The organism is Niastella yeongjuensis (assembly GCF_900110245.1).
GTDB classification, from domain to species: Bacteria; Bacteroidota; Bacteroidia; order Chitinophagales; family Chitinophagaceae; genus Niastella; species Niastella yeongjuensis.
Window position 1 is genome coordinate 115,343 of record NZ_FOCZ01000003.1, and the last position, 230,686, is coordinate 346,028.

Genomic DNA, 230,686 nt, shown 5'->3' on the forward strand with positions numbered 1-230,686 from the left:
CCTTTACCAACATTCTTGTGTTTATGTTTGGGATTCTGCGTTCTAATTCACCAAAACGTTTTTTGTTATCACACAAATTATAGATAATCGGAATAGCCCATTTCCCGCCCAAAATTTCCATGATATTATGAATTGTGCATTTATCGTCAATTTTTTCAGATTTCTTTTTGCCCATAAACCGTTGATTTTATTCAATCCTTTACTCCGTGTCAATACTGTACATTGGTGTAACTACTTTCAAAAGTAAAGTATGGATTCTACATTTGCCCGAAAATTCTTAAGGCAGAAAGCACGAATCAAAGAACTTACGCATCAACATAAAAAATAACAAAATGGAAAGAACAAATCAACCGACAGTTGTCATTGACTTCTATGCTGATTATATGTGTCCGCTCTGTTATATAGGAAAAGTAAATTTAGAAAAGGCTATTTCAGAACTTCCATATAGAGAAAATGTTAAAGTGGTTTATCACCCGTTTCAACTCTATCCCAATGCGCCCTTGAACAAGGATAGAATCTATTACGAATACACTTCAAAAACGCATAATAACATTTCAGTTGATTATGTAAAGGAAGCGAACAAGAATGTTATTGCTCTGGCAAAATCAGTCGGTTTAAATTATGATCTGGACAAGCTAATTCCAACGAATACAACCGATGCACTACGCCTAACGCTCTATGCACAGGAAAAAGGAAAGCACAAAGAATTATCGCAGAAATTGTACAACGCTTATTTCGTGGAAGGACTTGATATAGCCGATGCAGAAACACTTATACAATTGAGTTCTGAGATTGGTTTAGACAAAACTGAAATTCGTGATATTCTACCCACCGACAGGTACAAAAACGATTTGAAAAGTAGTAGGATGTCAGGGGAACGTATAGGAATAAGTGGTACACCTTTTTTCATTATCAATAACAAATATGCTATTTCAGGGGTTAAGCCAAAGGAAGTCTTTATTGATGTGCTGAATAAAACCTGGGCAGAAACAGATAAAGATTAACTCCAGATCATTTAAGATAAAACTATACCCAATGATACTGTTATACAATCATATTAGCTAAAAGTTTCAAGTCAGATAGGTACACCTGAAAAGACATCGTCGAAATATTGCACGATGTTTTTTTTATATTCGCTGAAACCCGCGACAAGGCTGCATGTCAGGCGAATTACCTCATTAATAATCAGTTTTAGACGAACAAAATGATTCTTTCCGTGTTAATTAGCCGGAACGGCTAAATGGCAATTACAGATATTAATTTTAATGGCATTTAAGATGAAGAAAGAAGATATTGCTTATTCTTTTTTGGACCTGGCAATTGTTTCGCAAGGAAGCGAAATAAAAAAGACACTGAATGATTCACTTATCCTGGCACAGAACGCAGAAACCTACGGTTACAAACGGTATTGGTTTGCTGAGCATCACAATTCACCATATATAGGTAGTAATGCACCTTCATTGCTTATCGGCTACGTGGCAGAGAACACCCATACAATAAGGGTGGGTTCTGGTGGTGTGATGCTTCCCAATCACTCTCCCCTGATTGTTGCAGAACAGTTCGGCACCCTGGCCCACCTGTATCCCGGCCGCATAGATCTTGGTTTGGGCAGGGCGCCGGGCACAGATAGGGATACAGCTCAGGCTATCAGCTCCAACTTTATGCAAGCCGCGCAATCTTTTCCGCAGGAAATCAATAAAATTCAAAACTACTTTTCTGTATCCAATAAAAACTCAAAAGTAAGAGCTGCTATCGCGGAAGGTACGGAAGTGCCTATTTACATATTAGGTTCGAGCACAGATAGTGCGCATTTAGCGGCCCGAAAAGGATTGCCCTATGCATTTGCAAGTCACTTTGCGGCTACCCATTTATTGAGTGCATTACAGATTTACCGCAAAGAATTTCAGCCATCCGGATTTTTAGATCAGCCTTACACAATGGCCGGTGTAAATGTTTTTGTAGCTGACACCGATGAAGAAGCAGAAAGATTATTCACCACATTGATCAGAATGTTTGTAGGAGTCATAACCGGTCAACCAGAAGCCTTACAACCGCCAACCGACATGACCGACCAATTAAGAGATATCGCAAGTCATCCATCGGTACATCAGATGCTTAAATATTCTTTTGTGGGAAGCAAACAAACTGTAAAAAAGAAGATACTGTTTTTTCTAAAAGAGACAGGAGTAAACGAGCTTATCATAACATCACCTGCCTATAATATGGATGACCGGTTGAAATCTATTCGACTGTTTGCAGAAGTGATGAAGGAGATTAATGAAGAACAATAAATGCTTCTAATATATTTAGGTACATGAGTATTTTAATCGACTGACTATCAATACAAGATTTAAATCCGGTAGAAAAAAGTTCGAAATCTGTATCATTAGATACACAAACCAGAAGCATCCGTCAGTTGGCGGATGCTTTTTTAATTGGTAAAAAACGTGAAAAACACCTGTTTTTTGTAAAAGAATAATTCGTAATCTGCATTCAGATTTGCCCTCTCTTTTTTTACCGGATCCAACCCCCATCTAACTTCTAGTCTTCATTTAAGGCCTACATAACTCATTTACTTAAAATAGTCAATAAATGAAATCTTTTCATTCATCCACTCTATTCACAGGGACGGTCAGTTCCGTGTCTCTCTCCAATTGTACATTCTGGATCGAATTATTAACAAAAGAGAAAATAGAGATCAAAACATCGGCCACCACGTATTATGAGGTTTTAAGAAATATTGGCGACATAAACAGGGACCGTGTAAATGAACCTGACCCAAATGACGTTGAACAAAAAATAGGAAAGGAAAGCGCCGCACCCGACAAGGATATCTGGGCGCAACAAAAAAACCTGATAAAGTACATCCTGGATAAACAAGGACTGCTTGTATGCATATATGGTATATACAGCGAAAACGATAATATTAAATCATATTCTGCCCGAAAAATTGTTTTGATGGACAGCGCACCAAACGAATTTGGCTGGGAACAAACTCACTGGTGGGTTCAACAGATCAATACACTTTTTGAAAACTGGCTCGACGTACTATTTCAAACAAGACGGGAATTTACAGAAAGTGACTTTGCAGAATTTTATCGCACCAATTTAGACCTGCTCGGGGGATTTACACTCAACAGTGTTCAGGAATGTGCAACGTTATCGAGATTCTTATATGGGTTATCATCTTCTTATCTATTAACCGGAAATGAAAGATCACTGTCAGCCGCGAGGGCATGCGCGCAATATATTATCAACGCATATGCTAATCCAACCCATGATGGCAAATATGTGTTTTGGAAATTTGGCAGGGTTAAAGATGCCAAAACTACCAAAGAGATCATACCCTCTCAAAACCCGGATGATTTTGGCACTTATGCCTTGTATGAACAGATTTATGCGCTATCAGGTTTGGCACAATTCTACCGGATTACCCAGGACACATGGGTGCTTAGTTATATTACAAGGTCCATTGCAGCTTTCAACCGCTTTTTTAAGGATGACAAGTCTAATGGTGTAGGTTATGATGAAAAGACGCAAACAAATCAGGATGCCTGTTACGCAGGATACGGGGGGTATTTTTCTCATTTAGACCCCGTCACCATGCGACCTGATTCGGATTTTCTGGGTCCAAACAAAAAAAAGAAAAACTGGAATTCGAATGGCGATCACATTCCAGCCTACCTGGTCAACCTGATCATTTCATTAGATCCATTACCGGCCAGTGTTGATAGTGCCCCCTGGCAGGATCTGTTGGACCTTTGTCAATCGATGCTTAAAGATTGTGTCAAAAATATCCTTGACCATTTCCCATCAACTGATGATTCACTATTTGTAAATGAGCGATTTGGTAACGATTGGGTGCCCGAACATGATTGGGGTTGGCAAAAAGACAGAGGCATTGTTGGCCATAATCTTAAAATATCCTGGAATTTAACCAGGAGCGCTCACTATTTTATGCGTCTCGCAAATGAATTAAAAGATGATGAGAACCGACTGGAGGAAAAAAATGAATACGAAAAGCTGGCCAGTGATTGTTATCAGGTATCGAAAAGGATTGGTCAGAATATGAAAAAATGCGGCGTTGATCTGATCCGCGGCGGCATTTTTGATGCCCTCGAAAGACATCCTAAAAACGGCCTGGATACCGAATTTGCCTGGGACCCCACTAAAGACTTTTGGCAACAAGAACAGTCCATACTGGCATATTATATCATGCAGGATGTGGAAGAAATTGATAGCAAGGATGAATTCCTGGAACTGGCCAGGTATTGCAGTGCATTTTGGTCGTTATTTTTTGTAGACCAGGATTATAGGAAAATATATTTCCGTACCAACGAAATCGGTTCAAAAGTTATAGAAGGACAGTTTGGAATTCAGGCTGGTCATGCCATTGCCGGTTACCATGCATTTGAATTGTGCTATCTCGCCCATATTTATATTAAATCGTATGTAGATCGAGGTGACGATCACCAGGAGAACTTTGTGCTCTACTTCCAACCCAATTCTGACAATGGAATTACGAGCCTGAATGTATTGCCCGACTTTTTCCGGCCGGAGGACCTAAGGCTTGTTGGTTACAAGATCAACGGTCATGAGACAAAACTAAAAGATGCAGACCGCTATAAGTTCCAGATCCCAATCGCCAATATCAGCGAAAAATCAATAATAATTGTAGAATACGAATGTCTAAAGAAAAGAGGCCCTCACAAGAATTCGCCAAAGAATGGTCAGTATTCAATTCAGATCCCTTTTAAACGATAATAAAATTTGTGTAGAGAAAAGATTCTTTTAAAATAAAACTGTAACAGGTTTACTATTGTAATCAATCATTTTTGTTACACCAGGGATCAATTCTATTTTAAACTTTCGCTTCGAGGGAACATTATTCGATATTTTAGAAGCACGCCCCGGTTGAATGATCAGTTTTTTTTCTTTATCATTCCATGTAATGGTTGTCCATATTCCCTTACCTTTTAAATATTCCTGGCTAATGCCGTCATCTTCATATAAGGTATACTGACCATTGGCACCCGGGTAAATTTTCAGCGTCGTTGGTTCGCTTACCATCTCGCTTGTGTATTGTCGTACCGGGTCAGTTGGAATGATGGCGCCTGCGCGAACATAAATGGGCATAACGAAAAGGTCAACGTCTCGTGTAATGACTTGTTCACCGGTCACTTTTTTATCCGTCCACCAGTCGTACCATGCTCCCTTTGGCAAATAAACCTCCCGGGTGGTTGCTCCTTTTTGAAATACCGGAGCTATCAATAGGTCTCGCCCCCACAGATACTGCGTTCCCATGCCTTTTACTTTTTCATCATCAGGATAGTGTAACCACATTGCGCGCATGAGGGGCATGCCGGTGTTGCGCGCTTCCCAGGCAAGTGTGTAAGTATAGGGTAACAGCTGATAACGTAACTCGTCGTATTTTTTTATGATTGGTTCGATAGCAGGATTGTTTAGCTCGGTTTTTAAAGGATACCGGTTGCCTTCGAGCGGGCCAAGGTCATTCCCTCCCCAACCCCAGGGTAATCGGGTCCACCAGGTTCTTCCATGCGAACGGAATGATCCGCAGAAGGCGCCAAACTGGAACCAGCGTGCGTACAGTTCCCCCGTTAATTCCTCGTTAGGATAAAAACCACCGATATCAGAGCCCCAGTAAGGCCCAATGCTCAATGAGTAGTTAATGCCAACGGCCACCTGTCCTTCCAGTGTTTTCCACGACGACTCGATATCACCCGACCATACCCAGCCGCCCCATTGCGCTATACCCGGATACCCGTTGCGCTGCAAACTCCAGGGACGAATATTAGGATTGATTGAAAGATGCCCCTGGTAATACAACTGGTGCCGTTTGATCCTTTCAAACAGATCAAACCAATCTCCTTCATCGGGCCAGAAAGCATCTACGCCTGTTTTGATCAATTCGACATGAGGTAGCCAGTAATTCTGAATATGGCCGGCATCCAAAACCTCTCCGTTTTTTGCCGGAATAGTTCCATGCAGCGTAGGTAATTTATCCCTGTCAAACGGAACCATGTGCACCACCACTTTTACGTTTTTTGCGTGCATATCAGCAAGCACATCCTTTGCGCTGCGTTTAAAGACTTCCGGGTTGAATTCAAACGAAGGCTGCTGTTTGTTCCATCCACGCGGCGTAAATCCCGTTCCTAAATAGATCACCGCATCAAGGGGAATTTTTTTTATGCGGAAACTATCAATGATACTGAGCATTTGCGCATCACTTTCCAAAGTGCGGTGCGATTGCATATAACCTAATGCCCATTTAGGCGGCATAGCGGCAGGGCCGGTGATGGCAGCATAATCTTTCATCAGATCGGCAGGGTTGTGCGCATCAAAAACAAAAACGTCATAAAGTCCGGGAACAATTTTATTGACAGGGTGAATGCCTTTACCTGAATTCAATTGCTGGTTGCTTTCGTTTTGCTGAATAACTGTTCCTGGAGATTTCCATGGAATAAAAATACCTTTCTCTTTTTCTTTCAGATCTACATATACCCATGGCGTAGCAACAAACAATCCCCATCCCGCTGTACCAATCAATAGGGCAACAGGATTGCGGGAGCCATAGGCATCGCCTTGCCAGCGTGGCTGCATGCTATCCATTCTACCCCGACGATCAAATTGTATTAGCTGATCATGCCAGTCTGTTCCTCGCTCCGGTTTTGGACCACCTTCGCCCATACCCAGTACCGGATGATCGCTTAATTGAAAAGAGAGATCTCCATTTTCGCTGAAAACTAATTTCTGCACGGCCTCCCCTTTAGCGTTGGTTACGATTATCGTTAACGGCGCCGGCAATACTTCCACATTCAGATTGCCCACCTTCCTCTTTACCGGTTTTGAAAGGTTTCGTAAACTGATTACCGGGGCCGCATATTTTCTTTCAGTAACTGCTGGTGTGTAGGGGAAATTTCCCGGAAAGCTTACTGGTTTTAAGGTAATACGAATGCTATGCGTTCCTGATGCTCTTATATCCAGCTGAGCCGGTTGTCCTGCCGCCGTTATTTTTTGGGCGCATACAGGACAATTAATGACAAGGAACAGGAGAATGGTTAAAATGAAGAAGCGCATGTTTATGCCTGTTTGAAGTAGAAGATACGACAAGTTTGTGTAGGATGATGAATTGATCTAGATCAATCACTTTTCTTGATCCATCTTATTGGTACATGGTATCGGTCCATCTCACCTTTGTAGGGGGAAATAAACTCACCGGATAATAGGATTTAAACATGTACCATAACACAATTAATCGAATCTATAACACTGACAGCCAGACACATTTAAATAGTCCGAAAATAATTGTATTCAAGCCCCTTCTTATTTTGATAGGTATTTTTATTTGGACAATGGACTCCGCCACAGCCCAGGACCCTGTTTTGCCGCCAACTAACCTGGGAATGGCAAACGTATATGACGGCATGGCTGGAAAGCCAGGGTTTATTTATCAAAGTTATGTGCAGGTATTTCGTGCGCAGAATTATTATGATCAATTTGGAACGAAGAAGCAAACGGATTTCAAACTTCATTCACTAAGTAATGTACAGCAACTGATTTATCTTTCCCCTGTTAAGCTATTGGGTGGTACGCTTGCATTTACGGCAATTGTACCAATCGTTCAGTTAAGTGCGACAAGAACAGGGGGAGATCGGCCTTTAATAAATAGTTCAGTACTGGGGGACATTATAGAGGGGACGGCCATTCAATGGTCGGACAAAAAGCTTTTTGGAAAGCCCTTTTCCCATCGAGCCGAATTCGACATTTCATTTCCATTAGGTAATTTCGATCACCAATACGATATTAATCCTTCCTTCCATGCGTGGACCTTCAGCGCTTACCATGCTTTCACCATGATACTCAATTCACGAATGAGTATCAGTTCGAGGAACCAGATCAACTACAATGGAACTTACATCGATACAAAAGATAAAGCCGGCAGCTTTTACAACGGCAATTATTCGATTGATTTTTCGATTGTACCTGCGATGAAAGTGGAACTCGTTGCGTATTATTTGAAACAAATAACGCCGGATAAACACGATGGCAGCAGTCACTATTACCAGGACGCTTTTGGTATCGATAATACAAAGGAGACCGCGTTGGGATTTGGGCCATGTATCGCTTACTTTTCACCAGGAAGGACACTCATTGAGGCGAAGGTATTTTTCGAAACGGCGGAGAATAACAGGTTTTCCGGATATCGACCAACGATCCGTGTCGCCGTTCCATTGATGAAACAGTAGGAAGTCATTGTCATATTAGCGGTAGTGCATCCGTAATTCTATAAAACAACTGTTTTTTATTTCAATCCACGGGTTATTAATGATGCTTTTTCGTTTACTTCATAGTCTGCTGAGGATACGTTTTTTACAAATGGTCTGCTCACTACTGCCTTTACAAGATCAGAGTGCATAAACTCATCCATAGCTGTTTTGCTTTCCCATAAATAAAACCCTCCATAAGCGTTTTTTTCTTTGTCTGCTAACCACACCTTTGAAATAAGACCCTTTACATTCGCTAAAATGGGAGCATCTGGCTCAACCATTTGCTTGAGATATTCCGCTTGCGAAATATCGTTTAGTTGATAGGTAATAATTTGTGCGTGCATTGTTTTAATTTTTTTATTACAATAGGTTATAACGATTTCCCAATAATTTCCTCGCGGTGCCGAAATCCCCAGTCTGTCAGATCCTTAATTATTGTTTGTAACGTTAGACCGTGTTTCGTTAATTCATACAGAACCGTCACGGGCTGTGTGTTTAATACTGTCCGTTCGATCAGTTTATTTGTTTCTAACTCTTTTAGCTCTTTGCTCAGCATTTTGTTCGAGATCCCAACTACGTCATTCAATATATCAGAAAACCTTCTTTGATTGTACAGGCATATTGATTTAATGATGGCTATTTTCCATTTGCCATTCAGCACATCCATTGAATCCTGAATGGCCTTCATTTCTTTTTTATATTCTTCTGTTTCAATTTGATTACACGCCATGTTGTTACTTGTTTGTTACCAGGTTACCGTTGAGTTACTGTTACTTTTCGTTACAAAGTTACCAAAATAGACCAATGCAGTCTAGCTTTGTGTTCAGAAATTAAATAATAAAAAAAATGAGCAAACTAAAGAACAAAGTAGCAATAGTAACAGGTGCATCAAAAGGAATAGGAGCAGCTATCGCTAAGTATTTTGCAGCAGAGGGTGCAAAGGTTGTCGTGAATTACGCATCAAGCAAAAGGGATGCAGAGCAAGTGGTTAAATCCATTGCTGATAATGGCGGTACAGCCATTTTGGTACAGGCCGATGTGTCTAAAGAAGCGGATGTAACCAGGTTGTTTGATGAAACAAACAAGGCTTTTGGCGTGTTGGATATTTTGGTAAACAATGCAGGTATTTATCAATATTTACCAATTGAGCTGGTGTCACAGGAGTCATTTCATCAGCAATTCAACATCAACGTGTTGGGATCATTACTCACCATTCAGGCAGCGTTAAAACAGTTTGACGGTAAGGGTGGCAACATTATCAATATCAGCTCTGGGGCAAGTAATATGCCTATGGCAACAGGATCCGTGTATTCTGCAACAAAAGCAGCTTTAGATGCCATTACCATTTCTTTGTCGAAAGAGCTGGGCGCGAAAAACGTTCGCATCAACTCCATTTTACCCGGAGCAACAGAAACTGAAGGCACGCATACTACCGGAATTATGGGCAGCGATTTTGAAAAGAAACTGGTGGAGAATACGCCGCTTGGCCGTATGGGACAGCCGGAAGATATTGCCAAAATGGCCGTGTTTCTTGCGTCTGATGATGCCGCGTGGATCACAGGAGAAAAGATCTCCGTTTCAGGTGGCATTTACGGTTTTTAAAACTTGAATGTAAGATACACCTGATGTAAAAGGGTTTCAAGCGATTGAAACCCTCTTTTTAATGTTTAGAACTCATCTATATCATAATACTTCACCCTTCCATCTTCCTCTGGATGATCAATTAGTAATTTCAACCAGTCGGGTAATACATACTTTCCAAAGTAATACTTATGGAAACCAAACCCTTCATGGGTTATCCAGGCATACATTTTACCTTCATTCCCGATAGCAATGATCTCTGTAACATTGCCGTAAAAATCCATGCTTAGGCTATAGGTATCCGCAGCGGTCTTTTCAATGATCAGTATGTTGTTAAACCAGTTACATTCTTCCAGCAGGTGTTTGAATTCATTGTCCAGCTTTTACACTCGCATTTGGGATATCAATTATATGTTCTGGTATAAATCCTCCTCTAAAAAGTTAGAGTTTTCGTATATATGTGATAGATTTGCTTCCGCCTGTGATTTAAACCTCTTTTTTGAAACCCTGACTTACACCTGTAAGTTACTTACGCATAGGATCAACGCCTTTGCCACTACAATTACCTAAAATGAATAGGACATTTACGTTAGCAAGGAAAAATAAGGTTTTCAACCTGTTGCTTTTGTTATTTCTCGTCTGTGTGCTGCAGGCCGGGAAGGTAATGGCGCAGTCGCCTTCTATTACAGCCGTGATCAAGCCGCTTACAGGGTGGTATAAAGCGGGCGATGTGCTTTCCTTTACCGTACGTTTCAGCGAGCCTGTAATAGTGAATACCGTCTTTGGTGTCCCTTACATAGACCTGTTGATAGGCACCCAAATGCGACGGGTATCTTATGCCGGCGGTAGCAGTACTACAGATCTCACCTTCACCTATGCAATAGCGCCTGGTGACCAGGATGAGGACGGTGTTACGCTGGGCGCCCAGTTAGAATTGAATGGCGGCGCTATTTGGGATGTTGACGGCAACAATGCAGCCGTGGCGCTGGTGAACCAGAATTCGAGCGTTGTATTAGTGGATGCAGCGCCACCATCAGTAGCGACGGTAACCGTGCCTGCTCCTGGTTATTATAAAACAGGCGACAATCTCGATTTCAAAGTACAGTTTGACGAAAATATCGTCAGCAATATTGTTACCGGCCAGGAGGCTTATATAGAGGTTATCATTGGTGCCGCCGTGGTACGTGCCGTGGTTGCCTTTCACACAATCAACACGCTCATATTCAGGTATACAGTGGTCGCTAGCGACAAAGACGAGGATGGCATTATGGTTGGTAGTACCATCGTATTAAATGGGGCCACTATTACAGATGCAGCTGGCAATGCCGCGCAACTTTCATTGAAGAATGTAGGAAGTACCAGCGGAGTGTTCATCTCGGAACCGCCCACTGTAAGCATTGGCGGTGCGGTAAAATTAAACATACCCTGGACGGCAGCGATCACATTCAGCCAAACTGTAACGGGTTTTGATATTTCAGATTTAAATGGTAACAATGCTACCTTCAGTAATTTCCAAACCAGCGATAATATCACCTTTACTGTATTGGTGACGCCGGTTGCCGATGGGAATGTAAGTATTGAAGTCCCAGCCCGGGTGGCATTTAATGCTGCGGGTCTTGGTAATACACAGATCATGCTCAGTTATTACTATGATGCTACACCTCCAGTCATTACATCAGTAAATGTGCCGCCAGATGGTACTTATAAAGCAGGTGATGTACTGAGCTTTACCGTACATTTCAGCGAGCCGGTAAGTTTGTTCCGTACTCCCAGCAGGATCACCCTGCCCGTGATCATTGGAACTACACAGGTAGACGCGCACTATGTTAGCGGTGCCAACACAAATGCAGTTACTTTCAGTTACACGGTGCAAAATGGGCAAAGGGACCTGAATGGCATTGCTTTGGGAACGGACCTTTTGTTGAATGGCGATGCTTTCACCGATGCTACCGGTAATACTGTACTAACTGCACTAAATAATGTGGCCAGCACTACCCGCGTATTAGTTAATACCGCTACGCCCGGTATTAACATTACTACCGGCGCTCCGGCATTGGTAAATGCACCATTTACCGTACTGCTAACTTTCACAGAAGCGGTGACAGGTCTGGATGTTACCGAACTTAGCGTATCCAATGGAGTTGCCAGTAATCTGCAGACTACCGATAATATCAGTTATACAGCCCTGATCACGCCTGCAAGAGACGGCGCAGTAGCTATTTCATTGCCAGCAGGTGTAGTTGTAAACTCCGCCGGCATCAGCAATACAACATCCAATACGCTTACACTTACTTACGACGGAACACCGCCGGTAATCACCACCCCAGGGCAACATTTGATAACAGCCAACAACGTTCTAACCCCTAATGGCGATGGCAAAAATGACAAATGGGTTGTCAAAAACATAGAGCAATATCCCGACAACGAAGTGAAGATCTTCGATCGTGCCGGTCGACTGGTATACAGTCACAGAAATTACAACAATGATTGGGATGGGAAAGTGAATGGTAATCCGCTTGCAGAAGGTACCTACTATTATATTATCATCTTTAATAAAGGAGAAAATAAAGCGAGCGGCTACATAGCTATTATACTTAAAGCCAATTGATCTTAACGTCTGCATAAGCAGGAATTAATATAACGTAAGAGGACGCTTCACAAGGAGCGTCCTTTTTTTTTGTCTCATCATCAATCGTTCCAGATTTTGTTAACCGTTAGTTATTGACGGTGTATTAAACCATTGTTATTTAAGTTTAAACATTATACTTCCGCGCATTGAGGTGATTGAATCATGTCTTTTGATGAATACGTTTTCAGGAAAAAGGTGGTTTGCACACTTATCAGTTAAATCAACACGTCTATTGTCAAAAAGTACACGGAGAAAAACTTTTTTGGGCGTTAACAAAATTCCTCCTTAGTTTTAGAATGAAATTTGTTTGTCATTAATCATAGCAGGTATTTCTGGGATATTGATTCCTGTAATGCCTGTATCCAAACCTTAACTAATGCCAAAACGATTGTTTATCCTATTTGTCACATTGTGCCTGTGTGAATTTCTACAAGCGCAAGACAACCCTGCTACGATAGACAAGATCGTCAACTTCCCTTCTTCATTTTTTACTAAGGTCAATAAGAAAACTTCCGATTTAGAAGACGGGCTTACCCGTCAAACAGAAAAGTACCTGCAAAAACAGGCGCGCCGCGAAGAAAAGCTAAAACAAAAATTGGCTAAGGTAGATTCGGCAGCTGCTAAAAATTGTTTTGCAGAAGATCCCACACAACGATACAATGAGTTGATCCAAAAGCTGAAATCAGATTCAGTACGTGTAACCAAAGCGCTTAACGGATCGTATCTTCCTTACTTAGATTCCTTAAAAGGCAGTTTATCGTTTTTAAATAATAATCCTGAGCTGTTGTCTTCTTCGAAAATATTACCGGCCGATGTGCAAAAGTCGTTAAGCAATCTGCAGCAACTGCAGGGGAAAATGCAACAGGCAGAAGATATTAAACAGTTCCTGCAACAAAGAAAACAACAGATCAGTAATTACCTGTCCCATAGCACACATTTGCCAGCGGGCATACAAGGGCTCTGTAAGAACTATTCTAAAGATTGTTATTATTATAGTGAGCAGCTAAAAGAATACAGGAACATTTTGAATGACCCTGATAAGATGGTAAAAACGGCGCTCACCCTGTTGAACAAGGTGCCCGCCTTCACCGGTTTTATGCAAAAGAATTCCATGCTGGCTTCTTTATTTAATCTTCCCACTACACCCGGTAATAGCAATCCTACCTTACAGGCGGTAACCGGTTTGCAATCACGAAACCAGGTGGTATCTGTGCTTCAAAACCAGCTTGGCAGCACGGGGCCAAATGTGAATGGCATGGTTCAACAGAATGTACAATCGGCACAGGGGCAGATAAACACACTGCGTGACAAACTTCAGCACCTGGGTGGCGGCGGCGGTGATTTAGATATGCCGGATTTTAAACCCAATAATCAAAAGACAAAAAGTTTTTTAAAGCGGTTGGAATATGGCACGAATATACAGTCTGCCCAATCCAGTTACTTTTTTCCAACTACAACCGATCTGGGACTATCAATAGGGTATAAGCTGAACGATAAAAGTACTATTGGGGTAGGCGCCAGTTATAAAATAGGCTGGGGTAAAGATATACGTCATATAACACTAACGCAACAAGGCGTAGGCCTGCGTTCGTTTTTAGATATAAAAATTAAAGGAAGTTTTTATGCCAGTGGCGGTTGGGAATACAATTATCAGCCGTTATCAATTGCTGATTCGGCTTCTACGGCCACCCACAATCTGTTGGGCACTAATTGGACCCAAAGCGGTTTAATTGGTTTGACCAAGATCGTTTCGCTGAAATCAAAAACATTTAAGAAAACAAAGTTGCAGCTGCTGTGGGATTTTATGAGTTACAGGCAACGCCCGCAAACTCCGGCATTTAAATTCCGGGTGGGTTATTCATTTTAACAAGTCGATTTTCCAGCGCACAAGCAAAAACAGTTGGCATCAATTGAGCCCCAAAATGGTTCAATTGACGCTGAACAGGATTGTATTGTTTCTAATCGACAAATAGCCAAAAAAACAGGTGCCATACACTGTTAGCATCAGTTAACCACAAGTGGTTGAATGAGGCTAAACAAGAGTGTATTGCCCGAAAGAAAAAAAATAGTCACAAGAAATATCACTTAAGGTCCTGGAAAAATAAAAACAGTCTTATGCTACAAAGAAGGATAATTAGCGTTTGCACGGGTTTATTGATCTTTATTACAAGTCATGCACAGGTAAGCCCACAAACGGGGAGTGCCACTTTCTCCCTACCCATATTTAACTGGAAGGATAATAAAAGCAGGTTAAATACGCAGGTGGCATTAAGTTACACCTCAGGCAATGGTCTTAAAGTAAATGACGTGGCCTCCAATGTGGGGCAGGGTTGGAGCCTGGTGTCAGGTGGAGCAATCACCCGCATGCAGGTAGGTGAGCCGGATGATCAGAAAGGTTATGATGGTAATGGCAAAGAATCGGATATAACAAAATATCCGAATGGTTTTTTGTATGCCTATAATTCCGCGCAGGATTCAAGGAATGGCTGCCCCTTGTCATTGACCCGGTATCCGATTTATGGATCGATGAACCAGTTGTATAAACAGCACAACCCGGTGGCATCGGATAAACAGTTAGACTATTTCTCCTTTCAGTTCAATGGTAAAGCAGGCATGTTTGTACTGGACCCTGTAAATGGAGATGTAGGGGCAATTTTGGGTGATTCAAAAATGAAAATCAGCTTTCAGCGGGATGAGAATATGGCCGACACCCGAACTACCATTACGTCATTTACCATACAGGATGTAGATGGATTGATCTACCGGTTTAAAGATCATGGGAAGATGAAGGTGCTGGAAGAGAGTTATTGCGATCCAGATATTAAAGGCAAGCTTACCCAGCCAAAATTTGAAGGCAATAACGTGTACCACCAGGCTGGATTCGAAAATGCTAAGTTTGTGAAGCCCTGGGTGATCAATAGCTGGTACCTATCGGAAATTGAAGATCCTTTTACCCTGGCAAGCGATGGAGTTCATCATGTAAAAATCACATTCACTTACGATGGCAGGGATGTAAGAAATGTGGCAGGGATTGATATTTCTTATGATTCCTGGCATGACTATTCCACCGTAACGCATAAGACCTCTATTACCCAAACACTCGAGATAAAAAATATCGTTATGCCTGATGGCCATAACGTGACCTTTAATTATGGGGCTGACAGGGCCGATCTGTACGGGGAAAGAGCGCTCGCCTCTGTTGATATCACTTATCAGGGCCGCTATCTGTCCAGGCACCAACTCACCACCAGTTATTTTATTTTGAACCGGTATGGGTCTCCTGTTACGGACTATCAGAAAAAGGTAGCCCGGCTTTGCCTGTTATCAGTAAAGAAATTGGGGGTTGATCTGAAAGATGATTCACCACCTTATAAATTTGATTATTACACAGGTTCCAATAACCCTGATGATGTAGTGCCTCCGGCCTTTTCATGGGCGCATGATATCTGGGGCTTTTATAACGGCACTAACAGTAAAGATTTTTCATCCAATGCCATGTCGCCCCTGGATGCGCAGTTCCACCCTAATAACAGCCAGTGCAGAGGATTGTGCTTTATGCGGAATAATGCTGCAACCCCTTATCTGAATACAAAGGACGGGTATGCAAAAAACGGCTTGTTGCGTCAGATCATTTACCCTACCGGTGGTACGCTTACTTACGAGTACCAGCAAAATTCGGGCGTGCTTCTGCATACCAGCACAAGCATAGTATTGGGGGGCGTGCACGTATCACAAACAAGCTCAACCGATGGCGGTTATTCAAATGGCTGCGCCAGTCCGCTGGTGACCCATTATAACTATGTGCTGGAGAATTCGAGTCAATCATCGTTGTGGGGTGTTGAGATGCCAGTTAACCAGGATGCCAATACGATGCACTATGAACCGGAAGAAAGAAAATATAAATGGACCTGGCGTACGGCGCCGGCAGGCAGTTGCGTATGGACCTATCAATACCCTGGTATTCTATCGCAAAACCAGGCGGTAGACCTTACCAGTTTTCAAAAAACGATGGACGCCATTGCTCCAGTTTTAGGGGTGATCTCAACTATCACCACTATTGTAGATATAGTATCACTGGCTTGTGGCGCCACGGGCTTTTTATCGTGGGTGAGTGTGATTGTGGATGTAATTGGTGGATTGGTAACGCTGATTTTAAGTTGCACCGGTAATAATTCTAAAGATGGTACCTCTATCAATTATCATAATCTCGATTTAAATGCTACCAGTCCGTTGCCCACACAATTCAAGCGGGTGGAGGTCGTCGAAGGGTCGGGGGCCAATGGGCGAACGGTACAGCAGTTTACCGACGACTCCGATTATCCTATCTGGGTGGAAAGTAACCCGCATTTTGTAGCGCGGCAGCGGTTTGCTCCCTGGGCTTATGGGTTGCCTAAGTTAACAACCGTCTACGACGCATTGAACAACAAAGTAAAAGAAACGGAATATCAATATGATACCACCTACGCCCAGGAGATGCTCGACGATATTTTCAAAGGTCCGCCGCCTGCCAATGGAGTTTGGAGCTACCTGGTGTCATGTAAATGCCTGGTAGAAAGAACGGCTTCCCAACGTAATACCGACTGGGTAAAACCGCAGGAATATAATGCCAACTATCAGGTGCATACGGTTCCAGGTACGCTTGATGTAGATTTTTATCCGATGTATTCGGGTAGAATACAACTGCAAAAGAATATTGAGCGGGTATACAAAAAAGGCGACGCTTCCCAATATGTTTCAACCGAAACTGAATATGTATATAATCTCACCAACTATGAAGTGAGCCAGATCACCACCCAAAAAAGCAATGGAGATCATAGTTCCAAAACAATAGGTTACAGCGCCGATTATTACGGGGGCATCTTCGATGTGATGAATGCGAATAACCTGTTAAACGTACAAATAGAAAGTGCAGATGCGGTAATGAATCCGGTGTACAAGGTTATCAATGAAAGCGTAACCGAGTATACACAAACTGGTAATGGTGATATTAAGCCTTTGCGCACGCTTGAAAGCAGAGTAGACCGCCCTGCCCAAAGCTGGACCTATTACCAGGGGCCCCTCAGTACCGATTATAACAGGTATAAAATAACTTCTCAATTTACTTATGATATGAACGGCAATATGATCGGGGCCAAAGACGAAGGCAACCGGTTGGTAGCAAATATTTATGATTACCAGGACAAATACACCGTAGCCTCCGTGATCAATGCCGATGCGGTTGCCGATAAACCAGCTTATACCAGCTTTGAAACAAATGTATTGGGCGGCTGGCAATTATCTGGTGCTGCCAATTATGTAAACAACAATGGAATTACTGGTGCGGGGGTGTTTAACCTGTCGGGCGCCACCCTTTCTGCACCATTAAATACGGCAAAACCCTATTTACTTTCTTTCTGGGCTAATAATAGCGGCGTATCGGTAACAGGTGGTGCCACGCTTACCAAATCGGCTCCTGTTATAAATGGCTTTACCTATTATGAGTATGAGATTGTGGCAGGCACAGGAACAGTATCGGTTACTGGCAATGCATACATCGATGAATTACGGGTATATCCAAAGAATGCCCGTATGCGTACAGTTACGTATGAGCCATTGATTGGTAAAACAGCTGAGTGTGACGAGAACAACAGGACTACTTATTATGAATATGACGACCTGGCCAGGTTACGCTTTATAAAAGATGAGAACAGGAATATTGTGAAGATGTATGAATATAATAACGTATCCATACAAAACGGTTGTCCTGGTACCTATTGGAATCACCAGATAACAGAAATATTTACCAAGTCGAACTGCGGGGTAGACTTTTTAGGTGCTGATGTACCCTACACGGTACCGGCCAATAAGTATACATCCACCATAAGCCAGGCCGATGCGGATGCCCAGGCTGAACAGGAGATCCTGACACAGGGGCAACAACAAGCCGATAACAGTGGGTCTCAAAACTGTCAACAGATCTTTTATAATGACGCGATGTCCCAATCGTTTACCTCACAATCTTGTGGCGATGGTTTTGAAGGAGGTCAGGTTCCTTACTCAGTGCCTGCCAGAAAATATGGTTCAATTATTCCTGGTGAAGCCAACCAACGGGCATTGGAAGAGATTGCAGCCAACGGACAGGCGAATGCTAATGACCCGGCGAATGCCATATGTATAGCAGATTCAAGACCTGTTTGGGTATGGATGGATGGCGGAGATTCCTATTGCGCCAATATAAACGGACAAACACCTGCGCATTTAATGATGCTGGCAACGGATGTAAATCCAAACAGCAGCACATATGGGCAAACCAGTTACCAGGATGGTGGAGTCAGCGACGCATGTCCGTTGCCCTGGTATAGTACCGATCAAAGCGGCGACTATTATTCACAGAACTGTCCCGGGAAAATTGCTGACCCGTATCCTGTATATGAGGGGCCGGGCTGGTATGGTTCCACAGTGTCGATAGAAGATGCGAATAACCAGGCAAAACAGGATGCACAAGGCCAGGCGAATTATTGGGGTACCTGCCATTCTGAACAGCTTTCTGTTGAATATTCCAATATCGGATATGATGATGTAGGAGTGGAGTTTGTTGATCCCGTAAATACATGGGAGACCTATTATTGGGATGCGACTCATTACACGTCAGGCTACTTCAGATATCTGCCCTCAGGCACTTACAACATTAACTTCTATCCCTGGGACGACTACCTGCGGCATGATTACCAGGCGGGGTGTGACGGATGGGCGGATGGCCCTTATACGAGGACCATTAGTAATTGTGTAATGAGCAAAGATTGTATTGGCGTGTGGATCAATTCCCATTTTGATTAAATAAAGTATAAAGAACTATTTATGAATAAGAGTAACCGGATAGTGAAATTATTATCAGCATCATTCACCATATTGTTGTTCTCGTTCTTCTTACCACCTAAGAGTATTTATACCGTTCCGTTCAACGATATAAATAACCAAAAAGTGAATTTGTTTCCGTACATGGGTAAAAAAATTGTATTTATCACTTTATCGGGAAAGGAGGCAGATTCTACCCTGGAGCAGCTGTCGGCTTTTTGCAGGCGATATAAAGACAGTACGGTCATTATTGGTGTATTGTCGATAGAGGATGGCTATAATGAAGCGGAGAAGAAGGCGATCAAAGCCTCTTACAATAGCAAAATGCCGGGGTTGATGCTTACTGAGGGTATGTATACAAGGAATGCTTCAAAAGACCAATCAGGGCTTATGCAATGGCTTACGCATAAAGAACAGAACCTGCGGGTTGACAAAGAGGTAACAGAAGCAGGGTGTAAGTTCTTTATAGATGAAGGCGGGGTGCTTTATAGTGCACTGGGGGCGCATTTTCCCCTGAGCTCTCTATTCGTTCAGCGTATTATGAGTAAGCCAAAAAGGCCCAGGCCTTCTGCAGCCGACCTCGAGAAAAGACGAAATGAAATGAAACTCAGGAAGCAGGGCAATTAAGATAATTCTTAAAAAGAAAAAAGTTTTCCGATGAAATGTAGAAAACCTTTCCGGCAGGTATGTTTCATAAGCCTCATTTTATTGAGTTTTGCCAATAGTGCATTTTCTCAATTTCTGCTATGGAACCCCAGCCATGCCGTAGGCCCGGTTAGCGGTAATACCCATTACGCCTATAATCAAACGCCAGATCAATTGGTTGAGATCTATATTGCAGGCTTTCCATCGGTGGGACAAACTTACCAGTGGTGGAGTAACACTACACCCAATGATGCGGGGTTTACTGCGATCCCGGGAGCAACGCAAAGCAGTTACACACCGGGACCGCTTACACAAAATATGTGGTTCAAAAGGCAAACGACCAATATATTGGGCGCTTACATTTTCTCCAATGTGGTAAAGCTAACCGTAGTCTCCAACAATTGGGAAGATCGCAATTATATCCGGGAACATGATGTACAGGTAACAGGTGTTACTACCTGGCAGGCCGTAGATCAGTTACCTATTGGCCAGAAAATACAAACCACCAGTTATGTAGATGGTATAGGACGCTCGGTTGAAAAGATAAGCCGTGAAACCGCTACGCCGGCAACACCGGGTGGTCTATGGGGTGATGTGGTGTTATTTTCTCAATACGATCAGTTTGGCCGGGAGTCTCAAAAATACCTTCCTTATACTACAACCACCGAAGCTGGAAAGTATAAAACAGCGCCGCTTACCGAGCAGCCCCAGTATTATACAAACACTTATAACGAAACGGCTGCATATTCCACTGTTACGTTCGATAATAGCCCCCTGAACAGAATTACTAATATAAAGCAGCCGGGAACAGCCTGGGCCGCAGCTGCTGGTAATGGTGCCGTATATGACATGAACACTGCTGCCGACAATGTGCAGAAGTTTTCGGTCGACTATGTACAGGGAAACCCGCCAGTGAATGGTGGTCCTTACGATGCCAATACTTTATATAAGCAATCCTTTCTGGATGAAAAAGGCAAACAGGTGATTGTTTATACCGATAATTTGGGGCAACAAGTATGTAAAAAGATGCAATTAGAAGATGTGCCTTCTGATGCTCATGCCGGTTGGATGTGTGTTTATTTCGTTTATGACGACAAGGGATTGTTGCGTTACCAATTACAACCGGAAGCCGTAAAATACCTTGATGCCAATGGATGGTCTTTTGCTGGTGCGAACGGACAACAGGTATTAAATGAACTTTGCTTTCAATACAATTATGACGATAAGGCAAGGATGACCTGGAAAAAGTTTCCGGGCGTAGCGCCGATAACTTTTGTGTATGATAACCGCGATCGGGTAGTGTTTACACAAGACGGTAATCAGGCTGCCATGTCAACCCCTCAATGGACAGCTAATTTGTATGACGATTTAGATCGGTCTGTTATCACTACTTTATATAATACTACAAAAACAGCTGCTGATTTACAGGTGGATATCAATAATTCAGTAAATAATTCAACAACTGTTACCACCACAGCACTGGGTGCCTCGATAAATACTTCCACACAAAATAATCCCATTACAAACAGCGATCTTAATAATAGTGCTGTTTGTACAATTGTAAAATACCAGTTTTACGATAACTATTCGTTTGCAGGTGCGCAATCATTCAGTACTGCGTTTACCAATTTGTCTGCTTACAGCAGTTCCGACCAAAATGTGCTGCCAATTCTTTCGTCTAATCGCATTATAGGTAAGTCTACCGGTAGCATGACAAGAGTACTGGGTTCCAATAATTTTTTAACAAGCACCCATTATTATGACGAGAAGGGAGCGCCTATACAGACGTTAAAGGACAACATAAAGTCTGGAACGGATATCACTACCCTGCAATATCATTTTGACGGTCACGTAATGAGTGTTTGTTCCGATCACACAACGACCGGTACAGGCTTTAGCCATTACATTACACTTACCAAAAATAATGTCGATAAGCTTGGCCGAATAACTTCTGTGCAAAAACAATATGGCAGCAATGCGTTCAAAACAGTTGCGTCATATGATTATGATGATGTGGGCAGGGTAAAAACAAACCACCTCGATCCGGACTACGTTCCAGTAAATGGGCGAACCGGGGGAGGGCTTGAATCGCTGGAGTTTAATTATAATATCCATAACCAGTTAACAGGCATAAACAAAGATTTTGCGCTTAAAAACCCCGCAAACTATAATAAATGGGAGCATTTCTTTGGAATGTACCTTGGTTTTGATAACCGGGACAACGTATTTGCAGGCTCACAACTCGATGGAAAAGTTTCCGGCGTATTATGGAATACCCAGGGTGATGATGCACAGCGCAAATACGACTTTACTTATGACAATGCCGACAGGCTTGTAAATGCTGCTTTTACAGAACAAAAATACCCGGGTGATGGATGGAGCAATGCCAAAATGGATTTTACAGTTACGGGTACCAGCGGTAAAATAACCTATGACCTCAATGGTAATTTGTTGAACATGCTGCAAAAGGGAGTGATGCCCGGTACAGCAGCACCTATAACTATAGATGAATTAAATTATAGTTATGCTTCTTACAGTAACAAATTACAAAGTGTAACCGACCAAATGACGGCCACGAATGTGAATGGCTTGTCGGGCGACTTTAAAGATGGCAGCAATGGCGCCGCTCCTGATTATGTATATGATAACAATGGCAATGTAGTGGTGGATCTGAACAAAAATGCGAAGGACCTTGAAAATGTAGTGGGAGCCAATGGCGTAAGTTATAATTATCTGGATAAACCAGAAAAAATACGGATCGCAGGAAAAGGCACCATCAAACTAGTATACAATGCTGATGGTGAAAAACTCCAGCGGATTTTTACACCTGAAAGCGGAACCGCTATTACGACCACCTATATCGGCCAGTTCCAATATCAGGCGACTGGCAGCGGTGCTGATGTGTTGCAGTATATCAACTTTGAAGAAGGCCGCATTCGGGCAATGCAACCAACGAACACTTCCCAGGATGGTGGTTTGGATGCGATGGAAGTTAATGGGAATATCGGATTACCTGATGGACGGATGGGCGTGTACGATTATTTTGTAAAAGATTATCAGCAAAACGTGCGGATGGTATTGACTGAAGAAACGCACAATGCTTATAATACTTGTACCATGGAATCGAACAGGTACCTGGCGGAGGATCCTGTATTTGGTCAAACCGGCGGAGCTAATGAAGTAGAGACAACACGCTATCCCAAACCATCCGGCTGGCAAAACGCCAACCTGGGCAGTTCGGTTAGCCGGTTGGGTAATAATGCTGGTCACAATGTTGGCCCCAATACTTTGCAAAAGGTAATGGCCGGTGACCAGGTGAGCGCTTCTGCTCAATATTATTATGAAGTTGCAGCCAGCGGCGTTAATACCAATATGGTTAGTACGGTTTTAACCAGTCTGGCGCAGGCCATTACAGGTGGCGGTGCTGCTACCAGCATGGTAAAAGCAAATGCTACCGGTATTACAAACCAGTTAAATGGTACATCCGGATTTATAAATGCTGTACAGCCTTCGGGTGGTGGTGGCACAAACCCACAAGCCTACCTGACCATCTTGTTTTTCGACGAACGGTTTAATTTTATAGAAGCGGCCGATGGGGGTGTAGTACAACAACAGGTGGGCGCTTCAGGAAGTGACCCGGCGCCAATTGGTTTGGGTGCTGTTAAAGCGCCAAAGAATGGATATGCGTTTGTTTATGTAAGCAATCAAAACGATCAGGACGTATACTTCGATAACCTGAAAGTGGGTATCACCAGGGGGAATATAATTGAAGAGAGCCATTATTATGCCTATGGATTGAAAATTGCAGCCATCAGCAGCCGTAAAGCAGGCGATGTAAATGAAGGAAAATTAAAGAATAACTATCTTTATAACGAAAAGGAGTTCTTTGATGATGGTGACCTGAACTGGTATGACTATGGATTCAGGAATTATGATCCTCAGATCGGCAGATTTATGGCAGTGGATCCCCTGGCCGACGACTATACGGTATTTTCACCCTATCATTATGCAGGTGATGATCCCATAACCAATATTGATGTTAACGGCCTTAGTGTAGGTGGCCTTGTGGCTGAAGCAGCTGGCGATGTTTTTGTAGGCAGCAAAACAATAGATCAGGCTGCCGTATTTGTAACTGCTGTTAGAGCGGTAAAGACTGTAGATGCAGGGTTAAATTTAACCGGCCTGGCTTTGACTGTAACCAGTGTAGTTGTGCAAACGTCCGTTAACGTGTGCAATATAGTTACCGGAAAAATAGGAACAATTCAGGTTGGACAAGGGCCACAAGGAACTGAAAATCCAGCACTTTTATTGGGCTCTCCTGCTTCGGGACCGTTGCCGCCTATATTCTGGTCAGAGTTTTGGTATCCGGCCATCGAGGAAATAGATATTGAATATTCCCAAACTGCAGCGGGTAAAACGCAATTGTTACAATTACCCGAGTTTCCTGGTATTGATTTTTTAATGTTTCACTATGAAAAGAATCAGGCTCAGCAGGATAAAAATGGAAGAGCTGCCAGGGATGCTAACAGTGATGTCTCAAATCCGAATTCAAAGATATTCGATTTACATGAAGTGGCTTACAAGTCAACAAAGGAAGGGGGGCAATTTGCGATAATGCGACCAGCTCCCAGAAGTCAAAATACAGGTCATGGCGCCAGTTTGAGGTGGTTTTATGCTGACAATAATATGCAGGATGGAGACTTGTTTTTGGTACCGCTATTTAAACCCGATGCGCTTCAGCGTGTTCCGATTTTGATGCCAGAATCAAAAAACCAACCTAAATTAACACCTATTCCGGTTCCTGTCATCCGTAATGAGCCGATAAGAGAAGTGGGTAAGCGTGTGGGACAGGGGGTAACCGCAGGTGTAGTTATCTATGGAATTTACAGAGTTGTAAAATGGGGAACCGTATTTTTTACAGAAGGGGCTACTTTGCCATGGGCTTTATCCCCACTTTAGTATTTTTAATTAATTTATTATGGCCACATTTAATGCTTTGCTGGAATCGTTTGATACATCTCTTCGGAAATTTAATTTAACCAATTATGAGCGGCTTTATGCGCCCTTGTCCGATGGGGAAATAAATGATTATCTGGAACAACTGAACATCAATGATGAGGATTTTAAATTGTTATATAAATGGAAAAATGGATATGACCCTGATCAAAATCCACAGGTTCTTTGTCAGTTATTTGATTTTGGAACATTGGTTTCATTAAATTATATAGTCGAAGCATTGGAGGCTAATGAAACTATCGGCAGTTGGGAAGATAATTTTATTCCGCTGATAACCGATTCTACAGGGCAATATCTTTTATTCAACAACGACAGGAACAGCAAAGACTACGGAAAGCTGCATTTGTATTCGGCATCCTTGTTGTTTGTTGAAGAGCCGGTTAGTTATCATGATTCGATTGCATCTTTCATTGATACAACAATTGAAGCATATGAAACCGGTGCATTAAGATATGATGCACACGAAGATTGGTTAAATAAGGATGTAGACGAGTTTAGAAGGATAGGGAAACGCATTAATGTGAATTCGGAATACTGGTCTCTTTAAGTAATAAGGAAAATACCACAACTCTTAAACCATGTTATTTAAAAGCATATTCGTACCCAAAACCTCATACCTCCTTGGCATTTTAGTCCTGGGCCTTGCCTGCAATACCCCATCGGGGCATGGTAAAGTACGTAAGGATAAAGGCCAGGGAATGATAGGAGGAGCAACCGGATCTGATAATAATGACGATGCACTGAGTTTGCAATTGAATTTACAACCCGGTTCCAAGTATTATTATACCATCAATAATGAATATGATATAGCCCTGGAGGCAGGAGGCAAAAGCATCAATAATAAGAACAAATCGGATGTGAGCCTCACGTATGATATTCAAAAAGACAGTGCAGGTAATTATCTATTACAAATGCACTACGATAAAATACACCTGTATACCAAAGCGGGTGACAAAGAGTCGGAAATGGATGCGGACAATGCAAATGCTACATTCGATCCGGTAGAGAAGATGTTGGGTGTTTTAAAATCTACGAATATCACCGCTGTTATTAGTTCCGCAGGAAAAATAAAGGATATCACCGGATATAAAGAATTGGGGGATAAAATTATAGCAGGCCTGAATATTACAGATCTACAGGCAAGAAATATGGCCCTGGAAAAATGGGATAAAGTAATTGGTGAAGGCCTGATAAAAAAGAATATCGATCAGGCCTTCCATCTTTTTCCCGATTCAGCCATAGAGGTAGGAGATACGTGGAAATTGCAATCTCAACAAAAAGGAGAAGTGCCATTGAACGAAACATCCAAGTATAAACTAAAGGATGTAGATGATGGGATCGCATATATTAGTTCAGAAGGTCAGATCGAGAGTGATAAAACGGAAGCCAAAGTGATGGGATACCCGGTAACTGGAAATCTGCAAGGCAGTCAATCAGGCGAATATGAAGTAGATGCGAAAACCGGCATGTTGTTGAAGAATAAAGTGACCGCTAAAGTAGAAGGATCGTTTCTAATGATGGGCCGTGAAATTCCGGTTACCATAAAAACGGAAGTTAAAATGGCTGGGAAAAAGATTATCTAAAATAAAGGAGTTTATTTTCTAATTATTTATTTCTGCATCCGGCAAAAAACAGTCGGCATCAATTGAGCCCAAAAGGCTTCAATTGACGCTGATCAGGATTGTATTGCTTTAAATCTATAAACAGGCAGAAACAGGCATTATACATTGTTTGCATTATTTAATATGAAATCTTTCCTGATGATACATCGAAAACCTTTCCGGCTGCTATGTTTCATAAGCCTCACTTTATTGAGCATTGCCAATAGTGCATTTTCTCAATTTCAATTTTGGAACCCCAGCCATGCCATAGGCCCGGTTAGCGGTAATACCCATTACACGTATAATCAAACACCTGATCAATTGGTTGAGATCTATATTGCAGGCTTTCCATCGGTGGGGCAAACTTACCAGTGGTGGAGCAACACTACACCCAATGATGCGGGTTTTTCTATGATCGCGGGAGCAACGCAAAGCAGTTACACGCCGGGACCACTTACACAAAATATGTGGTTCAAAAGACAAACGACCAATATAAATGGGGCATCTATTTTTTCCAATGTGGTAAAGCTAACCGTCGTTTCAGCTAATTGGGAAGACCGGAATTATGTCCGGGAACATGATGTACAGGTAACGGGTGTTACTACCTGGCAGACGGTAGATCAGTTACCTATTGGCCAGAAAATACAAACCACCAGTTATGTAGATGGTTTAGGGCGTTCTGTTGAAAAGATAAGCCGTGAAACCGCTACACCAGCTACGCCGGGTGGGCTTTGGGGAGATGTGGTGCAATTTTCTCAATACGATCAGTTTGGCCGGGAATCTCAAAAATACCTTCCTTATACTACATCAACTGAAATTGGGAAATATAAATCAGCGCCGCTTACGGAACAACCGCAATATTATACGAACGTATATAACGAAACGGCTGCGTATGCTTCCATTCAATTTGATAAAAGCCCGCTAAACAGGATAGAAACAATGAATGGATCGGGTGCTGCCTGGTCCAATGCTACGGGAAGAACGGCTGTCTATGATATGAACAGTGCAGCCGATAATGTTCAGATCTTTACCGTAGACTATATTCAGGGTAATCCGCCTGTTAACAGGGGCGCCTATGCTGCCAATGCCTTATATAAAGCAATAGGTACTGATGAAAATGGTAAATCGATTATTACTTATACAGATATGTCAGGATACCTGATCCTAAAGAAAACGCAGAGCGATGATGCGCCATCTGCTGCACATACCGGTTGGATCTGCACGTATAGTATTTACGATGACAAAGGTTTGTTACGTTATGAGTTGCAACCCGAAGCAGTCAAATACCTGGATAGTCACGGCTGGTCTTTTGCTGGTACTGACGGAGCGCAGGTGCTGAAAGAATTATGTTTTCAATATAATTATGATGACAAAGGAAGAATGATCTGGAAAAAAGTTCCCGGAGCCGATCCGTTAAACTTGTTGTACGATGTTCGTGACCGGCTTGTTTTTACCCAGGATGGGAACCAGGCTGCCTTATCAACTCCACAGTGGACTGCCAATTTATACGATGAATTGGACCGGCCTGTTGCAACTGTATTATATAATACTACCAAAACAGTTACTCAATTACAGGCAGATATCAATAACTCAGTAAATACTTCATTAGCTGTTACTACCAACGCACAGGGGTATTCAATAAATACTTCAACTTTTAATAATCCTGTTTCGAACAGTGATCTTAATAACACTGCTGTTACGGCTATAGTAAAATACCAGTTTTACGATGATTATTCCTTTGCTACGGCCACGCAATTCAACACTGGGTTCACGAACCTATCGGCTTACAATACCTCCGATCCCAATGTATTGCCTATTGTTACTTCTAAACGTACGCTCAGCCTGCCAACCGGTAGCATGGCGCGGGTGTTAGGGTCTGGTACCTTTTTGTCGACTACTAATTACTTTGATGAAGATGGCCTGCTGATACAAACATTAAATGATAATATTAAAACAGGCACAGACATCACTACCCGGCAATATAATTTTGATGGACGTATAATGAGCATCTGTTCCGATCACACAACAACCGGTACGGGCTTTAGTCATTTTATTACGCTTACCAAAAATAATTTTGACAAACTGGGCCGGGTTACTTCCATTCAAAAGCAATTTGGCAGCAACACTTTTAAAACAGTTGCCGCATATGAATATGATGACGTTGGCCGGATAAAAACTACCAACTTTGATCCCGACTACGTTCCGGTAAACGGGCGCACAGGTAATGGCCTCGAATCGTTAGCATATAGTTTTAATATTCATAATGAGATAACAGGCATCAATAAAGATTTTGCGCTTAAGGATCCTGCAAATTATAATAAATGGGAGCATTTCTTTGGTATGTACCTGGGCTATGATAATAGAGATAATGTTTTCACTAAATCGCAATTAAACGGCCAGGTTACCGGTGTATTATGGAACACACAGGGTGATGATGCTCAGCGTAAATATGATTATTCCTATGATAATGCGAGACGCTTGATAAATGCAGCGTTTACAGAACAAAAGCACCCTGGTGATGGCTGGGGCAATGCTAAAATGGATTTTTCCGTTACGGGTACAAACGGAAAAATAACTTACGACCTGAATGGGAATTTGTTGAATATGCTGCAGAAGGGAGTAATGCCCGGTACAGCAACGCCTATAACAATTGATGAATTGAGTTATACCTACGCATCTTATAGTAACAAGTTACAAAGTGTAACCGACCAGATGCTAACAACAAATGTAAATGGCTTGTCAGGCGACTTTAAAGATGGTAGTAACGGAACTGGTGCTGACTATGTATACGATAATAACGGCAACGTGGTGATTGATCTGAATAAAAATGCAAAGGAACTGGAAAATGTAGCTAATGCCAATGGTATAAGTTATAATTTTCTGGATAAGCCGGAAAAAATACGAATAGCCGGCAAAGGAACCATCAGGATCGTATACAGTGCTGATGGCCAAAAGCTGCAACGGGTGTATATACCCGAATCGGGAGACCCTGCCACTATTACGACCTATATCAATCAGTTTGTATACCAGGAAACCGGATCTGTTACAACAACGGCCGCACCGCCTTTTGCCACCAGTGGCGGAACGCTTTCCTATATTAACTTTGAAGAAGGCCGCATCCGGGCAATAACACCGACTGCCAGTAGTACGGATGGTGGTTTGGATGCAATGGCTGTCAGCGGCAATATCACCTTGCCCGATGGAAGAATGGGTGCGTATGATTATTTTGTAAAAGATTATCAGCAGAGTGTGCGGATGATATTAACCGAAGAAACGCACAGCGCTTATAACACGTGTACCATGGAAACCAGCCGCAGTATGGCTGAGGATCCTGTGTTTGGTCAAACTGGTGGAGCTAATGAAGTAGAGTCAACGCGCTGTCCGAAACCAGCCGCCTGGCAAAATGCCAACCTCGGTAATTCAGTTAGCCGGTTGGGTAATAATGCCGGTCATAATATCGGCCCTAATACCTTACAAAAGGTAATGGCTGGTGACAAGGTAAATGCTTCCGTTTACTATTATTATGAAGCTTCAACGGGTGGTACCAGTCCTAATATGGTAAGTACAGTGTTAACCAGTTTGGCACAAGCCATTACAGGAGGCGGCGTGGCATCCAGCATAGTAAAAGCAAATGCTACCGGTATAACAAATCAATTAAATGGTACTTCCGGATTTATAAATGCTGTACAGCCTGCGGGTGGTGTCGGCACAGCGCCTCAGGCCTACTTAACCGTCTTGTTTTTCGATGAGCGTTTTAATTTTATAGAAGCGGCCGATGGAGGTGTGGTGCACCAACAAGTAGGCGCTTCAGGAAGTGACCCGGCCCCAATTGGTTTAGGAACCGTTAAGGCGCCGAAGAATGGATATGCGTTCGTTTACGTAAGCAATCAAAACGATCAGGATGTATTCTTCGATAACCTGAAAGTGGGCATTACAAGGGGAAATATTATAGAAGAAAATCATTATTATGCTTACGGATTGAGAATTGCCGCCATCAGTAGCCGTAAGGCGGGGGATGTGAATGAAGGGAAGTTAAAGAATGACTATCTTTATAATGACAAAGAGCTCTTTGATGACGCTGATCTGGGTTGGTATGACTATGGTTTCAGAAATTATGATGCACAAGTAGGCCGGTTTACCCAGCTTGATCCCCTTGCTTACAATTACCCTTATTTAACTCCTTTTCAATATGCCAGTTGCGATCCTGTTACGAATATTGATATAGACGGCTTAGAGGGCGGAAGTGCAGTAGTTGGACTTGCAGGTGATTTTTTAGAAAGTACCAAAGGAATCAATCAGGCAGCTGTATTTGTAACAGCGGTAAGGGCAGTTAAAACTGTAGAAACAGCAACTTCTCTAGGCAGTTTGGCACTAAATGTTACCAGTATAGCAATACAAACTGCCATAACTACTGTTAGACTTATAGATGGAGATAATGCTACTATGCCGGTGGGGTCTTCAGAAAGTAGTAATACTCGAATGGGTTCAGGTCCCAGTCTATCGAATAGTGGAGGAAATGATGCACATGAAGGACCAGGTGATGAACTAAATGATAATAATTTATTTGATCCTAAACCTAAATTTCCATCATTTCAAACATTACTATCAAATTATCCGCTACCTTATGATATTCGTCCGGATCGAACTCCCATAGATCCCAAAAAACCGGTAAATGATGTAACCGGAGAAAACTTTTTATATTTTAACCAGTGTGCAATAAGAGTTAGTATAGCCTTAAGAAAGTCTGGGGTAAGTTTAAAAGGGGCAAAAAATTATACAAATCCAGGCTCCAGTCCATTGGGAAATGGTAACATTATTGGAGCAAAAAATTTAACCCGCTTCCTCTTGAAATTTGGCAAACCAGAAGAGTATAATGGTATGACTACCAATGTTGTTTCAAAAATAACAGGCAGAACGGGTATAATTTATTTTGAGAATATTTATGAGGGCGGAGTAAGATCACCAGACCATGTTCATATAGAATTGTGGGATAATGATCACTACCAGAGTAACTTTGATCCAATGCAAATGTTTAGTGGAACAAAAATTCTTTTTTGGGAAATAAAATAAATTGAGATGAATAAAGTAATGATATTGGCACTTGTACCTTTATTGCTATCTGTGAAATATACTACTGCTCAAAGTTCTTTCCCAAAGTGGCTTGTTGGCAGTTGGATAAGTGCAGAATATAAAGAAGCATTAGCTTCTGATCAAGGTGCAAAACGTGGTGCTTTGGTATCGCCGCAGTTCCTGTATTTTGATTCTTTGGGAACATGTTCCATTCAAACCAGAATGGAACATAAAATGAGTGCGGGCAAGCCTGTTAGTCAAAGGAAGTTTGGAAATTCTTTTCAATTCTCATACACGGTAAATAAAAGTATACTTAATGTTAATCAGGTAGAATTTGACAACGACCTGCTGTATATCACATTCAGTGGAGTACCTGTAAGCACTTTATTTAAAAGATATAAACCAAATTAACGATAGAATGAAAGAAGTGTCTGGATACAAAGTTATGAGTACAGCCGCTTTAAATGAATTGGAAGAAAAGAACCAGTCTCTAATTGACTCAACCTATCAACTTGAAAGTAATCTTGCTTTTGTAACTGTTTTCAAAGATAAAACTGCCATAATACTTCCGGGAAAAGGTGACAAAGAGGGACTGTTTTTCGAAAACACCGAAGCGTTAAATAAAATGGTTGAGAGTGGTGTATATCCTGTTAAGGGAGATGGGTCTTTTTGGGAGAGGCAAAAATCCAGAGTTTTAAATTTTGCCAATGAAATGGATTATTATTGTTCAAGGCTTTCTGAAATGTTGAACTTTAAAGTAGAGCTTCGAAATGATCCTCAATATTTGAAAGAATTGTCCCAAATAATTACTTTAAAATTTAGCACCAAACCGAAGCGTATTGACAAAAACCTGTATTGTTACCTCGCAATTTATGTCGGTGAGTTGTTACGGAGGAAGGTAGACGGAGCCTGGAAATTTCTACCAATCTATTCCTTGAACGTGTATTATCAACCGGAAATTGTAAGCAATGGTAAGTTCTGCGATCATTGGGGATTTATAATAGGTCAATTGGAAATGGCATCGTTTCTTCCAGTTGATATTGAAGGTTTGATTGAAAGACTGGAAGGTGATTTTTTTCCTGTGGATAGTAGACGGTATGCACAAATATAATTAGGGAACAACGAAAATGGCCCTCTCCCGGCTCAGCCGGGAGAGGGCCATTTTCGTTAAAGAAGTGCTTATTTTTTTACAAAACGGGTAATAGCGGAAGTTTTGCCATCGGTGGCCTTCAATGTATACACACCAGCAGGCAATCTGGTTATATCTATGGTGGTATTCAGGGCTATGCCATTCGATGTAAGTTTATTCACCTTTACCAAATGACCGCTTAAATCATAAACCTGCAGGCTGGTATTGCCAGTAAACCCACCGGGAATTTGAACCTGTAATACGCTCGTAACCGGGTTGGGGAACACCTGCAAATTGGTAGATATAGCGGTAGAGAACTTAATGATAAGAATTTTACTGTAGGTAAAGCTGCCATTAAGGTCACGCACCTGTAAACGATAATAGTTGTCGCTGGTGGTAAGCGGACTTTGATCGGTAAAAGAATAACTTTTTGAAATAGTGCTGTTTCCGGTAGCCGCTACAGTACCAATGGTTTTAAAGGTTTTGCCATCGCTGCTGCGTTCAACCACAAACTGTGCTACATTTTCTTCGCTGCTGGTTGTCCATTGTAGTACCACGTTGCTGGTTTGTTGTTGAGCATAGAACTGGGTAAGTACAATCGGCAGGGCAACATTATCATTCTTGAAAGCGGCAACAAGAAGATCGGGAGGTCCGCCGCTGGTACCAGCCAGGTAAATACGGTCGCTTTTCACTGCAACCACCAGGCCTTTATCATCATCAGTCAAAGCTAAATTAGCGGCTGCCTTTCCATCTCCATCAAAGTTAACATCGAGTACACCGGCAGGGGTAAAACGCATCAGCATTGTACCTAGTTTTTTATCAAGGTTTGAAGTAGGGAAAATGTCAACACAGCCTGCGATTACAATTTTGCCATCGTTTTGCAGGGCTACGCTGTTACAATCATCATCCGAGTTCAGGCCCGTATAATTGGCAATTGCCTTACCACCTGTACCAAAGTTGCCATCCAATGAACCATCAGTAGTTACCCGTAAAACAACCACGTCACTATTGTTTCCACGTGCTCCACCCGGTTTGGTGATGCCGCCCACTATCAATTGACCATCGGGTTGAACGGCCATGCTACGCGCCTCATCAAACGTACCGGTACCAATATCGAAAGTGGCAATGCCACCCGTACCAAAATTTCCATCGAGTGCACCACCGGATGTATAACGTACCAATGTGAAATCTCCATTGCCGGTATGGGTGTTTTCGAAACTTGAGTTGCTGGTTCCGGCTATGGTGATGGTGCCGGTGGTTTTATCGATCGCAATACCTTGCGCAATATCGTAACTATTGATGTTTGTTTTTACAATACCGCCGCTGCCAAACGAACCATCCAGGTCACCATCAGGGGTGTAACGTACTACTGCAAAATCTGTATTGCCGGCAGCGTTGAAGCTGAATCCTGTCACTACTATTTTGCCATCATTTTGGATGGCCACATTGCGGGCTTCATCATTACCGGGCCCCAGGTTGGTAGTAACTTTTCCTCCTGTACCGAAATCGGTATCAAAACTGCCATCTTCATTGAAACGCATTACACAAAAATCTTTATCGCCAGGCCAGTTCCAGCCGGCTATTACTATTTTGCCATCAGGTTGCAGGACCATTCCATACCCCCGTGCGGAGTTACCACGCGGCCCATCCTCTGAACGTGCCCTTACTATACCGCCGGTGCCAAAGGAATTATCGAGTGTGCCGGCAGTAGTATACCGGACCAGGAGAAAATAATCGTCGTTTGCAGTATAACCGCCCACTAATATTTTGCCACCTGATGTAAAGGCCATAGCCGTTCCAAAATCATATACATCGGGTAAACCGCTGGGATTATCGATCCTGAATCCGGGACCGTTGTCGTTTGTGCCTAATGCATTGAAGGATGGGTCCAGGCTGCCAACCTGGGCACTACCATACAGGCATAGCAAGGCCATTGCGAGCGTAGAAGTAAGCTTCTTCATAAATGTTTATTGTGTGTCTTAGAATAAGCAAAGGCACATAGAAATTGGAAGATGCTGTTTCAAAGGAATATGGGGCAGGCAAACAATTAAATGAAATTGTAATATAACTATAGGTTGTTTCGGGGAAGACTGGAGCTTATACTGACGGGAAATTCACAGGGGGATCTTTTCAGGGCGCTATATTAGAAAGAAAAATCCATATTTAAAAACATTATGGGTTTTTAATCGTCAAAATACCCAATAACAAAGCCCCGACCTTAGCGTCAGGGCTTTATTATTAAGTTTTATCAGTATCTCTTTTATGGTGTCACTATAACAGTTCCTTTAAAGGTTTGTACCGTACCATCGAGGTATTCCACTGCTGCGAAGTAAACATACGTGCCAAAATCAACTTTTTTCCCGTTCTGTCTGCCATCCCAACCAAACTTCCGGTCATTAGCTGGTGAGTTGAGCACCTCGAAGATCCTTTGGCCATACCGGTTAAATACCGACAGGTTCTTTACCTTCTTAATATCCAGTCCGCCCATTACATAGAAATAATCATTTCGTCCGTCGCCATTAGGTGAAAATGCATTGGGCATGGCAACACCTGTTTTAACATATGTCTGAATGTATATAGTGCCTGTATCCTTACAAAAATGGTTGTTGGTCACTGTTACCAGGTATTTTATGGAGGAAGAAGCCGTGGCCACCGGCTCGGCGCACGTATCGCAGGAGAGCCCGGAGGCTGGAGTCCATACATATGAAGCAGCTTTGCCTCCCTTTACTGTTGTGCGCAATGGTACACTGCCTGGCCGTGCCAGGGTAATTATTTCCGGTGTGGGATCAATGGTAAAGGCATCGTATTTCAAACTGCTTTGGTTATTGGTATAATTGGTTTCCTGAAACGGCTGGGTTGTTGGATCATTCACCATGGCAACCACCTGGCTGCTTCCTGGCGTGGTTATGATGTGCGTAAATTCGCGGCATTCACCAAACACCGGGGCGGGAGTAGCATAAGCGGGCGACAATACTTTGGTGGCTGCATCGGCTGGTGATCCATTGTAAAACGATACGGGTATTTGTTTGTAAACAGTATCGTAACCATTCCCCATACAAACTTTAAAGGTAACCTGGATGTGTGAATCATCGTAACATTCTGCCGACAACAGTTCTACGGTCATATCGGGCGGAAAGATGTGCACATAAGTTTGTCCGTTTAAAACGCAGCCATATTCATTGGTCACCTGCAGGTTCACCATGCTGCTGTCGAGCATAGCTGCCACCGGAGTAGGACAGGTGGTACAACTGAGCGTATAGCTGGGACTGTTATCCCAAAGCATAGAGACAGGCGTATAACCGGGTACCGTGTAATAGAGATTGAACGGGGCCTTACGATATATGGTGGTGTCTTTGGGTAGTACTGTCAATACCGGTGGTGTATAATCCATGCTGTTGGTATTGTTGTTATAATCAGATTCGTTCAATCCGCTTGCCGGGGGATAAGCCTGTTGATTGTTGTTCACCACTACAAAAACCTTCCCTGTTTTGGTGCCCGGGATGAATTGCTCATAATCACTGCAGGTGCCTGTAGTAGTTGATGGGGTAAGAAAACTATTACCCAGTTTCACCGCGGTGGGGTCTGTTGGTAAACGGTCATAAAAATCCACTTGCAGGGAACCTGGAATATTTCCCGGTGCATACGTATTACACAAAGAGAAGTCCACGTGCAGGCTGTCGGTTCCTGCACAGGCCAGCGTGTTCAGTGTTGGTGTGTAATCGTCCACTACCGGAATGTGAAAGGTAACCTTTGCATCGCTATAACAACCGTTATCGGTGAAAATTCGTGTGTTTGCAATAGCAAGTGTGTCCTGGCGGTACGGGGCGGTGAAGATATTGTCGATACAATTGGTACAGTTGAGATAAGGAGATGTTGCCCAGGTGGCACTGGTAATATCACCGCCTTTGATAACAGCAGGTTGCAGTGACTGCTGTTGTTGTGGCTGCAACGTATATTCATCCGGGGTAATGCCTGCGCGGAAGCTAATGTCCTTTTTGATATTGATGTTATTATTGAAAGTCACTTCCGGTAACCCGGTATTGGGCAATGCCAGCGGTATGGTAGTGCCGTTATCATTAAACACCGATACCAGCGTATCCAAATACTCCCGGCCAACTAATACAGTAGCTGTGTATTCATAGGAGGCACATTTACCAGACAGGTCGGTTGGCAGCGGCCAGGTGCCCAACAGGCTCCCTCTGCCTGTACGCGGATCGTCATCATAAAAAGCAACCGGCGTGTTCTTCGGTATGGTCATATAGCCCCTGTTTTCAAACCAAAGCTTTACCTGTACTTTATCCTGGTTATAACAGACTACACTCTCGATGTGTATCACCCCATCGGCGGTGGGGTCATCCACCACAATGGTAACGGGGTTGGTGGTGTCTTCACAGCTTCCATTGGTAGCATACAGTCGCACTTTGTAAGTGCCGGGGATTTTAAACAGGTAATCAAGTTGTTCATCGGTGCTCACCACTTGTTCAGCCATGCCCTTGTCGTTACTCATCAGCCATTTCCAGGCTGTGGCATTGCGGGAACGGTTGGTGAAAACAACGTGGTCGGTTTGTATGCCGTCTTTCGATGCGATCTTCCGTTTGTCGGGGGAGAACCTGGCTACCACACCGCAGCTCACCTGGAATGCATCTGTAGTAGAAGCGCGGCAGCCGCTGGCATCTGTTATACGTAATTCTAATTTATAGGTCTTCTTTTGGGTCACAGGTAACACAAGCGTTTGGCCTGTACCGGCAGCTATACCATCAACCAGCCATTGCAGGGTTTGGCCTGCGCTTATATTGGCGGTAAAGGTAACTACGTCGCCTATTACCGGATAGTCGATATCCCGGGTGAAGGAGGCAGTAAGGGCGGCGCCACAGGGATCAGTACAAACGGTACTGTTCACCATGCCCGTTAAGGAGGTGGCAATAAAGTTTTGCATTCGTTCTGCCTGTCCCGGTGTAAAGCCCATGATACAGCCTGCGCCGGAACCATAATCCATAAAATTATCCGGCAGGTCATCTACATCTGTGGTAAAGCCCGACAACGTATCGGTGCTGCAGGAGTTTTGTGGAGCGGTGCAGCCGCCACCGGCGATGGTTCGCTCGGGCGGCGTGTCACACACCATATCACCGTCTGTAAGACAATCATTGTTTCTGCAATCCCTTTCGGCAAAGGTGTGCGCGAGACTAAGGAAGTGACCCATCTCATGCGCTACCAGGTCAACACCCAAACCGGAAACCACCACATCGCCGCCGGCGCTGGCATAACCACCCATGGTTAGGCGGGTCCAGGTACCACAGCTAAAATCCTGCATATACTCTGATCTGATCTTTGATACCAGCCAGATATTGATGTAACGGGTCCGGTCCCACGCATTCAGTGCAATGAGCTCATCGGCCTCCATGTCGTAGTCAAAGTCAGAAAGGTAGGAGTGGGTGCGCACGATACCTGTGGTACGGCCGCCATCGGGAGCAGTTTTGGCCAAACAAAATTGGATCCGCGTATCAGTGCGTCCGCCGGTAAAACTACCTGTAGCACTGTACGCTTCATTCAGTGCCTGTATAGCCTGTACAACGGCTGCATCCGTATAGGCATTGGGGTCTTCGTTGATAATATGCACTACTACCGGCAGGGTAACCACTGCAGGCGGAGCCGCAGACACATGTAAATAGTGCTTTTGTAAAAGGGCTTGATTAATAGCCTTCTCCCTCGCCACAAAGGCAGGGTCTTTTCTTAATTGTGCCAATAGTCTGTCGGTACCGCAAGGGCGAACAGCTACCGGCATGCCTTCCTGGGCGTAGGTAATAAATGGAAATATGAAAAAAAGTAATAACAGGAACAGCAGGCCTTTCCGGGTAGAATTAGTCATATCAATGGGTATGATTAGATGCGTGTACTCTTCAGCTAATTCCATTCCAATTTTACCCCTGTGAATTACGCATACAGAAAAAATCTTTATCAATGGTGATGGTATTGAGAATTATAACCATCTGTTGTCTGACGTATTGTTTTTATACTTCATGTTCGATGTTACCTGGCCGTTACTGGCATATTCCGACGTATGGTAGAAAATTAGATTTAACATACTATCTTTGTCATAATACCAGAGAAAAGGCGTTAAGTTGAAAAACTTACCGCTTTTTTTATGTGGGAAGGCTAAATTGGTTTTACAATGACCCTAAATAAAATATTGAACTACATTATTGCCGCAGTTTGGCTGGTCAATGGCCTGTTTTGTAAGGTATTGAACGAGGTACCCCGCCATCAGGAGATTGTGGCCCGCATCCTGGGAAGTGACCATGCCGCAATATTCACAGAGGGGATAGGCGTTGCAGAGATCGTTATGGCTGTCTGGATTGTAAGTGGCTATTGGTCAAGATTAAATGCGATCATGCAGATATTGGTAATTGGTACCATGAACATTCTGGAGTTTTTTCTGGTGCCCGACTTGCTTTTATGGGGCAGATTTAATTTATTGTTTGCGGTAATGTTCATCAGCGTAATTGCATACAACGAATATTATTTAAAATCCAAACCGGTTCAACCTGTTTAATATGCTTTCATTCCTTAAAGATCATCCCTTTGCCGTGGAGGCCTTTTTTGACAGCTCCAGCGTTTTCACCTTTGCGGTTCCCAAAGAGCAGGTTAAACAATTGATTCCTGAGTGTTTGGAGTTGGATACCCATCAGGATAAGTGGGCGTTCATTGCAGTGGCTATGGTGCAAACAAAAGCATTGCGGCCAAAGGGTTTTCCAAAGGTACTGGGTAATGATTTCTTTCTGACCGGGTTTAGGGTATTTGTACGGTTCACCAACCAGGCGGGTAAAAATTTAAGAGGATTATACATTCTTAAGTCGGAAACTGATAAAAAGAAGATGGAGTTCTTTGGGAACATTTTCACCCATTACAATTATACTACTATCGATATCACTCAAAGCCGCAATAACGATGTGCTGACGATCTCCTCTAAAAAGTCAGGATTCAGTGTAAGCATAGATGAAAGAAGGGATGAATCCATTGCGTTGCCTGCGGGTTCTCCATTTACCGACTGGAAAGAAGCCCGGCGATTTGCAGGCCCTCTGCCATTTACATTTACTTATAACAAAACAAAAAAAGAAGTATTGATCATTGAAGGCGTAAGAGAAAACTGGAAACCTGAACCTCTGAATGTGCTTGAATGCCATTTCTCATTTATCGACAATTTGAAATTACAGGGAGCTGTACTGGCAAATGCTTTTGTGATCCGGAACATTCCCTATTACTGGAAAAAAGGAAAAATTGAACCATGGAAATAAAGCGTAGAAACTTTCAGGGGGTGTTGAATATTCTTAGTTTCAACCGTCATTTTTATGTGATCGGCCTGGGTGCTTTATTGTTATTATTTTTAAGCCGGTTACTATTTACCTGGCCATCTATAACCTTTATCATTATTGTCATTGCATTTGCCTATGGTTTAATAATGCCATTGATCGTATCGGCATGGGTATATGATTTTTCGCGTTTTTATGAATTTCAATGGTTGAAGCAACAAATAAGCGGCAATGAAAAAATAAGTCAGATCGTTAATATCAATGCCGGGTTTGATGAAACCAGTTTTATTATAAAACACCTGTTACCTGAAGCTGATTTAAAGGTGTTCGATTTTTACAACGCACAGCAACATACCGAGCCTGCAATAGTACGGGCGCGTAAAGTGAGTATGGTTTATCCCAATACGCAAACCATAGCGTCCAACGTTATACCGGTAAGTGACGGATCAGTAGATCTTGTTTTCCTGTTATCAGCCGTGCATGAAATACGTTCGCATGAAGAAAAGATCGGGTTCCTGAAAGAATGCCGTAGAATTTGTAAACCCCAGGGAAAAGTGATCATGGTGGAACATCTGCGTGACTTTCCGAATTTCCTGGCTTTTTCGGTAGGCTTTACTCATTTCTTTTCCCGGTCTGTATGGAAAGATGCATTTAAACAGGCAGGCTTCGCTACCTTCCGGGAAACAAAGTTTACGCTGTTTATGTCTGTTTTTAATTGTAACCCCTAACCAGTATGGAAATTCACTTTTGGATCATTGGCTGTTTATTTATCGCATTAGCCCTGAGTCATATCATTTTTCCCAGGTATTTTAACTGGAAGCAGGAACTAAGCAAACTGAGTTTGGTGAACCGGCAAATTATGCTGGTGCACTCTTTCTTTATTGCTTTAATGGTATTGTTGATTGGCCTGCTTTGTCTTACATCTGCCCATGAATTGATAACCACAACTTTGGGAAAACGAATATCCCTGGGATTGGGGGTCTTCTGGGGCGCCCGCTTACTGATACAGCTGGTTGGTTATTCACCAAAGCTGTGGAAAGGCAGGTTGTTTGAGACGGGTGTGCACATTGTATTCACTGTCTTCTGGACGTATATCAGTGTGGTTTTTATTAAAACGTATTTGGCATAATATAGGCTTTCAATGATTTTTCAATTGTAAAGAAAATAGTACCAATGAAAATTAGGAGTATTTTTTACCCCTTGCTGACAGGCATATTAATAGTAGCTTGTAAAGATCAGCCAACAGAGAAACCTGTTTTAAATGCAGCTGCCAGCAATATCCAAAAAGACAGTTCAACAAAAGATTCCATCACAGGCCAGGAGGAGAAAAACTACCTGAGCTTTGCAACCTTGCCTTATGAAGGGTATGCCATTAAATACAGATACCTGAAACATGAAACAGGAGAGGAAGGAAGCGGAGAAAATCCCGCATTGCGCCGATAAGCGCCACCGGTTTTTTACAGATCCGGCACCCATAAGGTCGCTGGTGGTTGAAACCCTTTGTAACCCCGTTAAAGACTTGGATAACATCTTTGAAGATACCCTAAGTAATTATGAAAAGGTGGACAACGAACTACCCGGCCTGTTTAAGAATCAGTATTTGGTAACATTGGAATTGCTCAGGGATTTTAGGGAGCAGAAAAAACTATAATCCTTTCGATAATTATGCAATAGTGAAGTACCAGATCGCATTTTGAATACAACTACCCTCAAATCGGACATAACGAAAGTGTCGCCATTAGAGTACCGGCGATCGTTTAACTCAATGAAAAAAGGTCGCGCAAGTTATTGCCCGACCTTTTTGCTGTAATGCTAATATCTACAACTAAATGCTGAAAAGCTTTATTGCTCCAGTTTAATTTCTCCGATATCAGTTGCCTGACCATCTGCTACCGTAACACCATCTTTAGCGGCATTCTTATAAGGCGGCTTGGCCTCAATAATAATCCGGTAAGTGCCTGGCTTAGCGTCTGTGATCTCAAATGTGCCCTTATTGATCTCCGCTTTTAAAGTGTCAGTACTCGACAGCGCCCATGCTCTAACAGCAGCATCTGCCGGATTCACTGTTCCTTTTACAGAACCCACTCTAACAGCATTGAAAGCAAATAATCCGGCGGCAGCGAAAGCTAATGCTGCCATACTCATCTTGGCATTTTTCATAATCAACATATTATAGGTTTAAACAAAATGGTTACAAATTCTTCAGCTACAAGACCTATAATCCAAGGGAGAAAACTAATTTGATCATCGTTGATGCACTAGGCATGACAAGTACTATGCCAGAACAACGGAACAGGTATAAGAAATTAATTTAACATTTTTTACCCGGCAGTGGCATAATTATTTTTTCACAGCCTGTAGAATAATGTCAACACTTGGTATCTTCGTTTGCATACACCAGTTAGTGAATGTTGTGCGTATTTGCCCAAAAGCACAAGATTGTAAATTGTCCTGCACTGTTTTATGTCCCGCCAACCCGGTTAGGGTTAAATATTTATTATTTCACCCCCACACCGGGATGAATAATAGGTTGGTTAAACCCGCGTTTATGTTCCATGCCGGATATTGGGCTGGTTTACCGATAAAAGCCGGTCCTGTGTCTATTTTTAAAACAGAAAACCAACATTTTTTAAGGATATTACGTAAGTAATAGGAATAACCAATATGATGAGAAAAAATTTACCTGGTTTGTTAGCCTGTTTTGTATGTATGTTGGGATGTATGGCGGTGGTAGGGCAGGAGCGATGTGGTTCGATGCAGCTGATGGAAAAAACCTTTAAACGCAATCCTACCCTTAAATCAAAATTTCAGTTACAAACCCAGCAGGTACAGGAAGCCATTCAGCGAAGAAATGCCGGGGCCCATGTACTGCGGGTGGAAGGCTCCACTATTTATATTCCTGTTGTATTTCATATTGTTTTAAAGAACCCTAACCTGGTTACCGATGCCCAGATCCAGGCCCAGATAGACCGGCTGAATATAGATTATGCAGGTCTGAACCCCGATTCAACGCTTATTCCGGCCCGGTTCAAACCCTACTTTGCCAAACCCAATATCCAGTTCAAACTGGCCCAGCGAAATGCCAATGATGAACCTTCAGATGGTATTGATCGGGTTACTACAGCCATAGATAATTTTACTATAGACGATATCCGGGTTAAATATGCAGCGCTCGGCGGTGCCGATGCCTGGGACCATAACCGGTTTTTTAACGTCTGGATCGCCGATCTGGGACAACAATACCTGGGTTATTCCACTTTTCCTAATAGCAGTCCGGCTGCAGAAGATGGCGTGGTTATCAAATACACCACCCTGCCGGGTAATCCGGGGGTGTATGGTAAAGGCCGCACCCTCACCCATGAAACAGGCCATTTTTTTTACCTGTATCACATCTGGGGTGATGAACCTGATTGCGCGGCAGATGACTTTATCGACGATACCCCCTTACAGGGAAACTATACTTCCGGCTGTTCGCACCCCAATGATCCCTGCACTCCGGACTCGAAGGGCGGCGTGATGTACCAGAATTTTATGGATTATACGGATGATGCCTGCATGGTGATGTTTACCCTTGAGCAAAAAAACCGCATGGAAACATCGGCAAACCTGTACCGGCCTTCCCTGGTTGCCTCCAATGGTGCCGACCCCGTAATAGTTTATAACCTCGATGCGGCCGCTAAAAGTATTAATGTACCGTTACAACGAATTTGCAGCCCCACCTTTTCACCGGTTATTACGGTGCGGAACCCGGGTGCGCAAACCATAACCGCCCTCACTATTAAAGCAACCCTTGAGAACGGCACCAGTTCTGTTACCAGCTGGACGGGCTCACTGGCTTCCCTGAAAGAAACCAGTGTAACGTTGAAGGCCGTAACTGTTCCGGCAGAGGGCGTACATACCCTGAACGTAGAGATCTCAAATCCCAATGGCAGCACCGATGAAAATACAGGGAATGACGTGCTTACTTTAGCCTTCCAGTATTACGCGGCGCTCACCCCGCCCTATAAAGAAGATTTCGAGAACACGACATTCCCGCCGGCACGCTGGGACATAGTAAATCCCGATAAAGACATCACCTGGGAAAGGACCACACTGGCGGCCAAAACCGGTAACGGGGCTGCAATAATGCGCAATTTTGATTACAGGGCCAATGGCACAAAGGACTATCTCCGCCTGCCGTTGATGAACCTGGCTACCGGTGATTCGGCCTTCATGACCTTCCAGCTGGCGGCGGCCGCAGTAACCGATACCGGCACGGCGGATAACCCGTTCGATACATTGGAAGTACTGATCAGTAAAGATTGTGGCGCAACGTTTACGAGTTTATACAAGAAGGGCGGGAAAGACCTGCTAACCAAATTAAAACCTGATTCGAATTCTTATAAACCGACGGCAACCGAATGGCGGAAGGATTCGGTGAACCTGACCCCCTACCTCAACGCCGGACAAATATTACTGGCTTTCGCCAATACCAATGAACATGAGAATAACATCTATCTCGACGATGTGAACGTGTATACCTACTCGGCAAGTGAGGTATTGAAAACAAAAGGGTTTATGATCACCCCGAATCCTACCAGTAACCGGATCACCATACAGTTCTATCCTTACCCCGCTTATGTAAAGGGAATAAATATATTTAACAGCCAGGGACAGCAGGTGGCTTCGCAAAAACTGAATGCCGCCGGCAGCAGTGGCTATACTTTCGATTTATCCGGCATGGCCAGTGGCGTATATATGGTGCAGATAGTACTGGGCGATGGGGTAATAACAAGGAAAGTGATCAAGAGGTAATTCCCGGTTACGAATTTCAAGTTTTAAGTTCAAAGTTGAAAGTTCCATAGCACGGGTCTTTCAACTTTAAACTTTGAACTTTCAACTCTTCTACTTAATAATCATTTTCCCACTTTCCAAATAAGCAGCCTTCTTAACACACGCCGGCAGGTCCTTACTATAATGCGTCACATACAGCAGCGTAGTATTGAACGTTTCACACAACTGGTTCACCAGGGTTTTAAAATAACTGATCTGCTCCTCATCCAACCCCTGGGTGGGTTCATCCAGAATTAAAAGCGGGGGATTTTTTACCAGCGCCCTGGCCAGCAGTACCATGCGCTGTTGGCCCAGCGACAGTTGAAAAAGCGGGCGGCGTTGCAGGTTTTGTAACTGCAGTAACTGGATCCAGTTTTGCACCTGCGCTTGTTGCGCGGTAGAAATTTGCCGGAACAACCCGATGGTATCAAACAAACCCGAGGCAATTACATCAAAACAGGAGGTCCCCCTGTCAAAGTACACATGCAATTCGGGTGAAACAAAACCTATGCGGCGTTTAATATCCCAAATGCTTTCTCCGCTGCCCCGCCGCTGATCGAACAGGTACAGTTCGTTGGCATAAGCCTGCGGATTATCCGCCGTTACCAGGCTCAGCAGCGTGCTTTTACCGGCGCCGTTGGGGCCGGAGATACTCCAGCATTCTCCCTTTTTTACTTCCCAGTTTATGTTTTGCAGAATGGTCTTCTCGCCATATTTAATGGTCACATTCACCATTTTCACTGCCGTGGTAAAATGGTTGCTCTCGCCGCCTGCCTTTAGTTGCTGAATAATGTCGGCAGGCAGGGCGGGGGCCACCGCTGTTGCTGGCAACTGGGCAGCAGCTTTTTTACCAGCCGAAATCAGTTGGCCATTTTCCAGCACGGCCACATGCGTAATGCAATCGGGCAGCTCCTGCGGCGGGGTGATCAGGATGATGGAAATGCCATTGGCTACAATGGTATCCAGGATGCGGTGCAATCGCTGGCGCCCTTCCACATCCAACCCAATAAACGGGTTATCCATGATCAGCAGGGCCGGGTCAAGAAACAGGGCTTTGGCCAGCTGCAGGCGTTTGTTCTCTCCGTTCGACAGCTGGATCAGCGGTTCGGGCAATACATGTGTAAGGTGTAGTTGTTCTATCCAGTCGGTGGCTGGTTGGCTGTTTATAAATGGTTGCAGCACCTCCTGCACGGTGATGGTATTTTCAGAATCGGAGGCATTATAGCGTTGCTGGTAATAAAAATCGCTGGTATTGGAGCGGTTCTTAAAGTGGTGTTGCTGCTCGATAAGCAAAATGCGGTTGGCGTGGCTGTGATTGGGCAGGTGGAACGAAATGTCGCCGCTGTGATACGTTTGGCCGGTAAGCGCCTGAGCCAGGGTGGTTTTCCCGCTGCCCGATTTGCCCACAATGGCCCATTGCTCGCCCGGCTGAATGGTCAGATTGATGTTTTTTAGGATCTCAATGTTATTAAAGGTCACCGAAACATCGGTTAGTTGGGCCAGTGCTGTACTCATATGAGCTGCAACTTAATGGGTAAATTCCAAAAAGCACCTTAATAACCTATTAAATAGTTTCAGATGGATATATTTAAAATTCATTATGTGTTCATTGAAATACCATAATTTCTCCATTCAACTTCCATTAAAATAATGGAGGATGAATGGAAGATGAATGGAGGATGAATGGAGAAACAATGTAGAAAGAAAGATTGCATACAGGTTGAAGTTTAACCGTTAATGCCTGTTTAAAAGGTGGGTTTGCCCGCCGCAGAAGGGTGCCCTGTGACTTTCTTTTTAAATTTTCCACAATAGTTAATAACTCAATAAAAAAACGGTTGCCCTCATTTGGCTATATTTGCCCGTTCAGGCGTTTTTGGTGTACGATTTGTAGATTGTGGCCGGTTTTGCTGAAAAGAAGTGGTGATTACTGCAATTGAACATCTTTATACCATTTATTTCCAATGTTTTATGTATTTTCCGCCGGCGTATCCGGGAAGATAAGATATCACGGAATTTTACTATTTGTGAGGAATTGCGCCGAACCCGGAACGCAGAACTTAGAACTCAAAACTCAGAACACAGAAAAGACATATCCGTATAAACATGGCAAAGACAGAAAAAAACGACTTGTTTGATTATACCGAAGACTCGATTAAATCGCTTGACTGGCGCGAACACATCCGCCTGCGTCCGGGTATGTATATCGGTAAACTGGGCGATGGTTCCAGTCCCGATGACGGTATCTACGTGTTGATCAAAGAGGTGATCGATAACTGTATCGATGAGTATACCATGGGTTATGGTAAACAGGTTGATATTACCATCAACGAAAAATCGGTTACCATTCGCGACTTCGGCCGCGGTATTCCGTTGGGTAAAGTGGTGGAAGTAGTGAGTAAGATCAATACCGGCGCTAAATACGACAGTAAAGTGTTCCAGAAAAGTGTGGGTTTGAACGGGGTGGGTACCAAAGCGGTGAATGCCCTGAGCACCTACTTTAAAGTAACCGCCTACCGCGAAGGCAAGGAAAAAACGGCCGAGTTTGAACGCGGTGTGCTTACCAAAGAACACAAAGAGAATAAAACAACGGAAGGTAACGGTACCATGGTTACTTTCATTCCCGATGATACGGTATTCAAGAACTTTCATTACATCCATGAATACCTCGATAGCCAGCTGTGGAACTATTGTTACCTGAATGCCGGTTTGGTGATGAACTTCAACGGCAAAAAATACGTTAGTAAGAACGGTTTGCTCGATCTGTTACAGCGTAAAACGAACGAAGACGAGCTGCGCTATCCCATCATTCACCTCAAAGGAGAAGATATCGAGGTTGCTCTCACCCACGAGAACCAATATGGGGAAGAGTACTATTCTTTCGTAAACGGACAGTATACAACACAGGGCGGAACCCACCTGGCGGCTTTCCGCGAGGCCGTGGTGAAAACCCTGCGTGACTTCTATAAAAAAGATTATGATGCGGCCGACATCCGGGCCAGTATATGCGCCGCCGTTTCCGTGCGGGTGCAGGAACCGGTGTTTGAATCGCAAACAAAAACCAAGCTGGGTTCACAGGTAGTGTATGAAGGTGGTCCTTCCATGAAGAACTTTGTGGGTGAGTTTATGTCGAAAGAGCTGGACAACTACCTGCACCGCAACCCCACCGTCGCTGATTCCTTAAAGAAACGTATTGAGCAAAGCGAACGCGAACGCAAGGAACTGGCCGGTATTAAAAAGCTGGCGAACGAACGTGCGAAAAAAGCCAATCTGCACAACCGCAAATTGCGCGATTGCCGTTATCACCATAACGATGAGCCATCAGGCCGCGACAAAGATGCAATAATGGAGAAGGCAAAAGAAAGCACCATCTTTATTACAGAGGGTGATTCTGCGAGCGGATCCATAACCAAATCGCGCAATGTGGAAACCCAGGCGGTCTTCAGCCTGCGCGGTAAACCGTTGAACTGTTTTTCACTGACCAAAAAGGTAGTGTATGAAAACGAAGAGTTCAACCTGTTACAACACGCCCTGAATATTGAAGAAGGGTATGAAGGCCTGCGTTATAACAACATCGTTATCGCTACCGATGCCGATGTGGATGGCATGCACATCCGCCTGTTGATGATGACCTTCTTCCTCCAGTTCTTCCCCGACCTGGTAAAGAATGGTCACGTATACATTCTGGAAACGCCTTTGTTCCGCGTACGTGATAAAAAACAAACTTTCTATTGCTACGATGAAGTGGAAAAACAGAAAGCCATTAAGAAGCTGGGCGGCAAACCGGAGATCACCCGTTTTAAAGGATTGGGTGAGATCTCCCCGGAAGAATTTGCCCGCTTTATTGGACCTGAAATGCGCAAACAGCCGGTGATTGTTGAACAAGGCGACCACGTGCAGCAATTACTGGAATACTATATGGGCAAGAACACCCAGGAGCGGCAGGAGTTTATTATCGACAACCTGCGTGTAGAACTGGATCTGGCAGAAGAAACTGCCGCTGCAGCAACCGAGGAAAAATAAGTTACCGGCAACAATAAATAACTTAAGAATGATTCATATAGTTTTTAACGAGCCAGATGTGGACGTGCTGAAGAAAGCCATCGAGCTCGATGAAACATTACAAGGCGAGGTACTCCTGATAAGAGACGATTATGCGGTAGGGCCCATCAAGTATATTTATGAAGAAGAAGGCATCGAGGCCCGCAAGGCATGGTGGCGCCAGGTGCTGGCCGGCGGCGATTACGACGGAAAAGTAGATCTGTTCGAGGTAGATGATATGCAGGTGGTGGTTGACCTGATCGTAAAACTGGCACTGGCTGCCGATGAAAAAGTATACATCTGGGCGGCACAAAATAAACACGATGTAAGCGGTTATTACTGGCTCATGAGCCAGTTAAAAGATTTTCAGGGACGATTATTTATCCTGTACCTGAACAACCTGCCCTTCATCAATGAAAAAGGTTTGATCTTCTATCCCGAATGGCTGAGCCAGATTCCACCCAAAGAATTTTTGAAAGCTAAGAAGCTGGCGCGCCCCATCACCCTGAGTGAATTTGAAGTAGACCCCGATGAATGGACGCGTTTACAAAATGAAGAGAAAGGCGTTCGCTTACTGGAAGGTGGTAAAAAACTGGGGCAGAAAGAGTATGACTTTTATGATGAAGAACTGAAAAAGTACATCACCAACGACTGGCAGAAAGCCAGCAAGATCATCAATAACATGCTGAATAAGAGTAAGCAAACTACCGGCGACGCGTATCTTTTGTGGCGCCTGAAACAGATGATCGCCGCAGGTAATTACGATGTACAGGGAGAATTGAAGGGCATGAAAGAATTTGAGGTAAAGGGTAAGTCGGCCCAGGCCGCGGCTGTAACGGAAGCTTAGAACTAAAAACACAGAACCCAGAACTAAGAATTAAGAACTATAAAATGGCAAAAAGTAAAGACAATAGTTTTTTACAACAGCAAGGTGATTCAGGAGTAAGTGGTCAGTATAAAACCTGGTTCCTGGATTATGCCTCGTATGTGATCCTTGAAAGAGCTGTGCCGGCGGTGGAAGACGGGTTAAAGCCCGTACAACGCCGTATCCTGTACGCTATGAAAGAGATGGATGATGGCCGTTTTAATAAAGTGGCCAACATCATCGGGCAAAGTATGCAATACCATCCCCATGGCGACGCCAGTATTGGCGATGCACTGGTGAACATGGGTCAAAAAGACCTGCTGATAGAAACCCAGGGTAACTGGGGTGATGTGCGTACGGGTGATGATGCTGCCGCTGCCCGGTATATTGAAGCAAGGCTGAGCCGCTTTGCACTGGAAGTTGCCTTTAACGCCAAAACCACTGAGTGGGCCGTAAGTTATGATGGTCGTAAAAACGAACCGGTAACGCTGCCCATGAAATTCCCTTTGCTGCTGGCACACGGCGCAGAAGGTATTGCGGTAGGTTTGGCCACCAAAATATTACCACACAACTTTTGTGAGATCATAGAAGCCGCCATCAAATACCTGCGTGGCAAGAAATTCGAGCTGGTACCCGATTTTCAAACCGCCGGTATGATAGACGTTACCAACTACAACGAAGGTAAACGTGGCGGTAAGGTACGGGTACGCGCACACATTGAAGAGGTGGATAAGAAAACACTGGCTATTCGCGACGTACCGTATGGGGTTACTACCACCCAGTTGATGGATTCTATTGTGAAAGCCAATGACCAGGGTAAGATCAAGATCAAAAAAGTAACGGATAACACCGCTGCCGAAGTAGAAGTATTGATCGACCTGGCACCGGGTATTTCTCCCGATATTACCATCGATGCACTGTATGCCTTCACCGATTGTGAAGTAAGCATTTCACCCAACGCCTGTGTGATCGTTGATAAAAAACCAACCTTCATCAGCGTTCATGAACTGCTGCGCATTTCAGCCGAGAATACCAAAGAACTGCTGAAACGGGAGCTGGAGATCAAACTGGCCGAGCTGCAGGAAAAATGGCACTATACCTCACTTGAAAAGATCTTCTTTGAAGAAAAGATCTACAAGGAGCTGGAGAAACGTTATGCCACCTGGGAAAAAGTACTGGATGGTATTACCGAAGCGTTCAAACCGTTCCGCAAACAGCTTCGCCGTGATATTACCCGCGAAGATATTGTAAGATTGACCGAGAAACCGGTTCGCCGTATCTACAAACTGGATATTGAGGAACTGGACGCACAGATAAAAGGACTGGATAAAGAGATCAAACAGGTTAAACACGATCTGAATAACCTGGTTGACTTTGCCGTTGCTTATTACGAAAACCTGTTGCAGAAATACGGCAAGGGCCGTGAGCGTAAAACCGAGATCAAACTGTTTGAAGCCATTCAGGCCAAACAGGTGGCCATTGCCAACACCAAACTGTATGTAAACCGCGCCGATGGTTTCATTGGCAGCGGCCTGAAGAAAGATGAATTTGTGGTGGATTGTTCTTCGCTCGATGATGTGATTGCGTTTACCCGTTCAGGTAAAATGAAAATAGTGAAGGTGTCGGAAAAAGCCTTTATCGGCAAAGACATTATACACGTAGCTGTTTTCCAGAAGAACGATGAGCGTACCACTTACAACATGATCTATGTAGATGGTAAAACGGGCATTACCTACGCCAAACGCTTTAATGTAGTAGGCATTACCCGCGATAAAGAATACGACCTCACTAACAAAGGTGCAGAGAAAGCTAAAGTACATTACTTCAGCGCCAACCCGAATGGGGAGGCAGAAGTAGTAAAAGTTGCCCTGGACCCCAACAGTACGGCCCGTAAAAAGGAGTTTGATTTCTATTTTGAAGAACTGGAGATCAAGGCCCGCCAAAGTTTGGGTAACCAGGTAACCAAGTTCAGGGTTAAATCGGTGAAGTTCAAAGAAGCTGGTAAATCAACCCTCGGTGGTAAAAAGCTGTGGTTCGATGATCAGTTTGGCCGGTTGAGTACGGAAGCAAAAGGACAATACCTGGGCAGCTTCCAACCCGACGACAAGATCTTCGTGGTATACAAAGATGGTAACTACGAGATCACCGACCAGGAATTGACGCAGAAGTTCGATATCGAAAAAGTGCTCCAGATAGAAAAGTTCAATCCGGAGAAAACCGTTACCGCCATCTACCTCGATAACGATAAACAGCAGTTCAACGTAAAACGATTCAACATCGAGACCACCACTTTACGTAACAAGTTCATGCTGATAAAAGAAGGGGAGGGCAATTACCTGGAAGCGGTGACCACACATCCCGAACCAATTGTGCAAATAAAAACGGGCCGTGGCGCTCAGGTGCGCACCCAGAAGATCAAAATTGCCGATATGGTAGAGGTAATGGGCTGGAAAGCGGTTGGTACCAAACTGGCCGACTTTAGCAAGAGCACGGAATTTGAATGGACGATGAAAGAACAAAAAGAAGATCCGGAACAACCGGAGCTGTTCTGATAGGGCAGAAGGCAGAGGGCAGAAGGCAGAAAAAAATACATTGGATACCCGAAAGCAAATAGTAAAAAGCAAAACGCTGAACGTATAACCAACGTTCAGCGTTTTGCTTTTTATGTCTTTTACCTATTGTCTTCTTCTCTCTGCCCTCTGCCTTCTGCCCTCTGCCCGCTTTCGCTAATGTCTCGAGATTCGCTTTTTGATCCGTACAGTGGCATTTTGAGTATACGAGCTGGAAAGAAATACCTCATACCGGGATATGCCATCAGTAACCACCATTAAGGCGGTATTCGGTGGAATACGGCCCAGGTTCTCCGCAAACAGACTCACCTCATTTACATCCTTGCTATTGTCGAGTGTAAGATAAATATTCACAGCGCGGGCGGTCAGTTCCTGGTGCGACATTACCGGTTGGCCATTCAGGAATACGGTAACGGTATCGCCGTCAATTTCGCCATTATCGTACAAACTGATACGTATGGAGTCGCTGGTTATTTCCAGCTCTTTGGTATAAATGATCTTTCTACGGCTGAACTGGGCTACCAGGTTGCGTTCGCTGTTTGCATCAATGGCGCTGTCGGTGATCTTTATTGGGGCAATGCTGCTGGTGCCAATGACGGTTGCACTGTTGGGGGCGCCGTTTACAACAGGCATGCTGGTTTTCACCACCACATCTTCCCGTTGCGGCAGCCAGAAACGTTTGCCTACGACGCTGCTGCTAAGCATGCTATCGAGGTTTTTAGAGGCCACATCAAGGGTAAAACTGACCCGCATCTGGGGACAGGTATATTTGTATCTGTCAATGGTAACAAATGAACCGCTCATAGAGCTTTTTACCTGGCTTACCCGCAGGGTGCCTTCAAAATCCATCATGCATTCGGCCCCGGTTTGGGTGTTCGTGGACCGATAGAACAGCATGGGCAGGTTTTTAATGCGTACCTGCCTGGTATTTTGGTCATAGGTGCCACGAACAAAAAAGCTTTGGTAAGAATCTTTGAAATAATAGGCAAAAACACCTTCTACCGAGTTGCCTTTTTGTTTTAACACCAGTTCAGTAAGATAGTTATTGTAAACGCCTTGCGCCATAACATCAGCCTTACCATACCAGGACCCCGATATCGATTGGGAAAAAGCAACCCTTCCGGTTACCAGTAATAAGAGTACCAAAATAATGCGTACCATATGTTAATTTAAGTAGAAAAATCAAGCCATGCAATTAATTGCAAATTCCTTAATACGAAATACGCCCGTTAAGTGTATGCCAGTGTTGGGTACTTAACGTTTTCTAAGCGGCCTATGGCTTGTTCCTGGGTGGGTGTTTTTCAATTGGATATTGTTCGGAAGGATACAGATTAAAGGTGTGCTATAACAAGCATGTTATGCCTTGGTACAAAAATATATCGCCGTTTTCAATTAACAGAGTGATGGTGGAAAATAAATTATGGACCGGGTTTTATTCAGTGGTGATGTCGTAGTTATACCATGGGTTGTTTGTGGATAATGCGAGAAAGGGCAGAAGGCAGAAAACCTCAACGCGGCCCTTCTAAGCCATGGCTTGCACCTCAATTAAGAACTTACAAACTAAAGAACTTATTCCTCCATCAACCCTATCAACCATCCACTTTTAACCCAAATGTCTTTCCCTACACGATTAACTTGTTAACGCTATCAACCCTGCCTCGCCCGCCGAAGCCTTGGCGTAGGCGGGTCAACTGATCAACTCACTTCAAATACCGCTTCAACTCCCTATCCGTATCCCGTGCTTTGATCGTTTCCCGTTTATCGTAATTCTTCTTTCCTTTTGCCAGGCCGATCTCCATTTTTACAAAGCCGCGCTCATTAAAGAAAACGCGCAATGGAATGATGGAGTAGCCCCTTTCTTTCATTTTGGCTTCCAGTTTCCGCAACTCTTTTTTGGTTAACAGCAATTTGCGTTCCCGAACTGCATCATGAATGTACAGGGAGCTGTGAGAGTACTGCGCAATGTGAAAGCTTTTGATCCACAGTTCGCCCCTGTGAAAAAAACAATAGCTGTCGTTGAAGCTGGCGCGACCGTCGCGTAATGATTTTACTTCCGAACCCACCAATACCATACCCGCATCGTATTTGTCTTCGATGAAATAATCGTGGTAAGCCGAGCGGTTCCTGAGATCTGCCATATTCGAAGCAGGATGTAGGAAGTAAGAAGTATGAAGTAGGAGTTTGTCATTCGCGAACTCCGACATTTGTCGGGCCGCCTGCAATGAGTACTTTTCTTACTTCTTACCTCTTACTTTGGTTTCCTAATATTACGTTTTACTAATTCTTAAACAAAGACAACACCGTAGCCAGTTTCTCCTTCATTTCCTTACGCGGAACTATGAAGTCCAGGAACCCATGTTCCAGTAAGAACTCGCTGCGTTGAAACCCTTCGGGTAAATCTTTTTTGATTGTTTCCTTAATTACGCGCGGACCGGCAAAACCGATCAGGGCGCCAGGTTCGGCAATATTCAAATCACCGAGCATCCCAAACGAAGCCGAAATACCACCAAAGGAGGGGTCGGTTTGCAGGGAGATATAAGGAATTTTTGCATCTGTTAACTGCGATAATTTGCCCGACACTTTTGCCAGCTGCATCAGCGAATAGGCGCTTTCCATCATCCGGGCGCCACCTGATTTACAAATGATCATCAGGGGAATTCTTTCTTTTATGCAAACGTCGATAGCACGGGCTATACGTTCACCCATTACACTGCCCAGGGAGCCGCCGATGAATTCAAAATCCATACAACCTACCATAAAAGGTATGCCTTTCAGGTTCCCTTTCCCTATGCGAATGGAGTCGGTAATATCTGTCTTAGCCCAGATCTCTTCCAACCGTTTTCCATAATTCTTTAAATCGGTAAAATGGAGTTGGTCTTTGGAACGGATGTTCTCAAACAGCACCTCGTATTTATTATCGTCGAACAGAATTTCAAAATATTCGGCGCTGCCGATGCGATGATGGTGGTTGCATTTAGGGCAAACGAATAGATTTTCCCGAAGTTCGGTCATGGTGCAGATATAGCCGCATTCGGGGCATTTGCTCCATAAACCTTCGGGTGTTTCTTTCTTTTCAGCGGTACTGGTTGTGATACCTTTCTTAATGCGTTTGAACCAGCTTCTCTTGGTTTCTTCACCGGTACCATCTTCGCCTGCTAAGTTGGCTTCAAAATCCTCTTCCTGTTTCATTAAGTAGATTTAAAAGGGGCTAAAGATAGGGAATTTAACAAAATGAGTCCGAAACTCAATCTTTTATACCACCGTAACGTTAAAACCGCCTAAGTATTTTACTGTATGAAAATCATTCTTTCGGCTGGTCAAACAGGGTAAGGCAGGATGGTTTTTACAGGAAAATTTTAACAGGGTGTTGATTTTTAAGCTTGCTGCGTTAAATTTGCGGCAAATTTAATAGCTGCCTTCAGCGATGGATTTTAAAAGCTCTTTGTTCTTTAACCTATCTCAATCTAATGCAGGTGTGCTTTATACCCCTTTAAAAAAAGTATAATTAATACCTGCGCCCTTAACCTTTTTTCAGATGAAACGTCCTTGGCAAATTTCATTATAGATAGAGGGCAATGATAATTTTGTCGGGCGCGATCACTGTTTGCTGGCAGGCTTACAGTGTGGATTATCGTATCAATTAATTCATTTTCGCATGAAATGGTCTGCGTTCTTCACGTCTTCGGTAGGTAAAAAGTTAGTAATGGCATTTACCGGGTTGTTCCTGATCTCGTTTCTAATCGTTCACGCCGGGATCAATGCCTGTATCTGGGCAGATCTGGTGGATGACAGCGACAACGGTGAAATGTTCAACAAAGCGGCTCACTTTATGGGCTCTTCTTATGTGATCCGTATTATGGAAATTGGCCTCTTCATTGGCATCCTCGCTCACATTGTACAAGGGTACATGCTTGAATTACAAAACCGCGCCCGCCGCAAACAAGGTTATCAGGTGGCTATGGGCAGCAAAGGAAGCGCCTGGTACAGAAAGTCAATGGGCTTACTCGGTACGCTCATTCTGCTCTTCCTCATTATCCACATCAATAACTTCTGGGTTCCTTCCCGTATTACTTACGCCTCTACGCTGGGCGAGGTAACTTACAATAACGGAGCACCCATTCACGATTTATACACCCGCATGCTGGTTGTCTTCTCAGAACCCTGGGAAGTGATCTTATACATTGCCGCATGTTTTTCACTGGCCTGGCACCTGTTGCATGGTTTCCAGAGTTCTTTCAGAACCATTGGCGTGTACAACAAAAAATATGTTGCCATGGCAAAAGGGGCCGGCGTTGCTTTCTCAATCATCATTTCAGTAGTGTTTGCATTGATGCCCATCAGTATCTATTTTGGTTGGGTGAACAATAATTAAGAATAATAGTTAAGAAGTTCGTCAATTCAACCAATCATTCTGAACCGTCACGAAATTTAAAAACAAGAAATTCTAGATATGCTTAATTCAAAAATTCCCGCCGGGCAGTTAGATCTGAAGTGGACTGATTATAAGGGACATTGCAAACTCGTAAACCCCGCTAATAAACGCAAGCTGGAAGTGATCATCGTGGGAACCGGACTGGCCGGTGCTTCGGCTGCTGCCTCCTTAGGTGAACTGGGATATAAAGTAAAAGCATTTTGTTTTCAGGATTCCCCCCGCCGTGCGCACTCTATTGCCGCCCAGGGTGGTATCAATGCCGCAAAAAACTATCAAAACGACGGTGACTCCGTTTTCCGTTTGTTCTACGATACTATTAAAGGAGGTGACTACCGTGCCCGTGAAGCCAACGTTCACCGCCTGGCTGAAGTGAGCGCAAACATCATTGACCAGTGTGTGGCACAGGGTGTTCCCCTGGCCCGTGAATATGGCGGCTTGCTCAGTAACCGTTCATTCGGTGGTACACAGGTACAACGTACGTTCTATGCCGCAGGTCAAACCGGTCAGCAGCTGCTGATTGGCGCTTACCAGGCCCTTGAACGTCAGGTAGCCCTGGGTAATGTAACCATGTATACCCGCCACGAAATGCTGGATGTGGTATTGATAAAAGACAAAGACAAAGCTGGTAATGAAGTAGGTGAGGCCAAAGCCCGCGGTATTGTGGTGCGTAACCTGATCACCGGTGAACTCGAACGCCACTTCGGACATGCCGTGTTGTTATGTTCCGGTGGTTATGGCAACGTATTTTACTTAAGTACGAATGCCATGGGCAGCAACGTAACCGCTGCCTGGAAAGCACACCGCAAAGGCGCTTATTTTGGCAACCCCTGTTATACCCAAATTCACCCCACCTGTATTCCGGTGAGTGGCGACCACCAGTCGAAGCTGACGCTGATGTCAGAATCGCTGCGTAACGACGGCCGCATTTGGGTTCCTAAAAAACAGAACGACAACCGCAAACCAAGCGAGATCCCTGAAGAAGAAAGAGATTATTACCTCGAAAGAAGATATCCCGCCTTCGGTAACCTGGTACCACGCGACGTGGCCAGCCGTGCTGCCAAAGAGCGTTGTGATGCCGGTTATGGCGTAGGTTCAAGCAAACAGGCCGTTTACCTCGATTACGCCAATGCCATCGAGCGCTATGGTAAGATCGAGTGCGGTAAACTGGGTATTGACCATCCTTCTGCAGAAGTGATCCGCAAACACGGTCTGGATGTAGTAAAAGAGAAATACGGTAACCTGTTCGATATGTATGAAAAGATTACCGGTGAAAACCCATACGAAGTGCCCATGCGTATTTACCCTGCAGTGCACTACACCATGGGTGGTTTGTGGGTTGATTACGAACTGATGACCACCGTGCCTGGTTTATATGCACTGGGTGAAGCCAACTTCAGCGACCACGGCGCCAACCGCCTGGGAGCCTCTGCCCTGATGCAGGGATTGGCCGATGGGTACTTTGTAATTCCTTATACCATTGGTAACTACCTGGCCGATGAAATTTCTACCAAAGCCATTTCATTGGATCATCCTGAATTCGTAAAATCAGAAAAAGAAGTACGCGACCGCATAGAAAAACTGATGGGTATCAAAGGATCGCAATCAGTTGAAAGTTTCCATAAACGCCTTGGAAAGATCATGTGGGATAAATGCGGTATGGCCCGGAACGCGCAAGGGTTGCAGGAAGCCATCACCGAAATTCAACAACTGAAAAAAGAATTCTGGAGCGATGTGCGCATCCCCGGTGGTGTTGGTGAAATGAACCCCGAACTGGATAAAGCGAACCGTGTAGCCGACTTTATTGAGCTGGGTGAGTTGATGTGTAAAGACGCGCTCAACCGCAGGGAAAGCTGTGGCGGCCACTTCCGCGAAGAGTCACAGACCGAAGAAGGCGAAGCAAAACGCGATGATTCCCAATTCCAGTATGCATCTGCCTGGGAATTCAAAGGCGAAAGCGACTGGCAGTTGCACAAAGAAGAGTTGATCTTTGAACTGGCAAAACCAACTCAGCGCAATTATAAATAAATTCTAAATTCCCTAATTAACACGTTTATATAATGGAGCACTATAATATGAATCTTACCCTGAAAGTCTGGAGACAAAAGAGTAGCAAGGAGCAGGGCAGATTTGAGACATACCAGGTAAGCGATATTTCCTCAGAAATGTCTTTTTTGGAAATGATTGATGTGCTGAATGAGCGACTGATAAAAGAAGGAAAAGACCCTATTGCATTCGACCACGATTGCCGCGAAGGCATTTGCGGTGCCTGCTCAATGTATATTAATGGCCGCCCACATGGCCCCTGGCATGCCAATACCACCTGTCAGCTGCACATGCGTGCCTACAAAGATGGCGACACCATCGTGGTAGAGCCCTGGCGTGCCAACAGCTTCCCGGTTATCAAAGACCTGGTAGTTGACCGCACTGCATTCGATCGCATTGTACAGGCTGGTGGATATATCTCCGTAAATACCGGTAATGCCGTTGATGCCAACGCCATGCTCATCGAGAAAGATAAGGCGGATGCGGCTTTCGCTGCTGCTGCCTGTATCGGATGCGGCGCCTGCGTAGCGGCTTGTAAAAACAGCTCAGCCATGCTGTTCCTGTCGGCCAAGGTATCGCACCTGGCACTGTTGCCACAGGGCGAACCCGAGCGCAAATCACGCGTGTTGAACATGGTTCAGCAAATGGATAAGGAAGGATTCGGTTCCTGCACCTTTACCGAGGCTTGTGAAGCCGTTTGTCCCAAAGAGATCTCTGTGACAAATATCTCCCGCCTCAATAAAGAATACATAATCGCCGGTTTAACCGAGGATAAATAGTTCTGAATTAAAAGGATCTACAGGGTTGACAAAGTGGAAGTGGTAATACCGCTTCACCCTGTCAACCCTCTTTTTTTGTACCATAGAAAGCTCCTGTTAGAATCAGATTAGGATTACCACCAGTGGTGCAAAAACTTTATTACATGTGTAGGGGTTACAGAAGTTTTCAGGTTATATAGAAGCAACCAATTTATAAAACCAAAAAGGCCCGGTTAAATTGTACCATTTAGCCTTGCTTGTCGTGTATGCAACGTAAAGATTTGTACCTAGTAGGGATTCTTGTGCTTATTTTACTCTTCATTTTCCTGCCTCTTTTTTACAGCAACTACATCTTCATGGACGAGATCTTTCAGCTTTGGGGTTACAAGGCTGTCCCCGGTTTTTATATGTTCGTGGATGAAGGACGCTACCTGACCGAAGAATTGATAGGCTGGCTAACGAAAAAGATTGATACCATCCACGATATGATGTACTTACGGTGGTTCTCCCTGTTTGGCTGGATGTTGTGTTTGCCCGTTTGGTATGCCATCATTAAAAAGGAGACAGACAACGTTCCCCAATATAAATACCTGCCGTTTTTTACCTGTTTATACCTGATCACCAACCCTTCTTTTTTGGTGGCTGTTCAATGGTCTTCCTGTTTACAGTTTTTTATCTCAGATACGGCCTGCGTACTGGCAGGTGCCCTGGTCATAAACAGCCTTCGTTCCAAAGACAAAGTAGACAACTTCTTGTGGGCCAGCTTTTTTTCGTTATTGTTAGGTGTTCCAGCTATGTTTTTATACCAGGGATCATGGGCCTGTTTTCTGATCCCCTTTCTCCTGTATTTCGTTAACCCGTTGAACAGCAATAAAGACAAGGTGCTGATAAGAGGGGCAATCGTTCATTTTGCCGTATACGCGGCCTATTTTGTCGTTTATAAGGCCAGCTTCCTTTATTTTTTTAACGGCATTCCGGAAGACCCGCGAAACAAGGTGTATATAGACCCATTTGGAAAAATGGCTTTCTTTTTGGCCCGTCCGTTGGAACGAAGTTTCCGTTTTACCCTGCTCACCGAAGAAACAAGTCCTTTTTCGAAGGTCTGGTATGCATTGTCGGTGTTAAGCATGGGGCTGTTGACGTTGAAACGGTTTGGTAAAGAAAAAAGAGTGCAGGCTGTCAAACACCTGGCGATCCTATTTTTCGGTTTTGGGATAGTATCCTATTTACCTGGTTTGCTGATCAAAGAAAACTTTAACTCCAACAGGACCATGTTTGCATTGAACCTGGTGGTGTTCATCTATTGTCTTGAAATGGCATTGTTCTACATAAAGAACAAACTGTTCTTACAAATAGGAGGCGCAGCCGTTATGGTGTTTTTCATATTCTGTGGCCGTTTTAACTTTTATCAGGGTTTTGCACGGCCGTTAACGGAGGAAACGACAGCGCTTAAAGATTACTTCAAAGAACACTATAACAGCAACATTAAAACCGTTCATTGGATCCGTCCGGACGGGGACGCGTTCGTCAAAAAATTCCATATAAACCGGTCCATGGACGAATACGGGATGCCAAGCAGTTTATTTGTTTGGGTGCCTGATCCTATGAGTAAACAGCTGGTTTACGAAATAACTGGCAACAGACAGCTGGCTTCCAGTCTCCAGATAAAGCAATGGCCCAATGAAAATGAATACAAAAAATCGGGCGAAAAAGCCGACAGTAGCGTATTAGTGGTTGATACAAAGGAAATTATAGCGAATTTAAAGCCCTGATGGCCGGAAAGCGGTATAAAAATTCATAATTCCATATTCCCCATTGTTTGTCGTACCTTTGCGGCTTCAAAATTTTTGCGCACGTATGATTACAGTGAATAACGTGACCCTATCGTTCGGAAAGCGGGTATTATTCGATGAGGTAAATCTTTCCTTTAGTAAAGGCAATTGCTACGGTGTAATTGGCGCCAATGGTGCCGGGAAATCTACTTTCCTGAAAATTCTATCGGGTGAAATAGAGCCTAATAAAGGAACTGTTGATATAACGCCCGGCGAACGCATGGCAGTGTTGAAGCAGAACCATTTTGAATTCGACGAAATTACTGTGTTGAACACGGTTATGATGGGGCACAAGAAATTGTGGGATGTAATGCATGAACGGGATGCCATTTATGCAAAAGCCGATTTTAGCGAAGAAGACGGTATGCGCGCGGCTGATCTGGAAAGTGAGTTTGGCGAAATGGGTGGCTATACTGCCGAAAGCGATGCCGCCAGCATGCTCAGCGAACTGGGGGTGAAAGATGAAATGCACCAGTTGCTGATGAAAGACATCAGCGGCGCCATGAAAGTACGCGTTCTGCTGGTACAGGCACTGTTCGGTAACCCCGACATCCTGATCCTCGATGAGCCTACCAACAACCTTGACCTGGTTACCATCTCCTGGCTGGAGAACTTCCTGGCCGAATATGAGAACATCGTAATTGTTGTATCGCACGACCGTCACTTTCTTGATGCCGTATGTACGCATGTGGCCGATGTGGACCGTCAGAAGATCAAAATATACACCGGTAACTATACCTTCTGGTACGAAAGTAGCCAGCTGGCTGCCCGTCAGTTAGGCGATAAGAATAAGAAGATGGAAGAAAAGCGGAAAGACCTGATGGAGTTCATCGCCCGCTTTAGCGCCAACGCTTCCAAATCGAAACAGGCTACCTCCCGTAAAAAGGCCCTGGAGAAACTGGTTATCGAAGACATCACGCCTTCCAACAGAAAGTATCCTGGTATTATCTTCAAACAACAACGTGAAGTAGGTAACCAGATCCTGAACGTTGAAAAGCTGTCAAAATCAGTAGAAGGCAAAGTGCTCTTCAAAGACATCAGCTTTACCGTTAACAAGAATGATAAGATAGCCATTGTTGCCGATGACCATATGGCCATCACTGCCTTCTTTGAGATCATCAATGGCGAAGTAGCTGCCGATGGTGGTGGTAAAATAGAGTGGGGTGGTACCGTAACAAAAGCCTATTTGCCCAATGATAACTCAAAGTATTTTGCCGAACAGGGCAGCCTGAACCTGATGGACTGGCTGCGTCAGTATGTGCCATCGCATGTTACTGATGTGGATGAACCGTTCCTGCGTGGTTTCCTGGGTAAAATGCTGTTCACCGGCGATGAGATCCTGAAGAAAACAGGGGTACTGAGTGGAGGGGAAAAAGTACGTTGTATGGTTAGCCGTATGATGTTGCAGGACCCCAACGTGGTTATCCTCGATGAGCCTACCAACCACCTCGACCTGGAATCGATACAGTCGTTCAACGAAAGCATGACCAACTTTACCGGTATCGTAATGCTGTCATCGCATGACCATACCTTTATGCAAACCGTTGCCAACCGTGTTATTGAGCTTACGCCCAATGGAGCCATCGATAAACTGATGAGCTTCGATGAATACCTCGAAAGAAAGCAGGCCAATAAATTACAATTGGCTTAAATAAATAATATAGTGGAAGCCCTTCCGATGCATCGGAAGGGCTTTTGTTTTTTATATCCCGGTCCCATCCCTTATCTTTAGAGCACCCGATAATAAGAAATCAGACACCTCTCTAACGAATACATATGGGCACAACTGGCTGGGGAAATTTCTGGCAAGATCAGCGGAAATCGTTTTATGCAGTCATGAAAATGGCTACCGGTTACTTTGTATCGAAGTTTGCGAAACAGTATCCGCTACAACCAGCCGATGAAATTTTCGATTATGGATGCGGACCCGGTTTTGTGGCCGACTCCCTTTCTGGCAAATTGCAGGTTACCGGAGCAGATATCAATGATTTCTTTATAGAAGAATGTCGCAAAAACCATCCAGCCTCCCGCTTCTTTCTTATCTCAACAGACACTGCCGCCAATAAAAAAATACTGGAAGAAACGCTGAACGGAAAGCAATTCGATTACATCCTGCTTTTAAGCATCATACAATACTTTAAAAGTACCGATGACCTCAACGAGGTGATCGGCCTGCTGCGTACTTATTTAAAACCACAGGGCAAACTCATCATTGCCGATGTGCTGGATGAAAACACTTCCTCCAAAAAAGATGCGGTTTCGCTCTTTGTTCATTGTATAAAAAAGGGAAGGATAGGAGCCTTTGTGGGTTTTATCTCCTACCTGTTGTCTTCAGATTACCGTAAAATTTCAAGACAGAATAAACTGCTGCTTGTCTCCGAACAAACCATTCGCAGCATTGCCAGCCGGTATGGGTTCTATTGTGAAAAGGTGAATGGACTTACCCTTCAAAAATCCCGCTCCAATTATATCCTGGGTCACGCTTCGGTAAAATGATCGGTGCAAACCAGTAACAGATCGATAAAATATCATTTCATGCAATAAATGCTAACTTTAAGCGCTATGGTTACCAAACCACCGGCTTTTCAATTGAAACCGTATACCCCTCTTTTGAAAGGGCGGCCATAAAAAATCAAACTAGGTTGTTGATCGGGAAGAACCTGATACTGTGCATTTGTTTTTCCGTTGGCTGGCTGTTGGCTGTTGCCCAGAATCCGCGACCGGTTGCGCCTGCGTCAAACCTGCGTAAAAAGGTGGTTTCCGTAAAGCAGTCCACTATACAGCTCGATAGCATGAGCCTGGTGCCCGGTACCGTTTCCATAGCCGGCATCCCCGACAGCCTGTACAATATTGATTTTGTAAATGCCCGCCTTACCTGGAAGCAGTTACCCCCGCTGGATAGTGTCATTATACATTACCGCGTTTTCAGGACCCGACTGAACGCAGCAGTGAGCCGCATGCAGTACGACAGCATCATGAATAATTTTGCGGGACAGCCATTTACACCCGAATATATGGGAGTAGGCGGCATCGGCGATAACTTTTTCAACTTCGGAAACATAAATTACAATGGTAGCTTTGGCCGGGGCATCTCTTTTGGCAACAGCCAGGACGCCGTTTTTACCAGTAACCTGAACCTGCAGTTGAGCGGTTACCTGGCCGACAGCATCGAGATTGTAGCCGCCATTACTGATAACAACATTCCCATTCAACCCGACGGTACCACCCAGCAGCTGAATGAATTTGACCGCATCTTTCTACAGTTCAAAAAGAAGAACTGGCAGCTAAGCCTGGGCGATATCGATATCAGACAGCAGCAAAGTTATTTCCTGAGTTTTTATAAACGCCTGCAGGGGGTGGCTTTTGAAACCACCACCGCCATTACCGATAGCATTACCAATAATACCATGCTCAGCGGGTCTATTGCCAAGGGTAAGTTCACCCGCAATACCATCACAGGGCAGGAAGGTAACCAGGGCCCTTACCGGTTACAGGGCGCCAATAACGAGTTTTATTTTGTGGTGCTGGCCAATACCGAACGGGTGTACATCGATGGCGTTTTAATGCAGCGCGGGGAAGACAGGGACTATGTGATCAATTACAATACGGCGGAAATTTCATTCACCCCCAAACAAATGGTCACAAAAGACAAACGGATAGTGGTGGAGTTTGAATATGCCGACCGCAATTACCTGAACTCGAATATTTACATTACCAACGAAACCGATTTTACCAATAAGGTAAAAGTAAAGCTGGGGTATTTTAGTAATGCCGATGCCAAAAGCTCGCCCATAAATCAAACCCTGGATGCCGATCAAAAAGCATTCTTAAGGAACCTGGGCGACAGCGTTAACCAGGCTTACTACCCCTATGCACCCAAAGATACCTTTTCAACCGGCGCTATCCTGTATCAAAGAATAGATACCGTTTATAATGGAGCCCATGATTCCATTTACCTGTATTCAACCAACCCCGACAACGCCCAATACTCCCTGTCGTTTATTGAAGTAGGACCTAATAATGGTAACTACATTCCCGACCTTAATGGAGCTAATGGAAAGGTATACCGCTGGGTACAACCGCAAAACGGCATAAAGCAGGGGAACTTTGAACCGGCCGTGTTCCTGGTAGCGCCCAAAAAGCAAATGGTGGCCAACCTGGGGGTTGAATATAACATTACAAAGAATATGTCGCTGAATACCGAAGTGGCTACCAGTAATTATGATGTGAACACATTTTCAAACATCGATAAAAGCAATGACCGGGGGTATGCAGCCAAAGTAGATTTCAAAAACGCCATTCCGTTTAAAGCGTCAATGAAAGGAATCAGATTGACCACCAATCTGGGTTATGAGTATGTAGACTCCCGTTTTAAACCATTGGAACGGTTAAGGAATGTGGAGTTTACCCGCGACTGGGGCCTGCCGTTGTTATTGACCGACCCGGTAAATGAAAACATAGTAACCGCTGCTGTGGGTGTATCGGATAAAAAAAACAATGCCCTGCAATACCAGTTAACCGAATACAACCGCGGTACTTCCTTTACGGGGTTACGTCATAACATTACGCAGGTGCTGGATATAAAAGGCTGGAAGTTCAACAACCAGTTCTCCCTTTCCAATATAGACGCTACCGATAGCAAAGGCTATTTCTGGCGGCCCACCATAAATGTTTCGCGGCAGTTCGCTAAACTTAAAAACTATGTTATAGGCGGTGCGTATGGAGTAGAGCATAATAAAATTCGCGATAAGCTTACTGATACCATGGCCCCGCAAAGCTTTTCGTTTACCAATGCATCGGCCTACTTGAAATCCGACCCTGCCAAACCCAATCACTGGGGCGTGAACTGGTTTACCCGTATCAACTCATACCCACAGGCGTACAGCCTGGTAAAAACCGACCGCAGTCAGAACGTAACTCTCAATGCCGACTTAACAAAAGATCCCCGGCACCTGTTCCGGTTCACCAGTACCTACCGCAAACTGCAGATCCTCGACAGCACATTGAACGGCCAGAAACCGGAAGAAAGCCTGTTAGGCCGGGCCGAATACCAGGTGAATGTAATGAAGGGCTTATTGACCGGTAACCTGTTGTACGAGGTAGGGGCAGGACAGGAACAAAAAAGGGACTATTCTTATCTGGAAGTGCCAGCCGGCCAGGGCCAGTATACCTGGATAGATTATAACAACGATGGCATACAGCAGCTGAATGAGTTTGAAGCGGCCCTGTTCCAGGACCAGGCCAAGTTCATTCGCATTTTTACCCCCACCAATGTCTATGTAAAAGCCAGTTACAATACGTTTAACTACAGCGTTAACCTGAACCCACGCGCTGCTATAAATTTAAATACGGCCAATAAGCTGCGGAAGTTTATTTCAAAAATAAACCTGCAATCCGCATTACAGATCAATAAAAAGGAAGTGGCCGACCAACTGGTGCAGTTTAATCCATTTAAGGCGCCATTAAACGATACTTCCCTGATCACACTTAATAAAAGTTTTGTAAACACGTTCTCGTTTAACCGCTTTAGTCCGAAATGGGGATTTGATGTAACCAATTCCCGTACGGAATCCAAATCGTTGCTTACTTATGGTTATGAAAGCCATAAGCTGGATGAATGGTCAACGCGTACCCGCTGGAATATCTCAAGATTATTTGCATTGGAGTTAACCGGGCGTTCAGGCATCAATCAGCTGATCACCAGCAGTGCCAAGTTTGATAACCGCAATTACCTGGTCAAACAATATTCGGCTGAACCGAGGCTGACCTTCACCAAGGGCGGTAACTTCAGAATGGGAGTAGGGTATAAGTACAGCGATAAGAACAATGAGCAGGCCAGCCAGGAAAAATCGAAAGCCAACTCACTTAATACCGATGTGAAGTATAATATTTTACAGAGCACTTCTATAAATGCAAAATTCACGTATTCAGATATCTCCTTTAAATCGATCGATCCGGTGCCAAATCCCAATTCATCATCAGGGTATATTATACTGGAAGGCTTACAGCCGGGTAAGAACTATTTATGGACGCTTGATCTTACCAAACGACTGATGAACAACCTGGAGTTCAGTATGCAGTATGAAGGGCGTAAACCCGGCACATCGCGCATAGTGCATATAGGGAGAGCATCGATCAGGGCATTGTTATAATAACAATGTTAGTTGCCTGTTGAAGCGTTTCAGTAGTAAATAAAATATTAACCAACGGACGTTTTTGCAAAATGAAAAAGGATAAAACTTTAATTGCTTTGCTGGATAAATTAAAATCGAAGGCAGATTTTAATAAAGTAGAATTTGTTGATTATTGGGATGGCGATCTTTGCGCCATTGGCTTTAAACGAGGGATTCGGCTGGTTTATTTATCCTCATGGAATTTTTCTGATGGTAGAAGTAAAGGCTAAGATTATGATTTTGAATTGCTCAATGAGAATGCGCCCGACAAGCTGAATGTTCTAAAAGAAGCCAGAAATGTTAGTGAAGAAGAGCTTATTGCTGATATAAGAGAGTTTCTGGAGATATAAAAAAAGCCCCGATGGTTACCATCGGGGCTTTTTTCAAATATATAGTGAAAGATTATCCGAAGATGCCACCTTTCTTCAGTGAACGGGTAGCTTCGCCGATCTTGAAACCATTGTGGTATACTTCGATCTTGTAGTTACCTTGTTTGAAAGGGCTGTTTTGTTTCCACGCAAATTCTACGTGTTTAGCTTTACCTGCTTCGAAATCAACAGGAACTTTGGCAGTGAACAGTTTTTCACCTTCTTCACGAGTAGTGAATTTGCCAGAACCTAAAGCTTCAACAGCTACTGGTTGGCCATCAGGACCAGTGATGCAAACATAAACATCAGTAGAACCTGATTGAGCGATGCGGTTAGCAACGTCCATAGCAATTACCAGTTTGTCAACTTTCTTTGCTGAGGTTGTTTCTGATTCTTTACCACCTTTTTTCTCGTTTACAGGAGTAACAGAGATGTTAGAAGCATTCAGGGTAGAAGCGATGTCTACTTTGTTTGCTAACTCATCTTTCTGTTGAGTGGTAGTTTGCAGATCGGTAGTCAGTTTTTCTTTATCAGCAGTCAACTGTGTTTTTTCAGTTGTCAGCGTTTGATTTTCCTGAGTTAAACGAGCTACTTCTGCTTCCAGGTTAGCGATCTTGTCATTCAGTTCGCCAATCAAAGACTGAGCTTTCTTCTTCTCAGCTTCAGACAGACGTTGTTTTTTCAGGATGCTTCCGATCTGACCTTTCAGCTTGGTGATTTCGCTGGTTTTGTCATTTACTTTTCCTTCCAGTTCGTTGTTATAACCGGTTAAGGAATCCAAACGAGTTAAAGCAGCATCGAAACTTTTTTGCAATTCATTCTTTGATGAATCTACTGCAACGTATTGTGTTTGCAGTTGGGTGATCTTTTGATCAGACTTGTTTTTGTCCCATAAGAAGTATCCCCATGTACCGAGAATACCAACGGCCAGTAAGCCGATGATCAGGTTCTTTGAATCACGTTTTGGGGGAGCACCCTGTGGGCTTGCTGATGGATAATTGGTTGTACTCATAATAAGTGTATGTTTATTTTGAAAGGTTATAAAATCGGGTTCAGTATTCGTTTTTATTATGGGTTAGTTCGTCGTTATTGGGTTTCGCATATGGGTTTGACCAAAACCATGCCAGAATTTGGCATTTAACCTTTCCACGAGTCGGCAAAGAACGCAGAAGGGTAGTATTGTATTGTGTTACAGTTGTGTACAATTCGCTATATGTCACGGCTTTTTTTGTGGTAATATTGCAAAGTTTAAACCACGATTTATTAAAACATGTCTGCTGAAAAAATTATATCTGACTGGAAGAAAAAGCTTTTTAAACCCGTTTACTGGCTTGAAGGGGAAGAGGATTATTTTATCGATAAAATAGTGCAATATGCCGAGCATAACATTTTAACGGAGGCTGAGGCTGGTTTTAATTTGACGGTGTTTTATGGAAGGGATGCAGACTGGACACAAGTGATCAATGCCTGTAAAAGATATCCCATGTTTGCAGAACGTCAGGTAGTGCTTTTAAAGGAAGCACAGCATATGCGTGAAATCGACAAATTAGAGTCATACATCGAGCAACCGCTTACATCCACCGTGTTTATTGTAGCATACAAAGAAAAAAAGGTCGATGGCCGTACACAGCTTGCCAAATTGCTGAAAACAAAAGCAGAATTATTCACTACCAAAAAAATGTACGATAACCAGTTGCCCGACTGGACCAATGAGCTGGTTAAAAGTAAAGGCTACACTATTTCACAAAAAGGGTTATTGTTACTGGTTGATCATATCGGAAATGACCTCAGCCGCATAGATAATGAGATCGAAAAAATGCTGGTGAACCTCGGCAGCAGAACCAGCATTACCGAAGATGATATCGAAAAGTATGTGGGGGTAAGCAAAGAGTACAATCCTTTTGAATTGCAATCGGCCATGGCAGCAAAAGACCTGTCGAAAGCCATGCGTATCATCCAGTACTTTGAAGCCAATCCCAAAGCAGCGCCAATACAACTTGTATTGCCTACGCTTTATAACCTGTTTAGTAAAACGTACATGATCTTTGGCCAGGCCAGCAAGGACGAAAAAACAATTGCCGCCAATATTGGCGTGAATGCCTGGTTTGTGAAAGACTATTTACTGGTAGCCCGTAATTACGGCTATAACGGCGTAGAAAAAGCGCTGTTGCTGCTGCATCATTATAACCTCAAAAGCGTAGGTATAAATGATACCGGTACATCCGATGCGTCGTTGTTAAAAGAGATGGTGGTGAAGATGGTTAATTAGGAAAGGCAATGGGCAATTGAAAAAGGCAGTAGGCAGTGGTGAAAGGCAGAGGGCAGAAGGCAGAGGGCAGAAAGAAATACACTGCTTCCCGGCCTACGAGCCCACTCACTACTCACTACTCACTTTTCACTACTCACTACTCACTTTTCAACTCGTCAACCCTAACACTTTTAAAGTATCTTCTTTATCCTTCGCCAATTGTTCAACTAATGCCTCGAGGCCGTTGAACTTTACTTCGCTGCGCAAATATTTTTTGATGTATACGCGCAAGGTTTTGCCGTATATATCCTGGTTAAAATCAAATAGATTTACTTCAATCACCCGGTCAGTACCGCCAATGGTAGGCCGTACACCAATACTCATCATCCCATTCAAGATTGTCTGGCTTTTGCCTACTGCCCACTGCCTGCTGCCTTCTGCCTTTTCGCCATTGCCCATTGCCCATTCCCTATTGCCCTCTTCTCTCTGCCCGCTGCCCGCTGCCTTCTGCCCTTCCATGATCTCCGCCTGCACTGCATAGATCCCATTGCCCGGAATGATCTTTTCTTCATTTTCTATCCGCAGGTTAGCGGTAGGGTAACCCAGTGTGCGGCCCAGCTTATTGCCATCGACAACGGTGCCTTCAAAAAAGAAATCGTAACCCAGCAGGGTATTGGCCACATCGGTATTGCCCTGTAGCAGGGCTTCGCGAATGCGGGTGGAGCTTACCGTGTTGTCATTGATCAGATGGGCCGGTATTTCCAGGAGGTTAAAACCGAGGCGTTGGCTGTAGGTTTCCAGCAATTTGTAATCGCCTTTGCGGTCTTTGCCAAACCGGTGGTCGTACCCGATGATAACAGTATGGGGATGAAATTTCTCAACCAGAAACTGTTGAATGTACTCTTCAGGGGTTTGTTTGGCAAAAGCATCGGTAAAGGGCACTACAACCAGGTGGTCGATGCCATTTTTATCGAGCAGTTCAATTTTTTCATCGATGGTATTGATCAGCTGAATACCGGGCTGCCCGCTCACGATCACTTTACGGGGGTGGGGGTGAAAGGTAATGATCACCGTTTCCCCGCCAATACGGGCGGCTTCCCGCTTCAACTGCTCCAAAATGGTTTTGTGGCCGGTATGCACCCCATCGAACGTGCCTATCGTAACAACAGCCTTCGTAAAGGCCGGAATGGTATCTATGGAAAAATAAACTTTCATAAACGAGGTGCGAATGTACGCCAAGGAAGCCGAAGTAAGAAGTAGGAGATAGGAAGTAGGAGGTAGGAAGTAGGAGGTAGGAAGTAGGAAGTAGGAAGTAGGAAGTAGGAAGTAGGAGGTAGGAAGTAGGAGATAGGAAGTAGGAGGTAAGAATTCGGAGGCAGGAGTTCCGGCGGGCGGATTGTCGCCATTTCTCAGATTGCCCGTAATTCGGGCTTTTCTTACCTCTTACTTCTTACTTCCTGCATCATTTCTTAACTTCGCCCATTCAAATTGCAATTAAGAATAATGAGTTTATATTCACAACGGGGTGTTTCTGCCCAGAAAGAAGAAGTTCACAAGGCTACAGAAAAGTTAGATAAAGGTTTGTATCCCCATGCCTTCTGCAAAATATACCCCGATTACCTTACCGGCCAGCAAGACTGGGTGAATGTAATGCATGCCGATGGCGCCGGTACCAAAAGCATTCTGGCTTATTTATACTGGAAAGAAACCGGCGACCTGTCGGTTTGGAAAGGCATAGCACAGGATGCCGTGGTCATGAACCTCGACGACCTGCTGTGTGTGGGTATCACCGATAACCTGTTATTTTCTTCCACCATCGATAGAAATAAAACGCTGGTATCGGGCGATGTACTGGAAACCGTGATCAACGGCACCCAGGAATTGTTCGACTCCCTGAAACAGTTTGGGGTAAACATCCATTACCTGGGTGGGGAAACCGCCGATGTAGGCGATGTGGTACGTACCATTGCCGTAAACGGTACCATGACCGCCCGCTGGCCCAAGAACCGGCTGGTGACCAACGATAAAATTCAGGCCGGTGACGTAATAGTAGGTTTCAGCAGCTTTGGACAAGCCGTTTACGAAACCGAATACAACAGCGGTATTGGCAGCAATGGATTAACCAGCGCCCGCCACGACGTATTAAGCAAGTTTTACGCAGAAAAATTCAAAGAATCATACGAGAACAGCCTCGCCAGTGAAGTGGTGTACATCGGGCCCTACCTGCTCACCGATACTGTTGGCCGCGAACAATACCAGGTAGGTAAACTGCTGTTATCACCTACCCGTACTTATGCGCCTTTGTTGCAGGCACTGTTTGCCAATCATTTCGACGCCATCCACGGCCTTATACATTGTAGTGGGGGCGGACAAACAAAATGTATGAAATACCTGCCCGGCAACTTCCGGGTTATCAAAGATAATTTATTCGAACCACCCATCATCTTCCAGTTGATTCAGGAAGCCTCCGGTTCAGACAACCGCGAAATGTACCAGGTCTTCAACATGGGCCATCGCCTCGAAGTATTTACCGATGCCGCATCTGCTCCCCAATTCATTGAGGAAGCAAAAAAACTGGGCATCGAAGCACAGATCGTTGGCCGCGTAGAAGCCAGTGATAAAAAAGAACTAATACTGAAAGTAGGCGACGAGCAGATTGTTTATTAGGGAAGGGCAGAAGGCAGAGGGCAGAGGGCAGAAATAGAAAGGCAGTAGGCAGTAGGCAGTAGGAGAAAAGGCAGAGTCAAAGACTGAAAGGCAATGGGCAATGGTGAAAAAGCTGTAAACAGTAAGCAATAGACCACAACACGGCAACGCCTCCGAAAAATTAGAATAAAGATTTTAGTCGCGAGGCCGCGAACCTGGAACAATGAATTAAGAACATAGAACTAAAACCTAATAACCCAAAACCTAATAACTTACAAACCTAATAACCTACAAACCCAATAACTTTAAACTTTCAACTTTCAACTTTAAACTTTCAGCTAAATAACTTCTATCCCCGCATCCCGGTATGGTTTCAGGATCGGATCATCAGGAGATAATTCAGTGATCAGCATATGTATTTTACTGATCTCACAAATGTGGATCGGTTGAATGCTGTTGATCTTTTCGGCAATGCTGAGGCATACCACTTTTTGCGATGATTCCACCATCGCTTTTTTCAATTGCACCACATCCCAGTCGCTGTCGGTAATGCCATCTTTCAGACTAATGGCGTTAACCCCTAAAAAACACAGATCGGCGCGAATGCGTTTGATTTGCGTGATGGCCTCGCCGCCGGTTGTGATCTTACTGTTTTTGGAAACTTTATCGCCGATGGCAATCACATCCACCGATGGATGTTGCATGTATTCCAGTATGGCGGGTATGCTGCCCGAAACAAAGGTGGCTTTTAACCGCGGTGGTAGGGCCCTGGCCATTTCAATGATGGTGGTGCCGCCCGTTGTTAGCACAAACATGCCATCATGTATAAGCGATGCGGCCTTGCGGGCAATGGTTTTTTTATGATCGTGTGAATATACCTGGGAGGAGGTATAATGTACCTGACTGAAAGAGTGCGACAAGGCCCCGCCATGCACTTTTATGATCTTACCTTCATCGGCCAGCTCCTGCAAGTCGCGGCGGATGGTATCTTCCGATACGTTCATGTCCCTGCTGAGGTTACTTGACATCACCTTATTGTGAAGGTTCACCTGGTGTAAAATATAAGCTTGTCGTTCTTTCTTTAACATGTTAATGAGGGCCTTAACCCAATTTTAATTCCGGGCGAAAGCTATAGAAAATACTGTATAATTAATGTAAAATTTTGGTTGAACCGGGGGTTAAAAGCTACACAAAGCTGGTATTAAAATAAAGAGTCATTTACCCCCTGGCAAATGACTCTTCTTATATGCTAAATTTCTTATTTAAGTAATGGGCGCCTGTTTTTTATCAAGTCGGAAAGCGACTTTGAAAAAGTATTGGGCAGGTGGCAAATGATCCCCTTTCGTTAATTGGGGTTTCTTTTCATACACGCTTTTTACCACATCCCGGAATAGCGTTTGTGTTGCTGATTGGCTAAGTGGTCCGGCACCGGCAGGTGATTTATTATCAATATAGCTTACAATTACCAGGTTGTTTAGAGTTTTGGCTTCAACAGGAGCCTCGTCATAGATATTTAAATTACCGATCTCTCCTTTGTTATCAACAGCTATCGAAAAGTATACCACCCCTTCCGCCTGACTGGCCAACGCCTGTTTGGGATAACTGGCAGTGCGGTTAAAATGTTTGCTGATCTTGTACAGAATAGAATCCCGTAGCGGACTGTTCATGGAGGTGTAGTCAGTCGCCGGTTTGGTTTGGGCCATGCTTACCGGTTTGTTGTGATAGTTCACAGCGCCTTCCAGGATCTTTTTGGCAACAGCTTCCTGGTTGGCAGGGTCGCTGAAATAAGCCATGTCTTTTTCATTATTGATGAAACCGCATTCAATCAGCAGGGCAGGACAGGGGGTGCGCTGCAACACCCAGATGTTTTGATTGGTGCGCGTTTTCAAGGTCTGATTGGTTGCATATACCTTACTTAATTCCTGGGCTATAACAGAACCTAATTGTTTCGACTGATTAACGCGTTGCGTGGTATCATTGGGAATATAAATCTCAAAACCGGTTCGGGTAGTGACAGGCTCATCACTATAGGAAGCGTGTATGGAGATATACATATCAGGTTGGATCTTCTCCGCCATGGCGGTACGGGCCCTTAATCCATCATGAATAGTGGTACTGCCGCCCGGTAAATTCTCATCGGTACGTGTCATAACCACGTTCACATTATAAGCCGGTGCCAGGCGCTGTATTGTCTGGCTTATTTGAAGCACCAGGTGACTCTCTTTCACTTTGCCATCCGTGGTTTGGGCGCCCGGATCTATGCCGCCATGGCCGGCATCGACCATGATCGTCAATGGCTTTTTAGCAATTTCAATGGCAGACCGTTGCGCACGAAAGGCGATCGTGCAGAAAACAAGGGCCAGTACAGGCAGCACCATTAACCGGCTGCGATAGCTGTACCGGGTACTTTGATTGTTAGTGATCATGGCAATACGTCTTTTGATATGGTTTTGGAAAAAATGGTTGGTAACGGACGGGTAGTTGGCCTTCATGGTTTGCAGTACCAGTAATTCTGCATAATCGTAGCGGTCGTTGCCCGATATGGCGTATTGATCGGCCAGGAACTCATGAATGGCTTTCAGTTCCTTTTTCAGCAGATGGAAAAATGGGTTCACCCAAAAAAGGGCTGTGATCAGTTCGGTGAATATAATATCGGTGGAATGTTTTTGCTGCACATGAAACAGTTCATGGCGAAAGATCTGCTGGCCGTCGCGACTGTTAAATGTCAGTTCATTGTTCCAGAAAATTGACCGGAAAAAAGAAAATGGTGTACCCGGTTCTCCCGTATTAAAGAACTTCAACCCGCTGATGCGTTCAAACGGATAATGCTTTGATATACGCCTGATGTACAACAGCGATTTGACCAGCATAAAAAGCAGCACCAGCATACCTGCTGCATACAACAGGTAGATCACATTGTCCAGGGTGAACAGCCGGGCTATCAATCCGGGGCCGGCATCCATTGCTTCTTCCTCGCCACGATCAACGGTGAGCACCTGCAGGGTTTGGTATACGGCCTGGTTTACCGGGCTCTGGGGTTGGTACAACACCGGTATCCTGATCAGGGGGAGCAAAACCGATAACAGCAGGGTGGCTTGCAGGTAGAACCGGTTATAGTGGTGAAACCGCTTATTGCGTAAAAAAAGCCAGTAATAGCCCAGCAGAATGCCGGAGCACAGCATAACTTTTTCCAGGTACAGTAAGAAGGTCATTGATTATCGTTTTTGGCATTTTTGATTTGTTCCAGCAACGCTTCCAGGTCTTCCTGGCTCAGCTTGTTATCGTTCACGAAATGCGAGAGCAATTTGGCCGCCGAGCCTTCAAAATATCCTTTTACCAGTTGGTTGATGCTTTTTTTGCCATACTCGGCTTTACTTACTGCCGGTTTGTACAGGTTATTGCGCCCCTGTACTTCATAATTTACAAACCCCTTCTCAATCAATATCTTAAGTATGGTGGCAACGGTATTGGAATGCGGTTTGGGTTCGGGCATCGCATCCATCAGGTCTTTTAAAAAACCCTGATTTAACTGCCACAGGATCTGCATTACCTGTTCTTCGGCTTTTGTAAGAGACTTCATTATAACTAACCTTTTAGTTAATCAAATGTATAACTAATTTGTTAGTTGCTGGGTGTTTTCTTTTATTTTGTTTGAATTATTTTATTAACAGGTTACGTAGGGACTGAAATTTGCTACCAGTTATTAGGAAAAATGAGATATGACAGGCGTTTGGGGGATTGGCATAAGAATAAATATGTATTCGTGACTAATTATTAGTAAAATATTGTTTATGTTATTGCTATTTTATCCACAAAAGCTATGAGGTTTGAAGATTGAATGTTACTTTTGCAGACAGTACCGGATGGATTAACACGTTATTAGCACCTGACTTGCAACCTCCCCGAACATAGTCAGTCTTGCAAATGTTAGTATAGTACCCTTAAACAAAACAAAAAAAGAAAGGCGATTTAATATCGACGATAAAAGTCATTTATATTAAAGTAGATAAGTAGATATGAGACAGCTCAAAATTGCAACCCAGATTACGAATCGTGATTCGCAGGCAGTAGAAAAGTATCTTCAGGAAATATCTAAAATTCCGATGATCACTCCCGAAGAGGAGACCGTACTGGCCCAGCGTATCAAGATGGGTGATCAGAAGGCATTGGATAAATTAGTGCAGGCCAACTTGCGTTTTGTGGTATCTGTTGCTAAGCAGTATCAGCACCAGGGTCTTTCTCTTAGCGATCTGATCAACGAGGGCAACCTCGGTTTGATAAAAGCAGCCCAGCGTTTCGATGAAACCAAGGGTTTTAAATTCATCTCATACGCCGTATGGTGGATTCGCCAGTCCATTTTACAAGCGTTGGCAGAGCAGGGCAGATTAGTCCGCCTGCCTCAAAACAAAATTGGCACCTATAACAAAGCTAACAAAGCGTACATGGCTTTTGAACAGGAACATGAGCGGGAGCCAAGTACCGAAGAATTAGCCGAGTTGCTCGAAATGAGCGAAACCGAGATCAACAACATTTTCCAAAGCAATACCCGTCACACCTCGCTCGATGCTCCGGTTCACGAAGCTGAAGACGTAGCCATGGGTGATTTGCTGGAAGGTGGTGATGATACAGACGACGATGTAATGAAAGATTCATTACGTAACGAAATTCGCCGCGTGTTGAAATCCCTCAGCCCCCGCGAAGCAGAGATCGTAAATGCTTACTTTGGCCTCGACGGTGAGAATGGAGTAACTATTGAGCAGATCGGACAAAAGTACGACCTCACTAAAGAGCGTATTCGTCAAATCAAAGAAAGAGCGATCAAGCGTTTACAGAAAGCTCGTTACAGCAACGCACTGAAAGCATATTTAGGTTAGTATAAGTACTATTAAAGAAACGAACCCCGGTTGGCGTACTGCCTTCCGGGGTTTTTTAATGTCTTAAAAGAGACTTATATTTATTTGAACTTTCATATATCTGGTTCGTTATTTGAATGCTAATGAGGATACCATGAAAAGGCACACCGGGTTAGTAGCTATAATATGGGGGATCATCATTTCTTCCTGCGAAAAAACAATCAACTTCAAGCCCAACGATACGGAGCCGGAACTGGTTGTGGAAGCCTCTATTGAAAATGACCAGCCGCCGGTTGTTATCCTATCTCAAAGTCTAAATTATTTCAATCAGATCAGTACCGAATTACTGGCCAGTTCCTTTGTACACAACGCCGAGATCACTATCTCAAATGGCACAAAAACACACCGCTTAAAAGAACTCCAGGTACCGGTAGCCGGAGGGTATACGCTCTATTATTACACAACAGATTCTTCCAGTTTAAATACGGCTATTACCGGTGAAATGGGTAAAGAATACTCACTCAGCGTGAAAACCGACGACCGGGAATATACAGCTACCACTACCATCCCATTCCTCAAAAAAAAGATCGATTCCCTGTGGTGGACAGACGCCCCCAACAACCCCAATCCCGAAAGAGTGATTGTAATGGGCCGGTTCATTGATCCGCCGGGCCTCGGCAATTATACCCGCTATTACACTTCGGTGGATGGCTGGCCGTTTATGCCCGGCTTAAATTCGGTGTATGACGATCAGCTGACCGATGGAACAACCTACAATATGCAGGTTGAGCAGGGGGTAGACCGGAACAAACAATATAACCTGGAGAACTATGCCTTTTTCGAGCACGGTGATTCTGTGGTAGTAAAATATTGCAATATAGACAAAGCCACCTTCGACTTCTGGCGAACCATGGAGTACAGCTACACCAATATCGGCAACCCCTTCGCCTCACCCAGTAAAGTGATCAGCAACATCCACGGCGGCGGACTGGGCTACTTTGGCGGCTACGCCGTTCAATATAAAACCATTGAAATTCCGTAACCAGGCTTCCCCCAGGCCCCTTTCTACGCAATCAACCTCTCATTTTTACCTCAATCTCCTTACTTTAAACCCTTGTCAACTTGTTAACCTGTCAACTTGTTAACCTGTCAACGTGTTAACCTGTCAACGTGTTAACTGATCAACCCCGTCAACTTATCAACTGATCCACGCTTATCAACCTGTTATCCAGACCGGTGCCCCTTTATATTTTTCGTAACTCATTTTCAGGTAATTTTGTCAAATTTCTCTCAGAATACAGCAAAGAATTATGGAAAGTGAAAAAATACATTGCCTGATAATAGGTAGCGGACCGGCAGGATATACCGCAGCAATTTATGCAGCAAGAGCAAACATGAAACCGGTATTATACCAGGGTATTCAGCCTGGCGGTCAGTTAACGATAACAACAGAAGTAGAAAACTACCCCGGCTACGCCAATGGGGTACAGGGGCCTGAAATGATGGTCGATTTTGAAAAACAGGCTGCCCGCATGGGGGCCGACATTCGATTTGGCCTGGCTACAAAAGTTGATTTTTCAGCTCCTCCTTTTAAAGTTTGGATCGACGAAGATAAACTGGTGGAAGCAGATGCAGTGATCATTGCTACCGGCGCATCGGCCAAATGGCTGGGCCTGGAAAGCGAGGAACGCCTGAATGGCTTTGGCGTTAGCGCCTGTGCCGTATGCGATGGTTTCTTTTTCCGTGGTAAAGAAGTAGCTATAGTAGGTGCCGGCGATACAGCAGCAGAAGAAGCCTTGTATTTGTCGAAATTATGCTCTACCGTACACATGTTCATTCGCCGCGAAGAAATGCGCGCTTCCAAAGTAATGCAGGAAAGGGTACAACGTACCCCAAATATCAAGGTTTACTGGAATACCAACACCGATGAGATCCTGGGTGAAAACAAGGTAGAATCGGTTCGGGTAAAGAATGTAAAAACCGGTGACCTGCAAACCATTCCCATCAGCGGCTTTTTTGTGGCCATTGGTCACCAGCCCAATTCAGACATCTTTAAAGGATGGCTCGATATGGATGAGGCCGGTTATCTGAAAACTATTCCCGGTACATCAAAAACAAATATCGAAGGCGTATTCGCCGCCGGTGATGTACAGGATAAAATATACCGCCAGGCAGTTACCGCCGCAGGAAGTGGCTGTATGGCCGCGCTGGATGCAGAACGCTATTTATCAGCTAAAGGGCTGGTATAGAATTCCAGGCTAAAGGTGAAAGGCTAGAGGTCAAAGGTGAAAGGCTAAAGCCCAATAGCTTAAAGCTTTAAGAGCATGCAAACGCTGAATGTCGAAACCGGATGCACCATCTGCATTAGGTTTAGACTTTCAGCGTTTGGTATTTTATATTTGGCGCAGAGGTGTATTGGCTTTCGCCTTACAGCTTTCACCTTTCACCTGTTTTTATGGCATTGTTTTAGCAAAACAAAATAAGTTTATGGTTGTTATCGAATTAAATCAGGTCCGGCTCCATGCATTTCATGGTATTTATGAAGGGGAGAAACTAACCGGCAGTGAATATGAAATAAATGTCCGGGTAGTATATGAAGAAGGCGACAGCACATTTGATGATTTAAAAAATACGATCAATTACGTTGAAATACTTGATATTGTAAAGCAACGTATGCGAATACCGACAGGTCTTTTGGAAAAGGTGGCAGACAGCATTATTCGCAAGATCAAACATCGATATCCATTTAGTTCAGAGATCAGTATTTCAATCTATAAATTGGATGCCCCTGTAGAAAATTTCCAGGGGAAACTGGGCGTTACATTACTTAAGAAATTTGATGGGTAAACTGGGACGTACAATAGGGCTGTTGCTTTTGTTAATCCTGCCATTCGAAAACGATGCACAGGATATCAACGGGCTGTTGAAAGATGCACAACAGCTCGAAAGCGCATTTAAAGAACCGGAAGCCCTGCAAAAGTACCTGGATATAATTCGGGTACAACCCAACAATTTAACCGCCCTCATTAAAATAAGCGAGCTCTACAGTATTCTAGGAAAACACCAGGGAACAAAAGACAAACAAAAAGAATATTACGGAAACGCCCGCGTGTATGCGCAAAAGGCCTTAAGTGTGAATGCCAATAGCTCCGATGCCAATGTGGTTATGGCCCTCGCCATGGGACGCATGGCCCTTATATCTTCCGGCGATGAAAAGATAAAAGCGGTAAAGGATGTAAAATCCTATTCTGAAAAAGGCGTTCAGCTCGATCCCAATAATTACAAAGCCTATCACGTGCTGGCCAAATGGCACTATGAAGTAAGCGACCTGAATTCGGTAGAAAAATGGCTGGTGAAAGTGGCTTATGAAGCATTGCCCAAAGCCAGTTTGGACGAAGCCATTAAATTTTACGAAAAAAGCCGCCAGCTCAATCCCTCCTTTTTATTGAACTACCTCGAACTGGCCAAATCATACCATCGTAAAGACAACGATAAAAAGGCCGTAGAGCTACTGGAAACCATGCTCAAAATGCCCGTTAAAATGAGCGAAGACAACAACATAAAAGCCAAAGGCAGGAAGTTGTTGGAAGAATACCGGTAACTAGATCACTTTATCCTTCCATTTGCCGCTGCGCATATAAAAGAAAGAAGGTAAGAACAAACAGGTCCAGTACAGCCACTCACTCATCCAGCCAAAAGTGATCGATAAAAAGAATTTATCTAAGGTGAGGTAAATGTATATGCAGTACAACACAATGGCGAAGATCTCAGCCAGCATGGAAATACGGGTATTGCCCGTACCGATAACGGCATTCAGGAATACCACCGCCAGCGACATCATCAAAATGGCTGCCGACATTACCCGCACCACCGGAATGGCCTGAGCAACAAACCCGCCCGACTGACCATAAACCGAAAACAGCAATCCCGGAAACAAATTGAGGAAGATGGCTATAACGATGGCCGAACCCAGGCTTAACCGGATCATTTTTCTGATCAGTGGCCAGATCAGTTCCTGTTTACCCTGGCCAATGATATTGCTTACCATGGCATTGGTAGTGGAACCAAAAGCCCAGATCACAATACCGGCCAGCCCAAGGATGTTGCGCATGGTATTGGAAACGGCCAGGGCAACTTCTCCATGGGCATCTATAAGCAGGAAAAAATACTCCCAGCTCAGCAAACTGATGCCGTGCTGAAAAATAAGCGGGAGCGACATGGAAAGAATAAGCCGCGTTTGATACCCGTCCCACCCAAAATTTTTGAATAAATGCAATTGCTGACTGATGCCTTTTTTCCAGATCACCAGGTAAACCACCAGCAGGCCGGTTATTTCGGCAATGATGGAAGACACAGCAGCCCCGTTCAGGCCCATTTCGGAAAACCCGCCCCGACCAAAGATCAGCAGGTAATCGAGCAGAATATTGGTGCCTGCCTCGGCCAAAGCGCCCCCCACCAGGTATTTACTCTGGTTGGTGCCTACCAGCAGGGCATTGCGCATTTGATAAATGTATAAAAAGGGGAGGCCCCAGATGCGAATCTTACAAAAAGAAACAGCCTGTTGCAGCCGCTCGGGCTCCCTGATAAAGGAACCGAACAGATACGGAGTAACCGTATAGGTAAGCAGAATGCCCAGCAATGAGGCGGTAAGCCCTATAAATACAGCCTGACTGAACAGTTTACCAATTTCTTCCGGTCTGTTTTCCCCGGCCCGGCGGGCAATCAGTGCCTGCAGGCCATTGTTCAGCCCATACCCAATGGCTGAAAATATAAGGTAATACACGCCCGTAAGACCGGCGATGGCCAGTGCTTCTTTACTATAATGCCCTAAAAAAATATTATTGGTAACAAAATTGATTTGTGGTATTAAAATGGAGAAGCTGATCGGTGCAGCCATTTTAATGATCTGCCGGGTAGTGAGTTGTACCTGGAATGCTGTATTTTTAGATAAGGTGCTCATATCTTTAAGGGGCTGCAAAGATACGGGTGAATCGTGAGCGGTCAATAATGAATAGGATACCGGTATTTTCTGGTAACTAGGATATTTTTAGTATCATTGCAACTTTTGATAATTATGCTAAAGGCTAATTTTGATATTGTTCCTGAAATGCGGGACTCCGAAGAGCTTCGAAACAGTCAGCTGTTGATAGAAGTAGGGGAGAAAATGTTCAGCTTTGTTATCTACAACAAAGAGCAAAAGCGTTTTGTGGGGCTTCGGCAATACAACCTCGATTATACACCAGGCAAAACCATGCTGGAAAACCTGCTGGAAATTGTAACCAACGACGAGTGGCTGCAATCGCAGTTTAAAGAAGCCTTTATCATTTACAATTATACCGACAGTAACTTTTTACCGGAAAAGGTTTTTCATATTGAATTGAACCAGCCGGTAACAGAGATCTTATACGGAAATGCCAAAAAGGGATTGTTGTTGAGTGAAAAAGTGATTGGCTATAAAATGTACAATATTTACCGGGTTCCCCGCGAAATACATGCCCTGTTGCAGCGGAAATTCTCCAGCGGCAACTACTGGCATTACTATACGCTGCTATTGTACGATCAACAGGTACAACCATCGGCCGGCGAACAGGTAATAAAAATGGTAATGCGGGCCGATCAGTTTTTAGTAGCCGTTTTCAATGGCGAAAAAATTCAGCTGATCCAGTCATACACTTACCAAACACCAGACGACGTATCGTACTACCTGCTGGGTATCTGTAACAAGTTTAACATCAGCCAGGATAAAGTAACGCTGATCGTTTCCGGTTTGCTCGATGAACAATCACGCCTGTACCAGGAGTTGTTAAAATATTTCTTACAGGTTCAGTGGGACCGCATGCCCGAAAGCATTAAGCTGGATAAGGCATTTTCAGCATTTCCCACCCATTACTTTTCACCGCTTTTGAAAATGGCATTATGCGTATAATAGGAGGGGATTTAGGAGGAAGAAAGATCAATCCGCCAGGTAAAATGCCGCATACCCGGCCTACCACGGATATTGCCAAGGAAGGACTTTTCAATATCATCGAGAACAATCTTGATATAACAGCCTTACATACACTCGATTTGTTTGGCGGAACCGGCAGCATCAGCTACGAGCTTAAATCGCGCGGCGCAGCAGCCTGTACCATTGTAGAGAAGGATACTGCGATGTACGAGTTTATTAAAAAAACATCAGCCACCCTGCAATTGGAGAACTTTAACGTGGTAAAGATGGATGTGTTCAAATTCATTGGCCAGTGCACCAGCAAATTCAATTTTATTTTTGCCGGTCCGCCATACGCATTGGGCACCATCGATGATTTACCAAAGCTGATTGTAGAAAAACAACTGCTGCAACCCGGCGGCTGGTTTGTACTGGAACATACTCCGCGTAATAATTACGAAAGCTATCCCCTGTTTGTTACTGCCCGCAATTATGGAACTACCATCTTCAGCATCTTTGTAAATAAAGAAGGCGTTTAGGTTTCATTAACAAAGGTTGGCAGGAGGTAAGAAGTAGGAAGTAAGAAAAACTCCGAACTTCGTACCCCGCAATTACTTTGTGTTGCGGAATCTAAAAACATGGAAAAAATCTTCGTTACCGGTATAGGTACCGGAATAGGCAAAACCTTCGTGTCAGCCATCGTAGCTAAATCATTGAACGCCGATTACTGGAAACCGGTACAGGCCGGTTTTGAAGACGGCACCGACAGTGAATGGGTGTCGCGCTGGCTAAAGGAAAACGGTTCAATTGTTCACCCGGAAGTATACCGGCTGTCGAAACCGGCATCGCCACATATCGCTGCCCGGGAGGAAGGGATTACCATTGATATTCAACATATTTGTGATAGAATGCCCAATGTCAACCGCACTTTGGTCATCGAAGGGGCAGGGGGATTACTGGTTCCGTTAAATAATACTACCTTTGTAGCCGATTTGATCAAAGCGCTCGGCGCAAAAGTAATCCTGGTCAGTCGAAATTACCTCGGGAGCATCAACCACTCCCTTTTAACAGCACGGGTGTGCCGCGAGCTACAAATACCGGTAATCGGCTGGGTCTTTAACGACCAATACCTTGATTATGAAGAGGAAATAGTACAATGGAGCAACTTTCCCAGGATAGCATCAATTCCCTATTCTGATAACGTAAACGGGACATTTATCAACTCTCAGGCAGCTGCGATACAAAAGCAACTGGAAGAACTATTATGATAAAAAATACCGTTAGAAAAGAATTTTTACAGCGCAGGATGAACTTGCCGGAAGATGAACTGCAAAAACAAACCGCATTAATAGCTTCCAACTTCAAAAAACTGGTCCTTCCACCGGTTAATTATTTGTTATCGTATCATCCACTGGTCAACCGCCGCGAATTCGACGTGTCGGTTTGTGAAGAAATTCTTAAAGAACAGAACCTGATCATGCGGGTAGGCTGGCCTAAAATTCATGTAGACCTGCTTGATATGGAGGCCGTACTGGTTGAAAAAGATGGACTTTTTATAAAGAACAAGTTCAACATCCTGGAGCCCATTGGCGGCATTGTAATTCCGCCCCTGCAGCTTGATCTCATCTTTGTTCCCCTGCTGGGATTTGACACCCGCGGGTACCGGGTTGGGTACGGAAAAGGCTATTACGACCGGTACCTGGCACAATGCCGGCCTGAAGCAATCAAGATCGGTTTCTCATTTTTCGACGCGGTAGAATACATTGAGGACATCGACGAATTTGATGTACCTTTAAATTTTTGCATTACACCGCATCGTATATATGAATTTTAACGCTCCGTTGCTGCGCCCGTTCCGCATATTGTTGTTTCCTTTTTCCCTGGTATATGGCGCAGCGATTTGGTTACGTAACCGACTGTATGACAAAAAGATACTACGGTCAACCGGTTTTAATCTGCCACTCATCTGCATCGGAAACCTGTCAGTAGGCGGCACTGGTAAAAGTCCCATGGTAGAATGGATCGTAAAATACCTGCACACCAATATGGAGGTGGCCATTTTAAGCCGCGGGTATAAACGCCGCACCAAGGGATACGCACTGGCAGGTGAAAATTCTACGGCCCTCGATATTGGCGATGAACCCATGCAGTTTCATCAAAAATTTCCCGATGTGACCGTTGCCGTGGGGGAAGAACGCATTGTGGCCATACCGCAACTACTGCACGACAGGCCCAATACAAAGGTGGTGATCCTCGACGATGCTTTTCAACACCGCGCCATTAAAGCGGGCTTGAATATTGTATTGACTAATTACGATAACCTGTTTACCCGCGACTGGATGCTGCCTACCGGCGACCTGCGCGACGAAAGGCGGTCGTACAAACGGGCCGATGTAATTGTGGTCACCAAATGCCCGGCGGTATTGTCGGTGGAAGAAAAAGAACGGATCAAACAGGAAATAAAATTACTGCCACACCAACAATTGTTCTTTACCACCATCCGGTATGGATCGCCTTACCACATTATCAGCAAAAAAAGAGTATCACTGGATACAGCTACCGAAGTATTGCTGGTAAGCGGCATTGCCAATCCAATGCCATTGAAAAAATATTTGCAGGATGCTACAAAAACCTACTACGAAATATTATACGGCGACCACCACATATTTCGCATCGACGACTGGAAGGAGATCGTAAAGCGGTTTAATAACATCCCCACAGAAAATAAAATTATACTTACTACTGAAAAAGATGCCGTTCGCCTCATAAAATTTGGACAAACCTTACAGGATTACCCCATTTATGTAATACCCATTGAAATCCAATTCCTTTTTAATGAGGGGCATCAGTTTACTGATATTATCAGTAAATTCATTACTGATTTCAGTATCACGAATTAAAATGATTGAATGAGCAGGAAACCAGCTAAGAAGAAAAAGAAGAAAGAAGCTTCCTCGCAACACACCCTGAAAGGTGTTTTAGATATTACCCGGTCAGGCATCGGGTATGTAATTGTCGATAATCTTCCTAATGATATACTCGTGCGCCCGGCAGATTTTAATACTGCCCTGCACGGCGATACCGTACGCGTACGCGTATTAGGCGGCTCCGCTAAAAAAAGCGGTCGTCAGCAGGGAGCGGTCGTTGACGTTTTGCAGCGCAAACAAATGGAGTTCCTCGGTAAAATAGAAATAGGCAAAAACGCCGCTTTCTTTACCGCAGATACCGAAAAGCCCATGCCGGACTTTTTCATTCCCGAAACGGCATTGAACGGCGCTAAAGACGGCGATCGGGTGATCGTTCGCATTACCGAATGGGAAAAACAGAAGAAGCCTGTAGGTGCTGTTATCCAGATCATGGAAGCCGGTAACGAAGGCGATATGGCCATGAAGGAGATCCTGATGGAAAACGGGTTCCCCTTATTTTTCCCGGAGGAAGTAATTGAAGAAACAGAAAGGATCCCGGATACCATCTCGCAGGATGAGATCAATAAAAGAAAAGACGTACGCGATGTTCTCACCTTCACCATCGACCCGGTAGACGCCCGGGACTTTGATGACGCCCTGAGTATTCGCCTGCTCAAGAACGGTATGTACGAAATAGGCGTACACATTGCCGATGTAAGCCATTTTGTAGAACCCGATACGGCGCTCGACAAAGAAGCCTACGATCGCGCTACCTCCGTGTATTTGCCCGATCGCGTAGCTCCCATGCTGCCCGAACGCATCTCGAATGAATTGTGTTCCTTACGTCCGCATGAAGATAAACTGACCTTTTCCGCTATTTTTCAAATAACCGAAGCCGGTGAGGTGAACCAATACTGGTTGGGTAAAACGGTGATCCATAGTAATCACCGCTTCACCTATGAAGAAGTACAGGAGATCATTGAAAAAGGCGAAGGTCTGTACCAGGGTGAGATCATGCTATTGAACAAACTCGCGCAGCAGTTCCGCGCCAAACGCTTCAGGAAAGGTGCTATTAACTTCTCTTCGCAGGAAGTACGCTTCAAGCTCGATGAAACCGGTAAGCCCATCGGTATCATGGTAAAAGAAAGCAAGGAAGCGCACCAGCTGATTGAAGAGTTCATGCTGCTGGCCAACCGCATAGTAGCGGAAAATGTAAGCAAGGTAAAGGTGAATAAAAAAGACCTGCCCTTCCCTTACCGTGTACACGATACACCCGATGAACAGAAACTGGCGCCATTTGTGGAGTTTGCCAAAAAGTATGGCCATACCTTCGACACCAGTACACCCGAAGGCATAGCCGCCTCTTTTAACCAGATGTTGCAGGATGTTCAGGGTAAACCCGAACAGCACGTGCTGGAACAGCTGGGCATACGTACCATGGCCAAAGCTATATATACCACCGAAAATATCGGTCACTATGGTTTAGGGTTTAAACACTACTGTCACTTTACCTCACCCATACGCCGTTACCCCGACGTACTGGTACACCGCATTTTGCAGGAGGTATTGACCGGAGATGTGGAACCTGAGAAAAAGCTGGAACAGAAGTGTAAACACTGCAGTGAAAAAGAACGTTCGGCTATGGAAGCTGAACGCGCAGCCAATAAATACAAGCAGGTAGAATACATGAAAGAGTTCCTCGGCGAGGAATTTGAAGGCGTGATCAGTGGCGTAGCCTCCTTTGGTTTTTGGGTAGAGACCATCGAGCACAAGTGTGAAGGCCTGGTAAGCATGAACAGCCTGCTGGAGTACGATGATTTCCGCCATGTGGAAAGCGATTACAGCCTGGTAGGTTTACGCAGCGGCCGCAAGTTTGGAATGGGCGATAAAGTGCGCATAAGAGTAGTGGCAGCCAATTTAACCAAACGCCAGCTCGACTACGAATGGGTAATTACCAAAAGCCTGAAGGAAGAAGGGGAGACGAAGAAACCGGCTGGTGGTAAGAGCAAATATATTCCGGCTAAGAAGGGGAAGAGGAAGTAGTTGATCAGTTAACAGGCTAATGGCGTTGACAGGGTTGACGAGTTGAAAAGAGTGGTGAGTAGTGAGTAGTGAGTAGTGAGTAGTGAATGTGCTCGCTAGCTTTTATGAATCCGGCAAATCGGAAACTCACTCACAACTTACAGCTGCCGCGTCGCGGCTCTCTGCCTTCTGCCCTTTGTATTTTTCAAAAAACCGTATTCTACTATTTAAAAGCATATGCATAGTTTCGAAGCCCTTTCTAAACAATTCGCCCAATATTTTAACGTACGCCACTTCCCAAAGGAACCATCCAGCCTATACGATGCTGATGAATATTTTTTAAGCCTGGGTGGCAAACGGGTGCGCCCGGTAATGTGTTTAATGGGCAATGAATTGTTCGATGAGATCAGTAAAGATGCCTGGCCGGTAGCTGCAGCCATAGAACTGTTTCACAACTTCACCCTCATTCACGACGATATAATGGACAAGGCGCCTTTGCGCCGGAACCAGCCTACCGTGCATGCAAAGTATGGCGAGTCTACCGCTTTGCTTTCCGGTGATGTGATGCTGATTGTGGCCTACGATTACCTGAACCAGGTAAGCAACGATTACCTGCACAAGGTGATCCGCCTGTTTAATCAAACCGCCAAAGAAGTGTGCGAAGGACAGCAGATGGATATGGATTTTGAAAAACAGGAAGTAGTGAAAATGGATGAATACATCCGGATGATTGAATTAAAAACGTCCGTATTACTGGCTGCCAGCCTGAGCCTGGGCGCTATTTTAGGCGGGGCCGGACAAGCCAACCAGGAACACATCTACGCTTTTGGCCGCAACCTGGGTATAGCGTTTCAGATCCAGGATGATTACCTGGATGCCTATGGCGATCCTGCAAAATTTGGAAAGCAACCCGGCGGCGATATCATGTCCAATAAAAAAACCTTCTTAATGATCAAGGCGCTGGAATCGGCCAATGCCGCCCAGTTAAAAGAATTAAAACGCCTTATGCAGGAGAATCCGGAAGATAAAGTGGCCCGCGTATTATCGGTTTTCGATGATTGTGGGGTTAACAAATGGGCTGCCGGTCTCAAAGAAAAATACATCAACGAAGCCTTTGAACATCTGGAGGAAATGGCAGTGGTTACCAGTAGAAAAGAACCTTTGCGTGAATTAGCACATTTTCTGGTACAGAGGGAGCATTAGAATATTGAAGATTAACATACTAACAATCATTCGCTTTTTTTAGTAATTTTCCCGCTCAAACCCCACATCATGTCAAACTCATTGTTTCGCACAAAAAAAATTGAATCGATCTTAAAGGAAGGAAGCGATGAGGGGCATGGGGCTTCAGGGTTAAAGCGGGTATTAACAGTACGTGATCTTACCTTTTTTGGTATTGCCGCTATCATAGGAGCGGGCAGCTTCAGCAGTTTGGGCGATGCCTGTTTTAAAGGCGGTCCCGGGGTGGTGGTGTTGTTTATCATATGCGGAATTGCCTGCGCATTCACCGCTTTTTGTTATTCAGAATTTGCCAGCCGTATTCCGGTTGCCGGAAGCGCTTATACCTACGCATATGCCTCCTTTGGTGAATTATTTGCCTGGATCATTGGCTGGGCACTCATCATGGAGTATTCCATCGGGAATATTTATGTGGCATTTTCGTGGAGCGATTACTTCACCTCCTTTCTGCACAAGGTAAATGTGCATATGCCCGATTACCTCACCTGCAGTTACCTGGAAGCGAAAAAAACATTTCTTAATTATGCTTCTCAAACATCAGCCGAACAGATAGCCTTTGTTAAGAACCAGGCCAATGCCGAATTACTAAATGCCTGGAACAATCCCCCCATGCTCGGTTCCCTGAAAGTTATATTTGATTTGCCGGCGCTGATCATCAATGTGCTGATCACATCGCTGGTGTATGTAGGGATCAAAGAATCAAGGAATTTCAGCAACGCCATGGTGATCCTGAAGCTGGCCGTAGTGGCCTTGGTGATCATTGTGGGTGCCTATTATATCGATCCGGCCAATTGGTTACCGGTAAATGATGCAGGTACAAAAGCGTTTATGCCGAATGGTTTTGGGGGAGTGATGGCAGCTGTTTCGGGTGTGTTCTTTGCCTATATTGGTTTTGATGCGGTAAGTGTACTGGCCGAAGAAAGTAAAAATCCCCAGCGCGACCTGCCCCGGGGAATGACCTATTCGCTGGTGATCTGTACGGTGGTGTACATCTTACTGGCGTTAGTACTCACTGGCGTAGTAAACTACAAACAGTTTGAAAACGTGGGCGACCCGCTGGCCAAGATCTTTGAAGTAAAGAACGTAGGCTGGATGCAATTACTGGTTTCTGTGTGTGCCGTTATTGCCATGACCAGCGTATTACTGGTGTTCCAAATGGGACAGCCACGTATCTGGATGAGCATGAGCCGTGATGGATTATTACCACCCGTGTTTCAAACCATTCACAAAAAATACAAAACGCCTTCTTTTGCTACTATTCTAACCGGCCTGGTAGTGGGCGTTCCAATCTTATTTACCGATAAAACCTTTGTACTGGATTTTACCAGTATAGCTACGCTGTTTGCCTTTGTGCTGGTGTGTGGTGGTGTGTTGTTGATACCCCGTAAAGAAAAGGTGGCCGGCCGGTTTAATATGCCGCATATCAATGCCCGGTTTATTTTTCCGCTGCTCATCCTGGCTGCGCTGATCATTCTGGGAGTATGGGCACCCGGTTATTTTTCAGACATGTTCAATTTTGATTTTTCCGGCGATGCGGATTACGCAGCTAATAAAGTAAGTTTTATGGACCTGGCCGTACCCAAGATCTCCCTGATCGTTTTCTGGTTGAGTGCCATTGTATTGGGTATAGTTACCGTGGTTAAAAAATATTCCTTAATTCCACTGATGGGCGTAACCACCTGTTTGTACCTGCTTACGGGTATGACAAAAAGTAACTGGGCCTGGTTTTTGGGCTGGTTGTTGCTGGGCCTGATCATTTATATTTTTTATGGCTACAGAAAAAGCAGACTCGCAAAAGCAGCATAATCTCCGCGCCATATGGGAACAACTGGCTGGTAAGTATTGTAGTGACCCTGCATTGAGTGACCGGCTTTTTAACGAGCTGGAAAAAAAATATACTACCACCCGCAGGCATTATCACAACCTGGCACACATACAGGCGTTACTGGCTTTTTGCGAAAGTTACGAGCACGAATTGAGAGACGCAGATGTAGTGGCCTTTTCGGTTTTTTACCATGATATCATTTACAATGTGCTTCGAAAAGACAACGAACCCCGCAGTGCCCAACTGGCGGTAAAGCGGTTACAGGCATTATCGGTTCCACCCGAAAAAACGGAACAGGTTAAATTGTACATCGAGGCTACGCAAACGCATGCTATTACCACCGCAGTGACCCATACCGGCGATCTGCAATTATTCCTTGATTTTGATATGTCAATTTTAGGCGCCGATTGGGCGGCCTATGAAGCCTATACCCGGCAGGTTCGACGGGAATACCGCATTTATCCCGACAAAGTTTATTATCCGGGCCGGAAGCAGTTTTTGCAGCACTGTCTGCAAACCGGGCACGTTTTTCAAACCCCCGTTTTCTGCGAACAATACGAGGCCCGGGCCCGGGAAAATATGGCGCGGGAGCTTACCACTCTCTACTGACACTCACATCTTCCCCACTACCGATCCCCACCGGGGCTATTCCAGCATTATATCAGATTTAGTAGTCTCTCCCACTTGATACCCAGGTATTTCCTGGTTATTCCGTACATGTCTCGTATCTATATAGATACGAGACATGTACGAGACATGTACGAAACATGTACGGCACATATACGAGAAACCAATAAAGCTGGCATGAGGTTGAACAGACTCTACAGTATGTTTTGTGCCTTGAAAACAAGAATCTAAGCTGGGTGGAAATAGAATGAAAAAGGGCAAAAGTGGAAAGCGGGAGCCTAAAAATGCTCTTTAGTGAGGTTGGCTGGTTAAAAAGGGGCAAAAAGGATACCTGTTTTCGTACCTTTGCCTACTTATATATATAAAAGCACCAATTAAATTATTACCCATGAAATTTGAGGTTGGCGATAAAGTTGTGGTGAATCAAACGAATGAAGAAGGAGAAGTGATAGACATCATTAACGACAAAATGGTGATGGTAGAGGTACGTGGGGTTAAATTTCCCGCTTATGTTGATCAGCTGGATTTTCCTTATTTCAAGCGTTTTTCCGAGAAGAAATTAATTCCCCCGAAAAAGGAAAAGAAATTCATCGATGATTTACCGCGCGAAAAGAAAAAGATCACCGAGCGGGTGGTTGATGGGGTATGGCTCACCTTTATTCCCATAACCGTGAACGATGAATTTGGCGATGATATTGTTACCGAATTAAAAGTTCACCTGGTAAACAGAACCGAACTGGATTATAAATTTACTTATAAACTGACTTATTTAGGCAACGAAGATTTTGAGTTGATCAATTCAATTCGGGCGTTTGAGGATTTTTACCTGCACGATGTGCCGTTCGAAAACCTGAATGATAATCCGGTCTTTAGTTTTGAGTTTTCATTGGTGACACCGCTTAAACTTAAGGCCGATTATTTCGAGTCTAATCTGAAGCTGAAACCCAAACAGGTATTCACGCGTATTGAAGAAGTGCGCAGGAAAGGGGAGGCTACGTTCTCGTATAAATTGTTCGAGGAGTATCCGCCGCGTCCGTACGAAGATGATAAACCAGCCGGGCTCGATCTGGCCAGCCTGGCAAAGGCGGGTTTTAAGATCTATGATGCCAGCAAAGCTCGTCAGAACCTGGAGGCGGCAAAGTCTGAGCTCGATCTGCATATAGAAGCGCTTACCCCTGCATGGGAATCGATGAGCAACCTGGAGATCCTGGGGCTGCAGTTAAAGACTTTCGAAAAATATTTCGATCTGGCAGTATTACACCACCTGCCCTGGATGATCGTTATACACGGCGTGGGCAGCGGCAAGTTGCGCGATGAAATTCATGACATGCTGAAACTGCGTAAAGAAGTGAAAAGCTTTGCAAACCGTTACCATCCGGCTTACGGCTATGGTGCTACGGAAATATATTTTGGATATTAATTACTTTCGCATTTAACTACAAACCGGGCTATCGCGCCCCGGCTTAGCCGGGGTGAGGAAAGTCTGGACAGCATAGGGCAATGTACCGGTGAACAGCCGGGTCTTTCTCTAACTTGTTAGAGGAGGAACAGACAGTGCCACAGAAAATTACAGCCTTCGACCGCCGAATCCGCCAGCTGGCGGAAAAGGCGGTTTTCATCCTGAGCAATCGGGAGGGTGATGGTGAAAACGTGGGGTAAGAGCCCACGGCCTGGGCAGGTGACTGCCGGGGCGGGTAAACCTTGCATGCTGAAATGCCATGTATACCAGCGTTGAAGAGCGGCTCGTTCGAACTCCCGGTAAAACGGGATACGTTGGGTGGGTAGGCAGAACGATCCAGTCAGTAATGGCTGGGCAAGATAAATGATAGCCTCCCGATCTCGATCGGGATACAAAATCCGGCTTACAGGTTTGTAGTTACTTTTTTTGTTGATGACAGTTATGAAGTAAGATTCCGACTTTTCCCCATTCGTAATGTTTTACTTATTGATAGTTAAACCTATATAATCAGGTAAGCTCCAATCACATTAAAACAGGCACCATTTTTGAAATTTTCTACCCGCTTCCATTTATAACCAAACGCATGCGCTGCGTTTATTGGCCAGCGGCTTTTACCGGCCATAGTTAAACGCTTTTTCATTTCCAAACCTTTGTAATTCCCCCCTTTACTGTGATCGTAGGGCCTGATTGGTAATCATAAATTCGCCTTATGAGGAACATCGTTTTTACCCTTGGATGCGGTTTTGTAGCCTTTCTTGCGGGTGTATTGGTATATCTGTACAATCAACCACCACGCAATCTCACCACTGAAACCGGCATTCCTGTTACTGCTACTGAATTATATACCCGGTTCACTACAGACCATTTGCATGCCAATGAGGTTTATTTAAATAAAGTACTGCAGGTAAGCGGACAAGTGCTTACCATAAAAAGCATGCCTTATGCAGAAAGGATCGTGGTGTTAAACACGGGTGATCCCCTAAATGGGATAGTGTGTACATTGAATAAACTGCAATCTGCGGGCCGGTTGGTACATCCCGGCGAAAAAATAATCATTAAAGGTGTTTGCAGCGGTTATGTAAGTCATGTAATGCTTACAAACAGCAGCCTTATCCAGTGATCTATATTCTTGTTGTCCGTACCCAACTAAAAAGCCAGAGCAAAAGGCGGGCGTCACATGAGAGGAGGCGACCCGCCTTTGCCTGGCAACTAATTTATAATACGGATGAGTAAGTATTACATAATGCGTACGGCTACACCTACCTGTACGTGGCTCGATTTCCATTCGTAGCGGTCATCCACTGCATTGATATCGGTAAGGCCTTTGTTGTAGCGGGCATAAAAACCAACTTTATCAAGGTTTACCTGCACACCCGCGTTCGCGCTTACTTCGGTTTTCTCAAATGCCTTGCGGCCTTCTTTTAACAAGTCTTCATCTTCATACACCAGGTAACCGAATTGCGGTCCGGCCATTACGCTTAAGTACTTATTAAAATTGTAACGCGCCAGTACAGGCACACTTATATAGGCCAGGTTGATATCGGCACCGGCGGCGCTTCTGCCCGAATTGTTATAATACGTCATGAAATCATCAGCCTTTTTATAAGGGTTCCAGGTGTACAGCAACTCTGGTTGAATGGACCAATGTTTATTAAAACCCAGTTCAGCAAAAGCCCCGGCCTGAAAACCGGCTGAGTACTTATTCTTCACCCCATCACCTTTAAGGGCGGAATAATTCAGATCGAGTTTGGGGCCAAAGTGAAAGCTTTGTGCGTTGGATACAAACGTCAACAACAAAGCTGCGCATACCAATGTATATTTCATCTTAATACGGAGTTTGATTAAAGGGCTTCAAATTTATTTATCGCTCAGTTTTTTAAAAGTTATAATCTATCAGTAGTAGAAAATAATAGACAAAAAACCCAATTGTTACGATAGTAACCATAACAAAGCGGCCGGTTAACGAGCGATTAACGGTTGTAGATGGGCATAAAAAAACACCTCCCGGTGTATTGGGAGGTGTCTGTTAATCAGTTGTTATTGGAGTTGAAGTTATGCCGGCGTTGCTGCGGTCTTTCGTAATAATCCTTTTGCGCCTGTATAATGGCTTTATCCCTTTCGTGTTCCAGCTCATGAACGCGTTTTTTGCGTTCTTTTCTCTTTATACTCTTATCATGTTTAGCCAGGGAGATCCGTTCGTTGTAATCGGACCTGATGTCCTGGATCTGCAGGTCGAGCTTGGTGGGCCGGCTATACCGGTAGCCATAGCTGTAACCCATAGGGTAGCCATACCCAAAGGGCGGATACCCAAAATAAGGGGAATAGCCAAAACCATAGTAAGGATACGCAGGAAAATAAGGACCAATACCTACACCTACCGAAACCCGCGGACGGGCATAATAGCGGCCGCCGCCGTGGTAATATCCCTGTGCCGAAACACCGGCTGCCAGTAACAGCGATAAACCGAATACCAGAAGTAGCTTTTTCATATATGTACCGTTTAAGAAATACGTCTAAATAAGTTACGACGAAATAACAACGTCAGTTGGGTAAAGTTTTATTTTACCATCCGGTTGTATAACGTTGGCCAGAAGACGAAGAAAAGGTACTCAAATTTTGGGGGCAGTTTAAGCATACCGGTGCGCCGGGACGCTATTTTATGAAAAAAAACTGTTAAATGGCATCATGTTGTCTTTTTAACACTTATTTTTTCTTTCTTATTGGTTCCTGCCGAATTATTTATACATTTACTTTAAGGGTTATTGCTTGTAATATGAATCATTTACCAACGGTCGATTTAACTATAATAGTCATATACTTCGCCGCCATGATAGCGGTGGGTATATTGCTGAGCAGAAAGAATAAGGGGTCTGAACAGTATACCGTTGCCTCCGGTGCTATACCGGGCTGGGCGTTGGGCATGTCGTTTTACGCCACCTTTTTAAGCGCCATTACTTTTTTGGGCGATCCGGGTAAGTCCTTTGGTGCCAACTGGAATTCATTTGTATTCAGTTTGTCGATGCCTTTTGCCGCATTTATCGCTTCGCGGTTCTTTGTTCCCTTTTATCGTAACAGTGAGGCAATCAGTGCCTATACACATCTGGAGGAGCGGTTCGGGGCCTGGGCGCGTACCTATGCCATGATCTGTTTTGTGCTGATACAGCTGGCGCGCATGGGCACTATTTTTTATTCCATTGCATTAACACTGAAAGCGCTCACCGGGTATTCCATGCCGGCCATTATGATCACCACCGGCATTTGTATCATTGTTTATACCATGATGGGCGGCATGAAAGCCGTTATCTGGACCGAAGTGGTACAGGCAGTTATTAAAACACTGGGCGCCTTATTGATCCTGTACCTGATCGTCTCCAACCTGAAAGGCGGCTTCCATTACATTATTGAAACCGGAAAGGCCAATGATAAATTCAGCCTCGGCAGCTTCCGGGTGTCAGGGTTTTCGATGTCTACCTTTTGGGTGATCTTCCTGTACGGCTTCTTTATCAATCTCAATAATTTCGGCATCGATCAGAATTATATTCAGCGTTACCATACCGCCCGAAACAGCCGCGATGCCAGCCGCAGCATCTGGATGTGTGTGGTGTTTTATTTGCCGGTGAGTATGCTGTTCTTTTTTATCGGCACCTCGTTGTTTGCCTATTATCATCAGCATCCGGAACTGGTACTGCCCCTGCAGCAACAGGTGGCAGCGGAAAAGGGGATTGCCTTAAGCAACCTTACTCCTGCCGATTATGGCGACCGGGTATTGCCCTATTTCATGCGCAATGAAGTGCCCCGCGGTTTGCTGGGTCTGATCATTGCCGCCATTTTATCCGCCGCCATGAGCACCATGAGCAGTGGCATGAACAGTTCGGCCACCGTTTTTCTGAAAGATATTTACCTGCGGTACTTTAACAAAGAGGCTTCGCCCAAAGCACAAATGCGGGTGCTGTATGCGGCCACCTGTGTAATGGGCGTGCTGGCCATTAGTTTTGGCATTGGCATGATAGGCGTTAAAAGCCTGCTGGATGCCTGGTGGAAACTGGCGGGTATTTTCTCGGGTGGCATTTTAGGGCTGTTTTTACTGGGGCTGCTGGCCCGTAAAGCGAAGAATATCGAAGCGGTGATTGCCGTCGTTATCGGGGTGCTGGTGATCCTCTGGATCACGTTTTCGCGCCAGCTGCCTGATAATTATGCGTGGCTGCGCACCAACCTGCATGCCAACATGACCATTGTGATAGGCACCCTGACCATTTTTTTAACGGGCAAGTTGCTGGCCGGTCTGCGAAAAAACGCCTGACACCTTCATTTTCAATAGCCTGGCTGCGCGATATTAAATAATGATAATTGTCCGTAATACAATATTTAATTTTTTAATTTTAAAGGGGCGGAAGCCTTCATTTTTAATAACAACAATCAAAAATAAACGGGATGGAAAAAAGATTTGTTCCGGTAATGATAACGCCGTTCAACCTGAAGGCAAAGATCGATTTCGATATGGTGGAGCGGTTGATAGATTTTTACCTGACAGCCGGAGTGAGTGGTTTTTTTGCCAACTGCCTCAGCAGCGAAATGTACAGCATCAGTGAAGACGAGCGGCTTGAGCTGACCAATCACATTGTTCGCTATGTGAATGGCCGGGTACCCGTGGTAGCTACCGGTTCATTCGGGCTTACCATTGAAGACAAGGCCGAGTTCAGCAAAAAGATCTACGACACCGGTATCGATGCCGTGGTGCTGATCACCGGGCATTTCGCCAATGTAGACGACAATGACGACGTGCTGTTGAAGCGGTTCGATAAAATGTTCTCGTTAACGCCCAACATTCCCATGGGTACTTATGAGTGCCCGGCGCCTTATAAACGTATTTTATCTGCCAATGTGTTTAAGGCCCTGTTGGATACAGGCCGGTTGAAATACCATAAAGACACCAGCATCGATCTGGAAAAAGTTAAAGAAAAACTGCAGTTGGCCAATGTGCCGGGTTTCGACTTTTTTGATGCCCACACCCCCAATGCCATGTACAGTTTGCAAATGGGCGCGCGTGGCATGTCGTCTATCAGTGGTAATTTTTATCCGGAGGCATTGGTATGGATGTGTAATAACGCCAATGACCCGGCTAAGCAGGCAGATGTTCAATGGCTGCAGTCTGAACTAACGCGTGTTGACCCGCTTATACATCAGGCGTATCCCATGAGTGCAAAGTATTTCCTGCAGCTGCGTGGTTTACCGGTACGTACCATTAGCCGGGCTTATGTGCAGGAACTTACACCCGATCAGAAAAATGTGTTGAAAGGCATTTATGAAAGTTTTACGCAGTGGTGCAGCCGATTGAATATAACGCCGGTAGATATCCGTTCTATTATGGAACCGAAGATTTTACCAGATCCGGCGATTTAATACGGAGGTAAGAAGTAAGAAGTAGGAGGTATGAAGATCTTGTATCTCCTACCTCTTACTTCGTATTTCTTACTTCTTCATTTTCCTGCCTCAAAGACTCTTTCTAACGTAATTAATCATAGCAATAAAAAGCCCCACCTCCAGCGGTGGGGCTTTTGTCCACATAACCTAAACAACCAATACTTGCTGCCGGAACTTAAAGAAGTAGGAAGTAAGAAGTTCGCGAGTATCATACATCCTATCTCTTACTTCATTTACCTACGACTCAGAAGGATCTTGCAAAACGATCGTCATCTTTACAAACACTAGCCTTTCTTGTAATAATCCTTCTTGGCCTGCAGAATATCATTATCCCTTTCATGCTTCAGATCGTGTACGGCCTGCCGTCTTTGTTTACCGCTGAGGGTTTCGTCATGACGTGCTGACCAGATCTTATCCTTGTAGTCGTTATTGATATCCTGTATCTCCAGGTCGAGTTTTGTTGGCCTTGAAGAACGATAATATCCAGGTCCCGGAGGATAAGCATACCATGGGTTATACCAATAAGGTGCATAAGGGTAATATCCATAGCCACCGCCAAATCCAACACCTACTGAAACATGAGTTCTAGGGTGCGGCGCAACTCGCACCACTTTTTGGGCCGACGCACTCAGTGTTAAGCCCAGCGCACAGATTGCTATTAATACCGTTTTCATCTTTCTCAATTTTAATTACATCTGTAAGACTTCAAAAAGTACGCTAGGTATAAAGCAGGAAAAAAACGATAACTTTTCAATAACAAAATGGGCTTTAATAAATTATATCACTAACAGGAAACCCCGGGACAGATAATACCGTATAATCCTTTTCTTTAAGAACCTTTGGGCTAATTTTAGTCTACCAGATTAACATAATTTGTTTTTGTTTATGAATGATCAGCAGTTATGTGGTACATGGACTGGCGCCTATACCTATGGAAATGAATACGATGTGCCGTTGAAGGGTAAAATGGTCACCTTTGAAATGAAATTAACAATTGTTAATGGTGTCATAACGGGGGAATGTATCGATGCCGAATCAACGAAGCATTTTAAAGCGCCTGCAATCATTGAAGGATCGATGGGAGATGACCATTCGATTAAATTTGTAAAACGGTATCCGCATTACTGGCAGCACGAAAAGTCAGGCCAGCGATTTCTGCCAAAATTACCTTCACAGGAAATCTATTATTCAGGAGCCTTCGTTAACAACGAGTTTGAAGGGGAATGGGAGATTGTTACGGTACTTGTTGATGCACAGGGGGAAATGGTTACTTATCGGGGTTATGGGAGTTGGGGTATGAAGAGGTTAGTTGATAAGGTTGACAAGGCAATGGGAAAAGGCAGTGGGCAGTAGGCAGTAGGCAAAGGGCAGAAGGCAGAGGGCAGAGGGCAGAAAGAAATACACTGCTTCGCGGCCTACGCGGCCCCGAAAGCTTGAACCTTTGTCAACTACCTCAACCTCATCAACGCTATCAACTGTATTTTCTTGTTAACTCGTCAACTTGTTAACTCGTCAACTTGTTAACTCGTCAACTTACTCACTTCTTCTTCGCCACTGCCGCATTGATAACGGAGCGATCAACGTATTGAATGAACTCGTCAATTAATCCTTCACTATTATAATGCATATCCAGATGCACCCAGAAGGTGAGTGACTGTTTGTTTTTATAAGTAGCATGTACCTGGTGCCAGTTCAATACCCAGATGCCTTTGCTTTCTACACTTTGTGGCTGATGTACGTTTAACGGCAGCCAGATCTCTTTACTGGTTTCGATAGAATCGACCATGTTCATGCGGCGGTCTTTCCAGTATTTGGCAATGGCTTCTTTGCCCTTGATACTATCGCCCGATGACCAACGCAATACTACATCATTGGCCATTCCACTGACCCAGCCGTCTATATCGCCACTGGCAAACTTAGCCAGGCTGGCCTTACCCATGTCTATATACTTCTGATCGGCAAACTCTACGGGGCCAGGGGCTTTTGTTGATTCACCGGCAACCACTGCCTGTGTTGATTTTTCGGGTTCATTTTTACACGCTGCCATTGCCATCAGGCAAATCGTTCCCAAAAGGATCTTTTTCATAAATGAATGTTTATGGGTTAAAAAAAGCGGGCGGGACCTGTTTTTAGAGCGGGATTGGCGGGATTACCAGGATGCAGGTGAAGCTAATGTAGGTATATTATTAAAGTTGATCAAATAAATGATATTATAACCTGCTTTAAAAGAACGATTTATGATTTGCGTCATAAAAACGCGGGGTGAAATATACTAAAATAAACGATCAGACACTTGCAACTGCCTCTTTTAATTATTAAATTCACCTAAACCTATTCTGAACCCTTTTAAATCACCCTACCATATGAAACTCCAAACAAACCTCGCGATTTGTACCTGGGTTTTATTATCTGCCTGCGCTTCGGCTGATAAACCCAACCTGCCGGCTATCGGCAACAATGTTGCACTGAACGCTGCACCACCTGCTGATGAAGCATTTAAAAAACAACCTGCAGGTACCATCCTTAACTTTTTACAATGGTATCGTTCAAATGTAACCGAACTGAAAAAGATCGAACTGGTAAAACATTCCTCCAATCCTGATTCTGCTAAGTATTATGTTGTAGATGCGGATGGCACAGAAAAGTTCCTGGGCGCCCTGCAACAAAGCGGATTTGTTAGTGACGGTTACCTTAACAAATGGCGCGCCTATTTCAGGAAATGTAACGACAACCTGCGGAAAACGCCCACTACAGAAGCGCCTGTACAGGGGCTCGACTTTGACCTGGTGATGATGGCGAAAGATTATGAAGAAGATTTGAAAGGCATTGAAAAGTCGACCGTAGAAAATGTAAAAGTGGCAAATGATGAGGGAAGCATTACCCTGGGCTTACCCACCGTTGGACGATTGAAGTACTGGATCTCTAAACAGGATGGCAAATGGCTGATAGAAGATATAAAAGATATGCGCAGTGCGCTTGACCAGGCGCAAAATGACTGATCCTTCAAGGATTATCAGTAACAGTCGGTATACAACAAAAGCCGTCCGCCAATTGGTGGACGGCTTTATTATTAATTCTGCTAAACAAAAAGGGTCCCCCTTATTCAGGAGAACCTTTTTATATTCTATAAAACTAAAATTATGCTTCTGCTTCTACATATGAACTAACCGGTTCGCAGGTACAGATCAGGTTTCTGTCGCCATAGGTGTTGTTCACTCTTGCCACGCTTGGCCAGAATTTATTCTCACGAATGTATGACAGCGGGAACGCAGCCTGTTCGCGGGTATACCCGTGTTTCCAGTCAGCGCTGATCACTACGTGTTGCGTATGCGGTGCGTTTTTCAATGCATTGTCTTTTTTATCGGCTTTGCCTTCTTCAATAGCGCGGATCTCATCGCGGATGCTCAACATGGCATCGCAGAAACGGTCCAGCTCGGCTTTGTCCTCGCTTTCGGTAGGCTCGATCATGATGGTGCCTGGTACGGGGAAGCTGAGGGTTGGCGCGTGGAAGCCATAGTCCATTAAACGTTTGGCTACGTCTTCTGCTTCAATCTCTGCGCTCTTTTTGAACGGACGCAGGTCAACGATAAATTCGTGGGCGCATTCGCCATTGTGGTTGGTGTACAGGATGTCGTATTGTCCTTCCAGGCGGGCGCGCATATAATTTGCGTTCAGGATGGCATATTCAGTGGCTTTACGAACGCCTACAGCGCCCAGCATTCTGATATAAGCATAACTGATAAGCAAGATAGATGCGCTGCCATAAGGCGCTGCACTTACTGCATGCTGCAGGCTGAATGGTGTATGGTCTAATTTACCGGCTGCTGCTTTATAATTATTCAATGTTACGTGGCCTGGTAAGAACTGAGCCAGGTGCGCTTTTACGCAAATGGGGCCCATGCCAGGACCGCCACCACCGTGTGGGATGGCAAATGTTTTATGCAGGTTCAGGTGACATACGTCGGCTCCAATTAAACCAGGCGCAGTTAAACCTACCTGGGCGTTCATGTTGGCGCCATCCATGTAAACCTGTCCACCATGCTGGTGAATGATCTGCGTGATCTCGTTTACGGTTTCTTCATATACCCCATAAGTACTGGGGTAAGTGATCATGATACCGGCCAGGTTCTGGCTATGTTGTTCAGCTTTTGCTTTCAGGTCGTCTACATCGATATAACCATTTTCCAGGGCTTTTACCACCACCACTTTCATGCCTACCATTACTGCGCTGGCGGGGTTGGTTCCGTGGGCAGAAATAGGGATAAGCATTACATTACGATGTGACTCGTTACGGCTGGCGTGGTAAGCGCGGATCACTAATAATCCTGCATATTCACCCTGGGCACCGCTGTTGGGCTGCAGGCTGCAGGCGTCAAAGGCGGTAATGTCGCACAGGTAGCTGCTCAGTTCATCGGTGATCTGTTTGTAGCCTTCTGTTTGGTCAACCGGTGCAAAAGGATGCATTTTGCTCCAGTGCTGCCAGCTTAAAGGGATCATTTCACTGGCGGCGTTCAACTTCATGGTACAGCTGCCCAGTGAGATCATAGAAGTGTTCAGTGACAGGTCTTTGTTCTCCAAACGTTTGATGTACCGCATCATTTGTGTTTCACTGTGGTGTGTATTGAACACCGGGTGAGTGAGGAAATGAGTGGTACGGGTTAACGTGTTGGGAATATTATACAAAACGGCATCTTCGCTTACGCTGAAGCTGGCTACGTTGTGGCCGTTCGGTTGATCGAGGAGTAACAATACATCCAGTACTTCGCTGAGGGTAGTGGTTTCATCGAGTGAAATACCTACCAGGTTATTGCCATAGTAGCGGAAGTTGATCTGTGCAGCTTCTGCTTTTTGACGGATGGTATCTGCGTTTGGTGCTTTAAATACAATGGTATCGAAGAAGTTCTTGTGCAACAGTTCATATCCTTCTGCTTCCAGTTCTTCGGCCAGTGCATTGGCCAGTACGGTTACCCGTTTAGCGATCTTGATCAAACCATCGGGTCCATGGAACACGGCATACATCGCAGCCATATTGGCCAGCAGGGCCTGGGCTGTACAAATGTTGCTGGTGGCCTTTTCGCGTTTGATGTGCTGTTCACGGGTTTGCAGTGCCATGCGCAGGGCGCGGTTGTTCTGGGCATCGATGCTTACGCCAATGATACGGCCGGGGATGCTGCGTTTAAAATCGTCTTTAGCGGAAAAGAAGGCAGCGTGCGGGCCACCAAAACCTAAAGGAACACCAAAACGTTGGGCTGAACCAAATGCTACGTCGGCACCCAGTTCACCGGGAGGGGTTAACAGGGTTAACGCCAGCAGATCGGTAGCCATGGCTACATAAGCGCCTGCCTGGTGTACTTTATAGATAAAGTCGCGATAGTCTTCTATGGCGCCTTTGTCGTTTGGATATTGTACCAGCGCGCCGAAATACGATTCGTCGATGCTGGCAGTGCGATAATCGCCAAACACTACTTCGATGCCTACAGGTACCCCGCGGGTAACCACTACATCTTTTGTTTGGGGGAATGTATCGTTGTCGACAAAGAATTTAGGCCGTACAATGTGGTCATGGTCCTTGTTCAGTGAGTTGAAGAACATGGTCATGGCTTCAGCAGCGGCGGTAGCTTCATCGAGCAGGGAAGCGTTGGTGAGTGGTAAAGCGGTAAGATCGCTTACCATGGTTTGAAAGTTCAGCAGGCTTTCCAGGCGGCCTTGTGAGATCTCAGCCTGGTAAGGTGTGTATTGGGTATACCAACCCGGGTTTTCGAAAATATTACGCAAAATAACGCTGGGCGTAATGGTGTCGTAATACCCCTGGCCGATATAGTTTTTGTATACTTTATTTTTTAACGAGATGTCTTTGATCAGTTGCAGGTATTCGTACTCACTGATGGAAGGCGGAATGCTCAGTGATTGGTTCATTCTAATACCGGCCGGTACGGTTTTATCGATCAGTGCATCGAGGCTGGGTTCTCCAATGACCTGCAGCATTTGGCGGGTTTCAGATTCAGTGGGTCCAATGTGTCGACGGATGAATTCAGTATTCTGTTGTTCAAAAAGATTCATAATCCCGTTTATGTTTGTAGTTTGTTTCTTAACTGAGCGTTGCTTGATTTCCTATAAGGCCGCAAAGGTAACATTTAACGGCGGAACTAACACCTGTTTGCGATGGAGGGTGGGGAAAATGTGCAAATGTGTCCCGGCCCGATTCGCAATAAAAAAACGTAACAGCGGGCAAATGGTTCAATGGGGGACGTATTCAGCCGGGTTGGCTGGCAGGTAGATTTCAATAATGTGTTGGAAGTCAATGTATTTTCGGGATCATCGCTTTACGACGATCACTGCTTCTTCGGGTAAAGAAGTGGTGGGTTGTCCGTTTTCTTCTGCCCGCATTTCTTCGCTGGTCTGGCGGCTGCCATCATGGCTCCAGCCGGGCGGACCAAACAGGTAGTTCCATTTTTCTTTAAACCCAATATCCCTGCGGGCCACATCCTTCCACATGGCTGTCCACTCATGAAAGATGATGGTTAACGGAGTTTCCTTTTCAATGGGTTTGGTTAAGCCGTATTTGATGGGTTGGTATTCGTTGTTGGTCAATTCGGGTTGAAATGTACCGAACATTTTATCCCAGATGATCAGGAACATGCCCATGTTCTTATCCAAATACTTAGCATTGGATGCATGGTGAACCCGGTGATGGGAGGGCGTTACCAGGAAGTACTCCAGAAAGCCCATTTTGTTGATCAGTTTGGTATGTACAAAAATACCCCAGATCTGTGTGGCTGAATAAATGAAAATGATATCAATTGGCTTAAAGCCCATCAATGCCAGGGGTATAAAATACAGGAACCTGTACAGGGGTTGAAATACCGAAGACCGGAAACCTACGGTGAAATTAAAATGTTCCGAGGAGTGGTGCGTAACATGGACTGCCCAGAAAAAACGGATCTCATGATCGAACCGGTGCAGCCAGTAATACATGAAGTCTTCCAGCAACAGCAACATCACCCAATACACCACTACGTGGCTAAAGGAGAACATATGATGCCGGTAAAAATAATCGAGGATCACTACATAAATGCCGCGGAATAACAGGTCAAGCGCACCATTCATCAGCATCAGGTAAACATTGGCTGCGGTATCGCGCCAGGTATAGAGCTTGCGGTGCGCGTAATTACTTAACAGCAGTTCTAACCCGATGATGATCGCGTAAATAGGCGTACTGGTAAGAATCAATATTTGTTCACGAAGGGAATTCATGTAAAGCGGGGCAAAAGTAAACTTTGTCCCTGAAATATCATAATATGATAGTCAGATTAGTAATTCATTATCATATTAGAATGTTTGTTGTTTTGTTACTGCGTTTTCGTGCTTCCTCATCTCTTCGCTTGTCATGCTATGTCCGTCGTGGCTCCAGCCCGGGGGGCCAAAAAGATACATGAACCGTTGTTTTATACTGAGGTCCTTCCGGCGCATGTCGCGCATAATGGCTGCCCATTCGTGAAAAATGAGTGTGGGTATGGAATCATTTTCCAGTTCATGGGTAATGCCATAACGGATAGGTTCATATTGCTGCGGCGGTAACTCCCGTTGAAAAGTGCCGAATAGTTTATCCCAGAAAATGAACACGGTGCCCATGTTTTTATCGAGGTATCTGGGGTTGGATGCATGGTGTACCCGATGGTGGCTGGGCGTAACGAAAATATATTCGAGCCAACCCAGTTTTTTTACCTTCTCTGTATGGGTAAGTATGGCCCAGACCTGGCCTACCGAATAAATAAAGAAGATATCTATGGGCGGAAACCCGGCCAGTGCTATGGGAATAAAGAATAGAAAGCTATAAAATGGTTCCAGTACACCGGTACGAAAGCCGGTGGTGAAATTATAATGAACACTGCTGTGGTGGTTCACATGCACTGCCCAGAAAAAACGACTTTGATGTCCCAGCCGGTGCAGCCAGTAATGCATCATATCAACAAGCAATAAAAGAATGATCCAATAGGCAATGGAATGCGGCCATTTGAAATAACTAAGGCTGAAAAAGAAAGTAAGTACAAGCAGACTTACACCACGCATGACGAGGTCGGTTAAACCGGTCAGGATACTCAGCAGGAAGTTATGAAAGGTATCTTTCCAGGTATATGATCTTACGCCTTCCAAATGACTGATCAATAATTCTGCACCAATGATCAGTACATACAGGGGCGTTGTCAAAAGCAATATGATCTGGTCGTACAATGCGTGCATAGGAATAAAAAGACAAAAACCAAACCATTACGGCGTGGATGGTTTAACTTGCAGATGAATACGTTGTATACCGAAAGGTAGGTTGGCTGAACGTTAAAAAAAAGCCATTTTAACCGTGAAAAAGTAAGGAGCAGGAAATTTTTAATTATAGAATCGTATAATACAGCAATGGCAGCACATCGTGACAATAATGAACCCGTAGGCGGACTGGGAGATGGCAGTTGGAAAAAGAAAAGTGGGGAACACCAGAAGCAATACGGCAATCTGTTGAAGCGGGCAGACAAGACCAAAGTGTTGAAAAAATTGCCCGATCTGCACGAGGAAGCTTTTTCAAAAGTTGACTGCCTGCAATGTGCCGCCTGTTGTAAAAATTATTCTCCGCGTTTTAAGACGCCTGATATCAAACGGATCAGCAAGCACCTTAAAATGAAGGAGAGCGTGTTTATAGAAACTTATTTGCGTTTGGATGAAGAAGGCGATTATGTGGTGAAGCAAACACCATGTGCGTTTTTGGGTGCAGATAATTATTGCAGTATTTATGATGTGCGTCCGTCTGACTGCGAACGGTTCCCCTATACCGATGAAGATGTGATCTTGAAACGGGTGCCGCTTACGTTGAAGAACTCGACTTTTTGTCCGGCGGTGTATTATGTGTTGGAGAGATTGTTGAAGGAGGAGAAATGAGTTGATCAGTTGACGAGTTGATCAGTTGACACGTTGACAGGTTAACATGTTAACAGGTTGACAAGGGGTAATAGGTAAGAAGTAGGAGGAAAAATAGTTACCGGTTGCCAGTTACCAGTCGGCCCGGAAACCGGTGACCGGTAACGGAACCATTGAAATTCAAGTGCCGATAGCTATAGGAAGGCAATTCCCTAAAGACAATATAAGTTAACCAACCGACCAATGTCCCATTTACCAACGCTTATACAAGATCTTGCGCTGATACTGGCTATTGCCGGTGTAACCACCCTGTTATTTAAAAAATTAAAACAACCCGTTGTACTGGGGTATATTCTGGCCGGTATACTGGTTGGGCCCAATTTCTCCTTACTGCCTTCCATCAGTGACCTGGAAGGGGTGAAGGTATGGGCAGATATCGGCGTTATATTCCTGCTGTTCAGTCTGGGGCTTGAATTCAGTTTTAAAAAACTGGTGAATATCGGTGGTACTGCCGGTGTTACCGGTATTTTCGAGATCGTGTGTATGGTGGGGTTAGGCTATGTTACCGGCAGGATGATGGGCTGGCCATCGATGGATTGTATTTTCCTGGGAGGCATCATTGCCATTTCCTCTACAACGATCATCATCCGGTCATTTGATGAACTGGGCGTAAAAACAAGAAAATTCGCCAGTGTAGTATTGGGCGTGCTGGTGGTGGAAGACCTGATGGCGGTATTGCTGATGGTTTTGTTATCAACACTGGCCGTAAGCCGCGAATCGGCGGGTATGGAAATGTTGTATTCCGTATTGAAGCTGGCTTTCTTTTTATTCCTCTGGTTTCTCTCCGGGATCTTTCTGATCCCCGGCTTTTTGAAATGGGGCCGTAAAATAATGAATGATGAAACCATGCTCGTTATTTCATTAGGCCTGTGTTTGCTGATGGTAGTGGCTGCTACCTACGCCGGTTTTTCAGCACCTTTAGGCGCCTTTATCATGGGGTCTATTCTGGCAGAAACACCGCAGGCCGAAAAGATAGAACACCTGGTTCAACCCGTAAAGAATTTATTCGGCGCGGTATTCTTTGTATCCGTAGGCTTGTTAATAGAACCGGATATGCTGATGAAATACATTGGGCCGGTGTTTGTATTGTCATTTGTGGTGATATTGGGTAAAACGCTCCATGTTACCATAGGTGCCCTGATCTCGGGCCAGCCGTTAAAGCAATCATTGCAGGCAGGTATGAGCATGGCGCAAATAGGGGAGTTCTCTTTTATCATTGCCACGCTGGGATTATCGTTACAGGTAACCAGCGATTATTTATACCCGATAGCAGTGGGGGTGTCGGTGATCACCACCTTTACCACACCGTATATGATCAGGCTGGCCGATCCGTTCTTTAGCTGGCTATCGCCCAGGTTGCCTATAAAATGGCGAATCGCCATTAACCAATACAGTACGGGCGCACAAACCATACAGGCCGAAAGCGAATGGCGCATTGTATTGCGATCTTATCTGATGCTGATGGCCACCAACTCGGTGATCGTTATTGCCATTGTGTTTTTGTCGGGCACCTATTTGTTACCCCTCCTAAAAGAAAGTGTGAAGGGCGAGGTATTGGCCGGCATTATAACCTGTGTGATCACCCTGGTGGCTACCGCGCCTTTCTTATGGGCATTGGCCATACGTAAAATGCATTCCCTCTCGTACCGAAATTTGTGGCTCGATAAAAAATATAACCATGGTCCGCTGGTAATGCTGGAAGTAGTGCGGAACGTACTGTTGGTGGTGCTGGTAGGTTTTATGGTAGACCAGCTGTTCAGTACCATGATCGCTTTTGTGGCTATACTGCCCGTGATTATAGTGGTATTGCTGGTGTTCTCCCGAAGATTGAACTCGTTCTATGCGCGGATTGAAAAACGCTTTTTAACGAATTTGAATCAGCGGGAACAGATCCGAAGCTCTGCTTCCGGTGATCTTACCCCCTGGGACGCGCACATGGCTTATTTTACCATGCCGCCTGAATCGACCGTAATAGGTAAAACCCTGCTGGACCTGGCCTGGCGCGAGCAATACGGCATCAACATCGCTTATATTGAACGCGGCACCATTACCATCACGGCTCCTGAACGTACCGATGTGTTGTATCCGTTCGACAAGATCGCGGTGATCGGTACCGATGTGCAGCTGGAACAATTCCGCGCCATTTTAGAATCTGCGATCCTGCCGGCGAAAGACGGAGATGAAGAAATTACCCTGACCAAGATCATAGTTGATGAACACATCGGCGTGCGGGGCAAAACCCTGCGCAATTCCGGCATCCGCGAAGCCACCAATGGATTGGTAGTAGGCATTGAACGGGATGGACAACGGATCCTGAACCCTGACTCCACCACCATTTTTGAATGGGACGATATTGTGTGGATCGTAGGCGACCGGAAAAAGATTGAAGAATTGAAAGAGTCAGGGATCAAATAGCCGGTACCAGTGAGTTTTACTGTTTTCGATCAGTTTTTTGCGTGGTTATAAAGCGGTAACTTAATAAGAAATTACCAGCTATGCCAAAGTTTGTTATTGAAAGGGAAATGCCCGGGGTTGGAAATCTTTCACCCGAACAATTACGCGCTGCTTCCCAAACCTCCTGCGGTGTTTTGCTCGATATGGGGCCACAGATACAATGGGTGCATAGTTATGTAACCGGCGATAAGATCTACTGCATATATAACGCACCGGATGAAGCTGCAATTAAAAAACATGCGCAACTGGCGGGATTTCCGGCTGATAGAATAAGCAGGGTGATGACGATCATTGATCCTACTACGGCGGAAGCTTGAGGGAAAAGGCAGAGGGCAGAAGGCAGAGATGAAAACCTCGTGAGGTTAACCAACTCCCCCTCCTCCGGAGGCTGCGAACCTGGAACCAAGAACTTAATAACCTACGAACCCAATAACTTCAACTTAGGACCCGGATGCGGAAGCTTTAAACTTAAAACTTTGAACTTAAAACCTTGAACTTAAAACTCATTTACTTATACAAACAAGTCGCTGCTAAGATATCTGTCTCCGCGGTCGCATACAATAAATACAATTACTCCTTCTTTGAGTTCCTTTGCTAATCGGAATGCTGCTGAGGCGGCACCGCCACTGCTCATACCGGCAAAAACGCCTTCTACCTTGGCCAGTTGGCGCGAGGTAATGGTTGCATCCTGTTGCGATACATCGATGATGCGATCGACCCTGCTGGGATCAAAGATCTTGGGCAGGTATTCCCTGGGCCAGCGACGAATACCGGGAATGGAGGATTCTTCTGTTGGCTGGCAGCCTACTATCTGAATGTTGGGATTTTTTTCCTTAAAGAACATGGAACAACCCATGATGGTGCCGGTAGTGCCCATGGAGCTTACAAAATGGGTAATACCCTGGTTGGTATCGCGCCAGATCTCCGGACCAGTGGTTTTATAATGGGCTTTATAATTATCAGGATTAGAGAACTGGTTCAGGATCACGTATTCACCGGTGGCAGCTTTTTCTTCGGCATAATCGCGGCATTTTTCAATGCTGTCCAGGAGAGTTACCCTGGCGCCATAAGCTTCCATGGTAAGCGTTCTTTCGCGGGTTGAAGTGGATGGCATTACCAGTTCTATATCAAGGTTGAACAACCGGGCTACCATGGCCAGTGCAATGCCGGTGTTACCGCTTGTTGCCTCAATCAGTTTTGAGCCTGGTTGTATGTCGCCCCGTTCCAGCGCCGATCTGATCATATTCAATGCCGGCCGGTCTTTTACACTACCCCCCGGATTATTCCCTTCCAGCTTTGCATAAATAGTCACATTCGGATTGGGATTCAATTGTTTGATCTCCACCATTGGGGTATTGCCTACCAGGTCTATAATGCTTGCCATTGTATTAATTTAAACAGGAGTTGAAATTACCACTTTTATAATTTATTCTACCGTTGTGATAGAATATAATGTTTTTCTAATGTGCTTATCGGTGCAAAACGATATATGTGGAATACTGGCTATACAACTACCTTAACGAATTGGTTCATTAAAACAGGTTTAATTTTTCATTTCCCGGCCGGCTATTACATATAAGCAATAACAGTTACTTTTGCCCTCGATTTACGTGTTTGTTGAACATCAAATTGTTATAGCATGTCAGCCGATCCGGTAGCCAATGATCCCACAAGTCCCTTTGTATCAGTTCGCATAAAAGAGTTTCGCCTGTTTATTATTCAGCGGTTCTTTTTCATAATGGGTATGCGTATGATTGCTACCGTAATAGGCTGGAAGATGTACCAGCTCACAAAAAATCCACTGGCCCTTGCGTTTGTAGGATTATCGGAAGCGGTACCTGCTATTTCGCTGGCATTGTATGCGGGGCATGTGGTTGACAAAAGCGACAAACGTACACTGCTTTTCAAAATGATCCTCCTGTATTTCCTCTGCACGGTTGCCTTTCTGTTTATAACGTGGCAACATACAGAGTTGAGCCTGGGTAAAAAATTTGTTCAGTTAGCTATTTACGGCGTTATGTTTTGTACCGGGGTGCTGCGTTCGTTTACCGGTCCTGCCACCAGTTCTATTTTAGCCCAACTGGTGCCGAAAACTATTTTGCCCAATGCCGTTACCTGGAGTTCCACTACCTGGTTAACTGCTTCTGTGCTTGGCCATGCTTCTGCCGGTTTCCTGGTTGCCTATACCGGCTATGGCGGTACCTTTTTGCTGATTATGATATACGTAGCCATTGCCGCTACGGCGTTGTTTCAGATAGAACGCAAACCCATTGTGCATTCCAACAAAGGACAGGCTACCTGGGAAAGTGTTAAGGAAGGGGTGCGATATGTTTTCAAAACAAAAGAACTGCTGGGCGCTTTATCGCTCGATATGCTGGCCGTATTGTTTGGCGGCACTACCGCTATGATCCCGTTTTTTGCAGGTGATATTCTGCACGTAGGCGCTATTGGTTTTGGCTGGTTGAATGCCGCGGCAGACATCGGTTCCATGTTCATTATAATAACGCTTACCTTTTTTCCGCTTCGTAAAAAGCAGGGGATGCTGTTGTTGTTTGTGGTAGCCGGTTTCGGGATAAGCATTATTTCTTTCGGCATCTCTACCATCTACTGGCTTTCCTTTTTCGCCTTACTGGTGAGTGGCGCCCTCGATGGCATCAGTGTGGTAATACGGGGAACCATTCTGCAGTTAAAAACACCCGATGAAATGCGCGGTCGGGTTTCTGCCGTAAACTCCATGTTCATTAACTCATCGAACGAGATCGGCGCTTTTGAAAGCGGTGCAGCAGCCAAATTATTAGGCATCGTTCCGTCTGTTATATTTGGCGGCACCATGACCTTACTGGTGGTAACCACTATGTGGTTTAAGGCGCCTACGCTGCGCAAGTTTGAATATTAGGTGAATGCCTTTTTATGGTAACGTAAAATAATGTTGTCCGGGTTCATAATCCTTTTCCAGCGCATCGATGATCACCTGCAGGTGTTTGGGATTGCCCAGAAAATCGGCATTGCTGGCATCGACGATCAGCGTTTTCATGTTGTGCTGCTTTATATAATTCGTATAGGTTTGCTGAATGTTCAGCAGGTATTCATCAGGAATGTGTTGTTCGTAAGAACGATTCCGCTTTTTAATGTTCTGTTGTAAACGTTCTACCGGTGCATGCAGGTAAATCAGCAATTCGGGCTGCACCAGTTGCTGGTGAATGATCTCAAACAGCTTTTGATACAACCGGTATTCTTCTTCAGGCAAATTTACCTTGGCAAATAACAGGCATTTGGTGAACAGGTAATCGGTGATGGTTGTCCGTTGGAACAGATCATTGGTATGGATCAGTTCCTTCAGCTGTTTATAACGTTCAGCCATAAAGAACAGCTCCAACGGGAACGCATATTGCTGTGGGTTCTCATAGAATTTGGGCAGGAAGGGATTATCGGCAAACTCTTCCAGTATCAACCGCGCATTGTAATGCCTGCTCAGCAAATGTGCCAGCGTTGTTTTTCCCGCGCCAATATTTCCTTCTATAGTAATGAAGTGGTATTTCATGTGTGCGTAGTGATCAATTTAACTTCTAAATCATCCTTACATTCTTCCAGCAATGCAGTTACCGTTTTATTAAATATTGGATGAACATAAGCCGGCGCAATCTCTACCAGCGGTATTAGTACAAAACGGCGATTTTGCAATTGCGGGTGGGGGATGGTAAGGTGTGGTTCATGTATCACCAGGTCATTGTAAAAAATGATATCGATATCGATCACCCGTGGCCCGTTCTTTTCCATGCGTAACCGGCCCATTTTTTCTTCCACCGATAATATGGTGGTTATAAGTTCCTGCGGCGTTAAGGCAGTAGTTAACAACAACGCCTGGTTTAAAAAAGCGGCCTGATCGGTTTTGCCCCAGGCTGCCGTTTCGTACACGGCCGATTGTTGTATTACCGGTCCACAGGTAGCCGATAAAAGGGCAATGGCCTGGTGCAGATTTTGCAACCGGTCGCCCATATTGCCGCCTATCAGTAAAAAGACTTTATTCATATATTGCATTCCCTCGAAGGGTCAAATATCTTTGAATTTCGTTTAAAATAAATTTGTTAATGAAGAGCTTTTTTAAAATATTCCTGGCATCGCTACTGGCATTCCTCGTGTTATGTGTCATTTTGTTCTTCGTTTTTGTGGGTTTGATCACGGGCTTGACCTCCTCGGAAAAGGTAAGTACAGGGGCTAAAGCCGTTTTGGTGGTTGACCTGGGCCGTAGTTATCCGGAAATTGGTGTGGAAAATCCGTTGTCCCGTTTTTCCGATAAGGAAGATGGGGATGTACCCTCGCTGTACGATGTGTTGCGCATGATCAGTTATGCAAAAACCGATACCGCTGTAAAAGGTATTTACCTCAAATGTGGCAGCAATGCCAACGGTATGGGCGCCAGCCAGGAAATACGCAATGCCCTCCTTGACTTTAAAGGTTCCGGCAAATTTATTTACGCCTATGGCGATGTAATTACCCAGGGTGGTTACTCGGTGGGTAATATGGCCGACAAAATATATTGTAACCCCAAAGGCGGGGTAGACTGGCGGGGATATGCAGTTCAACTGGCCTTTTTAAAAGGACTGTTGCAAAAACTGGAAGTAGAACCCCAGATCTTTTATGCCGGTAAATTCAAAAGCGCCACCGAACCCTTCCGCGAAACACAAATGACCGATGCCAACCGGCTGCAGTTATCGGTTATGCTGGGTGATTTTTATAACCGCCTGTTGCTGCAAACCGCTGAAGCGCGTAAGCTGGATACTGCATCCCTGCATCAATATGCCAATGAATACAAGATCCAGTTTGCGTCTGATGCAGTAACGTATAAACTGATCGACGGACTGAAATACGACGATGAAGTAAAGAATGAGATCGCCACCAAACTGGGCGGTGTAAAGCTCGACAAGATCAATTTTATTACCGTACAGAAATATGCCAAAGCGGTGGACTTTAAACGTGATGGCAAAGACAAGATCGCTGTTATTTTTGCGCAAGGGGATATCATCGATGGCAAAGGGGACCGCGATATGATCGGCAGTGTTACCTATCGTGAGCTTTTCCGCAAGGCCCGCCTCGATAACAATATAAAAGCAATTGTGGTACGCATCAACTCAGGTGGCGGCAGTGCCCTGGCCAGTGAAAACATGTGGCGCGAACTTACCCTGGCCCGTAAAGGCGGCAAACCCGTAGTGGTTAGCTTTGGTGATGTAGCTGCTTCCGGCGCTTACTATTTATCGTGCAATGCCGACAGTATTTTTGCACAAACCAATACCATTACCGGTTCTATTGGGGTTTTTACGATGTTGCCAAACCTGGAGAAATTCTTTAATAACAAACTGGGTGTAACCTTCGACGGCGTAAAAACAGCGCCCCAGGCAGATATGCTGGTAGCTACCAAACCATTAACGCCTGCTCAACGCACCTGGCTGCAAAACAGCGTCGATTCCACTTATTTAACATTCAAACAAAGAGTGGCCGAAGGCCGCCGAAAAGAAGTAAGCTATATCGACAGTATAGGGCAGGGCCGCGTATGGAGCGGTTCCCGGGCACTGGAACTGGGGCTGGTTGACCGCCTTGGCGGGCTCGACGACGCCATTGCCTGCGCCGCCCGGATGGCCAAAACAAGCGATTACCGGTTACGGGAATATCCCGAAGCACACAACGTGCTGGATGTGCTTTTCGGCAGATACGAAAAAGACAATACCCAAACGGCCATACAGAAAGAATTAGGAGAGGAAGGCATGAAAACCTACCAAACCATGAAAAGGGTAAAGGGAATGATGGGCGTAACGCAGGCCAGGATACCTTTTGAGATGACGATTCAATAATCCTGAAGGGCAGAAGGCAGAGGGCAGAGGGCAGAGGGCAAAGAAGATACCTAAGGTGGTAAGGGGAACGGCAGACAGGGAAAGCAAAAGGCATAGGTCCTCCTTCGTCAAGGCTATGGCGAGGCAGGCGAGGTCGTTTATTAATTTTAAAGGACGCGAACTTGTTTGCCATCTCCGTTTGCCGTCTGCCGATTGCCGATTACCTTTGCCCCTAATTTTTGAGTTAAACTATGTCGGGTCAATACAACCAATGGACGGCCATGTGGGCTATTTGCAGGGCCACCCTGCGGGCCATCTTTAAAAGTCCCCAGGCTATTTTCTTTAGCCTTTTCTTTCCCATTGTACTCATTATGGTATTTGGGGCCTTAACAGGCGGTGGCGGAAAGGCCTATGATGTGGCCTTCGATGCCAAAAGCGATACCACCAACCAGGTTTATTTTGCCATCAGGTCTATTTCGGCTTTCGATATCCACAGCGGCAGTGAGGCAGAACTGTTAGACCAGTTGAAGAAAGGACGCATTACCGCCCTGATAGAAGTAAGAGAACTGCCAGCCAATGCAACCGGCGTTCAATACGATATTCATTTAAAAACCACGTCGGCCAGTCAGAAAGACCTGCCGGCTGTGCAGGCCCTGCTGAAAAGCTTCGTTGATGAAATAACTGCCAAAACCGTCTCCAATAAAGTCGCTACCGTTTCTGTAGAAGAGATCAAGGGGCGACCTTATCACATGATCGATTTTTATTTACCCGGTATGCTGGGTTTCTCCCTGATCGGTTCTGCCGTTTTTGGCGTGGCATTCGTTTTCTTTACCCTGCGGGAAACCCTGGTGTTGAAACGGATGTTTGCTACCCCGGTTCGCAAAACATTTATTGTACTGGGCGAAAGTCTGGCGCGGGTGGCATTCCAGCTCACTACCTCCATTATTCTGATCCTGTTCGGCACCTTCTTTTATCATTTTACCCTGGCGCATGGATTTGTTACGTTCCTGGAATTGCTGGTGTTAAGTTTTCTGGGGGTAACGGTGTTCATGGGTTTTGGTTTTATCATCAGCAGTGTGGCCAAGAACCAGAATGTGATCCCTATTTATGCCAACCTGTTTATGTTCCCGCAATATTTTTTATCGGGCACCTTTTTCCCAAAAGGCTTATTGCCCGAAAGTATGCAGGCTATTATCAATTACCTGCCCCTGACGGCGCTGAATGATGCCATGCGTAAAGTTTCGTTCGAAGGCATGCATTTGCTGGGCGTGGGCAAGGAGATCACTATTTTGATCGTGTGGTGTTTGTTGGCCTATAGCATTCTGATAAGAATATTCCGTTGGGAATAGGATTTAAGGGCAGAGGGCAGAAGGCAGAAGGCAGAGGGCAGAGGGCAGAGGGCAGAGATTCTCATCGCGGTTACCGCGTCGCAGAACTTAGAACCTACGAACCCAATAACTAAGAACTTAAACCCCAAGAACTATAAAATGCGAATAGTGAAACTGGCCATCATCAGTGCGGTGGTGTTATTTTTGGTCACGTACCTTTTTTCTTTAATTATTCCTTCCCAGATCCGGATCTCGAGGGCAATGAATATTGCCGTGCCGGGTGATAGTTTGCGGGCCTGGGTAACTGACCTGCGTCAGTGGAAAGAATGGAATGAGCTGACTAACAATCCCGACCTTACCAATCAGCAATACACTGAAAAAGCTTTTTCGAGCGATCAGTTACATGTTACAAGTCTGCCTTCAAACGGTGATACTCTGTACACGGCCTGGAAACAACAGAAAAATGCGCAGGTACTTGCCAGTGGGTTTACCTGGCAGGGAACAGCCGATCAGTTGGTTATACAATGGTATTTTGATGTGAAATTACGCTGGTACCCCTGGGAAAAATTTGGTAGCATAGTTTTTGATAAGCAATTGGGGCCGCCTATGGAGAAATCGCTGGGCAATTTGAAAAAGTTGCTCGAAAAAAATCCATAAAGGCTTACATTTCATCTTAAAACAGAATAGTATGAAAAAATTGTTGCTTTTGTCTGCCATAGCATTGGTAGCAATAGGCGTACAGGCACAACAGGGTGATAAATCACAAAGACCCAGTCCGCCTGCTAAAGTATCGGAAACTATCAGTAGCGGTGCGGTTGTCTCTATCGATTATAGCCAGCCAGCTGTAAAGGGCCGCGAAATTGGAAAGGAAATTGCGCCTTATGGTCAGGTATGGAGAACCGGCGCCAACGAAGCTACCGTGTTTGAAGTAAGCAAAGATGTAAAAGTAGAAGGCAAAAGCCTGCCCGCAGGAAAATATGGTTTGTACAGCATTCCCGGTAAAGATGAGTGGGTGATCATCTTTAATAAAACCTGGAAGCAATGGGGAACCAATTACAAAGAAGGTGATGACGCTTTGCGCGTAAATGTAAAACCCGGTAAAGCCCCCGGTTTCACCGAACGCATGACCTTCACTGTTAATAAAAGCGGTAAAGTGTCATTATTGTGGGGTAATGATGAAGTAGATTTCAAAGTTCAATAAGGTTACACGTAAATAAGAGTAAAGTAAGCAAGGAGCTGTCCTGAGCGTAAGCAAGGGATGGCTTTTTTTTTTGTTGCCGGTTGCCGGTTCCCGGGCCCCGGGCCCCGGGCCCTTAATGCGGGCATAATTACTAATAGTCAGCCTGCAATTAATTTGAGTCCGGTACCTGGTACCTATTCTTTACAAGTTCTGCATGGTTTAGCGGGAAAAGGAAGTATTACTAATTCCTTTAATTTTAAACCTGCACAAACATGCAATAACGTGCTATTTGTTTTGGTAATCTGCGTTTTAATGCTGAATTTGGTGTTAGCTAACTGTTGCGCCATGCTTTATACCTATAGAAAGGCAACTCAATTGCAAGGAATTGATCGCTGGAATGGTATCTATAGCCATCCCAATATTTCTACCGGGAATACACACATCATCCCAGTTAATCCAACACATCTTTTTTTATCGTCACTACCACCAGGTTGTTGAATCATTGACAACTTCCGGCCCTACCACATCTACTACCCGAAATTTTTGAAACAGCATAAACCTGTCCTTCAAACGATTCATGGTACTTAATTATTAATTCGAAAAAAAGGATTATGACCCAATTTTTATCATTGCGTAGTCGATCAGTAAAAGCAGTTGGCTTATTACTGTTCTGCCAGCTGATGGTGAGCCTGACGTTTGCCCAGGTTCGTATTAGTGGAAAGGTAACCGGAACGGGCAATCAGGCGCTGGCCGGTATTTCTGTGACGGTTAAAAATACCAATTTTGGAACTGCTACTGATCCATCGGGTAATTACTCTATCAATGCGGCACTGAAACCGGGCAATTATTCGGTGGAATTTTCTGGTGTTGGTTTTAAAAAGGCATCCCAGAACCTGACCGTTAGCAGTGCCGACAAATATACGGTAAACATTACGCTGGCCGAAGATGCGCTGGGCCTGGAAGAAGTAGTGGTTACCGGTACATCGGAAGGAACCACCCGTAAACAGGTGGGTAGTTATATAAGCACCGTAAAAGCCGATCAACTCAATAAAGGCGCTACCGGTAACGTACTGGCGGCCCTGCAGGGAAAAACGGCCGGTGCACAGATCATTCAAAACTCGGGCGACCCGGCCGGCGGTATTTCTGTACGCCTGCGTGGGGTTGGTTCGGTAAACAGCTCTTCAGACCCCTTGTATATTGTTGATGGGGTAATCATAAACAACGCCACTAACCGGGTAACCAATACGCAGAACAGTTATGACGGTACCAACTTTATTGGCACCGTTGGCCAAAGCCGGATGGTGGATATCAACCCGGCCGATATAGATCATATTGAAGTACTAAACGGCGCTGCGGCATCGGCTATATACGGGTCAAGGGCCAATAACGGGGTTATTCAAATATTTACCAAACGAGGCAGCACCGGTGCGCCTGTGGTAAGTTTTGCCACCAGCATCATGACAAGCCACCTGCGCAAAAAGCTGGATGTGAACGAAGCACCGGTAAAATTTGGCGGTCCTACCGATGGACCGGGCGCCTTAACGCAGGACCTCATCTCTACGGTTGGTACGCCCCCTGCATTGCCTACCAATACCACCCCGGTAACCCGCTACGATTACCAGGATTACATTTTTCAAACCGGGTTGGGAACCGATAACAACGTATCGGTAAGCGGCGGAAAAGATAAAACCAAATACTTTACCTCAGCTTCCTATTTCTATAACGAGGGTATTATCAAGAATACCGATTTCAAACGTTTCAGTTTCAGGGCTAACCTCGATCAGGAACTGAACAGTTGGGCCAATATGAGCATTGGAATGAACTATGTGAACAGCACCTCCGATGAAAAGCCCGATGGCAATTCGTTCTTCTCACCCATGAACTCCGTTACCATCATTGGTAATTTTCACAACATCTGGCAACGGGATGTATTCGGGAATTTATTGGCAGTGGGAGAACGTGGCCGCGTGAACCCGGTTTCAGTAATTGAAGATTTCAAACAAAAGCAGGAAACCAACCGGCTTATTGCCAATGCCAAACTGAAAATAAGACCAGCCAAAGGATTAAGTTTCGATTATACCATGGGTATAGATAATTACAGCCAGCGTGGTACCACCTTTATGCCGCCTTATACCTATAATGTGAACACGGCATTCTGGGGCGGTGGTGATCCGATTAACCCCACTTTGAACGGGTATGCCAGTACGGGGGCCAATACTTTCTTCCAGATAAACCATGAAGTGAACGGTACCTATCAAACCAACATCAACGATAACCTGGCTTCAACCACTCAGGTTGGTTATTCGGTACAATACGAAAAAAACAACCTGAGTATTTTACAGGGCCGGGGTATGACGCCTTTCATTCAAACCGTGAATAGTGCCAGTACCGTATTACCAGGAACCGATAACCGGACGGAATTCTCCGTTTCAGGTGCCTATTTACAACAGAATTTTAAATTCAAGGACCAGCTCTTTGTCACCGGTGCCGTACGGGTTGATGGCGCTTCTGCTTTTGATAAAGACGAGCGCAACCAGGTGTATGTAAAAGCCAGTGGCAGTTACCTGTTATCGGAAACCGATTTCTGGAGCAAGCTGAACGTTTCAAAATGGTGGAATGTAGCCAAGGTGCGGGTAGCTTATGGTGAATCGGGTAACCTGACGGGTATAGGTCCCTACGACCGGTTCAATTCCTATATCACCTTTCCGTATGTAGGAAGAACTTCTTTTTCTTCCCAATCACAATTGAGCAATGAGAAAATGCGGCCTGAAAAGCAACGTGAACTGGAATTAGGTACCGACCTTTCGTTCTTTACCAACCGGCTGAACCTGCAGTTCAACTATTATATCAAAAAAGTGGATCACCTGCTTATAGCCCGCAACATAGCGCCTACCAATGGTTACTCGAGCCTGCTGGATAACTATGGCGCCCTGGAGAACAAAGGGTTTGAAGTGATGCTGACCGGTACGCCATACAAAGACAAAGACTGGAACCTGGATGTAACGGTAATCTACAATCACAACCGCAATAAAGCCAAAGACATCGGCAAGGCGGCCGCCTTCAGCACCAATGCCGGCGCCCCTGTTTATTTAATACAGGACCAACCGGTAGGTGTTTTTTACGGGACCTTCTTTGCTGTGGATGCCAGTGGCAACCAGGTTAAAAACTCAGCCGGGTTCCCTCAAACTGAAAAAGGCATACAAAATGATTTTACTTCGTATACACCGCAACGCGATGCCAACGGATTGCCTACAGGCACTACTTTGCGTAAAATAATCGGCGATCCCAATCCTGACTGGACAGGTTCTGCAGTAGCTGAATTAAGCTATAAGAAATTGGGTTTACGGGTTCAGTTCGATGCGGTACAGGGCCTGAACGTATGGAATGCCGATTTCAGAACAAGACAGGGAGTGGGTAATGGTAAAGTAGCCGAACAGGAAGACCTGGGGCTATTACCCCGTGGATACATCAACAGCGTATACCAGATAGAAGAATGGCGCGTGGATGATGGCTCGTTTGTAAAACTGCGTGAGATAAACCTGCGCTACAATTTTGGCAAAGTAAAAGTGTTTAGTGACCTCACTTTAAGTGTAAGCGGCCGTAACCTGGTTTCCTGGGATGACTATAAAGGCTATGATCCTGAAGTTAACTCGGGTGGACAAAGCACCCTGCTGCGGGCTATTGACTTCGGTACAGTACCCATTCCCCGCACCTTCAGTTTTAATATTGCTGCTAAATTCTAACACGCAAATTTGATTTTATGAAGCTATTTAATATAAAATATACTATCTGTGTTGCCATGGCCGCGGCAATGTTATTTTCCGTTGGCTGTAAAAAAGATTATGCTGATCCTAACAAGGCCAGCGCCAATAATGTAGAAAAAACTGCTGCGGGGTTAACGGGGCTGGTTACGGGCGTGCATAGAACGTATGCGGCCACCCGTGCCGGTTCTATCTACAACCAGATCACCACAGACGGATTTCTGAGCAACCAGCTAAGTATCCTGAACCAGGGTAATACTGCAGAATACCAGTTTTTCCAGGGGGGCGACAAGGTGGATGCTACCAATACCATTGTATTGTCGTTCTGGATCAACAGTAATAAAGTGATCTTCGATGCCAATACCGTGCTTAAAAACGCCCCATCGTTGACCGATAAAAACTATGCCAGCGGGCTGATCGCCTATGCCAGTATTTTCAAAGCGCTGGCCCTTACCAATCTGGCTATGTTCTGGGAAAGACTTCCCGATACAACCGGAGTGGGCGTACCCGTTAATTTTACGCCCAATACAGAAGGGTATACCAGAGCCCTGGACGTGATCAGCCATGCCATTGCGACCGTTACAGCGGACACCATCAGTCCCGCATTCCGGGGAGGCATTCCGGCCGGGATAGACATTGTGAACACACTGCATGCGTTGAAGGCGCGCCTGTCAATGTATACCGGCAATTATGCCCAGGCGTTAGCGGAAGCCAACCTGGTAAACCTTTCCGCGAGATCTACCTTTAATTTCGACCTGGTTACATTGAACCCGATCTTTGAAACGGCCACTTCTACCAACAACGTGTACCAGCCCATTGATTCTACCATGGGCCTGCCGCCGGCCCTGGCGCCAGACCTGGCTGATAAACGGGAACCTTTCTATATCGCACTTTCGGCAACAAATCCGCGTTACCGGCTCAGCGGTTTTTTTGCAGGCGCAGCTGGTCCCATACCCGTTTATTTACCCGGTGAAATGACCCTGATAAAAGCAGAGGCTTATGCCCGGCAGGCGTCTCCCGACCTGGTAAATGCAAAGGCAGAATTAAACAAGATCATCACTAAACAACCAGCCAGCGATCCATTTGGGGTGGGAGCGGGTTTACCTGCTGATAATACGACGTATACCCAGGCGCAGCTGCTCGATCAGATCTACCGGCAACGGGCTATAGAATTATATTTATCGGGTTTGCGGTTGGCCGACAGCCGCCGGTTTAACCGCCCGGTAAGCGAACGTAAACGCAACTTTTTACCGTATCCGTTCCAGGAACACGACAATAACGGTAGCACCCCGGCAGATCCCGCTTTTTAATATTTTTTAATACAACGGATCAATTTTAATAAAACCCTGCTGTTTTACGGCAGGGTTTTATTTTTCATTAATATTTGATTGAATACTTTTGCCCCTATGACAATGTCGACCATCGGATTAACAGCGGCGCTGCTCACCACAGCAGCTTATGTTCCACAGGCATATAAAACGATCAAAACCAGGTCTACACGAGACCTGTCAATTGTTACTTTTTCAATGCTTTTTTTAGGAACTATCCTTTGGTTCGTATATGGGTTGTATATTCACGATACGCCCATAATTTTGGCCAATGGTGTAACGGCCACCTTATCGGGCATAATTTTTTTTCTAAAAATCGGGTCTTTCAAAAAAAGAAGACGCAGATAAAAAACATTACATGAATTTCAGAGAAGCCTCTTTATCCGATATACCCCAAATGTCGAAGTTACGATTGGCGGTAAAGGAAAACGCCCTGAGCAACCCTGCACTGGTTACCGAGCAGGACTATATCGATTATTTGTCAAAACGTGGCAAAGGCTGGGTGTGTGAAACAGACAATCACATTGTGGGTTTTGCTATTGGTGACCTGGAGAAGCATAACGTATGGGCCTTGTTTGTGCAACCTGATTTTGAAGGCCAGGGAATTGGCCGCGAACTGTTGATTATGTTGCTCGATTGGTACTATACACAAACCACCGACACGATATGGTTAAGCACAGCTCCCAACACGCGTGCGGCCGACTTTTATAAAAGTTTTGGCTGGAAGGAAGCCGGTAAACTGCCCAATGGCGAGTTGAAATTTGAATTGTCTGCCGATGATTGGGGCGTATAAGTCATTAGGTAAAAGCAGGGGCGAACAACCCCTGCTTTTTACGCTTTACTCTATTGTTTCCAAAATATTGATAATCGCGGTATGCACTTTACCTAACTCTTCCCTGGTAATGCAATACGGCGGCATAATGTAAACGGTATTACCCAACGTACGCAGATAAATACCCTGCTCCAATGCTTTTCGGGTAACATCCATTCCTATTGTATTCAAATATCCATCGCGGCCCGATTCAATTTCAAATGCCATGATGGTTCCAATAGCCCTCACATTCTTTACGCGCGTTTCAAAACGCTTATCTGTAGTTAACTGCTGAACAAATTGCTGTTGCTGTTGGCTGATGTGTTCTATTTGCGACAGACAGTCGGGGTGCAATAACAGATCCATACTGGCCAGGGCTGCGGAGCAGGCAAGTGGATTGGCAGTAAAGGAGTGCCCGTGGAAAAATGTTTTTTTCCGGTCGTCGTCTACATAGGCGCTGTGGATCCTGTCTGTACAGGCGGTTACACCCAGCGCCATGGTGCCGCCGGTTAACCCCTTCGACAAACAGATAATATCCGGTTTTTCCTCTACATACAGGCTGGAAAACAATTTTCCGGTTCTGCCAAAACCCGTCATAACCTCATCGGCAATACAGATCACGTCATGGGCATGGCATTGCTGCAATAATTTATTCAGGGCGGTGGCGTCATAAATATTCATGCTGCCAACACCCTGTAACATGGGTTCATAAATAAAACAGGCAATTTCATCCCAGGGGCCATCGTACAAAGGAGCGTCTTTGGTGGGAGCATCGGTAAAAATAACATCGAACAGTTTGTCCTGGAAGGCGAGGGTGAACACACTGCGATTGCTCAGGCTCATGGTGCCAAAGGTATCGCCATGGTACGAGTGGTTCAGCGCCAGGATCTTATTGCGTTTGGTATTGCCTGTGTTCCACCAGTATTGCAGGGCCATTTTAACACCTACTTCCACGGCGGTAGAACCATTATCGGAATAGAAGATCTTTGAAAAATCACCCGGCAGGATCTCCAGCAGGCGTTCGGCCAGCCGTACAGCCGGTTCATGGGTGAACCCGGCAAAAATTACCTGTTCCAGGGTTTTGGCCTGTTCGTATATTTTTTCGGCAATATAAGGGTGTGCGTGTCCATGAATGGTGACCCACCAGCTGCTGATGGCGTCTATATAGGCTTTTCCGTTCTCGTCAATTATGTAGGTCCCGTCTCCCTTTACTACCGGAATGGGCTCCGGCATGGACTTTTGGGGGGTATAGGGGTGCCAGACTGCTTTTTTATCTCTTTCAATTAGTGTTGCCATAGGACCGCAAAGGTCTCAGTTTTTAGTTTAAAGTTCAAAGTTTAAAGTTTAAAGTCGGGGCAGCTTCTTATGTTCTTAGGTTATTAAGTGGTCTTTGTTTTCGGCTGGCTCGCGGCACCGTCGCGGTCTTTCTGCCCGCTGCCTTTTGCCCACTGCCCTTCTGCTACTTAAATATTCTAAATAAATACTATTTCAGAATAGTGGAATAAATAATAAAATTGCATTTTCTACAACCGGTGCAACGGTATGACATCGATCATTGTCACCACATAGCTATAAATGGATTATAACAGGCTGGTTAAAGATTGTTTGAAGGGGCTGCCGGAGGCCCAACGACAGCTCTACGAGCATTTTGCTGAGAGTATGTTGGGGGTGTGCTATCGCTATACCAAGTCTGTGGCCGATGCAGAAGATGTGCTGCAGGAAGGGTTTATAAAAATATTCCGTAACCTGCACCAGTTTAAGTTTGAAGGGGAATTAGGCGGCTGGATCCGCCGGATCATGGTGAATACAGCGTTAAACTATCTCAAAAAGAACAGCCGTTACCAAACCGATCTATCCTTTCCTGAAACAAGCCTGCACCCGGTGTCAGACGATAACCCCGAGGTGACACTGCAGGCAAAAGACCTGGCTGAGTTGATCCGCCAGTTGCCGGCAGGCTACCAAACGGTTTTCAACCTGCATGCTGTTGAAGGATTTTCACATGTAGAAATTGGAAAAATGCTAGGTATTAATGAAGGTACTTCCCGGTCACAATATGCCCGTGCACGTGCATTATTGATAACGTGGTTAAAAAAAACGAGCGTAGAAACAAAAAAGGAAACGTATGTCCGACCATGAATTTGAGAAACAGGTACACCAGAAGTTGCAGGAGCTAAAGCTGCGTCCTTCTGATGGGGTATGGATGGAGGTGCAAAGAAACATCCACCAGGGTAAAAGCCGTCGCCGCATCATGTGGTGGTGGATGGCCGCAGTTTTTGTTGGCATAACCGCCGGAGGCTTTATTCTGTATACTTACACTGCTCAAACGCATACTCATACGACTGACGTTGCAAAGACGGCAGTCACTTCCTTATCAACTACAAAACCCACTGAAACATCGACCAATTCTACTTCTGATAAACACACCACTACTTTACAACCGGTAACGGAGAAAAACACAACTGGCGAAGAAAATGCCAGCCCTAACGCATCATCACAATCCAGTGCACAGCAACCGACCAATGTATCAAATGAATCCTCTGCTGAGGCAACTGGTACCAAACAACCGGTTATTGCGGCCACAACCATTATTAATAAGAGTAAGAAACAGGTTCAACAACCGAATACTTATAATCCCGGAAATAAAAACCGGGGTGAACAGACCTTTACCAATAAGCTAACCTATGAAAAGCAGCGCCATCGTACCAACAAGAATAAGAATGGCGTGCTGGGAACAATTGTTATAATGGAAGCGCCCGAACAGGCGGTAAGCAGTACAATTGGTGATATTGAGGTACCCAAACCTGAGAACCTAAACAGCACCATGCCGGCCCGGGTAAATGACCGGGATAATACTATTGCCACCAACAAAGCAACAGCAACGCCATTTAGTAACAAGCTGCTGCTTTTGCCCGATTCATTGGGTAATACCACTGCGGTTGCCCAGCCTATTCAACATAGAAAACCTTCTTTGTGGCATTGGGGTGCCATGGCTGACGCCGGTTATTCGCGCATTGCTGAAAGCAGACTGTTCCAGTTAAAGGGTTTGTTAGGAACCGAAAAATACTATGCTGAAGACCTGGCGGCCCGCAGCAATGCCAGCCCAAGTGGCAACAACAGTACAAATAACTTCAGCGGTACTGCCAATAACCAAATGGTAAACTGGTCGGCCTATACCGCGCCGCCAAAGAAAGCTTCACCTATTCAGGCTGATTTCTCTTTTTCTGTAGGCCTGTTTGTTCAACGTACTATTTCCCCCCGGTTGAAAATATCATTGGGGCTTGAATACAATTATATAAGTGTACATACCGAGGTAGGGCAGAAGGTGAATTCTGCCGCTAATCCAATTGTAGTGAATGTGGGTCCTTCGCAGGCCACGGTGGTAAAAACCTATTACAAATCTGCAGGTACCGATACGGCACAAACGATTAGCGGGAATGCTTCCTATGCTAATGCAACATACAGCCAGCGTTATACCTATCGTTTTCATTACCTGGAAATGCCATTGACGGTAAGCTGGCAGATCAACAAAGGAAGAAGATTGCCGCCGTTCCAGTTAGAAGGTGGTTTTTCCATAGCCAGGCTGATCTCGGAGGATGCATTGCATTACGAAGGCATAAAAGGCGTATACTATAAAGACAATGATCTGTTCAATAAAACCCAGATCAACTTTGTGGCCGGGTTAAGCGTTGGGTTATTGCAACGCAGCAAACATCCAATATGGATTGGTCCTAACCTTCGCTATGCGCTCAATGGACTGGTTAACAAAGACGTGTCAACCGGGCAGTATGCCTGGTCAACCGGCATCAGTATAAAAGTGCTACTAGGTAAGTTGTAGCAAAATAGTTCTGCGAAAATAACAGGGAGAGGCAACGCTTATTTTCTGACGTTTGTCAGTTGTGAAAAGCTAAACTTATGAAACGGCATCTTATGTCGGGCCTACAGTTAACCATAACTGTAATGTTATCCCTGTTCTTAACCAACTGCGATAAAGAAAAATGCACCCGATCATACACGTTGTATGATCCTGTTTATACTTCGCTTAGCCAGGTGCGGGCCAATATGAAAAGCAATCCTGCACAGGCGTTAAAAAATCCGGGAAAGATCTATATATACGGAAATTATATTTTCCTGAACGAATCGAATGAAGGTATCCATATTATAGATAACAGCAACCCTTCAGCGCCGAAGAACCTTGCGTTTGTTACTATTCCCGGTAATATCGATATGGCAGTAAAAGGCAATACACTTTTTGCTGATTCTTATAGCGACCTGGTGGCTTTTGACATCAGTAACCCGCTGAGTGTAACAGCGAAAAAGTTTGTAAACAATGCATTTCCTTACCGCAATGCCTATTATAGATATGGCAATAATACTACCGACCCTGATTCTATCAAAGTGATCACTGGCTGGAACACACATGATACCGTTATGGCCTGTCCGGGCGGTCCTGTAGCTTATGATTATTCTTTCCTGGCTTCTTCCAGCGCCGGTGGATTCTCCTCGCAAAGACCCGCTGGTAACGGACAGGGTGGCTCTATGGCCCGTTTTACCCTGATGAGCGATTATTTGTACACCGTATCGGACCGCGAATTGTATTCATTTGATGTATCTACCCCGCAGGATCCTAAATACAACAATAAGCTGGTAATCGATAACCAGACGATAGAAACCATCTATCCGTTCAAAAACAAATTGTTCATTGGTTCAACTACCGGTATGTACATTTATGATGTATCGACGCCTGGTACTCCGGTCAGACAAGGAACGTTTTCACATGCACGTAGCTGTGACCCCGTGATCGCCGATGACAATAAGGCCTGGGTTACCTTACGCAGTGGCACCACCTGTGGCAGCACTACCAATTCCCTGGAAGTATTGGATATTACCGATCTTAACCAACCGGCATTATTAAAATCTTACACCCTTACCAGTCCTTTTGGATTATCGAAAGAAGGGAATACGCTGTTTGTTTGCGATGGCAAAGACGGCATTAAAGTATACAATGCAAGCGATGCCAAAGACCTGAAACTGATAAAGCAAATAAGCGGTATGGAAACCTATGATGTTATTGCCTGGAACAACCGCGCGTTGGTGGTAGCCAAAGACGGGTTGTATCAGTTCGATTATGCTGATATGGCTAATATCCGTTTATTGAGTAAAATAGGTTTGACGCAATAATTACATTCCCTGATTATGCCAATAAAGTATTTTTTGTTTTTTGCTCTGCTGACATTGGGATGTGTTTTTATAACCAGTGCACAGGAGATAAAACAGGAACAGCCAGCCAAAAAAGGCTGTTCCTGTTCCTTTAGTTCTATTAATCAGTTGGGCACAGTAGGCGGACGGTGGGGAATAGGGCCGCTGGTGCAAAGTGTTAATGGGGTTCGTTATAAAACCTGGTTTGCCGGGATAGGTGTGGGAATAGATGGTTACAAAAGGGGATCTTTCCCGGTATTTTTAGATGTGCGGAAAGATCTTTTTAGCAAATCTCTTACACCTTTTATTTATGCCGATGCAGGTCTGCATTTTCCCGGTAAGAAAATAGTATCGGATAATCAATGGTTTGAAAGCGAATATTCAACCGGGTTTTACTCCGATGCGGGGATAGGGTACAAGCTGGGCGGCAGCAGGCCGGGCAGGGGAGCTATTGTCAGTGCCGGTTATAGTTACAAATACATTGAACGGGAGTACCGGTATAAACAGAGCGCCTGTGTCAATTGTACTACCAGCTATACTACTTATAACTCTTATTTACACCGCATTTCCATAAAGATAGGCTGGCAGTTGTAAGATCACCCTTTAAGGAATTTTACATTTCGTTGTATGCCCTGAAACTTAGCCCGTTTTAAAGGCGAATGGCGGAAGATCTGTTTAAAGGCTTCTTCGGTCAGTGATTCCCATTCTTTGGTAGTGAAGTTCAGAATTTCGGGAATGGGCGTAAAACCGGCTTCGCTGGTTGGTTTGGCAAACCGGTTCCAGGGACAAACATCCTGGCAAACATCGCAGCCAAACATCCAGTCGGCAAACTGCCCTTTCTTATCATCGGGCAGTAATAAATCCTTTAGTTCAATGGTATAGTAGGAGATGCACTGACTGCCATTGATCACTTTGCCTTCGGTGATAGCCCCGGTAGGACAAGCATCGATACAACGGCGACAGCTGCCGCAATAATCTTTGGCAATGGGATCATCATATTCCAGCTCTAAGTCAACAATGAGTGTAGCTATGAAAAAGAATGACCCCTGTTGTTTGTTGATGAGGTTGCCATTTTTCCCGATCCAGCCCAGGCCACTCCGGTGGGCCCAGCTGCGTTCCAATACCGGCGCCGAATCAACGAAACCCCTTCCCTGAACTTCCCCAATGTGCTCATTGATGAGTACCAGTAGCGCATGCAGCTTCTTTTTGATCACTTCGTGGTAATCGTTCCCGAATGCATATTTTGAAATATGGGGGGTATTGGTTTGCTGGGTTTGTTGCGGGAAGTAATTCAGTAATACGGTTATTACCGATCTGGCACCGGGCACCAGTTTGGTGGGATCGATACGCAGGTCGAAATAGTTTTCCATATACTGCATGTTGCCATGCAGGCCCTTGCTGAGCCACTGCTCCAGCCGCCGGGCATCATCGCCCAATTGCTGCGCCCTGGCAATGCCGCAGAAGTCGAAACCTAATTCGCGTACGAATGATTTTATTTGTTGGGTATGGTATGCTTTATTCGCCATTCAAGATCCTGAATTCATCCGGTAAATATTCCTCCTGTTCCTGTATGCGGAACTGCTTCCGGAAACCCGATGGGGTGAGTTTTTTTAGTTTTAAGAACTGTTTATTGAAATTGGCAAGGGTGTTGAACCCGCTTTCTATGCTGATCTCCAGCACGGTTTTCTGGGTATCTACCAACAGCTTGCAGGCATGGCCTATACGCACTTCGTTTAAAAAATCGATATAGGTCTTCTTCGTACATTTTTTAAAATAGCTGCAGAAAGCCGGGATGCTCATGCCTGCAGTGGCAGCCACATCGCAAAGCGCAATGGATTCCTGAAAATTATCGATGGTGAACTGGAAGATGCGGTCGATGCGGTCTTTGTTTTTTGCCTGGAAGGTTTTTACTTCCTGCGTACTCACTGTTTCGTAATCATGCGCACCGGTTATAATCTGTAAACATTCGCACAGCCTGATGATGCGGGCAAAACCCTGTAAATGTTCCAACCCGGTCAATAACGGTTTTAACTGCTGCCGGGTAGCTCCCTGGATCTTCAACCCCTGCATGGCTACGGAAAACAGTTTTAGAATGCTTTTGCTTTCGGGCAATTGCATAAAACCAGGTCCCCAGAAATCATCGGTAAACTGCACCACCACGGCTGCGGTGGTGAGGTCTTTATGGGCCTTTTGAAAAGTATGCGGCAGGTTGCTGCCCAGGAAAAAAACATCGTCGGTTTTAAACTCACCAATATAGTTACCAATAAAGGCAGTGCCTTCACCTTCCAGGAACAGGATGAGCTCGTATTCAATATGCTGGTGCCAGGGCACTTCAAAATGCGGCGTACGGTAGGTGCGCGCCACAAAAGAGGTGTTTTGAGAAAGCGGTAATTTTTCAACTAAAGGTTTCATAACCTGGCTACTTAACCACTATTTTAAGCAAAAATAAACATATATCTTATCGATTATATTAAAATAGTTTAGGTTTTTGTAAATAAAGTGGTAGGCTATCTGGTTAATATCCAATAATTTCGATTCTTCGATAAAGGTTTTTGGTTAACAGGCAGCAGGTGTAGGGCCAGGAATCAGATCTCAGTCTAAAGCTTGCTGCCTTTTCAGGTCTTCAACCCATTTTCTCATTCTTAGAAATTAGTTAGCTGCCATATGTTATTGCTTGGAATTGATGTAGGCACGTCCTCAATAAAAGTTTCTGTCGTAGACGCCCAAACACAGCAGTGTAAAGCATCTGCCCAATACCCCGAAACAGAATCCCCTATCATCTCTCCCCAGCCTGGCTGGGCCGAACAAAGTCCCGAAATGTGGTGGGAACATGTGCAACAGGCTATTAAAAAAGCGCATGCTACCAATAACTATAATCCCGCTGATATTGGCGCCATTGGTATTTCGTACCAGATGCATGGACTGGTGATGGTTGATGAAAATCAGCAGGCATTGCGCAACTCAATTATCTGGTGCGACAGCCGGGCAGTTGAAATTGGTGAAAAAGCATTCAAGGCTATTGGCAAAAAACAAAGTCTTTCCCATCTGTTGAATTCCCCCGGAAACTTTACTGCCTCCAAACTGGCCTGGGTAAAAGAAGAAGAGCCGGATACCTATAAAAAAGCGATGCGCATTATGCTGCCCGGCGATTTCATTGCCATGAAATTGACGGGTGAGATCACTACCAGCATCTCCGCTTTATCGGAAGGTATTTTCTGGGATTTCAAAAAAAACAGGATCAGCAAGGATGTAATGGAGCATTATGGTTTTGACGATGAACTGATCCCCCCTGTACAGGATGTATTTTCAGACCATGGCCGGCTGAAAGAAAGCATAGCTGCTTCCTTATCGTTACAAGCCGGTATACCGGTTACTTATAAAGCGGGCGACCAGCCCAATAATGCCCTGTCGTTAAATGTGCTGGAACCCGGTGAGGTGGCTGCTACGGCCGGTACTTCAGGTGTTATTTATGGCGTTAGCGACGAACTTACTTATGATCCCGAATCGCGTGTAAACACTTTTGCACACGTTAATTATACCAATGATGAAAAGCGGTTGGGTGTGCTGTTGTGTATCAATGGCACCGGTATTTTGAACCGCTGGGTTAAAAACATTTTCACACCGGCTATCAGCTACAGCCAAATGAACAGCGAAGCGGCAAAAGTACCAATAGGTGCCGATGGTTTACGCGTGCTGCCTTTTGGTAATGGTGCCGAGCGTATGTTGAACAACCAGATCATTGGCGTGCATTTTCATCATATCGATTTAAACCTGCATTCCCAGGCGCATTTGTTCCGCGCCGCGCAGGAAGGCATTGCCTGCGCATTCCGGTATGGACTGGACATCATGCGCGAAAATGGCATGAACCCACAGGTGATCAGGGCTGGTAAAGCCAACCTGTTCCTGAGCGAGCTGTTTGTGGAAGCCTTTGTAAATACCACCCATGTACCGGTTGAATTGTATAACTGCGATGGCAGTATAGGCGCTGCAATAGGCGCAGGAATTGGCGCCGGCGTATATAAAACTCCGAAAGAAGCATTCACCCAGGTTAAACCTTTGACAGTAATTGAGCCAACGAAGAAGAAGGAGTACAAGCATGTATATGAGGAGTGGAAAGTGCTGCTGGATAATATTTTGAAATAAGTTGCAGGTGAGTGGTGAATGGTGAGTAAGGCTCGCGAAAATCGGAGGCATCTGAAAATTGGCGAACCCTTTGACCACTGAAAATTGCTGCGATGGCTACAGGTTACAGCTTGAGGCTTGCAGCTGCATATCTATACACGAAACATCTTACAAGTAAATAATAAACTCAAGAATATGAACATCATTACAGGTGACAAAGAATTCTTTAAAGGCATTGGCCAAATCAGGTATGAAGGCGTGGAGAGCGATAACCCACTGGCCTTTAAATGGTATGATGAGAACAGGATAGTAGCTGGCAAAACCATGAAAGAGCATTTGCGGTTTGCCGTATGTTACTGGCATACGTTCTGTAACACCGGCGCTGATCCGTTTGGCCCCGGTACAAAACATTTTGCCTGGGATGCAGCCGGCGATGCCGTAGCACGTGCTAAAGACAAAATGGATGCGGCTTTTGAATTCATTACCAAGCTGGGTGTTCCTTACTATTGTTTTCACGATATAGACCTGGTTGATGAAGGCGCTAACATAAAAGAATATGAAAGCCGTTTGCAAACCATTGTTGACTATGCCAAACAAAAACAGGCAGCCAGCGGGGTGAAATTATTATGGGGCACTGCCAACGTGTTCAGCAACCCCCGTTACATGAACGGCGCTTCTACCAATCCTGATTTTGCTGCGGTGGCCTATGCCGGTACACAGGTGAAAAATGCGCTTGATGCTACTATTGCCCTGGGTGGTGAGAACTATGTGTTCTGGGGTGGCCGCGAAGGTTATATGAGCCTGCTGAATACCAACATGAAGCGTGAGCTCGATCACCTGGCGCAATTCCTCACCATGGCGCGTGACTACGCCCGCAAACAAGGTTTCAAAGGAGTGTTCTTTATTGAACCCAAACCCTGCGAACCTACCAAACACCAATACGATTATGACAGCGCCACCGTGATCGGTTTCCTGCGTCATTACGGACTGGATAAAGACTTTAAACTGAATATTGAAGTAAACCATGCTACGCTGGCCGGCCATACCTTCCAGCACGAATTACAGGTTGCTGCCGATGCGGGTATGCTGGGCAGCATCGATGCCAACCGCGGTGATGACCAGAATGGCTGGGATACCGATCAGTTCCCGGTTGATTTGAATGAGCTGGTAGAAAGCATGCTCATTATTCTGGAAGCCAAAGGTTTTGCCGGTGGTGGTATAAACTTCGATGCCAAGACCCGTCGTAACTCAACCGACCTCGAAGATATCTTTATGGCGCACATCGGTGGTATGGACACCTTTGCCCGCGCACTGGTGATCGCTGATAAGGTAATGCAGAAATCGCCTTACCTGAAATTCCGCAAAGACCGCTATGCTTCCTTTGACAGTGGTAAAGGAAAAGAGTTTGAGACCGGTGCTTTAAAACTGGAAGACCTGCGGGAGTTTGCCCTGACGAATGGCGAACCAAAACAGACCAGTGGTAAGCAGGAGTGGCTGGAGAATATCATCAACCAGTATATTTAGTAAAGTGTGGGTTTTGTGCATGTAGGCAGGTGATGTAAGCGGTAAGATATAGGAAGTAAGAAGTAAGAGGTAGGATTCAGGTTTTTCATACTTCTTACCTCATGCTTCCTATTTCATTTTGTTGCCACCACAAAGGCCCAACTTTTAACTACCAGTAACGTAACAACAACATAAGTAACCAAACAAAAGCTTGCCATATGCATTTTCTTGGTCCAATCGATTGGTTATTCGTAGGCCTGTACCTTGCCGTAATAGCTGCGATCTCCATCTGGTCGATTAAAAAAGCAAAGGATTCACCGTCAGATTACTTTCTGGCCAACCGTAACCTGGGCTGGTTTGTGATCGGTGCATCTATTCTCGCTTCTAACGTAGGTTCTGAACATATTGTAGGATTAGCCGGAACTGCCGCCAGCAGTGGGGTGGTGATGGGGCATTATGAACTGCACTCCTGGATCATCCTTACGCTGGGTTGGGTATTTGTGCCCTTCTACATGCGCAGCATGGTGTATACCATGCCCGAGTTCCTGGAAAAACGCTTCAATGCAAAAGCAAGATGGCTGTTGTCGATCATACAGCTCATCAGCTATGTAATTGCAAAAGCAGCCGTAACCATTTATGCCGGCGCACTGGTGTTTAACTCCCTGCTGGGGGTTGACTTCTGGACCGGCGCCATCATACTTGTAGTGGTTACGGGGGTGTATACCATCTTCGGCGGGTTGCATGCGGTAATGTATACCGAAGCCATCCAGGCCATTGTATTGTTGCTGGGTTCTGCCGTGCTGCTGTTTATTGGTTTGGATAAAGTAGGCGGCTGGGGAACCCTGATGCATTCGTTGCCCAAGGAGAAACTGAATATGTTCCAGCCATTATCAAATCCCGATTTCCCGTGGGCCGGTATTTTGTTCGCCTCGCCGATAGTGGGGCTATGGTACTGGTGTACCGATCAGCACATCGTACAGCGTTGTCTGGCTGCCCGTAATGAAAAGGAAGCAAGAAGAGGGACCATCTTTGCAGCGTATTTAAAACTGATGCCATTCTTCATCTTTATGATCCCCGGGTTGATCGCCTATACACTGCATCAACAGGGTAAAATAAATATGACCGATACCGATGTGGCCTTCCCTACACTGGTAAAAGAGATCATGCCGGTGGGATTGCGTGGTTTACTGGCCGGTGGTTTGCTGGCCGCGTTGATGAGCTCGCTGGCTTCTGTGTACAATGCGTGTTCAACCCTGTTCACCATGGATATTTATAAGAAAATAAAACCCGAAGCTTCCAACCATGAACTGGTGCGCGTAGGGCGTATTGCAACGGGGATTGTGGTACTGCTGGGCATGATCTGGATCCCGTTGATGAAAAACATTTCAAAAGGATTATATGGCTATTTGCAAAGCGTACAATCGTACCTCGCACCGCCCATTGCCGCAGCCTTTTTGCTGGGTGTTTTCTCCAAACGCATCAACGCAAAAGGCGCCTATACCGCTATGGTGGCAGGGTTTATAATTGGGATCCTGAAGCTGGTGTTTGAATTGATGAAAGCTCAGTTAGGACCTGGCCTGTTGTATGATTTTGCTACCATGAACTTCTTATACTTCTGTATCGCATTGTTCGTGTTCTCCGTTGTGCTGATGGTTGCGATAAGCCTGGCTTCTCCGGCCCCGGATGAAGCGCACATAAAAGGATTGACGTTTGCTACTACTGTTGCTGAAGATAAAAAAGCTTCGCGTGCAAGCTGGAATCAAAAAGATGTGTTGTTAACGGTAGTGGTATTAGTGTTTATTATTGCCATATTTATGTATTTCTCGCCACTGGGAATAGCGAAATAAGCAACAGACTTATATTATTATAGATGCCATCCTGATAGGGGTGGCATTTATATTTTAAACAGTTACCAGTTGTGTTTGGCTATAATGATACAGATGTAAGACTGGTATTTACCACCGTCGCATTTTACAAACCCGATGCCTGCATCGTGCAGTGATGCGTCCCATTCGCCAATGCCCAGCAAATGATTGCGATGGCCTTTTTGGGCATCCTCTTCGTCGATGATCAATGATTTAATGGCGGCTTCGCCGGATTCGTGGCCGGAACCGATGGATTCAAAGAAGTTTTCCTTTTTATCTTTCAGCCAGTCGGCATTCAGGGTATAACCACTTTGATTAATGAAAAAGTTAATGCCATAACCTTCGGGGTTCACATGATCGAAGTAATTGCGTTTGGCCATATCAAGCGCTTTGGCTTCGGCCACCCTTGCCAGGGTATCGTTCCAGCGCAGAGGCGCTTTGGTGATTGGTAATTTTGATTGGAGGTGTAATTCCCTGTAATATTTTTCCGGATTGCTTCGAATAGTATTCAGTAATTGAAACGCCTGTTGGGCTTCTTCTTTTACCACAAAGGGGTTGTTATTATACAGGAACGACAATAACAACATGACTACTGGCACCATGTAGGAAACTGCTTTCATAACGAGTACGGTATGGTTCTGAAATGAAATATCGCTCTTATAATAAATCTAAGCATTGCCGGCCGCATTTCCAATAGGGGCAAAGAGTTAACAAGTTGATAAGTTAACAGGTTGATAGCGTTGAGGGGGGATAAGTGCCTGCAAACTACTTATGAGCAAGGATATTGTACTACCTGTATTAAGTGATTTTGCGTATTTCGGGGAATTGTACTGTAGGCCGGCGCTGCCGGTTTTTTATTTGTTTTTATTTTTCAGGTGCAGGTTCAAACAAGAATTTTTTTGGTAGCACCATAAACGATTAAGGACTGATGATGAACGATGGGCGTTTCGGTTTTCCGGAATGCCCTTTTTTGTTAGTGGTGGTTTGTCAGTTGTGAGTGAGCTCGCGGGAACTCACTCACAACTGACTACTCACTTCTTACTTGCAACCACTTCCGCCTACAGCTTCATCTACGGCACCTTTAAATTGCATGGCAATATCTTTCTTCTGTTCATTAATTAACGACTTCACAAAGAGGATGGCGGCGTAATTGCGGCATTTGTCAATAAACGGCCAGGTACCAAACAGTCCCGGGCTGCTTACTACGGTACTGTTGCCGCTGGCATCTTCTTCCTGGATCCATTCGCCGAGGCCATAGTGAAAACCTTCTGCTACCTTGGGAGTGAACTTTACCGGCAGGTTAGGGAACTGTGGCTTTTCCATTTCCTCGATGGCCTTTTCGCTCAAAATTCTTTTGCCCTCAAACATACCCTTGTTCAGGATCATCGATAAAAAGTTAATATAATCATTGGCAGTACTACGGGCGCCGCCGGAAGGGTTGGGTGCGTAACCGTTCTCATTCATGAATGAGGTTTGCTTCATTTTCAGGGGGCGTAATAATTTCTCCTGAATAAGGCGGTCGAATGGTTTTTTGGAGATCACTTCCAGCACCCGGCCGGCAACGTTCAACCCAATACCGCCGTAATGAAATTCAGTACCGGCATTGTTGGAGATCTCTTTGGCGGCAAACGTATTTACTTCTTCTTCAAGCGATGCGTATTTGCTGCGCTGGACCATCTTCAACAAACTGCCTTTATCATTTTCAATGCCTGTGGTATGCGTAAGGCATTGGCGAATGGTTACGTAGCTCTTCATGTATTTTTCAAATACCGGCAGGTATTTACTTACCGGGTCATCCAGGTTCAATTTGCCTTCATCAACAAATTGCATCACCAGTGCGGCGGTGAGCCATTTGCTGCAACTGGCAATGGGGGCCGGGGTTTTGGCATTGAACTCACCCAGCTCTTTGGTGTGCACCACCTGTCCGTCTTTAAATATGATAGCCACCACATCGTTGCCCAGTGATTTCTGGTTTTTTTGTAAAAGGGCATCTACCTGGCTGAAGTCGGATTGGGAAAAGGAAGACTGAAAGAATAACAGGAAAACGAATAAAATACTGCAAATGAGGCAGATGGAACGCGTTTTTAATGACATAAATGCATGAGTTTTAGGCCTGGATTATGATTTGTAGGTATTCTACAGCTTTTTGAAAATGGGGAACGGAATGAACCGGACCAATCACTTTTACGTTCAGTAAAAGTAAAAGGTTGGTTGAAAGATCCTGGCTACCATTTTCGAAAATTTAAATTATTACAATTTCAAATTAACACGCTATGAACTTAGGAAATTTTACCATTAAGGCGGCAGAAGCGTTTCAACAGGCACAACAATTAGCGTTTAATTCACAGAGTCCAAATATAGAAACGGAGCATGTGTTGAAAGCTTTGCTCGACCAGGAAGATTCACCGGTTGAATACTTATTAAAAAAGAATAATGTAACGGTGAACCTGTTAGAGAACAAACTACAGGAATCGATCAATAAACTGCCTAAAACAAGTGGTGATGCAGCCCAGGCTGTGAGCAGGGAAACCAATAATGCGGTATTGCGCGCAGGCGCCTCATTAAAACAATTCGGTGATGAATTTATTACACCCGAACATTTGCTGCTGGCAATTGTGCAGGGCAACGATTCAACCGCCCGCTTATTAAAAGAAGCCGGATTAAGTGAAAAAGGTTTAGTGACGGCTATAAAAGAATTACGGAAGGGCGACACCGTTCAATCCCAAACCCAGGAAAGCACTTTTAATGCGCTGAATAAATATGCCCGTAATCTGAACGACCTGGCCCGTCAGGGAAAATTAGACCCTGTAATTGGCCGTGATGAAGAAATCCGCAGAACGTTGCATATTCTGTCGCGCCGTACCAAGAACAACCCGATACTGGTAGGGGAGCCCGGTGTAGGTAAAACCGCTATCGCCGAAGGCATTGCTCATCGTATCGTAAACGGAGACGTACCTGAGAACCTGAAAACAAAAGTGATCTATACCCTCGATATGGGCCAGCTGATCGCCGGCGCCAAGTATAAAGGTGAGTTTGAAGAAAGGCTGAAAGGCGTAGTAAAGGAAGTGACCGAAAGCAATGGCGAGATCATTTTGTTCATCGATGAAATCCATACCCTGGTAGGGGCTGGTGGCGGCGAAGGTGCCATGGATGCCGCCAACATTTTGAAACCCGCTTTGGCACGTGGTGAATTGCGGGCGATAGGTGCCACTACCCTGAATGAATACCAGCGCTATTTTGAAAAAGATAAAGCCCTTGAACGCAGGTTCCAGAAAGTTATGATAGATGAACCATCGGTTGAGGATGCGATATCAATTCTGCGTGGGTTGAAAGACCGTTATGAAACGCACCACCATGTGCGCATTAAGGACGAAGCCATTATATCGGCAGTGGAATTATCGGCCAGGTATATTACCGACCGTTTCCTGCCCGATAAGGCGATTGACCTGATTGATGAAGCAGCAGCGAAATTGAGGTTGGAAATGAATTCGATGCCTGAGGAACTGGATCATCTGATACGGCAAATTCGGCAACTGGAAATTGAACGTGAGGCTATTAAACGGGAGAATGATGAAGATAAACTGAAGGAGCTGAATACCGAAATTGCCAATCTGAGTGTGCAACGCGATACCTTAAAAGCCAAATGGCAGGAAGAAAAAGAGCTGGTTGACAAAGTGCAGGATGCCAAGGCACAGGTAGAGCAATTGAAAGTGCAGGCAGAACAGGCTGAACGCAATGGCGATTATGGAACGGTGGCTGAGATCCGCTATGGCAAAATCAAAGAACAGGAGCAGTTGATCAGTGAGTATTCGAAACAGTTGAATGCCATCAGCGAAAACAAACGGTTGATGAAGGAAGAAGTGGATGCAGAAGATATCGCCGAAACAATAGCAAAAGCTACCGGCATACCGGTAAGCCGCATGTTGCAGGGTGATAAAGAGAAATTGTTGTACCTGGAAGAAAAACTGCACGAGCGTGTGGTGGGGCAGGATGAAGCGATAACTGCCGTAGCTGATGCTATTCGCAGAAGCAGGGCGGGATTACATGATCCCAAAAAACCGATTGGTTCATTTATTTTTCTCGGAACAACCGGGGTTGGTAAAACTGAGCTGGCAAAAGCCCTGGCCGATTACCTGTTCGACGATGAAAGTATGATGACCCGGATTGATATGAGTGAATACCAGGAAAAACATACCGTTAGCCGGTTAGTGGGTGCGCCTCCGGGATATGTGGGATATGAAGAAGGTGGTCAACTCACTGAAGCAGTTCGCCGTAAACCTTATAGTGTGGTATTGCTCGATGAAATTGAAAAAGCGCATCCCGATGTTTGGAATGTGTTGTTACAGGTACTGGATGATGGCCGCCTTACCGATGCCAAAGGCCGGGTGGTGAACTTCAAGAACACCATCATCATTATGACCAGCAATATTGGTAGCCATTTGATACAGGAAGCATTTGAAGATGTGAAAGAGCATGATGTGGAAGTTGCAACAGAGCGGGCCAAGGTTGAAGTGATGAACCTGTTACGGCAAACCATCAGACCTGAGTTCCTGAACCGGGTAGATGAAGTGATCATGTTCCAGCCATTGCTGAAAAAACAGATCATGGGTATTGTGCAAATACAATTGAACGGTCTGAAACGGCAGGTGGCGGAGAATGGCATCGATCTGCGATTCAGTAATTATGCGCTGGAGTACCTGGCTGAACAGGGTTTTGATATGCAGTTTGGTGCCCGGCCATTGAAACGGCTGATCCAGAAAGAGATCGTTAATCCGTTGAGTAAAAAGATCCTGGCTGCCGACATCGATAAGTCGAAACCGGTAATGGTCGATGTATTCGATGGAGTAGTGGTATTCAGGAACGAAGCGCCGGAAAAAGTAAAATAATAATGAATCGTTAAAAGGAAGGGAATTGCTATTTGGCTGAGAACTATATCGAAAGGAGAGCGTTATATAAAAGTGAGTGAGATTGAGACCTGTGATAAGAGCCTGTCAGGTCAGTATAAACTGGAGGCATTTGATTTGGGGAGACCTGACAGGTTTTAAACGAACAGGTTATAGGATGAAGTTATTTTTTTAGAACCAGGGCCACTCTGCTGTAAGTAGAGTGGCCTTTTTCTGAAATAAAAACATTAAAACAGCAATCAATTGAAAGAGGAGCAATTATGCCTATAAAAAATGACAAGAACAAGGAGATTATTTCTACAAAAGGATTGTGGGCTGGTGACCCGGAAGCACCGGTGAGTCTGGTTTTATATGGCGATTATGAGAGTGAAGAGTGTGGCAAAGTTCATAGGGTGATAAATAAGTTGTTGGAATCGCATGGCACTAAGATCAGATTCAATTACCGGCATTTTCCGCTTACCCAGATACACCAGCATGCGCATAAAGCGGCTGAAGCAGCAGTGGCTGCAGCCCAGGAAGGCAAGTTCTGGGAAATGCATAACCAGTTGTTTGCGCACCGGCATCGGTTGGGTGCTATCAGCTTACGCGAGTATGCCCGCGAAGTAGGGGTTACCAGCAAAAACTTTCTGCCAGACCTGGTAGAGAGTAAATACGGCTGGACGGTAAGAACAGATTTACTGGAGGGGCTTGATAAAGGCGTTCGTAACGTACCTACGTTGTTTATCAACGACCGCGAATATCATGGAAGGCTTAGTCAGCCTGAATTAACAAAGGCCATTGATGAAGAATGCCACAGTGCAAAGCGCAAAAGGGCCTAAGTATAAGAGACCCGAAAGGGTCAGTGTGTATGGAAAGGTGTCCGCCGGCTGGCGGACACCTTTTTGTTTTAGCCCCGTTTTTTACCCCAAAGCCCCCGTAAATGCACGGTTTTCAAAAAAAAATAAAATTATTTTTCACCTTATTCCAATTTCTGGATAGTCAATTTTTTATCACATATTCTTACAGTTTGACCATTGTTAACAAGGATTAACCAAAATTTAATAACTGCCTTTTGGAAAATGGCCATCCAAATAAAAAAGTAAGGTTAAAAAATAAATATGTAATATTTTATAATATTATAGGCTATGGGGTAGGCAGCTTGGCAATTGGTTACTAACACTTGTTTGATTGGCCAGAAAAAAGAAACTTTGGTTTGTTAATGAAAATTATAACGATTGCCTGTTCATACGCCCCGATTAGTCGGGGTTTTTTTATGCCCCTCTCTGAAAAAAGAGAAGGCAGTGTAGAAACACCGCCTTGATGAATGAATGAATGAATGAATGATTGCTTGCCATATGAAAAACAGTAGTTACGGGTGGAATCGAACCACCGTAGGAGGATTTGCTGGCCTCTGCCTCTCCCCTCGGCCACGTAACTCATGTAAGACAGCTAGTAAGCCGCAATCCGCCAGGTGGCGGACCTCAGCGCGGCAACTATTCCCGCCAATATACCCACCTTAAGTACCAATTACAAATGCCTTCAAAGTACCAGGTAAACAGGATCGCTGCAGCCGGTATCAATAGGATGCTGTACCACCAGGTTGAATAGGCGATCATAACCCCAATGGTAACGGTTAATAATCGCAGGAACTCCAGGTATACCACCCACTTCTTTTGTTCCATAATAGCGCCACAATTGATCAGGGTAAGTAACAGCGCAATGGTGATAAGTATCTGCTGGTGTATGGGCAGGTATTCTTCAAACAAAATGAAAACAAATAACAGCACAATGCTCAATGCAACCTGCCACACTACATACCGGTTCAGGGGTTTGTCTACCGGAATATCATTTTTTTGCACCAGCAGTTTGTCTTCGGCCTGTTGCCTGAAGCGGTGATCGACCAGATCGGGCCGGCCAAACAGCAGCTTTACTTTGTTAAATATTCCACTGGTTTTACGGGCAGCCAGTATCAATTCGGCAATGAAATGAAAATGCTGCCATAAAAAGCTGTAACTCTTTAGCGGGTGTGTTAATCCAAATTGAATGTTTACATCATCTTCTTCCTTTTGAAAGGTTCCAAACAGCTTATCCCATATAATGAACACATCGCCATAGTTTTTATCGAGGTATTTTTCGTTGCTGGCATGGTGCACCCGGTGGTGCGAAGGGGTTACCAATATGTATTCGAGCAAACCCAGTTTCCCGATCAGCTGGGTATGTATAAAGAAAGGATACAACCCGTGCACCAGTAAAATACTGGTGATCATGGATGCCGGAAAACCCAATACCGGAAGCACTGCCCAGAAACCAGTGCGCACAAAAGCCTGGAACACGGTGATACGCGCCGACACCGTATAATTAAAATCCTCACTTTGGTGATGCACCACATGTACGGCCCAAAACAGGTTCACTTCATGCGCCAGCCGGTGATACCAGTACCACAAAAAATCGGTGCACAGCAATAACACGATCCATAGTAAAATGCCCGGTTGAATGGTGAACAATCCAACATGCTTTTGCAGGTAATCATATATGAAAAAGAACAAACCGGTTACCCAAACATCCAGCAGCCGTTCAGCAATGCCTACACTGATGTTGGCAATGGAATGGTGCAGGTTGAAAATGGGTTTCTTTTTTTGGCGGGCAATGAAAAACTCCAATGCCATGAACACTACAAAAAAAGGAACTGCCAGCGCAAGCAGGTTGAATTTCATAGCCGGTAATAATTGGTGCGGATAATTGGTTTTATTGTTTCGGATCCAGTTTTATCAGTTGATATTGCGATGCATCTGTAATGCGGATCTTCTTTTGTTTATATACCGGGTGTTCAATCACCAGGGTAACCGGCAGATCCTGCCAGGTTGAAATAGTAAAGACACCCTTATTATTGGAAAGCGCTTCTTCTTCCCCCGATGTAATATAGATGTACACATTCTCTATGTACTTATCGGTAGCGCTGTTCCTTACTGCACCGGTGATGGTATGCGGTCTTTCAGGATAGATCTCTGATGTATGCAAAATAAAGGCTGGCAACGCAATCAGCCAGCTATTGCGATGTATGCGATTCATGCAACAATAATTGATGGTTTAAAAATGTATACCTGTATAGTTATACATCGTCAACATCGTTCTTTTGAATTATATAGTAGCATGGTGGTGTAATTCATCACAATGATACACCAAATAAATAAGTCTACAAAAAAGGTGGACTAAAAATATATAAAAATAACCCACACGAGGCACGGGTTAGACTGTTGGTTATTTGAAAGGTTTAATGCTGTTTTTGTTAACCGTTTGTGAAGCGGAAGTTATTTATTACGTGTACGTTATGCTGGTAATAGCGTTGGGTAGGTGCAAACATTTATAGTTGTATTTTTTAATAACAAAGGCACGGAAATTGTTAAAGCTCTGTTGAAATGTTTTTGATTCAAAACAAACCATTCGTATATGAAATCAATGAGAAGCCTGTTTAGTTATGTAACGATTGTTGCTGCAGGTGCAATCGTGTTTTATGCGTGTTCCAAAGACAAATCGGATAGTTCAACTGTGCCTTCGGGTAAGCAGGAGCTGAGCCTGTATCTTACCGATGGCCCCACTGATTTTTTTGACAAAGTGAACATCGACATCAAATCGGTAAAGGTGTTGGTTGATACCTGCGATAAAACCCGCAGGCGCCGCGATGATGATGATAGTGTTCAATGTAAAGTATGGGATTCGTTATCTATAACGCCGGGTGTATACGACCTGCTGTCTTTGCGTAATGGTATCGATACCCTGCTTGCCGGTGGAATGGTAAAAGATGGTACTATCAGAAGAATTGTTATTACCCTTGGTACCAACAACTCCATTGTAAAGGATAGTGTTAATTATCCGCTGAACTTATTGAATGGACAAAGCATTACCATCAAGCTGTTTGGTCATGAGTGGGAAAACTTCTCCAGCGGCCGTTACCGCCTGTGGCTCGATTTTGATTGCGGCCGTTCCATTGTTCGTTTGAATAATGGCAAGTTTAACCTGGTGCCTTTTATCCGTGCATTCATTATTAAAGAATCCGGTTCTATCAAAGGCGTTGTTAAACCTGGTAATTCCAAATCGATTGTAACGGTGTTCAATGCTACTGATACCGCCTATGCCCTGCCATGGATAGACGGTCAGTGGAAAGTGCGCGGTTTAAATACCGGAACCTATTCCGTTTATGTGAATGGTGGCAATGGTTACCAGGATACAACAATTAACAATGTATCGGTAACGGTGGGTAAAGAAGCAAATGTAGGAACCATAACTCTGCATAAATAAACAACCGGAACGAAAAACCATACAAGCCCTGGCAGGTTAAACTGCCGGGGTTTTTTATTGCAGGGCAATGGGGCAGAAGGCAGAGGGCAGAAGGCAGAGATGAAAGGCAGAAGGCCCCCTCGCCAAGGCTTCGGCGGGCGAAGCAGTAGGCTTGTTTTAAGCGATCCCCTCCTGGGAGCAACCCGAGCCAACTCCCCATATGATCTTAATCAGAAACTAATCCCATTTCTTTCCTAATTTTGCGCCCTATGTTACTTTATAAAGAATTTACCTTTGATTCAGCCCACTTTTTACCCAATGTACCCGAGGGGCATAAGTGTAAAAACATTCATGGCCATACTTACCGGCTGCGGGTGTGGCTGAAAGGCAAACCCGATCCCCAATATGGTTGGATCATTGATTTTGCAGAACTGAAAACCATCATCAAGCCGGTGGTAACCCAACTCGATCATAAGCTTATGAACGATATACCCGGTTTGGAAAATCCTACCTGCGAACTGATCGCTGTTTGGATCTGGGATAACCTGAAGCCGGCATTGCCTGCCATGCACCGGATTGAGTTGCACGAAACACCTACATCAGGTGTAATATATGAAGGAGAATAGAAGCTCTTGTGTTTCAAAATTGATGAAGTAAGAAGTATGAAGTAAGACATCTCGAAATTCTCGAACAACCTACCTCTTATTTCCTACTTCTGACTTCAGTATTCACGCTTCATGCTTACTGAAGAAATTATCCAGCGAAATAGGGCCGCCTCCTTCAACCAGGAAAAAGATTAGTCCTACCAGCACGATGAATGCAAATGGCAATTCAAAATTGCCAAATGAATCCCGTTGGGTGTTGATGAAAATGACGGCGCCCATCAGGATGGGTACATTCAGCAAAGCGGCCCACCGGGTTAGCAATCCGATAATGATCAGGAAACCGCCCAGCAGGTGCGACCAGGTAATGAAGATAACCATCCAGTCGCTCCGGTTGGCTACCAGGCTTCCTTTAACCAGTTCTTCAAGCGTTGATGTATTTGCCAGGAAGAAGATTCCTTTAAAAAAGAGACACAACCCTACAGCTACCCGCAACACAATCAGCCAGCGGGGATGGTGAGTAAGACTCCAGCGTTGAATTTGTTGAAGCGTATTCATGGCAAACAATTTTAAAGATTTGTAAAATTGCTAATGGGTAAACCCATTAACCAATTACCTGGGTTTGCCCGCTAAGTTGTTAATGTTCTATAAAGTTACACTGGTTTTGCCAGTATAGTTGCAGCCGGGGTTAAAATTCAAATGTCAACAACTTGCTAAAACCCGCCAGGAGACTAAAATATATTCACACATAATGCGTTGTTAACAAATTACCCGACCTTTACCCCCTTTGCCTAGAGCAACGTATGAATCACCCAAACAAGGCCTGGTGGCCTGCTGTTAAAAAATCAATTACCATGAAGAAAACTGCCCTAATCCGGACAGGCACTTTATTCGTACTTTCCCTTTCAACCTTATTGTTCAGTATGTGCAAACCCGACAGTGCCAAAGGACAAACCATCTTGGGCGACGGGACTAAAGCAATGAGTGATACCGAGGTTGTAAAACCTACTGTACCACCGCTTGATACTGTTTTATTCGATTCCAGACTGAATTGGAATGCCAATGGCGATACAAGTGGCCTTTGGCCGGTAAAAGGGGCTTATCCCAATCCAGGTGCGCTATTGCCCTTTAAACGCATTGTAGCCTACTATGGTAATTTCTACTCCAAGAAAATGGGCGTACTGGGTGAATATCCGGAAGACGTGGTAATTGAAAAATTAAACGGTGAAATAAAGAAATGGCAGGCTGCCGACTCCACCATGGAGGTAATTCCCGCCATTCACTATATAGCAGCAACTGCCCAGGGCAGTCCGGGCGATGCCGGCAAATACCGCCTGCGTATGCCAACGGCGCAGATAGACAAAGCCATCAAGATGGCGCAGAAAATGAATGCGTTGGTGTTCCTTGATGTACAAATAGCTTTAAGTACCCTGCCCGAAGAGATCCCGGTGCTGGAGAAATACCTGAAAATGCCAAACGTACACCTGGGTATCGACCCCGAATTTTCCATGAAAACGGGTAAAAAACCCGGTTCGGTTATCGGTACCATGGATGCTGCAGACATCAACTGGACCTCAGATTACCTGGCCAACCTGGTAAAAGCCAATAACCTGCCACCCAAGATCCTGGTAGTGCACCGCTTTACCAAAGCCATGGTCACTAATTACAAACAGATCAAATTACAGCCCGAAGTTCAGGTTGTAATGGATATGGATGGCTGGGGACACCAGGCCCGTAAGTTCAATACCTACAAACAATTTGTTTATAAAGAACCCGTTCAATTCACCGGATTCAAAATATTCTATAAGAACGACCTGCGTGAGCCCAACAGCCACGTATTACAACCGGCAGAAGTGTTGAAGTTAAAGCCACAACCTATTTATATTCAGTACCAATAGATATCTGGTTGAAATAAAATATAAGTTGAAGGGTCCTGATTATATCAGGACTCTTTTTATTGGGTAGAGAATATGGCTTAATTCTTGAGAAAAAGGGGCTGTAAATCCTACTCATATGAAAACGTGCTTCTTAGCAGCGAAAACAACTGCTGCATTTGCCCTGATGGTACTATTAGCTGCCTCCTGTAAAAAAGACAACAAGCATACCGACGACCCTGGTGATAATGGTGGTGATCAATCGGGGTGTACCGTTAGTAAAGCCGATGCCGAAAGCTTTGCCGCTTTCCCGGCCGACAATCCCTGGCGGGCAGATGTTTCCCAGGCTGCCATTGACCCTTACAGTTCCCAAATAATTACTGCGCTGGGCAGTTATGCTATTAAAGCCGACTTTGGCAGTGGCCTCTGGGAAGGGGCGCCCATCGGTATTCCGTATGTGGTGGTTTGTGGCAGCCAGACAAAATACCCGGTAACTTTCCGGGCTAACTCTTATGATGATAATTATGGCAATGAAAGCGATGCGGGCCCTTATGCCATTCCGCTGAATGCCCCCATTGAAGGCAACGGCACCGGTGGCGACAGCCATGTGATTGCCGTTGATAAGGATAACAAGGTATTGTATGAATTGTACAACGCCTCCAAAAAAAGCGATCATTGGGAAGCTTCTTCAGGCGCCATCTTCGATCTTACCACAAATGCCCTGCGTAAAGAAGGAAATACTTCTGCCGATGCAGCCGGATTGCCCATTTTTGCCGGACTGGTGCGTTACGAGGAAATAGTTAAAGGCGAGATCGATCATCCCATTCGCTTTACCCTGGAAAAGCCGAACGTAAAACCGGCTTATATTGCTCCGGCCCGGCATAAGGTAAACAGTACCGGTGGCCAGTATTCACTGCCTTTTGGCGCCAGGATCCGTTTAAAGAATAGTTTCGATATCAGCAGCTATTCTGCTACTAACCAGGTTATTCTAAAAGCTATGAAGAAGTATGGATTGATACTGGCCGATATCGGCAGCAATTTGTACATCACCGGCGCGCCCGACGACCGCTGGAACAATGATGACCTGCAAAAGCTGGGTAAAATAAAAGGATCGGACTTTGAAGTAGTAAAGTTTAACTAGTTGAAGGTCTAAAGTTTAAAATAAGCTAATAAAAAATGGCACGCTTCGAAGGCGTGCCATTTTTTGAATATTATGAGGTTGATGAACCAACCTTAAACTTTCAACTTGCAACTGTAGGCTTTAGTCCACTTTCGTGATCTTTAGTACGTTGGTAGGAATGTGCAGGTGCACTGGTGTACTACCCGTATTCACCACCACATCACCGGTTTTCAGGAATCCTCTTTCTTTCAGGATCCTGATCTGGTCGAACATGATATCGTCCAGGCTTTCTTCCTCATCGTAGAAGAAGGCGCGTACGCCCCAGCTTAAGCTCAGCTGGTTCACCAGTGTTCTTTCTTTGGTGAAGATGTACAAAGGCGAATAAGGACGGTAGCTGCTGAGCACAAACGCGGTGTAGCCGCTTTGTGTTTGTCCGATCAATGCATCGGCCTTGGTATCTTTCGCCAGCTTACAGCCATTATAACAAATAGCATCGCTTAAGAAAGAAGGCGAGTGGGGCAGCGGTTTCAGGTCTTCTTCGCGGTTATAGCGGTATTCAGTGCGTTCTACTTCCAGAATGATCTTGCGCATGGTTTCCACCACCAGGGCCGGGTGTTTACCCGTAGCGGTTTCACCACTCAGCATCACCGCGTCAGCGCCTTCCAGTACGGCGTTGGCTACGTCGGTGATCTCACTGCGGTTGGGTTTTACGCGGTCGATCATGCTTTCCATCATCTGGGTAGCTACGATCACCGGTTTGGCGCGGTGGATACATTTACGAATGATATCACGTTGCGCCATTGGTACTTTTTCAACCGGCAGTTCCACACCCAGGTCGCCACGGGCCACCATTACACCATCCGATTCCAGAATGATGTTACGGAGGTCAACCAGCGCCGAAGGCATTTCTATTTTGGCAATTACTTTCGATTTGCTGTTGGCTTCTGTCAGTCTTCTTTTCAGGTCAACGATGTCCTCTGATTTACGAACGAAAGACAGGGCGATCCAGTCAACCTGCTGGCCAATGATGAAATCCAGGTCAGCCAGGTCTTTTTCGGTTAAGGCGGGCAGCGATATTTTGGTATCTGGCAGGTTTACGCCTTTTTTAGGAAGCAATAAACCACCATAGGTAACTCTTACTTTAACCTCGCCGGCTTTGGTGATCTCTGTTACCACCACTTCCAGCTTACCATCGTCGATCATGATCTTATTGCCTACTTCCACATCTTCGTGCAGGTTAGGGTAAGAAACATAGATCTTTTCTTTGGTGCCCACTACCTTTTCTTTGGAAGTAAAGGTGAGGATGTCGCCGGGTTCAATCAATAAAGCGCCGTTCTCGATTTCACCCACCCGTAATTTGGGGCCCTGTAAGTCGGCCAGTATAGAAATGTTGTATGGTTCTTTTGAATTGATGGCACGGATATGTTCAATGATCTGTGCTTTGTTTTCGTGTGTGCCGTGCGAGAAGTTGAGGCGGAAAATATTAACCCCTGCTTTTACCAGTTCCAGCAGTTTTTCGTACGTGTCACAGGCAGGCCCTACGGTAGCTACGATTTTCGTTCTATGTATTGTATGTTGAATGCCTGCTTCCTTGTCCATTTCATTGTGCAGGTACTTGGTAATATCTCTTGCCATTGTATTTGTTTCTTGATTCTAAAATTCAGGTTTTAATTGATACGGGATTTCAAGATAGGTCAAAACCGGTTAGCTTGCCAGGATCTTTACAATCTTAATCCATTCTTCACTTATCTTTTGTTTTGACTTCACAGCTCTTTCCAGCAGGGTATAATGCATGCGGTTGTTCAGAATGCCCACCATTACGTTATGACGGCCTTCGAGCAGCGACTCTACGGCTGCATAACCCATACGGCTGGCAATAAGCCTATCTAAACAGGTTGGCGAACCACCGCGTTGAATATGCCCCAGAATGCAAACCCGGGTATCAGTTGTGGGGAGGCGTTCTTTCACCACTTTGGCTACTTCATTGGCACCGCCAAACTCGTCCCCTTCTGCCACTACCACCATGTTCACCAGTTTTTTGCGGCGTTCTTTTTCCTGTAAGGAAGCCACCAGCTCTTCAATATCTGTTTTACGCTCGGGGATCAAAATGTGTTCTGCACCGGTAGCAATACCACTGTGCAGGGCAATATAGCCGGCATCACGACCCATTACTTCAATAATGAACAACCGGTCGTGGGCATCGGCCGTATCGCGGATTTTATCGATTGCCTCAACGGCTGTATTTACTGCTGTGTCAAAACCAATGGTAAAATCAGTACCGGCAATGTCTTTGTCGATGGTACCGGGTAAACCAATACAGGGGATGTCGAACTCGCGGCTGAAGATATCGGCGCCTCTGAACGAACCATCGCCACCAATGATCACCAGGCCATCGATACCCAGTTTTTTAAGGTTATTGTATGCTTTCTGACGTCCCTCAGGAGTGAAAAATTCTTTACAGCGAGCTGTTTTCAGAATGGTTCCACCACGTTGGATAATGTTGGCCACACTGCGCGAATGCATAGGCACAATATCATTATCAATGATTCCGCTATAACCGCGCATGATACCAAACACTTCCAATCCATAATAATTTCCGGTTCTCACAACTGCCCGTATCGCGGCGTTCATACCCGGAGAATCACCTCCCGAGGTAAGTACACCGATTTTAGTCACCTTTTTTGCCATGAATAAAATCTGTTTTATTTAAAAATCTTCTAATCTGCAAAGGAATTGTTAAAGGCTGTCTACCAACTTTTGGAAAGGCGGCCCAAAAATAAGGTTTTGTTTTGATACACGTATTAAGTACACACTAGCCCAAAAAAACACTAAAATTGTTCTGTAAAATGATGCTTTTTTTGCGAAACACTATTTTTTTTAACCATTATTGCGCTTTTAGTCAGGAAAAGAGTTTAGCACACGGTTGCATAAAATTCCGTTCGCGCTTCAAGATAATGAATGTGTTATAAAGATTGGTGTAAAGAAATTGAGATTATTATAATTGAAATAAAACGAAATAATAAATTATCAAATGAAAGTGTTAATCACCGGTGCCAATGGGTTATTAGGGCAGCACCTGACCAAATTATTACTCGATAAGAACTATCAGGTTGTAGCTACCAGCCGTGGCGAATCGAGGTTACCGTTTGAACCATCCGGCAATTATACCTATCATTCAATGGATATTGCTAATGCGTTCGATACCTATGCCATCATGAACCGGGAGCAGCCTGATGTGGTGGTTCATGCTGCCGCCATGACGCAGGTAGATGATTGTGAGTTGCAGCCTGAAGTATGTGAACGCATCAACGTGCAGGGTACTGCACAGATCCTCACAGATGCTGAAACTTTTAGCAGTCATTTCATTTATGTCTCTACCGATTTTGTGTTTGATGGCGAGAAAGGAAACTATAGCGAGGAAGAAGATACCAATCCAATCAGCCTGTATGGTTTTACCAAACTACAGGCCGAAAGCATGGTGCAGGTAAGCGATGTTCCGTTTGCTATTGTGCGCACCTGTTTGGTATATGGCAATTTATTAAAAGGCACCCGCAGCAATATTGTAAGCTGGGTACGGGAAAGTCTGGAAAAGGACAAAACCATCCAGGTAGTAAGCGATCAGTTGCGTACACCTACCTATGTGGGCGACCTGGCAAAAGGCATTGCGCTGATCATTGAAAAAAAGGCAACCGGTATTTATCATATCTCGGGTAAAGACTGGTTAACACCTTATGACATCGCACTTAAAACAGCACAAAAATTCCAGCTCGATGCCAGCAAGATCGTAAAGGTAGATGCCTCCACCTTTAAACAACCCGGCCGCCGCCCCTTAAAGACAGGCTTTGTGATTGAGAAGGCAAGGAAGGAGTTGGGTTACGAGCCCATGTCGTTTGATGAAGGGTTAGACTTTATGGGGTGAGGCAAGTTACAGGTTGCAGGTTACAAGGCGTTGATTTTCGTGAACCCTGTTTATTGTTCCGCATCCCGAAATTGATAACCCTGTAACATGCAACCTGAAACACCCTTTTTAATTTCAATTACTCTTTTTAATACTTATTCTCTCTTAAGAAAAACCTCCGCCATCATACAACGCGCACTTCCACCGCCATTGGTTTCAATGGTAGTCAATGGCGCATGCAGGATACGGTTATAGCTTTCGAGCTTTTTTATCTGCGCGGGTTGTAAAGAGTGATAGGCCTGACTCGACATCACCAGCAGTTTTTCACCGGCTTTGTCGTGCACCTGTAACATGTTGCCGGCAAAGCGGTTCATTTGTTCCAGACTGATGCGGATCAATTCCTTGCCTGTATTGCCAATCATTTCCTGCACCATTTTGTTTTCCTCGTGGTTAGGCAACGAGTCCAAACAGATCACTACATAACGATCGGCTACACACATGATCACATTGGTGTGATACACTGCCTGCCCACTGCCATCAACGGAAGTAAACAATACGGGCCGGTACCCCATCTTTTTACAAAAATCATCCAGCACGGGTTGGTGCGTGCGGGGGGAGAGGCAGGCATAAGCTATTTTGTTATCGCGGTCAAGCACCATGCTGCCGGTACCTTCCAAAAACAGGTTCTCCTTTTCATAACCTGTGAAATCAAACGTATTGGTTACGGTAAATAATTGCTGCAGGTGGTGAATCACTGCAGGCTTGCGTTCCTGCCGCCGGTTTTCAGCAAACATGGGATACAAACAAATAGTCCCGGGTTCATGGAACGAGATCCAGTTATTGGGAAATATGGAGTCGGGGGTGTATGGTTCCGGCGTATCGTTGATAACGGATACAAAAACACCGTGTGAACGGAGCACCGTTACAAAATTATCAAACTCCAGTTGCGCCTTTTCCTGGGCAGCAATGTCTGCACCTGCTACCTGGAAGGCATTGTTCACGGCCGTTTGGGCATTAAAGCCAAAGTTCACCGGCCGTATCATCAAAATATGTGAAGTGGTTTGCATAGAATTAAAGCTTACAGGTTATTCAATATCTTCTCTGAACAGGGGCATACTCATACAGTGAAAACCGCCCCTGGCGCGTGACAGCTCGGCCGATGGGATCAGAATGAGGGTATCTTCCAGCTCATCGGGTGTTGTTTCTTCCTTTTCAAACTGGTCGAGCAATTCTTTAACGTGGATAACGTTAAAACCGGCTTCGCGGAATGCCTCCACTGTTTTATCATTGCGATCATAACCCAGCACCACGCCTTCTTTTAACGCCAGCAGGTTGCAGCTGTCGGTCCATTGTTCGCGAGTATCGAAGGGGAACTTGTTGTTGCCGGAATAAATGAATTTTACTTTTCCCTTGCAGTTAAGATCGTTCTCACTGATATCCGTCAACAGGTCTTCGAGGTTATCGAAATAAACCGGGTTTTCCGGGTCTTTCTTTTTAAACTGGATGATCTTGATCTTGTCTTCTTTTTTCTCTTTGCCTTCCAGTATGCGTTCAATGGGGTCGGCCCCTTCGTGTTTTATTACCTTTTTACTAAAGGCGCCCAGCAGTACCCACATGTTCCGTTTTACCTGGGTAAAGATGGTATCTATGTGCATGTAATCGCGGCGGCGCGGTATTTTGATGATCGTTATCTTTTTAACGATGTTCCTTTCAAACAACATATTCACCACCTGGTGAGCGGCTTCCATGGTGGTCCGTTCGCTTATGCCCACCAGTAAGTGGTCTTTGTGTACCACCATTACATCGCCCCCTTCGAGGGTCACCTTTTTTTCATCACCATCACGTGGTAATAAGAAATGATGGGCCGTATCGGGGATCTCCAGGATGTTATTACGATAGATCTCGAACAGGGGATGGTTAAAGAATATGTATTTGGCCAGCAGGGCTTCCCGCAGGCGGGCTGTTTTTGCCGGTTTGTTCAGCAGTACATATTCATTGATAACAATGCCTATATCGCGGGTAAAAATGAAATTGGGAATGGGGGGAAAGATCAGCCGGTCATCTTCAATAGTACCGCTGATGATCACTTTCGAGAGTTTGGTAGGGGAGAGTTCCAGCAACTCATTTTGGGTGGCATAGGAACAACCTTCCACGGCACATACCGAGGCTATGAGCTTTAACTTTATTTCCTGGTCGTGCAGCACGTCGGCCAGCAGCCATTCCAGCTCCACTACTTTATCGGACTTATAAAAATCGGGTTTCTCGGGTTTATAAAAATCGCGGTTGTTTTCAGGTGCGTCAATCTGGTGCAGGCGGCCCCGGATCTTTTCCGGATCTAAAAAATACATCAACACCTTGGTGTAGTAATCATATTCTTTCTTCCGCATGGTTTCCAGGTGCACAATGTCTTCAAATAACCAGTCCTGCGCTTTTGACGGTACTACCTTGCCCAAACCGCTATCGGGGCTGTGTACTAATAATCGTCGTAACCGGCCTACTTCTGAGTTTACCTGAACTACTTTCTTATCTTTTTGCGACATGGGTATCATTAATTTGTTATATCAAAGGAGAATTGATAAGGCAAGATAGTGAATCCGCTAAAAATAAGGCGAACGAATGTTAGTTTTTGAATTGAAATCTATTATCTTGCGAGCAGTTAATTAAATTCGTGATATGCAATTTCAACTTACCGAAGAACATCTAATGATTCAAAAAGCCGCGCGCGATTTTGCCCAGAACGAGTGCCTGCCAGGAGTAATTGAACGCGATGAGCACCAGAAATTTCCCCGGGAACAGATCTTAAAATTGGCTGAGCTTGGTTTTATGGGTATGATGGTAAGTCCTGATTACGGCGGCGCCGGTATGGACACCATCAGCTATGTGCTGGCGATGGAAGAGGTGAGTAAGATCGATGCCAGTGTAAGTGTAAGTATGAGTGTAAACAACAGCCTGGTTTGTTGGGGATTGGAGAAATTTGGTTCAGAAGAACAAAAACAAAAATACCTGGTGCCCCTGGCACAGGGCCGCAAAAACGGCGAACTGTATATTGGCGCCTTTTTGCTAAGTGAACCGGAAGCGGGCAGCGATGCCACTTCACAACGCACAGTAGCCGAAGAAAAAGACGACCATTACGTGTTGAACGGCATCAAAAACTGGATCACCAATGGTAACTCGGCTTCTGTTTACCTGGTGATGGCCCAGTCGGACATTGCAAAAGGCAGCAAAGGTATCAATGTCTTTATTGTTGAAAAAGACTCGCCTGGCGTAACTGTGGGCGCTAAAGAAAACAAACTCGGCATCCGCGGCAGCGATACGCATAGCATTACATTTACCGATGTAAAAGTGCCCAAAGAAAACCGCATCGGCGGCGATGGGTTTGGGTTCGCCTTTGCCATGAAGACCCTGGCCGGTGGCCGTATAGGTATTGCTTCACAGGCATTGGGTATTGCCAGCGGTGCTTATGAACTGGCCCTGAAATATTCAAAGGAAAGAAAAGCCTTTGGTAAAGAGATTATGCATCACCAGGCCATTCAGTTCAAACTGGCCGATATGGCTACCCGCATTGAATGCGCCCGTTTATTGTGTTTAAAAGCTGCCTGGGAAAAAGACCAGCACCTCGATTATACATTGAGTTCATCTATGGCCAAAGTGTTTTCGAGCGAAACTGCCATGTGGGTGGCTACGGAAGCAGTACAGGTACACGGTGGTTATGGATATGTAAAAGAATACCACGTGGAGCGCCTGATGCGCGATGCCAAGATCACGCAGATCTATGAAGGCACCAGCGAGGTACAACGCATTGTGATCAGCCGGTCCATATTGAAGTAGTGGCATAATTATTTACCAGCATAACCTATACCTTTGCGGCGACAAAAAGGTATAGGTTTTTTTATTGAATAAACAGAACAATCGATGGCAGCAAATACAAAGGCTTACCTGGAAATAAATGAGCAATTACAATCACAACAGGTGACGCTGGTGGCTGTATCAAAAACCAAACCGGTAAGCGATATCCTGGAGTTATATGATTTGGGACAACGTGATTTTGGGGAGAACTATGTACAGGAGCTGGCCGAAAAACAGCTGCTGCTGCCCAATGACATCCGCTGGCATTTTATTGGTCACCTGCAATCGAACAAGGTTAAATACATCGCCCCGTTTGTGCATTTGATCCATGGGGTAGACAGCTACAAATTATTACTGGAAATTGACAGACAGGCTAAAAAGTTCGACCGCACCATCCACTGCCTGTTACAGGTACATGTAGCCCAGGAAGAAACCAAATTCGGTTTTAATGAAATGGAATTGATGGCAGCCATGGAAGATATTCATAAGTATAAACTCTTAAACCAGCTTCAAAATATACAAATAGCAGGTTTAATGGGCATGGCTTCGCTTACTGCCGACACCGAACAGGTAACAAAAGAGTTTGCGTACCTGAAAATGCTGTTCGATCACTTTACCGCACAACCGGGAAATGATCAATTCAGGATTTTATCGATGGGTATGAGCAGTGATTACCAGTTGGCCATAGCCGAAGGAAGTACCCTTGTACGTATAGGCAGCCTGTTATTTGGTTCCCGCCAGTAATAGTTTATCGTTTTTTCGGGATGATTCGTCGGTGATTTGGGGGCAAACATCGAATTGATTATGACCGCGGCATCAGGCTGGTTATCTTTGACTTACATAATTAAATAGTGTTTTTCATAGGTTATTGATTAATGGTAAAGGGCTGTGTCTACAGCTCTTTTTTCTTTTATACCCTTCCTCCGCTAAAAAAGGCATTTCACCACGTTTTATACAAAATCCTTATATGGATCATTACCTAAATCATCTTTCACCGTATTGAAAGCCAGTTGCTAACAGGAAGAACCACCCGAACAAACAGGCTGAAACCCGCTCCCAGCCTCATATTACCGGAATATTATTTTAGTCACCAATGCACACGTACGGGTTACCTTTCCCCGTTTTTAGTATAAATTTGTGTACGGTTTAAACGTTCTTTTTTAATTCCTCGCTCAACGCCGCTTGTCTTCTCTTGTAAATCAACAGCTTGCCCCAGTATCTTAACGATTCGCTTTCATATTATTGAATTATTTAAAACAAAGAATATGAAAACAATCATGCTTAAAGCTTTTTCTTTAGTGAAGAAAACTGCTTTTATGTTGCTGGTGCTGTCAATAACCTATGTATCTGCAACAGCCAACACTACAGATTCAACACGCGTAGATGATGAGAACGCCTCTGTATTATGCCTGAAAATGGAAGAAGGCCAGGTGTACTTTAACATTAAGTATGAAAACGCCGATGGTGGCCGTTTCGACATCCTGGTAAATGATATCAATGGCGATAACCTGTACCGTTCTACTTTCTCCGGCAAGAACTTCAACAGAGTGTTCAGAGCGCCGGTTGAAAATGGTAAACTGGTGATCATCATCCGTGATACCAATGGCAGCCACAAATTTGAATTGACCACTGAATCGAAAATGGTTCAGGAGATTCTCGTAAAGAGAATGTAGTTCACCCATTGATCAATAACGATAATTCTTTGTCATTCCTGTCCTAAGTTTCATTCCGGTTTTTCGGAATGAAACTCAACGGAAGGGAAAGAACGATTTTCTCCTTCATTTTGCGCCACGGGCACTCCGGTAGACCCTCCCCATTAAAAAATTATTTCCTGCCTGCGAGAACTGTCCGGTTGACCGGCCATTTTAGCCACCAGAATTTCGTAAATTTGCCAAATTCAATTTATTGAGTTATGGCAGAGATCAACACACCGGAAGAGAAAAGTCTGAATTTTTTAGAAGAGATCATTGAAGAGGACCTGAAATCGGGTAAATATACCACTATTGCCACCCGTTTTCCACCCGAGCCCAATGGCTATTTGCACATTGGCCATGCTTCAAGCATCTGTTTAAATTTCGGGCTTACCAAAAAGTACCCCGGCTATACCAACCTCCGTTTCGATGATACCAACCCGGTAACTGAGGATACCGAGTATGTGGAAAGCATAAAGGATGATATCCGCTGGCTGGGTTTTGAATGGAAGAATGAACTGTACGCCTCCGATTACTTCGACCAGATGTATGAATTCGCAGTTATGCTCATTCAGAAAGGCCTGGCGTATGTTGACGATTCTACCTCCGAGCAGATCGCTGCCATGAAAGGCACCCATACCGAACCGGGAAAAGACAGCCCGTTCCGCACCCGCTCTGTTGAAGAAAACCTGGACATATTTGCCCGCATGAAGAACGGCGAGTTCCCCGACGGGTCCCGTACGCTGCGTGCAAAGATCGATATGGCGCATTTAAATATGCTGATGCGCGACCCTGTTTTGTACCGTATTAAACATGCACACCACCACCGCACGGGCGACAAATGGTGTATTTATCCCATGTACGATATGGCGCATGGTCAAAGCGATTCCATTGAGCATATTACGCACTCTATTTGTACCCTGGAGTTTGTGCCCCATCGTGAGCTGTACGACTGGCTGATCGATAAACTGGGCATTTACCCCTCGCATCAATATGAGTTTGCGCGCCGCAATATAAACTACACTGTAACCAGCAAAAGAAAACTGCTGCAACTGGTGAACGATAAACATGTAACCGGCTGGGACGATCCCCGGATGCCTACGATCTCCGGTTTACGCCGCGCAGGTTATACCCCCGAAAGCATTCGCGAGTTCTGCGAGCGTATCGGTATTGCCAAACGCGAGAACATGATCGATGTATCGCTGCTGGAGTTTTGCGTACGCGAGCACCTGAACAAGATCGCTCAGCGTCGTATGGTGGTGTTTGATCCATTGAAAGTGGTGATCACTAACTATCCGGCCGACGGGGCAGTGGAAATGGTTAGAAGTGAGGACAATCCGGAAGATCCCAATACCACCCACCGGGAGATCCCTTTTACACGGGAGGTATACATCGAGCGGGAAGACTTTATGGAAAACCCGCCCAAGAAATTCTTCCGCCTGGCGCCCGGTCAAATGGTGCGGTTGAAAAGCGCTTACATCATTAAATGTGATGAAGTGATCAAAGACAGCAATGGCAACATTACGGAAGTTCATTGTTCATATATCCCCGAAAGCAAGAGCAATAACGATACATCCGGTATTCATGTAAAAGGCACTTTGCACTGGGTGAGCGTGGCACAGGCCATTAGCATTGAAGTACGCCTGTACGACCGCTTGTTCAGGGTAGAGAACCCTGCCAGTGAAGAAGGCGATTTTAAGGATTATATCAATCCTAATTCATTGCAGGTGGTGAGTACGGCATTTGCAGAACCTGCATTGAAGAACATCCGTTTCAGCGACCGCTGCCAGTTTTTACGCAAAGGTTATTTCTGCCTCGATAAAGACACCTCTGAAGATAAAATGGTTTTTAACAGAACCGTTACGCTGAAAGATACGTGGGCGAAGGAGCAGAAGAAAGGATAACCAGGATGAATTTGTGAAAAAGGGTTACTATTTCATTATAAGTTTCAGAAGTAGGATGTAAGAAGTAGGAAATACGAAAATTAAATAAAAAAGCCCGCCGTTTTAAATGGCAGGCTTTTTTTATTTGTGCGTTATTTTCGAAATTCATAAATTTCTTACCTCTTACCTCTTACCCCCCACCGCTTTCGCATAATCAAATACCAGGTTACAAAACGTCTTTACCCCCACATCCAGCCGGCTGTCGTCGATGTAAAAATCAGGGGTATGATGGGGCGGGGCTTTTGATTTATCGGCGCCTTTAGGCAGGCCACCGATATTTATAAACAGGGCAGGGGCTTTCTCCCCATAATAAGAAAAGTCTTCGGCACCCGTTACCCAGCCGCGTTCCCTTACGTTTTCTTTGCCCGCTGATCTTTCCAGTGTTGGTATCATCATTTTGGTAAGGGCAGGATCGTTGTAAGTAACAAGGGTTTGGGTATCGATAGAAACTTCAGCAGAGGCGCCCATGGCCGATGCAATGGTGGTGGACATCTGTTTAAGCCGTTCGTGTGTTTGCAACCGCATGGTTTTATCCAGTGTACGAATAGTGCCCTGCAGCACTGCCTCTTCAGGAATAATGTTGGGCCGTACGCCGCTGTGAAACTTCCCTACTGTAACAACAACCGGTGCTTTGGTAAGGTCCGATTCGCGGCTTACGATCGTTTGCAGGGCATTGATGATCTCTACACCCACTACAATAGGGTCTACCCCTTTCCAGGGTTGTGAACCATGGCTTTGTTTGCCTTTTATGTTAATGGTGAACCAGTCGGAAGAAGCCATGAAAGCACCTGATTTATATTCCAGGTTCCCTACTTCAATAGCCGATTCAATGTGCATTCCAAAAACGGCATCTACTTTGGGATTATCCATACAGCCTTCTTTTACCATAAGCTGGGCACCACCTTCTTCATCGCCGGGCGGACCTTCTTCTGCCGGTTGAAAAAAGAATTTAACGGTGCCGGGCACTTCTTTTTTCATGGAGGCTAAAATTTCTGCGGCTCCGAGCAACATTGCTACGTGGCTATCGTGTCCACAGGCATGCATAACCGGTACGGTATCGCCCATGTATTCAGCCCGCACGGTAGATTTAAACGGTACATCCACTCTTTCTTTTACCGGCAGGGCATCCATATCGGCCCGTAAAGCCACCACCGGGCCAGGTTGTCCGCCCCGTAAAATGGCCACCACACCGGTTTTTGCTATACCGGTTTGTACTTCCAGTCCCAGCTTTTTTAAATGATCGGCAACAAATTGGGCGGTTTGGTATTCGCGGTTGGACAGCTCGGGGTGCTGGTGCAAATAGCGCCGCCATTCAATGACTTTAGGTAGAATGGCCGCAGCCTTTTGATCGATGGTGGTGGGCTTATTTTGTTGTGCCTGTACGGCGGTTACCAGGATCAAAAAGATGGGTGATAAGATCCATCGTGTTAATGGTTTAAGCAGCATGCTGGTTGATTTTACTGAATGTAGAAAAAAAACAGGAGCCGGCAGCACGACTAAACATATGATTTTTAATCTACTTTATATAGTGTTTATCTTGACTGTAAAGCCCTGATGTACAAACATGTAATAAGTAAATATATTTATCGTTTATTAAGTGTATTTAATCCCGAAAACTGTCCTGAGATGCCCGTCCCTATTCTGAAAACCGCTTTCACCGGCGGCAGACCTGTGTGGTCTATGCTCATTGGTAAGCAAGTATGTAGTGTTTTGCTACTGGCGTTCATCGCTATCCCTGGTCTTTCACAACCGATAGGCAACTGGACATTCAACGGAACTACCTCCGGTTCCAGTGGTACTTACAATACCGTTTCTGTAGCCGATTTTAGTGCAGCTATTCCAACTAAAGCATATAATGGGAGTACCGTGTATTTTGGTGAAGGCGGCTGGCCTGCCGGCGCTCTGGACCCCAACGCATATCTTCAATTTACACTGAGCCCCAACACTGGTTACCAGCTCGATGTAACGAGTATTGTTTTGACCATGCGAAAAAGCACAACGGGCACCGCCGCTGGTTCAGGGCCTACTTCCTGGAGCCTGCGAAGCAGCCAGGATGGCTATACCGCAGATCTTGGTTCAAACAGTTTAACCACCGGCATTCAGAATTATACGGTTACACTGAACAGCAGCTTTCTGCATCTGTTCACCCCGGTCACTTTTCGGTTATATGGGTATAATGCAACTATATCGAGCGGCGGGCTTAGCCGTTTGGTATTGGACAATATCGCTGTGCAAGGCGTAGGTGCTTTATTGCCGCTTACCTTCACTGGTTTTCAGGCTAATCGTAATAGCGATAAAATAGTTTCCCTGAAATGGCAGATGACCAATGTGCAGGAAGGCGATGTGTTTCATGTAGAGCGCTCATTGAACGGCGCTGATTTTACAGCCATCAACAACTTCACTCAAAACGAAAACCAGGTAACCGGTTCGTTTCAATATGACGATAAACAGGCGCCCGGCAATGCCCCTGCTATATACTATCGTATCAAGATAAACGAACCCAGCGGCTGGACTTATTTCTCCTGGCTGGTAAAGGTGAATAACACTATCTCCAAACAACAGTTGGTCAATTATGCCAATTACAATGGACAGTTACTGGTAACCTCGTTACAGGTCCCTGAAAAAGGATCGTACACCCTGTCGGTGGTAACCATGAATGGAGCGGTTCTGCAACAGCAATCCCTTGAACTGGAAGCTGGTGTACAGGTAATCACCACACCAATACAATCCCTGGCGCATGGAACGTATGTTGTTCGTTTGGTTGGTAAAGGGGAGATGAAAAGTAAGAAGTTTATCTGGTAGCACGATTTTCGCCTAAAACAGCATATTTATAAGGCAAAACTGCACAGATATTTTCTTTATTGCGTATACGCGAACAGGGTATTATCTTTGGTCGATTTATTTTTGGATCCTAAATCCCCTGAAAATGCCCGAATATTACCCCTTTACAAAATCAAAAATGTTTGCAGCATTAAAATGCCTCCTTGTCTTCGTTATTCTTTTATCGACTAATCAGCTCAAAAGCCAAACACCTGTAATCACCCGGTTCAATCCGGAAGCGATACCGCAAGGATATCCCACCATTATTGAAGGGCAATATTTTACCGGGGCAACGGCGGTTTACTTTGATGATACTATACCCGCCACTTTTACTGTTGTTTCCGACACCCAGATCAAAACTGCTGTGCCCCGAAATGCCAGAGGTGGATTTGTAAGAGTAACTACACCTGCGGGAACGGGCAGGTCTGCAAGGGCATTTAGCATTGCAAGTGGTGTTCCTTATATTGACTACTTTACACCCAAAAGCGGAATTACTGGTACAGTAGTAACCATGAAGGGATTTAACTTTTCCAAAATAAAGGAAGTTGGCCAGTTATCTGTGGCTGGCTTTACAGTAGTTTCGGATTCCATACTGAAATTTGTTGTGGGTGACAACCTTGCGTGGGACTCAAAATGGGAGATTATTGTATCGTATGACGTTGGCAGCCCAACAATCCCAATGCTTAGTTTTCGTAATACCAATGATACGTTTGCTTATAAATATGCAACTAATCCCATCCCCAGCGTCTGGTCGTTTACACCTGCAACCGGCACGCTTGGTACTCCGGTAACGATCAATGGATATTATCTTACCGGCGCTACAGCTGTTAGCATTGGAGGTATACCGGCAGCTTCATTTACGGTGATTTCCCCAACAAGCATTCAGGCAGTACTGGCCGCAGGAACAAATTCAGGTGCTATAAGTGTAACCACGCCAGGTGGTACCACATCGCTGGATGGCTTTATTTATACTGCACCCAATTTAAGTGCCCCGCATATTAGTTCGTTTACTCCCACCAGTGCAATACCTGGGACCATGGTTACGATCAAAGGTAATAACCTGACCGGAGCAACCGCAGTTAGTTTTGGCGGCACGCCAGCTACTTCATTTACGATAACCTCTGATTCAACTATTACTGCGCAAGTGGGCCTGGGTTCAAGCGGTTCGGTGAAAGTAACAAACCCGGGAGGCCGGGATTCATTAGGCTCATTTACTTATATAGCCTTACTACCGGTAATCACCGGGTTTAACCCGGATGATGTACCACAAGGTTTTAACACTATTATTAATGGGCAATATTTTACCGGTGCAACGGCAGTTTACTTTGATGATACCATACCTGCCACTTTTACTGTTGTTTCAGATACCCAGATCAAAACGGTTGTACCCCGAAATGCTAAAGGTGGACTTGTAAGAGTGATCACACCTGCGGGAACAGGCAGATCTGCAAGGGCATTTATCATTGAAAATGATGTTCCTTATTTTGATTCGTTTACACCAACAAGTGCAGGCCCGGGTACAGTGGTCACCCTGAAAGGGTTTAACTTTACCTCCATAAAGAAAGTTAAGGCGTTTGTTGATGCAGCTTCCTTTACAATAGTTTCCGATTCCATCGTGAAGTTTGTTGTTGGAGGTACCGGCCCTTCATGGGACGTAAAAATGCCGATTGAGGTGTCCTATGGTGAGGAATATTATGGTTTAATTCACAGCCGCAACACTATTGACACATTTACCCTCCTCTATATTCCGCCGCCCCCTGTTATTAGCTCATTTACGCCAACTATGGGCACAGAGGGCACCAAAGTAACGATCAGGGGAACAAACATTATGTATGTAACGGCAGTGTCTATAGGCGGTAAGCCGGTAGCTTCTTTTAGGGAGTTTCCGAACAATGGCGCGGCTATTGAGGCTATCCTGGGTGCAGGAACTTATTCAGGCGCCGTAACTGTAACCACAAGGGGAGGTATCGCATCGCTGGGTGGTTTTAATAGTTCTTTACAACCACCGCATCTCAGTTCGTTTACTCCGGCAAGCGGTACTGTTGGTACTATCATCACCATCAAAGGTTATGATTTTACCGGTACTACAGCTGTTAGGATCGGTGGTACGGCAGCGGCTTCGTTTACAGTGACTTCCGATTCAACTATAAATGCAGTAGTAGCAACAGGAGCATCATCTGGTCTGGTAAGCGTAGCCACATCAAATGGAGCTGATTCCCTGGGTGGATTTACTTTGATCCCTCCCGTACAGCCACCTGTACAAACCGTACAGTCACCAGCCATTATTACCTTTGCGCCAACAACGGGAACCTCTGGCACTATAGTTTCTATTAAAGGATCCCATTTTACCAATGCAACAAGTGTAAGCTTTGGTGGAACACCAGCCGCATCATTTACTATCATTTCCGATTCAACAATTAATGCAGTTGTTGGTGCCGGCGCCAGCGGGATAGTAGAAGTAATTGCTGCAAACGGAACTGATACACTCGGAGGATTTACTTATAGCGTTGGAATTGTTGCCGCTCCCAATCCGGCAACTGGTTATGTGCTGGTTGAACATCCCGTTTCTACCAATAACTCCCAAATTAAAGTCACTAACTCCATGGGTAAAATTCTTGATAATATTAAGATCAGTCCGAACACTTCACAAACCAGGATCGATTTAACCGGTATAGCGCCGGGTATTTATGTTATCTGGTGGGGTGATGGCACCAATTCGTATAGTAAAACAGTGCTTGTAAAATAATAACAACCCGATATTCAATGATAAAGGCTGTCCGCGATGGCGGACAGCCTTTAATTTTTTTATAATAATAAACGGCTACTATTTATACTCCCCAAACACCTCTCTTAACGTATCCGCAATTTCCCCCAACGTACATTTCTGCTCAACCGCTTCAATTACGGTAGGCATAATGTTTTCGCCCGCGGTGGCTTTGTCACTCAGGCCCTGTAATACCTGGTCGCATTTAGCCGGGTCGCGGTTATTGCGCAGGTTCACTAATTGCCGGGTTTGAATTTGTCTAATGGAGTCATCTATTTTGAATACCGGGGTGGTATCTTTTTCTGTGGTTTGGAATTTATTAACGCCTACAATGATCTTTTCGCCGCTCTCGATCTTTCGTTGATAATCGTACGAACTGCGGGCAATGGCATCCTGAATAAATCCTTCCTCGATGGCCGATACACTGCCACCCATGGCATCGATGGTGGCAATAAGCTCATAGGCTTTTTGTTCAATTTCGTTGGTCAGCGATTCAACGTAATAAGAGCCGGCCAGTGGGTCAACGGTATCGGCAGCGCCGCTTTCAAAAGCAACGATCTGTTGGGTACGTAAGGCAATGCGGGCCGCTTCTTCTGTCGGCAGACTTAAGGCTTCATCGAACCCATTGGTGTGTAATGACTGGGTACCGCCCATTACGGCAGCAAGCGTTTGCACCGTAACCCGGGCAATGTTGTTTTGGGGCTGCTGGGCCGTTAGGGTGCTGCCACCGGTTTGGGTGTGAAAGCGCAGCATCATGGCTTTGGGATCGGTAGCGCCCAGTTCTTTCATGATGTTGGCCCACATGCGGCGGGCAGCCCTGAATTTGGCTATTTCTTCAAACAGGTTATTATGCGAGTTGAAAAAGAACGACAGGCGGCGGCCAAACACGTTTAAATCGAGTCCTTTCGCCAGTGCAGCTTTTACATACGCTTTGCCATTGCTTAGCGTAAAAGCGATCTCCTGCACGGCAGTGCTGCCTGCTTCACGAATGTGGTAACCTGAAATGGAAATGGTATTCCACTTAGGCAGTTCCTGGCTGCACCATTCGAAAATATCGGTTATGATGCGCATGGAGGGCTGGGGCGGATAAATATAAGTGCCCCGGGCCGCATATTCTTTCAGGACGTCGTTTTGAATGGTGCCGGTGATCTTTTTCAGGTCGGCGCCCTGTTGTTTAGCCAGTGCTACATAAAACGAGAGCAGGATATAGGCCGTGGCATTGATGGTCATGGAGGTTGAAACCTCTTCGAGTTTGATGCCTTTAAACAGTGTCTGCATGTCCTCTATACTATCGATAGCCACCCCAACTTTTCCTACCTCACCTTCGGCCAGCGCATGATCACTGTCGTACCCGATTTGGGTGGGCAGGTCAAAGGCCACGCTCAGGCCCATTACCCCCTGTGAAAGCAGATAATGATACCGTTTATTGCTTTCCTCGGCCGTGCTGAACCCGGCGTACTGACGCATGGTCCAGAGTTTACCCCGGTACATATCTTCCTGCACGCCCCGGGTAAAGGGGAACTGGCCCGGCATTTCGGGTTGGGTAGAAGGGGGTACATCGGCTGCGGTGTACACTTCTTTTATTTCAATGGCGCTATCGGTAGTTAGTTTCTTTGGCATGGTAGTTTTTGTTGGAATTCTTTCTTTAGCTCATCAGTTTCTTGGCCTCGTAACTAAGCACATCTGCTACCACATTGTGCAGCGATGCCTTGGGCGATTGCATCAGCATTTCCAAAATGCTGCGGCTCAGGTCCTGGCCGGTGGCTTCAGCTGGTAAAAAGGACGCTATCTGATTCACAATCATTATGTTTTGGTCCTTCAGGTTACGTACCGCTTCCCACGATTCGTGCGATACATAGATCTGCTGGGTAACATTGTATTCAAACTCAGAGCGAATGGTTTGGGTCAACAGTACCTGCATATCGCGGGCGGTTAAACCGGCTGTGGGCGTGCGGCTGATGACGTTTGGCAATGCAATGCGGTCAACCAGTAAGATCAGGCGTTCATAGGCTTGCAATTGAAGGGGCTGGGAATGGGTAACGGGTCCGGCGGCTTTTGCTTTCTCGTACTCTTCCGTCATGATCTTGGCTTCTTTACGTTGTTTCCAGAACAAATAAGCTAAGGCTACGCCAAGGGTAAGGGCAATTACAATTGAAATAACCATCTGGGTCTGAGTGAGCATTCATTAGGTTTTAGGTGAACAAAAATACAGTTTGTAGTACTAAGTTGTTTACAAACAATGTACAAGGCTCCTGGAAACGAACAATATGCCTGTATAATTGTTCCAGGGTACAGGTTTCGTCCTTTTGCAACAACATGGTACCGGAATGGGTATCAGATTGTAGTGGAATGGCTTGGGAATTGCCTGAGCATTGCCTGGATATTGCCTGAGAATGGCCTTGTATTACTTACTATCTTAGGCAATACCCAGGCGACCCTTAGGCAATATCGAGGCCATAATGCTACCATATCGATACCATTATGCGGCCATTATGATACCCTTTTTATCGTAAATTTGTAATATAAAATTGAAGTTAGTATGGAAATGACAATGGCTGTTCCTGTGAGCTTTACTGCCGGCGCCCTCGATGAGATCCGTCGCCTGATGAGCGCCCCCGAATTCGATGCAACCAAACATTTGCGGATTGGGGTAAAAGGTGGTGGATGCTCTGGTTTGTCGTATGTGCTGGGGTTCGACGACAGAGAAGCCGATGATTCGGAATTTGAGTTTGAAGGACAATCCTTTATCATGAATAAATCGCATGCCATTTACCTCATGGGTATGCAAATTGACTGGGCTAATGGCTTAAACGCCCGGGGCTTTACCTTCAATAACCCCAATGCCAGCAAAACCTGCGGCTGCGGAACCTCTTTTGCAGTGTAAATAACTCACCACTGAAAGTGGGCCCTAAGTCCAAAGATGTGTACCGGACCGCGGTCTTTGTTGTAGGCCGGGTTCAACACAAACTGGTAATCGGGACTTATTGATAAAAACACCGCAGGAATACTGAATTTATAATAGGCTTCAAAAATGGCTTCCTGACTATAGTTCAGGTTGCCATCGCCAATTATAAACCCGTACCCACCGGCTTTCAGGTAATTGCGGTGCGGGCCTGAAATTCCATTAACTACCACGGCGGTGCCCAGTTCATCGTGCTGTCTTCTCCACGCAGCCCCATTCTATACAATGCCACCCGACAGGGAGTGATCGATTTCTGTAAATGCCCAGGTTTCATTGTGACCGTCGTTCCAGCTTCCTCTCATAAAAATACCGGCCTGATTGCCTACTTCCTGTTCAAACGAAACACCCAGGCCGTTCTTTGACCGCGGATCGCCCCGTACAGCTTCTATATCCGGCGGCTGGCTGTTTTTTACCGCTTCTTCATAGTTGCCCATTCCGGCCAGGTTATGGAATAATAAAAGCCTTACCACGCCTGCCCGCTTATTGATTCGAATGTTTTTTTCCCCTTCTACCGTAATACCATGCGCCTTGCTGATCTGGTTATCGAGGGTAGGGCCGTTGGCATAAGTAGGCACTTGTGTAATACCCGCCCGAACGGCCCAGCCAGGGGTGTGATACTCCACCACAGCACCAATGGTATACCCACGGGTATTGGCGGGGTAGTCCCAGGCCCCATTACTCATCAGGCTCCAGTTCATGAACTGCTCCCGCGGGTCATGACTGTAACTGTTATCATCGAAAAAATCGGCTATGCTGAATTTACCGGCCCTGATGGAGAGGTAGGTGGCGGGAGTATGTTGTTGTATCTGGTTAAGATCATCTGTTTCGTAATCGCTGCCGGGCCCTATGGCAAATTTTTGTTCCAGGTATAACCGGGCTACATATAACTTCAGTTGTTTGCTTCCTATGCGAAAGGTTTCGCCATTGGGAAAGCCGGCAATACCCAGCGCTGAACTTAGCCCGCTGCCCCCGGCCACTTCAGGGTTGAAATAAAGGGCTGCCTGTTTCCATAGTCTTACCCCTGCATATACCGTACTGGTAAAAGAAACCTGTCCTGGCTCAGAAGTTAATAAGCTGTTTTTACCGGTATACGTAGCCGGAAAGTCGGGGTGATATTGCCAGATCGATGTAGCCTGTACATGAAAGCTCCAGGCCCGGTCCTTTGTGGTATCTGCCGGGGATTGGGGCAACGCACATTTACATATTGTAAGTAAAAGAATGATCGCCGGTATTCTCATAAATTATATAAGCTACTGGCGTGCCAGGCTTTTATTGTAAACCCACTTCTGCATTGAAACGAAAGCCAACGCCGTGGATGGTTTCGAGAATGATATTGGGATCGGCTTTAAAGTACTTGCGTAATTTGGTCATAAACACATCCATGCTTCGGCCCAGGAAGTAGTCGTCTTTTCCCCACACATTCAGCAACACTTCATCGCGTTTTAAAATGTGGTTGGCATGTTCACACAGGAATTTCAGCAGGTCTGCTTCTTTTTGGGTAAGCGTAAAAGTTTCTGCTGCGGTATGTAATTTCAGATCGGTATAGGAAAACTTCATTTGTCCAATGGAATACTCCTGTACACTGTCGGCATGCAGTTTACGGGAGCGGCGGATAAATACATCCATACGCAGCAGCAGTTCCTGCATGCTGAAAGGTTTGGTAATGTAGTCGTCGGCGCCGGTGAGGAACCCTTTTATTTTATCTTCTTCCATCGATTTGGCGGTAAGGAAAAGGATGGGCACCATATCGCTTTGCTGACGAATTCTGCGGGCCACGGTAAACCCGTCTTTATTGGGCATCATTACATCGAGCAGGCAAATATCGTATTGGGTTTTATCGAACTTTTCTATGGCGGTTTGTCCATCGGGGCACAACACCACTTCATAACCTGCATCCTGCAGGTTGTCTTTGATCACATATCCTAACGACATATCGTCTTCGGCCAACAGTACTTTTACTTTTTTTGTAAGCATGATCAACTATTTACAGATGCTGGAAGAATAAGCCTGAACTCGGTTCCAATACCCGGCAGGCTGTTTATTTTAATGGATCCGTGGTGGGCATCGATGATCCTTTTTACAAAGTTCAATCCCAATCCAAATCCCTTTACATTGTGTACATCTCCGGTGGGTACGCGATAAAACTTTTTGAACAAACGCTTTTGGTATTTCTTTTCAATACCAATACCATTATCTTTTACTGAAATGTAGATATTTCCATCTTCATGACCTATTGAAATAATGATGTGTGGCTTTACTGAGAATTTAAGGGCGTTCTCCAGCAAATTTACGATAGCCAGCTCCAAATGCCCGCGATCGGCATATAATTCAATGTTCTGATCTTCGTCAATGGGGATATTTACCTCTGCCTTTTTCTCATCGATCAGGGGTTGCATTTTGGCAACCGCCTGTTCAATAAGTTCTCTTAACGGCACCTGTTTTTTCTGAATCGGCAGGTCCCTTCTATCGCTCCGGGCAATCTGCAATAACCGTTCAACCTGTTCCTGCAGGTGCTGGGTTTGATTTTCAACGATGGTGGCATATTTACGCAACCGGTCGGGCTGGGTGGCTATTTTATCCTGCAGCAATACTTCCGCCGATATTTTCATAACAGCCAGCGGGGTTTTAAATTCATGGGTGAAGTTGTTTACGAAATCTTTTTGCACTTCAGCCAGAAATCGCTGCCGGTAAAAGAAGAACAGGATCACGGCCAGGCCAATCAAAACCACAAACAACACCGCGCTGCTGATGAACCAGAAGTTCATCTGTTGCAGAATGTATTTGTTCCGGTGCGGAAAATAAAGCATCAGGTAATTGTGCTTCCGGTTGTATACAGAAAGATTGATGCCTTCGGAACCATAACGGGAAGCTGCTGCGTTGATGTATCTGGTATAGTTATAGTCGAGACTGCCGGCGTGGTAGTAGCCCAGGTAGGCATCGGTCAATACATCAAAATCATTCAGTTCATGCTTCAGGTAAGAGGCAATACTGTCTTCGGGATAATAATTCTCAACGCGGAATAAGTAATAGTCGGTATTGGGCTGTTCAATCAGGTCCTGCAAGTGGTTGGAACGGGTGTCAACCAGGTCAATGTCCTCATACAGGCCACGAATACTTTTTACAACGTTTGTATTAAAAGTTTTTTGTTCGAATGAATACACTTTATTCAGCCAGAACAACTGAACGGCAATTATCAGCATTATTAAAATGCTGGCTAAAAGCACCAGCCATCTGAGTGTTGATGAACGCATAAAATCTGATAAACTCCTAGTAGCAAATTTGCTATCCATTATGCTTACATTTTTTGTAATCTGGTTAAGCAGATGTTAAGGAAAGTTACGGGTTCTGATACAGTTGGGAGATTGTTAATCACCAGTTAAGCAGCCCCCAAAATTTTTCCCGGGTAGCACATTTGAATACTTTCACACCGTCAAATCATTCCCAAACAACCTTCAATATTCACTCATGAAAAAAGTATTATTACTCGCGGGTTTATTCGTAATGACAGGCTATATTACTATGGCTCAGCAACATCACCCAAAGAAAGATTCAACAGGAACAAAACCTGCGCATGTAAAAGAACCAAAGAAAGCTTCTGACACCACTCACCATGCTGGCGGAATGCACCACAATAAAAAGAATTAAAATAGGTCGGTTTCTTTAGGGTTTAAACGTCGCTCCGGGTGGGCGGCGTTTTTGTTTTTAAAGGGCTTTGCCCTTTCCCTATTGCCCACTGCTTTTATTCTTATCTCCATTATGCTTCGCATTATCCCTGATAATACTTTGTAACAGCTTGATCTGTTCGGCCTGTGATTCAATCAGTTTTTTAAATTGTTCCTGTATCAGCAGGTCAATTTTCTGGTGCAGGGTCCTGATCTCGATCTCTGCTTTCAGGTTCACTACATAATCATTTTCATTGCGTTTACGGTCTTTTTCTTCCTGCCGGTTCTGGCTCATCATGATCACCGGGGCCTGAATGGCCGCCAGGCAGGAGAGCAGCAGGTTCAGCAAAATGAAAGGGTAGGGGTCGAACCGGTCGCGGGTCACCAGCACCAGGTTAACACCTATCCAGATAGCTAAGATCACGGCAAACCAGGAAATGAATTTCCAGCTGCCGCCAAAGCGGGCTACCCGGTCTGCCAGCCGCTGGCCAAAGCTAAGTTGTTCGGCGCTTTGTTCATTGATACTTTCCAACAGTAATTTTTCCTGTTCTATGGACTGTAAAACGATCTCATTCAGTTTCTTCAGGTGATCGTTCTCCGTATTCAGCAGCTCATTGATATATTTTGCTTTAGTAGTGTGCATGATCTGTAAGTTGATAAAGTTAATAGGGATAGGTTGACAGGTTAACAAGTTGACAAGTTAACATGTTAACATCGCGAATACCGGTAAAGTTACTGGTTCTCGTTGCAAGTTAAAGATTACAAAATCATGAAAAACGGGTACCAGAAAACTGATACCCGTCGGTGGTCTTCCGGGATTTATTTTATTATAACCTCTATCAATATTATCAACCCTGTCAACCTGTTAACCTGTCAACTTCAACCCATCAGCGTCACGCAACCGTTAACGCCTCTTTAGCCCCCTGTACCCTTCCTGTACGCTTCAATACGCCCCAGCCCTGCAATTCGCCTTTAATCGCTTTCAGGAATGCTTTAAACAATACCACCAGCATTAACCAGCGGTAAATAAGCCGTTGCGGCAATAGCCATAACAGCCGCACTTTCTTTTCCTTTTCAAAATGAAAGGCCAGCACCGATACAGCCACATCTACCAGCATGAACAGTCCGTAATAGAGTAAAATGTGTCCGGCATTACCGGTGAGAATACCGATCAGCATAAAGATATCGGCTACGGGGGCAAAGGCCGGTATAATGAACTGGAACAACAGAATATTAGGGAAGGCTGCCCAGCCCAGTGCTTTGTATTCTTTATTGAACAATACCTGGCGGTGTTTCCAGAATGTTTGCATTACTCCAAAGCTCCAGCGGAACCGTTGTTTTATGAACATGGCCACTGATTCTGGCGCTTCGGTAAACGCCAGGGCTTCATGTTCATTGGCGATGGTATACCCCTGCCGCAGAATACGTACCGACAGGTCACAGTCCTCTGCCAGTGTATCAGTGGTGAAACCGCCGGCATCTTCAATGGCTTTCTTGCGGAAGGCCCCAATAGCGCCCGGTACCACGGTAATGGCATTGAGCCAGGCAAAAGCTTTGCGGTCGAAATTCTGACTGGTAATGTATTCAATACTCTGCCAGCGGGTGAGCATGTTCACCAGGTTGCCCACTTTCACATTACCGGCTACGGCGCCTACGGTGGCCTCCCCCCGACCCCCTCCGGTGGAGGGGGGGCTAGATACCTCGCGACTAAATGCTTCAGCTTTTGAATGCAAGAGTTGGGTGCTTCCAAACTCCTCCCCCATCGGGGGAGGTTGGGAGGGGGCCAAATGCCTCATCATCTTCGAAATTGCATCAGGATGCAGGTGTGTATCGGCATCGATGCAGATCACATATTCAGCTGTTGATTCTTTTATTCCAAAGTTCAATGCCGATGCTTTGCCGCCGTTGGGTTTGGTAAATACTTTTACGCGGTTATGGTGTTGAAAGGCATCGTGCACTTTTTCATAGGTACCGTCCTTGCTGCCATCGTCAACAAAAATGATCTCGGTATTGGGCCAGTTGGTCTTTAATAAATTGTTTACCGAATTAACGGCATTCACCGCTTCGTTGTACGCAGGCACAATGATCGATACCAGCGGATAATCTGTTATATTGGGCCATACCGTTAGTTTTTCTTTACGGCGCTGGCGGGTGGCTAAATAAGCCATAAATGCCAGCCGGGCCATCGACAATACAATAAACACCACAAACAAAGAGAACAGGATTTTACCACCCCAATAACCTGATTCTGCCAACAGGTAGTTCAACTGAACCAGGTAGTAGTCTTTGCCTTTGGGCACAGCCGGCATCAGCTCGGCTTTTTTCTTACCCAGTAAATCAGCAATAGTAGTGAACTGATATCCCCGACTTTTGAAATATTCAATAATGCGGGGCAGGGCCTTGATGGTTTCACTGCGGGTATCGCCGCCTGCATCGTGTAATAAGATAACGTTGCCGCTTAGGCCGGCTGCAGTAAGATCCTGTTTGCGTTTGATGGTCCTTGCCACAATGCTGTCCGCAGTAACGCCAGGTTCCCAGTCAAGCGGGTCAACGGATTCACCTACGTCAAGGTAGTTCTTGGTACGGGCAATGGCAACGGGCAGCAGTTCTTCCATTTTCTCCGGTTCAAAATCGGCGTTATAGGGTGCCCTGAACAGGATGGTTGAGTGACCCGTGATGCATTCCAGCAACAGACGGGTACTTTCTATTTCCAGCAGGGCCCGTTTGGGTGAAATGTCTGCCACGTTGGGATGGGTGAACGTGTGGTTGCCCAGTTCGTACCCTTCTTTATACAGGCGTTTTACAATAGGAATGTTATTTTCAGCATTGATGCCTACCACGAAGAAGGCGGCTGGTACGTTTTCTTTTTTCAGAATGTCGAGCACTTTGGGCGTCCAGGTTGGGTCGGGGCCATCATCAAAAGTGAGCACCAGTTTTTTGGGATCGGCAGTACCGTATTTTTTAACCACAAACATGCTGGGCAGGCTATCGTAATGTTCTTCGCTGATGAGCATATCCGTGCTGTCTATTTCAGGTCTTATGCGGCCATCAACAGGGGTGCTCAGAATGTCGAGGATCTCGCCTTCCCCCATATAATCCACATCGTTGCTCGATTGTACGCGAATGAATTTATTAAAATCAAACTTTGCCAACGCTGCTTTCTGCATATCCAGGCTATAGAACTTCCAAATGCGGCTGTCTTCACTGCCCAGGCGCCATAAAGCAGTTCCGGCCATTCCATATTCGGTGGCAAACCGCAGGCTGTTGAAGGTGGTGGCTGCATCCATAAAATAAACCTGGTGTGGCTTATCATCATCGTCGTAATAACTGTAATGCAGGTTGTAGGAGTTGTTGTCAAAATCGATCACGCCTTCCGATTCTCGGGCAGTTGACAGCGCCTGTTGATACGTGATGTTGGTGGCGTGGCCATGCTGCGGCCAGTCGTACCCGTATGCTGCCAGTGCCAATATCAATTTGTTGGAAGGGATCTTGCGGGCCACTTTATCAACGGCCGACTCAATCCATTGCTGGTGGGCAATAGGACCGGGGCCGGTGTTATCGGCATACTGGTCGTACGCCATCAGGAAAATATAGTCGTTGTATTTAGCCAGTTCTTCATAGTTGTAATCTTCGTTAAAGGGAGATATATCCTGGGTAACCAGCAATCCTTTTGCATGCAGGCGGATATACAATTCTTTTTGAAAAGCTACCAGGGGTTCATCAGAAGATTCTTTCAATTCTTCAAAGTCAACGTTCACACCAATAAAATGATTCTTCTCCAGGATGTTGATCACATCATTGATGAGCTTTTCTTTTTTAGCCGGATTGGTAAGAATTCGGTGCACCGGTTCGCCCAAAAATTCAGTTTTATAGTTGTTGGAAAGAATAGGCATAATGGGCACGCCGCTTTTTTTCATGATGGCAAGTGCCCGGTCATCAACCTGTGTAGTAATGGTGTCAGCTTTGGGATCAATAAACATCCATTCGGGGATCACGAGGTTGAGGTTGGAAATATTTCGTTGCAGCGAATAAAACGATTGCGGGTCCCAGGCTACATAGAAGGCAGAGCGAATGCCACAGGGAAACCGGTTAAAGGAGGCATAGGCCGGTGGCAACTGGTATTTAGGAGCGGTGGGCGCTAATAAGGCGGCTTTCTTTTCCGCAGCTCTTTTTTCTTTACGCCTGATGTATTTCTCAAAACCAGGTGCCCATTTTTTTGAAATAGGGACTTCGTGGTTATCGGGGAGCCCGTTGGTTAATTGGGCGGTGTGGTTGTTCAGGTTGGGAAGTGCGGGTGTATAAACCTGTTTCAACGCAACGATCAGCACCGTGATCGCAAAAATAATTCCCAGCAGAACAAAGAGGAGTGTCCATCTGAACCGGTTCCACCGGGTGGATGAATTAGTCTGGAAAACTTGCATACATGTCGGTTTAGTTAGGTGACTGGTCTATTTGAATGCAAAGTTGGTCCGGGGATACATGGGGGAAGGTTAATACGTGGTTAAGTAGGAGGAGGGGAAGTTAAGTGGTGGTTAATTGAAGTTGATAGTTGATTTTGGTCAGGTTATTTTAGTTTAAAGTTGAAAGTTTAAAGTTGAAAGTTATTGGGTTCGTTGGTTATTAGGTTTGTAAGTTATTAGATTCTGTTATTGGGTTCTGGGTTTTTAGTTCTTTGTTCGCGGCCTTCGGTTTCACCTGCCTTTATTTTCTGCCCACTGCCCACTGCCCACTGCCTTCTGCCTACTGCCTACTGCCCACTGCCTGCTGCCTTTCTTCTCTGCCCTCTGCCTTCTGCCTTCTGCCTTTCATCTCTGCCCTCTGCCCTCTGCCCTCTGCCCTTGCCTTTCAGGCACCATAAATGAAAAAGCCTCCCGTTAAACGAGAGGCTTTTCTATAAAGAATCAGTTCGTTATTACGCTTTATTCGTTACTGCTTTTTGTGTGCTGCTTCCTTTTTGAGGAGCGGGAGCTGCTTCACCCAGCGGTTTGTCTTTGGCAAAGTCGATCAGGATCGGCGCTGCTACAAAGATTGAAGAATAAGTACCGGTGATAACACCAATCAACATAGCGAATGCGAAACCTTTGGTTACCTCGCCACCTACCAGGAACAGGATGAGGATGGTCAGGAACACCGTGAGTGACGTCATAATTGTACGGCTCAGGGTATCGTTGATCGCTTTGTTAAGAATGGTTGTTTTATCGGCGCCATGCATGGTATGACTGTATTCGCGGATACGGTCGTACACGATCACGGTATCGTTCATCGAGAAACCAATCACCGTCAAAATCGCCGCAATAAAGTGCTGGTCAATTTCAAGCGGGAAGGGCACCACATCTTTCAGGAACGAGAACACTGCCATGGTTACCAATACGTCGTGCAACAAGGCTACGATGGTTCCCAATGAATATCTCCAGTCGCGGAAACGGATGAAGATGTAGATGGCAATGATCAGCATTGACCAGAAAGTAGCCCATTGAGCACCTTTCTTAAGGTCATCGGAAATAGTGGGGTTCACCTTGTTGCTACCTTCCAGCAAACGGTTATTGAAATCCTGCTGGGTGGTACCATCTGGTAAGAAAGTTTTCAAACCATTGTACAAGGTGCTTTGAACAGCTGAATCGACAGTTAAACCGGTTTCGCTAACGCGATAGTCGGTAGTGATGTTCAGTTTATCCGGACCGCCATATGTTTTAATGGTTGGTGTAGTTCCGAATGTTTTTTCCAGTGAGTTCCGGATCTCTTCTGCATTTACTGATTTACCGAAGTTCACTACGTAGCTTCTACCACCGCTGAACTCAACGCCATATCTGAAACCGTGGAAGAAAGAAGCCACACCCAGTAATAATACCACTGCAGAGATCATGTAAGCCACTTTGCGGTACTGGATGAACTTGAACGCCGCGTGTTTGAAGATGCGTTTTGATAAACCGGTGAAGTATACGAAGTGTCTGTTTTTGTTGGTATAGAAATCAGTGATGAGGCGTGATACCAGGATACCGCAGAACAACGACAACAGGATACCGAGGATCTGGGTGGTAGCAAAACCTAAAACCGGACCTAAACCATAAATGAACAGGATGATAGCGGTCAACATGGTAGTGATGTGCGCATCGAGTACCGGTGGTAATGAACGCAGGTAACCGGTTTTAACGGCCTGTGCGTAGGTATTACCTTTTGACAGCTCTTCTTTAATACGTTCAAAGATGATTACGTTGGTGTCTACCGCCATACCAATGGTTAACACCAGACCGGCAATACCGGGTGCTGTTAAGGTGGCATTCAGGGCGCTCAGTACGCCGATGGTAAACAACAGGTTCAATATCAGGGCGATGTTGGCTACAATACCAGCAGTATTATAATAAACCAGCATCAGGGCAAATATTACGATAAAGGCAATGGCGAAGGCCATGATACCGCCATTTACAGCTTGTGCACCAAGGGTAGGACCTACCACTTGTTCCTGAACGATGATAGCGGGGGCTTCCAGTTTACCGGCTTTCAAAATGTTGGCCAGGTCATTCGCTTCTTCTACTACCAGTTGCTGGTTTTTACCACCAGAACCCATGGTAACGCGGGAGTGACCGCCTTCGATCTTTTGAATTACGTTAGGAGCGCTGTAAACGATGTCGTCCAGCACAATAGCGATTGGTTTACCTACATTCTTTCCGGTAAGGGTTGCCCAGTTTCTGGCGCCGGTGGGGTTCATTTCCATGGCAACAGCTACTTCGTTGGTAACCTGGTCAAACTCCTGGCGGGCATCTTCGATAGCGTCGCCTTCCAGAGAAGCCTTGTCTTTTCCAGGAACGGTTTTGATGGCATACAATCTGAGGAAATTGCTCAGTTTGCCATCGTCGTCGCGATCTTGTTTACCCCACAGGAACTTCAGGTTAGAAGGGAAACTGTTGCGAACGGCCGGAATGGCCAGGTATTTATTAACCGCAGCAGTATCGGCTAAAAGCGACAGACCCAGTGAAGGGGAGTAGCTTACTTTGCCGGTATTCTGGTCTTGTTGCGGAGGAATGAATTTGATTTTGCTAACCAGGATGTTCCTGGTAGTAGTATCTTTTTTAGCAACGCCGTTTGTATCTACAGTGGTAGCTGACATGTACTCATCGAGGGCTTTAGAGGCGCTCATTACAGAGTTTGACAGCTCTTCCAGGGTGTATACTTCCCAGAATTGCAGGTTGGCGGTTGATTGCAGGTATTTACGAACACGCTCGGGGTCGCTGGCACCGGCCAGTTCCACGGTGATGATACCTTTATTTTCATCGAGGTTGATGTTTGGTTGTGCTACCCCGAACTTGTCAATACGCTTGCGCAGTACCTGGTAGGTCTGTTTCATGGCGGCATTGGCCTGATCGTGGATGTAGTTCAACACGCGACTGTCAGAAGCGTCGCCGGGGAGTTTGTTGTTGGCGTTAACGAACAGGGGAGCCAGTCTGGTGCCCGGGTTTTGTTCGCGGTAAACCGAAGCAAACAGATCGATGAAGTTTTGATCGCTGTTGAGCTTTCTTCTTTGCGCTTCGCCGATGGCCTTCAGTAATTGAGGATCCTTTGGATTGTTAGCCAGGCCGTTTTTGATGAGGCCGTCGAGGGCTATATCCATCGTTACGTTGATACCACCTTGCAGGTCAAGACCCAGCAACAATTCGCTTTCTTTCGCTTTCTGGTAAGTTTGACCCCACCAGGTAATTTTTTTGTCTCTTGTAGCAGTCAGCAAGCTATCGAGATAAGCGTCATGTGCGTTGTCCACGGTATCCTTGTAATAGGCGCGGGCTTCGGTGTTAGTGGGGTACTTTTGTTGAGGAGTAAGGGGATAGGTCCGTTTAACATACATCTCTGCTTTCTTACCCTGCTCTTTTTCGTGCTGGTTTACAAACCAGGTAAAGGAAAGCTGGTATAAAGAGATCAGGATCAACAGACCTGCAAAAATGCTAACCAGTGCTCTCATTGGATTGTTTCGTTTATTTTTTTAGAGTTGGCAAAGATAGTGTTTTCGGTCAGGAAACAATAGCGTTGCAGGTTACAAGTTACAGGTTTCACGGCTATTTGGACCCTTTACAGGACCATTTCACAACTAATAACGCCTTTTAGGGGTAAATACGTATTCCGGCAGGGAAAAGGATACAAAATACCGCCATTGAAAGCGGTTTGCGGGAGAAGCGGGGGAGCAGGATATCGGGGCCGCCAGTAGGGAATTTTGCATTTTGTATAAGATTTTTGCCTTCGAAGCCATGTAACCTGAATCCTGAAACCTGGAACAGCGCCTGCCTTTTCAATTTTTCAAATTTTCATCCCCGGGCATTTTCAGCAAGCCACTTTAGCACATTTGCAGTACTTTTGCGCCACAAAAAAACTACCAACCTAATTATTAGTTTAGTATGCAACTATCATCCCGTTTACAGTTATTCAACGAGCCGGAAACATTGAAGATGGCTAAGTTGGGCCGTGAATTGCGCGCCAAAGGAATTGATGTGATTGATCTGAGCCTCGGCGAACCAGATTTTGATACGCCTGAGCATATTAAAGAAGCTGCCAAGAAGGCAATTGATGAGAACTGGAGCCACTATACACCTGTTGCCGGTTATCCTGAATTGCGTGAAGCCGTTTGTACCAAACTGAAGCGTGATAATAATTTGTCATATAAGCCTGAAAACATCATTGCTTCTACCGGCGCCAAACACAGTCTGGCCAATGCCGTATTTGCAACAGTGAGCAAAGGCGACGAAGTAGTGATCCCCACTCCTTACTGGGTTACTTATTCCGAGATCGTGAAACTGGGCGAAGGCGTTGTGAAACTGGTTCCCACCAAAATTGAGAACAAGTACAAACTGACTCCCGCCGAGCTGGAAGCTGCGATGAGCGATAAAACAAAATTGTTCATTTTCTCTTCTCCCTGTAACCCCAGCGGCAGCGTATACAGCAAAGCCGAATTGGAAGGACTGGCCAGCGTATTCCGCAAATTCCCCAATTGTTATATCCTGTCTGACGAAATTTATGAATACATCAATTTCGTAGGCAAACACGAAAGCATTGCGCAGTTCGAAGACCTGAAAGACCGCGTTATTGTATTGAACGGTTTAAGCAAAGGTTTTGCCATGACAGGTTACCGTTTAGGTTACCTGGCTGCTCACCCTGATGTGATCAAAGCTTGTGAAAAATTACAGGGCCAGTTTACCAGCGGTACCAACAGTATTACCCAACGCGCTGCTATCACCGCATTGACTACCGACCTGAAACCTTCCATGGATATGACGAAGGAATTCGAACGTCGTAAAAAACGCGTGATCGAAATTATGAATAGCATCCCCGGCCTTACTTTCCCAGAGCCGGATGGTGCTTTCTACGTATTCCCAACCGTTACTGCTTTCTTCGGAAAGAGCGATGGTGAAGAAACGATCAAAGATGCCGATGACCTGTGTATGTACCTGCTGAACAAAGCACACGTATCTACCGTTACCGGTCGCGCCTTTGGTGAGCCTGCAGCTATCCGCATCTCTTTTGCCAACAGCATGGAGAAGATCGAAGAAGCCTGGAAGCGCATCACTGCAGCACTGGCGAAATTGAAGTAAGTTGACGAGTTAACACGTTGACAGGTTAACAAGTTAATAAGATATATGAAACCCCAATAGCGGAAACGTTATTGGGGTTTTGTTGTATAAGAAAAATTAAACATGTCAACCTATTAACATGTCAACGTGTTAACCTATCAACCCTATCAACTTAAATTAGTGTCTGCCCGACAATTACCGTATATTTAGTAAAACGAGCGCTTCCATGTTAAAACGATCCCTGTTTGCCATTGGCCTGCTGGCTGCCAACGCTGTATGGGCCCAACCAAAAAAAGACTATCCCGTACAGGCAGTAAACTTCACTGCCGTTCAGTTTACCGATAACTTCTGGTTGCCCCGCATGAAGATCAACCATACCGTTACCATTCCCGCTTCCTTTGCCCGTTGTGAAAGCACCGGGCGGGTAAAGAACTTTGAAATGGCCGCTGCTCATAGCGGTAAGTTCTGCACTACCTATCCTTTTGATGATACCGACATCTACAAAACCATTGAAGGCGCCTCCTTTTCACTAAGCCTGTTCCCCGATAAAAAGCTGGAAGCGTATATCGATTCTTTAATAGATAAAGTGGCTAAAGCACAGGAACCTGATGGATACCTGTATACGGCGCGCACCATAGATCCAACATCGCCGCACGCCTGGGCCGGTAATGAACGCTGGGTGAAAGAACGCGAGTTGAGCCATGAGTTGTACAATGCCGGTCATTTGTATGAAGCCGCCTATGCGCACTATTATGCCACAGGTAAAAAGAACCTGTTGAACATAGCCCTGAAAAATGCTGATCTCGTTTGTTCGGTGTTTGGTCCCGATAAACGGCACGTGGCCCCGGGGCATGAGATCGTTGAAATGGGACTGGTAAAATTGTATCGCATCACCGGCAAACCCGAATACCTGCAAACGGCGAAATTCTTTATTGAAGAACGCGGTCATTACGACAAATACGACGCTAAAAGCAAAGACCCCTGGAAAAACGGAGCTTACTGGCAGGATGAAGTGCCGGTAGTTGATCAGCGCGAAGCGGTGGGGCATGCCGTTCGTGCCGGGTACCTTTATTCAGCCGTGGCCGATGTTGCCGCCCTCACCGGCGATGAAAAACTGTTGCAGGCCATTGATTCCATCTGGGAGAATGTGGTTACCAAAAAGATCTATGTGCAGGGCGGACTGGGCGCCATTCCTTCCGGTGAACGCTTTGGTGATAACTATGAACTGCCGAATGCCACTGCTTATAATGAAACCTGTGCAGCCATCGCCGGTGTGTACTGGAACTACCGCATGTTTTTGTTGCATGGCGAATCAAAGTATATGGACGTGCTGGAGAAAATGTTGTACAACGGTCTTATCAGTGGAGTAGGGCTCGATGGAAAATCCTTCTTCTATACCAATGCCATGCAGATCAGGAATAACGCTTCGCACCGCAGTATGGAGCCGGCACGTTCGGGCTGGTTTGAATGTTCGTGTTGTCCTACCAACCTCACCCGGCTGATCCCATCCATTCCCGGGTATGTATATGCACTGAAAGGCGATGCGGTGTATGTGAATCTGTTTGTATCGGGCAACGCCAGCATACCCGTTCATGGTAAGCCTGTGAACATTGTGCAACAGAATAACTATCCCTGGGATGGGGCGCTGAGTTTTACAGTGTCGCCGCAAAAAAGCGATGCATTCAGCCTGCTGGTGCGTATTCCGGGCTGGGCCGGCAACCAGGCCATCCCATCTGACCTGTACTCCTTTACTGATAACCAAAATTGCAAAGTAACTATTTCTGTAAACGGGCAACCGGTTGACTATATCCTTGACAAGGGCTATGCCGTTATAAAACGCACCTGGAAAAAGGGCGATGTGTTGAAGGTTAACATGCCAATGAACGTGCGGCGGGTAGCAGCCAATGAAAAGGTGAAAGACGACCAGGGCAAAGTGGCCCTGCAACGCGGCCCGTTGATCTATTGTGCCGAATGGGCCGATAACGATGGCAAGGCAGCCAACATCCTGCTGCCTGCCGATGCCGCTTTTCAGGCATCTTTCAAACCAGATCTGTTAAATGGGGTAGAAATCTTACAAAGTGATCTGCCGGTAATAACTGTAGATGAAAAAGCACAAACGGTATCTACCACCCGAAAAACGGTAACCGCCATACCTTACTACGCCTGGGCCAACCGGGGTAAAGGGGAAATGATGGTATGGTTCCCGGTTAAGGTGAGGGATATTGATATTTACCCAACGGCCCCTTAAAGGGGTAGAGGGCAGAGGGCAGAAAAGAAAACCGTAAACGGTGATTGTATTTGCTTACAGCTGCCTTCCCACAGCCTACTGCCTCCAATCTCTGCCCTCTGCCTTCTGCCCTGTCTTCACTGGCATACAATTTTATTAACTGGATAGGTATTACCAGAACTATTCTTTCCATTAATAAAATTGACACCAATGAAAAGCGGAACGACCAAATCAGTTATCGATGTCAACTGGTTTACTGTAGCACCCGGAGTATGGGGCCTGCGTGAAGGCTATGTAAACGTATACCTGATACATAATGCCGTTGAAAAGAAGTGGGTGTTGGTAGATGCAGGGTTAAAACGGTCGGCCATGAAGATCAAAGAACTGGCCGAATACCTGTTTTGGCCCGATTCAAAACCAGCCGCCATAATATTAACCCATGGTCATTTCGATCATGTGGGGGCTGCTAAAGAACTGGCCAACGATTGGGATGTACCGGTATTTGCCCAGCTGATGGAAGTGCCTTATTTGTCGGGATTATCGCCTTATCCACCTGCCGATCCATGGGCTGGCGGTGGTTTGTTGTCGGCGGTTTCGTCGGTTTTCCCTACCGGCCCGGTCAATATAAATGAACATCTTCAAATTCTGCCCGATGATGGCAGTCTTCCCTTTTTGCCCGACTGGAAATTCATTCATACACCGGGACATTCACCCGGACATATCAGTTTATGGCGCCGGCGCGACCGGGTACTGCTGGCTGGAGATGCTTTTGTAACCACCCGACAGGAATCTATATGGTCGGTACTCAGGCAAAGCCGCAAATTGACTGGTCCGCCCAGGTACTTTACCTACGATTGGGCGGCGGCTGAAAAGTCGGTAAAAACGCTGGCTGCACTGGAGCCTGAGATCGTTGCAACTGGTCACGGAATGCCGATGAGGGGGGAAGAAATGCGGAAAATGCTCCACAATCTTGCTGATAACTTTAAGGAGCTGGCGGTACCATTACGTGGCCGCTATACCCGCGAACCGGGAGTAGCAGGTACAGAAGGAGTTACATATATACCGAAACCTGTAAATAAGATCACGCCGATTGTTGCTGTAGCGGCCGGAGCTGCTGTGTTGGGCTTTACGGCGTGGATGGTTTATAAGAGTAGGAAGAATAATATTGAAAGTTGAAAGTTCAAAGTTGAAAGTGCCTCTGCCTACCGCGCAATGCTCAATTGGATCAGTTGCTCGTGTAAGGCGAGTACCTGGGGAATAACCGGTTTTTGTTCATCATTGAAGATAACAAAATCGCATAACCGCATTTTAATGGATTCCTGTATTTGCTTGCTCATGCGGGCCAATACCTGTTCGCGGGTAGAACCATCGCGTTTCATTGCCCGCAGCATCCGCAATGGAGTAGGGGCCGATACCCCGATGATATAGTCATGCTGGTCCTGGGTACCGCTTTCAAAAATGATGGCAGCTTCCTTAATGACATAAGGAGTGGTTTGTTTGGCCATCCATTCGGCTGCATCCCGAATGGTAATGGGATGTACCAGGGAATTCATTAAAGCCAGTTTGTCTTTATCGTTAAATACCTGTCCGCCAATATAGGCACGGTCGAGCTGATTGTTTTTGTAAGAAGCCGGCCCAAAATGCTGAATAATCTGCTGGCGCAGCCATTCATCTTCATTCATCAGGCGTTTGGCAGCGTCATCGGCAGAGTATACCGGAATACCGAGTACTTCAAATACTTTGGCCACAGTGCTTTTGCCACTGCCGATGCCTCCCGTTAAACCGATTCTTAAAGTCATAGAAAGGGCAAGGTAGATAAAAAGGTTGAAAGGCAGTAGGGAATGGGCAATAGGGGAAGGCAGAGAGTTGAAAGTTCAAAGTTTGAAGTTGAAAGGTTAACAGGTTGACAAGTTAACAGGTTGATAGGTTAACAGGTTGATAGGGTTGATAGAGTTAATAAAGGCGAAAGGTTGGAGCGAGGTTGTATTTCTCCCCCTTCCGCCAACTGGCGGAGACGGGGGAGGCTGGTGGGGCCGCGCTGAGGTGTATTTGCTTAAAGCTTATGGCTTACAGCTTTCACCTGCATCTAAACAAAAAAGGCGTCCCGATACATCGGAACACCTTCTTAATTATATGACTTCCTTTCGGAAATTACTTAGCTGGTGTAGTAGCAGCTGGCTTGTTTACGTTAGCGGTCATCTCCAGAGAGATAGCGCTTTTTTCAATTTTCATATAGCTGCCTGGGCTGGTTTCCAGCTCAATGGTGCCATCTTCGTTCAGTTTATTTACACGACCATGGATACCGGCAATGGTAACGATCTTGTCGCCTTTCTGTAAATTCTCCTGGAAAGATTTGGCTTGTTTTGCTTTTTTAGCCTGCGGACGGATCATAAATAACCAGAATACGAGGATCATACCTACGAGAAGGATCAACTGCATGTATCCTCCACCGCCACCCTGAGCTTGCAATAAAATAACTGCTGTCATTGTTATGTGAATTTGAAAATTTTAAAATTGGTGAATTGAAATCGAAAGGGATTACTTCCCTTTTTCAACTTCAACATCAAAATGCACTTTATGGTTTTGGGTGCCTTTGGTATTTGCTTCTATATAAATATCCTTGCTGTTATGTCCTTCCCGGCCCTGGCTGTTGAAAGACGCCTTAATAAGGCCTTCGCCACCCGGAGCAACCGGTTCTTTTGGCGGTTCGGCGGCAGTACAACCACAACCTGGTCTAACTGTACGGATAATCAGCGGTTTATCACCTGTATTCTTGAAACGGAAAGAGACATCCAGCTTTTGTCCTTCGGTGATCTTTCCATAATCCTTTGTTGAATCTATCCATTCAATAGTGGTGAATTTAGTACTGTCGAACGCTTCTTTTGGGATCAAAGGGGTACCCGGAGGCGTTTTGTCTGCATAGTCGCAACCGATAAAGGTGGCTACAGCTATAAAGGCCAAAAAGTATTTCATCAAGGGATAAATTTTTGCAAATCTAATCAAAGCAACTCAATCAGGAAGGTTTATTCGCCGATTGCTGTGGCTGTGTTCCATTAGGGGTAAAAGCCACCTTGTGCATTTGATTGTCCCGAACCAGGTCTTTATGTATATTATCCAGAATACCATTTACAAACTGGCCGCTTTGCGGGGTACTGTATTCCTTCGCCAGGTCAATGTATTCGTTAATGGTAACTTTTGGGGGAATGGTCTCGAAAAATAAGAATTCGCAAACACCCATCCGCATCAGGATCATATCCAGGGAGGCAATACGGTCTGGGTCCCAGTTTTTGAGTTTGGGTTTTATGTATTGCAGCGCCAGTTCTTTTTTCTCCAGCGTGGTTTGCAGCAGGTTTTTAGCAAACTGCCATTTTTCTTTGCTCAGTAATTCCTGGAAGTTGTAGGCCGTAGGTTTGTTCAAAAAGTTCTGCATCAGCACTACCAGCATATCGGCATCATCGTCCCAGTTGCTGAAGTACTCTTCAATGTAACTGGTAAAGATTTCATTGGGTAACAACAGGGTGTTGAAAATGTACTCCAGCATTTCCTTTTCCTCTTTCTTATCCCTGCCCTGTACTGCTATGTATTGCTGGTATTTTTCTGAATCAACCAGTTCCTGGTAGATCTTTTTCAGCATGTCCTGGTCAACCCAGCCTTCAGGTCTGTCGTCTTTAACGGCTTGTTTGTAGGAAGGGTGTTCGAGGATCTTCCACAGTAATTCGTTACCGGCTAATTTAATATTAACGTTCAGGTCTTCTTTCGTTGGCAAGTGTTTGGAAGCGCGGTTGCGGGAATCGGTTTCCGCGTAACGGGCCACTTCAGTAACAAAGTGGATCAAATAAATAAAAAGCGAACGGGTTTGATCAAAATGCTTCTGTAAAATCTTCACTGTATCAACTGGCTTGGCTGGTACCTCGCCACCTGATTCTGCGATCTGGCTTTCTACAGAATAAATGGTTTGCATAACCTTCACACGAATGTTTCTTCTGCTGATCATTTTGCAAGAACTTGTTTTTGAGGGCACAAAGCTAAACGATTTACAGGGTACACCCAAAATCGTGTTTATCATCTTTAATACAATATCATTTTCTTGTTCAACGACAATTTACTGGTATAGAATCATTTGAGTGCTGCAAAAATGGCACATTAAAATCCGATAAAGCTGCAGGCCTTTGGCTCATTTCTGCCATACTTTGCCAAAAACCCTGAAAAAATGGCCTTTAGCTAAGGATTGGTATAAAATTCGTTTACTTTTGCCGCCCGGCTTTTTGGCAGGTAAAACCAAAACCGGCATCCTCAAACTCAACATCATCTAAAATCAAAAATTAATACACTATGGCTAAGAAAGTAGATGCTATAAACGTTACCCCGCTGCACGACAGGGTAATTGTTCGCCCAGCTAAAGCGGAAGAAAAAACCGCAGGTGGTATCATTATCCCGGATACTGCTAAAGAAAAGCCTCAACGCGGTACGGTTGTAGCAGCCGGTCCTGGTAAAAAAGATGAGCCGGTTACTGTAAAAGTTGGTGATACAGTTCTGTATGGCAAATATGCAGGTACTGAGATCCAGATCGAAGGCGATGACCTGCTGATCATGCGTGAAAGCGATATTTTAGCTATTGTTTAATCCGAAGCCAACCTTCAGACCTAATTATTCAAAACTTCAAATTCTCAAATTTATAATATGGCAAAACAACTTTTCTTCGATATCGAGGCCCGCAATAGAATGAAAAAGGGTGTTGACGCTCTGGCCAATGCTGTAAAAGTAACTTTAGGCCCTAAAGGCCGTAACGTAGTACTGGAGAAAAAATTCGGTGCTCCTGCTGTAACAAAAGATGGTGTTACTGTAGCAAAAGAAATCGAACTGGAAGATCCCATTGAAAATATGGGTGCCCAAATGGTTAAAGAAGTAGCTTCTAAAACTGCTGACATTGCAGGTGATGGTACTACTACAGCTACCGTTCTGGCACAATCTATCATCAGCGAAGGTTTGAAAAACGTAGCTGCTGGTGCGAACCCAATGGACCTGAAACGCGGTATCGATAAAGCTGTTGAAGCAGTTATCGAAAACCTGCAGGGTCAATCACAACCTGTTGGCATCGACAGCAAAAAGATCCAACAAGTTGCTTCTATCTCTGCCAACAACGACGAAGCTATCGGTAAACTGATCGCTGAAGCGTTCTCTAAAGTAGGTAAAGAAGGTGTTATCACTGTAGAAGAAGCAAAAGGTACCGATACTACTGTTGATGTAGTAGAAGGTATGCAATTCGACCGCGGTTACACTTCAGCTTATTTCGTTACCAACAGCGAAAAAATGCAGGCTGAACTGGACAACCCTTACATCCTGATCTACGACAAAAAGATCAGCGCCATGAAAGATATTCTGCACATTCTGGAAAAGGTAGCACAAAGCGGCCGTCCTTTACTGATCATTGCAGAAGAACTGGAAGGTGAAGCACTGGCTACCCTGGTAGTTAACAAACTGCGTGGTACCCTGAAAGTGGCTGCTGTAAAAGCTCCAGGTTTCGGCGACCGTCGTAAAGAAATGCTGCAGGATATCGCTATCCTTACCAAAGGTATCGTTATCAGCGAAGAGCAAGGTTACAAACTGGAAGGTGCTGACCTGACTTACTTAGGACAAGCAGCTTCTATCACTATCGATAAAGACAATACTACTATCGTAGGTGGTAAAGGTAAAAAAGACGATATCAACGCCCGCGTAAACCAGATCAAAGCTCAGATCGACGTAACTACTTCTGATTACGATAAAGAAAAGTTACAAGAGCGCCTGGCTAAATTAAGCGGTGGTGTGGCTGTACTGTACGTAGGTGCTGCTACTGAAGTTGAAATGAAAGAGAAAAAAGACCGCGTTGACGATGCCCTGCACGCAACCCGCGCTGCCGTTGAAGAAGGCATCGTACCTGGTGGTGGTGTAGCTTACATCCGCGCAATCGCTGGTTTAAACAAACTGAAAGGTTTGAACGAAGATGAGAACACCGGTATTGCTATTGTAAAACGCGCTATTGAAGAGCCGCTGCGTCAAATTGTTGCCAACTGCGGTATCGAAGGTAGCATTGTGGTACAAAAAGTAAAAGAAGGTGAGAACGATTACGGTTTCAATGCACGTACAGAGAAATACGAAAACCTGCTCCGCGCTGGTGTAATCGATCCTACTAAAGTTACTCGTATCGCTTTGGAAAACGCTGCTTCAATCTCTGGCATGGTACTTACCACTGAGTGTGTAATTGCCGATAAACCTAAGAAAGAAGAACCCCATGTACATGGCGGTGGCGCTCCTGGTATGGGTGGCATGGATTATTAATCCTAACTCGCTCTATTATATGTCCCCCCGATTGTATCGGGGGATTTTTTTTGCCCGGTTGCTGCTATTTCCCCTTTCTACTGATATCTTGTGGCAAATCCCTGCCCATGAAACAAATTTTACTCTTACTCTATGGCCTTTTCTCCGGCTTTTTAATGGCGCAGGATTGCAGGGACCATGTGCTGATGCAAAAGGGTGTTCAGCTCACCTACAATGTGTATTGGCCAAAAGGGGATAATTTCTTCAGACCTGTTTCCCGGCTGGTATATGAGGTAAACCAGGTAAAAGACAGTGCTGGTAGTACCTTTAGTTTCATTACCAAAAGAGGTTTTAGCATTGTTGACTCCAATAATCATTTTGAAAGGAAGGTTGTTTTGAAATGCGGCGGACAGCACCTGAATATTCCATTTGATTTTTATTCAAACGATACCTTTTATCTGCAAGATTTAATCCCTGAAGCGAAGGGATATAAAAACGATTATTTTGTTGCCTATACATTACTTGAGGAAGCCATCACTTACATTGTTCCATTGGTAATGGACGGAATTGACGAATTACCGGGAGGGAAAAAGCAGTTTAGACAAAGTGAAATGCAGGGATACAAGCCATACTTTGTATGTGAATGGCATCCTTACCATGAGTACAGTTATACGATCAAGGTCATTAAAAGGGAAGGTCGAAAAATGGTTACAACGCCTGCAGGAGCTTTTGCCTGTGTTAAGTTTTGCATGGAACTTGATGAGAAATGGAAAGGCGATACCTCTCCATTAAAATGTTGGTTATATTTTAACGAGGATGCCGGATTGGTAAAGTTTGAAAATGACCATCACCCTGCTCATGTGGAGCTTGTCAGTATCAGAAATAACAATCAGGAAACGTTTTTAGGCAAATGGTAATAGCACTGAACCGCATTACAAAGTAATTGACTGTTGCCTAAATATTCGTACCTTATACGCAACCAAAAACTGCCATCATGAAGCACATTGCCTGGTGTTTGCTGTTGCTGTGCCAGTGCGCCCTTGGTCAGGACAACAAAAGTGACGATATTATAAGCGGAAATCCTTATTTGTTTAAGGATTGGTGCGATGGGGTAGTACGGTTCTCCAGCGGCAGAACACTGAACCAGTTCAAACTTAAATTCGATTGCCTCAAGAACGCACTCTTATTACAATTCAACGGCAGTGCATTTGCTGCACAAAGTAAAGTGCAGGAATTTGTAATGTATCCCAAAAAGAAAGATTCCCTGCTGTTCCGCCTGGGTTATCCGGTTACCGACAAAACTTCTGAAAACACCTTCTTCCAGGTACTGGTGCAGGATAAAGCCACCCTGCTGCGCTTAATAGCCCGGACCATCATTGAAGAAAAACAGGTTGTTGCAACCGGACGGGCAGAACGCCGTATGGAAGCGGCTGAGTATTACTACCTGCTGCAAAACGGCACCATGACACTGTTACCGGACGATCGAACGGAGTTGCCAACAAGGTTCGCCGACAAAAAAGAACCTATTGCTGCGTTTATTAGCGAACAACAATTGAAGATGCATACACCAGAAGACTTTGTACTGGTGGTGAAGAAGTACAATGAGTTGCTGAGTACAGCCAATCAATAAGTGAATGTTATATTTCAATGGTGCTGAAATACACGCTTTCCGACTGCCGGCTTCGGTCATGCGCAACAAAAGCCACATAAATATGGAAAGTGCCGGTTTTACTGGTGTCAATCTCCAGTATATCAAAACCGTGCGCTCTTACCTGGCCGTAGGGGTTGCTCACCGCTCTGTCTTTTTCAACGTTATACGCCAGCATCATAATCTGATCGCCTTTATGAGAAAGCTCATGGGTAAATAGGGGATCCCAGGTAAATTGAACCCGTTTTCCTTCCAACCTGGTCATCTGTAAATTTTCAGGTAATGGCAGATTGCCCCAACTCAGCTTCACCAATGCCGGGTCAATAGCAAGGGTTTCTCCTTCGCCTGTTATTGCATTTTTGAGTAAATACGACTTCGCAGCAACAAATCCTTCTGATCTTAAGCTATAACCTTTAAAACCGATTCGAACAAAGTCCTGAATAGGTTTTAGCCAGCGCTGGGTAAGTACCCATTTTTTTCGATTTGCCAGCTCACCTGCAGTTGGTGGAGAGGTCCTTTTTTTAGGAAGCGACCGCATATAAGGAATTCCTTTCCAGTTTGCACCGACAACCCTTCCCACTTTTCCCTGGAAAGGTCCATTTATACCCTCATTAAACTTAGCCATAGCGTACGATTTGATTAGTATTGTAATATACTTAAATTATGTAATATATCCAAATAAACAATGGACAATCAGGGAGTTAAATAGGATTTTACAGGGACAAAATCCCTTCGTGGTCCCTGTTATGTCCTTGTTATGTCCTTGTGAGGTCCTTGTTAGATTATGGCAAAAGGCAGAGGGGCATAGGGCAGAAGGCAGAGGGCAGAGAATAAAAGCAGTAAGAGAAAGGCAATGGGCAAGGGTAAATAAGCAATGGGGGAAATGCAGGGCAGAAGGCAGAGGGCAGAGGGCAGAAGGTAAAGATGAAAACCACTAGTCGCGAGGCTGACAACTCCCCCTCCACCGGAGGGGGCCGGGGGGAGGCCCTATAACTCAAACGAATACCCTAAAATCTGTAGAAGATTGTTAAAACGACAGCTATCATGTAGGAGGGAAGTTCAACTTTAATTAGATTGGAGTAAATATCAATCTATGAAAAGGATTATACTTTTTTCTACTGTATTGTGCCTGCTTGCTTTGTCTTTTGCGGGCTGTAAAAAAGAGGAGATCAGTCCTACCCATGCTGTGCAGACCGAAAATGAATTAAAGGCGTTGATTGAAAAGAATAGAGTGCAACGGATTTACCCGCTTCCACTAAAAGCAGGTTTTCCAAACCAGTTTCCTGCCAGCCAGGGAACGGCCTGGTCATTCTCGAATGGATTTATTTATATGCACTACAACGGGTCTATCCCGGCCTACAACCTTGATTACCTGGTGTATTATGCTATTCAGAGCGTTGCCATTGATAATGGTACGTCAGAACCTTCGCTTATTTTGTATATGGATATCCCGTAAAAAAATAAGGGGTCCGTCTACGGACGGACCTCCCTTGTGAAAACGGGTTAAAAAGGGAGCTGGTAGCCTTTATATGACGCCTAATTGTTTCAATTAGTTGTACCGAAACCGCGAATGTTGATAAGTTTGATTGAAATTGCCCTATAATAAACCCTGTCTATGTACACTCGTTATAGTATAACCTGCCTGTTGCTGCTCCTGACCATGCTGGTTGCCGGCAAGCTGCAGGCGCAGGATTCCGCCTACCTGTTGCAACCCGACCGGGTATTCGATGGCGAACAACTACACGAAAATTGGCAGGTGCTGGTAAAGAACGGTTTTATTGAATCGGCCGGCGCCGAATTGAAGGCTCCCGCCGATGCCCGGGTGATCCGGCTAAAAGGCTGCACCCTGCTGCCAGGGCTGATAGAGGGCCATAGCCATTTGTTCCTGCATCCCTATAACGAAGTTCCGTGGGACGACCAGGTTTTAAAAGAATCCCGCGCTGAGCGCACCGCCCGTGCTGTTACTCATGCCCGCGCCACTTTGCTGGCCGGTTTTACTACCGTGCGCGACCTGGGCACCGAAGGGGCCGGGTACGATGATGTGGGTTTAAAAACCGCCATTGAAAAAGGGATTGTTCCGGGCCCCCATATGCTGGTAGCTACCCGTGCCATTGTGGCAACCGGCAGCTATGGACCTAAATCTGCGTCTGCCGATGTGGACTATCCCAAAGGTGCAGCCGAAGTGGGTAATGCGGCAGAGCTGGAAAAAGAGATCAGAACACAGATCGGCAAAGGCGCCGATCTGATAAAAATATACGCCGACTATCGGTGGGGACCTAACGAAGAAGCCAAACCTACGTTTACCCTGGCAGAACTAAAACTGGCAGTAGACATAACCAGCAGCAGCGGCCGGCAGGTGGTGGTTCATGCAGGTTCAGCTGAAGCCATGCGGATCGCCATTCTGGCCGGGGTAAGCACCATAGAACATGGTGACCAGGGAACGAAGGAAATATTCAGACTGATGAAAGAAAAGGGCATGGCTTTATGTCCTACCGTGGCTGCGGGGGAAGCCATTTCGCAATACAAGGGCTGGATAAAAGGAAAAATGTCAGCACCGGAACGGGTTCAAACCAAACGTAAAAGCTTTGCGGCTGCACTTGCCGCCGGTGTAACCATTTGTATGGGTGGCGATGTAGGGGTGTTCCCGCACGGTGATAATGCCCGCGAAATGGAATTACTGGTTGAATATGGCATGAAACCGATCGACGTGCTGCGTTCAGCTACTGCTGTTAACGCCGATGTGTTTAATATCAGTAATAAAGCGGGAAGAATAAAAGCAGGATTGCCTGCGGATATTATTGTAGTGGAAGGTGACCCCACCAGCGCTATTTCACAAATACGAAAAGTAAAGCTGGTGATGAAGGACGGGAAACGCTATAATTAGAGAAGCGTCATTTCTTTTATTATTTGTTCCCGGGCGGGGTAGGTGGCTATCAGCTCTTCCTGTTTAGCCAGATCAAAATCGGTAAAATCAAAACCGGGGCTTACGGTACAGCCAACCAGGGCATACTCACCACCGGGCGCCAGACGGGCGGCAAACCAGTTACCGGCGGGTATTACACATTGAAAGGATTCGTTGTTTTCGGGATCGCAGCCAAGCCGGTGCTCTATTAACTGGCCCTGCTGATCGATCTCATAAACGATGAGGGCATCTCCACAATAGAAATGCCACACTTCATCGCTTTTTATTTTATGAAAAGCCGAGAACTGATGTTGTTGTAACAGAAAGTAAATACTGGTGCAGAAGTTACGATCGCCACTAAAGCCTGCAGGCAGGGCCGACATTGGCGCCAAAACCGGCGAGCGGTATATTTCCTTAAAAGCACCCCCTTCAATATGGGTGGCCAGTTGCAATTTTTTGATCCAGTACTCAGCTGTTCGTTTACTCATGTTGGTATTATTCTACAGTAACCACTCTGTCGCGGCGGGCGCCCCAGTACCAAAAACGTAATGAATCTTTGATACGGGCAGTATCTGCGGGTGACCCTGGTAAGGAGATAACTATTCTGAACAGGGTGGAATCAACTGCTTCCAGCTCCACCTTGTGTTTTAATTTTTCATACATGTCCTGAGCCGTTTTCCGGAACCTCGTAGTCTGCAACACATATTTGAACATTCTGCCATTGCCTGCTGCTACCGGTGCTGCAGTAGGGGCGGCTGGTGCCGGGGTAACAGCCGCTTTTGGTGTGCTGTCGGTGCCTGTCAGATTGCTGTCTTTTTTTGCACCTTCATTCAATGCATTTTGCGGATCGTTTATATTATGCAGATAGGTTGACGTACGTTGTGTATCCTGCTCGCTGGTAGTAGAAGCTGCTGAGGTATCGGGTTCTGTTTTTACTTTAGAAGAAAACAGGCTGTAACCACCCCAAAGAATAATGCCGATCCCTACCACCAACCCAATGCCGATGGCCATTCGTCTGATAGAGGAGTTGCGTCTTTCGTGCGGGTCTTCATCAAAAACAGATTTTCTCTTCAGTGGTCTTTCCGGGTCCTGTTGATCAATAGGCGTGAGGGGTACCGGTGCTTCCAACCGTTGTACAACCGGTTGACCGGGTGTAAACTCGTAAATGCCTTCTTTGTTTTTATGTAAAGTGCCAATGCCTTCGATGTGAAAGGGTTTGCCGATGTTAAGCATCAGCTTGCCATCTGCTACAAACGTTTCGAGGTCCGATTCTGCCAGCGGTCTTATTTTACCGGTATGTTTGCGAATAAACTCGATGAGTTGTTCATCCGGACGTGTAACTGCTTTCTGCGCAAAATGGATGTGTTCAATAAGGTCACGCGAATTCTTATCCGCAATGGTTTGCACGTCTACCACATCACTAAGATAAAAGCTTCCAATACCTGGTAAGTTTAATACCCTGTGCTGGTAAAAATACTGTGCTACTAGAACGGAAATTTTCAAGAGATTAAGGATTTTTGGTGTAAGTTAATCATATTTTGCCTGTGCTACAAACAGGTCGGGTGAAGTTATTATTTTTGCCGGACGTTTTATTCGTTTGTGGATTAATTTATTATGCATGCTTAACGAACAGGAAAGGCGGTTTTTGGAGTACTGGGAAGCAAATCGCTTACGCGAGAAAAAGATCAACAAACAGCTTTTGCTGGGGCTACCCATCGGGTTGTTGTTTGCGGTTCCCGTATTAATTATATTATTTTCGGGCAAATTCTGGTATACGCGCGCCAATATGGAGGCCAATAGCCAGAGCAGTCCGCTCATACTAATGATTGCTGTAATATGTATTGCGGTGTTTGTGGCTGTGTTTTATAAACGCCATCAATGGGAGCAGCGGGAGCAGCATTACCTTGAATTGAAGGCCAGGGAAGAAGAGGGCAGCGGGCAAAGATTGAAAGGCAATGGGGAAAAGGAAGAAGACATTGGGAAATAACAGTTACCGGTTACCGGGTCCCGGTCGTCGGTATCAGCAACCCGCCTAATAGCAGGCATTCTGGCATTGGGAGAACCGGTAACTGGCAACCGGTAACTGGAAACCTGCCCCCTGCAACCAAAAACAAGCAGCAATCATCTTTAAATCATTGTCTTGTACCAGGGTTAACAAAACAAAACAATTTCTGATGAGAAATCTTGTTTGGGGCTTACTGTGCTTTGTGCTTTTTTATTCCTGCAAAAAGGAATCTGGTTGCGGCTACAGCGATAACCATATTGTGGCACCCGTAGCGGAACAACAGGCGGTAAAGGATTATCTTAATTCCAGCAATGTAACTACTGCACTTAAAGATTCCAGTGGTCTTTATTATGAGATCATGGATGGCGGCAGTGGCAGCGGCGCTCCCGGTCTTTGCTCGCAGGTTGAATTATCGTATACCGGTCAACTCACCAACGGACATGTTTTTGATCAGGCTACCACTGCGTTTACGCTGGGCGCTACCATTGAGGGGTTAAGACAGGGACTGCCCTTAATACAAAAAGGCGGGCATATAAAACTGTATATTCCACCCACGCTGGCCTATGGCAGTACGGATGTAAAAGACAACAACGGTGCCGTGATCATTCCGGCCAATTCGATCCTCATTTTTGACATTACCATGAATAATTTTTATTAAGGAGGACCTTGACTCCGCTCAGGGTCAGGGATTTAACGCAAAAAACTAACAACTGTAAACTTTTGCCTTACATTTGTCCAAAATGTAAAGTCCTTTGCCACACGAATCCATTTCCGTATTTGATATATTTAAGATCGGGGTAGGGCCATCCAGTTCCCATACCCTTGGTCCCTGGCGTGCAGCCCAGCTTTTTTTGCAGTCCCTCGAACAAAAACACCAGCTTTTACAGGTAGTATCGCTACAGGTTTTGTTATATGGTTCCTTAGCCAAAACCGGCAAAGGCCACGGTACCGATTTAGCCGTTTTAATGGGTTTGAGTGGCGAAGACCCGGTAACCTGCGATGTTGAAACCCTCGATGATAAAGTACAACGCATTCGCACTACCAAAAAACTGGTACTGCACGGTAAACAGGAGATCAATTTTGATCCTGCCACTGATGTAGCGTTCCTCTTTACAGAATCGCTTCCCTACCATCCTAATGCTTTAACGTTCATGATCACCCTGCACAATGGCGAACAACTGGCTGCTACCTATTACTCGGTAGGCGGCGGGTTTGTACAGCAGGAAAATGAAAAAACAACCACCACCGATGCCGTGCAACTGCCTTTCCCCATCGATACGGCCGACGACCTGTTGCACTGGTGCCGTAAAACGGGTTTAAGCATCAGCGAAGTGGTGATGGAAAACGAGAACAGCTGGCGCAGCGATGAAGACACCCGTAAAGGGGTGCTGAAGATCTGGCAGGTGATGAAGGAATGTATGTTCCGGGGTTGCCATAGCCAGGGTATGTTACCCGGCGGTTTACAGGTAAAACGCAGAGCAGCCGATCTTAATAAAAAGCTTTTAAAAGACAGGACCTATACTGACTACGATAGCTGGATCCAGGCCATACGCGCCGGAGGCAGCGATTTCAAATACATCCTTGACTGGGTAAGTTGTTTTGCCCTCGCCATTAATGAAGAGAATGCGTCGTTTGGCCGCGTAGTCACTGCGCCTACCAATGGCGCTGCCGGGGTAATACCAGCCGTGCTGCATTACCTGGTGGTGTTCTGCGATGGCTACAATGATGATAAGATCATACAGTTTATGTTGACTGCTTCCGAAATAGGCAGCATCTTTAAAAAAGGCGCTACCATTTCTGCTGCTATGGGTGGCTGTCAGGCCGAGATAGGCGTATCGTCTGCCATGGCAGCAGCCGGATTAACCGAAGTAATGGGCGGCAGTCAGCGCCAAACCATGATGGCGTCTGAGATTGCCATGGAGCATCACCTCGGACTTACCTGCGATCCTATTGGCGGACTGGTACAGATACCCTGTATTGAAAGAAATACCATGGGCGCTATTAAGGCCATTACCGCCTCGCAACTGGCCTTGCAAAGCACGCCGGATTTTGCCAAGGTATCGCTCGATACAGTAATAAAAACCATGTGGGATACCGCAATCGATATGAGCCATAAGTATAAAGAGACTGCAGAGGGCGGATTGGCCGTGCATATACCGTTGAGCTTGCCGGAATGTTAGGTGAAGGGCAGAGGGCAGAAGGCAGAAGGCAGAAGGCAGAGGGCAGAGGGCAGAAAGAAATACAAAAGGCAGTAGGATTTGGGCGGTGCAAGTTTGTTTATTAATCTGAATAATCGCGAACCCACTCACTACTCACTACTCACAACTGACAACTCACCATGCGATCAATAGACTTTAACGCAATCAGTCCCTCGGCGAGAGGATTGCTTTTGACTAAAGCAATCACTACCATTCCTTTTGCCACGGAAGCGGCGGCATTGTTGTGGGATGCCGATCAGCTTAAGAACAGGATCAGGGAAAAGGTTTCGAAAGAAAGCTTTATCTGGTTATTACATTTCGAAAACAGGTACCGTACTATCGACTCCCTGCTAACGCCGCCTGGTGTTCCTAACGTGCTGGAGATCGCTTCCGGTTTCTCTTTCCGGGGATTACAGTTATGTAGTCAGTCAGCCATCAATTACTTTGATACAGATCTTCCTGATTCTATAGCTACCAAACAACAGGTGGTAGATAAATTAATAGAACAACATCACCTGGAAACAAAAGGTACCTATCGGTTGATGCCGTTGAATGCACTGGACACCGCTGCATTCAATGCGGTTGTTGATCAGTTTCCACCGGGACCGGTTGCCATTGTCAATGAAGGCCTGCTGATGTACCTGGACGAACCAGAGAAGCGACAACTCTGTGCTAATATTCATGCCGTTCTAACCAAACGTGGCGGCTACTGGATCACAGGCGATATTTATTTGAAGAAAGGCGATCGGGAACACGCTCACACCAACCCGACAGCTGCAGCATTCCTGGCCATGCACAACGTGGAAGAAAAGAAATTCGACAGTTTTAAAGCCGCTACTGACTTCTTTACATCCTGTGGGTTTTCCATTGCCGCAAAAGAAGTGGTGGCGTATGATCAGCTAAGCGCCCTGCGGTTCATTGAACATAGAAATATACCGGAAGAAGTTGTAAGAAGCTGGTTCACGTCCAGGGAAACATGGAAACTTGTGGTCGAACCGTAATTATAAGACTCGCGACAAGTCACAAAAAAGCCCCTCTGCCAATTAGCAGAAGGGCCAAATATATAAACTGGTTAACTTGTCAACCTGTTAACCCTGTCAACTTAATTCATCGAAGGATCCACGTCAATCTTATCCACCTCCATCTCACTATAATCGTGTAATACTTTATACAATGTATCTCTCTCAATAGGTTTTCTTTTCGCCTGTTTAATAAGCGTAACCAGTTGAGCCGTGGTCATAGCCGGGTTTTGTTCTTCAGAACCGGCCATGGAGTATATTTTAGTGGAATCGTCGATGGTTCCATCGATATCATTCACGCCAAAGGATAAAGTCAGTTGCGCATTATGGCGACCCAGCATTGGCCAGTAGGCTTTCAGGTGTGGGAAGTTATCCATATACAGCCGGGCAATGGCGTACATGCGCATATCTTCGATCACGCTCGATTCGGGCACATTGCTCATGTCGTTTTCCTTATTGCGGAACTTAAGCGGTATGAAGGTGTTGAAACCGCCGGTTTTATCCTGCAACTGACGCAGGCGTTCCATATGATCTATCCGGTGACGGAACTCTTCGATATGACCATACAACATGGTGGCATTGCTGTGCATACCCAGTTTGTGGGCAGCTTCATGAATGGCCAGCCAGCCTGCTGCATCTACTTTATCGGCGCAGATCTTTTCCCGTACTTCGGGGTGGAAGATCTCGGCGCCGCCGCCGGGTAAAGAATCCAGACCGGCTTCGTGCAGGTATTTCATGCCTTCATCGGCGGTCAGTTTGGCTTTGCGGAACATATAATCGAGCTCTACAGGGGTAAAGCCTTTGATATGCAGTTCGGGCCGGTGTGCTTTGATCTTGCGCAACAGGTCGGCAAAAAACTCCATGGTCAATTTGGGATGAACACCGCCTACAATGTGTACTTCGGTTACCGGTTTGCCATCATATCCTTTTACAATGTTCAGCATTTGGTCGGTGGTCAGTTCCCAGCCTTCTTCCCGGTGCGCATACAGGCGGGAATAGGAACAGAACGAACACGCGAATACACACACGTTCGTGGGTTCTATATGAAAATTACGATTGAAATAGGTAGTATCTCCATGCAGCCGTTCCCGCACAAAATTGGCCAGGGCGCCTACAAAGGGCAGGCCGGCCTGCTCAAATAATAACAATCCATCTTCGGGGGTAATACGTTGCTTGTTTACGATCTTCTCTGCAATGGTGCGGAGGGCCGGATTTTGTTCTGCTGCTATAACCTGCTGAATGTTAGTACTCATTTTCGCTTCTTTGGTTGTGTAACACTTAAACGGGCGTAAAGTTACGGGAAAAACAGAAAGGGCAGAAGGCAGAGGGCAGAAGGCAGAGAATAAAGGCAGAGGGCAGAAGGCAGAGGGCAGAGAGGGAACAGCCATAAGCACCGGTATGCGGCATTCGCCGTCGCGATAACCGCGTCAAAGAACTTAGAACCCACTAACCAACGAACCTAATATTTTTAGCTGTATTTCTTTCTGCCCTCTGCCCTCTGCCTTCTGCCCTTTGCCTTCTGCCTCCTAATGCACTACCCATTGGGTTGATCGATAAAATACATTAAATTTGTTGAAATTGAATGTAACAATGAGAACAGCAATTATCCGTCAAAAACTGCATCAATTTATAGAAACGGCAGAAGAAAAGAAAGTGAAGGCTATTTATGCACTATTTGAAGATGAAATTGCTCAGGATGAGTGGGAATACACCGATGAATTCAAGGCTGATCTGGATCGTAGATTTTCATATTATAAAAGTGGGGGTAAAATGGTAGGTGCCAAGGATGCAAATAAGCAGATAAATGAATTATTAAAGAAAGGTAAGAAGAAATGAGTTACAGGTATATTTATGATCCTGTCGCTCTGAATGAATTTAAAGAAGCCCTTTGAAATATAAGAAGTAAATTAATTAAAGAGGCCACTGCTAATCAGCAATGGCCTCTCTCCTTTAGGCTTAGCCTGTATTTCTTTCTGCCCTCTGCCTTCTGCCCTTTGCCCTCTGCCCTCTGCCTTCTGCCTTCTGCCCTCTGCCTTTTCTACCTAACAGTGAGTGTTTTCGTTTGCAACGTATGCGCACTGAAATACCCCAAAGCTCCACCAGTCATATTAGTGACCGGATTGGCGGGGGTAGCTGCGTTTCCGCCGCCGCCGGTGGCGCTGCGGCTTAAACTATACCAGTATTTATAGATCACGGGGTCAATGCATTGCATGTCTATTTTTACCAGGTCGCCGGTTTTAATGGAATTGTCTTTTTCATCATCGTCGTTTTTGGGATAGCGCAACTTGGTAACGGTGAGGTTGCCATTGGTCAACTCGTCGTTGCGTACAAAGATCTCCTGTTCTTTTTCTCCGTTCACATATTGCACAAAACGGTAGTTATTGGCCACGCCGGCGGGGTCGTTGTACTGTACGTTCGCCATGTTGCGTTTGCCGCCGGGTGCTTCGTCTTCGGTGATAAATATGCTGTCCATATTCACCGGGGCGGGCATGGTAGATGCCGCCAAAAACGTCTGGCCCTTTATGGTTACCGACAGGGTATAGGTTTTTCCGGTGGTACCGGTAAGACCGGCAGCCTGGTATACCCCAGCCGATGTTTCTGTTAGTTGAGTGGTGGCACCATCCTTTTCGGTTATTTGTATGGCAGCGCCGCTTACGCCGGTGAAGGCATTGCTGGCGTCAAAATCCTGGGTTTGTGACAACAACACCATACAGGTACCGGACTGGTTGGTGAGCACGCCTTCCACTACGTATTTTTTATCGGCTGTATCCAGTTTTATATTGACTACTTTTTCGCAACTGGTGCCAATCAGCAAGATTATAATTACAGCTAGATAGCGCATGCTTTAAAATTTAAAGTTGTAAGAGATAGAGGGGATGAATTTGAACAAAGCCGTTTGTACGGCTTCTGTTTTGGTGGGATCGCTTTCGCTTTCGCGGAACTCGATGGTATAAGCATTTTCCCGGCCGTACGCATTGTACAGGCTGAACGCCAGTTCAGACAATGTACGTTTGGTTTGTTTCAGCGTACAGGTAGCACCAAGGTCTAACCGGTGATAGGCCGGCATACGATAGCTGTTGCGTTTGGTGTAATAGAACACCTGCTGGTCATCTACCTGGTATTTACCAACGGGGAAGGTAACGGCATCGCCGGTATAGTATACCCAGTTGGCAGAGAGCGTCCATTTTTTGTTCAGCTGATAGGAGCCCACCAGGGAGATGTCGTGCGTTCTGTCCTGCCGGGCGTTGTACCATTCGTTGTTATTGATGCCATCAATCTTGCGTTCTGTTTTCGAAAGCGTGTAACTTACCCAGCCGGTGAAGTGACCGGTTTTCTTTTTAAATAGCCATTCAACCCCATAAGCACGGCCTTTACCGAACAACAACTGCGTTTCAATGGCATCCATGTTGTTGAAGATCTCGGCGCCATCGCGGTAGTCGATCTGGTTCTGCATGGTTTTGTAGTAAGTTTCTACGGTAACCTCATATTTATCACCTGCCAGGTTCTTGTAATAACCAAGGGAAACCTGGTCGGCAATTTCTGGTTTTATGTTGTTGGTGCTGGCTACCCATTTATCGGTTGGGCGCGAAGTAGTGGAACTGCTGATCAGGTGCAGGTTCTGCACATTTCGTACATACGATCCCTTTATGGAGGCCGATGGGGTGAGGGTATAACTCAACGCCAGCCGTGGTTCGGGATTAAGGTATGTTTTTACAACGTCTCCGCTGTTGTAATGCAGGGTATCGGTGACTGCGCCAGTATTGTCGAGGGTATAAAAGTCACCCTTGCCCATAATACTGAACGCAGTCAGACGGATGCCATACGTAACGTTCCATTTGTTGGAGATCTTCCAGCTATTGGTGGCATAGGCCGCGTTTTCAAAGGAATATCTTTCTTGCAGCGTTTGTCCGTTTACTGCAGAGTTTCCGGGAGAGGTTACTTCGCCGGGCCTGATGCGGTGGTAAATGGCATTGACGCCAAAGCGTATGGTATTGTTGCTGTTGGCATACCATTGAAATTCCTGTTTTACATTATAGTCGCGGATCTGTGAAAAAATATTGTAGTTATTGGCCCCATTACGGATGGATACCTTGTAATCGTAATTACTGAATATGAGCGAGGTGTTGGAGAACAGTTTGCTGTTGAAGAGGTGGTTCCAGCGCAGGGTAGCGGTACTGTTGCCCCAACTCATGCCAAACGTTTCACCAAAACCCAGTTTATCGCGCCCGAAATAACCACTCAGGTACAGTTTGTCTTTATCGCCCAATGCATAATTCATTTTGGCGTTGAGATCATAAAAGTACAGCTGGCTGTTTTTGATGTCTTCGTTGTGAGATAATTTCAAAAACATATCTGCATACGTTCTTCTGCCTGCGATCAGGAAGGAAGACTTGTCTTTTTGAATAGGTCCTTCTACATTCAACCGGGTTGAAATAAGTCCTATGCCGCCACTGGCACTGTAGTTCTGGTTGTTGCCATCGTTCATTTTCAGATCGAGTACTGATGACAGCCGGCCGCCATATTGGGCAGGCATACCGCCTTTGTATACCGTTGCATCTTTGATGGCATCTGAGTTGAACGTAGAGAAAAAGCCAAGCAGGTGCGAGGCGTTGTATACCGGTGCTTCATCGAGCAGGATCAGGTTTTGATCGGCTGCGCCACCCCGTACATAAAAACCGGCATTGCCATCACCGGCCGATTTAATACCGGGTAACAATTGGATGGCCTTTACTACATCCCGTTCCCCAAACAACACCGGAATGTTCCTTATTTCTTTGGTGGAAAGGCGCTCGATGCCCATTTGCGAACTGCTGATGCTTCGGCCCCTTGAAGTGGCGGTCACCGTTACAGAATCCATTTTGCTGTCGGCATCGGCCAGTGCCAGGTTCAGGACTTTGTTTTTATCCAGTATAACTTCCTGCACCTTTGGCTGCAGGCCAATGGCGGTTATTTCCAGCCGGTAGGTGCCGGCAGGTAAGGACAGGGAATAAAATCCATACTCATTGCTGGTAGTGCCGGTTTGTTTGTTCAGCACTTTTACCGAAGCTCCAATGAGGGTTTCGCCTGTTTGTTGTGATTTGATGGTTCCACTGATGGTATAGGTTGACTGTGCATGCACCGCCGCCACCATTAGAAGCATAAGGGTTAAAGGTAAAATGAATTTCATGCCGCAAAGTTCCATCAAAGCCGAAGGGCTTGCCGGGGTAAAACAAACGAAGCGGACAAATTGCGGGATGAATGACCTGTAAGGTCCGCCGTCGGGGCTTAAATATTCAGACGATTGATGCGGTCCTGACAGGTCATGCGCAGGTCAGGCGTTTTCAAGCCATTGTAAAAGTTCTCCAGATCGTACTTTGCTGATGATGATGTTCTCGGGGGTGGGAATGGCCAAACGAACCACCAGCCGCCGGGAGAAATAATGCTCGATGTTTACAATAGCCTGGCGGTTAATGATAAATTGCCTGTTGGCGCGGAAAAACAGATCGGGTTGCAGCATGGCTTCCAGCTCATCGAGGGTGGATGGCATCACATATTTTTGATTGGCATGTGTATAGATACTGGTTACCCCGTTGGTATAATGAATACAGGCGATGTCAGTTGTTTTAATTGGAATGATCTTTTCCTGAAAATGAATAAGCAGGGTAGTTTTATAGTTACCGGAGAGCTGGCTCAACAGGTTTTCCAGCTTCTTTTCATAGCCGGTTTTCTCCGGGCTGAAGACATCTTTGAGGGTATCATATTTATCAAGGGCCTGTTGCAGGCGGTTTTCGTCGATGGGTTTTAACAGGTAGTCGATGCCGTTGGTCTCAAAGGCACGGATGGCATATTCGTCGAATGCCGTGCAAAAGATAACCGGGGTATTTACCGGGGTGTTTTTAAAAATGTCGAACGATAACCCGTCGGCCAGCTGAATATCGGAGAAAACCAGGTCGGGGGCGGGGTGCGAACCGAACCATTGGATGCTGTCTTTAATGGTTGGCAATATATCGAGCACGGTAATATCGTGCCGCAATGCGGAAACCAATGATCTCAACTCGCGCGCTGTTTTTATCTCATCCTCAATGATCAATACATTCATGACTGCAATAATGGAAGTTTTACAATGAATTTGGCGCCGGTATTGGTTATTTCGATCTGTTTACCGGATAACAGCTGGTAACGATCGTTTATATTCTGTAAACCTTTGCCGGTGTTTTTTTCTGTTGACAGTTTAGGCTGCATATTGTTTTCCACCGTTAAAATATCGTTTCCATCATTATGGATATAAATGTGCAAGGGATCGCCCGATGAAATGATATTGTGTTTGATGGAATTCTCTATCAGGATCTGCAGGGACAGCGGTACTATATTCCGTGACAACAAGTCTTCAGGCACCTGAATATGCACCTGCAGCGCGTCTTCGAACCGTTCTTTTAAAATGTATAAATAGGAGTTGGTGAACGCCAGCTCGTCTTTTAACGAGGCCACGTTGTTGTCGTTGTAGTTCAATAAATACCGGTATACATTTGAGAGCTGCATAATGTATTGCCGGGTGTTTTGATCGGTGGCAATCGTTTTTAACGTGCTGAGGGAGTTGAATAAGAAGTGCGGACTGATCTGTTGTTTCAACAGGTTCAGCCGGGCCTGCAGGTTTTCTTTCTTCAGCTGCTCTATTTCCATCTTTGAATGCTCTACCTTTTTTATAGCGGCAATGTAATAGACCATGAAATACTGGAAGCCGCCGATGGTGAGTCCGCGGATACCTAAAAAGAAAAATCGCCGCAGGGGCGGGGCATCGCCATTGGCAGTATAGATATGCAATTCGAACAGATCGATGCTAAAGGAAATCAGGATGCACAGCAACACCCCAACAATGCCTTTTACCCAGTTGTTATTAAAGGCTTTTATTCGAAAATGGGTTTGCCGTCCGTACTGGTGTATGAGCCAGCAAATGAAGGAAAAAAGTGTGATCACAGAAAAGGACAGCAGAAATTCGGGCCACCCGCCGTCGTTCCAGCGCACCAGCCGTTGATCGGGGACCGTGCTTTTGAGCGGGATCAGAAAGCGCAGCACAAAAAAACTCCCGATGGAAAGCGAGATGATGATGCCTGGTTTTATATCGGACAATGACCGCATACACAAATGTAGTTATTTGCGTCGCCTTACAGGTGGTAACACAGTAAAGCGGACAATTTAGGCGCTGAATGGCCCATCTGGCGCCGTCCTAACGTTAAACCTTGTTTCTTGTACCTTAATTATTTATCTTCCCGTATTAAAGGAGCTAAGTCCTTCGTCCAATTTTACTCAAAACAAAAAGAATATACTTTGAATATCAGGTTACGTCTCACTATTATGAACTTTCTGGAGTTCTTTGTCTGGGGTTCGTGGCTTATTTCGATGGGCGCTTATATGTTCAATGTGCTGCACTTTTCGGGCATTCAGGTAAGCAGTATTTATGGAACTATGGGCGTGGCCTCTATTTTTACCCCGGCTTTATTTGGTATTGTGGCCGACCGGTGGGTGAATGCAGAAAGGGTGCTGGGGCTTTGTCATATCATAGGTGCGTTACTTTTATTGTGGGCCTCGAAAGTAACCGATTATCCCACACTGTATACCATTATGTTGCTGAACTCTTTTATGTTCATGCCTACACTGGGGTTGAATAACACCGTATCGTACATCGTGCTTGAAACAAGAGGCTTCAATATTGTAAAGGATTTTCCACCCATTCGCGTATGGGGTACCATTGGGTTTGTGGCAGCTATGTGGATGGTTGATCTGTGTGGTTTTAACTTAAGTCCCATGCAATTGTACATCAGTGCGGGAGCAGGTTTGTTACTGGGGGTGTATGCGTTTACGATGCCCGGTTGTCCGCCGGTTAAATCGGTCGTAAAAAGAAGTCTGGCCAGTTCACTGGGGCTCGACGCTTTTGTTTTGTTCAGGAAGAGAAAAATGATGGTCTTTTTCCTGTTTGCCATGTTGCTGGGTGCGGCGTTACAAATTACCAATACCTTCGGCTCTGCCTTCCTCAACGATTTTAATACCAAATACCCCCATGCATTTGGGGTAACGCACTCCAACATAGTCATTTCCATTTCGCAGATCTCTGAAACGCTGTTTATTCTTGCCATTCCTTTCTTTTTGAAACGCTTCGGCATTAAACTGGTTATGCTGATGAGCATCTTTGCCTGGGTTTTCCGTTTCGGGCTGTTTGCTGTAGGCGACCCCGGTACCGGCTTGTGGTTGTTGATCCTTTCCATGATCATTTATGGAATGGCGTTCGACTTCTTCAATATCTCCGGTTCTTTGTTTGTGGAGAAGGAAGCCGATATCAAGATCAGGGCCAGTGCACAGGGATTGTTTATGTTAATGACCAATGGTATTGGAGCCTATGTGGGCAATTACATCAGCGGCCGGGTTGTAGATCATTTTACGGTAGACGGGATAAAGGACTGGCCTGCCATCTGGTTCAGTTTTGCCGGTTATGCGTTGTTGCTGGGTATTATTTTTCCGCTGGTATTTAAGTATAAACATGTTCCTGCCGATGAAAAGGTGGTGGTGGCGCATTGATGAAAAGTTGATCAGAAAATATAAAAGGGCCAAAGTTGTTTAAAACAGCTTTGGCCCTTTCGCTATGTAAGAAGTAATTGTTACTGGGTCCTTTTTACCCTGAACGTATAATTAACAGGGGCTGTTTGTGCAGTTATGGTATCTGTAAGCGTGGTAGTAAAATTACCGGCTATGAACCCGGTGCCTGCGGCGCCAAATTCGGTAATGTTTACGGTGCCGGTGCCTGTTGAATAATAGCCGCGGGTACCAGTATTAATATATACACCAGTGAGTGGGGCAGCGCCCGTTGCCGATGCCGTGAAATCTATATAGGTACTCTCGTTAAAATTTCCGCCTTTACGGGTAACCCACAAAGAATAAGAGGTAGCTGATGATTTATTCAAACTCATGGAATCCGCTGGTGTGGCAAAGTTGTACGTTACGCCGTTCAGGGTGTAGTTGGCAAACTCTGCAATGGTATTGCCGCATGCGTTTAATACGCCTGCTTTTACTGTGCCTGTTGAAACTGACAAAATGGTTGAGCTGCCATTCTGGTTATTGCTGAGGTCATAGGCTGTAAGGGTAGCGGTGGCAGTAGTCGGGTTGCAGCGGTCGAAGACAATGCTGAAGGTGCCGTCGTTTTTAACAAGCACCCGGTTATGCACCCCATCGAGCAGCACATCAACAAAACCATTGGTAACGAAAACCGCATTACAATTGAGCACAGACCCGGTAATGGTCAATTGTGAGGTACTGTTATTGGGTACGGTGATGGTGCCCAGATCGGCCGTAGTTGAAAAGGGACCAATATCTCTTGTATACAACAGTGTATTACATTTGTTGTATACGTTCATCTGTAAGGCCTTATTGATAGGGATCTTTCCACCTACAAAACCGATGTTATCCGTATTACCATATCCGGATATCGTTACGGTGTCAGTCTTAACTTTTAAAATCACCTGGGCCGGATATAAGGGGTTTCCGTTCTGGTCTTTAATGGTTGCTTTTAAATCAACCACCCCATACGGGTAATCGCAGTTCCAGAAAGAGAAATGGCCTACGGTACCTATATAATTGCTGCCTTGTTTGGTGGCAGTTCCTTCTTCTTTCCATAACCCCGATGAATCGTTAAAACTCCATAATGGAATGGTGGCCGGCGCCAGTGACAACAAGCTAGTAGGAATAGGGAAGGTAATGGTAGCTGTTTTGCCAGTGGCCAGCTGCAGTTTTTCACCGCCTGCTCCGTTTAATTCAACGGCCATCATGCCAAAGGATTGCAAACCGGTTTCTTCATTCGATGCATTGATGCCTCTTAAAGCACCGGGCATGATCTCTTTGAAATTGGCTGCTTCTGGATTTATGAAAAAGGCGCTTACCGAAACTGTTCCGGTATAAGCGCTGTTGTTACCGGTATTGGTAAAACTATTTCCCGTAAAGGCAATGGTACCACCGCTTGGTACAGTTACACTTCCACCACCTGTAGTAACGGTACCGGCTACTTTTTTCGGGATCAGTTGTATGGTTACGTTGCTGGTTGCCCCGGCGTTTACTACAATGGTACGGCTGCCTAAAAAGAAACCATCTTTTTCTACTTTCACCAGACCTGCATTTTTATTGAGGCTTACACTGGCGATGGTGAAATTACCATTGATGTCGGTAGTGGCAGAGGCTGCCCCCACTTTTACAACAGCTGCATTCACGGGTTGATTGGCATCGTCCACTACCCGTCCTGATACACCGGCTGTTACATATTCAATGGCCGGTGGTTTGGGTGGGTTGGGATCAGTGGGATCCGGATCTCCGTGACTTGATTTTTGACAGCTGAATGTGATGAGAAGGGTTGCGAACAGGGTCGCAATAGCGAGAGAAAGGGTTGACTTCATGGCGCGTTATTGATTGTTTAAGGCGGAATGAAGATAAACAATCTTTCGTACAGGAGAATGCGAAAGAAAAAAGCGCCCTGACGAGACTGTCAGGGCGCTTTAATACAATGAAAGCAAATTATGCTATATGTTGTTCTATCTTTTTAACAAAGTTGCTTTTAGGTTGTGCACCTACCAGCTTGTCAACCACTTTACCATCTTTTATGAAAAGGATAGCAGGGATAGAAGTAACACCATAATTAATAGATAATTGTGGGTTATGGTCAACGTTAACTTTGCCTACGTTTATTTTACCATCGTATTCTTTCGATAATTCTTCAATAACTGGTCCGATAGCGCGACAAGGACCACACCACTCAGCCCAAAAATCAACAACTGTTAATTTATCAGAATCGAGGACCTTGTCCTGGAAGTTTGTGTCTGTGAATTCTAAAGCCATAAATATAAATTTAGTGTGTAAAGTTTATAAATAATTTCTTAAACGTTTTCCAAAGTTTTGAACTTCAAAAAAGTAATATATTATCGTCGAATTCTATGCCATACCCTTTGTTTGCCTATCCTGTCAGGTGTGGTGCCCACCCTGTCAGTGGGAAAACATCGATCTTCCTGAATGTTTGCAATTTATGCAGTCACTACCTGTATATCCAGGTCGGGACGGCTTTGCAGGAAAGCGGTCATTTCGTCATTCATTTCAAAACCCGTCTCCACACTTGCCAGGCTTACCCGGCACTGTGTTTTAAGATCTTTAACATTGAATTTCAATTTGCTGTTGCCAGGAAAAGCTTTCAGGTTCTTTTCCAGGAAGTTGATCAGCTCCTCATTCACGAACCGCGCTTCAACATCAATAATAACCTGTTTGGTTAGATTTTGTTTAATGCTCTCTAACAAACTCATCTTTTCGATCTTGAACTCAAACTCTGTTTTATTGAACCGGGGTTTGAAAGCACCGGTTATAAACAGGTTTTTACCTTTTTCGAGGTAATTGAGGAAACGCATGTAGTCATCGCTCCACAACATGAACTCGCTTTTGCCGGAATAGTCCTCTATCCAGAAGGAACCAAACTGACGTCCGGTACGGGTAACCCGGTGCTGGGCGTCTGTTACCAGTCCGGCCAGCCTGAAGGGGCGGCCCGGATTGGCCTGCAGGGCCAGGGTATCTTTTATTTCATTGAACTCGGCCATGGTAGTAATACCATAGTGTTTTATTTCGAACCGGAAGTGATCGAGCGGGTGACCGCTCATAAACATCCCGGTAACCTCTTTTTCATAGTTCAGCAGCTCCGTAAGTGACCACTGTTCGCATGGTGGGATCTTCGGTGGTGGTATTTCCATCACCTCTGTAAGCCCGCCAAAAAGCGTATTACTGGTATTTACGTTCTGTGCCTGGTATATGTTGCCATACCGTACGATCTTTTCCAACCCGGTGCTGGTATCGTTTGGCGGTGTAAAGAAGTATTGCGCGCGGTGCATATCTTTAAAACAATCGAAGCCACCCGCATATACCAGACTTTCCAGTGTTTTCTTGTTTACAGTACGCTGGTTCACGCGTTTGATCATGTCGAAGATCGACACGTACTCGCCATTCTTTTCGCGTTCTTCTATCAGGCTTTCCACCGCAGCTTCACCCACACCTTTCAACCCACCCAAACCAAAACGAATGTGCCCTTGTTTATTTACGGAGAACCCTTTTTTCGATTCATTTACATCTGGTCCAAAACAATCTATACCCATGCGTTTACACTCTTCCATAAAGAAGGTGATCTTTTCTATGTTACCGGCGTTGTTCAACACGGCCGCCATGTACTCAGAAGGGTAGTGGGCTTTTAAATAGGCTGTTTGATATGCCACATACGCATAACAGGTAGAGTGCGATTTGTTGAAGGCGTATTGGGCGAACGCTTCCCAGTCGGTCCAGATCTTTTCGAGCTTATCAACCGGGTGGCCTTTTTCAGAAGCGCCTTTTACGAACTGGGCCTTCATTTTGTCAAGTACCGCTTTTTGCTTTTTACCCATCGCTTTACGCAGTACGTCGGCATCCCCTTTACTAAACCCGGCCAGCTTTTGCGCCAGCAACATTACCTGCTCCTGGTATACGGTGATACCGTATGATTCGTGCAGGTACTCTTCCATTTCCGGGAGGTCATATGTGATGGGCTCGCGGCCGTGTTTACGATCGATAAAGTTAGGAATGTAGGCGAGCGGACCGGGGCGATACAAGGCGTTCATCGCAATAAGATCCGCAAACTGGTCAGCCTTCAGGTCGCGCAGGTATTTTTGCATCCCGGGACTTTCAAACTGGAACGTACCAACGGTTTCGGCCTTCTGGTATAATTCGAATGTTTTGGGGTCGTCGAGCGGAATGGTCTCGATGTCAAGTTCAACCCCATGGTTTTCCTTGATCATACGCAGGGCGTTCTTGATGATGGTAAGGGTTTTCAAACCCAGGAAGTCCATCTTAATTACGCCGGCGTCTTCAATAAGGCTTCCCTCAAATTGGGTAACCCACAGGCTGGAGTCTTTCGCAGTAGACACCGGGATCAGATCGGTCAGATCGCAGGGGGCAATGATGATACCCGCTGCGTGGATACCGGTGTTACGAACGGAGCCCTCTAACCGCTCTGCTTCGTGCAGTACGGTAGCGGTTAATCCCTGCCCGTTGTATACTTCACGTAGCTTTTTAACTATTTCAATTTCATCGGGCCCAATGCCTTCTTTTTCTTCCAGTGATTTCTCACCCTCCTTAGCTGTTAAAGGTGCATGTAATACGCGGCCCAGTTCAATGCCCGGCTTTTCCGGTACCATCTTCGCCATGGCGTTCGATTCTACCAGGGGCAGGTCGAGCACACGGGCTACGTCCTTGATACTACTTTTAGCAGCCATGGTACCATAGGTAACGATCTGGGCTACCTGACTTTTACCATATTTCTCCACTACATAGTCGATCACTTTTTGCCGGCCTTCATCATCGAAGTCCGTATCGATATCCGGCATCGACTTACGGTCGGGGTTCAAAAAGCGCTCGAACAGCAGGTTGTATTTAATGGGGTCGATATTGGTAATACCGGTGCAAAAGGCCACGGCACTACCAGCAGCCGATCCACGGCCCGGCCCAATGAACACCCCTCGTTCACGCCCCACTTTTATGAAATCGCTTACAATTAAGAAATAACCGGCAAACCCCATGGTTTTGATGGTAAACAACTCAAAGTCAAGTCGTTCCTGAATTTCAGGCGTTATATCAACGTAGCGTTCCTTCGCGCCCTCGTAAGTAAGGTGTTTCAGAAATTCCCACTGGTTCAGGTTGCTGTCTTCAGTGACCTGGAACTCTTTGGGTAAGGGGAAAGCCGGTAACAGGATGTCTTTTTTCAGGTTCAGCACTTCCACCCGGTCAACGATCATATTGGTATTGTCGATCGACTCGGGAATATCGCTGAACAGCTTCTTCATTTCCTCCTGGGTTTTAAAGTAAAACTGGTCGTTGGGAAATTTGAAGCGGCGGTCTTTTATATTGGTATCGTCGTTTACAAAATCATCGAAACCTGGCGTGCTTTTCTTTTCGCCGGTGTTGATACACAGCAGGATGTCGTGGGCATTGTAATCGTCCTGATCGGTGTAATGGCTGTCGTTGGTGGCAATAACAGGCACATTGTACTTCTTGGAGAACTTCAGCAGGGTTTGGTTGATGATCTCCTGCTCCTTCAGGTTGTGCCGTTGAATTTCAATGAAATAGTCTTCCCCAAACAGATCGAGCCACCATTTGAATTCGGCTTCGGCTTTTTCTTCGCCATCGTGCAGAATGGTTTGCGGCACATAGGCGCCTATACAGCAGGTAGTGGCGATCAATCCCTCGCGGTATTTTTCAATCAGGCCTTTATCGATCCGGGGGTACTTGCTGTACATCCCCTCTATGTAACCCAGACTGGTTAATTTAACCAGGTTCTGGTAACCCACTTTATTTTTTGCCAGCAGTACCTGGTGGTAGCGTTCGTCTTTTACTTCTTTGGAAAAGGTCTTTCTATGACGGTCTTCCACCACATAAAATTCACAACCTACAATGGGTTTTACCTTCAGGCTGCCGTCTTCATTTTTGTGTTTATAAGCTTCAGCCACAAATTCAAAGGCGCCGAACATATTGCCGTGATCGGTAATGGCAAGGGCGGGCATCCCGTCTTTTACGGCTTTTTTATACAATGACTGGATAGACGCCTGTCCATCGAGTAACGAAAACTGGGTATGAACGTGTAGATGAGAAAACTTACACATGTATCTTTAATAAAGTTAATTTGTTCTAAAGTGCTGCTTTTGTGGTTCTTTTCGACGAAATAGGATGTAGGATGTTAGGGTGTCTCCTGATTTTCGGGACTTCTGAACAATTGTTTTTCTTACTTCATTCTTCTTATCTCTTACTTCTGCCCTACCATACCGGAAATCCTGTTCTTTCGCTTAAGCCGCTCATTTCCAATGAGCAACAATTTTAAATTAAAACACGAAATTGTGGTATAAAGTTCTTTATTCAAAAGTGATCCCGAATAATTTATATCCACACTGCCTGCATAAGTTAATTAGGAACGGTGAATGGTAGGAGGGGAGTGCTTTATGTGTAATTCTTTCCAAATTTTAATGCCATACTGGCAATGTATTTGCTATTTTTGGGGCCTTGCTATAACATGATCGGGGCCTGATGAATTGGGATAGGTACTATTATAGCAATAAAATTCCCAGCCTGTGAAGTATCTGATTATCATTATATCCACCCTATTGGTGTATGCTGAACCAGCATCAGCACGTCATCCATTTGGCCTTTATAAGGTATTTCAGGATGGCAAAAGTAAAAAGAAGACCACCAAGAGCACTACCACCACTACTGCCAAAGCCAGGAAGGTGGCGAGTCCTACTACCAGGCTCGCCGCATTAACTCCCGAAGAAGAGAACCGGGTTGCCGACCTGAAGAACCGCAAAGTGATCGGGATCGAGTTAAGCGCACCATTACAGTTTAAATATGCCATTCTGCTTGATATTCCGGTAGAAATGATCAACGATAGCAAGTTGCTGGAATTGATCGACAGCTGGTACGGCACCAAATACAAATACGGCGGCGATACGCACGATGGGGTCGATTGCAGTGGTTTTACCAAATCGTTTATGGCGTCGTATTATAATGTGAACCTCACCCGCAACTCCGCGGATATGTACGATAAAAGCACCCACCTTAAAAAGAAGAAGATAGCCCAGGGCGACCTGGTATTCTTTAAAACCAATGGCTCCAAAGGTGGAATAACCCACGTAGGCGTTTATCTGTGCAATAACAAGTTTATACATGCTGCCACCAGCAGTGGGGTAATAATCAGTGATCTGAATGAGGATTATTATAAAGCCCGTTTCGCAGGGGGCGGACGAGTTGTTAAGTAACTTTTAGCTTAAAGTCAGACATTGAGTTCAACGTTTTAAGTTTAAAGTTGAAAGTTTTAAGTCCAAAGTTTTGAGTTCCAGGCATTAAAAAAGGTTCAACACAGGATATTGGATTTTCCTATATATTGAACCTTGCCATGTTTTTTCTGCCTTCTGCCCTTTAAGCGGCCATCGACAGCGTAATAACTGTTCCTTCGTGTTTCTGATTGTAAATATTGATATTGGCGCCCATAGTGCGGGCTGCTGCCACTACCTGGGAAAATCCATGCGCCACAGTGCTATAAAAATTAGTTCCATTGTTCCGCACAATGATCTGCACGCCCTGGGGTTTCTTAACTGCTTCAATTCGAACACACGCGTTGTGCGAACTAACAATCGCATTGTTTAACAGATTGCCAACGATAAAAGCCAGGATCTGCTCATCGGCATTCAGTTGAAAGCTTTCATCAACATTGTTTATGATAAAACTATGCTGGGTGGCTGCCAGCGGAACAAAGCTGTTCATCAGCTGGTCGATTAATTTGTGTAAGGGTACAGGTACGGAGGTAGAAGTACGGGTTTGAGTGAATACTGGTGCCGGGTGTTGGGCAATTGACAAGCTTTTCATAAAAGGACATTTAATTGATGTAACAATAAATCGAAAAGAGTTCAAAGGGATACGAACTAAAAACGGAAACTAATGCTACGAATCAAACGTTTTCTTAGGGACTGACTACTTTTGTGCTACGAATCAATTGTTAACGAAGGGACTGACAACTTTTAGGCTACGGATCAACTGTTTACTAAAGGACGGCTACTTTTGTGCTACGAATCAATAGTTTACTTAGGGACTGACAACTTTTAGGCTACGGATCAACTGTTTACTAAGGGACGGCTACTTTTATGCTACGAATCAATAGTTTATCAAGGGACTGAACTACATTTTGCGCTACTAATCAACTGTATTCCCAGGGACGGCTACTTTAATGCTACGAATCAACTGTTTTCTTAGGGACTGGCTACTTTCATCAGATATTTGACCAAGAACTCCTGCTTTTTTTCTTTCTGAGTCAAAGTAACGACGCAATGCAACCGTTTGCATCAACGGTTGAGCAGATATAAAGGAAAATAGACTAAAGCATGAATTGGCACTAGGGGTTTTTCTGTAAAAACGGGGTATCTTTTTACGAAAACGATTACATTGGCTTTTTGCTATAAAACGTGAAACGAACATTTGTTAATGTTCATTTGACATTTATCAGCCATGAATACTGTTAAGGGAATACTAAAGAAACTGCATTTATAAGAAGTAGGAAGTAAGAAGTATGAAGTAAGAAGTAGGAAGTAAGAGATAAGAAGTAGGAAGTATGAAGTAAGAAATAAGAAGTCCGAAATAAGAAGCAGAGATTCCGAAAACAGCGAACATCATACATCATACATCTTACTTCCTACTTCTACTTTTCTAAAACAGTAGGCTTTTCCTTACTGTTTTGTCAATTTTAATTTCTTTTTAACTGTCTCCCAGACAGGTAATACATCAGGGGTCAATTTGAGATACAATACACCTGTTGCATACAACAAAATAAACAGGGAGCTGCGCAACACCAGCCAGATAAATCCCTGAAAGGAATTAAAGAGTAAAAAGCAGATGACGTAACAGACTGCGGCCAATAAAAGCGAGTATATTGTTTGCAAAGTGAATGGCTGTAATTTGAATTTCTTTAACAGAAAAAAGTAGCGGATGCCATTGTACACAATGATGGAAAAAAGATTGGCAACAGCAGGCCCTTTTTCATGCAATTCAAGCGTCAACAGATAATTCAATGGCAGGGTTAGCAGTAATAAGATCACCCCACTAAGGATCTCGACTTTCCAGTAAATGCTGGTCCCAATGATCTGGGCATTTAACCCGGTGCCCATATCTATCACTTTGGTAAGACCAATGAACAAGAAAATAATACGGGCATCGAGATAACCCTGTTTTAAATGTAAGGTGAGCACCGCATCGTTAAAGTTGAGCCATATTAAAAGAAATATGGCCACTCCAAAGATCAGCTGGTTGATGCTGCTGCGCTGGTAAATGCGATTGATGCGGCCCATGTCTTTATCCTTCCAGGCTTGCGACAATGGACCTACAGCGGCTGCACTAATAGCCCGTTGCGGTGCAAACACCAGGCCCGACATATTTTGGGCCAGGGTATAAATACCCACGTACATCATGCCATTTGTTACTACAGCGCCAATTACAAGCGTATCAAATACGCTTGATACATTCACTACCAGAAAACCACCCCACACAAACAGGCTGGAACTGATTATTTTCTTAGAGAATTTTTTGCTTACCCGGCTGATGGTAAAAGTAAAATGAAGCTGACGGGTGTAAATCAAATACCCTATCAGCGACCCGGCAATGCCAATATAAGTGAAAGCATATATCTTAATGAACAGGTCAAAGTCTTTAATGAACCGGAAAAAGAGCAGCACGATCAGGATAGTGGCAAACAACCGGAACAATATTTCCTTCACGAAGGTGGTGAACACCGATTTCCGCAATTGCCAGGCAAATGCCTCCAAAACAGTATAGATGGAAAGGCCAAACCCAAAAGGGAAAAACCAGTAATAGTAACGCACCACCTCGGGTGAGTGGGCGGAGTATTTCCGGACCACCAGATCTTTAAATACAAAACCACCGATCATCACAAACAGGAACCCCATAAAACCAACCACCAGGGCTATGGTGATCATGTCGTTTTTTTCGCGCGGCAGGTTGTCTTTATAATACGGATAGAATTTAAAAATGTAGTAGGTGAGGCCCAAATTGGAGAAAGAAAGCATTAGGGTGGCAAAGGCCTGAAAAGACCCTATTAAACCGTACTCTGATTCGGAAAATCCTTTTGCATACAGGTAAGTATTCACCAATCCCAGCCCAATTCCTATATACACCAATATGGAAGAAATAATACTTTGCCGCCGTATGCTCATTTATTTAATTTCTTGATTCGCTATATTTTTTGTTACCAGTTAACTTTCTTTACGTTGATAAAAAAGTTCTTGTCAACGGTAAAGTCGCCGGCATTGGTGCCCGAAATAATGGTCCAGTCCTCATTGGCGCGGATCCATTTTTCGTCTTTGCCGAATTTCACTTTTAATGGCATGCCAAATCCCTTGATGCAATTTGTAAACCGGAATTTAAGGTCCTTACCCTTGAGGGCATATTCCAGCACCGGAATCTGAGTGGTGCGAAGATATTGATCAAACACCTTTGAAAAATCATGATTGGCCTGGCGGCTGATGTAGGTTTCCACCTCTTTTGAGGTCACTGTTTTGTGGTAATAGGTTTTATTAAGACCGCGTAAGATGCTGCGGAAAATAGAATCGTTGTTGATGATCTGCCTGATGGTATGCAGCATGTTGCCCGCTTTGGGATACATATCCCCGCTGCCTTCCTGGTTTACGCCATAGGGGCCGATAATGGGAATATCGTTTCGGATGCCCGCGCGGGAGCCGATGCAATATTCATTACCGGCTTCCACTCCAAATTCGCAGGTAGTGAACAGGGTTTCGGAATAATTGGTAAAACCCTCATGCACCCACATATCTGCAATGTCGTTGCTGGTAATGCTGTTGGCAAACCATTCGTGCCCGCTTTCATGTACAATGATAAAATCCCATTTAAGCCCCCAGCCGGTACCTGACAGATCGCGGCCCAGATAGCCATTCTCAAAGCGGTTGCCATAGGCTACTGCGCTCTGGTGTTCCATACCGAGGTGCGGCGCTTCTACCAGCTTATAGCCATCTTCATAAAAAGGGTAGGGGCCAAACCAATGCTCAAAACACTTCAGCATTTTAGGGGCCTGGGTAAATTGCTTTTTGGCTTTTTCCAGGTCGTAATCCAACACCCAGTAGTCGCAATCGAGGTTGCCTTTTTCACCCGCAAAGTCTTCGTGCCAGGTTACGTATTTACCAATGTAGGGGATAATGTTGTAGTTGTTGATGGGGTTCTTTACCGCCCAGGTATAAGTAGCGGTACCGTTGTTATTGGCTGTTTTTTCCTGCAGGCGGCCATTGGCCACTGCCACCAGCGTATCGGGCACGGTGACGCTGAGGCTGGCGCCGTTATCGGGTTCATCGCTCTGGTGGTCTTTACAGGGGTACCAAACGCTGGCGCCCAGGCCCTGACAGGCCACGCTCATCCAGGGACGGCCCTGTTTGTCCCTGGTCCAGATCCAGCCGCCATCCCATGGGGGGCGAACCGCTTCCCGGGGTTTACCATGGTAAATCACTTCCAGTGCCGGAGTGGTATTGGCAGTTAAAGCCGGCATGGCCACAAACCAGGCATTACCGTCTCTTTCAAAGTTCAGGTTGGTTTTGGTGCCGGTTTGTGCAACTAAGAAAATGCTATCTATGATCATCGGCTCCTGCAGATCCAGCTGTAATTTGTTCTGCGGCTTTAAAACCTGTATGGTGATCCTGTTTTTTCCCTGGATGGTTTTGCTCCCGTAGTCGGGGGTAACCTGGATATCGTACCGTAATACGTTCCACCAGGCCCTTTCGGGGGTGATGGTGCCACGCAATGTGTCCTGGTGGGTGAATTGCTTTTTATTTCCCAGCGGTTGTGCGGCGCAGGAAGACGCTATAATGAGAAATGATAAATTAAGGAGGAGAAATGAAAAAGTACCTATTTTCATAGTTGATGATAGTATATGAAAGCTAAAGTTATATTTTTTGCTGTCTTTTTTGGTGTGATTTTATTTAATTCCTGCGGTAGTCGTACAAGCGGTAATAAACAGGTATTTCATTACAATGAAACTACCGGTATTCCCACGCTTGACCCGGCTTTTGCCAAAAACCAGGCGATCATTTGGGCAGTCCATCAGTTGTACAATACCCTGGTAGAAACAAACGACGCCCTAAAGATCGTTCCCTCCCTGGCTTACCGCTGGGAGGTATCGGCTGACCGCAAGGTTTATACATTCCATTTACGGCCCGGGGTTTTCTTTCATGACAACGATGCTTTCCCCGGGGGGAAAGGCCGGCCCTTAACAGCTTTTGATGTAGCCTACAGCTTCAGCCGCATAATAGACCCGGCAACAGCCAGCAGCGGCGCCTGGATCTTCAACGACCGGGTAAAGGATAAAGACAGTTTTAAGGCACTGAATGATTCTACCTTTCAGCTTACCTTAAAAAGTCCTTTCGCGCCTATTCTGGGTTTGTTGAGCATGCAATACTGCTCCATTGTGCCCAGGGAAGTGGTTACCAGATACGGGGCTGATTTTCGCAGTCATCCCTGCGGTACGGGTCCGTTTCAATTCAAAGCCTGGGAAGAAGGGCAGGCCATGATTTTGCAGAAGAATGACCATTATTTTGAACACGACAGCGCCGGCAGACCCCTGCCGTATCTCGATGGCATCAAGATCACTTTTCTGGACAGCAGGGCTACCGAATTCCTGTTGTTTCAACAGGGCGAACTGGATTTTATCAACGACATAGACCCCTCCTTCAAGGATGAGATCCTTACTAAAAAAGGACAATTGCGTCAGGACTGGCAGGGTAAGATCATTCTTTCCAAACACTCTTATCTGAATACAGAATACCTGGGCATCTTAATGGATAAGAACAATCCACTGGTGACCGGCTCCCCCCTGCGGATGAAAGCCGTACGGCAGGCTATCAATTATGGGTTCGACCGGCGCAAGATGATCATGTACCTGTACAATTCGAAAGGGATGCCGGCAGAAAGCGGGTTTATTCCAGCTGGTTTGCCTTCGTTCGACAGCAGTGTGGTGAAAGGATATTCCTATAATCCGGTTAAAGCCCGCGAATTGTTGCAGTCGGCAGGTTTTCCCGATGGGGAAGGACTGCCGGTAATAAAGCTGCTTACCATCCCCATCTATAGCGATATAGCCGGTTTTATTGCACGTCAGTTAGAAGAAGTAGGCATCAAAATACAGATAGAAGTAATACCCAAGAGCCTGTTGCTGGAACAAACGGCCAAATCGCAGGCGCTGTTCTTCCGTGGCAGCTGGATAGCCGATTTCCCGGAAGCAGAAAATTACCTGAGCGTATTTTATGGCAGCAATCCTGCACCGCCTAACTACACCCGTTATAACAATCCAAAATTCGATGCCCTGTACGATCAGGCCATGGTAACGGAAAACGATAGCCTGCGTTATAAGTTATACCAGCAAATGGACCAACTGGTGATCGATGACGCACCGGTAGTACCATTATTTTATGATGAGGTGGTGAGGTTGGTGCAGCCTAAAGTGAAGCATTTTGCTCCTGATGGATTGAATCAGTTGGAATTGAGGCGAACGTATTTTGAGAAATGAAAAGACCTGTAAGGTGCGCCTTTTGAGTTTGATTTTTTAGACAGTCTAAGCGCTCCTGACAGGTCGGTATATAAAGCGAAAGACCTGTCAGGTGCAAGTCATCATGCTGCGTATGCTAGCTCAAATGATGCACCTTACAGGTCTTGTATTCAACTAGTGTTTCAACTTACTCTTAAACACCTTCTCAAACTTCTCCACCTTGGGTCTGATAACAATGCTGCAATAAGGCTGATCACCATTCTGGTTGTAATAATCCTGGTGATAGTTTTCAGCGGCATAGAACTTCGTGTACGGTGAGATTTCCGTTACGATGGGATCGTTAAAGGCGCCGCTTTTATCCAGTTCAGCTTTATATTTTTCGGCTTTTTCTTTTTGTTCGTTGTTGTGATAAAAGATCACACTGCGGTATTGTGTACCTACGTCGGCACCTTGTCTGTTAAGGGTGGTAGGGTCGTGGGTTTTCCAGAAAACTTCCAGCAACTCATCATAAGTGATCTTTTTAGGATCATACACCACCTGTATTACTTCTGCATGGCCGGTATTGCCGGTACATACCTCTTTATAGGTAGGGTTGGCAACGGTACCGCCGCTGTACCCTGAAGTAGATTTGATCACACCTTCCAGTTCCTGGAAGATAGCCTCTGTACACCAAAAGCAACCGGTACCAAACGTGGCGGTATCGGTGGCCGTGTTCACCATATTTGTAGTTGTTGTCATATCCTTGCTTATATTCTTTTTTTCGTTTCGTTTTTGTGCGCAGGAGAACAATGTGACTATTGTTACCAACACACCTGTCAAAAAGACCTTCATTCCATGTTGTTTTATCAGATGTATCATTGTATTGTTTTTAAACACCACTATATACGCGGGGTGTGCAGTGGCAGATGTTAAGGAAATACAAAAGTAGCAATTGACGGTAATACCATATTAGACGACGGCTAAAATAAAAAACTGCACCTGCCAGTTGGCCGATGCAGTGTAACTAACCTTCGGATATTCAAAACTATCTTCTTCTACGTTTTACAGTAGTGGTGGTTCTGTTTACCTGTCCGCCGTGCGGGCCGCTAACGGTGGTTGTTCTTCTGTGAACAGTGGTGTTGTTGCCGCCGCCAACAGGGGCTGTTCTGGTGCGAACAGGGGCATTGTTGCTGCGAACAACGGTTGTTCTGGTTGTTCTGCGGGCGCGGTAAGTGGTTATTTGAGCCTGGTGACGGGTGGTAACCGTTACCGAAGTAACCCGCATAGGTCTGTAAATAGGTTGTGCTACAACAACGCGGCGGGTGGTAACTACTGCATAATGCGCGCGGTAGTGATAACGAATGGGGCGGTAAACGGTGTATGCCATTGGGCGCCAGGGGCGATACCAAACGGGGTGCGCACGCCAGGTGTAAGGTGATACCCACACTACATAGGAGGGGGCATATACAAACCGAACACAAGGCCAGGCCCAAACGTTCACTATAATACCGTCAGTGGAGAATGGGTTGGCGCTTTCCATATTAGGACCGCCGGCCAGGTTGGATGTACCTTCATTAAACGCATTCTCAGCTTCCTCGGGTTCTACAATGGTTTCCTGTCCATAAATATCTTCGTCGCCGACAATGTCGATCACGGCATTGTCATTACCGGTTTTTTGCAGTTCTATCACGGCAATATCCTGACTTTCGGTTTCAGAGATAATATCCTGCAGCACAAATACCTCCACATCATTCTCACGTTTGCTTACTACTTTTATATAATCGGTGTTGCCATCTTCGTTAAGATCGAGGTTGTTTACTTTACTGTCTTCAGAGTTGAGCAGTTTTTCAAAATCTTCGGGAGACCCTGCTTTTTTAAACAGATCGAGGGCGCCCGATAAACTGAAGTTATCGCCGGGTAACTGGGGACTATCTGATGCCGTGCTGGTTTGTGCTTTCAAGGTGCTGGTAGCTAAAAGAATAAGCACACTGGGTATAAGATACTTCATTGTACGCAATTGATTTGTAAGTCAGACCGGTTCCTGATTAGAAGGTTTAAAAGGGGTAACCGGGTAAAATATTGTATAGTATATTTTATAAATATATCGGCAGGGGTTGTAGGATCGAATTGACTGTAGTAATATTACGCCCCGCTATAGGAAGCAATTATGAAAAAGATAGAGAACATCCTTTTTTGGCCGGTGCTTATTTTGTTGTTTTTTACTGCATCGAAATTTGGTAGGGCATCAACCGACCTTAATATCGATGATAGCTATTATATCATCCCCAACTCATATGTAGCGGGTACATGTGCCCTGTGGCTGCTGCTGGTTGTCTTTTTGCTGAAATTGATCCGTCGCCGGCACCAGACAGTGAATAAAAAGATCACCCTTACCTACATGGGAGTAACATTGTTACTCGTAACTGGTTTCCTGGCATTGGGACTGGTAAACGGTGGCTCTGCTGCCGGTAATTATACCACTTCCGACCTGGATGCATTGATGTTCAGGAACCAATTGAGGGTGCTATGTGGCTGGTGCTTTTTGCTGGTGCAGGTTATTTTTCTGATATATTTCTTTGTGCAAATCGTAAAAAAGCCCGTCCCGGGTGGTTTATAGGCCATCTGGTTCCAGATAATACCGTGTACATTACCCACAACCAAAAAACTATAGTACCTTTGCCGGTTCGAGAAGAGTTATTTATATGAAGTTTTTTCCTGAAACGGCGTTATCACAACTGGAGTTTGATAAAGTTAAGGCTCTGCTGGAAGAGCATAGTAAAACGGAGTATGCCAAAAGCAAATCGCAAGACCTGCGCATTCATACCCGCAAAGAATTTATTGAGCTGGAGTTACAACAAAGCCACGAATACAAATTATTGATAGAGCACAGCATGTATTTCCCTAATGATTACGTGCTGAACCTGGCCAAAGAATTACGATTACTGGGCATTAGCGGCGCTATGCTTACCGGTGAACAGTTTATGCAAATACGTAAGCTGGCCGAAAGCATTTCAAACATTTTCCGCTGGTTCGATGCGGACCGCCGCCTGGCATATCCAGCCCTGGTAAAAGTGATCGGTGACACCTATTACGAAAAGGTGATCATGGAACTGATAGATGATGTGCTGCTGGAGAATGGCGAGGTAAGAGACAATGCATCGGAAGACCTGGCACGCATTCGCAGCAGCCTGTACCGGCGCCGTACCGAATTGCGCCGCCTGTTCGATAAGATCGTTCAAAAGCTAAGCAAAGCTGGTTATACGGCAGATATCGATGAGGCCTTTCTGAACGGCCGCCGCGTGGTTGCCATCGTAGCAGAACAAAAGCGGCAGGTAAAAGGGATCCTGCACGGTGAAAGCGATACCCGCCGCACCTCGTATATTGAACCGGAAGAAACCATCGAGCTGAACAATGAGATCTTTGGGCTGGAGAATGATGAACGGCGCGAAGTGCACCGCATCCTGCAACAACTCACTGCCCGGCTGGCCATGTATGCTCCCCTGCTGAAAACCTGGCACCAGGTATTGGGTGAATACGATTTTATACAGGCCAAGGCAAAGCTGGCGCTTGATATGAATGGCAACTTCCCCATGCTGCAGGATAAAGCGCATGTGCAGCTGATACAGGCCTATCACCCATTACTGTACCTGTACCATCAGAAATCGAAGAAACCAACCATTCCGGTTGATGTTACACTCGATGAAAAAAGACGCATCCTGGTGATCTCAGGACCTAACGCCGGTGGTAAAACCGTTACCATGAAAACGGTAGGGCTTTCGCAACTAATGATCCAGAGTGGTTTGCTGGTACCGGCACATCCCAATTCGGTGTTTGGTATTTTCAAACAGATCATGATCCATATCGGTGATACCCAAAGCATCGAGTTCGAGTTGAGTACTTACAGCTCGCACCTGTTGCACATGAAGCATTTTATTGAAAATGCCAATGGTAAAACCCTGTTCTTTATCGATGAGCTGGGTAGTGGTAGTGATCCCAATCTGGGGGGCGCATTTGCCGAGGTGATCATGGAAGAACTGGGGCATAAACATGCCATGGGTATTGTTACCACCCACTACCTGAACCTGAAGGTAATGGCCAACAAAACACCGGGCATCATCAACGGAGCTATGGCCTTTGATGAAAAAACATTGATGCCGTTGTATAAACTGACCGTTGGTAAACCCGGTAGCTCGTACACCTTCTCTATTGCCGAACGCATCGGGCTCGATAAACGGTTGATAGAACGCGCACGCAACCTCGTCGATGAAGATCATTTCCGCCTCGATAAATTATTGAACCGCGCCGAGCAGGACCAACGGGAGATTGAAAAGAAAGAGAAGGAACTGTCGAAGCTGATCAAAGAAAATGAAAAGCTGCATAAGGAAATGCAACTGGTGATCAATAAAGAACGACACCTGCAACAGGTGGAAGTATTGAAACACCAGAACCGCATTACCGAAGACCGGATCGCTTTCCTGAAAGACATGGAACGCACCCTGAAACAGCTGGTGTTTGACTGGAAGAAAGCCGAAGCACAGGACGATAAGAAAGACCTGATAAAACAAATGCATGCCCTGTTGTTCAAACAACATCAGAAACAGGTTACGGAGAAAGTAAAGAAAAAGATCAACTCAAAATACGATGAGGTAGGTGGTGACATACAGGTAGGTGATAAAGTATTGATGAAAAAGAACCACCAGGTAGGGGAGGTAAAAGAGCTGCGCGGTAAGAAAGCAGTTGTTCAGTTAGGACTTATGCCTATTACCGTTTCGGTTGATGATCTGGTGGTTGTTACGGAGAAAGAGAATGAGGAATAGTTGAAAGTTGAAAGTTTAAAGTTGAAAGTTCATAGGTTATTATGTTATTGGGTTTGAAGTTGAAAGGTTGACCCGCCTACGCCAAGGCTTCGGCGGGCGAAGCAAGTTAACACGTTGACAAGTTAATACGTTGATAGCGTTGACAGGGAGGTTGAAATTAGTGGCGAGATTGTATTTCTCCCCCTCCACCGGAGGGGGCCGGGGGGAGGCCCACAAAAGCTCCTTTGGATTACCAAAGGAGCTTTTTAGTTAGTTGCTGCTACGCTTATAAACTGGAATGCAGGTAGTCTTTTAACTGGGTAATGGTTTCCTGTTGCGACAGGATCGTTTCTTTTACCACATCATTGATAGAAATGATACCGGTTACCTGGTTCTCGTCGAAAACGGGCAGGTAACGGATGTTTTTGTCGGACATTAACTGCATGCAATAATCAACAGAATCGTGCGCGGTAACACGCGGCAGATCGTTAGACATGATCTCCGATACAATTGTGTCGGTAGAAGATTTCCCCTTGAGAACTACCTTGCGCGAGTAATCACGTTCTGTAACAATGCCCAGGTAGTGGCCATCTTGCAAAACCATCACGGAACCGATATTCTGATCGGCCATGATATGGAGCGCTTCCAGTACTGTTGTTTCCGGTGAAACGGTAGTAATATTGCTTCCCTTACGAAGCAGAACATCGGCCACTTTTTTATTCATACGGCATTGTTTTGGTGAGCAATCATTTAAAGTAAATTACTGAAAAAGCAATAGAAAACCTAAGCCAGACGGGCATTTTATGCAAAAACCGTGAATTTCACGGGGGTTGTCCCCATTTGATCCTTGCCAAAAAATGTGTATTATAGCGCAATTTTTAATCGTATCCTTTCATCATGAAATCCTTAATATCCAAAGCATTAATTCCAACCGTATTATTCATTCAATCCTGTAGCCATTCCAAAAATGCGCAAAGCGATTATTCCCGGGTTCCGTTGGAAAACCTGCTGGATTCCATTGGCAGTTACCAGAATAAAAAAGTAGAGATCCGGGGGTATTACGTTTGTGGTGCAGAACATACTTCAGTTCAGCCTGAGATCCAGCCTGTTTCGGATTATAAATCCTACGATTGGACAGCCCGCATCTGGGTAGAAGCCAAACATTCCAAATCAATGAATGGCTGCGACACCATGAGTAATCGCACTGTTTTGATCCGGGGCACCATCGATTCTTCCCGGCACGGGTACGAAGGCGGTTACCCGGCCACTATCCGGCACGCGGTTATTGAAGTACAGTAGGCCCCCTCCAACCTCCCCACATTAGGGGGAGACTAATAAGTGTTGTAAAATTTACAGGACCTCTATATAACCATCGGTCCCATTTACCCTGATCCGCTGACCGTCTTTAATGAGTTGGGTAGCATTTTCCACCCCTACCACTGCCGGTAAGCCATATTCCCGGGCTATTACGGCGCCATGGGTCATTAGTCCGCCCACTTCGGTGACCAGCCCTTTAATGGACACAAACAAGGGTGTCCAGCTGGGGTCGGTAAAGGCTGTGACCAGGATGTCCCCTTCTTCAAGTTCGGCTTCCTCCATGTTTACGATTACCCGGGCACGGCCTTCTATAATGCCCGAAGAAACAGGTAGACCAACAAGGGCATTCGCCGGCAAATTGGTGCGTTTGTACGCACCCGTCACCATTTCTCCATCGGAAGTAATAACACGGGGTGGCGTTAGCTTTTTATAAGATTCGTAATCGTGCTTTCGTTGGGTGATGATGGCGTAGTTTAGCCGGTGCGTCTGGATCACTTCGCGCAATTCTTCAAAGGTGAGATAATAGATGTCCTCTTTTTCATGGATCACGCTGGCCTGTACCAGTTGTTCGGCCTCTTGTAATAGAGCCTGTTTGTACACGAAGTAACGGTTAACGATGCCATATTTAGGATATTCGCGATAGCCCGCAAAATTGCGGAGAAGGCTGATCATCTCCTTTGTTTCTGCGGCCTTTTCATCACCATCCGCTGATAGTTGCAGTCGTTCCAGCAACTCCTGTTCTTTCTTTAGTGCTTCCTGCTGGCCCTGTTCAAACTTTCGCTTACCAGCTCCGGGT

The 230,686-nt window shown here is 45.2% G+C and carries 179 protein-coding genes, 1 tRNA gene, 1 other RNA gene and 1 pseudogene (2 of these 182 cut by a window edge); 109 read left to right on the forward strand and 73 right to left on the reverse strand.

The annotated features are described in order from the left end of the window. Positions 1-175, reverse strand: partial view of a winged helix-turn-helix transcriptional regulator gene (locus tag BMX95_RS08955; RefSeq protein WP_081197388.1) — the start only. Its footprint begins 209 nt before the window's first position; 175 of the gene's 384 nt are visible here — the first part of the coding sequence; its start codon is at positions 173-175; its stop codon lies off the left edge, out of view. 157 nt (positions 176-332) lie between these two features. On the opposite strand from BMX95_RS08955, the gene BMX95_RS08960 reads away from it, so the two are divergent. From BMX95_RS08960 to BMX95_RS08970, 3 genes are all read left to right on the forward strand, one after another. Beyond that, a complete protein-coding gene (locus tag BMX95_RS08960; protein WP_081197389.1) occupies positions 333-1,004 on the forward strand; it encodes a DsbA family oxidoreductase in 672 nt (223 codons plus the stop codon). Between the two features lie 273 nt (positions 1,005-1,277). Further along, positions 1,278-2,291 carry an LLM class flavin-dependent oxidoreductase gene (locus tag BMX95_RS08965; protein ID WP_081197520.1) on the forward strand — a complete coding sequence of 338 codons (1,014 nt, stop codon included), beginning with the start codon at positions 1,278-1,280 and terminating at the stop codon, positions 2,289-2,291. A gap of 301 nt (positions 2,292-2,592) precedes the next feature. Further along, positions 2,593-4,764, forward strand: coding sequence for an AGE family epimerase/isomerase (locus tag BMX95_RS08970; protein WP_081197390.1), 2,172 nt, complete (start codon positions 2,593-2,595; stop codon positions 4,762-4,764). 27 nt (positions 4,765-4,791) lie between these two features. Here the strand turns inward: BMX95_RS08970 and BMX95_RS08975 are convergent, their stop codons facing one another. Beyond that, entirely contained in the window at positions 4,792-7,098 is a 2,307-nt protein-coding gene (locus tag BMX95_RS08975; RefSeq protein WP_081197391.1) for a TIM-barrel domain-containing protein, read from the reverse strand. Positions 7,099-7,373: 275 nt separating this feature from the next. Between BMX95_RS08975 and BMX95_RS08980 the strand changes: the two genes are divergently transcribed. After that, on the forward strand, positions 7,374-8,267 hold the full coding sequence (locus tag BMX95_RS08980; protein ID WP_165758801.1) for a SphA family protein: 894 nt from the start codon (positions 7,374-7,376) through the stop codon (positions 8,265-8,267). 56 nt (positions 8,268-8,323) lie between these two features. On the opposite strand, the gene BMX95_RS08985 is transcribed toward BMX95_RS08980, so the two are convergent. Then, complete coding sequence (locus BMX95_RS08985; protein WP_081197393.1) at positions 8,324-8,632, reverse strand: YdhR family protein; 309 nt, start codon at positions 8,630-8,632, stop codon at positions 8,324-8,326. Positions 8,633-8,658: 26 nt separating this feature from the next. Then, a complete protein-coding gene (locus tag BMX95_RS08990; protein ID WP_081197394.1) occupies positions 8,659-9,018 on the reverse strand; it encodes a winged helix-turn-helix transcriptional regulator in 360 nt (119 codons plus the stop codon). Positions 9,019-9,134: 116 nt separating this feature from the next. Here BMX95_RS08990 and BMX95_RS08995 point away from each other — a divergent pair, with 116 nt between their 5' ends. After that, positions 9,135-9,890 (forward strand): SDR family NAD(P)-dependent oxidoreductase, encoded by a 756-nt coding sequence (locus BMX95_RS08995; protein WP_081197395.1) that lies wholly within the window; start codon positions 9,135-9,137, stop codon positions 9,888-9,890. 65 nt (positions 9,891-9,955) lie between these two features. On the opposite strand, the gene BMX95_RS09000 is transcribed toward BMX95_RS08995, so the two are convergent. Then, positions 9,956-10,153 carry a hypothetical protein gene (locus BMX95_RS09000; protein ID WP_081197396.1) on the reverse strand — a complete coding sequence of 66 codons (198 nt, stop codon included), beginning with the start codon at positions 10,151-10,153 and terminating at the stop codon, positions 9,956-9,958. Positions 10,154-10,440: 287 nt separating this feature from the next. Here BMX95_RS09000 and BMX95_RS09005 point away from each other — a divergent pair, with 287 nt between their 5' ends. From BMX95_RS09005 to BMX95_RS09050, 10 genes are all read left to right on the forward strand, one after another. Beyond that, a complete protein-coding gene (locus BMX95_RS09005) occupies positions 10,441-12,477 on the forward strand; it encodes a T9SS type B sorting domain-containing protein (protein ID WP_081197397.1) in 2,037 nt (678 codons plus the stop codon). A gap of 397 nt (positions 12,478-12,874) precedes the next feature. Continuing rightward, positions 12,875-14,365: a hypothetical protein gene (locus BMX95_RS09010; RefSeq protein ID WP_081197398.1), complete on the forward strand. Its 1,491-nt coding sequence runs from the start codon at positions 12,875-12,877 to the stop codon at positions 14,363-14,365. 248 nt (positions 14,366-14,613) lie between these two features. Further along, on the forward strand, positions 14,614-19,314 hold the full coding sequence (locus tag BMX95_RS09015) for a DUF5977 domain-containing protein (protein ID WP_133053832.1): 4,701 nt from the start codon (positions 14,614-14,616) through the stop codon (positions 19,312-19,314). 21 nt (positions 19,315-19,335) lie between these two features. Beyond that, on the forward strand, positions 19,336-19,959 hold the full coding sequence (locus BMX95_RS09020) for a hypothetical protein (RefSeq protein WP_081197400.1): 624 nt from the start codon (positions 19,336-19,338) through the stop codon (positions 19,957-19,959). Between the two features lie 30 nt (positions 19,960-19,989). Further along, on the forward strand, positions 19,990-24,936 hold the full coding sequence (locus BMX95_RS09025) for a DUF6443 domain-containing protein (RefSeq protein WP_081197401.1): 4,947 nt from the start codon (positions 19,990-19,992) through the stop codon (positions 24,934-24,936). A 19-nt stretch (positions 24,937-24,955) separates the two neighbouring features. Beyond that, complete coding sequence (locus tag BMX95_RS09030) at positions 24,956-25,540, forward strand: SMI1/KNR4 family protein (protein ID WP_081197402.1); 585 nt, start codon at positions 24,956-24,958, stop codon at positions 25,538-25,540. 31 nt (positions 25,541-25,571) lie between these two features. Further along, on the forward strand, positions 25,572-26,576 hold the full coding sequence (locus BMX95_RS09035) for a DUF6263 family protein (RefSeq protein ID WP_081197403.1): 1,005 nt from the start codon (positions 25,572-25,574) through the stop codon (positions 26,574-26,576). Positions 26,577-26,753: 177 nt separating this feature from the next. Then, a complete protein-coding gene (locus BMX95_RS09040) occupies positions 26,754-31,664 on the forward strand; it encodes a T6SS effector amidase Tae4 family protein (protein WP_133053833.1) in 4,911 nt (1,636 codons plus the stop codon). 6 nt (positions 31,665-31,670) lie between these two features. After that, entirely contained in the window at positions 31,671-32,075 is a 405-nt protein-coding gene (locus tag BMX95_RS09045; protein ID WP_081197405.1) for a hypothetical protein, read from the forward strand. Between the two features lie 7 nt (positions 32,076-32,082). Then, positions 32,083-32,775: a hypothetical protein gene (locus tag BMX95_RS09050; RefSeq protein WP_081197406.1), complete on the forward strand. Its 693-nt coding sequence runs from the start codon at positions 32,083-32,085 to the stop codon at positions 32,773-32,775. Positions 32,776-32,843: 68 nt separating this feature from the next. Here the strand turns inward: BMX95_RS09050 and BMX95_RS09055 are convergent, their stop codons facing one another. Further along, positions 32,844-34,754, reverse strand: a complete 1,911-nt coding sequence (locus BMX95_RS09055; RefSeq protein WP_081197407.1) for a T9SS type A sorting domain-containing protein — start codon at positions 34,752-34,754, stop codon at positions 32,844-32,846. A 299-nt stretch (positions 34,755-35,053) separates the two neighbouring features. Further along, complete coding sequence (locus BMX95_RS09060; RefSeq protein ID WP_165758802.1) at positions 35,054-38,659, reverse strand: T9SS type B sorting domain-containing protein; 3,606 nt, start codon at positions 38,657-38,659, stop codon at positions 35,054-35,056. 303 nt (positions 38,660-38,962) lie between these two features. Here BMX95_RS09060 and BMX95_RS09065 point away from each other — a divergent pair, with 303 nt between their 5' ends. Genes BMX95_RS09065 through BMX95_RS09085 form a run of 5 tightly spaced genes read left to right on the forward strand, consistent with a single transcriptional unit; the run spans position 38,963 to position 41,543 of the window. Next, positions 38,963-39,343 (forward strand): DoxX-like family protein, encoded by a 381-nt coding sequence (locus tag BMX95_RS09065; RefSeq protein WP_081197409.1) that lies wholly within the window; start codon positions 38,963-38,965, stop codon positions 39,341-39,343. 1 nt (position 39,344) lies between these two features. After that, positions 39,345-40,085: a DUF2071 domain-containing protein gene (locus tag BMX95_RS09070; RefSeq protein ID WP_081197410.1), complete on the forward strand. Its 741-nt coding sequence runs from the start codon at positions 39,345-39,347 to the stop codon at positions 40,083-40,085. Then, positions 40,076-40,828 carry a class I SAM-dependent methyltransferase gene (locus BMX95_RS09075; protein WP_081197411.1) on the forward strand — a complete coding sequence of 251 codons (753 nt, stop codon included), beginning with the start codon at positions 40,076-40,078 and terminating at the stop codon, positions 40,826-40,828. Before BMX95_RS09070 ends, BMX95_RS09075 begins: the two co-directional genes overlap by 10 nt. Before the next feature lie 5 nt (positions 40,829-40,833). After that, positions 40,834-41,229 (forward strand): hypothetical protein, encoded by a 396-nt coding sequence (locus BMX95_RS09080; RefSeq protein ID WP_081197412.1) that lies wholly within the window; start codon positions 40,834-40,836, stop codon positions 41,227-41,229. 44 nt (positions 41,230-41,273) lie between these two features. Beyond that, positions 41,274-41,543 carry a hypothetical protein gene (locus tag BMX95_RS09085; protein WP_081197413.1) on the forward strand — a complete coding sequence of 90 codons (270 nt, stop codon included), beginning with the start codon at positions 41,274-41,276 and terminating at the stop codon, positions 41,541-41,543. Between the two features lie 399 nt (positions 41,544-41,942). Here BMX95_RS09085 and BMX95_RS09090 read toward each other — a convergent pair whose 3' ends face one another. Next, positions 41,943-42,260, reverse strand: a complete 318-nt coding sequence (locus BMX95_RS09090; RefSeq protein WP_133053834.1) for a peptidase associated/transthyretin-like domain-containing protein — start codon at positions 42,258-42,260, stop codon at positions 41,943-41,945. 504 nt (positions 42,261-42,764) lie between these two features. Here BMX95_RS09090 and BMX95_RS09095 point away from each other — a divergent pair. Then, positions 42,765-44,894, forward strand: coding sequence for a M43 family zinc metalloprotease (locus tag BMX95_RS09095; RefSeq protein WP_081197415.1), 2,130 nt, complete (start codon positions 42,765-42,767; stop codon positions 44,892-44,894). A gap of 90 nt (positions 44,895-44,984) precedes the next feature. Here BMX95_RS09095 and BMX95_RS09100 read toward each other — a convergent pair whose 3' ends face one another. Continuing rightward, positions 44,985-46,427 (reverse strand): ATP-binding cassette domain-containing protein, encoded by a 1,443-nt coding sequence (locus BMX95_RS09100; RefSeq protein WP_081197416.1) that lies wholly within the window; start codon positions 46,425-46,427, stop codon positions 44,985-44,987. Positions 46,428-47,015: 588 nt separating this feature from the next. On the opposite strand from BMX95_RS09100, the gene BMX95_RS09105 reads away from it, so the two are divergent. From BMX95_RS09105 to BMX95_RS09115, 3 genes are read left to right on the forward strand one after another with little or no spacing between them, the layout of a single operon-like run. Next, positions 47,016-48,932 carry a DNA topoisomerase IV subunit B gene (locus BMX95_RS09105; RefSeq protein WP_081197417.1) on the forward strand — a complete coding sequence of 639 codons (1,917 nt, stop codon included), beginning with the start codon at positions 47,016-47,018 and terminating at the stop codon, positions 48,930-48,932. A 28-nt stretch (positions 48,933-48,960) separates the two neighbouring features. Then, positions 48,961-49,797, forward strand: coding sequence for a DUF1835 domain-containing protein (locus BMX95_RS09110; protein ID WP_081197418.1), 837 nt, complete (start codon positions 48,961-48,963; stop codon positions 49,795-49,797). A gap of 44 nt (positions 49,798-49,841) precedes the next feature. Continuing rightward, complete coding sequence (locus BMX95_RS09115; RefSeq protein WP_081197419.1) at positions 49,842-52,367, forward strand: DNA gyrase/topoisomerase IV subunit A; 2,526 nt, start codon at positions 49,842-49,844, stop codon at positions 52,365-52,367. A 174-nt stretch (positions 52,368-52,541) separates the two neighbouring features. Here BMX95_RS09115 and BMX95_RS09120 read toward each other — a convergent pair whose 3' ends face one another. The 3 genes from BMX95_RS09120 to accD all read right to left on the reverse strand — a co-directional run bounded on the left by BMX95_RS09120 (position 52,542) and on the right by accD (position 55,574). Further along, positions 52,542-53,546 (reverse strand): hypothetical protein, encoded by a 1,005-nt coding sequence (locus BMX95_RS09120; RefSeq protein WP_081197420.1) that lies wholly within the window; start codon positions 53,544-53,546, stop codon positions 52,542-52,544. A gap of 539 nt (positions 53,547-54,085) precedes the next feature. Then, positions 54,086-54,523 (reverse strand): SsrA-binding protein, encoded by a 438-nt coding sequence (gene smpB / locus BMX95_RS09125; protein ID WP_081197421.1) that lies wholly within the window; start codon positions 54,521-54,523, stop codon positions 54,086-54,088. Positions 54,524-54,662: 139 nt separating this feature from the next. Further along, positions 54,663-55,574, reverse strand: a complete 912-nt coding sequence (gene accD, locus BMX95_RS09130; protein WP_081197422.1) for an acetyl-CoA carboxylase, carboxyltransferase subunit beta — start codon at positions 55,572-55,574, stop codon at positions 54,663-54,665. 466 nt (positions 55,575-56,040) lie between these two features. Between accD and BMX95_RS09135 the strand changes: the two genes are divergently transcribed. The 8 genes from BMX95_RS09135 (at position 56,041) to BMX95_RS09170 (ending at position 67,853) form a co-directional block, all read left to right on the forward strand. Further along, positions 56,041-56,757: a succinate dehydrogenase cytochrome b subunit gene (locus BMX95_RS09135; RefSeq protein WP_081197423.1), complete on the forward strand. Its 717-nt coding sequence runs from the start codon at positions 56,041-56,043 to the stop codon at positions 56,755-56,757. Between the two features lie 78 nt (positions 56,758-56,835). Beyond that, a complete protein-coding gene (locus tag BMX95_RS09140) occupies positions 56,836-58,842 on the forward strand; it encodes a fumarate reductase/succinate dehydrogenase flavoprotein subunit (RefSeq protein WP_081197424.1) in 2,007 nt (668 codons plus the stop codon). 32 nt (positions 58,843-58,874) lie between these two features. Continuing rightward, entirely contained in the window at positions 58,875-59,639 is a 765-nt protein-coding gene (locus tag BMX95_RS09145; RefSeq protein ID WP_081197425.1) for a succinate dehydrogenase/fumarate reductase iron-sulfur subunit, read from the forward strand. Positions 59,640-59,974: 335 nt separating this feature from the next. Beyond that, positions 59,975-61,390, forward strand: coding sequence for a hypothetical protein (locus tag BMX95_RS09150; protein ID WP_081197426.1), 1,416 nt, complete (start codon positions 59,975-59,977; stop codon positions 61,388-61,390). An 85-nt stretch (positions 61,391-61,475) separates the two neighbouring features. After that, positions 61,476-63,101, forward strand: coding sequence for an ABC-F family ATP-binding cassette domain-containing protein (locus BMX95_RS09155; RefSeq protein ID WP_081197427.1), 1,626 nt, complete (start codon positions 61,476-61,478; stop codon positions 63,099-63,101). Positions 63,102-63,226: 125 nt separating this feature from the next. Beyond that, positions 63,227-63,946, forward strand: a complete 720-nt coding sequence (locus BMX95_RS09160) for a class I SAM-dependent methyltransferase (RefSeq protein WP_081197428.1) — start codon at positions 63,227-63,229, stop codon at positions 63,944-63,946. A gap of 149 nt (positions 63,947-64,095) precedes the next feature. Continuing rightward, entirely contained in the window at positions 64,096-67,602 is a 3,507-nt protein-coding gene (locus BMX95_RS09165; protein WP_242672980.1) for a hypothetical protein, read from the forward strand. A 71-nt stretch (positions 67,603-67,673) separates the two neighbouring features. Continuing rightward, positions 67,674-67,853, forward strand: a complete 180-nt coding sequence (locus BMX95_RS09170) for a hypothetical protein (protein WP_081197430.1) — start codon at positions 67,674-67,676, stop codon at positions 67,851-67,853. 172 nt (positions 67,854-68,025) lie between these two features. On the opposite strand, the gene BMX95_RS09175 is transcribed toward BMX95_RS09170, so the two are convergent. Further along, entirely contained in the window at positions 68,026-69,003 is a 978-nt protein-coding gene (locus tag BMX95_RS09175) for a coiled-coil domain-containing protein (RefSeq protein ID WP_081197431.1), read from the reverse strand. Positions 69,004-69,261: 258 nt separating this feature from the next. Here BMX95_RS09175 and holA point away from each other — a divergent pair, with 258 nt between their 5' ends. Then, a complete protein-coding gene (holA, locus tag BMX95_RS09180; RefSeq protein ID WP_081197432.1) occupies positions 69,262-70,260 on the forward strand; it encodes a DNA polymerase III subunit delta in 999 nt (332 codons plus the stop codon). A gap of 147 nt (positions 70,261-70,407) precedes the next feature. Here holA and BMX95_RS09185 read toward each other — a convergent pair whose 3' ends face one another. Further along, on the reverse strand, positions 70,408-71,454 hold the full coding sequence (locus BMX95_RS09185) for a bifunctional riboflavin kinase/FAD synthetase (protein ID WP_081197433.1): 1,047 nt from the start codon (positions 71,452-71,454) through the stop codon (positions 70,408-70,410). Between the two features lie 288 nt (positions 71,455-71,742). On the opposite strand from BMX95_RS09185, the gene BMX95_RS09195 reads away from it, so the two are divergent. After that, entirely contained in the window at positions 71,743-72,906 is a 1,164-nt protein-coding gene (locus tag BMX95_RS09195) for an AIR synthase related protein (RefSeq protein ID WP_081197435.1), read from the forward strand. Positions 72,907-73,223: 317 nt separating this feature from the next. On the opposite strand, the gene BMX95_RS09200 is transcribed toward BMX95_RS09195, so the two are convergent. The 3 genes from BMX95_RS09200 to BMX95_RS09210 form a co-directional block, all read right to left on the reverse strand. Next, a complete protein-coding gene (locus BMX95_RS09200; RefSeq protein WP_081197436.1) occupies positions 73,224-73,973 on the reverse strand; it encodes a DeoR/GlpR family DNA-binding transcription regulator in 750 nt (249 codons plus the stop codon). Between the two features lie 174 nt (positions 73,974-74,147). After that, the gene (locus BMX95_RS09205) at positions 74,148-76,097 is read right to left on the reverse strand and encodes an N-acetylmuramoyl-L-alanine amidase (RefSeq protein WP_081197437.1); all 1,950 of its coding nucleotides are present in this window, start codon (positions 76,095-76,097) and stop codon (positions 74,148-74,150) included. Continuing rightward, a complete protein-coding gene (locus tag BMX95_RS09210) occupies positions 76,094-76,465 on the reverse strand; it encodes a BlaI/MecI/CopY family transcriptional regulator (protein ID WP_081197438.1) in 372 nt (123 codons plus the stop codon). The genes BMX95_RS09205 and BMX95_RS09210 overlap by 4 nt, the downstream gene beginning before the upstream one ends. 436 nt (positions 76,466-76,901) lie before the next feature. Between BMX95_RS09210 and BMX95_RS09215 the strand changes: the two genes are divergently transcribed. From BMX95_RS09215 to BMX95_RS09235, 5 genes are all read left to right on the forward strand, one after another. Next, a complete protein-coding gene (locus BMX95_RS09215) occupies positions 76,902-77,759 on the forward strand; it encodes a sigma-70 family RNA polymerase sigma factor (protein ID WP_014217201.1) in 858 nt (285 codons plus the stop codon). Positions 77,760-77,892: 133 nt separating this feature from the next. Beyond that, positions 77,893-78,780, forward strand: coding sequence for a DUF4249 family protein (locus tag BMX95_RS09220; RefSeq protein WP_081197439.1), 888 nt, complete (start codon positions 77,893-77,895; stop codon positions 78,778-78,780). Between the two features lie 268 nt (positions 78,781-79,048). Further along, positions 79,049-79,987 carry a thioredoxin-disulfide reductase gene (gene trxB, locus BMX95_RS09225; RefSeq protein ID WP_081197440.1) on the forward strand — a complete coding sequence of 313 codons (939 nt, stop codon included), beginning with the start codon at positions 79,049-79,051 and terminating at the stop codon, positions 79,985-79,987. Positions 79,988-80,075: 88 nt separating this feature from the next. After that, positions 80,076-80,585: a dihydroneopterin aldolase gene (locus tag BMX95_RS09230; RefSeq protein WP_081197441.1), complete on the forward strand. Its 510-nt coding sequence runs from the start codon at positions 80,076-80,078 to the stop codon at positions 80,583-80,585. 22 nt (positions 80,586-80,607) lie between these two features. After that, positions 80,608-81,339 (forward strand): tetratricopeptide repeat protein, encoded by a 732-nt coding sequence (locus BMX95_RS09235; protein ID WP_133053835.1) that lies wholly within the window; start codon positions 80,608-80,610, stop codon positions 81,337-81,339. Here the strand turns inward: BMX95_RS09235 and BMX95_RS09240 are convergent, their stop codons facing one another. Further along, a complete protein-coding gene (locus tag BMX95_RS09240) occupies positions 81,340-82,698 on the reverse strand; it encodes an MATE family efflux transporter (RefSeq protein ID WP_081197443.1) in 1,359 nt (452 codons plus the stop codon). A 114-nt stretch (positions 82,699-82,812) separates the two neighbouring features. On the opposite strand from BMX95_RS09240, the gene BMX95_RS09245 reads away from it, so the two are divergent. The 11 genes from BMX95_RS09245 to rnpB all read left to right on the forward strand — a co-directional run bounded on the left by BMX95_RS09245 (position 82,813) and on the right by rnpB (position 94,164). Continuing rightward, entirely contained in the window at positions 82,813-83,664 is an 852-nt protein-coding gene (locus BMX95_RS09245) for a DUF3822 family protein (RefSeq protein ID WP_081197444.1), read from the forward strand. Further along, positions 83,655-84,203 carry an RsmD family RNA methyltransferase gene (locus BMX95_RS09250; RefSeq protein WP_081197445.1) on the forward strand — a complete coding sequence of 183 codons (549 nt, stop codon included), beginning with the start codon at positions 83,655-83,657 and terminating at the stop codon, positions 84,201-84,203. Before BMX95_RS09245 ends, BMX95_RS09250 begins: the two co-directional genes overlap by 10 nt. A 99-nt stretch (positions 84,204-84,302) precedes the next feature. Beyond that, positions 84,303-84,932, forward strand: a complete 630-nt coding sequence (gene bioD, locus BMX95_RS09255; protein ID WP_081197446.1) for a dethiobiotin synthase — start codon at positions 84,303-84,305, stop codon at positions 84,930-84,932. Next, entirely contained in the window at positions 84,929-85,498 is a 570-nt protein-coding gene (locus BMX95_RS09260) for a 5-formyltetrahydrofolate cyclo-ligase (protein WP_081197447.1), read from the forward strand. The genes bioD and BMX95_RS09260 overlap by 4 nt, the downstream gene beginning before the upstream one ends. Continuing rightward, complete coding sequence (gene lpxK / locus BMX95_RS09265) at positions 85,488-86,564, forward strand: tetraacyldisaccharide 4'-kinase (RefSeq protein WP_081197448.1); 1,077 nt, start codon at positions 85,488-85,490, stop codon at positions 86,562-86,564. Before BMX95_RS09260 ends, lpxK begins: the two co-directional genes overlap by 11 nt. Before the next feature lie 9 nt (positions 86,565-86,573). Continuing rightward, positions 86,574-88,613, forward strand: coding sequence for a ribonuclease R (gene rnr, locus BMX95_RS09270; RefSeq protein ID WP_081197449.1), 2,040 nt, complete (start codon positions 86,574-86,576; stop codon positions 88,611-88,613). Positions 88,614-88,829: 216 nt separating this feature from the next. Beyond that, the gene (locus BMX95_RS09275) at positions 88,830-89,795 is read left to right on the forward strand and encodes a polyprenyl synthetase family protein (RefSeq protein ID WP_081197450.1); all 966 of its coding nucleotides are present in this window, start codon (positions 88,830-88,832) and stop codon (positions 89,793-89,795) included. Positions 89,796-89,864: 69 nt separating this feature from the next. After that, positions 89,865-91,637 (forward strand): APC family permease, encoded by a 1,773-nt coding sequence (locus BMX95_RS09280; RefSeq protein WP_081197451.1) that lies wholly within the window; start codon positions 89,865-89,867, stop codon positions 91,635-91,637. After that, a complete protein-coding gene (locus BMX95_RS09285) occupies positions 91,600-92,265 on the forward strand; it encodes an HD domain-containing protein (protein WP_081197452.1) in 666 nt (221 codons plus the stop codon). The genes BMX95_RS09280 and BMX95_RS09285 overlap by 38 nt, the downstream gene beginning before the upstream one ends. A 406-nt stretch (positions 92,266-92,671) precedes the next feature. Next, positions 92,672-93,703, forward strand: coding sequence for a Smr/MutS family protein (locus tag BMX95_RS09290; protein WP_081197453.1), 1,032 nt, complete (start codon positions 92,672-92,674; stop codon positions 93,701-93,703). Between the two features lie 15 nt (positions 93,704-93,718). After that, positions 93,719-94,164: RNase P RNA component class A (gene rnpB / locus BMX95_RS09295), an RNA gene on the forward strand. Positions 94,165-94,241: 77 nt separating this feature from the next. On the opposite strand, the gene BMX95_RS34925 is transcribed toward rnpB, so the two are convergent. Next, positions 94,242-94,382 (reverse strand): hypothetical protein, encoded by a 141-nt coding sequence (locus tag BMX95_RS34925; RefSeq protein ID WP_165758803.1) that lies wholly within the window; start codon positions 94,380-94,382, stop codon positions 94,242-94,244. Between the two features lie 69 nt (positions 94,383-94,451). Between BMX95_RS34925 and BMX95_RS09300 the strand changes: the two genes are divergently transcribed. After that, on the forward strand, positions 94,452-94,862 hold the full coding sequence (locus BMX95_RS09300) for an OB-fold protein (protein ID WP_081197454.1): 411 nt from the start codon (positions 94,452-94,454) through the stop codon (positions 94,860-94,862). A gap of 116 nt (positions 94,863-94,978) precedes the next feature. On the opposite strand, the gene BMX95_RS09305 is transcribed toward BMX95_RS09300, so the two are convergent. Further along, positions 94,979-95,566 (reverse strand): porin family protein, encoded by a 588-nt coding sequence (locus tag BMX95_RS09305; RefSeq protein WP_081197455.1) that lies wholly within the window; start codon positions 95,564-95,566, stop codon positions 94,979-94,981. A gap of 206 nt (positions 95,567-95,772) precedes the next feature. Continuing rightward, positions 95,773-96,231, reverse strand: a complete 459-nt coding sequence (locus tag BMX95_RS09310) for a hypothetical protein (RefSeq protein WP_081197456.1) — start codon at positions 96,229-96,231, stop codon at positions 95,773-95,775. Between the two features lie 284 nt (positions 96,232-96,515). Between BMX95_RS09310 and BMX95_RS09315 the strand changes: the two genes are divergently transcribed. Further along, the gene (locus BMX95_RS09315) at positions 96,516-98,042 is read left to right on the forward strand and encodes a sodium:solute symporter family protein (RefSeq protein ID WP_081197457.1); all 1,527 of its coding nucleotides are present in this window, start codon (positions 96,516-96,518) and stop codon (positions 98,040-98,042) included. A 131-nt stretch (positions 98,043-98,173) separates the two neighbouring features. Next, complete coding sequence (locus BMX95_RS09320) at positions 98,174-99,142, forward strand: dihydrodipicolinate synthase family protein (protein ID WP_081197458.1); 969 nt, start codon at positions 98,174-98,176, stop codon at positions 99,140-99,142. A 305-nt stretch (positions 99,143-99,447) separates the two neighbouring features. On the opposite strand, the gene BMX95_RS09325 is transcribed toward BMX95_RS09320, so the two are convergent. After that, complete coding sequence (locus tag BMX95_RS09325) at positions 99,448-99,837, reverse strand: hypothetical protein (RefSeq protein ID WP_081197459.1); 390 nt, start codon at positions 99,835-99,837, stop codon at positions 99,448-99,450. 211 nt (positions 99,838-100,048) lie between these two features. On the opposite strand from BMX95_RS09325, the gene BMX95_RS09330 reads away from it, so the two are divergent. Beyond that, positions 100,049-100,516: a hypothetical protein gene (locus tag BMX95_RS09330; RefSeq protein WP_081197460.1), complete on the forward strand. Its 468-nt coding sequence runs from the start codon at positions 100,049-100,051 to the stop codon at positions 100,514-100,516. Between the two features lie 184 nt (positions 100,517-100,700). Here the strand turns inward: BMX95_RS09330 and BMX95_RS09335 are convergent, their stop codons facing one another. Next, positions 100,701-101,249, reverse strand: coding sequence for a nuclear transport factor 2 family protein (locus BMX95_RS09335; protein ID WP_081197461.1), 549 nt, complete (start codon positions 101,247-101,249; stop codon positions 100,701-100,703). A gap of 277 nt (positions 101,250-101,526) precedes the next feature. Here BMX95_RS09335 and BMX95_RS09340 point away from each other — a divergent pair, with 277 nt between their 5' ends. Continuing rightward, entirely contained in the window at positions 101,527-102,162 is a 636-nt protein-coding gene (locus BMX95_RS09340) for a hypothetical protein (protein ID WP_081197462.1), read from the forward strand. A gap of 139 nt (positions 102,163-102,301) precedes the next feature. Here BMX95_RS09340 and gcvP read toward each other — a convergent pair whose 3' ends face one another. The 3 genes from gcvP to BMX95_RS09355 all read right to left on the reverse strand — a co-directional run bounded on the left by gcvP (position 102,302) and on the right by BMX95_RS09355 (position 107,404). Continuing rightward, positions 102,302-105,223 carry an aminomethyl-transferring glycine dehydrogenase gene (gcvP, locus tag BMX95_RS09345; protein WP_081197463.1) on the reverse strand — a complete coding sequence of 974 codons (2,922 nt, stop codon included), beginning with the start codon at positions 105,221-105,223 and terminating at the stop codon, positions 102,302-102,304. A gap of 255 nt (positions 105,224-105,478) precedes the next feature. Beyond that, positions 105,479-106,417, reverse strand: coding sequence for a sterol desaturase family protein (locus tag BMX95_RS09350; protein ID WP_081197464.1), 939 nt, complete (start codon positions 106,415-106,417; stop codon positions 105,479-105,481). 75 nt (positions 106,418-106,492) lie between these two features. Continuing rightward, positions 106,493-107,404, reverse strand: a complete 912-nt coding sequence (locus tag BMX95_RS09355; RefSeq protein WP_081197465.1) for a sterol desaturase family protein — start codon at positions 107,402-107,404, stop codon at positions 106,493-106,495. Positions 107,405-107,572: 168 nt separating this feature from the next. Between BMX95_RS09355 and BMX95_RS09360 the strand changes: the two genes are divergently transcribed. From BMX95_RS09360 to BMX95_RS09370, 3 genes are all read left to right on the forward strand, one after another. Further along, positions 107,573-108,088 (forward strand): YkgJ family cysteine cluster protein, encoded by a 516-nt coding sequence (locus tag BMX95_RS09360; RefSeq protein ID WP_081197466.1) that lies wholly within the window; start codon positions 107,573-107,575, stop codon positions 108,086-108,088. A 222-nt stretch (positions 108,089-108,310) separates the two neighbouring features. Next, complete coding sequence (locus tag BMX95_RS09365; RefSeq protein WP_081197467.1) at positions 108,311-110,542, forward strand: monovalent cation:proton antiporter family protein; 2,232 nt, start codon at positions 108,311-108,313, stop codon at positions 110,540-110,542. Positions 110,543-110,622: 80 nt separating this feature from the next. Further along, on the forward strand, positions 110,623-110,898 hold the full coding sequence (locus BMX95_RS09370) for a DUF4242 domain-containing protein (RefSeq protein WP_081197468.1): 276 nt from the start codon (positions 110,623-110,625) through the stop codon (positions 110,896-110,898). Between the two features lie 194 nt (positions 110,899-111,092). Here the strand turns inward: BMX95_RS09370 and cysM are convergent, their stop codons facing one another. Further along, positions 111,093-111,965, reverse strand: a complete 873-nt coding sequence (cysM, locus tag BMX95_RS09375) for a cysteine synthase CysM (RefSeq protein WP_081197469.1) — start codon at positions 111,963-111,965, stop codon at positions 111,093-111,095. 255 nt (positions 111,966-112,220) lie between these two features. Here cysM and BMX95_RS09380 point away from each other — a divergent pair, with 255 nt between their 5' ends. Continuing rightward, positions 112,221-113,477: an MFS transporter gene (locus tag BMX95_RS09380; RefSeq protein ID WP_081197470.1), complete on the forward strand. Its 1,257-nt coding sequence runs from the start codon at positions 112,221-112,223 to the stop codon at positions 113,475-113,477. 12 nt (positions 113,478-113,489) lie between these two features. On the opposite strand, the gene BMX95_RS09385 is transcribed toward BMX95_RS09380, so the two are convergent. Both BMX95_RS09385 and folK read right to left on the reverse strand, forming a co-directional pair. After that, entirely contained in the window at positions 113,490-114,122 is a 633-nt protein-coding gene (locus BMX95_RS09385) for a deoxynucleoside kinase (protein WP_081197471.1), read from the reverse strand. Beyond that, positions 114,119-114,610, reverse strand: coding sequence for a 2-amino-4-hydroxy-6-hydroxymethyldihydropteridine diphosphokinase (gene folK / locus BMX95_RS09390; RefSeq protein WP_242672982.1), 492 nt, complete (start codon positions 114,608-114,610; stop codon positions 114,119-114,121). The genes BMX95_RS09385 and folK overlap by 4 nt, the downstream gene beginning before the upstream one ends. 59 nt (positions 114,611-114,669) lie before the next feature. Here folK and sppA point away from each other — a divergent pair, with 59 nt between their 5' ends. The 8 genes from sppA (at position 114,670) to BMX95_RS09430 (ending at position 124,796) form a co-directional block, all read left to right on the forward strand. After that, positions 114,670-116,427 carry a signal peptide peptidase SppA gene (gene sppA, locus BMX95_RS09395; protein ID WP_081197473.1) on the forward strand — a complete coding sequence of 586 codons (1,758 nt, stop codon included), beginning with the start codon at positions 114,670-114,672 and terminating at the stop codon, positions 116,425-116,427. A gap of 230 nt (positions 116,428-116,657) precedes the next feature. Then, positions 116,658-117,755: an ABC transporter permease gene (locus BMX95_RS09400; protein ID WP_081197474.1), complete on the forward strand. Its 1,098-nt coding sequence runs from the start codon at positions 116,658-116,660 to the stop codon at positions 117,753-117,755. Positions 117,756-117,893: 138 nt separating this feature from the next. After that, positions 117,894-118,391, forward strand: a complete 498-nt coding sequence (locus tag BMX95_RS09405) for an SRPBCC family protein (protein WP_081197475.1) — start codon at positions 117,894-117,896, stop codon at positions 118,389-118,391. 31 nt (positions 118,392-118,422) lie between these two features. Beyond that, the gene (locus tag BMX95_RS09410; RefSeq protein ID WP_081197476.1) at positions 118,423-118,935 is read left to right on the forward strand and encodes a DUF2911 domain-containing protein; all 513 of its coding nucleotides are present in this window, start codon (positions 118,423-118,425) and stop codon (positions 118,933-118,935) included. 590 nt (positions 118,936-119,525) lie between these two features. Then, positions 119,526-122,657 carry a SusC/RagA family TonB-linked outer membrane protein gene (locus BMX95_RS09415; RefSeq protein ID WP_081197477.1) on the forward strand — a complete coding sequence of 1,044 codons (3,132 nt, stop codon included), beginning with the start codon at positions 119,526-119,528 and terminating at the stop codon, positions 122,655-122,657. Positions 122,658-122,674: 17 nt separating this feature from the next. Beyond that, on the forward strand, positions 122,675-123,985 hold the full coding sequence (locus BMX95_RS09420) for a RagB/SusD family nutrient uptake outer membrane protein (RefSeq protein ID WP_081197478.1): 1,311 nt from the start codon (positions 122,675-122,677) through the stop codon (positions 123,983-123,985). Positions 123,986-124,087: 102 nt separating this feature from the next. Continuing rightward, positions 124,088-124,351, forward strand: a complete 264-nt coding sequence (locus tag BMX95_RS09425; RefSeq protein WP_242672984.1) for a SemiSWEET family sugar transporter — start codon at positions 124,088-124,090, stop codon at positions 124,349-124,351. A gap of 10 nt (positions 124,352-124,361) precedes the next feature. Next, positions 124,362-124,796, forward strand: coding sequence for a GNAT family N-acetyltransferase (locus tag BMX95_RS09430; protein ID WP_081197480.1), 435 nt, complete (start codon positions 124,362-124,364; stop codon positions 124,794-124,796). Positions 124,797-124,841: 45 nt separating this feature from the next. Here BMX95_RS09430 and BMX95_RS09435 read toward each other — a convergent pair whose 3' ends face one another. Then, positions 124,842-126,110 (reverse strand): adenosylmethionine--8-amino-7-oxononanoate transaminase, encoded by a 1,269-nt coding sequence (locus BMX95_RS09435; protein WP_081197481.1) that lies wholly within the window; start codon positions 126,108-126,110, stop codon positions 124,842-124,844. A gap of 279 nt (positions 126,111-126,389) precedes the next feature. Here BMX95_RS09435 and BMX95_RS09440 point away from each other — a divergent pair, with 279 nt between their 5' ends. The 4 genes from BMX95_RS09440 to BMX95_RS09455 all read left to right on the forward strand — a co-directional run bounded on the left by BMX95_RS09440 (position 126,390) and on the right by BMX95_RS09455 (position 130,604). Beyond that, the gene (locus BMX95_RS09440) at positions 126,390-126,950 is read left to right on the forward strand and encodes an RNA polymerase sigma factor (protein WP_081197482.1); all 561 of its coding nucleotides are present in this window, start codon (positions 126,390-126,392) and stop codon (positions 126,948-126,950) included. Continuing rightward, positions 126,937-128,649: an outer membrane beta-barrel protein gene (locus BMX95_RS09445; protein ID WP_081197483.1), complete on the forward strand. Its 1,713-nt coding sequence runs from the start codon at positions 126,937-126,939 to the stop codon at positions 128,647-128,649. The genes BMX95_RS09440 and BMX95_RS09445 overlap by 14 nt, the downstream gene beginning before the upstream one ends. A 77-nt stretch (positions 128,650-128,726) precedes the next feature. After that, complete coding sequence (locus BMX95_RS09450; protein WP_081197484.1) at positions 128,727-129,992, forward strand: LVIVD repeat-containing protein; 1,266 nt, start codon at positions 128,727-128,729, stop codon at positions 129,990-129,992. 15 nt (positions 129,993-130,007) lie between these two features. Then, a complete protein-coding gene (locus BMX95_RS09455; RefSeq protein WP_081197485.1) occupies positions 130,008-130,604 on the forward strand; it encodes a hypothetical protein in 597 nt (198 codons plus the stop codon). Between the two features lie 2 nt (positions 130,605-130,606). On the opposite strand, the gene queG is transcribed toward BMX95_RS09455, so the two are convergent. After that, positions 130,607-131,536 carry a tRNA epoxyqueuosine(34) reductase QueG gene (queG, locus tag BMX95_RS09460; protein ID WP_081197486.1) on the reverse strand — a complete coding sequence of 310 codons (930 nt, stop codon included), beginning with the start codon at positions 131,534-131,536 and terminating at the stop codon, positions 130,607-130,609. Then, positions 131,526-132,422 (reverse strand): AraC family transcriptional regulator, encoded by an 897-nt coding sequence (locus tag BMX95_RS09465; RefSeq protein ID WP_081197487.1) that lies wholly within the window; start codon positions 132,420-132,422, stop codon positions 131,526-131,528. Before BMX95_RS09465 ends, queG begins: the two co-directional genes overlap by 11 nt. Positions 132,423-132,674: 252 nt before the next feature. Here BMX95_RS09465 and BMX95_RS09470 point away from each other — a divergent pair, with 252 nt between their 5' ends. The 3 genes from BMX95_RS09470 to BMX95_RS09480 all read left to right on the forward strand — a co-directional run bounded on the left by BMX95_RS09470 (position 132,675) and on the right by BMX95_RS09480 (position 137,482). Continuing rightward, entirely contained in the window at positions 132,675-134,153 is a 1,479-nt protein-coding gene (locus BMX95_RS09470; RefSeq protein WP_081197488.1) for a xylulokinase, read from the forward strand. A gap of 174 nt (positions 134,154-134,327) precedes the next feature. Further along, positions 134,328-135,656, forward strand: coding sequence for a xylose isomerase (gene xylA, locus BMX95_RS09475; RefSeq protein WP_081197521.1), 1,329 nt, complete (start codon positions 134,328-134,330; stop codon positions 135,654-135,656). A 197-nt stretch (positions 135,657-135,853) separates the two neighbouring features. Beyond that, positions 135,854-137,482 carry a sodium:solute symporter gene (locus tag BMX95_RS09480; protein WP_081197489.1) on the forward strand — a complete coding sequence of 543 codons (1,629 nt, stop codon included), beginning with the start codon at positions 135,854-135,856 and terminating at the stop codon, positions 137,480-137,482. Positions 137,483-137,544: 62 nt separating this feature from the next. Here the strand turns inward: BMX95_RS09480 and BMX95_RS09485 are convergent, their stop codons facing one another. Both BMX95_RS09485 and BMX95_RS09490 read right to left on the reverse strand, forming a co-directional pair. After that, positions 137,545-138,120, reverse strand: a complete 576-nt coding sequence (locus BMX95_RS09485; RefSeq protein ID WP_081197490.1) for a CAP domain-containing protein — start codon at positions 138,118-138,120, stop codon at positions 137,545-137,547. A gap of 418 nt (positions 138,121-138,538) precedes the next feature. Beyond that, a complete protein-coding gene (locus tag BMX95_RS09490; RefSeq protein ID WP_081197491.1) occupies positions 138,539-139,594 on the reverse strand; it encodes a serine hydrolase domain-containing protein in 1,056 nt (351 codons plus the stop codon). A 179-nt stretch (positions 139,595-139,773) separates the two neighbouring features. On the opposite strand from BMX95_RS09490, the gene clpB reads away from it, so the two are divergent. Continuing rightward, on the forward strand, positions 139,774-142,386 hold the full coding sequence (clpB, locus tag BMX95_RS09495; protein WP_081197492.1) for an ATP-dependent chaperone ClpB: 2,613 nt from the start codon (positions 139,774-139,776) through the stop codon (positions 142,384-142,386). Positions 142,387-142,664: 278 nt separating this feature from the next. Next, entirely contained in the window at positions 142,665-143,222 is a 558-nt protein-coding gene (locus BMX95_RS09500; RefSeq protein WP_081197493.1) for a DsbA family protein, read from the forward strand. Between the two features lie 527 nt (positions 143,223-143,749). Here the strand turns inward: BMX95_RS09500 and BMX95_RS09505 are convergent. From BMX95_RS09505 to BMX95_RS09515, 3 genes are all read right to left on the reverse strand, one after another. Next, positions 143,750-143,820 (reverse strand) — tRNA-Cys (locus tag BMX95_RS09505). Between the two features lie 56 nt (positions 143,821-143,876). Next, a complete protein-coding gene (locus BMX95_RS09510; protein ID WP_081197494.1) occupies positions 143,877-145,097 on the reverse strand; it encodes a sterol desaturase family protein in 1,221 nt (406 codons plus the stop codon). Between the two features lie 31 nt (positions 145,098-145,128). Continuing rightward, a complete protein-coding gene (locus BMX95_RS09515) occupies positions 145,129-145,452 on the reverse strand; it encodes a carboxypeptidase-like regulatory domain-containing protein (protein ID WP_081197495.1) in 324 nt (107 codons plus the stop codon). Positions 145,453-145,830: 378 nt separating this feature from the next. Here BMX95_RS09515 and BMX95_RS09520 point away from each other — a divergent pair, with 378 nt between their 5' ends. Continuing rightward, positions 145,831-146,679, forward strand: coding sequence for a DUF4382 domain-containing protein (locus tag BMX95_RS09520; RefSeq protein ID WP_081197496.1), 849 nt, complete (start codon positions 145,831-145,833; stop codon positions 146,677-146,679). A gap of 248 nt (positions 146,680-146,927) precedes the next feature. Continuing rightward, positions 146,928-147,284 (forward strand): 6-carboxytetrahydropterin synthase QueD, encoded by a 357-nt coding sequence (queD, locus tag BMX95_RS09530; RefSeq protein WP_081197497.1) that lies wholly within the window; start codon positions 146,928-146,930, stop codon positions 147,282-147,284. A gap of 102 nt (positions 147,285-147,386) precedes the next feature. Here the strand turns inward: queD and BMX95_RS09535 are convergent, their stop codons facing one another. Further along, positions 147,387-147,818, reverse strand: a complete 432-nt coding sequence (locus tag BMX95_RS09535; protein WP_081197498.1) for a DoxX family protein — start codon at positions 147,816-147,818, stop codon at positions 147,387-147,389. A gap of 296 nt (positions 147,819-148,114) precedes the next feature. On the opposite strand from BMX95_RS09535, the gene BMX95_RS09540 reads away from it, so the two are divergent. Together BMX95_RS09540 and BMX95_RS09545 are read left to right on the forward strand one after the other, a co-directional pair. After that, positions 148,115-149,158: a hypothetical protein gene (locus BMX95_RS09540; protein ID WP_081197522.1), complete on the forward strand. Its 1,044-nt coding sequence runs from the start codon at positions 148,115-148,117 to the stop codon at positions 149,156-149,158. 115 nt (positions 149,159-149,273) lie between these two features. Then, a complete protein-coding gene (locus BMX95_RS09545) occupies positions 149,274-150,275 on the forward strand; it encodes a hypothetical protein (RefSeq protein ID WP_081197499.1) in 1,002 nt (333 codons plus the stop codon). A gap of 120 nt (positions 150,276-150,395) precedes the next feature. Here the strand turns inward: BMX95_RS09545 and pyk are convergent, their stop codons facing one another. Continuing rightward, positions 150,396-151,889 carry a pyruvate kinase gene (gene pyk / locus BMX95_RS09550; protein WP_081197500.1) on the reverse strand — a complete coding sequence of 498 codons (1,494 nt, stop codon included), beginning with the start codon at positions 151,887-151,889 and terminating at the stop codon, positions 150,396-150,398. A 69-nt stretch (positions 151,890-151,958) separates the two neighbouring features. Further along, entirely contained in the window at positions 151,959-152,942 is a 984-nt protein-coding gene (gene pfkA, locus BMX95_RS09555; protein ID WP_081197501.1) for a 6-phosphofructokinase, read from the reverse strand. Between the two features lie 343 nt (positions 152,943-153,285). Between pfkA and BMX95_RS09560 the strand changes: the two genes are divergently transcribed. Continuing rightward, a complete protein-coding gene (locus tag BMX95_RS09560; RefSeq protein ID WP_081197502.1) occupies positions 153,286-154,173 on the forward strand; it encodes an SDR family oxidoreductase in 888 nt (295 codons plus the stop codon). 134 nt (positions 154,174-154,307) lie between these two features. Here BMX95_RS09560 and ctlX read toward each other — a convergent pair whose 3' ends face one another. After that, positions 154,308-155,219 carry a citrulline utilization hydrolase CtlX gene (gene ctlX, locus BMX95_RS09565; RefSeq protein ID WP_081197503.1) on the reverse strand — a complete coding sequence of 304 codons (912 nt, stop codon included), beginning with the start codon at positions 155,217-155,219 and terminating at the stop codon, positions 154,308-154,310. Between the two features lie 18 nt (positions 155,220-155,237). Next, positions 155,238-156,692, reverse strand: coding sequence for an arginine deiminase family protein (locus BMX95_RS09570; RefSeq protein ID WP_081197504.1), 1,455 nt, complete (start codon positions 156,690-156,692; stop codon positions 155,238-155,240). A 133-nt stretch (positions 156,693-156,825) separates the two neighbouring features. Here BMX95_RS09570 and BMX95_RS09575 point away from each other — a divergent pair, with 133 nt between their 5' ends. From BMX95_RS09575 to BMX95_RS09590, 4 genes are all read left to right on the forward strand, one after another. Beyond that, a complete protein-coding gene (locus BMX95_RS09575; RefSeq protein ID WP_081197505.1) occupies positions 156,826-157,980 on the forward strand; it encodes an acyl-CoA dehydrogenase in 1,155 nt (384 codons plus the stop codon). An 84-nt stretch (positions 157,981-158,064) separates the two neighbouring features. After that, a complete protein-coding gene (locus BMX95_RS09580) occupies positions 158,065-158,742 on the forward strand; it encodes a YggS family pyridoxal phosphate-dependent enzyme (protein WP_081197506.1) in 678 nt (225 codons plus the stop codon). Between the two features lie 521 nt (positions 158,743-159,263). Next, on the forward strand, positions 159,264-159,671 hold the full coding sequence (locus tag BMX95_RS09585; RefSeq protein WP_081197507.1) for a hypothetical protein: 408 nt from the start codon (positions 159,264-159,266) through the stop codon (positions 159,669-159,671). 239 nt (positions 159,672-159,910) lie between these two features. Continuing rightward, a complete protein-coding gene (locus BMX95_RS09590; RefSeq protein ID WP_081197508.1) occupies positions 159,911-161,593 on the forward strand; it encodes a glutamine--tRNA ligase/YqeY domain fusion protein in 1,683 nt (560 codons plus the stop codon). Between the two features lie 162 nt (positions 161,594-161,755). Here BMX95_RS09590 and BMX95_RS09595 read toward each other — a convergent pair whose 3' ends face one another. After that, a complete protein-coding gene (locus tag BMX95_RS09595) occupies positions 161,756-163,078 on the reverse strand; it encodes an amidohydrolase (protein ID WP_081197509.1) in 1,323 nt (440 codons plus the stop codon). A gap of 180 nt (positions 163,079-163,258) precedes the next feature. Between BMX95_RS09595 and BMX95_RS09600 the strand changes: the two genes are divergently transcribed. Together BMX95_RS09600 and BMX95_RS09605 are read left to right on the forward strand one after the other, a co-directional pair. Further along, positions 163,259-164,434, forward strand: a complete 1,176-nt coding sequence (locus BMX95_RS09600; protein ID WP_165758804.1) for a T9SS type A sorting domain-containing protein — start codon at positions 163,259-163,261, stop codon at positions 164,432-164,434. Between the two features lie 124 nt (positions 164,435-164,558). After that, positions 164,559-167,198, forward strand: a complete 2,640-nt coding sequence (locus BMX95_RS09605; protein WP_090519369.1) for an IPT/TIG domain-containing protein — start codon at positions 164,559-164,561, stop codon at positions 167,196-167,198. A 78-nt stretch (positions 167,199-167,276) separates the two neighbouring features. Here the strand turns inward: BMX95_RS09605 and BMX95_RS09610 are convergent, their stop codons facing one another. Continuing rightward, entirely contained in the window at positions 167,277-168,836 is a 1,560-nt protein-coding gene (locus BMX95_RS09610; protein WP_081204166.1) for an acyl-CoA mutase large subunit family protein, read from the reverse strand. Positions 168,837-168,861: 25 nt separating this feature from the next. Beyond that, complete coding sequence (locus BMX95_RS09615) at positions 168,862-169,398, reverse strand: DUF7935 family protein (protein WP_081204168.1); 537 nt, start codon at positions 169,396-169,398, stop codon at positions 168,862-168,864. A 357-nt stretch (positions 169,399-169,755) separates the two neighbouring features. On the opposite strand from BMX95_RS09615, the gene BMX95_RS09625 reads away from it, so the two are divergent. Continuing rightward, entirely contained in the window at positions 169,756-170,100 is a 345-nt protein-coding gene (locus BMX95_RS09625) for a HesB/IscA family protein (RefSeq protein WP_081204171.1), read from the forward strand. A gap of 5 nt (positions 170,101-170,105) precedes the next feature. Here BMX95_RS09625 and BMX95_RS09630 read toward each other — a convergent pair. The 3 genes and pseudogenes from BMX95_RS09630 to BMX95_RS09640 all read right to left on the reverse strand — a co-directional run bounded on the left by BMX95_RS09630 (position 170,106) and on the right by BMX95_RS09640 (position 173,429). Beyond that, positions 170,106-171,416: pseudogene (locus BMX95_RS09630) on the reverse strand (carbohydrate porin). Positions 171,417-171,447: 31 nt separating this feature from the next. After that, entirely contained in the window at positions 171,448-172,152 is a 705-nt protein-coding gene (locus tag BMX95_RS09635; protein ID WP_081204172.1) for a response regulator transcription factor, read from the reverse strand. A gap of 2 nt (positions 172,153-172,154) precedes the next feature. After that, the gene (locus BMX95_RS09640) at positions 172,155-173,429 is read right to left on the reverse strand and encodes a sensor histidine kinase (protein ID WP_165759105.1); all 1,275 of its coding nucleotides are present in this window, start codon (positions 173,427-173,429) and stop codon (positions 172,155-172,157) included. Between the two features lie 214 nt (positions 173,430-173,643). Between BMX95_RS09640 and BMX95_RS09645 the strand changes: the two genes are divergently transcribed. Continuing rightward, a complete protein-coding gene (locus BMX95_RS09645; RefSeq protein WP_081204176.1) occupies positions 173,644-173,823 on the forward strand; it encodes a hypothetical protein in 180 nt (59 codons plus the stop codon). Positions 173,824-173,901: 78 nt separating this feature from the next. On the opposite strand, the gene BMX95_RS09650 is transcribed toward BMX95_RS09645, so the two are convergent. The 3 genes from BMX95_RS09650 to secDF all read right to left on the reverse strand — a co-directional run bounded on the left by BMX95_RS09650 (position 173,902) and on the right by secDF (position 181,791). Further along, complete coding sequence (locus BMX95_RS09650) at positions 173,902-174,483, reverse strand: DUF1003 domain-containing protein (protein ID WP_081204178.1); 582 nt, start codon at positions 174,481-174,483, stop codon at positions 173,902-173,904. Positions 174,484-174,733: 250 nt separating this feature from the next. Then, positions 174,734-178,261, reverse strand: a complete 3,528-nt coding sequence (locus BMX95_RS09655) for a trifunctional glycoside hydrolase family 18/polysaccharide deacetylase/glycosyltransferase family 2 protein (protein ID WP_081204180.1) — start codon at positions 178,259-178,261, stop codon at positions 174,734-174,736. Positions 178,262-178,752: 491 nt separating this feature from the next. Beyond that, positions 178,753-181,791 carry a protein translocase subunit SecDF gene (gene secDF, locus BMX95_RS09665; protein ID WP_081204182.1) on the reverse strand — a complete coding sequence of 1,013 codons (3,039 nt, stop codon included), beginning with the start codon at positions 181,789-181,791 and terminating at the stop codon, positions 178,753-178,755. A gap of 430 nt (positions 181,792-182,221) precedes the next feature. Between secDF and BMX95_RS09675 the strand changes: the two genes are divergently transcribed. From BMX95_RS09675 to BMX95_RS09685, 3 genes are all read left to right on the forward strand, one after another. Beyond that, positions 182,222-183,412 carry a pyridoxal phosphate-dependent aminotransferase gene (locus BMX95_RS09675; RefSeq protein ID WP_081204186.1) on the forward strand — a complete coding sequence of 397 codons (1,191 nt, stop codon included), beginning with the start codon at positions 182,222-182,224 and terminating at the stop codon, positions 183,410-183,412. A 205-nt stretch (positions 183,413-183,617) separates the two neighbouring features. Then, positions 183,618-185,639 (forward strand): glycoside hydrolase family 127 protein, encoded by a 2,022-nt coding sequence (locus BMX95_RS09680; protein ID WP_081204188.1) that lies wholly within the window; start codon positions 183,618-183,620, stop codon positions 185,637-185,639. A 189-nt stretch (positions 185,640-185,828) separates the two neighbouring features. Next, on the forward strand, positions 185,829-186,794 hold the full coding sequence (locus BMX95_RS09685) for an MBL fold metallo-hydrolase (protein ID WP_081204190.1): 966 nt from the start codon (positions 185,829-185,831) through the stop codon (positions 186,792-186,794). Between the two features lie 26 nt (positions 186,795-186,820). On the opposite strand, the gene coaE is transcribed toward BMX95_RS09685, so the two are convergent. The 4 genes from coaE to nusB all read right to left on the reverse strand — a co-directional run bounded on the left by coaE (position 186,821) and on the right by nusB (position 189,612). Then, positions 186,821-187,417, reverse strand: coding sequence for a dephospho-CoA kinase (coaE, locus tag BMX95_RS09690; protein ID WP_081204191.1), 597 nt, complete (start codon positions 187,415-187,417; stop codon positions 186,821-186,823). 352 nt (positions 187,418-187,769) lie between these two features. Further along, positions 187,770-188,105 (reverse strand): preprotein translocase subunit YajC, encoded by a 336-nt coding sequence (gene yajC / locus BMX95_RS09695; RefSeq protein WP_081204193.1) that lies wholly within the window; start codon positions 188,103-188,105, stop codon positions 187,770-187,772. A 51-nt stretch (positions 188,106-188,156) separates the two neighbouring features. Next, positions 188,157-188,591 carry a DUF1573 domain-containing protein gene (locus BMX95_RS09700; protein WP_081204195.1) on the reverse strand — a complete coding sequence of 145 codons (435 nt, stop codon included), beginning with the start codon at positions 188,589-188,591 and terminating at the stop codon, positions 188,157-188,159. Positions 188,592-188,631: 40 nt separating this feature from the next. Continuing rightward, a complete protein-coding gene (gene nusB, locus BMX95_RS09705) occupies positions 188,632-189,612 on the reverse strand; it encodes a transcription antitermination factor NusB (protein WP_081204197.1) in 981 nt (326 codons plus the stop codon). A gap of 338 nt (positions 189,613-189,950) precedes the next feature. Here nusB and BMX95_RS09710 point away from each other — a divergent pair, with 338 nt between their 5' ends. From BMX95_RS09710 to BMX95_RS09725, 4 genes are all read left to right on the forward strand, one after another. After that, entirely contained in the window at positions 189,951-190,241 is a 291-nt protein-coding gene (locus tag BMX95_RS09710; RefSeq protein ID WP_081204199.1) for a co-chaperone GroES, read from the forward strand. 57 nt (positions 190,242-190,298) lie between these two features. Then, on the forward strand, positions 190,299-191,936 hold the full coding sequence (groL, locus tag BMX95_RS09715) for a chaperonin GroEL (protein WP_081204201.1): 1,638 nt from the start codon (positions 190,299-190,301) through the stop codon (positions 191,934-191,936). 107 nt (positions 191,937-192,043) lie between these two features. Further along, complete coding sequence (locus tag BMX95_RS09720) at positions 192,044-192,832, forward strand: hypothetical protein (protein WP_090519373.1); 789 nt, start codon at positions 192,044-192,046, stop codon at positions 192,830-192,832. A 77-nt stretch (positions 192,833-192,909) separates the two neighbouring features. Next, a complete protein-coding gene (locus BMX95_RS09725; protein ID WP_081204205.1) occupies positions 192,910-193,545 on the forward strand; it encodes a hypothetical protein in 636 nt (211 codons plus the stop codon). Between the two features lie 7 nt (positions 193,546-193,552). Here the strand turns inward: BMX95_RS09725 and BMX95_RS09730 are convergent, their stop codons facing one another. Continuing rightward, positions 193,553-194,188, reverse strand: a complete 636-nt coding sequence (locus BMX95_RS09730; protein WP_081204207.1) for a DUF6266 family protein — start codon at positions 194,186-194,188, stop codon at positions 193,553-193,555. Positions 194,189-194,656: 468 nt separating this feature from the next. On the opposite strand from BMX95_RS09730, the gene BMX95_RS09740 reads away from it, so the two are divergent. Then, positions 194,657-195,019: a hypothetical protein gene (locus tag BMX95_RS09740; RefSeq protein WP_081204210.1), complete on the forward strand. Its 363-nt coding sequence runs from the start codon at positions 194,657-194,659 to the stop codon at positions 195,017-195,019. Between the two features lie 159 nt (positions 195,020-195,178). After that, positions 195,179-196,447, forward strand: a complete 1,269-nt coding sequence (locus BMX95_RS09745; protein ID WP_081204212.1) for a metal-dependent hydrolase family protein — start codon at positions 195,179-195,181, stop codon at positions 196,445-196,447. Here BMX95_RS09745 and BMX95_RS09750 read toward each other — a convergent pair. Further along, the gene (locus tag BMX95_RS09750; RefSeq protein WP_081204214.1) at positions 196,444-196,953 is read right to left on the reverse strand and encodes a cupin domain-containing protein; all 510 of its coding nucleotides are present in this window, start codon (positions 196,951-196,953) and stop codon (positions 196,444-196,446) included. The two genes, BMX95_RS09745 and BMX95_RS09750, sit on opposite strands and share 4 nt — an antisense overlap. A 7-nt stretch (positions 196,954-196,960) precedes the next feature. Further along, positions 196,961-197,968 carry a hypothetical protein gene (locus tag BMX95_RS09755; protein ID WP_090519376.1) on the reverse strand — a complete coding sequence of 336 codons (1,008 nt, stop codon included), beginning with the start codon at positions 197,966-197,968 and terminating at the stop codon, positions 196,961-196,963. 115 nt (positions 197,969-198,083) lie between these two features. Between BMX95_RS09755 and BMX95_RS09760 the strand changes: the two genes are divergently transcribed. The 4 genes from BMX95_RS09760 to BMX95_RS09775 all read left to right on the forward strand — a co-directional run bounded on the left by BMX95_RS09760 (position 198,084) and on the right by BMX95_RS09775 (position 201,669). Next, the gene (locus tag BMX95_RS09760) at positions 198,084-198,452 is read left to right on the forward strand and encodes a hypothetical protein (protein WP_081204218.1); all 369 of its coding nucleotides are present in this window, start codon (positions 198,084-198,086) and stop codon (positions 198,450-198,452) included. 187 nt (positions 198,453-198,639) lie between these two features. Continuing rightward, positions 198,640-199,128: an FKBP-type peptidyl-prolyl cis-trans isomerase gene (locus BMX95_RS09765; protein ID WP_081204219.1), complete on the forward strand. Its 489-nt coding sequence runs from the start codon at positions 198,640-198,642 to the stop codon at positions 199,126-199,128. Positions 199,129-199,222: 94 nt separating this feature from the next. Beyond that, positions 199,223-200,650: an L-serine ammonia-lyase gene (locus BMX95_RS09770; RefSeq protein WP_081204221.1), complete on the forward strand. Its 1,428-nt coding sequence runs from the start codon at positions 199,223-199,225 to the stop codon at positions 200,648-200,650. 158 nt (positions 200,651-200,808) lie between these two features. Further along, a complete protein-coding gene (locus tag BMX95_RS09775) occupies positions 200,809-201,669 on the forward strand; it encodes a class I SAM-dependent methyltransferase (protein ID WP_081204223.1) in 861 nt (286 codons plus the stop codon). A gap of 101 nt (positions 201,670-201,770) precedes the next feature. Here the strand turns inward: BMX95_RS09775 and mqnE are convergent, their stop codons facing one another. Next, positions 201,771-202,940 (reverse strand): aminofutalosine synthase MqnE, encoded by a 1,170-nt coding sequence (gene mqnE, locus BMX95_RS09780; RefSeq protein ID WP_081204225.1) that lies wholly within the window; start codon positions 202,938-202,940, stop codon positions 201,771-201,773. Positions 202,941-203,277: 337 nt separating this feature from the next. Here mqnE and BMX95_RS09785 point away from each other — a divergent pair, with 337 nt between their 5' ends. Then, on the forward strand, positions 203,278-203,523 hold the full coding sequence (locus tag BMX95_RS09785; RefSeq protein WP_081204227.1) for a hypothetical protein: 246 nt from the start codon (positions 203,278-203,280) through the stop codon (positions 203,521-203,523). 202 nt (positions 203,524-203,725) lie between these two features. On the opposite strand, the gene BMX95_RS09790 is transcribed toward BMX95_RS09785, so the two are convergent. From BMX95_RS09790 to BMX95_RS09805, 4 genes are all read right to left on the reverse strand, one after another. Further along, positions 203,726-204,529: a DUF4249 domain-containing protein gene (locus BMX95_RS09790; protein ID WP_081204228.1), complete on the reverse strand. Its 804-nt coding sequence runs from the start codon at positions 204,527-204,529 to the stop codon at positions 203,726-203,728. 3 nt (positions 204,530-204,532) lie between these two features. Further along, positions 204,533-206,854: a TonB-dependent receptor gene (locus BMX95_RS09795; protein ID WP_081204593.1), complete on the reverse strand. Its 2,322-nt coding sequence runs from the start codon at positions 206,852-206,854 to the stop codon at positions 204,533-204,535. Between the two features lie 144 nt (positions 206,855-206,998). Then, on the reverse strand, positions 206,999-207,766 hold the full coding sequence (locus BMX95_RS09800) for a LytR/AlgR family response regulator transcription factor (RefSeq protein WP_081204230.1): 768 nt from the start codon (positions 207,764-207,766) through the stop codon (positions 206,999-207,001). Beyond that, the gene (locus BMX95_RS09805; RefSeq protein WP_081204232.1) at positions 207,763-208,803 is read right to left on the reverse strand and encodes a sensor histidine kinase; all 1,041 of its coding nucleotides are present in this window, start codon (positions 208,801-208,803) and stop codon (positions 207,763-207,765) included. The genes BMX95_RS09800 and BMX95_RS09805 overlap by 4 nt, the downstream gene beginning before the upstream one ends. A gap of 189 nt (positions 208,804-208,992) precedes the next feature. On the opposite strand from BMX95_RS09805, the gene BMX95_RS09810 reads away from it, so the two are divergent. Continuing rightward, entirely contained in the window at positions 208,993-210,237 is a 1,245-nt protein-coding gene (locus BMX95_RS09810) for a nucleoside permease (protein ID WP_081204594.1), read from the forward strand. An 80-nt stretch (positions 210,238-210,317) separates the two neighbouring features. Here the strand turns inward: BMX95_RS09810 and BMX95_RS09815 are convergent, their stop codons facing one another. From BMX95_RS09815 to dnaE, 3 genes are all read right to left on the reverse strand, one after another. Continuing rightward, positions 210,318-212,099 (reverse strand): carboxypeptidase-like regulatory domain-containing protein, encoded by a 1,782-nt coding sequence (locus BMX95_RS09815; RefSeq protein ID WP_081204234.1) that lies wholly within the window; start codon positions 212,097-212,099, stop codon positions 210,318-210,320. A 118-nt stretch (positions 212,100-212,217) separates the two neighbouring features. Beyond that, positions 212,218-212,538 carry a thioredoxin gene (gene trxA, locus BMX95_RS09820; protein ID WP_081204236.1) on the reverse strand — a complete coding sequence of 107 codons (321 nt, stop codon included), beginning with the start codon at positions 212,536-212,538 and terminating at the stop codon, positions 212,218-212,220. 182 nt (positions 212,539-212,720) lie between these two features. Beyond that, complete coding sequence (gene dnaE, locus BMX95_RS09825; protein ID WP_081204238.1) at positions 212,721-216,362, reverse strand: DNA polymerase III subunit alpha; 3,642 nt, start codon at positions 216,360-216,362, stop codon at positions 212,721-212,723. A 462-nt stretch (positions 216,363-216,824) separates the two neighbouring features. Here dnaE and BMX95_RS09830 point away from each other — a divergent pair, with 462 nt between their 5' ends. Continuing rightward, positions 216,825-217,508 (forward strand): C40 family peptidase, encoded by a 684-nt coding sequence (locus BMX95_RS09830; RefSeq protein ID WP_081204239.1) that lies wholly within the window; start codon positions 216,825-216,827, stop codon positions 217,506-217,508. A 160-nt stretch (positions 217,509-217,668) separates the two neighbouring features. On the opposite strand, the gene BMX95_RS09835 is transcribed toward BMX95_RS09830, so the two are convergent. The 3 genes from BMX95_RS09835 to BMX95_RS09845 all read right to left on the reverse strand — a co-directional run bounded on the left by BMX95_RS09835 (position 217,669) and on the right by BMX95_RS09845 (position 222,175). Further along, positions 217,669-218,115, reverse strand: coding sequence for a sensor histidine kinase (locus tag BMX95_RS09835; RefSeq protein WP_081204241.1), 447 nt, complete (start codon positions 218,113-218,115; stop codon positions 217,669-217,671). Between the two features lie 854 nt (positions 218,116-218,969). Further along, positions 218,970-220,469: a lipopolysaccharide biosynthesis protein gene (locus BMX95_RS09840; protein ID WP_081204243.1), complete on the reverse strand. Its 1,500-nt coding sequence runs from the start codon at positions 220,467-220,469 to the stop codon at positions 218,970-218,972. A gap of 32 nt (positions 220,470-220,501) precedes the next feature. Next, positions 220,502-222,175 (reverse strand): M1 family metallopeptidase, encoded by a 1,674-nt coding sequence (locus BMX95_RS09845; protein WP_081204245.1) that lies wholly within the window; start codon positions 222,173-222,175, stop codon positions 220,502-220,504. Positions 222,176-222,190: 15 nt separating this feature from the next. On the opposite strand from BMX95_RS09845, the gene BMX95_RS09850 reads away from it, so the two are divergent. After that, positions 222,191-223,819, forward strand: a complete 1,629-nt coding sequence (locus BMX95_RS09850; protein ID WP_081204247.1) for an ABC transporter substrate-binding protein — start codon at positions 222,191-222,193, stop codon at positions 223,817-223,819. 153 nt (positions 223,820-223,972) lie between these two features. Here the strand turns inward: BMX95_RS09850 and msrA are convergent, their stop codons facing one another. Both msrA and BMX95_RS09860 read right to left on the reverse strand, forming a co-directional pair. After that, positions 223,973-224,656, reverse strand: coding sequence for a peptide-methionine (S)-S-oxide reductase MsrA (msrA, locus tag BMX95_RS09855; RefSeq protein ID WP_242673254.1), 684 nt, complete (start codon positions 224,654-224,656; stop codon positions 223,973-223,975). A gap of 166 nt (positions 224,657-224,822) precedes the next feature. Then, positions 224,823-225,785, reverse strand: a complete 963-nt coding sequence (locus BMX95_RS09860) for a hypothetical protein (RefSeq protein ID WP_081204249.1) — start codon at positions 225,783-225,785, stop codon at positions 224,823-224,825. A 159-nt stretch (positions 225,786-225,944) separates the two neighbouring features. On the opposite strand from BMX95_RS09860, the gene BMX95_RS09865 reads away from it, so the two are divergent. Beyond that, on the forward strand, positions 225,945-226,394 hold the full coding sequence (locus tag BMX95_RS09865) for a hypothetical protein (protein WP_081204251.1): 450 nt from the start codon (positions 225,945-225,947) through the stop codon (positions 226,392-226,394). Positions 226,395-226,479: 85 nt separating this feature from the next. Next, positions 226,480-228,594 (forward strand): endonuclease MutS2, encoded by a 2,115-nt coding sequence (locus BMX95_RS09870; RefSeq protein ID WP_081204253.1) that lies wholly within the window; start codon positions 226,480-226,482, stop codon positions 228,592-228,594. Between the two features lie 265 nt (positions 228,595-228,859). Here BMX95_RS09870 and BMX95_RS09875 read toward each other — a convergent pair whose 3' ends face one another. Beyond that, on the reverse strand, positions 228,860-229,297 hold the full coding sequence (locus tag BMX95_RS09875) for a CBS domain-containing protein (RefSeq protein WP_081204255.1): 438 nt from the start codon (positions 229,295-229,297) through the stop codon (positions 228,860-228,862). 173 nt (positions 229,298-229,470) lie between these two features. Between BMX95_RS09875 and BMX95_RS09880 the strand changes: the two genes are divergently transcribed. Next, on the forward strand, positions 229,471-229,872 hold the full coding sequence (locus tag BMX95_RS09880) for a hypothetical protein (RefSeq protein ID WP_081204257.1): 402 nt from the start codon (positions 229,471-229,473) through the stop codon (positions 229,870-229,872). A 51-nt stretch (positions 229,873-229,923) separates the two neighbouring features. Here BMX95_RS09880 and ppsA read toward each other — a convergent pair whose 3' ends face one another. Beyond that, positions 229,924-230,686, reverse strand: partial view of a phosphoenolpyruvate synthase gene (gene ppsA / locus BMX95_RS09885; RefSeq protein ID WP_081204259.1) — the end only. The gene runs 1,829 nt beyond the window's last position; only the last 763 of its 2,592 coding nucleotides appear in the window; its start codon lies off the right edge, out of view; the stop codon is at positions 229,924-229,926.

Excerpts from the sequence above, each read along its gene's own strand:
- BMX95_RS08960 (WP_081197389.1), top strand. The coding sequence starts at position 333 with ATGGAAAGAACAAATCAACCGACAGTTGTCATTGACTTCTATGCTGAT.
- BMX95_RS08965 (WP_081197520.1), top strand. The coding sequence starts at position 1,278 with ATGAAGAAAGAAGATATTGCTTATTCTTTTTTGGACCTGGCAATTGTT.
- BMX95_RS08970 (WP_081197390.1), top strand. The coding sequence starts at position 2,593 with ATGAAATCTTTTCATTCATCCACTCTATTCACAGGGACGGTCAGTTCC.
- BMX95_RS08975 (WP_081197391.1), bottom strand. The coding sequence starts at position 7,098 with ATGCGCTTCTTCATTTTAACCATTCTCCTGTTCCTTGTCATTAATTGT.
- BMX95_RS08980 (WP_165758801.1), top strand. The coding sequence starts at position 7,374 with ATGGACTCCGCCACAGCCCAGGACCCTGTTTTGCCGCCAACTAACCTG.
- BMX95_RS08985 (WP_081197393.1), bottom strand. The coding sequence starts at position 8,632 with ATGCACGCACAAATTATTACCTATCAACTAAACGATATTTCGCAAGCG.
- BMX95_RS08990 (WP_081197394.1), bottom strand. The coding sequence starts at position 9,018 with ATGGCGTGTAATCAAATTGAAACAGAAGAATATAAAAAAGAAATGAAG.
- BMX95_RS08995 (WP_081197395.1), top strand. The coding sequence starts at position 9,135 with ATGAGCAAACTAAAGAACAAAGTAGCAATAGTAACAGGTGCATCAAAA.
- BMX95_RS09000 (WP_081197396.1), bottom strand. The coding sequence starts at position 10,153 with ATGGATTTTTACGGCAATGTTACAGAGATCATTGCTATCGGGAATGAA.
- BMX95_RS09005 (WP_081197397.1), top strand. The coding sequence starts at position 10,441 with ATGAATAGGACATTTACGTTAGCAAGGAAAAATAAGGTTTTCAACCTG.
- BMX95_RS09010 (WP_081197398.1), top strand. The coding sequence starts at position 12,875 with ATGCCAAAACGATTGTTTATCCTATTTGTCACATTGTGCCTGTGTGAA.
- BMX95_RS09015 (WP_133053832.1), top strand. The coding sequence starts at position 14,614 with ATGCTACAAAGAAGGATAATTAGCGTTTGCACGGGTTTATTGATCTTT.
- BMX95_RS09020 (WP_081197400.1), top strand. The coding sequence starts at position 19,336 with ATGAATAAGAGTAACCGGATAGTGAAATTATTATCAGCATCATTCACC.
- BMX95_RS09025 (WP_081197401.1), top strand. The coding sequence starts at position 19,990 with ATGAAATGTAGAAAACCTTTCCGGCAGGTATGTTTCATAAGCCTCATT.
- BMX95_RS09030 (WP_081197402.1), top strand. The coding sequence starts at position 24,956 with ATGGCCACATTTAATGCTTTGCTGGAATCGTTTGATACATCTCTTCGG.
- BMX95_RS09035 (WP_081197403.1), top strand. The coding sequence starts at position 25,572 with ATGTTATTTAAAAGCATATTCGTACCCAAAACCTCATACCTCCTTGGC.
- BMX95_RS09040 (WP_133053833.1), top strand. The coding sequence starts at position 26,754 with ATGATACATCGAAAACCTTTCCGGCTGCTATGTTTCATAAGCCTCACT.
- BMX95_RS09045 (WP_081197405.1), top strand. The coding sequence starts at position 31,671 with ATGAATAAAGTAATGATATTGGCACTTGTACCTTTATTGCTATCTGTG.
- BMX95_RS09050 (WP_081197406.1), top strand. The coding sequence starts at position 32,083 with ATGAAAGAAGTGTCTGGATACAAAGTTATGAGTACAGCCGCTTTAAAT.
- BMX95_RS09055 (WP_081197407.1), bottom strand. The coding sequence starts at position 34,754 with ATGAAGAAGCTTACTTCTACGCTCGCAATGGCCTTGCTATGCCTGTAT.
- BMX95_RS09060 (WP_165758802.1), bottom strand. The coding sequence starts at position 38,659 with ATGACTAATTCTACCCGGAAAGGCCTGCTGTTCCTGTTATTACTTTTT.
- BMX95_RS09065 (WP_081197409.1), top strand. The coding sequence starts at position 38,963 with ATGACCCTAAATAAAATATTGAACTACATTATTGCCGCAGTTTGGCTG.
- BMX95_RS09070 (WP_081197410.1), top strand. The coding sequence starts at position 39,345 with ATGCTTTCATTCCTTAAAGATCATCCCTTTGCCGTGGAGGCCTTTTTT.
- BMX95_RS09075 (WP_081197411.1), top strand. The coding sequence starts at position 40,076 with ATGGAAATAAAGCGTAGAAACTTTCAGGGGGTGTTGAATATTCTTAGT.
- BMX95_RS09080 (WP_081197412.1), top strand. The coding sequence starts at position 40,834 with ATGGAAATTCACTTTTGGATCATTGGCTGTTTATTTATCGCATTAGCC.
- BMX95_RS09085 (WP_081197413.1), top strand. The coding sequence starts at position 41,274 with ATGAAAATTAGGAGTATTTTTTACCCCTTGCTGACAGGCATATTAATA.
- BMX95_RS09090 (WP_133053834.1), bottom strand. The coding sequence starts at position 42,260 with ATGAAAAATGCCAAGATGAGTATGGCAGCATTAGCTTTCGCTGCCGCC.
- BMX95_RS09095 (WP_081197415.1), top strand. The coding sequence starts at position 42,765 with ATGATGAGAAAAAATTTACCTGGTTTGTTAGCCTGTTTTGTATGTATG.
- BMX95_RS09100 (WP_081197416.1), bottom strand. The coding sequence starts at position 46,427 with ATGAGTACAGCACTGGCCCAACTAACCGATGTTTCGGTGACCTTTAAT.
- BMX95_RS09105 (WP_081197417.1), top strand. The coding sequence starts at position 47,016 with ATGGCAAAGACAGAAAAAAACGACTTGTTTGATTATACCGAAGACTCG.
- BMX95_RS09110 (WP_081197418.1), top strand. The coding sequence starts at position 48,961 with ATGATTCATATAGTTTTTAACGAGCCAGATGTGGACGTGCTGAAGAAA.
- BMX95_RS09115 (WP_081197419.1), top strand. The coding sequence starts at position 49,842 with ATGGCAAAAAGTAAAGACAATAGTTTTTTACAACAGCAAGGTGATTCA.
- BMX95_RS09120 (WP_081197420.1), bottom strand. The coding sequence starts at position 53,546 with ATGGTACGCATTATTTTGGTACTCTTATTACTGGTAACCGGAAGGGTT.
- smpB (WP_081197421.1), bottom strand. The coding sequence starts at position 54,523 with ATGGCAGATCTCAGGAACCGCTCGGCTTACCACGATTATTTCATCGAA.
- accD (WP_081197422.1), bottom strand. The coding sequence starts at position 55,574 with ATGAAACAGGAAGAGGATTTTGAAGCCAACTTAGCAGGCGAAGATGGT.
- BMX95_RS09135 (WP_081197423.1), top strand. The coding sequence starts at position 56,041 with ATGAAATGGTCTGCGTTCTTCACGTCTTCGGTAGGTAAAAAGTTAGTA.
- BMX95_RS09140 (WP_081197424.1), top strand. The coding sequence starts at position 56,836 with ATGCTTAATTCAAAAATTCCCGCCGGGCAGTTAGATCTGAAGTGGACT.
- BMX95_RS09145 (WP_081197425.1), top strand. The coding sequence starts at position 58,875 with ATGGAGCACTATAATATGAATCTTACCCTGAAAGTCTGGAGACAAAAG.
- BMX95_RS09150 (WP_081197426.1), top strand. The coding sequence starts at position 59,975 with ATGGACGAGATCTTTCAGCTTTGGGGTTACAAGGCTGTCCCCGGTTTT.
- BMX95_RS09155 (WP_081197427.1), top strand. The coding sequence starts at position 61,476 with ATGATTACAGTGAATAACGTGACCCTATCGTTCGGAAAGCGGGTATTA.
- BMX95_RS09160 (WP_081197428.1), top strand. The coding sequence starts at position 63,227 with ATGGGCACAACTGGCTGGGGAAATTTCTGGCAAGATCAGCGGAAATCG.
- BMX95_RS09170 (WP_081197430.1), top strand. The coding sequence starts at position 67,674 with ATGAAAAAGGATAAAACTTTAATTGCTTTGCTGGATAAATTAAAATCG.
- BMX95_RS09175 (WP_081197431.1), bottom strand. The coding sequence starts at position 69,003 with ATGAGTACAACCAATTATCCATCAGCAAGCCCACAGGGTGCTCCCCCA.
- holA (WP_081197432.1), top strand. The coding sequence starts at position 69,262 with ATGTCTGCTGAAAAAATTATATCTGACTGGAAGAAAAAGCTTTTTAAA.
- BMX95_RS09185 (WP_081197433.1), bottom strand. The coding sequence starts at position 71,454 with ATGAAAGTTTATTTTTCCATAGATACCATTCCGGCCTTTACGAAGGCT.
- BMX95_RS09195 (WP_081197435.1), top strand. The coding sequence starts at position 71,743 with ATGAGTTTATATTCACAACGGGGTGTTTCTGCCCAGAAAGAAGAAGTT.
- BMX95_RS09200 (WP_081197436.1), bottom strand. The coding sequence starts at position 73,973 with ATGTTAAAGAAAGAACGACAAGCTTATATTTTACACCAGGTGAACCTT.
- BMX95_RS09205 (WP_081197437.1), bottom strand. The coding sequence starts at position 76,097 with ATGACCTTCTTACTGTACCTGGAAAAAGTTATGCTGTGCTCCGGCATT.
- BMX95_RS09210 (WP_081197438.1), bottom strand. The coding sequence starts at position 76,465 with ATGAAGTCTCTTACAAAAGCCGAAGAACAGGTAATGCAGATCCTGTGG.
- BMX95_RS09215 (WP_014217201.1), top strand. The coding sequence starts at position 76,902 with ATGAGACAGCTCAAAATTGCAACCCAGATTACGAATCGTGATTCGCAG.
- BMX95_RS09220 (WP_081197439.1), top strand. The coding sequence starts at position 77,893 with ATGAAAAGGCACACCGGGTTAGTAGCTATAATATGGGGGATCATCATT.
- trxB (WP_081197440.1), top strand. The coding sequence starts at position 79,049 with ATGGAAAGTGAAAAAATACATTGCCTGATAATAGGTAGCGGACCGGCA.
- BMX95_RS09230 (WP_081197441.1), top strand. The coding sequence starts at position 80,076 with ATGTCGAAACCGGATGCACCATCTGCATTAGGTTTAGACTTTCAGCGT.
- BMX95_RS09240 (WP_081197443.1), bottom strand. The coding sequence starts at position 82,698 with ATGAGCACCTTATCTAAAAATACAGCATTCCAGGTACAACTCACTACC.
- BMX95_RS09245 (WP_081197444.1), top strand. The coding sequence starts at position 82,813 with ATGCTAAAGGCTAATTTTGATATTGTTCCTGAAATGCGGGACTCCGAA.
- BMX95_RS09250 (WP_081197445.1), top strand. The coding sequence starts at position 83,655 with ATGCGTATAATAGGAGGGGATTTAGGAGGAAGAAAGATCAATCCGCCA.
- bioD (WP_081197446.1), top strand. The coding sequence starts at position 84,303 with ATGGAAAAAATCTTCGTTACCGGTATAGGTACCGGAATAGGCAAAACC.
- BMX95_RS09260 (WP_081197447.1), top strand. The coding sequence starts at position 84,929 with ATGATAAAAAATACCGTTAGAAAAGAATTTTTACAGCGCAGGATGAAC.
- lpxK (WP_081197448.1), top strand. The coding sequence starts at position 85,488 with ATGAATTTTAACGCTCCGTTGCTGCGCCCGTTCCGCATATTGTTGTTT.
- rnr (WP_081197449.1), top strand. The coding sequence starts at position 86,574 with ATGAGCAGGAAACCAGCTAAGAAGAAAAAGAAGAAAGAAGCTTCCTCG.
- BMX95_RS09275 (WP_081197450.1), top strand. The coding sequence starts at position 88,830 with ATGCATAGTTTCGAAGCCCTTTCTAAACAATTCGCCCAATATTTTAAC.
- BMX95_RS09280 (WP_081197451.1), top strand. The coding sequence starts at position 89,865 with ATGTCAAACTCATTGTTTCGCACAAAAAAAATTGAATCGATCTTAAAG.
- BMX95_RS09285 (WP_081197452.1), top strand. The coding sequence starts at position 91,600 with ATGGCTACAGAAAAAGCAGACTCGCAAAAGCAGCATAATCTCCGCGCC.
- BMX95_RS09290 (WP_081197453.1), top strand. The coding sequence starts at position 92,672 with ATGAAATTTGAGGTTGGCGATAAAGTTGTGGTGAATCAAACGAATGAA.
- BMX95_RS34925 (WP_165758803.1), bottom strand. The coding sequence starts at position 94,382 with ATGAAAAAGCGTTTAACTATGGCCGGTAAAAGCCGCTGGCCAATAAAC.
- BMX95_RS09300 (WP_081197454.1), top strand. The coding sequence starts at position 94,452 with ATGAGGAACATCGTTTTTACCCTTGGATGCGGTTTTGTAGCCTTTCTT.
- BMX95_RS09305 (WP_081197455.1), bottom strand. The coding sequence starts at position 95,566 with ATGAAATATACATTGGTATGCGCAGCTTTGTTGTTGACGTTTGTATCC.
- BMX95_RS09310 (WP_081197456.1), bottom strand. The coding sequence starts at position 96,231 with ATGAAAAAGCTACTTCTGGTATTCGGTTTATCGCTGTTACTGGCAGCC.
- BMX95_RS09315 (WP_081197457.1), top strand. The coding sequence starts at position 96,516 with ATGAATCATTTACCAACGGTCGATTTAACTATAATAGTCATATACTTC.
- BMX95_RS09320 (WP_081197458.1), top strand. The coding sequence starts at position 98,174 with ATGGAAAAAAGATTTGTTCCGGTAATGATAACGCCGTTCAACCTGAAG.
- BMX95_RS09325 (WP_081197459.1), bottom strand. The coding sequence starts at position 99,837 with ATGAAAACGGTATTAATAGCAATCTGTGCGCTGGGCTTAACACTGAGT.
- BMX95_RS09330 (WP_081197460.1), top strand. The coding sequence starts at position 100,049 with ATGAATGATCAGCAGTTATGTGGTACATGGACTGGCGCCTATACCTAT.
- BMX95_RS09335 (WP_081197461.1), bottom strand. The coding sequence starts at position 101,249 with ATGAAAAAGATCCTTTTGGGAACGATTTGCCTGATGGCAATGGCAGCG.
- BMX95_RS09340 (WP_081197462.1), top strand. The coding sequence starts at position 101,527 with ATGAAACTCCAAACAAACCTCGCGATTTGTACCTGGGTTTTATTATCT.
- gcvP (WP_081197463.1), bottom strand. The coding sequence starts at position 105,223 with ATGAATCTTTTTGAACAACAGAATACTGAATTCATCCGTCGACACATT.
- BMX95_RS09350 (WP_081197464.1), bottom strand. The coding sequence starts at position 106,417 with ATGAATTCCCTTCGTGAACAAATATTGATTCTTACCAGTACGCCTATT.
- BMX95_RS09355 (WP_081197465.1), bottom strand. The coding sequence starts at position 107,404 with ATGCACGCATTGTACGACCAGATCATATTGCTTTTGACAACGCCCCTG.
- BMX95_RS09360 (WP_081197466.1), top strand. The coding sequence starts at position 107,573 with ATGGCAGCACATCGTGACAATAATGAACCCGTAGGCGGACTGGGAGAT.
- BMX95_RS09365 (WP_081197467.1), top strand. The coding sequence starts at position 108,311 with ATGTCCCATTTACCAACGCTTATACAAGATCTTGCGCTGATACTGGCT.
- BMX95_RS09370 (WP_081197468.1), top strand. The coding sequence starts at position 110,623 with ATGCCAAAGTTTGTTATTGAAAGGGAAATGCCCGGGGTTGGAAATCTT.
- cysM (WP_081197469.1), bottom strand. The coding sequence starts at position 111,965 with ATGGCAAGCATTATAGACCTGGTAGGCAATACCCCAATGGTGGAGATC.
- BMX95_RS09380 (WP_081197470.1), top strand. The coding sequence starts at position 112,221 with ATGTCAGCCGATCCGGTAGCCAATGATCCCACAAGTCCCTTTGTATCA.
- BMX95_RS09385 (WP_081197471.1), bottom strand. The coding sequence starts at position 114,122 with ATGAAATACCACTTCATTACTATAGAAGGAAATATTGGCGCGGGAAAA.
- folK (WP_242672982.1), bottom strand. The coding sequence starts at position 114,610 with ATGAATAAAGTCTTTTTACTGATAGGCGGCAATATGGGCGACCGGTTG.
- sppA (WP_081197473.1), top strand. The coding sequence starts at position 114,670 with ATGAAGAGCTTTTTTAAAATATTCCTGGCATCGCTACTGGCATTCCTC.
- BMX95_RS09400 (WP_081197474.1), top strand. The coding sequence starts at position 116,658 with ATGTCGGGTCAATACAACCAATGGACGGCCATGTGGGCTATTTGCAGG.
- BMX95_RS09405 (WP_081197475.1), top strand. The coding sequence starts at position 117,894 with ATGCGAATAGTGAAACTGGCCATCATCAGTGCGGTGGTGTTATTTTTG.
- BMX95_RS09410 (WP_081197476.1), top strand. The coding sequence starts at position 118,423 with ATGAAAAAATTGTTGCTTTTGTCTGCCATAGCATTGGTAGCAATAGGC.
- BMX95_RS09415 (WP_081197477.1), top strand. The coding sequence starts at position 119,526 with ATGACCCAATTTTTATCATTGCGTAGTCGATCAGTAAAAGCAGTTGGC.
- BMX95_RS09420 (WP_081197478.1), top strand. The coding sequence starts at position 122,675 with ATGAAGCTATTTAATATAAAATATACTATCTGTGTTGCCATGGCCGCG.
- BMX95_RS09425 (WP_242672984.1), top strand. The coding sequence starts at position 124,088 with ATGTCGACCATCGGATTAACAGCGGCGCTGCTCACCACAGCAGCTTAT.
- BMX95_RS09430 (WP_081197480.1), top strand. The coding sequence starts at position 124,362 with ATGAATTTCAGAGAAGCCTCTTTATCCGATATACCCCAAATGTCGAAG.
- BMX95_RS09435 (WP_081197481.1), bottom strand. The coding sequence starts at position 126,110 with ATGGCAACACTAATTGAAAGAGATAAAAAAGCAGTCTGGCACCCCTAT.
- BMX95_RS09440 (WP_081197482.1), top strand. The coding sequence starts at position 126,390 with ATGGATTATAACAGGCTGGTTAAAGATTGTTTGAAGGGGCTGCCGGAG.
- BMX95_RS09445 (WP_081197483.1), top strand. The coding sequence starts at position 126,937 with ATGTCCGACCATGAATTTGAGAAACAGGTACACCAGAAGTTGCAGGAG.
- BMX95_RS09450 (WP_081197484.1), top strand. The coding sequence starts at position 128,727 with ATGAAACGGCATCTTATGTCGGGCCTACAGTTAACCATAACTGTAATG.
- BMX95_RS09455 (WP_081197485.1), top strand. The coding sequence starts at position 130,008 with ATGCCAATAAAGTATTTTTTGTTTTTTGCTCTGCTGACATTGGGATGT.
- queG (WP_081197486.1), bottom strand. The coding sequence starts at position 131,536 with ATGGCGAATAAAGCATACCATACCCAACAAATAAAATCATTCGTACGC.
- BMX95_RS09465 (WP_081197487.1), bottom strand. The coding sequence starts at position 132,422 with ATGAAACCTTTAGTTGAAAAATTACCGCTTTCTCAAAACACCTCTTTT.
- BMX95_RS09470 (WP_081197488.1), top strand. The coding sequence starts at position 132,675 with ATGTTATTGCTTGGAATTGATGTAGGCACGTCCTCAATAAAAGTTTCT.
- xylA (WP_081197521.1), top strand. The coding sequence starts at position 134,328 with ATGAACATCATTACAGGTGACAAAGAATTCTTTAAAGGCATTGGCCAA.
- BMX95_RS09480 (WP_081197489.1), top strand. The coding sequence starts at position 135,854 with ATGCATTTTCTTGGTCCAATCGATTGGTTATTCGTAGGCCTGTACCTT.
- BMX95_RS09485 (WP_081197490.1), bottom strand. The coding sequence starts at position 138,120 with ATGAAAGCAGTTTCCTACATGGTGCCAGTAGTCATGTTGTTATTGTCG.
- BMX95_RS09490 (WP_081197491.1), bottom strand. The coding sequence starts at position 139,594 with ATGTCATTAAAAACGCGTTCCATCTGCCTCATTTGCAGTATTTTATTC.
- clpB (WP_081197492.1), top strand. The coding sequence starts at position 139,774 with ATGAACTTAGGAAATTTTACCATTAAGGCGGCAGAAGCGTTTCAACAG.
- BMX95_RS09500 (WP_081197493.1), top strand. The coding sequence starts at position 142,665 with ATGCCTATAAAAAATGACAAGAACAAGGAGATTATTTCTACAAAAGGA.
- BMX95_RS09510 (WP_081197494.1), bottom strand. The coding sequence starts at position 145,097 with ATGAAATTCAACCTGCTTGCGCTGGCAGTTCCTTTTTTTGTAGTGTTC.
- BMX95_RS09515 (WP_081197495.1), bottom strand. The coding sequence starts at position 145,452 with ATGAATCGCATACATCGCAATAGCTGGCTGATTGCGTTGCCAGCCTTT.
- BMX95_RS09520 (WP_081197496.1), top strand. The coding sequence starts at position 145,831 with ATGAAATCAATGAGAAGCCTGTTTAGTTATGTAACGATTGTTGCTGCA.
- queD (WP_081197497.1), top strand. The coding sequence starts at position 146,928 with ATGTTACTTTATAAAGAATTTACCTTTGATTCAGCCCACTTTTTACCC.
- BMX95_RS09535 (WP_081197498.1), bottom strand. The coding sequence starts at position 147,818 with ATGAATACGCTTCAACAAATTCAACGCTGGAGTCTTACTCACCATCCC.
- BMX95_RS09540 (WP_081197522.1), top strand. The coding sequence starts at position 148,115 with ATGAAGAAAACTGCCCTAATCCGGACAGGCACTTTATTCGTACTTTCC.
- BMX95_RS09545 (WP_081197499.1), top strand. The coding sequence starts at position 149,274 with ATGAAAACGTGCTTCTTAGCAGCGAAAACAACTGCTGCATTTGCCCTG.
- pyk (WP_081197500.1), bottom strand. The coding sequence starts at position 151,889 with ATGGCAAGAGATATTACCAAGTACCTGCACAATGAAATGGACAAGGAA.
- pfkA (WP_081197501.1), bottom strand. The coding sequence starts at position 152,942 with ATGGCAAAAAAGGTGACTAAAATCGGTGTACTTACCTCGGGAGGTGAT.
- BMX95_RS09560 (WP_081197502.1), top strand. The coding sequence starts at position 153,286 with ATGAAAGTGTTAATCACCGGTGCCAATGGGTTATTAGGGCAGCACCTG.
- ctlX (WP_081197503.1), bottom strand. The coding sequence starts at position 155,219 with ATGCAAACCACTTCACATATTTTGATGATACGGCCGGTGAACTTTGGC.
- BMX95_RS09570 (WP_081197504.1), bottom strand. The coding sequence starts at position 156,692 with ATGTCGCAAAAAGATAAGAAAGTAGTTCAGGTAAACTCAGAAGTAGGC.
- BMX95_RS09575 (WP_081197505.1), top strand. The coding sequence starts at position 156,826 with ATGCAATTTCAACTTACCGAAGAACATCTAATGATTCAAAAAGCCGCG.
- BMX95_RS09580 (WP_081197506.1), top strand. The coding sequence starts at position 158,065 with ATGGCAGCAAATACAAAGGCTTACCTGGAAATAAATGAGCAATTACAA.
- BMX95_RS09585 (WP_081197507.1), top strand. The coding sequence starts at position 159,264 with ATGAAAACAATCATGCTTAAAGCTTTTTCTTTAGTGAAGAAAACTGCT.
- BMX95_RS09590 (WP_081197508.1), top strand. The coding sequence starts at position 159,911 with ATGGCAGAGATCAACACACCGGAAGAGAAAAGTCTGAATTTTTTAGAA.
- BMX95_RS09595 (WP_081197509.1), bottom strand. The coding sequence starts at position 163,078 with ATGCTGCTTAAACCATTAACACGATGGATCTTATCACCCATCTTTTTG.
- BMX95_RS09600 (WP_165758804.1), top strand. The coding sequence starts at position 163,259 with ATGCCCGTCCCTATTCTGAAAACCGCTTTCACCGGCGGCAGACCTGTG.
- BMX95_RS09605 (WP_090519369.1), top strand. The coding sequence starts at position 164,559 with ATGCCCGAATATTACCCCTTTACAAAATCAAAAATGTTTGCAGCATTA.
- BMX95_RS09610 (WP_081204166.1), bottom strand. The coding sequence starts at position 168,836 with ATGCCAAAGAAACTAACTACCGATAGCGCCATTGAAATAAAAGAAGTG.
- BMX95_RS09615 (WP_081204168.1), bottom strand. The coding sequence starts at position 169,398 with ATGCTCACTCAGACCCAGATGGTTATTTCAATTGTAATTGCCCTTACC.
- BMX95_RS09625 (WP_081204171.1), top strand. The coding sequence starts at position 169,756 with ATGGAAATGACAATGGCTGTTCCTGTGAGCTTTACTGCCGGCGCCCTC.
- BMX95_RS09635 (WP_081204172.1), bottom strand. The coding sequence starts at position 172,152 with ATGCTTACAAAAAAAGTAAAAGTACTGTTGGCCGAAGACGATATGTCG.
- BMX95_RS09640 (WP_165759105.1), bottom strand. The coding sequence starts at position 173,429 with ATGCGTTCATCAACACTCAGATGGCTGGTGCTTTTAGCCAGCATTTTA.
- BMX95_RS09645 (WP_081204176.1), top strand. The coding sequence starts at position 173,644 with ATGAAAAAAGTATTATTACTCGCGGGTTTATTCGTAATGACAGGCTAT.
- BMX95_RS09650 (WP_081204178.1), bottom strand. The coding sequence starts at position 174,483 with ATGCACACTACTAAAGCAAAATATATCAATGAGCTGCTGAATACGGAG.
- BMX95_RS09655 (WP_081204180.1), bottom strand. The coding sequence starts at position 178,261 with ATGCAAGTTTTCCAGACTAATTCATCCACCCGGTGGAACCGGTTCAGA.
- secDF (WP_081204182.1), bottom strand. The coding sequence starts at position 181,791 with ATGAGAGCACTGGTTAGCATTTTTGCAGGTCTGTTGATCCTGATCTCT.
- BMX95_RS09675 (WP_081204186.1), top strand. The coding sequence starts at position 182,222 with ATGCAACTATCATCCCGTTTACAGTTATTCAACGAGCCGGAAACATTG.
- BMX95_RS09680 (WP_081204188.1), top strand. The coding sequence starts at position 183,618 with ATGTTAAAACGATCCCTGTTTGCCATTGGCCTGCTGGCTGCCAACGCT.
- BMX95_RS09685 (WP_081204190.1), top strand. The coding sequence starts at position 185,829 with ATGAAAAGCGGAACGACCAAATCAGTTATCGATGTCAACTGGTTTACT.
- coaE (WP_081204191.1), bottom strand. The coding sequence starts at position 187,417 with ATGACTTTAAGAATCGGTTTAACGGGAGGCATCGGCAGTGGCAAAAGC.
- yajC (WP_081204193.1), bottom strand. The coding sequence starts at position 188,105 with ATGACAGCAGTTATTTTATTGCAAGCTCAGGGTGGCGGTGGAGGATAC.
- BMX95_RS09700 (WP_081204195.1), bottom strand. The coding sequence starts at position 188,591 with ATGAAATACTTTTTGGCCTTTATAGCTGTAGCCACCTTTATCGGTTGC.
- nusB (WP_081204197.1), bottom strand. The coding sequence starts at position 189,612 with ATGATCAGCAGAAGAAACATTCGTGTGAAGGTTATGCAAACCATTTAT.
- BMX95_RS09710 (WP_081204199.1), top strand. The coding sequence starts at position 189,951 with ATGGCTAAGAAAGTAGATGCTATAAACGTTACCCCGCTGCACGACAGG.
- groL (WP_081204201.1), top strand. The coding sequence starts at position 190,299 with ATGGCAAAACAACTTTTCTTCGATATCGAGGCCCGCAATAGAATGAAA.
- BMX95_RS09720 (WP_090519373.1), top strand. The coding sequence starts at position 192,044 with ATGAAACAAATTTTACTCTTACTCTATGGCCTTTTCTCCGGCTTTTTA.
- BMX95_RS09725 (WP_081204205.1), top strand. The coding sequence starts at position 192,910 with ATGAAGCACATTGCCTGGTGTTTGCTGTTGCTGTGCCAGTGCGCCCTT.
- BMX95_RS09730 (WP_081204207.1), bottom strand. The coding sequence starts at position 194,188 with ATGGCTAAGTTTAATGAGGGTATAAATGGACCTTTCCAGGGAAAAGTG.
- BMX95_RS09740 (WP_081204210.1), top strand. The coding sequence starts at position 194,657 with ATGAAAAGGATTATACTTTTTTCTACTGTATTGTGCCTGCTTGCTTTG.
- BMX95_RS09745 (WP_081204212.1), top strand. The coding sequence starts at position 195,179 with ATGTACACTCGTTATAGTATAACCTGCCTGTTGCTGCTCCTGACCATG.
- BMX95_RS09750 (WP_081204214.1), bottom strand. The coding sequence starts at position 196,953 with ATGAGTAAACGAACAGCTGAGTACTGGATCAAAAAATTGCAACTGGCC.
- BMX95_RS09760 (WP_081204218.1), top strand. The coding sequence starts at position 198,084 with ATGCTTAACGAACAGGAAAGGCGGTTTTTGGAGTACTGGGAAGCAAAT.
- BMX95_RS09765 (WP_081204219.1), top strand. The coding sequence starts at position 198,640 with ATGAGAAATCTTGTTTGGGGCTTACTGTGCTTTGTGCTTTTTTATTCC.
- BMX95_RS09775 (WP_081204223.1), top strand. The coding sequence starts at position 200,809 with ATGCGATCAATAGACTTTAACGCAATCAGTCCCTCGGCGAGAGGATTG.
- mqnE (WP_081204225.1), bottom strand. The coding sequence starts at position 202,940 with ATGAGTACTAACATTCAGCAGGTTATAGCAGCAGAACAAAATCCGGCC.
- BMX95_RS09785 (WP_081204227.1), top strand. The coding sequence starts at position 203,278 with ATGAGAACAGCAATTATCCGTCAAAAACTGCATCAATTTATAGAAACG.
- BMX95_RS09790 (WP_081204228.1), bottom strand. The coding sequence starts at position 204,529 with ATGCGCTATCTAGCTGTAATTATAATCTTGCTGATTGGCACCAGTTGC.
- BMX95_RS09795 (WP_081204593.1), bottom strand. The coding sequence starts at position 206,854 with ATGAAATTCATTTTACCTTTAACCCTTATGCTTCTAATGGTGGCGGCG.
- BMX95_RS09800 (WP_081204230.1), bottom strand. The coding sequence starts at position 207,766 with ATGAATGTATTGATCATTGAGGATGAGATAAAAACAGCGCGCGAGTTG.
- BMX95_RS09805 (WP_081204232.1), bottom strand. The coding sequence starts at position 208,803 with ATGCGGTCATTGTCCGATATAAAACCAGGCATCATCATCTCGCTTTCC.
- BMX95_RS09815 (WP_081204234.1), bottom strand. The coding sequence starts at position 212,099 with ATGAAGTCAACCCTTTCTCTCGCTATTGCGACCCTGTTCGCAACCCTT.
- trxA (WP_081204236.1), bottom strand. The coding sequence starts at position 212,538 with ATGGCTTTAGAATTCACAGACACAAACTTCCAGGACAAGGTCCTCGAT.
- dnaE (WP_081204238.1), bottom strand. The coding sequence starts at position 216,362 with ATGTGTAAGTTTTCTCATCTACACGTTCATACCCAGTTTTCGTTACTC.
- BMX95_RS09835 (WP_081204241.1), bottom strand. The coding sequence starts at position 218,115 with ATGAAAAGCTTGTCAATTGCCCAACACCCGGCACCAGTATTCACTCAA.
- BMX95_RS09840 (WP_081204243.1), bottom strand. The coding sequence starts at position 220,469 with ATGAGCATACGGCGGCAAAGTATTATTTCTTCCATATTGGTGTATATA.
- BMX95_RS09845 (WP_081204245.1), bottom strand. The coding sequence starts at position 222,175 with ATGAAAATAGGTACTTTTTCATTTCTCCTCCTTAATTTATCATTTCTC.
- BMX95_RS09850 (WP_081204247.1), top strand. The coding sequence starts at position 222,191 with ATGAAAGCTAAAGTTATATTTTTTGCTGTCTTTTTTGGTGTGATTTTA.
- msrA (WP_242673254.1), bottom strand. The coding sequence starts at position 224,656 with ATGATACATCTGATAAAACAACATGGAATGAAGGTCTTTTTGACAGGT.
- BMX95_RS09860 (WP_081204249.1), bottom strand. The coding sequence starts at position 225,785 with ATGAAGTATCTTATACCCAGTGTGCTTATTCTTTTAGCTACCAGCACC.
- BMX95_RS09865 (WP_081204251.1), top strand. The coding sequence starts at position 225,945 with ATGAAAAAGATAGAGAACATCCTTTTTTGGCCGGTGCTTATTTTGTTG.
- BMX95_RS09870 (WP_081204253.1), top strand. The coding sequence starts at position 226,480 with ATGAAGTTTTTTCCTGAAACGGCGTTATCACAACTGGAGTTTGATAAA.
- BMX95_RS09875 (WP_081204255.1), bottom strand. The coding sequence starts at position 229,297 with ATGAATAAAAAAGTGGCCGATGTTCTGCTTCGTAAGGGAAGCAATATT.
- BMX95_RS09880 (WP_081204257.1), top strand. The coding sequence starts at position 229,471 with ATGAAATCCTTAATATCCAAAGCATTAATTCCAACCGTATTATTCATT.